This is a genomic window from Pantoea sp. SGAir0175 (genome assembly GCF_043547855.1).
This window is the reverse complement of the sequence record NZ_CP028081.1, coordinates 749,731-980,416: the sequence shown is the minus strand read 5'-3', so window position 1 is coordinate 980,416 and position 230,686 is coordinate 749,731. Positions and strand designations below refer to the sequence as shown.

The following is a 230,686-nucleotide window of genomic DNA, read 5'->3' as shown; positions in this document are numbered from 1 at the left end:
CTAAATCATCGGGATGCAGGCACGGACGCGCCGCGTCGTGCACCAGCACCCAGGCGCTGTGGCGGATGGTCTGTAATCCGGCCAGCACCGACTCGGCGCGGGTTTCGCCACCGGTGACGCGCAGCACGCGGGCATCCTGCGCCAGCGGCAGGCTATCGAACCAGCCGTCATCCGGGCTGACTGGCACCACCACCTGCTTTACCGCCGGATGCGCCAGCAGGCGCGCCACGCTGTGCTCGAGCAGGGTTAACGGACCGATGGTGAGATACTGCTTCGGACAGGCGGCCTGCATGCGGCTGCCGATACCGGCAGCCGGCACCACGGCAATCACATCCGCAGAGGAAGAGAGCTGATTCATGGTTTATCGTTGTTGATTCTGCGCCGCTTGTTGCGCATTACGTTTGTTTTGGTCTGGCACCAGACGATAGAAAGTCTCGCCAGGCCTGATCATGCCCAGCTCGCTGCGTGCGCGTTCCTCAATCGCCTCTGAACCGCCATTGAGATCGTCAATTTCGGCAAACAGCTGATCGTTACGCGCTTTGAGTTTGGCGTTATTCGCCTGTTGTGACGCCACGTCTTCGCTGACGCGCGTGTAATCATGGATACCGTTCTTGCCCAGCCACAGAGAGTATTGCAACCATCCCAGCAGCACGAGCAGCAGTAACGTCAGTTTTCCCATCCCCGCCCCCTGAAAAACGGCTCAATCATCCCATAACTTGACGCCGGACTCCACTGCGGCAGCGAAAATGGCGCGCAAGCAGATTTGTCTGGACAAATAATGACGGAGAAAGCGCCGGACGGCAGGTAAAGTTTTGTAACCTGCCGATGCGTTTGCACATCAGCGCCGGATTACCAGCCGGAGAGAAAGGAGAACAGCAGCCAGAACAGGCACACCACCACCAGGGCGGTAATCAGACCGCTCCACCAAAGCCGGCCACGCAGCATCAGGCTGAGCACGATGCCAATCAGCACCGAAACCGGCAGCAGCGCGAGGAAAAAAGGCCAGGTGTAGAGAAAGAAAAACAGCGTGTTAGAGCCGTACAGCAGAAACGGGATGCCCAGCGCACACCAGTACGAGAGAAAGCCGATCACGCCGCCCGGCAACGATGAGCGTGGCTCATCCGGGGTGCGTTCATCTTTGCGTGCCAGCATGGGGGTAACGTTCTGCATAGAGATCCTGTTGACGCTAAAGCGCGGCAAACCGTGAGATTTGCCGCTGTCGGTTCAGGATCTGATGATATCGTGGTGGCGCAGCAGGTCTAACAATTGGCCGGTCAGTTTTGTAACCAATTGTTCACCATCCAGCTGGATTTCCGGCGCGTCCGGCGCCTCGTAAACGCTGTCGATACCGGTGAAGTTACGTAGCTCGCCGGCACGGGCTTTTTTATACAAGCCTTTCGGATCGCGCGCTTCGCACACCGCCAGCGGCGTATCGACGAACACCTCGATAAACTGCCCGTCACCGAGCAGATCGCGCACCATCTGGCGCTCGGCACGGTGCGGCGAGATGAACGCCGTCAGCACCACCAGTCCGGCATCCACCATCAGTTTCGCCACTTCGCCCACGCGCCGGATATTCTCTTTGCGGTCTTCATCGCTGAAACCGAGATCGCGGCACAGGCCGTGACGCACATTGTCGCCGTCCAGCAGATAGGTGCTGACGCCCAGCCGGTGCAGCGCCTGCTCCAGCGCACCGGCCACGGTGGATTTACCCGAGCCTGAGAGCCCGGTAAACCACAGCACCACGCCACGATGGCCGTGCTGCTGTTCGCGTTCAGTGCGAGTGACCGGGTGGTCATGCCACACCACGTTTTCGTCGTGCTGCGCCATTACTGACCGCCCAGCAGGTCGCGCGCGTTCCAGTGCGGGAAGTGACGGCGCACCAGCGCGTTCAGCTCCAGCTCGAAATCACTGTACTGGCCAGCCTGACTGCGCGCGGCGCTCAGCGGCTGATGGATCATGCCGGCACCGACGGTCACGTTGCTCAGGCGATCGATAAAGATCATGCCGCCGGTCACCGGGTTCTGCTGGTAAGCATCCAGCACCATCGGTTCATCAAACGTCACTTCTACCAGACCGATGCCGTTGAGCGGCAGGCTGTCGACCGCGCGTTTTTCCAGCGTATTGATCTCCACCTGATGGAGAATCTTTTCGATGCGGCCACGCGCTTTCTTGCCGGCAATTTTCACTTCATAGCTTTGTCCCGGCTGCAGCGGCTGCTCCGCCATCCACACCACGTCGACGGTCGCGGACTGCACCGCCTGCAAATCTGCTGCGGCATCCACCAGCAGATCGCCACGGCTGATGTCGATCTCATCGTTCAGCACCAGGGTAATCGCCTCACCGGCGGCCGCCTGCTGCAGGTCGCCGTCAAAGGTGACGATACGCGCAACGCTGGATTCCACGCCGGACGGCAGCACTTTCACCCGCTGGCCGACGCTGACTACGCCCGACGCCAGCGTACCGGCATAGCCACGGAAGTCGAGGTTCGGCCGGTTAACATACTGCACCGGGAAGCGCATCGGCTGCGTGTCGACCACGCGCTTAAGCTCTACCGTCTCCAGCACGTCGAGCAGCGTCGGGCCGCTGTACCACGGCATGGTTACGCTCGGGGTGGCGACGTTATCGCCTTCCAGCGCCGACATCGGCACAAAGCGGATATCAAGATCGTCCGGCAGCTGCGCGGCAAAATCGAGGTAATCCTGTTTGATCTGCTCGAAGGTCTCCTGGCTGTACGCCACCAGATCCATCTTGTTGATCGCCACCACCAGATGTTTGATGCCCAGCAGCGTGGCAATAAAGCTGTGGCGACGGGTCTGATCCAGCACGCCTTTGCGCGCATCGATCAGCAGGATCGCCAGATCGCAGGTTGAGGCACCGGTCGCCATGTTGCGGGTGTACTGCTCGTGCCCCGGCGTGTCGGCGATGATGAACTTGCGCTTCTCGGTGGAGAAATAGCGATAGGCCACATCGATAGTGATGCCCTGCTCGCGCTCGGCCTGCAGGCCATCAACCAGCAGCGCCAGATCGAGTTTCTCGCCCTGGGTGCCGTGGCGTTTGCTGTCATTGTGCAGCGACGACAGCTGATCTTCATAAATCTGGCGCGTATCGTGCAGCAGACGGCCAATCAGCGTACTTTTGCCATCGTCGACGCTGCCGCAGGTGAGGAAACGCAGCAGGCTTTTGTGTTGTTGCGCGGTCAGCCAGGCTTCAACGCCGCCCTGCTCGGCAATCTGTTGGGCAATAACGGTATTCATCGGCGTCTCCTTAGAAATAACCCTGACGTTTTTTCAGTTCCATCGAACCGGCCTGGTCGCGGTCAATCACGCGCCCCTGACGTTCACTGGTGGTGGAGACCAGCATCTCTTCAATGATTTCCGGCAGCGTCTGCGCCTCGGATTCCACCGCGCCGGTCAGCGGCCAGCAGCCGAGGGTACGGAAACGCACCATACGCTGCTTAATCACTTCTCCCGGCTGCAGGTTGATACGATCGTCATCAATCATCATCAGCATGCCGTCGCGCTCCAGTACCGGGCGCGGTGCAGCCAGGTACAGCGGCACGATTTCGATGTTTTCCAGGAAGATGTACTGCCAGATATCCAGCTCGGTCCAGTTGGAGAGCGGGAACACGCGAATGCTTTCGCCTTTGTTGATCTGGCCATTGTAGTTGTGCCACAGCTCCGGACGCTGGTTTTTCGGATCCCAGCGATGGAAACGATCGCGGAACGAATAGATACGCTCTTTGGCGCGCGACTTCTCTTCGTCACGGCGTGCGCCACCGAACGCCGCATCAAAACCGTATTTGTTCAGCGCCTGCTTCAGGCCCTCGGTTTTCATGATGTCGGTGTGTTTGGCGCTGCCGTGCACGAACGGGTTGATACCCATCGCCACGCCTTCCGGGTTACGGTGCACCAGCAGCTCTGCGCCCATCGCTTTCACGGTGCGATCGCGGAACTCGTACATTTCACGGAATTTCCAGCCGGTATCAACGTGCAGCAGCGGAAACGGCAGCGTGCCCGGATAGAAGGCTTTGCGCGCCAGATGCAGCATTACCGAGGAGTCTTTACCGATGGAGTACATCATCACCGGGTTGCTGAACTCGGCCGCCACCTCGCGGATGATATGGATACTCTCTGCCTCCAGCTGGCGCAGATGAGTGAGACGATTTTGGTCCATAATTTTTCCTCAAGCCAAATTGACAACGGCGGACTCGCGAGCCCCCTGCTGTGCCGAATGTTGGAACCAGGCAAGTTGCCCGTGCAGATTCACCACTTCGCCAATCACTAATAGCGCTGGCGTTGGCGCGGCAGCAGCCAGCGCCTCGAGTTGTGCTAAGGTGCCGGTCAGCACCTGTTGATCCTGGCGCGTGCCGCGACCAATCACCGCCACTGGCGTTGACGGCGCGCGGCCGTGTTCGATCAGCCCGGCGGCAATTTCCGCCGCTTTCACCGTGCCCATGTAAATTGCCAGCGTCTGACGCGCGCGCGCCAGCGACGGCCAGTCGATACCGTCGCCGTCGGCGCGGCAGTGACCGGTAATAAACAGCACGCTCTGGGCATAATCGCGGTGGGTTAACGGAATACCGGCATATGCGGTAGCGCCCGCGGCCGCGGTGAGGCCCGGCACCACCTGGAACGGAATGCCCGCCGCCTGCGCCGCCTGCAGCTCTTCGCCGCCGCGGCCAAAAATAAACGGATCGCCGCCTTTCAGGCGCACCACGCGCTTGCCCTGCTGCGCCAGCGTCACCAGCAGCTGATTGGTCTCTTCCTGCGGCACCGAATGGGCGCCGGCGCGTTTGCCGACGCAGATACGATCGGCATCGCGTCTTACCAGCTCCAGCACCTCGTCGCTGACCAGATGGTCATACAGCACCACATCGGCCAGCTGCATCACCTGCAGCCCGCGCAGCGTCAGCAGACCGCTGTCGCCCGGCCCGGCACCGACCAGCGTGATTTCACCCTGATTATTGGAGGTGTTTTCCAGTTCACGATCGAGCGTGCGGCGCGCCTCGTTGACGTTACCCGCCGCCATCTGGCTGGCAAACAGGCCATTAAAAGCCCGCTCCCAGAAGCGACGACGGTCAGACATTTTGTGGTAGCGCTGTTTGACTTTGTCGCGCCACTGACCGGCCACTTCGGCCATCTGTCCGAGATTGGCGGGCAGCAGCGCTTCGATTTTTTCACGCAGCAGACGCGCCAGCACCGGCGCGGTGCCGCTCGAGGAGATCGCCACTACCAGCGGTGAGCGGTCAACAATCGACGGGAAGATAAAGCTGCATTTTGGCTGGTCGTCGACCACATTCACCAGCTTGTGGCGCGCATTAGCGGCATCAAATACCTGCGCGTTGAGGGCGTTATCGTCGGTGGCGGCAATCACGAGGAAAACATCGTCCAGCTGCGCCGCGTCGAAGTGCTGAGCAATCCACTCGATGGCGTTAATGTCGCGCAGCGCCTGCAGTTCATGGCCGAGCTCGCGCGCGGCTACCCGCACGTGCGCACCGGCACGCCGCAGCAGCTCAATTTTACGCGCAGCGATTTCGCCACCGCCGACCACCAGCACCGGACGGCTTTTGAGATCGGCAAAGAGAGGCAAGTAATCCACGTTAACCTTGTTAGTTTTACAATAAGTTAACGCGACTATACGTCCCCGCCTTCTGGCAGATGAAATTACGAATTAGCATGAGTAGTTACCAAATGGAATAACGCACCGGGATTGCTGATAACAATTTGTGCTTAACAAATGATATTGCTGGTGTTTCGGAGCGATACAAATTGTGCAGGCGGCGTCACAGTTTCATACTAACTCAGAATTTTTTTACCCTGACGGGATGTCAGAAAAGGACAACCACTATGTTTGCCACTCTCCGCCGCAGCGTGCTGGCAGCACTGATTGCCGGCGGTTTGCCTCTTTTGGCGCAGGCTGCAGCGATCGCCCCTGGCCACTTTGCCGAACAGCAGTTGCGTCACATCGCCACCTATTTCCCCGGCCGCATGAGCGGCAGCCCCGCCGAACTGATGACGGCAGATTATCTGCAGCAGCAGTTCACCCAGCTTGGTTATCAGAGCAATACCCGGCAGTTTAATACCAGCTATAACTGGCTGGAGAAACAGGGCATCACGCGCCGCCATAAAGTGACGGCGACCTCGGTGATCGCCGCACGCGCCGGCAGCGTGCCGCAGGAGATTCTGATCGTCACTCATCTGGATACCTGGACGCCGCTCAGCCAGCACGAGGCAGACAATAATCTCGGCGGCCTGCGTTTGCAGGGCGTGGACGATAACGCTTCCGGGCTGGGCGTGATGCTGGAGCTGGCGCAGGCGCTGAGTCAAACGCCGCTGCACTATGGCGTGCGCTTTGTGGCACTGAGCGCAGGCGAAGCCGGTTTACACGGCATGGATGATTATCTGGCGCGCATGAGCGTGCAGGAGAAGAAAGATACGCTGCTGGTGATCGATCTGAATAGCCTGATCGTTGGCGATCGCCTCTACTTTAATAACGGCATGAATACGCCAGCGGCGGTACGCAAGCAGACCAGCGCGCGCGCCCTGCAGATTGCGCACCGTTACGGCATCACGGCCGCCAGCCACGTGCTGACCGCACGCGATTATCCGGGCGTTAATCCGTTTGATAAAGCCGGGATTCCACTGCTGGACGTCACCGCGGCCAACTGGGCGCTGGGCAATAAAGCCGGTGAGCAGCAGCGCGCGCGTTCACCGCATTTTCCGGATGGCACGGTGCGCCACCAGACCGGGCGCGATAATCTGACTTACATCGACCACTGGCTGCCGGGGCGCATCCATCAGCGCACGCGCGACAGCGTACGCATTTTGCAGCCGCTGCTGACAGAGCTGGCTAATCCAGCGTTGTAAGATCCTGCCGGTTTTTGCGGGTGCGCACCGCTGCGCACCCGCAGCAATTGCGCCCGTCAGCCTTCGTGTAACCCGCATTCGCGTTTGAGGCCGAAAAAGCGCGTCTCTTCCTCGGCCATCCCCGGCTCCCACTTGCGCGTGGTGTGCGTATCGCCCACGGAGAGGTAACCTTCGTCCCACAGCGGATGGTACTTCAGCCCATGCTGCTTCAGATACTGGTGCACCTGACGGTTGTCCCAGTCGATGATCGGCAGGATTTTGAACACGCCACGCTGCACGGCCAGTACCGGCAGGCTGGCACGGCTGCCGGACTGATCGCGGCGCAGGCCGGCAAACCAGGTCTGCGCACCCAGCGTTTGCAGCGCGCGGTTCATCGGCTCGACTTTGTTCAGCTGGTTGTACTGCTCGATCCCTTCAACGCCCTGCTCCCACAGCTTGCCGTAGCGTGCTTCCTGCCACGCCGGTGAGGTTTCGGCGCGGAAGATCTGCAGATTCAGGTTCAGCTGCTGCGTCAGTTCATCAATGAAGCGGTAGGTCTCAGGGAACAGATAACCGGTATCGGTGAGGATCACCGGAATATCCGGGCGCTGCTGCGTGACCATGTGCAACAGCACCGCCGCCTGAATACCAAAACTCGACGACAGCACAAAGGCGCCTGGCAGCTGCTCCAGCGCCCAGCTGACGCGCTGTTCGGCGGAGAGCTTTTCCAGCTGGACGTTGCTTTCCGCCAGCGCCATGATGCGATCGACTTTGCTGCCGCTGTTCAGGCTGGCGAGATCGGGTAGTGTCATACTGCCTCCGGGTCCCAGAAATCACGGGCGGGATCGACCACCGGCTGCACAATGCCCGCGCGAATCACGAAATCACCAAACCCTTCATCCGCCGTGCGCTCGCTGGCCCAGCGTGCCACCAGCTCATCAATGCTGGCGAGGATTTCGTTTTCCGTGATGTTTTCGCGGTACATGCGCGGGATACGCGTGCCGATGCGATTACCACCAATATGCAGGTTGTAACGGCCTGGCGCTTTGCCCACCAGGCCCAGTTCGGCCAGCATGGCACGCCCGCAACCGTTCGGACAACCGGTAACGCGTAACACTATGTGCTCTTCGCCGACGCCGTGGCGGTGCATGATCTCCTCCACTTTGCTGACGAAGGACGGCAGGAAGCGTTCGGCTTCAGCCATCGCCAGCGGACAGGTCGGGAAGGCCACGCAGGCCATGGAGTTTTCACGCTGCGGCGTGACCGCTTCCATCAGGCCGTGCTCACGCGCAATGGCTTCGATCTGCGCTTTCTGCGCCTCTGGTACGCCGGCCACAATCAGGTTCTGATTGGCGGTCAGGCGGAAATCGCCCTGATGCACTTTGGCAATCTCCGCGATACCGCGCTTCAGCGGACGGCCCGGATAATCCAGCAGGCGACCGTTTTCGATAAACAGCGTCAGGTGCCATTTTTTGTCGATGCCCTTCACCCAGCCGATGCGATCGCCACGGGTGGTAAATTCGTATGGGCGAATCGGCTCGAAGGTCAGGCCGGCACGCTTCTCGACTTCGGCTTTAAAGGTCTCGACGCCGACGCGCTCCAGCGTGTATTTGGTTTTGGCATTTTTACGATCGGTACGGTTACCCCAGTCGCGCTGCGTGGTGACCACCGCTGCAGCCACATCAAGGATCTTCTCCACCGGCAGGTAACCAAACTCGCTGGCGGTGCGCGCGTAAGTGGCTTTGTTGCCGTGCTCAATCGATAAGCCGCCGCCGACCAGCAGGTTAAAGCCAATCAGCTTGCCGTTCTCTGCAATGGCGATGAAGTTCAGATCGTTCGCATGCAGATCGACATCGTTATGCGGCGGCACCACCACGGTGGTTTTGAACTTACGTGGCAGATAGGTCTCACCGAGGATCGGCTCCTGATCGGTGGTGGCGACCTTCTCCTGATCCCACCAGATCTCGGCGTAGGCGCGCGTCTGCGGCAGCAGGTGCTCGGAAAGCTTTTTCGCCCACTCGTACGCTTCCTGATGCAGCTCTGACTCCACCGGGTTCGAGGTACACAGCACGTTACGGTTGACGTCGTTGGCGGTAGCCAGCGCGTCCAGTCCGACTTCATGCAGCATCTGGTGAGTTGGCTTGACGTTCTTCTTCAGAATGCCGTGAAACTGGAACGTCTGACGGTTAGTCAGGCGGATGCTGCCGTACAGCGTTTTGTCGGTGGCAAATTTATCAATCGCCAGCCACTGCGTTGGCGTGATGATGCCGCCCGGCAGACGGCAGCGCAGCATCATCGCATGACGTGGCTCCAGCTTCTGCGCAGCGCGCTCGGCGCGGATGTCGCGGTCATCCTGCTGGTACATGCCGTGAAAACGGATCAGCAGGAAGTTATCGCCGGTAAAGCCGCCGGTCAGGCCATTGTCGAGATCTTCTAAAATGGTGCCGCGCAGGTAGTTGCTCTGCTTTTTCAGACGCTCGGCGTCGGAAAGTTTGCCTTCAACCACCAGCGGTCCAGGATGTTTTTCGCTCATTAGTAAACGTCTCGCTGATAACGGCGCTCAATGCGCAGCTCACTTAAAAATTCGTCAGCGGTTTCACGATCCATGCCGCCGTGTTCGACCACCACATCCAATAATGCCTGTTCAACGTCTTTCGCCATGCGATTGGCGTCGCCGCAGACGTACAGGTGCGCGCCCTCTTCAATCCAGCGCCACACTTCCGCCCCTCTGGCGCGGATTTTATCCTGTACGTAAATCTTTTCGGCCTGATCGCGTGACCACGCCAGATCGATATGGGTCAGCAGACCGTCTTTAACGTATTTCTGCCACTCTACCTGATAGAGGAAATCTTCGGTGAAGTGCGGATTACCAAAGAACAGCCAGTTTTTGCCGCTGGCACCGTCGTTTTCACGCTGCTGCATGAAGGCGCGGAACGGGGCAATGCCAGTGCCCGGGCCGATCATGATCACTGGCGCATCCGGATTGGCCGGCAGGCGGAAATTATCGTTATGCTCGATGAACACGCGGATTTCGCCATCTTCTTCCAGCCGATCGGCCAGCCAGGTAGAAGCGCCGCCGCCGCGCTGACGGCCGTCAATTTCATAACGCACCGCGCCGACGGTGATATGCACTTCGCTTTCGCTCTCCGCCTGCGACGAGGCGATGGAGTAAAGCCGCGGCGTCAGCGGACGCAGCAGGCCAGTCAGCTGGCCGGCGTTCAGTTCGGTGGGTGCCTGGCGCACCATGTCGACAATCGGGAAACTCTGCGCGAAGCTTTGCAGCTTCGGCTTGTCGCCCGCCAGCGCCAGCAGCGCCTCATTGCGCGACAGGGCTGCATACTGCTCGACGATCTGCGGCGTGTTGACCGTCAGCTCAAAATGTTTCTGCAGTGCCTCGGCCAGCGGCAGGGTTTCTCCGCGCACCTCGACCTGCTCATCGCCTTTCAGCCATACCAGCTGCAGCAGCTCCTGCACCAGTTCCGCATCGTTTTCATACCATACGCCGAGCGCATCGCCTGGCTGGTAACGCAGACCGGAATCACCCAGATCGATTTCGATATGGCGCACGTCTTTATCTGAGTTGCGACCGGTAATTTTCTGGTTCAGCGCAAAGCTGGCGGTGAGCGGCGCTTCTTTGGTGTAAGGACTGCTGTCCACCTGGTTGACGCTGCCAGCCGCGCTGGCTGCCAGCTGCGCTGCCGGTTCCGCCGGCACGCGCGCTTTGAGAATATCGGTGAGCTGCAGCCGCCAGGCGCTGGCCAGCTCGCTGTATTCAACATCGGCATCCACGCGATCCAGCAGGCGTTCGCCGCCCAGTTCAGCCAGACGCTGGTCGAAGTCTTTACCGGCCTGACTGAAAAATTCATAGGAGGTATCGCCAAGACCGAACACGGCAAAGGCGGTATCACTCAGCTTCGGCGCTTTCTTCGACAGCAGGAATTTATGCAGCGCCACCGCCTCTTCCGGCGGTTCGCCCTCGCCCTGCGTTGAGGTCACGATGACCAGCAGTTTTTCCTGACCGATCTGTTTGAATTTATAGTCGCCGGCATTCACCAGGTTGACGCTCAGTTTCGCCGCCAGCAAATCGTCACGCAGCTGCTCGGCCAGCCGGCGCGCATTGCCGGTTTGGGAGGCGGAGATCAGCGTAATGCCCGGCACCTCAGCGGCGACTGGCGCAGACGCGGCAACGGTGCCCGGAGCCTGATTAACCATGCCCCAGAAGTAGCCAGAGAGCCATGCCAGCTGCGTTGGATTGAAATCGGTGGTCGCGGCCTGTAAGCGCGCAATTTGCTCCGGGGATAGCGGAAGCATCGCTGGGGGTGCCTGAGTCGTCATCGCGTTAAAAATTCCAGTGTCAGAAATCCGTACCGGGAAGCGGCGGAAGAGTGGGTAGGTTACCGGCCTGTATATTAACGATTAAATAAGGCTTCGACATAATAAATAACCAAAATGACTAAGTGGTTTTTTGGGTCAGTCTAACCAGTAAAAGTGGTAAATAAAGTCTCAATAATTCAATCAGTTAATTTACAGCATAAACGGCAAATCAGCAGAAATGCCCTTTTCAGCGCTGGCGGGTGCGAAAAATCTGCTTTTCAGGTAGACTTCAGCGGTTTTTACGTCTGAGAGCCATTATGTCTACCACGCTGTTTAAAGAGTTCCAGTTTGAAGCGGCCCACCGCTTACCTCACGTGCCGGAAGGGCATAAATGCGGTCGTCTGCACGGCCATTCATTTCTGGTGCGACTGGAAATTACCGGTGAAGTGGATGCGCATACCGGTTGGGTAATGGATTTTGCCGAACTGAAGGCGGCGTTCAGGCCGATCTACGATCGCCTCGATCACCATTATCTCAACGATATTCCCGGTCTGGAGAACCCGACCAGCGAAGTGCTGGCGAAATGGATCTGGGATGAGATGAAGCCGATTCTGCCTGAGCTGAGTGCGGTGATGATCAAAGAGACCTGCACCGCAGGTTGCGTCTATCGCGGCTGACAGCCGCGGTAAAGGTCAGAAGGTCGCCATCAATGGCGACCCTACGGTGCACTGCGGTTTTACAGGGTGCGCATTGATGCGCATCGGGTACCATTGGCCAGGTCGCCATCAATGGCGACCTTACAGTGTAATGAGTTTTACAGGGTGTGCATTGATGCGCACCAGCCACAATTGCGTTGATTTTGCCGGGTGCGCATCGGGTGAATCAGGCGATATTCAGGTATTTGTGCGTCTGCATCGAAAGCCGCCAGTTGCGGGCAATGCAGGTTTCAATACACAGTCTGGTCGCCGCCTCGCCACGGCTGATGGGCTGCAGCGCCACAATGCGTTTTTTCTCATCCTGCAGGCCAGCCAGCAGCGCATCCAGCGCTTCCACGTCCCGCTCACGCGCCACCGGATGTTTGATCTCATCGGCACGCTGCAGCGCCTGCGGCAGCACATCGTAGCCACCCCGCATGTTCACCTTCGGCGACACCGTCACCCAGGTGGCAGCGGAACAGTGCACTTCATGCGTGCCGCTGGTTTCAATCTGACACTGAAAACCGGCCGCTTCCAGCGCTTCGGTCAGTGGACGTAAGTCAAAAATTGCCGGCTCACCGCCGGTGATTACCACATGGCGGGCGGTCCAGCCCTGACGCTGCATGCTCTCAATCAGCGTGGCCGCATCGGCGCTGCCCCAGGCATCGCTCTCCACGGTTTTGACCAGAATGTCCCCCAGCGACGTCTCCCGATCCGCCCGCGTTTCCCAGGTATGTTTGGTATCACACCAGCTACAGCCCACCGGACATCCTTGTAAGCGGATAAAGATGGCCGGCACGCCAGTGTAAAAACCTTCGCCCTGCAGCGTCTGGAACATTTCGTTAATCGGGTAGAACATTTTTTACTCACGTCAGAAATTCGAGGCGCAGATTATGGCAGATTTTGTGCGTCGCTTCACAGCTGCTTCGTGCCATAAAAAGCAAAAGCCCCGCACGAGGCGGGGCTTGATGTCAGGCGATGTGGCCGTTTAGCCACATCCGCAGGCGATTACGCCTGGCCTTTAACTTCTTTCAGACCGTTGAACGGCGCTTTGTCACCCAGCGCTTCTTCGATACGAATCAGCTGGTTGTACTTAGCAACGCGGTCAGAACGGCTCATAGAACCGGTTTTGATCTGGCCAGCAGCAGTACCGACCGCCAGGTCAGCGATGGTCGCGTCTTCAGTTTCGCCAGAGCGGTGAGAGATGACCGCGGTGTAGCCAGCGTCTTTCGCCATCTTGATCGCAGCCAGGGTTTCGGTCAGAGAACCGATCTGGTTGAATTTGATCAGGATAGAGTTAGCGATGCCTTTCTCGATGCCTTCTTTCAGGATTTTGGTGTTAGTCACGAACAGGTCGTCGCCCACCAGCTGAATTTTGTCGCCCAGCACTTTGGTCTGGTAAGCGAAGCCATTCCAGTCAGACTCATCCAGACCGTCTTCGATAGAAACGATTGGGTACTGTTTGGTCAGGTCTTCCAGGAAGTGGGTGAACTCTTCAGAAGTGAAGGCTTTGTTGCCTTCGCCAGCAAGCACATATTTGCCGTCTTTGTAGAATTCAGATGCTGCGCAGTCCATCGCCAGGGTGATGTCTTTGCCCAGCTCGTAGCCTGCTGCTTTAACAGCTTCGGCGATAACGGCCAGCGCTTCGGCGTTTGAACCCAGGTTTGGCGCGTAGCCACCTTCGTCACCCACCGCGGTGTTCATGCCTTTGGCTTTCAGGACTTTAGCCAGGTGATGGAACACTTCAGAACCCATACGGATGGCTTCTTTCACGGTTTTCGCGCCAACCGGCTGAATCATGAACTCCTGGATATCAACGTTGTTATCCGCGTGCTCACCACCGTTGATGATGTTCATCATTGGCAGTGGCATAGAGTATTTGCCCGGGGTGCCGTTCAGTTCTGCAATGTGTGCGTACAGTGGCAGACCTTTAGAGGCTGCTGCTGCTTTCGCCGCTGCCAGGGAAACCGCCAGAATGGCGTTTGCACCGAAGTTGGATTTGTTGTCAGTACCGTCCAGCTCGATCATGATCTTATCGATGTTCGCCTGGTCTTTGGCATCTTTGCCTTTTACCGCGTCAGCGATTGGGCCGTTAACCGCAGCAACCGCTTTGGTTACGCCTTTGCCCAGGAAACGAGACTTATCACCGTCACGCAGCTCCAGTGCTTCGCGTGAACCGGTTGATGCACCTGATGGCGCAGCAGCCAGACCAACGAAACCGCCTTCCAGATGCACTTCTGCTTCTACAGTCGGGTTGCCACGGGAGTCGATGATTTCGCGACCGATGACTTTAACGATTTTGGACATTCGATTTTCCTCAGTACAAGTTAGTCAATCCTAAGACAAACAACGCGCGAAAAGTTCGCGCGCTGTTCGTTAAACTCTTACTTCGCTAAACGCTTCTGGTGCTCCTGCGCGGCTTTCACAAAGCCAGCGAACAGCGGATGACCATCACGCGGGGTCGACGTGAATTCCGGGTGGAACTGGCAGGCTACAAACCATGGATGATTCGGGATCTCAATGATCTCCACCAGTTGATCGTCGCCGGAACGGCCTGCAATGTGCAGACCCGCCGCTTCAATCTGCTTCAGCAGCAGATTGTTTACTTCGTAACGGTGGCGATGACGCTCAGTAATAACGTCAGAGCCGTACAGCTGGCGCACTTTGCTTTCCGGCGTCAGCTGGCACTGCTGGCTTCCCAGACGCATGGTGCCGCCCAGATCGCTCTGCTCGGTACGCTGTTCAACGTTACCGTTTTCATCGCGCCATTCGGTGATTAACGCAACCACCGGGTACTTACAGTCTGGCACAAATTCAGTGGAGTTGGCGCCTTCCATCCCGGCCACGTTGCGCGCGAATTCCATCAGCGCAATCTGCATGCCAAGGCAAATGCCAAGGTACGGAATGTTGTTTTCACGCGCGTATTGCGCGGTCAGCAATTTTCCTTCCACACCGCGGTAACCGAAGCCACCAGGAATCAGGATAGCATCAAGATCTTTCAGAATTTCGACGCCGCGCGTTTCCACGTCCTGCGAATCGATCAGCTTGATGTTAACGGTGACGCGATTTTTCAGGCCGCCGTGCTTCAGCGCTTCAATCACGGATTTGTAGGCATCCGGCAGTTCGACATATTTGCCGACCATACCGATGGTGACTTCGCCGCCCGGATTGGCTTCTTCGTAAATCACCTGCTCCCACTCGGCCAGATTGGCTTCCGGCGCGCTCAGGTTAAAACGCTTGCAGATGTAATCATCCAGACCCTGCGATTTCAGCAGGCCCGGGATCTTGTAGATCGAATCAACGTCTTTCAGCGAGATAACCGCTTTTTCCGGCACGTTACAGAACAGGGCGATCTTCGCACGCTCGTTAGCGGGCACCGCGCGGTCTGAACGGCAAATCAGCACGTCAGGCTGAATACCAATCGACAGCAGCTCTTTAACCGAGTGCTGTGTTGGCTTGGTTTTCACTTCACCCGCCGCCGCCATGTAAGGCACCAGCGTCAGGTGCATGTACATGGTGTGTTCACGGCCAACATCGACCGCCATCTGGCGAATCGCTTCCAGGAACGGCAGGGATTCGATATCACCCACGGTTCCGCCGATTTCCACCAGCACGACGTCATGACCTTCGCCACCTTCAATGATGCGCTCTTTGATGGCGTTAGTGATGTGTGGGATAACCTGAATGGTCGCGCCCAGATAGTCGCCGCGACGCTCTTTGCGCAGCACTTCTGAGTAGATACGGCCGGTTGTAAAGTTGTTGCGGCGCGACATTTTGGTACGGATGAAGCGCTCGTAGTGACCTAAATCCAGATCGGTCTCGGCCCCGTCATCGGTGACGAACACTTCACCGTGCTGCGTAGGGCTCATGGTACCCGGATCGACGTTGATATACGGATCGAGTTTCATGATGGTCACATTCAGACCACGTGCTTCAAGGATGGCTGCGAGGGAGGCTGCGGCAATGCCTTTGCCCAGAGAGGAAACGACCCCGCCGGTCACAAAAATATAATTCGTTGTCATGCTGAACCTGAGAGTTTAGGTTTAAAGACGGTGGAATAACCAGGACGGGAAAACAGTATACCCGAAGTCGTCCGCAGCCACAATTGATGAATCACACCATCCTCCTCGCATTACAGCCTGTAACATAGCGGAGAGTGCCGGGTGAAATGTTGACGTACGTCACAAAGTTGCCGACTGGCTGAATCGAGTAAGCTCGGCCGGTGATTTTATGCGCAGCGCTGGAATAATCACCTGTGCTGCGCAGAGATGTTGAATAAGGTTATTCGCCGGCTTTGACTTGCTGCCAGGCGGCTTCCATCTGCACCAGCGTAGCCTGTTCCATGCTCAGCCCCTGGGCCTGAATAATATTCTCTACCTGACGGAAGCGGCGCTCGAACTTGTCGTTGGCCTTCTGCAGCGCGGTTTCCGCTTTGCTGCCGAGATGGCGTGACAGATTGACGGTGGCGAACAGCAGATCGCCAATCTCCTCTTCCAGCTTCTCGCTGTCCACCACGGCCTGCTGCGCTTCATGCATCACTTCGTCGATCTCTTCATGCACTTTATCCAGCACCGGCCCGAGGCTGTCCCAGTCGAAGCCTACGCTGTGACAGCGCTTCTGGATTTTATAGGCGCGCATCAGCGCCGGCAGCGCTTTAGGGATATCGTCCAGCACCGAGTGCTGCGACTTCTCCGCACGCTCACGCTGCTTGATCGCCTCCCAGTTTTTCAGCACTTCTGCGGTGGAATCGACCTGGACTTCGCCGAAGATGTGCGGATGGCGACGCTCCAGTTTGTCACTGATGGCGTTGCAGATGTCATCGAAGTTGAAACGCTGCTGCTCCTCGGCCATGCGGGCGTAGAACACCACCTGAAACAGCAGATCGCCCAGTTCGCCGCGCAGATCGTCAAAGTCTTCGCGCTGGATGGCGTCGATAACTTCATAGGTCTCTTCCAGCGTATACGGCGCGATAGAGGCAAAGGTCTGCTGGCGATCCCACGAGCAGCCGCGCACCGGATCGCGCAGGGTTTGCATGATGGTGAGCAGGCGGTTTAAAGCAGTCATGAAAGTCCCCGGAACAACAAGATAAAAAGCCGCCATTAATGGCGACCCTGCAGGGTAATTACGCGGTTTTGCCCGGGTGCGCATTGCTGCGCACCGGTCTCAGCAGGGCTTAATGTAAGCGGCGCGCATCGATAATATCCGGCACCTGATTAAGGCGCGCCAGCACGCGACCCAGCACCTGCTGGTTATAAATCTCGATATCCATATCGATGGTGGCGAGCTGCTTTTTGGTGTCGCTGCGGCTGGACACGCCCAGCACGTTGACCTTTTCATTGGCCAGAATGGTGGTGATGTCGCGCAGCAGCCCGCTGCGATCGTTGGCCGTCACGCGTACCACCAGCGAATAACCGCTGGAGTAACTTTCGCCCCACACCGCATCGACAATCCGTTCCGGCGCATGCGAAATCAGTTCGCTGAGCTGATCGCAGTCGGCGCGGTGAATCGAAATGCCGCGCCCCTGGGTAATAAACCCGACAATATCATCGCCCGGAATCGGCTGGCAGCAGCGCGCAATGTGGTGCAGCAGATTGCCGACGCCCTCCACCACCACGCGGCCACTCTCTTTGCGCGCCGACGACGGCTGATGCGATTTTTGCGTCAGCTGACGCAGCGCCTCGCGATCTTCCTCTTCAGCGCTCGGCTTGTTGAGCTTCGCCTGCAGGAAGTTAACCATCTGGTTAAGACGGATATCCCCGCCGCCAATCATCGCCAGCAGCTCATCCTGCGAGCTGACGTTATAACGCGGCAGCAGCAGCTTCTCGGCTTCGCGCATGCTGATATCCAGCTGGCCCAGCTCGCTATCGAGAATCTGCCGGCCGGCCGCGATATTTTTGTCGCGATCCTGTTTACGGAACCAGGCATGAATTTTCGAGCGCCCGCGGCTGGTGGTGATATAGCCGAGGTTGGGGTTCAGCCAGTCGCGGCTCGGGTTCGGCTGCTTCTGGGTGATCACCTCAATCTGATCGCCCATCTGCAGCTGATAGGTAAAGGGCACGATACGGCCGCCGATTTTGGCACCGATGCAGCGATGACCAATATCACTGTGAATGTGGTAGGCAAAGTCGAGCGGCGTGGAACCGGCCGGCAAATCGACCACGTCGCCCTTCGGGGTAAACACGTACACGCGATCATCAAATACCTGGCTGCGCACCTCTTCCAGCATCTCGCCGGAATCCGCCATCTCTTCCTGCCAGGTAATCAGTTTACGCAGCCAGGCGATGCGCTCTTCGTGCCCTGCGGCACCGCGCGCGTTGCTGGCCGTCGGTCCTTCTTTGTACTTCCAGTGTGCCGCGACGCCCAGTTCAGCGTCCTCGTGCATCTGGCGGGTACGGATCTGAATCTCGACCGTTTTGCCCTGCGGTCCCAGCACCACGGTATGAATCGACTGATAGCCGTTTGGCTTGGGATTGGCGACGTAATCGTCGAACTCGCTAGGCAGATGACGATACAGCGTGTGGACGGTGCCGAGCGCGCCGTAGCAGTCCTGCAGGCGTTCAGCGACGATGCGCACTGCACGCACGTCGAACAGCTCATCAAACGCCAGCGACTTCTTCTGCATTTTGCGCCAGATGCTGTAGATATGCTTGGGACGGCCGTAAACTTCCGCACGCACGCCCTCTTTTTGCATCTCTTTACGCAGGTTATCGACGAAGTTATCAATGTATTGTTCACGATCGATGCGGCGTTCGTGCAGCAGTTTGGCGATGCGTTTGTATTCGTCAGGATGGAGATAGCGGAAGCAGTAATCTTCCAGCTCCCATTTGAGCTGGCCGATACCAAGACGGTTGGCCAGCGGCGCATAAATGTTGGTGCTCTCTTTCGCCGCCAGCACGCGCTCATCTTCCGGCGCATCTTTCATCTCGCGCAGATGGGCAATACGTTCTGCCAGCTTGATGACCACGCAGCGGAAATCTTCCACCATCGCCAGCAGCATGCGGCGCACGTTATCCACCTGCTCCGAGGCCATCGAGTCGTTGTGAATGGCTTTCAGCTGACGGATGGCATCCATATCGCGCACGCCGTGCACCAGCGAGACGATGCTTTTGCCAAAGGCCTTTTCCAGATCCTCTTCGCTCACCACGCCCGCATTGGCCAGCGGGAACAGCAGCGCGGCGCGCAGACTGTCGATGTCCATACTGAGCATGGTGAGAATTTCCACCATCTCAATACCGCGCCACAGCAGCAGAGCCTGATCTGGATGGTCGTGCGTTTCGGCTTCACAGTAGCGCCATGTTTCCGCCAGTCGTTCGCAGGATTGCGGATTACTGATACTCAAGCTGGCGATCCACTGGTCAAGGGCAAATTCCCCGGCCGTATTTAAATGCGCACTTCTAACCGCAACCATATCCTCTCCTGCCACAGCGACTTAAACATCGCTTATGTTTTGCTAAACAGCACCATGGATTCGAGATGGCTGGTATGAGGGAACATATCCAGCATCGCGACCCTTTCCAGATGGTAGCCCGCCGACAGTAATGTCTGACTGTCGCGGGCAAGTGTTGTCGGGTTACAGGAAACATAGACCACGCGTTGCGGCGCAAGTTTAACGATATGCGACATCACGCCCGCGGCCCCGGCACGCGCCGGATCCAGTAACACCTTATTAAATCCCTGCGCCGCCCAGGGCTGGCGCGAGACATCTTCCTCTAAATTGTGCTGGAAGAAGCAGACATTTCTGAGATTGTTAAGCTGAGCATTATACTCTGCCTGGCGCACTAATGCTGCAACGCCCTCCACACCCACCGCATTTTGTACGAACTTTCCTAGCGGCAATGTGAAGTTGCCCATGCCGCAGAACAGATCGAGCACCCGATCGTCCGGCTGCAGATCCAGCCAGGCAATCGCCTGTGCCACCATCTGCTGATTCACGCCATCGTTGACCTGAATGAAATCCTGCGGGCTAAAGGTTAGCTGCAAATCAAACGAGCGGTAGTAAGGCTGCTCCGCGCCGAGCGCCTGCAGCGCGTCACTGCCGTCCGCCAGCCAGATCATCAGCCGGTGCTCATGCGAAAAACGTTCCAGTTTTGTCCGGTCCGCAGCGGAGAGCGCATCAAGATGGCGCAGCACCATTAGCGGACCGTTATCCGCCAGCACCAGTTCCACATGCCCCAGCCGTTTCACTGCGTGCAGGCGGCTGAGACAGTGGTGCAGCGGCTGCAGCAGCGCCTCAAGCTCGGGCACCAAAACGGGGCATTGCGTCACATCAATCAGATCGTTACTGCCCGCCTGACGGAAGCCCATCTGCAGGCGCTGCTGCTTCGGCAGCCACTGCAAACCGAGACGCGCGCGCCGGCGATAGCCCCAGGGCGCAGCGCTGATGATCTCATCAACCTGCACCGGCAGCGCCGCTTCCTGACTCAGCATGCGGCCCAGCGCCCGCGCTTTGCTTTCCTGCTGCAGCGCCACGGACACGTGCTGCTGCTGGCAGCCGCCGCATACGCCGAAATGGATGCAGCGCGGTTGCTGGCGCTGCGGGCTCGGTTGTGTAATCTTTTTGGCTTTGCCGCGCGCAAACTGACGCTTATCTTCGGTCAGGATCACCTCGGCCTGTTCGCCGGGCAGCGCGCCGCTGACAAACAGCGTTTTACCGTTATGGCGCGCCACGCCCTGACCAAAGGGATCGAGCTCGTCAATGGTGACGCTGAGACGTTGCTTCGTCGTCACGCGCTGTTTTGCGGAGTAAAATTGCGCCATAGTATTGTGAATTCTCAGTTTTCATTAGGTGTGCAGCCGTATGCGGTTTTTGCACAGGGATAAAATGCCAGGAGTCGCCAGGCCACAATTATGACCAAATACAGCCTGCGGGCGCGAATGATGATTCTGATACTGGCGCCGACGCTGATGATTGGCCTGCTGCTCAGTACCTTCTTCGTGGTGCACCGCTACAACGAACTGCAGCACCAGGTGCGCGATGCCGGCGCTAACATTATCGAACCGCTGGCGGTGTCGAGCGAGTACGGCATGACGTGGCATAATCGTGATGCGATTCGCGAGCTGGTCAGCCTGCTGCATCGCCGTCATTCCGATATTGTCCGTGCCATTACGGTTTTCGACAACAACAATCACATCTACGTCAGCTCCAATAACAACCAGAACCTCGCGCTGCTGCAAAAAGCCGATATTTCCACGCTGGCGGATGGCGTGTCGGTGGAGCGACACGGCAACCTGATGGTGCTGCGCACGCCGATTATCTCTGAACGCTATTCGGTGGACGAACTGCCGGGTGAAGACGCCAAGCCGGCAGGCAATCCGCTGGGTTATGTGGCGATTGAGCTGGATCTGCAGTCGGTGCGGCTGGAACAGTACAAAGAGGTGTTTGTCGCCACTCTGCTGCTGCTGTTTTGCCTGTGTATCGCCATGTTGTTTGCCTATCGACTGATGCGCGACGTCACCGGCCCGATTCGCAACATGGTTACCACCGTGGACCGCATCCGGCGCGGCCAGCTCGACAGCCGCGTGGATGGCTATATGCTGGGCGAGCTGAGCATCCTGAAAAACGGCATCAACGCCATGGCGATGTCACTCACCGCCTACCATGAAGAGATGCAGCAGAACATCGACCAGGCAACCTACGATCTGCGCGAAACGCTGGAGCAGCTGGAGATTCAGAACGTCGAGCTGGACCTGGCGAAAAAGCGCGCCCAGGAAGCGGCACGCATCAAGTCGGAGTTTCTCGCCAATATGTCGCACGAGCTGCGCACGCCGCTCAATGGCGTGATTGGCTTTACCCGCCAGATGCTGAAAACCGGGCTGAGCACCAACCAGCGTGATTACATGAGCACCATTGAGCGCTCGGCCAATAACCTGCTGAGCATCATTAACGACGTGCTCGATTTCTCCAAACTGGAAGCTGGTAAGCTGGTGCTGGAGTCGATCCCGTTCCCGCTGCGCGCCACGCTGGATGAAACGCTGGTGCTGCTGGCGCCGTCCGCGCATGAGAAAGGCCTCGAGATCACCGTGTGCCTGGAGAAACAGGTGCCGGATAATGTGATTGGCGATCCGCTGCGTCTGCAGCAAATTCTGATCAACCTGATTGGCAACGCCATCAAATTCACCGAGCGCGGCCACATTGATCTGCGCGTCGAGCTGCGTCATCTCAGCATCACACGGGCGGAACTGGAGATTCAGGTGCACGATACCGGCATCGGTATCTCTGAGCAGCAGCAGTCGCAGCTGTTCCAGGCATTTCGTCAGGCGGACGCCAGTATTTCGCGCCGTCACGGCGGTACCGGTCTTGGCCTGGTGATTACGCAGAAACTGGTACACGAAATGGGCGGTGAGATCGCCTTCCACAGCCGGCAGAATCAGGGCTCCACCTTCTGGGTACAAGTACATCTGGATCTCAATCCTAACGCACCGGCGATTCCACGCATGCTGGACGATCTGCACGCCACGCCGCTGGCTTATATCGAACCCCATCCGGCGGTGGCGAAAGCGGTTCAGGAGATGCTGAGCATTACGCCTCTGCAGGTGCAGCACTTTGCCAGCCTTGACGATCTGCCCGACGCCCATTTCCCGCTGCTGCTGATGGGGCTGCCGGTCAGCGATCCGCATCCGGCTACGCTGTCCGATGCGCTGATTGCCCGCCTGCGCGCACACGCCGACTCGGTGCTGCTGGCGCTGCCGAGCGAAATGATGCTGTTCGCCGATGATTTGCGCGCGCGCGGTATCGCCGGCTGCATTGCCAAACCGGTGTCGCTGACGCGATTGCTGCCGATGCTGCTCGATCTCAACATGCGTCATAGCGACGCCGCCCCGCGCGGCGTAAGACAGCCGCTGACGGTGATGGCGGTGGATGATAATCCGGCCAACCTGAAGCTGATCGGCGCATTGCTGGAGGAGCAGGTCCAGAACATCATTCTGTGCGACAACGCCAGTCAGGCGATTCACCAGGCGCGGCAGCAGCGGCTGGACGTGATTCTGATGGATATTCAGATGCCGGACATCGACGGCATCCGCGCCAGCGAGATCATCCGCAGCCTGCCACAGCACGCCAGCACGCCGATTGTCGCGGTCACGGCGCATGCGCTGGATGGCGAACGTGAGCAGTTGATCACCGCCGGCATGAATGACTATCTCGCCAAGCCGATTGATGAGGACAAGCTGAAGCAGCTGCTGCAGCGCTATGCGCCGGGCAGCGTGGCGAGCGCGGTGCGACAACCGGCGATCGCACCCTCACTTGACTGGGCGCTGGCATTGCGTCAGGCGGCGAATAAAGCCGAGCTGGCGCGCGATCTGCTGCAGATGCTGCTGGATTTTCTGCCGGAAGTGGAGCAGCGCGTGGCGCAGTGTATGACGCAGAATGACGTCGATGGGCTGCGCGAGATTATCCACAAGCTGCACGGCAGCGCCAGCTACAGCGGCGTGCCACGGCTGAAACAGCTGTGTCAGCAGCTGGAGAAGAGTCTGCATCAGGAGAGCGATATCGCAGCGCTGGAACCAGAACTGCTGGAGCTGAGCGACGAGATGGCGAATGTGGCGCGCGAAGCGCGTCAGGTGCTGGGCGTGGCGTAGTGAGGGTTGTGCGCTGGGCCCTCACCCTAACCCTCTCCCGGCGGGAGAGGGAACCGTCCGGTGCGATCCAGAGGAACAGCGCGAAATCCAAATCCGTGCACCATCAGCCCCCTCTCCCGCCTGCGGGAGAGGGCTGGGGTGAGGGGAAAACCGCACCGCCTCCCCTTACAACCCCTGCCCCACCTTGATCGTGGCAGCGACGTTCCTTGCCGTCAGGCGGACATTCTGCGCGGCATTGGCCAGCGCCTCTTCCAGCGAACAGATACCCGACAGCACGCTGTACACCGCGTCGATCCCGTGCTGATGCACCACACCGACATCCGCCGTCAGGCTGCCGGCAATACCGATGACCGGCTTATTGAACTGCTTCGCCACCTGCGCCACGCCAACCGGCACTTTGCCGTTGACTGACTGACTGTCGATGCGCCCTTCACCGGTAATCACCAGATCAGCATCCTGCACCTGCTGCGCCAGCCCCAGCGCTTCGGTGACAATCTCAATGCCGCGCCGCAGTTCCGCGTGGCAAAACGCATGCAGCGCCGCGCCCATGCCGCCGGCTGCGCCACCACCGGCGATGTGCAGCACATCAATATCCAGATCGCGCTGAATAATCGCGGCGTAATGGCCGAGCGCGGCATCCAGCTGCTGCACCAGCTGCGGCGTGGCCCCTTTCTGCGGGCCAAAAATCGCTGACGCACCCTCTTCGCCAATCAGCGGATTGGTCACGTCGCACGCCACTTCAATGCGGCACTGCAGCAGGCGCGGATCCAGATCGGCGATCTCAATCTTCGCCAGCTGCGGCAGTGCCCCGCCGCCGTAGCCAATCCCGCTGCCGTGGCTGTCCAGCAGCCGGGCACCGAGCGCCTGCACCATGCCGGCACCGCCGTCGTTGGTGGCGCTGCCGCCGATGCCGATGATGATGTGATCGACGCCGCGATCCAGCGCGTTTTTGATCAGTTCACCGGTACCGTAGGAAGTGGTGATCAGCGGATCGCGCTGTGCCGCAGGCACCAGCTCCAGCCCGCTGGCCGCCGCCATCTCAATAAAGGCAGTACGCGCATCACCGGATAATCCGTAAAACGCGTCGACCGGCTCGCCGAGCGGCCCGGTCACCGTCAGTCTGACGATGTTGCCCTGGGTTGCCGCCACCATTGCTTCAACCGTGCCTTCTCCGCCGTCGGCGACCGGTATTTTGACATAGTCAGCGGCGGGGAAAATTTCGCGAAATCCCGCTTCTATCGCGGTAGCCACTTCCAGGGCGGACAAACTCTCTTTGTATGAATCCGGTGCGATGACAATTTTCATAGGCAATCCGAGCGCGGTAGATGACGGAAATCCGTCTGGCTAAGGCAGTACAGCGTCCGGCATCCGCAGACACCGGACGCGGGCACTACCGGGTGATCTCAACTTTGGCTAATTTTTCATAATAGCAAGCCAGCGCGCTATGATCGGACGTACCCTGCCCGTCGACTTTTAGCGCCTGCATCATCTCCATCACCGCTGCGGTCAGCGGCAGATGTGCGCCAATGCCGTGTGAGGTATCAAGCGCATTGGCTAAATCCTTGATATGCAAATCGATACGGAAGCCAGGCTTAAAGTTGCGATTCAGCACCATGGGCGCTTTGGCATCCAGCACGGTGCTGCCCGCCAGACCGCCGCGAATCGCCTGGTAAACCAGTTCCGGATTGACGCCGGCTTTGGTGGCCAGCGACAGCGCCTCTGACATCGCGGCAATGTTGAGCGCCACAATCACCTGGTTGGCCAGTTTAGTGACGTTGCCCGCGCCGATATCGCCGGTGTGCACCACCGAACCGGCCATCGCCTTAAGAACATCGTAGCACTGATCAAACAGCGCTTTATCGCCGCCGACCATCACCGACAGCGTGCCTTCAATCGCTTTTGGCTCACCGCCGCTCACCGGCGCATCCAGCATCCTGATGCCTTTTTCTGCCAGCGCATCATGCACTTCGCGGCTGGCCAGCGGCGCGATGGAGCTCATGTCGATCACTACCACCCCCGGCTTCGCCCCTTCGATGATGCCGTTCTCGCCCAGACACACCTCTTTCACCTGCGGTGAGTTCGGCACCATGGTGATCACCACGTCAACCTGCGCGGCCAGCTCTTTCGGCGTTTTCGCCACGGTGGCACCCAGCTCCACCAGTTCGGCTTCGTTGCTGGCGTTGTGGTCGCGCACCACCAGGGTGTAACCGGCTTTCACCAGGTTTTTACTCATCGGTTTGCCCATGATACCGAGGCCGATAAATCCAATTTTCATTGCCTTTCCCCTTCGTCAGTTACTGCTTAAATTTGTCGCACAGCGCCTGCGTGGCGTGGCGGAAAACACCCAAGTCGCTGCCGACGGCAACAAAGCTGGCACCCCATTCGAGATAACGGCGTGCGTCAGCCTCCACCGGTGCCAGAATCCCGCTCGGCTTACCGGCGGCTTTGGCGCGCTCAAGGATGTAACGGATCACTTTCAGCACTTCCGGATGCGCCGGCTGGCCGAGATAGCCCAGCGCCGCTGACAGATCGCCCGGGCCGACAAAGATGCCGTCTACGCCGTCAACCGCTGCGATGGCGTCAATGTTGTCCACCGCCTGCTGGGTTTCGATTTGCACCAGCACGGTGATGTTGTCATTGATGGTGGCGTTGTAGTCCGCCAGCGTGCCGTACATGTTGCTGCGATGTGAAACCGACACGCCGCGTATACCGGCTGGCGGATAGCGGGTGGATGCCACCGCGCGCGCCGCCTCTTCTGCGGTTTCCACAAACGGAATCAGGAAGTTATAGAAGCCAATATCCAGCAGACGCTTGATGATGATCGGCTCATTGCACGGCGGTCGCACCACCGGCGCGCTCGGGCTGCCTTTGAGCGCCATCAGCTGCGGAATAAAGGTGGTGATGTCGTTCGGCGCGTGTTCGCCATCCAGCACCAGCCAGTCAAAGCCCGCCAGCCCCAGCACTTCCGTGGTGAGAGGATTGGCAAGGGCGCACCAGCTGCCAATCAGGGTTTCCCCTGCCAGCAAACGACGACGAAAAGGGTTGGGCCAGGCATTGCTCATGATCTCTACTCCTGTTATTTAGCACCGCCGCCCGCGGGCGCGCGGAATAAAATCAGCGCACCAGGCACGGACGCTTGTTATCAAATGTCCAGTTCGGCACGAGGAACTGCATCGCCTGCGCATCGTCGCGCGCGCCCAGTCCATGCTGCTGATACAGCGCATGGGCCTGCATCACCTGATCCATGTCCAGTTCGACGCCAAGGCCCGGCTTCTGCGGCACCTGCACCATGCCACCCTTGATCTGCAACGGCTCTTTGGTCAGGCGCTGGTTGCCCTCCTGCCAGATCCAGTGGGTGTCGATGGCGGTAATGGCGCCCGGTGCGGCGGCGGCCACATGGGTGAACATCGCCAGCGAAACATCGAAATGGTTGTTGGAGTGCGAACCCCAGGTCAGGCCGAAGTCATGACACATCTGCGCCACGCGCACCGAGCCCTGCATGGTCCAGAAGTGCGGATCGGCCAGCGGAATATCGACCGACTGCAGCGACAGCGTGTGGCCCATCTGGCGCCAGTCGGTGGCGATCATATTGGTGGCGGTAGGCAGACCGGTGGCGCGCCGGAACTCGGCCATCACTTCACGTCCGGAGTAACCCTGTTCAGCGCCGCACGGATCTTCTGCATAAGCCAGCACGCCTTTCAGCTGTTTACCGAGCAGGATGGCCTCATTCAGCGACCAGGCGCCGTTGGGATCGAGCGTCACGCGCGCCTGCGGGAAACGCTTCGCCAGTGCCGTTACTGCTTCGGCCTCTTCACCGCCGCGCAGTACGCCACCTTTCAGTTTGAAATCGTTAAAGCCATATTTTTCATAGGCGGCTTCTGCCAGGCGCACCACCGCGTCCGGCGTCAGCGCTTCCTCATGCCGCAGGCGATACCAGTCGCACGGATCATCGGTCTGGCTCTGATACGGCAGTGAGGTTTTGCGGCGATCGCCGATGTAAAACAGGTAGCCGAGCATCTCGACACGGTCACGCTGCTGTCCTTCGCCCAGCAGCGACGCCACGTTGACGCCCAGATGCTGGCCGAGCAGATCCAGCAGCGCCGCTTCGATGCCGGTCACCACGTGAATGGTGGTGCGCAGGTCAAAGGTCTGATTGCCGCGCCCGCTGGCATCGCGATCGGCAAAGGTAGTGCGCACCAGGGTGAGGATATTTTTGTACTCGCCGACAGTTTTTCCGGTTACCAGCGCCGCCGCGTCTTCCAGCGTCTGACGAATTTTCTCGCCGCCGGGGATCTCGCCCACGCCCGTGTGGCCGGCGTTATCTTTCACAATCACGATATTGCGGGTAAAAAACGGCGCGTGGGCACCGCTCAGATTCAGCAGCATGCTGTCGTAACCGGCCACCGGAATGACCTGCATTGCTGTAATTTTCGGGGTGTGACTCATTTCCTGCTCCTTATGCATGGCGGCGTCCAAAAGCCGGACGCTTGCGGTCGAACGACCATCCGGGAACCAGATATTGCATTGCCGTGGCGTCATTACGGGCGCCTGCCGGCAGCGATTGATACAGGGCGTTAGCCTGGCGCAGGCGATCCCAGTCCAGTTCAACGCCGAGGCCGGGCTTGTCCGGCACGGCAATTTTGCCATTGCGGATCTGCAGCGGCTCTTTGGTCAGGCGCTGGTCGCCCTCCTGCCAAATCCAGTGGGTATCGATGGCGGTCGGTTTACCCGGTGCCGCCGCGCCGACGTGGGTAAACATCGCCAGCGAAATGTCGAAGTGATTATTGGAGTGGCAGCCCCAGGTTAGCCCCCACTCATCACACAGCTGCGCCACGCGTACCGCGCCGCTCAGCGTCCAGAAGTGCGGGTCGGCCAGCGGAATATCGACCGCGTTGAGCATCACCGCGTGGTTCATCTCCCGCCAGTTGGTGGCGATCATATTGGTGGCGACCGGCAGACCGGTGGCGCGGCGAAACTCGGCCATGACTTCGCGCCCGGAATATCCCTGCTCGGCACCGCACGGATCTTCGGCATAGCTCAGCACCTCGTGCAGGCCTTTGCACAGCGCGATGGCTTCATCCAGATGCCAGGCGCCGTTGGGATCGACGGTGATGCGCGCGTCCGGGAAACGCTGCTTCAATGCCACCGCCGAGGCAATCTCCTGCTCGCCCGGCAGCACGCCGCCTTTCAGTTTGAAATCTTTGAAGCCGTACCTGTCCTGCGCCGCTTCGGCTAAGCGCACCACCGCGTCCGGCGTCAGCGCCTCCTGGTGGCGCAGGTGATACCAGTCGTGACCGGCCGCGTCGCCGCTCTGATACGGCAAATCAGTCTTACGCCGATCGCCAATGTAAAACAGGTAGCCCAGCACCGTGACCTCATCGCGCTGCTGACCCGGCCCCAGCAGTTCGGCCACTGGCACGCCGAGGCACTGGCCGAGCAGGTCGAGCAGCGCCGCTTCCAGCGCCGCCACCGCATTGACCCGCAGCTCAAACGTCCAGGCGCCGTTGCCGAAGGTATCGAAATCCGCCGACTGGTTACCTTTGTGCACCTGCTGCACCAGCCGGTTCATGCGCGCCACCTGCTGCCCTTTCACCTGCGGTATTGCCGCGACCAGCGTCTCATAGATGGTTTCACCGCCCGGCGCTTCGCCGACGCCGGTGTGGCCGGCGCTGTCGGTCAGCACCACGATATTGCGGGTGAAGCAGGCGCTGTGCGCGCCGCCGATGTTGAGCAGCATGCTGTCGTAACCCGCCACCGGAACCACCTGCATGTCGGTAATCACCGGGGAACTTTGCGTATTCATATTCGGTTCCTTATGACCGGGGTTTGAGTTCGACACGTTTGATATCGCCGGTTATCACCAGGAAGCTGAACGCCGCCACAAACGCATGGATGCCGACATAAATCAGCGCCCCTTCAAACGAACCGCTGGTGGCGATGATGTAACCAATGGCAATCGGCGTGACGATGCCAGAGAAGTTACCGAACATATTGAACAGACCGCCGCTCAGGCCGCTGATCTCTTTGGGTGCGGTATCGGCCATCACCGCCCAGCCCAGCGCGCCAATGCCTTTACCAAAGAACGCCAGCGCCATAAACAGCACCACTACCCATTCGGTTTCGGTGTAGTTACACATCACCATGCTGATGGAGAGCAGCATACCGATGACAATCGGGGTTTTACGCGCGATGTTCAGCGAGCCGGTTTTACGCATCAGATAATCTGAAATCACGCCGCCCAGCACGCCGCCGAGGAAGCCGCAGATGGCGGGAATCGAGGCGATCATGCCGGCTTTAAGAATCGACATGCCGCGCGCCTGCACCAGATACACCGGGAACCAGGTAATAAAGAAGTAGGTCAGGGCGTTAACGCAGTACTGACCGAGATAGATCCCCCACATCATGCGGGTGGAGAGCAGTTGCTTGATTTGAAACCACTTCTCATCCCAGCTCACTTTACGCTCGGCTTTCTTCGCATCCATGTTAATCAGCGCACCGCCCTGCTCCATGTACTCCAGCTCGGCTTTGTTCACGCCAGGGTGATCGTTCGGGTCATGAATTACTTTCAGCCAGATAAAGCTGAGAATGATGCCCAGCCCGCCCATGAACCAGAACACGTGCGCCCAGCCCACCTCGGCCACCAGCCAGCCCATGATCGGTGCGAAAATCACCGTGGCGAAGTACTGGGCGGAGTTAAAGATGGCGACGGCGGTACCGCGCTCCTGCGCCGGGAACCAGGCAGCAACAATACGGCTGTTACCCGGGAAAGACGGCGCTTCCGCCAGCCCCACCATGAAGCGCAGCAGGAACAGTGACACCACAATGCCGAAGCCGCTAAAGATGTCGACGAAGCCCTGCAACAGGGTAAACAGCGACCACAGGAAGATGCTCCAGAAATAGACGCGTTTGGAGCCGAAGCGGTCCAGCAGCCAGCCGCCAGGAATCTGACCGATAACGTACGCCCACGAGAAGGCGGAGAAGATGTAGCCGAGGCCGACGGAATCGAGACCGATCTCCTTCGACATCGCCGAACCGGCAATCGAAATGGTGGCCCGGTCACCGTAGTTGAACGAGGTGACGATAAATAACATCACCACAATCCAGTAACGGGCGTTGGTGCGCTTCTGCACCGCTGCCGCTGTCTGGCTGTAACTATTCATGATGCACTCCTGAAATATAGCGAACGCTACATTCACTCTGACTGCATACACATCGCGTTGGGTATCAGAATGATGTTGGGTTAAACACGGCGATTGTTGTTATGGCAAAACGATGATGCGTCGTGACGAATAACCAAACGTTGAAGAACGGCAATCAGTATAGGAACAGCATCACCGCGAAACACTGGAGGAACGCCCGAGGATAATCATCAATCCGGCACGATTTTCTGGCATTTGCCCATAACGCTGCGGCGTGGCTCACGGAACCCGCCATCCAGCCGCCAGATTGCTGCAAAAGTGAACAGCAAGCGTACGCTTTGTGAGGCTCTTCACTTGCGTTTGGTAAAACGAACCAAACTGCGCGCCGATCGCGGCACAAAGCCAGTCAGTTGCACAATGCGCGGGTGAATACCCCTGCTTATACTGAGGCTGGCAAATAACGATGATGTGACGGACGTGATTTCAACCGCACCGCTATGACCGGTGCGACAAACCGGAAGGTGAGCAATGAACCGACCTCTGACAGACAAACCGCGCTACATTAAAGTGCACGACGCCGATAACGTGGCGATTGTGGTCAACGATCAGGGATTGCCCGCAGGCAGCCGCTTTGATGACGGTCTGCAACTGACTGAGCATGTGCCGCAGGGGCACAAAGTGGCGCTGAGCGATATCGCCCTGCATGGCGACATCGTGCGTTACGGTGAAGTGATTGGCACAGCGCTGCGCCCGATTGCGCGCGGCAGCTGGATTGAGGAGTCGCTGGTGGCACTGCCCGCCGCCCCGCCGCTGGCCAGCCTGCCGCTGGCAACTAACGTGCCGCCGCCCCTGCCACCGCTGGAAGGATACACCTTTGAAGGCTATCGCAACGCCGACGGCAGCGTCGGCACGCGCAATCTGCTCGGCATCACCACCAGCGTGCACTGCGTGGCGGGCGTGGTGGATTACGTGGTGCAGCTGATTGAGCGCGATCTGCTGCCGCGCTACAGCAACGTCGACGGCGTGGTGGCGCTCAACCATTTATATGGCTGCGGCGTGGCGATCAACGCACCGGCGGCGGTGGTGCCCATTCGCACCATTCACAACCTTGCACTGAATCCTAATTTTGGCGGCGAAGTGATGGTGGTGAGCCTCGGCTGCGAGAAATTACAGCCGGAGCGCCTGCTCACCGGTACACCGGACGTACAGGCCATTTCGCTGGATGAGCGCGATATCGTGCGCCTGCAGGATGAGCGTCACGTGGGTTTTGGCGCGATGGTCGATGAAATTCTGCAGGTGGCCGAGCGCCATCTGAAAAAACTCAACCAGCGTCAGCGCGAAACCTGCCCGGCGTCAGCGCTGGTGGTCGGCACCCAGTGCGGCGGCAGCGATGCGTTTTCCGGCGTGACGGCCAATCCGGCGGTTGGCTTTGCCTCGGATCTGCTGGTGCGCTGTGGTGCGACGGTGATGTTCTCGGAAGTGACCGAGGTGCGCGATGCGATCCATCTGCTGACACCGCGCGTGGTAAACGAAGCGGTGGGCAAACGGCTGCTGGAAGAGATGGCGTGGTACGACGATTATCTGAGCCAGGGGCAAACCGACCGCAGCGCGAATCCGTCGCCGGGCAATAAAAAAGGTGGCCTGGCCAATGTGGTAGAAAAAGCGCTGGGCTCAATTGCTAAATCCGGCCGCAGCCCGATTGTCGAAGTGCTGTCACCCGGACAGCGCCCGACGCAGCGCGGGCTGATTTACGCCGCCACGCCGGCCAGCGATTTTGTCTGTGGCACCCAGCAGATGGCTTCCGGCATTACGCTACAGGTGTTCACCACCGGACGCGGCACGCCTTACGGTCTGGCGGCGATTCCGGTGATTAAAATGGCGACGCGCAGCGCGCTGGCGAACCGCTGGCATGACCTGATGGACATCAATGCCGGCACCATCGCGACGGGCGAAGAGAGTATTGAACAGGTCGGCTGGCGGCTGTTTGAGCTGATTCTGGATATCGCCAGCGGACGTAAACAGACGTGGTCAGATCGCTGGGGAATCCGTAATCAGCTGGCGGTATTCAATCCGGCACCGGTGACGTGATGTGTGCACACCTGACGGAAGAGGAAGCGGTTCGGGTGAACCGTTAAGGTTAATCCCCGCAGCCCCCGCGCGCACAGGCTGTTCCCTCTCCCGCCTGCGGGAGAGGGTTAGGGTGAGGGCCTGATTTACAACAACTTACCCCAGCTCTCCACCCACGGCGTGGTCACTGACTCGGGCTCCGGATTTTCCGTCGCATCCACCAGCAGCACCTCGCCAATACGCTGCGCCTGCTGCTCCTGCAGCGTGGCATCAAAAGTCTTTCCTGCTCCACAGAAATGGTCGTAACTGCTGTCGCCTAAAGCGATCACGCCATAGCGCAGCTCAGGCTGATAGCCCAGCTCATCGCGCACCTGCACATACAGTCGCGCGATATTGTCCGGAAAATCGCCCTGCCCGGTGGTCGAGGTAACAATTAACGCGACCTCTTTGCTGTAAGCCTGCCAGTCGGCCAGTGACGGATCTTCAAACACCTTCACCTCATGCCCCTGCGCTTCCAGCACCGGCTGCGCCTCTTCGGCAACCAGCAGCGCGTTGCCGTACACCGTACCTGTAAAAATGCCAATCTTTGCCATTTTGCCGCTCCTTTATTCTGTCGGCTTATCCTGGACTGCCTCAGCGGCAAACTCAACCCTCGGCACATCGGGCAGTTGCTGCTGCCAGCCAAACGATTGCAGCATCTGCTGCCAGACGCGATCCAGCCCGGCGCGAATCACCAGCGGTTCGCCAGTCACCGGATGCGTTAGCGTCAGCGCACTGGCGTGCAGCATCAGGCGATCCATGCCAAAGTGGGCTGCGGCACCGCGGTTCTGCCGCAGATCGCCGTGCGAGCTGTCACCAATAATCGGATGACGCAGGTGTGCCATATGGCGCCGCAGCTGATGCTTGCGCCCGGTGTGCGGCGACAGCTCAACCAGCGTATAACGTGCGCTGAGGTACTTGCCGATGGCCACCGGCAGTTCTGCCTGCGCCAGCGCGCGATAATCGGTGACCGCCGGCTGTGGCGCGCGCGGTTCCGTGACAAACTTGTCCGCAATTTTATCCAGCTCTTCTACCAGCGGATAATCCAGCGTTGCGCTACCGTCCAGCCAGCCGCGCACCACTGCGTGATAGGTTTTCTGAATCTGATGCTGCTCAAACTGCTGCGCCAGCAGCCGCCCGATTTCGCTGGAGAGCCCCATTAGCAGCACGCCAGACGTGGGACGATCGAGGCGATGCGCGGTAAATACGTGCTGACCAATCTGATCGCGCACCGTCTGCATCACCACCACTTTCTCTTTGCGATCGAGCCAGCTGCGGTGCACCAGCCAGCCCGCCGGTTTATTTACCGCAACCAGCCATGCATCCTGATAAATGATCTCCAGCATCAGGCGTCCGGCGGCGCAAACAGCGCATCAAGCTGGCTGAGCGTCAGCAGCAGCGCTGCATGGCCCGGCGTGGTGGGCGGCAGGGCCATCTCATAATAAGGTGTAACGGCGAAGTTTTGCGGCAGCGCGGCGCCGGCGTCAAGCAGCGCCTGCATGCGCGGCAGCAGGACCCACTGCAGCCATTCGAGCGGCTGCAGGGTATCGAGACAGAAAGGTTGCGTGCTATTAAAGGCTTCCGCCGCCGGGGCGTGCGTCTGCCAGTGGCCGTGTTCGCGCATCACCGCTTCGACCTGCTGCAGCCGCTGAATAATCAGGTGCGTCGACATACGCTACCTCCGCGTCAAAAAGGGGCGGCAAGCATATCATTAGTGGGTGCGCGCGCAAAAACGGCATAAAAAAAGGGAGCACTGTGATTACAGTGCTCCCGGTTCGTTTGCAGCATTCCCGCCACCGCTGTGCTCCCTGCTCATCCTTGACAACTGTTCCTGCGCTTTCCGTCGCCTGTCATCGTGACATTGGTCCTTAGCATCCTGGCCCGCCACATCCCGCGTGGCTCTCATTCTCCATCCTGGAGGTGTCCTTTACTCACTCCGGAGTGTCCCGCTTCATCCTGAAGCCTTCCCTGTGACGTAAACTCCGTTACGTTCCTGCCGCCTGGCTGACATTCTCCTGAACGTCTCTCAATCCGTGGCTTCCTGCCAGTGGTGACTATTCTGGCAGAAACCATCGCAATAACAAGTCAGTAAGCGCTGTTAAACGATTAAGCCATGTCTGTATTTTCGGATTGATGCCATAACTGCATGATTCACAATATTTTTACATTGCGGACTTCCGGAAGTCTGCGCAATGTTCTGGCGATCTCGCACAACAGTTGTGAGAGATCTCTTACAAAGGCTGCGAGAAAAGTCTGCAACTCACGAACTAACCGGTTGTAAAGCATTAAGAAATGTCTGAATATCCACCGCCAGTTTCTGCCGTTTTTTCGTTCCCGGCTGCTCCACAATCACCTCACCGGTCAGATTACACACCGCGATAACATCCTGCTCCGAATCTGTAGTGGCGATAAACAACGTCGGGCTCTGTTTCAGACGGCGCTTCATCACCAGATGACCAATCAGGTTCTCCTGCAGGCGGGTAAAATCGTCCTCGCTCCACACCTGCAGCAGCGTCAGCGGCTGCTGCGCAAACTGCGCATGCATGTCGCCGGCAAATTGCGTGGTATAGAACGTGGTGAGGTCCGGCTGCAGCTGAATATCCAGCGCGCGCTCAACGGCTGCCAGCGAGGCTGGCAGGGTAAAGTCCTGCGGCTGCCACAGGACGCGCTCATCCAATTCACTGATGATGCAGGGCGACGGCACGCCGTACAGCTCTGCGCTGGCGGGAAAATGGCCGTGCTGCTGCTGCCAGTGCGCTACATAACGGGCGGTAAAATCGCGCAGGGCCTCTGCGGTTTGCTGCATCATTCATCTTCTCGCTGGTGATCGGTTACACTGACTCCCTTTGATGGATTTTAGTGGTAACCGTTATGTCTTCTGAAAACCGGGATACGGCGCTGAGCGGCCTGACTTTGGGTAAGCCCACCGCGTATGTTGATCGCTACGATAACACGCTGCTGCAGGCGGTGCCGCGCAGCCTGAATCGTGAGCCGCTCGGGCTTTATCCCGATAACCTGCCGTTCCACGGCGCAGATATCTGGACGCTGTATGAACTCTCCTGGCTAAACAGCAAAGGCGTGCCGCAGGTCGCGGTCGGCGAAGTGGTGCTAAGCGCCGACAGCGTGAATCTGATCGAGTCCAAAAGCTTCAAACTCTATCTTAACAGCTTTAACCAGACGATTTTCGCCGACTGGGGCGCCGTACGGCAAACGCTGGAGCGCGATCTCAGCGCCTGCGCTAACGGCCAGGTCAGCGTGGCGCTGTTTCGCCTGAGCGAAGTGGAAGGTCAGCCGATCGGGCACTTCGCTGGCGATGTCATCGACGAGCAGGATATCACCATCAGCGATTACGGCTTTAACGCTGACTACCTCGCCAGCGCAACGGGCAGCGAAGTGGTTGAAGAGACGCTGGTCAGCCATCTGCTGAAATCGAACTGTCTGATCACCAATCAGCCGGACTGGGGCTCGGTGATGATTCGCTATCAGGGCCCGCGTATCGATCGCGAAGCGCTGCTGCGCTATCTGATTTCGTTCCGCCAGCACAATGAGTTTCACGAGCAGTGCGTCGAGCGTATTTTTAACGATATTCAGCGCTTTTGTCAGCCAGCAGCATTAACCGTCTACGCGCGCTACACGCGGCGCGGCGGGCTGGATATCAATCCGTGGCGAAGCAATGTCCCCTTCACGCCGGGCTACTCCCGCCTGGTGCGCCAGTAACAGATTGCGAGATGTCTCGCAGGCCGCCGCACGGATGCGCGGTTCCACTTGAGCATTCGCGGCCGACAACGGTACTCTGGTACAGGCGCGAGGGCGACAGCGTGCTTACCGAAGGATTTTCGTCACTGCGCTCAACGGGTTAAGCGCAGCGTCATCAGTCACGCATTTGCGTGTAAAGGAGTTCTCTTGATTACACATATCAGCCCGCTTGGCTCAATGGATCTGCTCTCCCAGCTGGAAGTCGACATGCTGAAGCGTACTGCCAGCAGCGATCTCTACCAGCTGTTTCGCAACTGCTCGCTGGCGGTACTCAACTCCGGCAGCCAGACCGACAGTAGCCACGAACTGCTTTCCCGCTTCGAAAACTTTGACATCAACGTGCTGCGCCGCGAGCGCGGCGTGAAACTGGAGCTGATCAACCCGCCGGAAGAGGCGTTTGTTGACGGCCGGATTATCCGTTCGCTGCAGGCGAACCTGTTTGCCGTACTGCGCGACATTCTGTTTGTTAACGGTCAGCTCTCGGCGGCGGATCGTTTACAAAATCAGGACGTCACCGACTCCGCGCACATCACCAATCAGGTGTTCTCTATTCTGCGCAACGCACGCGCGCTGCACGTGGGCGAATATCCCAACACTGTGGTGTGCTGGGGCGGTCACTCCATCAACGCGGTCGAATATCAATATTGCCGCAATGTCGGGACCCAGATGGGCCTGCGCGAACTGAACATCTGTACCGGCTGTGGTCCGGGCGTGATGGAAGCGCCGATGAAAGGGGCAGCGGTAGGCCATGCACAGCAGCGCTATCACGACAGCCGGTTTATCGGCCTGACCGAACCGTCGATCATCGCTGCGGAGCCACCTAACCCGCTGGTGAATGAACTGATCATCATGCCGGATATCGAAAAGCGTCTGGAAGCCTTTGTGCGCATCGCGCACGGCATCGTGATCTTCCCGGGCGGCGTCGGCACGGCAGAAGAGCTGTTGTATCTGCTGGGCATTCTGATGAATCCGCAGAACAGCGACCAGGTCCTGCCGCTGATCCTCACCGGGCCAAAAGAGAGCGCCGATTACTTCCGCGTGCTGGATGATTTCATCGTTAATACGCTGGGTGAAGCCGCGCGCCGGCATTACAAAATCATCATTGATGATGCTGCGGAAGTGGCGCGTCTGATGAAGAAAGCCATGCCGCAGGTGAAAGAGTACCGCCGCGAAACCGGCGATGCCTACAGCTTCAACTGGTCGATTCGCATTGCACCGGATCTGCAGGTGCCGTTCCTGCCGACCCACGAAAATATGGCCAACCTCAAGCTGTTCCCGAATCAGCCAGCGGAAAAACTGGCGGCGGATCTGCGGCGTGCCTTCTCGGGCATCGTGGCCGGTAACGTCAAAGAGATGGGGATCCGCGAAATCCGGGAAAAAGGTCCGTATCAGCTGCAAGGCGATGCCGATCTGATGCACCGCATGGACGAACTGCTGCAGGGCTTCGTCGCGCAGCAGCGCATGAAGCTGCCCGGCAGCGCTTACATCCCCTGCTACGAAATCATCAAATAACCCATCAGGAAGGCAGCCTGCGGGCTGCCGGTATCACTATGTCGCTTCATCTGCTTATTATCGACGCGCTCAATCTGATCCGCCGCCTGCATGCGGTGCAGGGTTCGCCCTGTCGTGAGGCCTGCGTGGCGGCGCTGCATCAGCTGCTGGGCCACACGCGGCCAACGCACGTGGTGGCGGTGTTTGACAGCCATGACCGACAGCCTGGCTGGCGTCATCAGTTATTGCCGGACTACAAAGCGGGTCGCCCGCCGATGCCGGACGATTTACAGCAGGAGATGGCCTCGCTGCAGGCGGCCTTTGAGGCCAGCGGTGTCAGTTGCTGGGTTGCCGAACAGGATGAAGCGGACGATCTGGCCGCGACGCTGGCAGTGAAGATGGCCGACGCCGGTCATCAGGCCACCATCGTTTCCACCGATAAAGGTTACTGCCAGCTGCTGGCACCGAGCATCCGCATCCGCGATTATTTTCAGAAGCGCTGGCTGGACGTGCCGTTTATCGAACAGGAGTTCGGCGTCGCGCCGGCCCAGCTGGCGGATTACTGGGGCTTATGCGGTATCAGCAGCAGCAAAATTCCAGGCGTGCCCGGCATCGGACCGAAAAGCGCACGGGAACTGCTGCTGCAGTTTGGTTCGCTCGAGGCGCTGTATCAGCAGCTGGATCTGCTACCTGAGAAGTGGCAGAAGAAGTTACGCGATCACCGCGCAACCGCCGAGGTGTGCCGACAGGTGTCAACGTTGAAGCGGGATTTGGTGTTGCAGGGGAATTTAAATACGCTGCGGTATCAGGGTCCGGCGCGTCATTGAGGTCGCCATGAATGGTGCCCCTACAGCAGCACGGCAAGCCTGAGCTGTTCAGGCAGGTTTCAGCCCCCTTCCGCAACGATCGCGGGTTTGGTTGCGGCGCAATTTATTGCGCGATGAATGGCGCCGCTACGGATGAGTGCAACTAAGTTCTGCGAAATAATTTGTGCAAGCGCAGGACGACAAGCCCGAGCTGTTCAGGAAAGTTTCAATCCCGCTCATTGCGCGATGAATCGCGCCGCTACGGGCTAGTGCACCTAGTTTCTGCGAAATAATTTGTGCCACCGCAGGACGACAAGCCCGAGCTGTTCAGGCAAGTTATAGCCCCATTCCACACCGGTTGCGGTTTTGGTAGCGGCGCAATTTATTGCGCGATGAATCGCGCCGCTACGGGCTGGTGCACCTAATTTCTGCGAAATAATTTGTGCCACCGCAGGACGGCAAGCCCGAGCTGTTCAGGGAAGTTTCAATCCCGCTCATTGCGCGATGAATCGCGCCGCTACGGGCTAGTGCACCTAGTTTCTGCGAAATAATTTGTGCCACCGCAGGACGACAAGCCCGAGCTGTTCAGGGAAGTTTCAATCCCGCTCATTGCGCGATAAATCGCGCCGCTACGGATGAGTGCAACTAAGTTCTGCGAAATAATTTGTGCTAGCGCAAGGCGGCAAGCCTGGGAGTCCCCGGGAGCATACATTAGTATGTGACCGGGGCGAGCAGGCGCAGCCAACGCCGCGATAGCGCAAAGTATGAAGCAGAACTAGCGTTCGTCGCGCCGTCCGCCGACTGCCGCCCAAATCCGGCGCACATGCACGGTCACTTCTTCGCGGTCGTGATACAGCTGGCGCGCCTGGATCTGCGCGTTTACGCCCTTCTCCTTCAGCGCCGCGTCCATCATTGCCAGATTCTGCGTAACTTCTTCATAGCGCTTTTTCATTGGCAGCTTGAGGTTGAAGATCGCCTCACGGCACCAGCCGTTGACCAGCCATTCGGTCATCAGGCTGGCGACGCGCACCGGTTTTTCCACCATGTCGCACACCAGCCAGCTGATGTTGCTGCGCGGCGGGCGGAATTTGAAACCGTCTTCGCGGCAGTGCGTAACCTGTCCGGTATCCATCAGGCTCGGCGCCATCGGGCCGTTATCCACCGCGTACACCCACATGCTGCGCTTCACCAGCTGATAGGTCCAGCCGCCGGGGCAGGCACCGAGATCGACCGCATACATGCCGCTGCCCAGCCGTTCGTCCCACTCATCGGCCGGCACGAACACGTGGAATGCTTCTTCCAGCTTCAGCGTAGAGCGGCTTGGCGCATCGGCCGGGAACTTCAGGCGCGGAATGCCCATGTAAAACGGCGAGTTGTTGTGCGGCAGCGAATAACCAACGTAGCAGGTGCCCGGCGCGATAAAGAACACATGCACTACCGGACGTTTATTGCTCTCATAATTCAGCAGGATTTTGCTGTCGCGCAGGCTGGCGCGCAGCGGTACCGTCAGCTTGCGGCAAAATTTGGTCAGCTCTTTGGCTTCATTGGTGTCGGGCACTTCAACGCGCAGCTCGCCGCCCTTCTCCACTACGCCGCTCAGCATACCGACGATCGGGGTAATACGATCTTCCGGCGGGAGATCGCGCAGCAGCTCGCCCACCACCAGCATTTGCCGGGCAAAAATCAGCTCCGCGAACGGCAGCGTGGCGATCAGTTTTTCCGCCTCTTCCGGCTGATAACACTCAAACAGCACATAACCGGCGTCATCTTTAACGCGCGGAAAACCATAGATTTCACGTTCCGCTGCTTTGGCACTGATTTCTGCCGCACACTCTTTCTCAAATCCCGGACGGCAATAGAGTAAAACTTTATTCATGGCGATCTGCCTTTCGTTTCAGACGCAGCGCGCCAATCAACATCAAAAACCAGCCAATCAGGAAGCACAGGCCTCCAACCGGCGTAACAAACACCCAAAACTTCAGGTGCGACAGCGCCAGACAATACAGGCTACCGCTGAACAGGACGATACCCAGCGCCATCGCGGCGCTACTCCAGTAAAACCAGATATTGGCGCGACGCAGCATCGCTGCGCCAATACCAATAATCGCCAGCGTATGATACGCCTGATATTCAAGGCCGGTATGGATCCACGCCATCTCGGCCGCGCCGAGCGCTTTGCTCAGCACGTGCGCCCCAAAAGCACCAAACGCCACCAGCAGAAAGCCGCTGATGGCGGCAAATATAAACATGGCACGACTGGACATTCATTTATCCTCAAGGTGAAACCGCACATCACTGTGCGGCAGGCAACGCGTTAGTGATCGTAGCGGAAGCGGAATTTTTCTTGTTCAGTTGCGGCTTTTTCCAGAATCCACTGCCGAAAGGCGGCTATTTTACCCAGTTCTGCCTGGCTGTCATGACAAACCAGATAAAAAGCATTTTTACTCACTAAGACATCGTTGAAAGGACAGACCAGTCGTCCGGCCTCAATTTCACTCTGCGCCATCACGTTATTGGCCAGCGCCACGCCCTGGCCGTGGATCGCCGCCTGCAGCACCATGGCGCTGTGGCTGAAGATCGGCCCCTGCTGAACATTAATGTGCTGCAAGCCCAGCTGACGAATATAGGATTGCCAGTCACGGCGCGAGGCGTCATGCAGCAGCGTGAAATGCGCCAGATCGGCCGGTGATTTGAGCGGATTGTCGCCAGTCAGCAGCAGCGGCGAGCACACCGGCAGCAGATATTCGGCATACAATTTTTCTACCCGCAAACCGGGCCAGTTGCCGCGGCCGTAAAAAATCGCCACGTCGACATCATCGGCCAGCTTCTCCTCATCACGGTCCACCGCCTGGATACGCACATCAATGCCCGGATAAGCCAGATTAAAGCTGGAGAGGCGCGGAACCAGCCACTGAATGGCGAAACTCGGCAACAGGCTGACGGTGAGTGCCCCTTTGGCACTGCGCGCCTGCAGTTTGCGCGTGGCATCGTTCAGTGCCGAAAAAATCTCTTTGATATCGAGATAGTAGCTTTGACCCTCTTCGGTCAGTAACAGCGAACGATTGCGCCGGCGAAACAGCTTGAGACCGAGAAAATCTTCCAGCGATTTAATCTGATGGCTGACAGCCGCCTGGGTGACAAACAGCTCCTCAGCGGCTTTGGTGAAGCTCAAATGACGGGCCGCAGCGTCGAAGACGCGAAGAGCATTAAGCGGCGGAAGGCGTTTTGACATGGTTTTCCGTACCCGGATTGACGGCGTAACACTACAACTTATACAAAGTCGTTACGTATTAGATTTTTTAATCCGAGACATTATAATTTGTCCGTTGAGGAAGCTCCAGCAAATACCTATAGTTGCCGCACTTCCTGAGCCGGAACGAAAAGATTTCTGGAAACGTGCGAGAGATCGCAGACTTTTAGAGAGCTTTTGGCTTGTGGTCGTGATGTTGTGTTTGCATTTTGATCTGACGATTGCAGATCAAACTTTTAATTCCTGTAGATTTACCCTGTCTGTCCATAGTGATTTTAAATAGCACCGCAAATTGCGGTGCTTTTTTTTACCTGCTAACCGGGCTTACTGGCCCATTTCCACCATCTCTTTCACATCTGAGCGGTTAATCTGCTGCTCGTTGCCATTGGCATCTTTATAGCTGATCATACCGGTTTCATCGTCAACTTTTGGTTTGCCATCCGCAACAATGGTGCGACCATCATTGGTATGCATGACGTAGTTGCTGGAACAGGCGGCCAGGGTAAAGGCCATGGTGCACACGGCCAGCACTGCGGCGAGTTTATTCATCTTCTATCTCCTTGCAGATTGATTGCATTAAACCACCCGCGTGCGCTGACCAGTGGCAGCAAACAGAGCGATCGACTGGAACAGACCGATTCGTTATGCGGGTTTCGGTTCAAACCTTGCAATAATTAGCATAACGCGCTTTTCCAGCTTTGCCAGGCCACGGCGTGGCTTTCAGCCTGGTCCTAACATCCAAGTAAGTGAGCTGAGTATGACCCATTTCTCTCCTGGCGAGTTTCGTCAGCAGTTTCCCGCGCTGAGCGATGCGGGTGTCTATCTCGACAGCGCTGCCACCGCGCTGAAGCCGCAGGCGGTGATTGACGCGACCGCGCAGTTTTATTCGCTGAGCGGCGGCACCGTCCACCGCAGCCAGTTCGCCGCTGCCCGCGCGCTGACGGCACAATATGAACAGGCGCGGGCGCGCGTGGCGCACTGGCTGCAGGCGGCGGACGATCGGCAAATCGTCTGGACGCGTGGCACCACGGAAGCCATCAACCTGGTGGCGCACAGCTGGCTGGCGCCGCGCCTGCAGCCGGGCGACGAGATTGTGGTGAGCGAAGCCGAGCACCACGCCAATCTGGTGCCGTGGCTGATGGTGGCGCAGGCCAGCGGTGCGAAAGTGATAAAGTGGCCGCTTGGCGCTGACCGGCGCCCGGATATCGCCCTGCTGCCGCAGCTGCTCAACGCGCGCACCCGTCTGCTGGCGATAGGTCAGATGTCTAACGTGACCGGCGGCTGTCCGGATCTGGCGCAGGCGATTACGCTGGCGCACGGCGTCGGGGCGAAAGTGATGGTGGATGGCGCGCAGGGCGTGGTGCACTGCCCGCCGGATGTGCAGGCGCTGGATATCGACTTCTACGCCTTTTCCGCGCACAAGCTGTATGGTCCGATGGGCACTGGTGTGCTGTACGGCAAAGCGGAGCTGCTGGACGCGATGCCGCCGTGGCAGGGCGGCGGCAAAATGCTGACGCAGGTCGATTTCAGCGGCTTCACGCCGCAGCCGGTGCCGTGGCGCTTTGAAGCAGGCACGCCGAACGTGGCGGGCGTGGTCGGGCTGAGTGCGGCGCTGGACTGGCTGGGGCAGTACGATGCGGAAAAAGCCGAACGCTGGAGCCAGCAGCTGGCCAGCCTTGCCGAAGAACAACTCAGCGCTATTCCCGGCTTCCGCAGTTTCCGCTGCGGCAGCGCCAGCCTGCTGGCGTTTGATATCGCCGGTATTCACCACAGCGATATCGTGACGCTGCTGGCGGAACAGGGCATCGCGCTGCGCGCCGGCCAGCACTGTGCCCAGCCGCTGATGGCGGCGCTTGGCGTCAGCGGCACGCTGCGCGTCTCATTTGCCCCCTATAATAATCTGCAGGACGTGGACGCGCTGGTGCGCGCCATGCACCATGCCGTGGATTTACTGAGTGAGTAACGTAATGACATCAGCCCTGCTTGCCCCCCATCCGTTTGGTGACCTGATTACCGAAGCCAGCCTGACGGAGAAGTTTGCCCATTTTCATCAGTGGGAAGATCGCTACCGCCAGCTGATTCAGCTCAGCCGCCAGCTGCCGGCGCTGCCGGAAGCGCTGAAAACGGCGGAAATTGAGCTCTCCGGCTGCGAAAACCGCGTCTGGCTCAGCAGCCAGCAGCGGGCCGACGGTACGCTGCATTTTTACGGTGACAGCGAGGGACGCATCGTGCGCGGATTGCTGGCGGTGCTGCTGACAGCGGTGGAAGGAAAAACGCCCGCGGCGCTGTTAGCCACAGACCCGCTGGCGCTGTTTGATACCTTAGGGCTGCGCGCGCAGCTGAGCGCCTCGCGCAGCAGTGGTTTACAGGCGCTGGCTGAGGCGGTACAGCGTGCTGCCCGCGCGCATCAGGCAGACTGACGCGCCGCGCGCGCGAGGAATTTTTTCAGCGCGTGCGACACCGCAACAAAACCAAAGGTGGCGGTCACCATGGTGGCCGCACCAAAGCCGGCGGCACAGTCCATGCGCTTTGGCCCTTCCGCCGTGCTACGCGAAGCGCATACGCTGCCGTCCGGCTGCGGATACACCAGCGCCTCGGTAGAGAACACGCAGTCGATCCCCAGTTTACCCTTGCTGTTTTTCACTACGCCAAAATCACTTTTCAGCCGCTCGCGCAGTTTGGCAGCCAGCGGATCCTGAATGGTTTTGGCTAAGTCACTGACCTGAATCTGCGTCGGATCAATCTGTCCGCCGGCGCCACCGGTGGTGATCAGCGGGATCTTATTACGCCGGCACCAGGCAATCAGCGCAGCCTTAGGGCGCACACTATCAATCGCGTCAATCACATAGTCGAACCCCGCAGCCATCAGCTCAGCGGTATTGTCCGGCGTGATAAAGTCATCGATGCAGATCACCTCACACTCCGGATTGATGGCGTGAATACGCTGCGCCATCACCTCAGTTTTCGCCTGACCGACATGCCCCTGCAAGGCATGAATCTGACGGTTGGTATTGGTAATACACACATCGTCCATGTCGATCAGGGTAATTTTACCGATGCCGGTGCGCGCCAGCGCTTCGGCCGCCCAGGAACCGACGCCGCCGATGCCGATGACGCAGAAATGCGCGTCGGCAAAACGCTGCAGTGCTTCCTGCCCGTAGAGACGCGCCGTGCCGCCAAATCGCTGGCGCCAGGCGTCGCTGACAACTTTCATAGCTAACCTTTTAGTACGATGCGCAGACGCGCACCCGACAAACCCAGGGTGCGCAGCCTATCAATTTGCGCCGATAATCAATGAACCATTATTGCCGTTTTGCGGATTGCTGAACAGCGGCTGGCCGGTTCCCGGTGCGGCTTTCAGCACCCAGACGCGGCCATAATGGTTGTAGAAGCCCGCCAGATGCGCCGCATCCGGGCCGACGCCCTGGTAGATATCGAAGTGCTGGCCTTTGATCGCGCCGCCCACGTCCAGCGCGACCATCAGGCGCATCTCATATTTGCCGTTGAATTTGCCCTTCTCATTCAGCTGCGGCACTTCAGCCAGCAGCGCCGTGCCGGCGGGAATCAGTGAACGATCGGACGCCACCGAGGCTTTGGCAATCAGCGGTACCGCGCTGGCACCGCGCACCGGCACATACTCTTCCGGCTTGAAGAACACGAACGACTGGTTGGTTTCCAGTACGTTGCGCACTTCCTGCGGCGAGTGCTCCTGCGCCCACTGCCGAATCGCCTGCATCGACATGTCTTCGCGCTTCACTTCACCGCGATCGATCAGCTCTTTACCAATACTGTGGTAAGCCCAGCCGTTCTTGCCGCCGTAACCGAAGAAACGCAGCGGACGGCCATCGCCGAAATCGACATAGCCGCTGCCCTGCACATCCATCATAAAGTTGTCGATCAGCGAGTTGCTCCAGGCAATCACATAACGCTCATCCAGTGCGCCACTATAGATAGAAGCGCGGCTTGGCAGCTTCTGTCCGCGCGGACGCGGCGGCATGCGATAAATTGGATACTGGAATTCGCCCTGACGGGTATAACGCGCTTCCACCACCGGCGTGTAGTAACCGGTAAACTGTACGTTGCCGTAGCTGTCGGTGCCTTCCATCTGATAGGCGTTCAGGCCGAACTGGCGCAGCTGACGCGTATCGGCGCCGGAGAGCAGCCAGTTCTGAATCGCACTGTAAGTGCCGAGGTTGCGGCCATACAGACCGGACGACGCCGACTGGATCTGCTGCACCTGCAGGCCGAAATCACGGCCATTGACCGGACGCCCTTTGGCGTTCGGCTCATTCACCAGCCCGAGCGGTTGCTCCAGCTTGCCATCAATATATTGCTGACCGCGATCGGTCGGCTTAGAGCTACAACCGGCTAACAGCGCCAGAAATGCGCCAGTAAGTGCATACTTCGCCCAATGTCCTTTCATTACCTTCTCTTTTTAAGCTGGTTGTTTGCACGGCGACGATAGCAAAGGGGCAGACAGAATGAAATCTGCCGCAGGCTAGCGCGCTCACATCTGTATAATAAATCGCCCAATGGCCAAATAATTCAGCAACTGTTTGTCTATTTAGCGCTTGAACGCAAAAAAGGGGTTGCATCATCATACGCCCGGTGTATAGTGCGCATCCACGGACGCGGGGTGGAGCAGCCTGGTAGCTCGTCGGGCTCATAACCCGAAGGTCGTCGGTTCAAATCCGGCCCCCGCAACCAATTCTTCGTGATGAAGAGACAATGTGGCAAGTCGCTAAGCGCGACAGACGGACGCGGGGTGGAGCAGCCTGGTAGCTCGTCGGGCTCATAACCCGAAGGTCGTCGGTTCGAATCCGGCCCCCGCAACCAATTGTCTTAACGAAGAATACAATTTGCAAAGTCGCTCAGTGCGACAGACGGACGCGGGGTGGAGCAGCCTGGTAGCTCGTCGGGCTCATAACCCGAAGGTCGTCGGTTCGAATCCGGCCCCCGCAACCACTTCTTCTGACGAAGAACATCACAACACCCTGACGGGTGTTTTTTTGTTTCTGCGCCCGGTAAAAAAGCGGCATCGCTGCCGCCCAGCCCTAACGCCGTGCCAGCACGCCGCCTTTGTCAAAATACGCCTTAATACCGTGCAGAATGGCTTCCGCCACCTGATGCTGATAGCGCGGGGTACGCAGCTTCCGCTCCTCTTCGACGTTACTGATAAACGCCGTTTCCACCAGAATCGACGGGATATCCGGCGCTTTCAGCACCGCAAAGCCGGCCTGATCCACCGTGCGTTTATGCAGGTGGTTAATGTGGCCCATGCGCGTCAGCACTTCTTTGCCAAACTTCAGACTGTCGCTGATGGTCTGCCGCTGCACCATATCGAACATGGTGTGGTCGAGATAGCGATCGCCGCTCATGCTGACCCCGCCAATCAAATCCGCTTCGTTCTGCGTCTGGGCGAGAAAGCGCGCGGCGGCCGAGGTTGCGCCGCTGGTGGAGAGCGCGAAGACCGAAGAGCCGCGCGCCGCCCGGCTGGTAAAAGCATCGGCGTGAATCGAGACAAACAGATCGGCGCGCTGCTTGCGCGCTTTCGCGACCCGCACGCGCAGCGGTATAAACACATCTTCGTTGCGCGTCATGTAAGCCTTCATATTACGTTCTTTGTCGATCAGCGCTTTCAGATAGCGTCCAATCTTCAGCACGATATCTTTCTCGCGCGTTTTGTACTTGCCGTGCGCGCCGGGATCTTCTCCGCCGTGACCGGGATCGATCATGATAATAATCGGTCGATCGCGCCCGGCTTTACCCGGTAGCGGCGCCTGCGCCGGTTGATCGCGCTCCAGTTCGCCCTGGTTGTAATCCTTCAGTAACGCCAGCAGCGGATCCTCTTCCTGTGACGACTGGCTGGGATAGAGATCGACCACCAGCCGGTGGCGAATACCCGCGACCGGATCGAGGGTGAAGGTTTTCGGTGCCACGCTGCGCTTCAGCTCCAGCACCACGCGCACCGTGGTGGGATCGAACTGACCGACGCGCGCGGTTTTAATGTAGGGATCGTCCACCCGCACCAGCTTATCAATGCCTTTCAGCGCGCTGTTGATATGCAGGTTCTGGATATCGATCACCAGCCGTTCGGGATTGCTCAGCGTGAACTGCTTATAGTGCAGCGCGACGTTGGATTCCAGCGTCACGCGCGAGTAAGTCGAGGATGGCCAGATGCGCACGGCCACAATGTGCTGACTGGCCGCAAAACCGCTGCGCGTCACGCTCAGCAACCACAGCGCACCTGCGCCCTGTAAAAGTCGTCTTCGGGTAAAAGCTTCGGACATGCCGCTCCAGCTACTGTGTTATGTCTAAAAAATCGTCAGTTGACGAGCAGAAGGCGAAAACTTTATTCAATGAGGAATGTCTTGTCTTGCCGGAAAAACCAGATAATGCAGTCTGTTAGCGTGGCTTGCATCAGGAAAATCGTAAAGTAACGTCAGGTCCGATGCTTGCAAAAAGTGTCGAAAGAGCATAAAAATACATAAATTTCGAATAACCATTCACAGAGGGTTTGCCGTGAAGGAACGCAGTACCGAACTGGTTCAGGGTTTTCGCCATACCGTTCCCTATATTAATGCCCACCGTGACAAGACGTTTGTCATCATGCTGGGTGGCGAGGCCATCGAGCATGAGAACTTCTCCAGCATCGTTAACGATATCGGCCTGTTGCATAGTCTCGGCATTCGCCTGGTGGTGGTTTATGGCGCGCGGCCGCAGATCGATGCCAGCCTCGCGCAGCAGCAGCTGGAACCGATTTATCACAAACACACCCGCGTGACCGATGCCCAATCGCTGGAGCTGGTGAAGCAGGCGGCCGGGCGTTTACAGCTCGATATTACGGCGCGTCTGTCGATGAGCCTGAATAATACGCCGCTGCAGGGCGCGCATATTAATGTGGTGAGCGGTAACTTCATCATCGCTCAGCCGCTGGGCGTGGATGACGGCGTCGATTACTGCCACAGCGGCCGCATCCGCCGGATTGACGAAGAGGCGATCCATCGTCAGCTGGATAACAATGCCATTGTGCTGCTGGGGCCGGTGGCGGTCTCGGTGACCGGCGAAAGCTTTAACCTGACCTCGGAAGAGGTGGCGACGCAGCTGGCGATTAAGCTGAAAGCCGAGAAGATGATCGGTTTCTGCTCCGAACAGGGCGTAACCGACCGCGAAGGCACCATCATTTCCGAGCTGTTCCCGAACGAGGCGCAGACGCGTATTGATGAAATGGAGAGCGACGGTGATTTTCTCTCCGGTACCGTGCGTTTCCTGCGTGGCGCGGTCAAAGCCTGCCGCAGCGGCGTGCGCCGCAGCCATCTGATCAGCTATCAGGAAGATGGCGCACTGCTGCAGGAGCTGTTCTCGCGTGACGGTATCGGTACGCAGATTGTCATGGAGTCGGCCGAGCAGATTCGCCGCGCCAACATCAACGACATCGGTGGGATCCTTGAACTGATTCGTCCGCTGGAGCAGCAGGGCATTCTGGTGCGCCGTTCGCGCGAGCAGCTGGAGATGGAGATCGACAAATTCACCATTATTCAGCGCGACAATATGACCATCGCCTGCGCAGCGCTCTATCCGTTCCCGGACGAGCAAATCGGCGAGATGGCCTGCGTGGCGGTGCACCCCGACTATCGCAGCTCGTCACGCGGCGAGCTGCTGCTGGAGCGCGTGGCGCTGCAGGCACGGCAGATGGGGCTGAAGAAGCTGTTCGTGCTGACCACGCGCAGCATCCACTGGTTCCAGGAGCGCGGCTTCACGCCGGTGGATATTGAGTCGCTGCCTGAAAGCAAAAAGCAGATGTACAACTATCAGCGTCGTTCCAAAGTGCTGATGGCAGACTTACGCTAAGCGCCACTGCTCATCAAAGCGCCGCTGAGGGAAAGTCCCCGCGGCGGCGCAATCATCTGCCCTCTTCTCCCCCTAAGCGATCCAGCAGCCCGCTGCGCCGCTGCGTGCGCAGCTGCACCGCGCGCCGGAACACCGCTTCATCACTGAACAGCGTCAGCTGGCTGCGCGCCCGGGTAATGGCGGTGTAAATCAGCTCGCGCGTCAGTACCGGCAGGAACTGAGCCGGCATCACCAGCGCGGTGTGGTCAAACTCCGAACCCTGTGATTTGTGCACCGTCATCGCCCATGCCGTGTCATGGGCCGGCAGGCGACTTGGCTGTACCGCTTTGATGCTGCCATCGGGCAGCGGGAAAAACACCTTGAGCAGCCCTTCCTCATCGAACAGCGTAATGCCGATGTCACCATTGAACAGACCGAGCGCGCTGTCGTTACGCGTCACCATCACCGGACGCCCCTGATACCAGCGGCTGCCCCCTGCCGGACGCCGAATCAGCTGCAGCTGCATCAGCTTATGCTCAATACGCTGATTGAGCCCCTGCACGCCAAATGGCCCTTCGCGCAGCGCGCACAGCAGCTGATAACGGCCAAACGCAGCAATCACCTCGGCCGGTGCGGCACGCTGGTTAATCAGCTGGAGAAATGGCCGATAGCCTTCGGCAATCTGCGTCAGCATCGCCTGATACGCTTCGGCATCGTTGAGCGGCTGGCGCACGATATCGCTGAAGCCCGCCTGAAAGGCCGCCTCGACCGCCTGCGCTTCGCCGGCGTTGACCGCCGCAGCCAGCTGACCGATGCCGGAGTGCGCCGCGAAACGGTAGCTTTTGCGCAGCAGGCAGATGGCATCACGCACCGCCGGGGCCACCGCATCATCGGTGCCGGCAACCTCGCAGCCGGTCAGCGTGGTGAGCTGCAGCGCGCGCACCGGACTGTAGCCCGCCTCGGCACAGCGGCAGATATCCCCGAGTACCGCACCGGCTTCAACCGAGGCCAGCTGGTCGCGATCGCCGAGAAAAATCACCCGCGCGTGAGCGGGCAGCGCGGCGATCAGGTTTGCCATCATGCCAAGATCGACCATCGAGGCTTCATCGACCACCAGCACGTCGAGATGCAGCGGATTACCGGCGTGGTAGCGCAGGCGCTGCGTCTCCGGCTGAGCGCCGAGTAAACGGTGCAGCGTGGTGGCTTCTGCCGGAAAACGCTGGCGCTCAACATCGCTGACGTCGAGACTGCGCAGCGCCTTACCCAGCGACTCGGTGAGCCGCGCCGCCGCCTTACCGGTAGGGGCGGCCAGCTGAATGCGCAGCGTTCCCTCACTGAGGCGAATCAGCGCCGCCAGCAGCTTCGCCACCGTGGTGGTTTTGCCGGTGCCAGGCCCGCCGGAGATCACCGCGGTTTTTTGCGTCAGCGCCACCGCCGCCGCAATTTTCTGCCAGTCCTCAGGCTGACTGCCGAAAAAGGTATCCAGCACGCTGCGCACCTGTTCGGGCGCAAACAGCTGCGGAGCCGCCTGTGGCTGGAAGAAGCGCGCCACTTCCCCTTCGTGATGCCAGAGCCGGTGCAGATAGAGCCGGTTATCACGCAGCACCACCGGTGCCGGGCGATCGCTGGCGCTGAGCGCCTGCCAGTCCGCCAGCAGTGTCGGCCAGTCCTGCGGCTCGCCGGCGGCCTGCCAGATGGCGTGCGCCAGCTCCGGATGACGACCGCTGAACAGCCCTTCGCGGGTAAGCTGCGACAGCGGCAGGCAGACGTGACCGTCACCGGCTTCCGCGCTGAGACAGGCAGCCGCCAGCAGATGTGCGGGCCGATCGTCGTCGGCCAGCAGCCGGGCAAACTGAATATCCAGCGCCCGCAGCAGGCGCAGTTCTGCCGCCTGTGCCAATAGCGTACTCATGCTACTCATGCTGCTGCTCCCGGCCCGCGAAACAGGCTATCCAGTTGTGAAACGAAATCTGACGTCGGTCGGGTATGGAACACCCCGTTATCCGGCGAGCTGCCATCCATGCCGCGTAAAAACAGATAGAATACGCCGCCAAAATGCTGTTCATAATCGTAATCCGTCAGGCGGTGCTGCAAATAGCGATGCAGCGCCAGCGTATACAGCTGATACTGCAAATCGTAACGGTGGTCGATCATCGCCTGCGCCATCGCCTGCGGTGTGTATGCCTGATGGCTCTCGCCCAGCCAGTTAGATTTGTAATCCAGCAGATAGTATTTGCCCTGCCAGCGAAATACCAGGTCGATGAAGCCTTTCAGCATGCCCTGCACCTGACGGAAGTCGAGCGGCGGCGCCTGACGCGACAGCGGATCCTGCCGCATCAACGCGTCCAGCGCCGGTGCCGTCAGCAGTCCATCAATCGGCAGATAGAACTCCATCTCGATCAGGCGATTGCCCGGTGTGATGTCGCTCAGCCGGATCCCTTGAGTGTTGAGCGGCGTGTTCACCACGCGGGTAATCCACTCGCTCAGCATCGGCTGCCAGTGCAGCGGATAGCCGCTCTGCTGCAACTGCTGTTCCAGCTGCGGCGCTGAAGGCGGCTGGGTGAAGTCGAGCGATTCAAACAGCGTATGCAGGAAAGTCCCGGGCGCAGCGCCACGCGGGAAATGGTGCGGCGTCAGCGCGGCTTCCAGCACTTCCGCCACGCGATCTTCCCCGACCGCTTCCGCATCGAAGCCCGGCATTACATCCAGCAGACGGTGACTGCCGTGCTGCTGCAGCCCGGAGTAGCTGGTGACACGCCACGGATCGGCCAGCGCGCGCGTGACGCTGCGCGCATCCAGCGCATCGTCAACCTCGTCCAGCGCCTGCCAGCGTTCATGGCCCTGCGGCTGCGCCAGCACCACTTCGGTTCCGGTCACGCTGATGTCGTGCAGTAAACTCGCCAGCTGTTCTGCGGTGGCCGGCTCGCCGCGCTGCAGCAGGAAACCCAGCGCGCTTTTATGTAAATCGCTCTCGCCCTCTTTCTTGCGCGTGCCGCGAAACAGCGGTGCCACGCCGACGCTGCAGTGATACACCGAACGCGTCAGCGCCACGTACAGCAGGCGTAAATCCTCTGCCAGCCGCTCCTGCTCTGCCAGCGCCAGACTTTGCTCATCATTCTGCAAATCCAGCACCGCGTTGTAATGCTCGCGGTCGTGATAGAGCGCGATATCGGCCTCGCGGAAACCGGCGGCAAACGGCAGCCACACCAGCGGATACTGTAACCCCTTGGATTTATGGATGGTGACAATCTGCACCAGGTGGCGGTCGCTCTCCAGCCGCAGCTGCTGGCTGGCCGACTGGCTGTCCGGTCGGGCGATCTGCTGCGCCAGATAACGCACCAGCGCGTGCGGACTGTCGAGCTGGGCCGCCGCCTCCTGCAGCAGTTCGCCGAGGTGCAGCAGATCGGTCAGGCGACGCTCGCCATTCTCTGAGGCCAGCAGGTTTTCTGCCAGCTGGCGCTCCAGCATCAGCTGACGCAGCATCGGCAGTACGCCACGCTGGTGCCACAATTGCTGCCAGCGGGCAAAGGTATCCACCAGCGCATCCCAGCCGCGCGCATCCTGATCCAGCGCGTCCAGCTGCGCGGCATCAAAGGCAAACAGCGACGTGGCCAGCGCGGTGCGCAGCATCCGCTCCTGCTCGGGCGCGAGGATCGCCTGCAGCAGCCACAGCAGTTCTCGCGCCTCGGGCGTGGTATACACGCTGTCGCGGTTGGAGAGATACACCGAAGGGATGCCGAGCTGATTGAGCGCGGCGCGAATCAGATTGGCTTCGTTCCGGCTGCGTACCAGTACCGTGATGTCCGAGGCCTGCACCGGCCGCTGGTCGGGCGTTTTGCCCAGCAGCGCGCGCTGTTGCTGACCCGCCTGCAGCCAGCGGCTGATATCAGCGGCGCACTGCTGCGCCATCAGCTGCTGGTATTCGCTGACGCTGCAGCCTGCGCCCGGCTGTAGCCAGAAGCGCAGCGCGGCCTGTTCCTCGCCGTCGATACTCAGCGACAAACGCTGATTGGGCGGCGCGGCATTGACCGGCAGAAACGGGATGTCCGCAAACAGAAACGGGGCGGGCTGGCGCATAAACAGCTGATTGACGCTCTCCACCATCGCCGGTGACGAGCGCCAGTTGGTATCCAGCGTGTAGTGCGCGTGAACTTCACTGCGCGCGCGAATATAGGTAAAGATGTCCGCACCGCGGAAGGCGTAGATAGCCTGTTTCGGGTCACCAATCAGCAGCAGCGCATGCTGCGGCTGCTGTAAATAGAGCGTGCGGAATATACGGTACTGCAGCGGGTCGGTATCCTGGAATTCGTCAATCAGCGCCACCGGAAAGCGCTGGCGAATCGCCTGCGCCAGCTGCTCGCCGCCGGGCTGTTGCAGCGCCTCGTCCAGCCGGCTCAGCAGATCGTCAAACCCCAGCAGCGCCTGCAGGCGTTTCTCTTTACGCACCGCGTGACGCACCTCCACCAGCGCGCGTGCAATCACCAAATCGCGCAGCGACAGCGGCTGCGCCAGGAATGTATCAATGGCGGAAAACAACGGGTGCTGCGGTGGCGCGCCCTTTTTGGTTTTTTCATTGAGCACCTGCTGACCGAAACGCGCCAGCTCGGCGGGAATCTGGTAATCCGCGGTCTCGCTCTGCGCCCAGGCGCTGATTTTGCTGACCCACAGCGGCAGGTTTTTGCTGCTGTAGCTGCGCTTATCGACATCAGACTGCCCGACCAGCGTCAGCACCTCTTCGCCCAGCGCCCGCCACTGCGCTTTCATTTCGGCAATGCGCGCCAGGTTGCTGCTGTGGCGCGATGTCAGGGTTTCACTGTCGTGCGGCGCCAGGCGCAGGCTGGGCGACTCGCCCTGCAGCCACGGGCGCAGCGTCGACAACAGCTGCTCCGGCCCGCTCCATTCCGCAACGATGACGCGCGCAATATCCAGCGTCAGCGGATAGCAGTGGCGCCGCCAGAAATCCGCCGTCGCCTGACGCAACAGCAGCTGTTCATCTTCAATCAGCTGCTGCTCAAACAGCATGCCGGACTCAAACGCATTGAGATTGAGCATGCGCTGGCAGAAGCCGTGAATGGTGAAAATCGCCGCCTCATCCATCTGACGTTCCGCTGCCAGCAGCAGCGCAGCCGCCTCAGCGGGCTGGGCAATGTCGGCCAGCAGCTGCATCAGCATCGGATTTGCGCTGATGCCGCGCAGACAGGCCAGCCGCAGCTCATGAATATTCTCCCGGATACGGCCGCGCAGTTCGGCGGTGGCGGCTTCGGTAAAGGTCACCACCAGAATCTCTTCCACCGACAGCGGGCGCGCATAGGCATTCGGTCCGCCAAGTCCCAGCAGCAAACGCAGGTAGAGCAGACCAATGGTAAAGGTCTTACCGGTGCCGGCGGAGGCCTCAATCAGACGCTCACCCTGTAGCGGCAGCGTCAGGGGATTGAGCGATTCAGGGCGCTGACTCATGGCGCATCACTCTTCACGGAGAGCGACTGCTGCAGGCGGGCGACTTCATCCCAGGTGGTAAAGCCCGGCAGCGGCGCGTAATCCGCATCGTGGGTGCCATCGTGACTGCCGCCAATCTGCGAGATCATCGCCATGCCCTGCTGCGCCAGCACGGCCTGATGGAAAAAGTCAGCCAGGCTGGCCGGTGTCAGCTGCTGAATTTGCGCAATGGCTTTTTCGCGCGTATCAAACGCGAAGTTCTGGCGATTGAAATCACGGCTGTAGCGGTTGGCCTCTTCATCCAGCGTTTGCGGACGCTGTTTCAGATCGTTGATCAGTGCCTGCTGATACTGGGCGAAATCCTCCGCTTTCATGCTGCGCAGACGCTGTTCCGCCTGCGGATAGAACGCCTGGAAACGCTGCAGCAGATAAGCGGGCGGTTTACTGTTGCTTTGCAGCAGGAAGCCAATGCCCCACTGGCGACCAATCGGCATCTGATAAGCGAACACCGCATAGCCCAGCTGCTCCTCGGTGCGCAGCTGATTGTAGAACCACGGCTGCACAATCTGGCTCAGCATGGTGCTGTTAGCCATACTTTGATACTCGCTGTAGCCGAGCGGCACATACAGCGTCGCCAGCGCCGAGTCGGTGCTGCTGCCGGTTTTCTGCAGGTTGGCTTTGATCGGCTTATCCACCACCACATAATCGCTGTGCCAGTAACCATGCCCCGCGCTGTGCAGCTGCTGTTTAAGCTCTTCGCCCAGCTGCCTGACGCGATCGGCCGACAGGTTGCCGACCACCATCATTTCCGGCGTGGCGTGCTGGATCAGCGCATCGCGGTAATCCATCACCTCCTGCAGCGTGATCTGTTTCACCAGCTGGCGTCGCGCCTCACGCTGGGTATAAGGCAGCTGGGACAGCATTTGCATCGGCTGAATCGCCTGTTCAAACGCTTTGCCCTTTTCCGCCGCTTCCAGCCGATCCAGATACCAGGATTTCGCCTGCTCCAGCTGCTGCGCATCCGGCTGGAAGCTGGCGTAGCCTTCAACCAGCTTTTTCAGCAGCTCCGGCAGGCGCTGGGTGAAGCCGCTGGCATTGAACACCAGCCCGTCGTCCTCACCGGTAGAGAAGCTGATGCCGCCCACCGAAGCCTGCGAATTCAGCTCATCCAGCGCCAGGCTGGAGAGGTAGTCGTTGAGACCAAACAACACCTGCTGGCGCGCATCGCTGATCGCGGATTTGTTACGCAGCGCGAGCGTAATAGCGGCCTTCGGCTCGCTGGCGTAGAACTGGCTCGGCATCCAGTAGATGCGCATGCTGTCACCATTGGTCAGCGCCACCGGATGATCGTAGTGCTTACCGTCAGAGGGGATGAGGGCGAAATCCGACGGAATGTAGGGATTCAGGGTCGGCAGTGACAGCGGAATCTGCTGCGCCTGCTGCTGCCAGTCGCTGAACTGCGTGGCGCTGATTTTATCCACCTGATAAGGCGCATTCACAAAGTAAGCCTGTTTGTTGTGCGGCTCAGCGGGACTGATGTACCAGATGCGGGCGTTCTGCGGCGTCATCTCAGCCAGACGGGCGTTGATCGCGGCCGCATCATAGCGGTCGGCCAGATAAGGCGCATCCAGCGTGTGCGTCACCGGCACGCGCAGCATGGTATCCACCAGCCACTCTATGTAATCCATATCGCGGGTAATTGATGGATAGCGGAAATCCAGCGCCAGCACGTGCGCAACTTCATCGAAATAGCGCTTGTCGATGCCTTGTTTGCGCAGCATATCAAGGTAGCTGAATACTGCAGCCACCACGCGATCGCGCTGCGCCAGACCTTTGTCGGTCAGCGAAACCGAGATGGCAAACACGCCGCTGTTGCGCTCGGTCATCGGATCCGCGCCGGCATTGACGCCATCCGCCAGTCCCTGCTGCTGCAACCAGTCGTTCAGGGTATTTTTACTGCGGTTGCCCAGCAGATAGCTGATTAAGGTGTCGGTTTTGCTGCGGAACTGGTCGCTGTCGTTGGCGATGCGAAACTCAATTTTCAGCTGCTTGCGCGGCTGCGCTGGCACGTAATGAATGATGATGCCTTTCTGCGCATCGGTGACCACCGGCACGGTAATATCCGGCACGCTGGCCTGATGATTGGCCACGCGGCCAAAGGTCTGTGCAGCGATCGTCGCCATCTCCGGCAGCGGTTTGTTACTGTAAATCACCGCTTTCATCAGATTCGCCGAATAGTGGCGGTGATAGAAATCGAGCAGCGCCTGATGCAGGTTGCTGTCGGGTTTGTCACTCAGGGTATCAAGGTTACCGCCCGAATAGCGCGAGCCGGGGTGCGCCGGGTTGAGGGTTTCCGCGCCAACCTGCGCCATACGCAGCCCATCGCGCGAGCGTGCCATCGTCAGCTCAGCGTTAACCGCATGCCGCTCGCGGTCCGCGTTGGTCGGGTCGAGCAGGGGTTGCGCAATCGCATCCGCCAGACGATCCACCGCCGGTTGCAGCGCATCGTTTTCAACTTCCAGGTAAAACGCGGTGCGGTACGAGGCTGTGCTGGCATTGTGGCTGCCACCATGCTTCTTGAGAAACTCCGCCAGGTTATCCGGCTGCGGATAATTTTTTGACCCCATCAGCACCATGTGTTCCAGATAGTGTGCCAGGCCCAGCTGACTGTCGGGATCGTCCAGAGAACCGATCGGTAACGTCAGCGCTGCCAGAGATTTCGGCGCGGCAGCATCCGACACCAGCAGCACCGTCATGCCGTTGCTCAGGGTAATGGCCTGATAACTGCGCGGATCGTGATCGCTCTTGCGGATGGTTTCATCAATCGGCTGCCAGCCGCGCCCGTCGTCGGCAAAGGCATTCAGCGCCAGCATGCTCAGCAGCAGCGCTCCTATCCAGCGTGCGTAAATCCGCATTTCAACCCCTTAACGTTACCCTTATCCGCCGGCGTTGCGCCGGTCGGGATACTCAAACACTTTCTTATAAGACGGTGGCTGCCAAGGTACAGGCCGCACTTCCGTTGCTATTCATCATCCTGATGCGCGAGGCGCACCGGCAAATACCACTGACGCGCCGCAGCGATGATCTGCTGCTGCGTCGGCTCGTCCAGCGTGCGGCACAGGCGCTGCAGATAGGGATCGCTGCCCTCGCCTTCAACCTGGTAGCCACCCTGCCACGCCTGCAACAGCTTGTTGAGCGCCTTTTTCTGCGTGGCGTCATCTTCCTGAAGCTGGCCGGATTTGCTGTCAAAGCTGGCGTCCAGCCAGGCGCCGCCGGATTTATTCAGCAGCAGCAGCGGCTGCGCCAGACCCGCCTCACAGGCGGCTACATATTCAGCCAGCTGTGCCTGCGCCTGGGTGGGTGCCACCGCCGCGAAGCGCCAGCGGCTCTGTTTGCGACCGTACATGCGGCTGGTGCCGTTGCCGCCCAGCGCACAATACACCAGATGTTCCAGCCACAGCAGCAGGCCATCGTTGATGTTGAGCACGCCCGGCCGCCAGCGTAGCAGCCCATCAGCTTGCACCTGAGTCAGCCAGCCGGTCAACTGCGTTGCGCCCAGCGTCAGGTTGACTTCCCAGCTCTCCGCCGGCAGCCGCTGCGCGCTCACTTCCGCCGCCACTTCCTGCATCTCTTCGGTCTGGCTTTGCCAGAAAAGTTCCCCGAAGGCGCCGTAAGGCAGATTACCGGCGGCGCGATGGTGCGCATACAGCTGGGCCGGATCGTCACCGTTGACCAGTGTATTGAGCAGTTCAGCGTTGATCTGATAGCGCTCCAGGCTGTCCGGTGCGAACGGTTCGCTGTCCGGCAGCTCGCTCTCCTCCATCCAGAAAGCCACGCCGAGGCGCTGCTGGAACCACGCCCGCACCGGATGACGCCAGAAGCGCAGCAGCTGCTCCAGCGACAGCGTGGTCAGCGGCTGAACCGGCAGCGGCTGAACAAACCCGGGCTGCGCCACGCCGCTGCCGGTGGCCGCCGGCAACCACTCTGCGGCAAAGCTCTGCACGTGGCTTCCCGGCTGAAAATTTTCCGCTGCAAACGGCATGCGGCTGTGCAGGCGTTGCAAATGTGCCCGCACCCGCTGCTCACTGACGTCCGGCTCACTGGCTTCATCGCCCGGCAGACAGAAGCTTTGCGCCAGATAATCCACCAGTTCAGTCACCAGCACCGAGGGATAGCGCTCGGTGTTGTCCTGAATCGCCCGGCCAATGTAACTGATGTACAGCTGCTGCTGCGCCGAGATCAGCGCTTCAAGGAACAGATAGCGGTCATCATCACGCCGGCTGCGATCGCCTTTCCGCGTCTGCTGCTGCATCAGGTCAAAACCCAACGGCGCCAGGGTGCGCGGATACACGCCGTCGTTCATGCCCAGCAGGCACACCACTTTAAACGGGATGGAGCGCATCGGCATCAGCGTACAGAAGTTGATCGGCCCGGCCAGGAAGCGCTGGCTGATGCGCTGCTGATCCAGGCGCGCACGCAGCTCATCGCGCAGCAGCGTGACCGGAATCGGCTGCTGATACGCGGCCTGCATCCCCTGTTCAATGATCTCCTGCCACTGCGTTTCGACCAGCAGCAGCGCCGCCTCGCTGTCAGCATCGCCGCTGAAGAAGCTGTCGATCAGCTCGCGGCACAGCGGCAGCCATTCGGCCAGGGTGCGCGTCTGCGCAAGGCGCGTGCGCCAGCTGTCGAGCCGCGCCAGCAGCTCGGCCAGATGGCCCGCCAGCTCGGCGATCAGGCCGCTGGATTCGTCATACGGCAGAATGCCCTGCCAGTCACCGTTGCGGCTTTCCAGCGCGTAGCCCAGCAGCATACGCTGCAGGCCGAAGCGCCAGGTGTGCTGGCCGGTGACCGGCAGCGCCAGCGCTTCCACGCTGGCGTCATCCAGTCCCCAGCGGATGCCGGATTCCATCACCCAGCGGCGCAGCAGGCGCAGGCCGCTCTCCTCGACGGAGAAACGCTGTGCCAGCGCCGGCACCTCCAGCAGCGCCAGCACCTCTTCTGAGGCAAAGCGACTGTCCGGCAGTGCCAGCAGGCTGAGCAGCGCGAGGATGGCCGGATGCGCCTGACTGGCGCGCCGGTCAGAAATGGCGAACGGCAGATAGCGCTCAGGCGGCGCACTGGCAAAAGCCGCCTGAATAAAAGGCGCGTAGCTGTCGATGTCTGCCACCATGACGATGATATCGCGCGGCTTCAGCTCCGGATCGGCTTCCATCAGCGCCAGCAGGTGATCCTGCAGCACTTCCACCTCACGCTGGGCGCTGTGACACACCTGCAGCGTGATGGAACGATCGTGCGGATCGAGCCAGCGCTTGTCCATGCTGTCGGCCAGCTCGCCAGCGCTGAGCCCAATCACCGCGCGATCGTCAAGATTGAGCAGATCGGCCTGCAGGCAGTGCAGCAGATTGTCCGGTGACATCTCCACAAACGCATCGATGTCGTTGGCGGCTGACTCCATCTGGCTCAGCAGAAACAGGTTGTCGCGGCCCAGCTTGCCCCACGAGGCCAGCAGTGGATTGGTCAGCTGCTGCTCGCCCAGTTCGTTAAACAGCGCTGGCGCGGCATCCGGGTCGCGGAACAGCGGCTGCGTCTCCTGCGAATGCAGGCGCAGCCGCTGACGGCTCTGCAGCTTCGCGAGGAAGGCGTAATCCTGAATGTCGCCCCAGTAGTGACGACAGGGATTGGTAAACAGCAGGTGAATATCAATGTGGCGGCCCAGCGCTTCCAGCGCCTGCAGATAAACCGGCGGTAGCGCAGAGATACCGCAGATGAAGACGCGCTGCGGCAGCCCCGGCGGCGGCGTTGACGCCTGCTCCAGCGCCTGAATAAACCGTGCATAGAGGTTGGCACGGTGCCACATCGGCTGACCGAGGCTGCGCGTGAATTCGACCAGATCGCGCCACAGCGCCGCCTGCCACTGCTGAGCATCACTCAGCCCGTCCACCTTTTCGCCGCGCTCCCAGCGGTTCAGCCAGTCGGAGCGGTAGACCAGATACTGGTCAAACAGATCCGCCACGCGTGCGCTGAGCTGATAAAGTTTGCGCTGATCGTCGTCGTCATGCAGATAGCTGCGCAGCGGCTGAAACGCCTCCTGCTCCAGCAGCACCGGCAGCCGGTGCATCAGCTTCCAGCTCATGCTGGCTTTGGTAAAAGCACTCTCTTCCGGGATATCCGGCAGCACTTTAACGAACATGCTCCAGATAAAGCTGGCGGGCAGCGGAAAATCAATGTTGGCGGCAATGTTGAAGCGGTTAGCCAGCTCCATCTGCAGCCACTGCGCCATGCCCGGGCTCTGTACCAGCACCTGCTCAGCCGCGAGCGGATCGGCCAGCGGCTGGAGTTTTATCAGCTCTACCGCTAAGTCTTTCAATAAATCTAACCGATTGGAGTGGTAAACCCGGAACATAAAACTCCTTAAAGAAGGGAAAGCGCAGCCCGGTCACTCTACCCTTAATCGTCTGGCCTGCCTACCCGCCGGCATCACCTTCGCGGCAATTGAGCCGCGCCAGTGACGCCGTGCGCTGATGGGGTCCGGTGACGGTAACGCGATCCAGCACGCAGCCGCCAGGTAAACTCTGCGGCTGGTGCACAATGTGCCAGCCGGCAGTATCACGCCCGAGCAGCGCCTGCCCGGCTACCTGCCACGCCTGGCGCTGCTGCCACTGCTGGCTAAATCCCAGCGCCAGTGCGCGATGATACTGCAGCAGCGTGCTGATGGTCATCGCCAGCAGCAGCATGGCGACCAGCGTTTCCGCCAGGCTAAAACCCTGCTGTCGTCTCTGGCAGCTGACACTGCTCCGCCTTTGCCAGCGGGCAGTAGTCGAGCCAGCCATGCGGCTGTGGTTGCAGCTGACCGTTGCGCAGCGATACCCACTGATAGAGCACGAGCGCGCGTCCGGTGCCGCGCGCCGATAATAAGCCATGATTCTCCTCCTGCCGCAGCAGACAGCTTTGCCACGCGTCGGCCTGAGCGGTCTGACACTGCCAGCCCGCGGCCTGCGGCCAGTTTTGCTGCCGGCCCCACGTTAACGCTGCCTGCGCCTGCCAGAAATCCTGCTGATGCTGCTGCTCGTCGGCGACCAACGCCATGCCCTGCGCCAGCTGCGTGCGCGCGGCGTGCAGCGTGAGCCCGCCCATCAGCAGTAACATCACCACCATGCCAAGCGTGCTGTTGCCACGCTGCTTCACAGATTCAGCCCCTCCGCTATTATCGCCAGCTCTGCCTGCTGGCGGCCCGCCGTGGCGGCCAGCTGCAACAGCAGCCGCGAGCCCTGGCGCTCAACCCGGAAGGTGCTGAGGGTGAGGAATGCCGGATCGGTGATGCGCTCCCAGCCGTTGCTGTTGCACTCTTCCACGCCGCGCTGCATCTCAAGCTGTCCGTTGCGCAGACGATAGCCGTAATAATCGCTTTCACTGTGACCAACACCTTCCCAGCGTCCGTTACTGTTTTCGTCCCAGCGCAGCAGTACACAGCTGCCGCCGCTCACCAGCGTGAGCGCCGCACCGCTGCACTGACCGTGACAGTAACCGGCACGGCGCAGCGCTTTGGCCAGCGAGCCGGCAACCTGCTGCAGCTCCTGTTGCAGCTGGACCCGCTGCTGCAGGCGCAGGTTCTGTTCCAGCAGCAGCGGCAGAAAGCGGCCGACGCTGACCATCAGCACCGCGCCAATCGCCATGGCGATCAGCATCTCCAGCAGACTGAAGCCCCCCTGCGCTATTCGCATCCCTTCTCTCCCGGCTGGCAGACCCGGATGCGCGCCCGGGCGGAGAGGATGACGCGCCAGCGGCCAGCTGCGCTCTCCAGTTCGATACTGCCGGGCCGGGCCACATCGCGTCGGCCGTAAAAGCCCGGCTCGCCGACCAGTGCGGTGATGCGCACTTCGCGATAAGGCGGCCGGAACAGCCAGCGCGACGGCAGCTGACACCCTTCTGCGGGCTGCGTCCCGGTGCCGAGGCAGCCGTTTTCGCCCGGCTGCAGCCACAGGCTGAGGTCGCGGTTGTGCCAGCTGGCGTGCGCACGCAGCCGCAGCAAAAAGCTCTGCAGTTGCAGTACGCTGTCACGCAGTTGCTGATACTGTTGCCAGCGCTGCCAGCCCTGTAAGGCTGCGATGCTGAGGATGCCGGCAATCACCATAACCAGCAGCAGTTCCGGCAGCGTAAAGCCGGCGTTTTGGGTTCTGTTCATAACCGGCACTCTGCGCCTGCCGGACGAAAAGCAACAGCGGCAAACAGAGAAGATGGAAAGCGTGCCGCAGGAAAGTTATGCCCGGTGCAGACAACACCCTTTTTTTTGCGCGTCGGATTCAGAAAATCCCCGCAGAAGCGGACGGAGGCCAGGCAAAAAAAAAGCCCTGCGCGATGGCAGGGCCTGATGCTGGAGAGCGGCAGATTACACGGCGACCGGCGCTTTGATCGCCGGATGCGGATCGTAGCCTTCGATCTCAAAATCATCGAACTGGTAATCAAAAATCGACGCGGGCTTACGCTTAATCACCAGTTTCGGCAGCGGTCGCGGTTCACGCGTCAGCTGCAGTCGCGCCTGTTCGAGATGGTTGCTGTACAGGTGCGTATCGCCGCCGGTCCAGACGAAATCGCCCACCTCAAGATCGCACTGCTGTGCCACCATATGCACCAGCAGCGCATAGCTGGCGATATTGAACGGCAGGCCAAGGAAGATATCGCACGAACGCTGGTACAGCTGGCACGACAGCTTGCCATTCGCCACGTAGAACTGGAAAAACGCGTGGCACGGCGCCAGCGCCATCTGATCCAGCTCACCGACGTTCCATGCCGAAACGATAATGCGGCGCGAATCTGGATCGCGTTTCAGCTGCTCAATCACCTTGCTGATTTGATCGATCTCTTCGCCGGAAGCTTTGCCCCAGCTGCGCCACTGCTTGCCGTAGACCGGTCCCAGATCGCCGTTTTCATCCGCCCATTCGTCCCAGATGGTGACCTTGTTCTCTTTCAGGTAGCCGATGTTGGTGTCGCCTTTGAGGAACCACAGCAGCTCATGAATGATCGAGCGTAGATGCACCTTCTTGGTGGTGACCAGCGGAAAACCGTCCTGCAAATTGAAACGCATCTGGTGGCCAAAGATGGAGAGCGTGCCGGTACCGGTACGGTCGGCCTTTTCTGCGCCTTCATTCAGCACATGTTGCATCAAATCCAGATACTGTTTCATTTTACCTCACGCGTTTGTTGCTGCGGGCGACGACGATACGCCCAGACCATCATAATCACTCCGGCCAGAATCATCGGGATCGACAGAATCTGGCCCATACTGATACCGCCTTCGAACAGGCCAAGCTGGGCATCCGGCTGGCGGAAAAACTCCACGATAATGCGGAATGCGCCGTAGCCAATCAGGAACAGGCCGGAGACGCTGCCCATCGGGCGCGGCTTGCGAATAAACAGGTTGAGAATGATAAACAGCACGATGCCTTCCAGGCACAGCTCATACAGCTGTGACGGATGGCGCGGCAGCACGCCGTACGTGTTCAGCAGTTCCTGATATTGCGGGTTGTTGGCCGCCAAAGCGAGGTCTTCGCTGCGCGAACCCGGGAACAGCATGGCGAATTTAAAGTCAGGCGCCACGCGGCCCCACAGTTCGCCGTTGATGAAGTTGCCGAGACGGCCAGCACCGAGACCAAACGGGATCAGCGGCGCAATGAAATCAGAGACCTGGAAGAAGGTGCGTTTGGTACGGCGGGCGAAGATCAGCATCACCACGATCACCCCAATCAGACCACCGTGGAATGACATGCCCCCGTCCCACACTTTGAACAGATAGAGTGGGTTGTCGAGGAATAGCGGCAGGTTATAGAACAGCACGTAGCCGATGCGGCCGCCGAGGAACACGCCGAGGAAGCCCGCGTACAGCAGGTTTTCAACTTCTTCTTTCTTCCAGCCGCTGCCGGGTTTGTTGGCGCGGCGCACCGCCAGCCACATAGCAAACACAAAGCCTACCAGATACATCAGGCCGTACCAGTGCAGCGAAACCGGTCCGATGGAGAAGATCACCGGATCGAATTGGGGAAATGAAATGTAGCCGTTAGTCATCTTTCACCATGTTTTTTCTGCCCGCAAAAGGGCGTGGCTAAAGGGCCATACAATAAAAGGCTGCGCATCATAGCACAGCCGCTTTTCACAATTTCCGCAGAAATGTAAACAGTTAACGTCCGCCGCGAATCAGTCCGCCCAGGCCGCGCCGCTCCATGAAGGCCGACACCAGATGGCGCACTTCCGTTGCGGTGTGCGCCATCACGCCCTGCTGGCTCAGTTTCTGCGCCTCTTCATAATCGAGGTGGCGCAGCAGGTATTTGACGCGCGGAATGTTCTTGCCGTTCATGCTGAGATGGTGATAACCCAGACCCACCAGCAGCGCGACGCACATCGGATCGCCCGCCATTTCACCACACAGGCACAGCTCCAGTTTGGCCTGGCGGGCTTCACTGGCGATGGTTTGCAACGCCCGCAGCATCGCCGGATGCAGCGAATCGTAAAGGTTGGCGACGCGGGTATTGTTGCGATCGACCGCCAGCAGATACTGGGTAAGATCGTTGGTGCCGACGGAGATAAAGTCCACGCGTTGCGCCAGATGCGGGATCAGAAACAGCATCGACGGCACTTCAATCATCACACCAATGCGCGGTTTCGGAATGGCATAACCGAGCATCTCTTCCACTTCGCGACCGGCGCGATCGATCAGGCGCCGCGCCTCTTCGATCTCGTCAATATGACTGATCATCGGCAGCAGAATGCTCAGGTTGCCCGAGGCAACGTTGGCGCGCAGCATGGCGCGCACCTGCACCAGGAAGATCTCCGGCTGGTCGAGCGTCAGACGAATGCCACGCCAGCCGAGACAGGGGTTCTCTTCACTGATCGGCATGTAAGGCAGCTGTTTGTCAGCGCCGACATCCAGCGTGCGCAGCGTCACCGGTTTGTCGTAAAACAGTTGCAGCATGCCCTGATATTGCGCCACCTGCTCCTCTTCCGACGGGAAGCCGCTTTGCAGCATGAACGGAATTTCGGTGCGATACAGGCCGATGCCGTCAACCCAGTTGTCGAGCGCCTGTTCGTGTTCCGGGCTGAGACCGGCGTTGAGCATTACCTGCACGCGCTCGCCGCTTTTCAGCTCGCCGGGCTGCTCCACCACGTCTTCGGCCATTTTGCTCAGCGCGTTCTCTTCGCTGATCAGCCGCTGATACTCCTGCACCAGCACCGGCTCTGGATCGATCAGCACTTCGCCGCGATAGCCGTCCACGATCAGCAGCCGCTTGTTGAGCTGCGACGGCAGGATATCCGCGCCCATCACGGTCGGAATACCCATGGCGCGCGTGAGGATCGCCGCGTGCGAGTTGGCTGCGCCATCGCGCACCACGACGCCCGCCAGCCGCTCCTGCGGCAGCTCCGCCAGCGTGGTGGCGGTGAGTTCATCGGCCACCAGCACAAAACGTTCCGGCCAGGCATTGGTGCCCACCAGCGTGTCGTCAAGGTGGAACAGCAGGCGCTGGCCGAGCACGCGCAAATCTCCGGCGCGCTCGCGTAAATAGTGATCCTGCAGGCTGGCAAACTGTGCGGCAAACTTCTCGATCACCGTTTTGACCGCCCACTCGGCTACCGATCCGCGCTCGATCTCGGCAAACAGATCTTTTTTCAGTCGCGCATCGGTGAGCAGGTGCGAGTAGAGATCGAAGATCGCCGCGCTCTCTTTCTGCACGCTGGCCGCGAAACGCTTGCTGAAGCGACGAAACTCGTTGCCGGCCTCGCCCATGGCGACAATCAGGCGCTCGCGTTCACGCTGTGGATCGAGCGTAGAGGCGGCGGATACCTGGTCGAGCAGCGGCTGTGTTTCATCAACCCAGCCAGGTGCGACGGCGACGCCCGGCGCGGCGGCAATCGCTTTGACGCGCGTCTGGCGGAACTGACCGAACAGCTGGCCAAGCTGCGACTGCGACAGCAGCGCGGCCATCTGCGTGGCCAGCGTAACCAGAAATGACTCTTCGCTTTCGTCGAACTGACGATGCTCTCGCTGTTGCACCACCAGCACGCCGAGCAGCTGACGCCGGCTGATGATTGGCACACCCAGAAATGAGCGGTAGCGCTCTTCTTTGACGGAGGGAATGTATTTGAAGCTGGGATGACTTTGCGCATCGGCGAGGTTGATCGGTTCGGCCAGGCGGCCCACCAGCCCGACGATACCTTCGTCGAACGCCAGCGTAACCGTGCGGCCGCGCGGCTTTTTCAGGCCGCGCGTCGCCATCAGGTAGTAGCAACGCCGATCGTGATCGGCGAGGTAAACCGAGCAGACCTCGGTCTCCATCGCCAGGCATATTTCGTTGACCAGAATGTCGAGTGCTTCATTCAGACGCGGTGCACTCGCCACTTTTTCTACAATTTCGCGCAACTGAGTGAGCATAAAGGGCGTGGCCTATCCTCTTTTACGTCGATGGGCGGCGTTGTTATTGCGCTGCCCCGCACTCTCCTGCATAGACATCACCACGCCAGCGAATTCCTTCATGACGCGGCGATACACATCGCGCTTGAAAGAGACAACCTGACGTACCGGATACCAGAAGCTGACCCAGCGCCAGCCATCGAACTCCGGCGTGCTGCTGTGTTGCACATTGATATCCGCGTCACTACACATCAACTGCAGAAGAAACCACTTTTGTTTCTGGCCGATACACACCGGCTTTGTGTCCCAACGCACCAAACGTTTTGGCAACTTGTAACGTAACCAGTTACGGGTTGAAGCAAGTATTCGAACATCTTTGCGGTGTAAACCCACTTCTTCGAACAGTTCGCGATACATCGCCTGTTCAGCGGTTTCACCCGGATTGATGCCTCCCTGAGGAAACTGCCAGGAGTGCTGTCCAAAGCGCCTGGCCCATAACACTTGTCCTTGCCTGTTACAGATTACGATACCAACATTCGGGCGGTAGCCATCATCATCGATCACTGGACTACCTCAAAGCTAAATTTGAATAGCCTGATTGTTTCATACTCCTTACAGGCGGTAAACCACTGGATATCCGCGCCGCTGACCGGATAACAATGGGATAACTCACAGATAATAGCCATGTTATAAACAGACAGGGGCATTTAACGGCGATCTTATTCACCTTTTCTGTGGATAGCTTTGTGCAGAACACGGGAATGAGTTGAATAACCGCTTCGGAAAATTCTCATGCACGCCGGGGAGGATAGCACTAAAACCCCAATTTATCATAGCGATAGCTAATTAACCCGTTCAGATACACAGCGTGAAAGCCGGTTATTCTTCCCCACGCGATTACCGCTGCTCAAAGATCCATCACCGTTGATTTTATCCACAGAGAATGTCCTAAACCTGGGCAGAGAATGGAAAAAAAGCGCGCAGTTCGGCAAAGTCAAGGCTGTAAATGGAAACAGGGGTGGGCAAAACGTGGGGTTATCCCACTTTTCTGTGGATAACTGGGTTTAAGATCCTGTTCATTGTCGATAACAAACCGGGATAACCGCCTCTTACCCTGGTGAGCGCCAGGTCAATCGCGCTAAAAAAGCATGCTGAATCATGCTATTATCACGTTTACATTGTCCGGCACGGTGTGGACAACACGCGCTGACCTTTACTGACCATATTTTGACCAATGCGAGTTTTATCATGAATTGCCCTGCCGCCTTGCCTGCTGCGCCCCGTAACGAAGCCGAACTGCTCCAGCGTGCCCAACAGCTGGCTGGTCAGAGCTTTGCCGCGCTGGCCGCGCAGCTTGGCCTGCCGATGCCTGCCGATTTACGCCGTGACAAAGGCTGGGTTGGCATGCTGCTGGAGCTGCTGCTTGGCGCCAGTGCCGGCAGTAAAGCCGAGCAGGATTTTGCGCATCTGGGTATTGAACTCAAAACCATTCCGGTCGACGCGCTGGGTAAGCCGCTGGAAACCACCTTTGTCTGCGTGGCACCGCTCACCGGCAACAGCGGCGTTACCTGGCAAACCAGCCACGTGCGCCACAAGCTGGCGCGGGTGCTGTGGATCCCGGTGGAGGGCGATCGCGCCATTCCACTGGCCGAGCGCCGTGTGGGTTCGCCGCTGCTGTGGCAGCCGAATGCGCAGGAAGAGCAGCAGTTACGTGAGGACTGGGAAGAGCTGATGGACATGATCGTGCTCGGCCAGGTGGAGCGCATCACCGCCCGCCACGGCGCGTGGCTGCAAATCCGGCCGAAAGCGGCCAACAGCAAAGCGCTGACCGAAGCCATCGGCGAACACGGCGAGCCGATCATGACGCTACCGCGCGGTTTTTATCTCAAGAAGAGCTTTACCGGACCGCTGCTGGCGCGGCATTTTCTGCTGTAATGCCCGGTACAACCTCGCCCTTGCAGGATCACTTTAGGCAGCGCCGCCTGCGCCGTGTATAATTCCCGTTTACTTTTCGTTTAGGAATGAAGGATTCATGTTTGACTGGATTGCTGATCCCAACGCCTGGCTGGCGCTGGGAACATTAACCATTCTGGAAGTGGTGCTGGGTATCGATAACATTATTTTCCTGTCTCTGGTGGTCGCAAAACTGCCGCAGCACCAGCAAAACCGGGCGCGCCGGCTGGGTCTGATGGGGGCGATGTTGATGCGCCTCGGGCTGCTGGCCTCCATCGCCTGGGTGGTGAGACTGACGCAGCCGTTGTTTTCCATCATGGACCACGCCTTTTCCGCGCGCGATCTGATTCTGCTGTTCGGCGGCCTGTTCCTGCTGTGGAAGTCGAGCATGGAGATCCATGAAACCATCGAAGGCGGCGAAGAGGAGCACAAAACCAATGTGCACTCTTTCTTCGGCGCCATCGTGCAGATCATGCTGCTCGACATCATTTTCAGCCTGGATTCGGTGATTACCGCCGTCGGTCTGTCCGATCACCTGTTCATTATGATGGCGGCGGTGGTCATCGCAGTGCTGATGATGATGGTGGCCGCGCGCGCGATTGGCGAGTTTGTTGAGCGGCATCCGTCGGTCAAAATGCTGGCGCTGGCGTTTCTGATTCTGGTCGGCTTTACCCTGATCCTCGAGAGTTTTGGTATGCATGTACCAAAAGGTTACATTTATTTTGCGATGTTCTTCTCCATGGCGGTAGAGTGTCTGAACCTGATGCGCAGCAGGAAAAACAAAGCGTAACCTGTCAAGGGCGAGCGCATCTCGCCCTGTTATTTTAGGAATGATGCGATTACTCCAGCTGGCAAAAGCATTTATTACTACACTTTTGCTGTTGAAGTGGCTTGAGGGAGCTGAGAATGAAAGGGTTGGTAAGTGCAGTGGGCCTGCTGTTGGCGGCGCTGGCATTAAGCGGTTGCAGCAGTGATTACGTTATGGCCACCAAAGATGGCCGCATGATTATGACCGAAGGTAAGCCGTCGATTGATAAAGAAACCGGTCTGGTGCAGTACACCGACGAACAGGGCCATGTTATGCAAATTAATGGTGACGAGGTTTCCACCATCATTGAGCGTTAAGTGCCAAATTGCCTCGCCTGTACGCGTTTTCCCCCTGTGCAGGCGATTTCCCGAACTTTCCCCCCTTCCTTCTGCGCCACTTCACAGGCTATAGTCCCAGAGAACACAACATTCCGTTTCATAATGAAAAAAGGAAGCCGGCAATGCATTATCACCGTATCCCCCATAGCACGCTGGAAGTCAGTCAGCTGGGGTTAGGCACGATGACGTTTGGTGAGCAGAATAGCGAAGCCGACGCCCACCAGCAGCTTGATTACGCCGTTAGCCAGGGTATTAACCTGATTGATACCGCCGAGATGTATCCGGTGCCACCGCGTCCGGAAACCCAGGGCCTGACTGAAAAATACATTGGCAGCTGGCTGCAAAAGCGTGGCAGCCGCGACAAAATCATTCTGGCGAGTAAAGTCGCCGGCCCGGTGCGCGGCAGCGATGCGCTGATTCGCCCCAACCAGGCGCTGGATCGCAAGAACATCCGCGAAGCGCTGGACGCCAGCCTGAAGCGCCTTAATACCGATTACCTCGACCTCTACCAGCTGCACTGGCCGCAGCGCCAGACCAACTACTTTGGCAAGCTCGGTTATCAGTACAGTGATAATACCGCCACCGTTACGCTGCTGGAGACGCTGGAAGCGCTGACCGAACAGGTGCGCGCGGGCAAGATCCGTTACATTGGCGTCTCGAACGAAACGGCCTGGGGCGTAATGCGCTACCTGCAGCTGGCGGAGAAGCACGAGCTGCCGCGTATCGTCACCATTCAGAATCCGTACAGCCTGCTGAACCGCAGTTTTGAAGTGGGTCTGGCAGAGATTAGCCAGCATGAGGGCGTGGAACTGCTGGCCTATTCCAGCCTGGCCTTTGGTACGCTGAGCGGCAAATACCTCAACGGGGCGAAACCGGCCGGCGCGCGCAATACGCTGTTCAGCCGCTTTACCCGCTACAGCGGCGAGCAGTCACAGCAGGCGATTGCTGCCTACGTGGCACTGGCGAAACAGCACAACCTGGATCCGTCACAGATGGCGCTGGCCTATGTGCGGCAGCAGCCGTTTGTGGCCAGCACCCTGCTCGGTGCCACCACCATGGAACAGCTGAAGGTTAACGTGGAGAGTTTCAACCTGACGCTGAGCGGCGAGGTGTTAGAGGCGCTGGAAGCGATTCACCGCCAGTACACGTATCCGGCACCGTAATCTCCCTGGTGCGCGTTAACGCGCACCCTACAGGGGTTTGTTACCCTCGCGTACCTGCTGCGGTTTTGGTGCGTGTTAACGCGCACCCTACAGGGTTTGTTACCTTCGCGTATCTGCTGCGGTTTTGGTGCGCGTTAACGCGCACCCTACAGGGTTTGTGTTACCCTCGCGTACCTGCTGTGGTTTTGGCGTACGCGCCGGGCCAGGGTAGGGTCGCCATTCATGGCGACCTGGTCCCTTTCTGCGCCGCTCAGCGACGCGTTCTCCACCACAGCACGGCAATCGCCATGGCGAACAGCGCGCCGAAGCCCACGCCCGTCGCGACCGCCGGCGCACCCAGCTTAATCGCCACAGTATACAGCCCCAGCATCAGCAGCATCGCGCTGTTCTCACCCAGGTTTTGCACCGCAATCGCGTTGCCTGAACCCACGGTATCTTTGCCGCGCTCCTGCAACAGCGCGTTGAGCGGCACCACAAAGAAGCCGCCAAGCGCACCAATCAGCATCAGTAGCAGATACGCATTCAGCAGGCTATGCTGCAGCGAGAACAGCACCACCATCACGCCAATCAGCACGCCGGCCGGCATGCAGCGCCGCACCGTTTGCAGCGTGACCAGTTTTGCCGCCGCGGCCGCGCCGATAACAATACCGATCGCCACCATGGCATTTAGCGTGGTCGGCGTTTTGTTGTCCGTGATGCCGAGCGCCACCGGCACCCACAGTACCAGCAGGAAGCGCAGCGTGACGCCAGCGCCCCAGAACAGGCTGGTGCCGAGCAGCGAGAAGCGGGTTTCCCCGTTACGCCACAGCAGCTGTGCCGAGGCGATAAAGCTGCGCAGCATCGCGCCAGCGTGCCAGCTCTGGCCGGGGCGCGCTGCCTGCAGACGCGGAATGAACAGGTTCGCCACCACCGCCAGTGCGTAAGTGAGTGCACACACCACCAGTGCTGCCAGCAGATGCCAGTCGGCGAGCACGCCGCCTGCCACCGAGCCGAGCAAAATCGCCGCGATAGTCGACGACTCCATCAGCCCGTTGGCTTTCACCAGCCGCGCGCCGCTGGTGATCTCCGTCAGGATGCCGTATTTCGCCGGCGAATACGCCGCCGCGCCGACGCCCACCAGCGTGTAGCCGAGAAACGGATTAAAGCCGAAGCAGATCACCAGCGCACCGAGCAGCTTAAGGCTGTTGGCAAACATCATCACCCGCCCTTTGGCAAAGCTGTCGGCCATCTGCCCGACAAACGGCGCGAGCAGAATGTAAGTGGCCACAAACAGCATCTGCAGGATCGGCTGGCTCCAGTCCGGATAGAACTGACTTTTCAGCAGCGCCAGCGTGGCGAACAGCAGCGCGTTGTCGCCAAAGGCAGAGAAAAACTGTGCCACGATCACCGCCAGCATACTGCGCGACAGCAACGGGGCGTCCGGATTCACCGACTGACTCATGCCCGCTCCTCTTCTGCCAGCTGTTTCAGGCTGACGTAGTCTGGTTTACCGCTGCCCAGCATCGGCAGTTGTTTCATGTAGCGAATGTCGCGCGGCACGGCCAGCTCTGGCGCCCCCAACTCACGCGCGGCCTGCTGCAGCCGGTCGCGGCTGAGTTCACTGTCGGTGGTAAACAGCACCAGCGCTTCGCCACGCTGGCCATCGGGCCGCAGCGACGCCGCGTGCTGTTTCTCCGCCGAGGCTTTCAGGGCAATCTGCTCCACGCTCTCCAGCGACACCATCTCTCCGGCGATTTTGGCGAAGCGTTTAGCGCGCCCCTGAATCTGACAGAAACCGCCCTCGTCAAAGCTGACAATATCCCCGGTATCGTACCAGCCAGCTTCCTGTTCGCCTTCGCCGTTATCCGCCACCGGTGGCTCCAGCACGCCGGGGTTTTCCACCCGCAGGTAGCCGTTCATCACATTCGGACCGCGCAGCTGCAGCCGTCCGCCCTGCTCAATACCGGGTACCGCAATCAGACGTGAATCCATGCCCGGCAGAATACGGCCTACGGTATGCGATTTGGCGGCCATTGGTACGTTGATTGCCACCACCGGTGCACATTCGGTCACGCCGTAACCTTCGAGGATGCGAATGCCGTACTTCTCCATGTAGATCTGGCGCGTGCCTTCCTGCAGCTTCTCGGCACCGGCGACGACGTAGCGCAGCCGGGCGAAATCGTACGGGCTGGCAAAGCGCGCATAGTTGCCGAGGAAGGTGGAGGTGCCAAACAGCACGGTGCAGTTACGGTCGTATACCAGTTCCGGCACAATGCGATAGTGCAGCGGGCTGGGATAGAGAAATACCTGCGCGCCGGTCAGCAGCGGCGTGAACAGCCCGACGGTGAGGCCGAAGGCGTGGAACAGCGGCAGCGCCGACATAAAGCGATCGCGCGGGGTGAAATCCGCCACGGTGCGAATCTGCTCCACATTCGCCAGCAGGCTTTTGTGCGAGTGCACCACACCTTTGGGATTGCCTTCCGAGCCGGAGGTAAACAGCACCATTGCCGCGTCTTCTGGCTGCTGGGCAACCTGTGCCCGGCGTGGCAGCAGCAGGTGCGCGAGGATCCACAGTTTGTCCTGCAGCGTGACGGTATCTTTCAGATCCTCCAGATAGATCCACTGCACCTCCGTCAGCCCCTGCGGCAGGTGCCACAGGTTGCCCTTCTCGAGGAACTGGCGCGAGGTAAACACGGTTTTCACCTGCGAGGCGGTCAGCGCCGCGCGCATGCCGTTGATGCCGGCGGTGTAGTTGAGCATGGCCGGCACGCGACCGCGCAGTGAAGCTCCCAGAATCGCTGCCGCGGTCACCGTGGCGTTCGGCAGCAGCAGGCCTACGAATTCGCCCTGCTGGCTGTAGCGCTCCAGAATGCGTCCGACACCGAGCGCTTTTTTCAGCAGCCCGGTGTAGCTGTCCGGCTTAAAGTTGATGTCTTCGATGCAGGGTTTGCTCAGCCCGTAACGGGTGCGCGCATTGAGAAAAGCGTCGAACAGCGTTTCGCGCGGGCGCACCGCCATGCGCGCTTCCATCATCACATGATGTAAATGCTCACCGGCCAGCACGCGGCGGTCGCGCGCGCGTTTCGCTTCCGGCATAGGAATTACCGTGGCCGGCAGCACCGTCAGGGTAATGCGCGGGAACAGGCGACGTTTAAATACCCCGGCCAGGCGGCCAAACGGCGTGTACTCTGCGCCTTCAATACGCATCGGCACCACGGTGGCGGCGGATTTCGCAGCGACGAAGCCAGCGCCGCTGTAGATTTTCATCAATGAGCCGGTGACGGTAATGCGCCCTTCCGGAAAGATCACCACCGGACGCCCTTCGTTGATCATGCGCACCAGATGTTTGATCGACATCGGTTTGGTGGGGTCGAGCGGTACGAAGTCGATGACCGGCCTGAGCAGGCGCATATACCACTGTTCGCTGATCGAGGAATAGACGGCGAACACCGGTTTGATGGGCAGAAACAGCGCCAGCAGCACGCCATCGAGAAACGACATATGGTTTGGCGTGATCAGCACTTTTTCTTTGTGCAGGGCAGTCAGATCGCCACGCAGCTCAACGCGCCATAACAGGCGACAGAGGAAACGCAGAACGGTAAATAGCATGCCAGCTCCTTAGCAGCGGTAAAAAATGGTTCTTACCTTGCAGGATCCGGGGATGTTCGACAAGTAGCGCAGTGATTTATCGTGATGAATTCAGGGTGATTCGCCCTGCCAGCCGCCGCCCAGCGCGGCGATCAGCGCCACGCTACTCACCCACTGGCTGCTCTGCAGCGACAGCAGGCTCTGTTGCTCGCTCAGGCTGCTGTTTTCCGTGGTAGCGACATCAAGGTAATCAATCATGCCGGCGTCATACTGGTTGCGCGTTACGCGTGCTGACGCCTGTGCCGCCACGGCGGCGCGCTGCTGCGCGGCGATTTCCCCCTGCAGGGTATTCAGTTCCACCAGGTTATCTTCCACTTCTCCCAGCGCGCTCAGCACCGTCTGGCGATAAGTGGCCACGCTGGCATCATAGGCGGCACGCGCCTGCGCCACTTTCGCCGAGGTCGCGCCAAAGTCGAGCAGCGTACCGCTGAGCTCCGGCCCCAGCGACCAGGCGCGATTCGGCAGCGACAATAAGCTGTGGATCGCTGAGGCGGTCACGCCACCGCTGGCGCTGAGCGTCAGGTCGGGATAATAACCGGCAATCGCCACCCCGACCGCCGCGTTGGCGGCCGCCACGTTACGTTCGGCATAGGCGATGTCCGGACGGCGCTGCAGCAACGCCGAAGGCAGGCTCTGCGGAATGGACGGCAGCGTGGCATCCAGCTTCGCCACCGGCAACGTAAAGTCGGCTGGCGCACGCCCCAGCAGCAGCGCCACCGCGTGCTCCAGTTGCGCGCGCTGCCACTGATAATCCTGCGCCGAAGCGCGGGCGCTCTCCAGCTGCATCTGTGCCTGCGCCAGGGTGGCGCGGGATTCGCTACCGGCGCGGTACTTGTTGTTAATCACGCTGAGATAGCGCTGATAAGCTTCAATGCTGCGCTGATAGAGCGCGATCTTTTCGTCGATGATGCGCAGCTGAAAATAGTCCTGCGCCAGCTCTGACTGGGCGCTCAGCGTGACATTGGCCAGTTCAGCCTGACTGGCCTGCGCGCTGGCCTTATCCTCTTCCTGGGTGCGGCGCAGTTTGCCCCACAGATCCAGCTCCCAGCTGGCATTCAGCGTAGCGCTGTGGCTGTTGCTGACGCTGCGCTGACCGCTGGTGCTGGCACGGCTGCCGCTGCGCGTGCTGCTGGCATCGTAGTCGAGTGAGGGAAACAGCGCCGCGCGCGACTGCGCGCTCAGCGCCTGGGCTTCGCGATACTGCGCCGCATAACTGGCGACGTTCTGGTTAGAGATGCTCACCTGGCGCAGCAGGCTGGACAAGGTGGCATCGTGATACACCGTCCACCACTCCCCTTTGCGACTGGCGTCCTGCGGCGTGGCCTGCGTCCAGCCTTTGGCCTCTTTATAATGCGTCGGCAGCGCCATCGCCGGACGCTGATAATCGGGGCCAACGCTACAGCCAGCAACCAGTAGCGCCGCCGTCAGCGCGCCAATGTTCATCATTTTCATCAATCAGGATTCCACATGACGCACGCGCCGCCACTGACGCTGGGTGGCGCGGCTGAGACGATCCAGCCAGAGATAGACCACTGGCGTGGTAAACAGGGTCAGCAGCTGGCTCAGGGCCAGACCGCCGGCAATGGCAATCCCCAGCGGACTGCGTAAATCAGCGTCGCCACCGCTGCCCAGCGCCAGCGGCAGAGCGCCGAAGAAGGCGGCCAGCGTGGTCATCATGATCGGCCGAAAGCGCATCAGGCACGCCTGCGTAATCGCCTGCTGCGGCGACAGCCCCTGGCTGCGCTCGGCGTGCAGGGCAAAATCAATCATCATGATGGCGTTTTTCTTGACGATACCGATCAGCAAAATGATGCCGATCAGCGCAATCACCGTCAGCTGCGTATTGGTCAGCAGCAATAGCAGCAGCGCCCCGACGCCTGCCGACGGCAGCGTGGAGAGAATGGTCAGCGGGTGAATGTAACTCTCATACAGCACGCCCAGGACGATATACACCGCCGCCAGCGCCGCAATAATCAGCCACGGCATAGTGGCGGTGAGCTGAGAGAACGCTGCGGCAGTGCCGGCAAAGCCCGCCTGAATGCTCGAGGGCAACCCCAGCTGCGCCATCGCTTGCTTAATCAGCGTCTGCGCCTGCTCCAGCGACACGCCGTCGTTGAGGTTGAAGGCGATGGTGCTGGTCGCTGACTGGCCCTGATGCGCAACCGACAGCGGCGCGTTGCCGCCGCTGAAGCGGGCAAAGGCCGCCAGCGGCACGCGATCGCCACTGTCGTTAATCACATACAGTTGTTGCAACATGGCCGGATCGCGCGTGTCGCTATCCTGCAGGGCCATCACCACATGGTACTGATTGAGCGTGTGATAGAGCGTGGCAATCTGTCGCTGGCTAAAGGCATTGTTCAGCAGCGTGTCCAGCATCTGCACGTTAACGCCCAGCCGCGTGGCGCGGTCGCGATCGATGTTGATCACCACCTCCTGTCCGCCGGTTTGCGCATCGGAATCCACGCTGTTGAGTTGCGGTATCGCGGCCAGCGCCGCCTGGACTTTCGGCGTCCAGCGGCGCAGCAGGTCGAGATCGTCAGCCTGCAGGCTGTACTGATAAGTGGCGTTGGCGCTGCGCCCGCCGATGTGCAGATCCTGCGCGGCCATCAGGAACAGCTGCGCCCCGGCAATATGGCGGGTTTTCTGGCTCAGCCGGTTAGCCACTTCGGTGGCACTGGCGCTGCGCTGGTCAAAATCTTTCAGCCGGACAAAAAAGTTGGCGCTATTGCGCGAGCCAAACATGCCGCTGCCCATTGACGACATCACGCTGTCTACCGCCGGATCGGCCTCAATGATTTTGGTGAACGCCAGCATCTTTGGCTTCATCGCCTGGAAGGAGATGTTCTGGTCAGCGCGCAGGGCGCCCATCAGCAGGCCGGTGTCCTGATTGGGGAAAAAGCCCTTTTGCACCACGCTAAACAGAAACAGATTGAGCAGCACGGTGAGCAGCAAACTCAGCAGGGTGATCTTCTGGTGCGCCATCACCCACGCCAGGCCACGCGCGTAGGCGGCCAGCAGCGCGTTGAGCGCATTTTCGATTAGCTGATAGAGCGGATGCGGCCGCCGGGTGACCTGCGGCTTCGGCCGCAGCAGCCGGGCGCACAGCATCGGGGTCAGGCTGAGCGAGACAAACATGGAGATCAGCAGCGAGACCGTCAGCGTCACCGCAAATTCCCGGAACAGGCGGCCAACAATACTGCCCATTAGCAGAATCGGGATAAACACCGCCACCAGCGACACCGTCATCGACAGCACCGTAAAGCTCACCTCATGGGCACCGCGCAGGGCGGCACGCAGCGGACTCAGACCGGCTTCGATATGCCGGGTGATATTTTCCAGCACCACGATGGCGTCATCAACAACAAAGCCCGTGGCGATGATCAGCGCCATCAGCGACAGGTTATCGAGACTGTAGCCGAGCAGATACATCACCGCGCAGGTGCCAATCAGCGACACCGGCAGCGCCAGCGCCGGAATCACCACCGCCTGCAGATTACGCAGGAAGACAAATACCACGGCAATCACCAGCAGCATCGCCACCAGCAGCGTCTCTTCGGTGTCATACAGGGAGGCGCGCACCGTTGGCGAACGGTCTACCACCACTTTGAGCTGGGTATCGGCAGGCAGATCTTTCTCCAGCTGTGGCAGCTGCGCTTTGATGGCATCAATGGTGTCGAGCATGTTAGCGCCGGCCTGACGCTTGATGGCGATCATCACCGACGGCTGTGAATTGAGAAAGCCGGCCTGATACTGATCCTCCACCGAGTCATACACCGTGGCGACGTCATGCAGTCGCACCGCCTTACCCGCGTGGTAGCTGACTATCAGGTCGCGGTACTGTGCCGCTTTGTCCAGCTGGCCGTTGCCGTCCACCATCCAGGACTGGCTGCTGCCCTGCAGCATGCCTTTCGGCAGATTGGTGGTGCTGCTGGCGACGGCGCTGCGCACCGTATCCAGCGCAATGCCATAGTGCGTCAGCTGTTGCGGCTGCAGATCGATGCGGACCGCCGGCAGCGCGCTGCCCATCAGCGACACCTCGCCTACGCCCCTGACCTGCCCCATCGCCTGTTCAATTTTGCTTTCGGCGAGGTCATACAGTTCACCCGGCGTGCGCGTGGCGGAGGTAAGCGCCAGCATCACAATCGGCGCGTCCGAGGGATTCGCTTTGCGATAGGTCGGCAGCGACTCCATGGCACTCGGTAACAGGCTGCGCGCCGCGTTTATCGCCGCCTGTACGTCGCGCGCCGCGCCATTGATATCGCGGTCTAATTCAAACTGCAGTATCACGCTGGTCGAGCCCTGCGAGCTGGTCGACGTCATCTCCGTCACACCGGCAATCTGGCCGAGCGAACGCTCCAGCGGTGTCGCCACCGTGGCCGCCATGGTTTCCGGGCTGGCGCCGGCCAGGCTGGCGCTGACCATGATGGTAGGAAAATCCACCTGGGGCAGCGGCGCGACGGGCAGCAGCCGGTAGCCCAGCGCCCCGAGCAGCAGGATCGCCAGCGTCAGCAGCAGCGTGGCAACCGGGCGAAAGATAAACAGCCGGGTGATGTTCATGGCTCGCCCCGCGCCTGCTGCTGCCGGCGCTGCACGTAGCGCTTACCGCGCTGCGCCAGCCCATCAAACCACAGATAGATTACCGGGGTGGAGAACAGCGTCAGCACCTGGCTCACCAGCAGGCCACCGACAATCACCAGCCCGAGCGGCTGACGCAGTTCAGCACCCGAACCGGAGGCCAGCATCAGCGGCAGCGCCCCAAGCAGCGCCGCCATGGTGGTCATCAGAATCGGCCGGAAGCGCAGCAGGCAGGCCTGATGGATCGCTGCGCGCGGCGTCATATGCTGCTTGTGCTGCGCCTCCAGCGCGAAGTCGATCATCATAATGGCGTTCTTTTTGACGATGCCAATCAGCAGAATGACGCCAATCAGCGCGATCAGGCTGAATTCGCTGCCCGCCAGCATCAGCGTCAGCAGCGCCCCGACCGCCGCCGACGGCAGCGTGGAGAGAATGGTCACCGGATGAATAAAGCTTTCATACAGAATGCCCAGCACCACGTACATGGTGATCAGCGCCGCCAGAATCAGCCACAGCGTATTGCCGGTGGCGCTCTGAAACGCCGCGGTTTCACCCTGATAGCGCAGCGTTATGCTGGCGGGCATTTTAAGCTGCTGCGTGACCTGCGCAATCGCCTGCTGTCCATCCTCCAGCGAATAACCGGGGTTAAGATTGAACGACACCATCACCGCCGGGAACTGATTCAGGCGCATGTGCATCAGCGCTCCGGTCCGCGCATGCACGCTGGCGATGGCGGTGAGTTTCACCATGCCGGTGGTGGTGGTCTCACTGTCGCTGTCGCTGCTGGTTGATGCACTGCTGCTCACCGGCAGATAAACGTCATCAAATGACGCCGGCGACTGCTGATACTGCGGCGCCACTTCCAGCACCACGCGATACTGATTCGCCTGGGTAAAAATGGTGGAAACCAGCCGCTGCCCAAAGCTGTTGTACAGCGCGGTATCGACGTCAGCTGCCGTGATGCCGTAGCGCGCCGCTTTATCGCGATTCAGCTCCACATAGGCCACGCGCCCCTGATCCTGCAGGTTGCTGACCACGCCATTTAACTCCGGGCGCTGCTGCAGCGCAGCTATCAGCTGCGGCGTCCAGCGCACCAGGTTTTCGCTGTCGGCATCATCAAGGGTGAACTGGTACTGGCTCGGCGTCACCTGATCGTTGACCGTCAGGTCCTGTGCTGGCTGTAGATAAAGCTGAATGCCGGCGACCTGGCGCGCCGCCTGCTGTAGCTGCGCAATCACCTCATCGGCTTTGACGTCGCGCTGGTCAAACGCTTTCAGGTTGATCTGCAGGCGCCCGCTATTGAGACTGGTGTTATTGCCGTCGATACCAATGGTTGAGGACACACTCTCGACCGCCGGATTTTGCAGGATCACCGTTGCCAGCGACTGCTGACGCTGCGCCATCGCCGTGAAGGAGACATCCTGCGACGCCACGGTCACCCCCTGAATCAGCCCGGTATCCTGGGTGGGAAAGAACCCTTTCGGGATGGCCAGATACAGCAGCGCAGTGAGTGCAAAGGTTGCCAGCGCCACCAGCAGCGTCAGCTTCTGGTGGTTGAGCACCACGCTGAGCAGGCGGTCATAGCCGCGCACAAGTTTGTCAAACAGCTCGCCGCCTTTGCGCGCAAAGCGTGACTGCTGCGCCTCAGGAATATGCCTTAACAGCCAGGCACACAGCATCGGCGTCAGCGTTAGCGACACCACCATCGACACCAGAATCGACACGGCCAGGGTGATGGCGAATTCGCGGAACAGTCGTCCGACCACATCGCCCATAAACAGCAGCGGAATCAGGACCGCAATCAGGGAAAACGTCAGGGAAATAATGGTGAAGCCAATCTGCTGCGAGCCTTTCAGCGCCGCCTGCATTGGCGTTTCGCCCTGCTCCAGCCGGCGCGAAATGTTCTCCACCACCACAATCGCGTCATCAATGACAAACCCGGTGGCGATGGTCAGCGCCATCAGCGACAGGTTGTTGAGGCTGAAATCGGCGAGATACATCACGCCAAAGGTGCCAATCAGCGACAGCGGTACTGCCACGCTGGGAATCAGCGTCGCCGCCACGTTGCGCAGAAACAGGAAGGTCACCATCACCACCAGTGCGATCGACAGCATCAGTTCAAACTGTACGTCGCTGATCGAGGCGCGGATGGTCTGCGTGCGATCGGCGAGCACGCGCATTTTCACGCCATCCGGCAGCGCCGCCTGCAGTACGGGCAGCTGCTTTTTAATGCTATCCACCACCTGAATGACGTTGGCGCCGGGCTGGCGCTGCACGCTGATGACAATCGCCGGACGGTTATTGGCCCATGCCGACTGAAAGCGATTCTCCGGCCCCTGTTCGATATGGGCGATATCTTTCAGCCGCAGCGCCGCACCGTTCTGCCAGGTGAGAATCAGATTGCCGTATTCGACCGCGGTGCGCAGCTGGTCGTTGGCGTCGATGGTCACCGAGTGATATTTGCCGTCGAAGCCGCCTTTCGAACCGTTGACGTTGCTGTTGGCGATCAGCGTATTGACGTCTTCCAGCGACAGCTTGTGCGCCGCCAGCGCTTTTGGATCCATCTGCACGCGAATCGCCGGCTGATTGCCGCCCGCCAGGGTCACCATCCCCACACCGTTGATTTGCGACAGCTTCAGCGCCACGCGCGTGTTCACCAGATCCTGCACTTCAGTCAGCGGCAGCGTGTCGGAACTGGCGGCCAGCGTGATCACCGCACTGTCGGCCGGATTGACCTTTTTATATGTCGGCGGATTGGGCAGATCGTCCGGTAACAGATTATTCGCCGCGTTGATTGCCGCCTGAACTTCCTGTTCAGCGACGTCAAGCGACAGATCGAGGCTGAACTTCAGGGTGATAATCGATGACCCGCCCGAGCTGGCAGACGTCATCTGGCTAAGACCGGCCATCTGACCGAGCTGACGCTCCAGCGGCGAGGTTACGGATGAGGCCATCACGTCCGGGCTGGCGCCAGGATAAAGGGTAGTAACCTGAATGGTCGGATAATCCACCTGCGGCAGCGCCGAGGTGGAGAGAAAGCGATAAGCGAACAGGCCGGCGATCAGCACGCCGATCATCAGCAGAATCGTCGCCACCGGGCGCAGGATAAACAGACGAGACGGATTCATGGCTGGGTACTTTTGCTGTCGTCAGCCAGCTGGACTTTGCTGCCGTTAGTCAGACGATCGATTCCCTCGGTCACCAGACGATCGCCTGGCGCCACGCCCTGCAGGATCGCCTGACGATCTTCCCCCAGTGCCGGTCCGGTGGTGACCGCTTTGCGCGTCACGCTATTGTCTTTGTTGATAATAAACACAAAGCTCCCGTCGCTGCTCAGCTGCAGCGCCTGCGCCGGGATCACCGTCGCGTTTTTCAGCGTGTCGGTTTGCAGACGCAGATTAACGAACTGGTTGGCAAACAGCGCTTCGTCCTGGTTAGGAAAGCTGGCTTTCAGTTCGATGGTGCCGGTGCTGGTATCGATCTGATTGCTGATGTACTTCACCTCACCCTGCGCCAGTACGCTGCTGTTGTCCTGATCGAAGGCCGTCGCGGGCAGGCTCTGGCCGTTGCGCAGTGCGCGCGTCAGCTGCGCGATGTAACTCTGCGGCACGCTGAACGTCACGGCGGCAGGCTGCATTTGCGTCACCACCACAATGCCGGTGGTGTCGCTGGTCTGCACCATATTGCCGGGATCGACCAGCCGCAGGCCTACGCGACCGCTGATCGGCGAGGTGATGCGGGCATACTCAATATCCAGTTTTGCGCTGGCGATTTGCGCCTGATCCGCCGCCACCGCGCCCTGATACTGGCCGACGGTAGCAATCTGGCTATCCAGATCCTGGCGCGACAGCGAGTCCTGCGCTGCCAGCTTTTTGTAGCGTGCCAGCGTCAGTTGCGCACTGTGCAGTAGCGCCTGGTTCTGGCTGAGATCGCCCTGATACTGCGCCAGCGTCGCCTGATAACTGCGCGGATCGATCTGCGCCAGCAGCTGACCGGCGCTGACTTTCTGCCCTTCAGTAAAGAACACCTGCTGCAACTGCCCGGCCACGCGGCTGGTGACGGTGACGCTGGCGTTGGGGATCACCGTGCCGAGCGCATTCAGGTACACCGGCACGTCGGCCGTCGCGGCAACGCCGCTGTGCACCAGCGTTGCCGGGCCGCTCATCGGCGCCGCGCCGCGATGACCGCCTGGCGGCAGGTCGCCGGGTGCTGCGCCCCGCTTGCCGCCTGCCACACGCCAGATCACGCCTGCCGCGATCAGCAGCACCAGCAACACAAGCAGCCATTTCAGCCAGCGGGAGAAACCAGAACGGGGAGCATGGATAGTCATCAGCGTCTTCAGATCAGCAAAAGTGTGGGTAAACCCCCCGGTAAGCAGGGGATTATTTCAGCGAAAATCATCACGACGCGCATTATCGGCGGATCGCCAGAACGTTTTCTATACGCAAACCGTAAGCGTTTTGTTAAGAGATGCAGGATTTAAACCGCGCCCGGCAGCGGCCGGTGATGGCGCGCGCAGGCGCTATAAACGGGAGAGGAGGACAACTTACAGGCAAAAAAAACCCACGCATCCGCGTGGGTCGGTGCAACCGAACAGGGTGAATACCACAAGGGTATCGCTGCCACAGCAGCCGATCTTCACACCAATCAATACCTCTGGGACCTTTATCGTCGCGCAATGGCGGCGCGGATAACAGCCGCAAATCGCAACGGAGTTCGGCGAAATGCAACGAGGTGTGAAAAGCTCGACTGCGCGTTTACATCCTGATTTCGTTAAGATTTATCTGATGCCGGTTTACTGTAAATCGCGTCTGGTGCCACGTTCATGTGTTTCAGCACCGGCCCCATGATGTTGCCAAATACCGGCGCGGCCACCGAGCCGCCAAAGTGATCACCGGCGGTAGGATGGTTAATCATCACCACCAGCGCCACTTCCGGATGGCTGGCCGGCGCGATGCCGGCGGTGTAGTTGACATAGCCGCCGTCATATTTGCCGCTGCTGCCCATCTTCTCCGCGGTGCCGGTTTTGGTCGCCAGCCGGTAGCCCGGTACCGCCGCTTTCACCCCGGTACCGCCCGGCAGCACGTCACTCTCCAGCATGTGCACCACGGTTTGCACGATCTGCGGATCCGCCACCTGCCTGCCCAGCACCGGTGGCGTCACTTTGGTGATCGACAGCGGGCGATAGACGCCATACGAACCGAGCGTGGCGTATTCACGCGCAATCTGCAGCGGCGTTACGCGCAGACCGTAACCGAACGAAAAAGTGGCGCGCTCGATGTCGGCCCAGCGCTGGCGATGCAGCGGGAAGTAGCCCACGCTCTCTCCGGTCAGCCCCAGCCCGGTCGGCTTGCCGAGACCAAACGCCTGATAGGTGTTCACCAGCGCTTCCGCCGGCATTGCCAGCGCGATGTGCGAGACGCCGATGTCGCTGGATTTCTGCAAAATGCCGGTCATGGTCAGGCGCGGCCAGTGGCCGACATCGCGGATCAGGTGGCCGTTGACGCTGTAGGGCGTGGTGTCGATCACCGAATCGGGGCGCACCAGATGGCGCTGCAACCCCTCCATCACCACCAGCGGTTTCACCGTCGAACCGGGCTCGTAGCTGTCGTTGATGGCGGTATTGCGCATTTGCGCTGGCGTGGCGTTGTCATAATTGTTGGGGTTGAACGACGGATAAGACGCCATAGCGAGGATTTCGCCGGTGTCGATCTTCACCAGCACCGCCGCGCCCGAATCGGCCTTGTTGAGCAGCACGCCGTCGCGCAGCTTGCTGTACAACGTAAACTGGTCAAACTTATCGATGCTGAGCTGCACCGTCGGCGGCTGCTTCGGCGGCTCGTAATCGATCATCGCAATAATGTTGCCGTCCCCATCCTGGCGATACACCTCTTTACCCGGCTCGCCCTGCAGTACCCGGTCAAAGCCCTTCTCAAGCCCGTTAAGCCCGTTATTGTCCGCCCCGACGATGCCAATCAGCGGCGCCGCGGCCTCACTCATCGGATAAAAACGGCTGTCGTCATACACCGAACTGATGCCTTTCAGATGCAGCTCTGCAATATCTTTGGCAATGCCCAGCTCGATTTTGCGCCCGAGATAGAGGAAGCGCTTTTTCGGATTGGCGGTGATCTGCGCGCGCAGCTCGTCCGGTCGCAGATTCAGCGCCGCCGCCAGATAGCTCCATTTGGCGCTGGTGAAATCGGGATTGGCCTCCAGCACGCGCAGCGGATCGGCGATGATATCGCGCGATGGCACGCTGAGCGCCAGCGCCTGGCCGTCGCGGTCGAGCAGCGTGCCGCGGTTGGTCGGCAGCGTCACGGTACGCAGCGAGCGCTGGTCGGCCTCGTGCTCCAGCATCGGATGATTGATCAGCTGCAGATCGCCGACGCGCGCCAGCAGCAGGCCCATGCAGCCTAATACGCCCAGACAAATCAGACGAAAACGAAACGGGTTAAACGGGGCTTTAATCTGGTCTTTTCCCAGAAATTTTTTAATCGGGGGCATGGCGATCCGCTGCGATAAAAGATGAATCCAAAGGGGTTAGCTGCAGTTATAAAGAAAGGTAAAGCGAGTTGACAGGAAAACAATGTATCAGTTCGTTTATGCCCGATTGAGGTCACCGCAACGGGACGCATCACACCGGCAGATCGCAGGCAAAAAAAACCTGCGCATCTGCGCAGGTCGGTGTAATCAAGAAAACTGTTGATGTTCACCCATCAATACCTCTGGGACCCTGACTGTAGCAAGTTGCTCAGCGCAGAAACTATCACTCAAACGCAACAGTTACCGGCAAAATGTAACCAGCGGTGAGATTGTTAGCCGATTGTGCAACTGGCGTGTTTTTTGATTTCCACCAGGCAGCTCATGGCGTTCGGGCCCTGAGTTAACGACGAGGTTCCGATGTCGAGCGTCAGCACGTTAGGGTTGCCGGCGCGGTCCCACGGCTGCCACGCTTTGCCAAAACCGGGATCGAACCAGGCACCGGTGGCGATGATCACCACGCCGGGCGTCAGGCCGTCCGTCAGGCGAACGCCAGCCAGCATACGGCCACGCGCGTTGCTCACTTCAATCTCATCGCCGTCACTGATACCGCGCGCGGCGGCATCGTCAACGTGCATATACAGCGTTTCGTGACCGGCAGTTTTGCCGGCCTGCACCGTGGCGGTGGCATCCAGCTGACTGTGCAGGCGATCCGCAGGCTGCACCGAAATCATGTGCAGCGGGAACTGCGCGCTGAGCGCTGCGCCAAGCCACTCCTGCGGCGCGCGCCACTCCGGATGCCCGGCGAAATCCGCCAGCTGGTAATCGGCGATGGTCTGGCAAAACAGCTCAATTTTGCCGCTGGCGGTGTGAATCGGATGCGCCTGCGGGTCGGCGCGGAAATCATCCATAAACACGTACGGCTTGCCGCCCTGCGGAATCTCAACAAAGCCGCGCTGCCAGAATGCCTCAAACTCCGGGAACGCGATGTCCAGCTGCGCATGCGCCTGCGCGCACTGCTGGTAAAGATGCTCAATCCACTGCATCTCGTTGCGTCCTTCGGTAAAGCGATCACGGTAGCCAAGGCGATCGGCCAGATCGGCAAAAATATCAAAGTCGTTACGCGCCTGATGCTGCGGTTTAATCGCCTGGTGCATCGCCAGCACGAAGCGGTCACGCGACGAGCCGCCAATGTCGTTGCGCTCCAGCGTGGTGGTGGCCGGCAGCACGATGTCCGCCATCTGCGCCGCGGGCGTCCAGACGATATCCTGCACGATGACCGTATCCGGGCGCTGCCAGCCCTCGACCAGCCGGTTGAGCTGCTGGTGATGGTGGAACGGATTGCCGCCTGCCCAGTGCACCAGGTGAATGTCGGGATAGTGCAGCGTCTCGCCCTGAAACGCATACGGCTGGCCGGGATTGAGCAGCATGTCGCTGATACGCGCCACCGGGATCGACAGGTTCGCCGGATTCGGGCCGGTGCTCATCAGCGGCGCCGGGCCTTCCTGGCGCGCATTGCCGACGCTGTTCATCGAGCCATGGCCAAAAGAGAAGCCGCCGCCCGGCAGTCCCGGCTGGCCCAGCATCGACGAGAGCGCAATCATCATCCAGTACGGCTGCTCGCCGCGATGGGCGCGCTGCACCGCATAAGCACAGGTGATGAAGCTGCGTTTGCCCACCAGCTGCTGCGCCAGCAGCGCGATACGCGCTGCCGGGATGCCGGTTATCGCACTGGCCCACGCGGGCGTTTTCGCCACGCCGTCGCTTTCGCCCAGCAGATAGGCACGCAGCTGCGGCCAGCCGGTGCAGTGGCTGGCGAGGAAAGCCTCATCGATAGCGTTGCGGCGGGTAATTTCATGGCCGAGCGCCAGCATCAGCGCCACGTCGGTGTTCGGGCGAATCGGAATCCACTCGGCGTTAACGAATGCCGGGCAGTCATCGCGCATCGGGCTGATGTTAATGATCGGCGTGCCTTTGGCGCTCAGCTGCTGCAGCGCCGGTTTCAGGCTGTGCTCGCCGGCGCCGCCGGAGGCCACCTGCGCATTTTTCAGCGCCAGGCCGCCAAAGGCGACGAAAATTTCTGCATGCTCCACCACCTGCGGCCAGTCGGTGACGCGGCCGGTGAGCGGCATATAAGTGCCAATCACGTACGGCAGAAAGAACTGTGCCGCGCCCCAGCTGTAGTTACCCTGCTGATCAACACCACCGCCGCCCTGGAAATAGAAGCGACGAATCAGGGTGCGCGCGTGGTTAACGCGACCGGCTGATGACCAGCCGTACGAACCGTTGAAAATGCCGGAAGCGCCGTAGCGGTCGCGCACCCGGCGGTTCTCTTCCGCCACCAGATCGAGCGCGGTGTCCCAGTCCACGGCGACAAAATCCTCCCGGCCGCGCAGCGTGCGATCGCTGTTTTCACGCGACTTCAGCCACGAACGGCGCACCATCGGCTGACGGATGCGTTTATCCGAGTACACCAGTTCAGGGAGAGTGTGGATCATCGGGGAAGGATCGGCATCGGCGAAGAAAGGTTCGCAGGCAATCAGGCGCTGATTTTCGGTGACGGCGGTAAACGCGCCCCAATGCGCAAGGTGCGGCACACGAGTTTTCATGGTTATGGGTCCGGCAGGCAGGTGTGATTCAGGCTGGCAGCATAGCACGGTGCCGTTACCGGGCTAAAGCCTCACCGTGAGCGTCTGATTTTCCGCACTTTTGCGACAGCGCTGACATTCTGGCGGGTTGCGGCTGCCGGGCTTTTCCGTAACACTGAGAGCATGTGTAAACGTTTTCCCGGATGTCGACCATTGCATGGCTACTATTAAGGATGTTGCCCGCATGGCGGGGGTGTCGGTCGCGACCGTGTCCCGCGTCATCAATAATTCGCCCAAAGCCAGCGAGAGTTCGCGCCTCGCCGTTACCCTGGCCATGGAACAGCTGCAGTATCACCCGAACGCCAATGCCCGCGCGCTGGCGCAGCAATCCACCGAAACGCTCGGGCTGGTGGTAGGCGATGTGTCAGACCCGTTTTTTGGCGCGATGGTGAAAGCGGTCGATGAAGTCGCCGGGCAAACCGGCAACTTTCTGCTGATTGGTAACGGTTACCATAATGAGCAGAAAGAGCGTCAGGCGATTGAACAGCTGATGCGCCATCGCTGCGCTGCGCTGGTGGTGCACGCCAAGAAAATTCCCGATGACGATTTAGAGCTGCTGATGAAGCAGGTGCCGGGCATGGTGCTGCTGAACCGGCTGCTGCAGGGGTTTGAGTCACGCTGCATTGCGCTGGATGACCGCTACGGCGCCTGGCTGGCCACGCGCCACCTGATTCAGCAGGGTCATACGCAGATCGCCTTTATCTGCTCGACGCACACCATTTCTGACGCCGAAGATCGGCTGCAGGGCTACTACGATGCGCTGAAGGAGCATGGTCTGCCGTGCAACGACCGGCTGGTGGCGTGGGGAGAACCGGATGAGGTCGGTGGCGAGCAGGCAATGACGGAACTGCTCGGACGCGGCAAGCAGGTGAGCGCGGTGGCGTGCTACAACGATTCGATGGCCGCCGGTGCGCTGGCGGTGCTGAGCGATAACGGCATTCGCGTGCCCGAAGAGATGTCGCTGATTGGCTTTGATGATGTGCTGGTGTCGCGCTACGTGCGTCCGCGCCTGACCACGGTGCGCTATCCGATTGTGACCATGGCGCAGCAGGCCGCGCAGCTGGCGCTGGCGCTCGCCAACGGCACCGCGCTGCCGGAGGTGACCAATATGTTTAGCCCGACGCTGGTCAGGCGGCATTCGGTGGGTGGACCGGGTTAAACGGGTGCGGGCTTTCCCTCACCCTGACCCTCTCCCTGAGGGAGAGGGAACGTTCCAGAGCGCGCGGCAAGGAGAGCGCGGTCAGCCCCCTCTCCCGCTTGCGGGAGAGGGTTGGGGTGAGGGCCAGCGCGCGCGGTCAGCCCCCTCGCCCGCTTGCGGGAGAGGGTTGGGGTGAGGGCCAGCGCGCACCCAACCCACTATAAATCCTGCGAATACACCTTCACCTGCACCTCAGGAAACTCCAGCGCATCACACTGATACTGCCAGCCGAATCGCTCGTAGTAGCCGCCAAACGTTGACCACAGCCACACCGTTGCATAGCCGCGCTGGCGGGCGTAATCCAGCACGTGCTGCTGCAGGGCGGCGCTCAGTCCCTGCCCGCGCGCCGCTTCATCCACATACAGCGCGGCAACCCACGGATAGAGATCCTGACGGCTAATCAAATCACAGCGCCAGAGCCCTACCGTGCCGTGCGGCACGTCATCCTCGTCCAGCGCGACAAAGGTCACCGGAAACGCGGCACCGTTCAGGCTACTGCGTACAATGCTGTCGTAAAACGCGCGCGAGGTGCCGTCACCAAACGCCTGCCACAGCCAGTCGGTGATCTGGCTGGCGTGATGCGGCACGCTGCTGAGCGGCACGATGCGCATCAGTTCAGCTCCAGCGCCAGCAGTTCCTGAATGGTCTGCGCACGGCGAATCTCACGCGGCACGCCCTGCTCAAACAGCACTTCCGGGATCAGCGGACGGCTGTTGTAGTTGGAGGACATTGATGCGCCGTAAGCGCCGGTATCATGGAACACCAGATAATCGCCGACCTGTGCCGCCGGCAGCGCGCGGGTTTCCACTTTGCCCCCTTCCAGCTGGGTAAACACATCTCCCGACTCACACAGCGGCCCGGCCACCACGCTCTCCACATTCGCCTCACCCGGCGCGCTGTCATCGGCAGGCAGCAGCGAAATATGGTGATAGCTGCCGTACATCGACGGACGCATCAGATCGCTGAAACCGGCATCCACCAGCACAAAGTGACGGCTGCCCATCTGCTTCACCGCCCGCACCTGCGACACCAGCACGCCCGATTCCGCCACCAGGAAGCGGCCCGGCTCGATCTCCAGCTTCACCGCATGGCCGAGGTGCGCCGCGATACGCTCGCGCGCGCCGTTCCACAGCCCGTAATAGTGCTGCGTATCTATCGCCTCCTCACCAAAGCGGTAAGGAATCGACAGCCCGCCGCCCGCCGAGATGGCCTGCAGGTCCTGGCCAAAGGCCACTACCTGATCGACCATCGCGTCGCACACCTGCTGCAGATGGCCGTAATCGACGCCGGAACCGATGTGCATATGTAAACCTACCAGCTGCAGGCCATGCTGCTGAATCGCCGCCAGCGCCAGCGGCAGATCGCTGTGCCAGATGCCGTGCTTACTGTTTTCGCCACCGGTATTGGTTTTCTGGCTGTGACCATGGCCAAAGCCCGGATTAATGCGCAGCCAGACGCTGTGACCCGGCGAAACCGCGCCGAGCTGATGCAGCATATCCACGGAGCCGGCATTTACCGGCACCTTCAGCTCGGCGATGCGCGCCAGCGTCGGTGAGTCCAGCACATCGGCGGTGAACACAATATCCTCGCCGCCCGGCTGAAAACCGGCAGCCAGCGCACGTTCGATCTCGCCGAGCGAGACCGAATCGACCTTGACGCCGGCAGCGCGCATCAGGCGCAGAATATGAATATTCGAGCAGGCCTTTTGCGCAAAGCGCACCACGTCAAACGCGCTGAGCTGCGCAATACGCTGCTGAATGATTTCGGCATCGTAAGCCCAGAACGGGCCGCTGTAGCGCTGCGCCAGCGGCAGCAGATTTGTGGCGTTAAGCGCCGTCTGGGAATCGTTAAGTGGACGTGGCATGAGCATTCTCCTGAGTCGTTGCTGTCATTTAGCCACAGCACAGTGATGCAGAAAAATATCTGTTTAAGCATCAGCTATGCAAATATGATATGGGTGACACGGAGGCGACGATGGCAAAAATTAACTGGCGGCATATCGAAATCTTTCACGCGGTGATGACCAGCGGCAATCTGACCCAGGCCGCCACGCTGCTGCACACCTCGCAGCCAACGGTGAGCCGCGAACTGGCGCGGCTGGAGCAGCAGCTGGGCTTACAGCTGTTTGAGCGGGTGCGCGGCCGCCTGCAGCCCACCGTGCAGGGGCTGCGGCTGTACGAAGAGGTGCAGCGCTCGTGGTACGGTCTGGATCGCATCATGGATGCCGCCGAAGGGTTGCGCCAGTTCCGCCAGGGCGAGCTGTCCATCGCCTGCCTGCCGGTTTTTTCCCAGTCGCTGTTACCGCCGCTGCTGCAGCCGTTTTTACAGCGCTATCCGCAGGTGAGCCTGAATATTATTCCGCAGGAGTCGCCGCTGCTGGAGGAGTGGCTGTCGGCGCAGCGCTACGATCTCGGTCTGACCGAAACCCAGCATGCGCCCGCCGGGACTGAACGTCTGGCTCTGCTGACCAGTGATGAAGTGTGTGTGCTGCCGCCGCAGCATCCGCTGTGTCAGCGGACGGTGCTGACGCCGCAGGATTTTCACGGTGAAAACTATGTCAGCCTGTCGCGCAGCGATAGCTATCGTCAGTTGCTGGATGCGCTGTTCCATGAGCAGCAGGTGGAGCGGCGGCTGGTGCTGGAGACGCACAGCGCCGCGTCGGTGTGCGCGATGGTGCGCGCCGGGGTGGGTATTTCGATTGTTAATCCGCTGACGGCGCTGGATTACGCCGACAGCGGTGTGGTGATGCGCCGCTTCAGTATTGCTGTGCCGTTCACGGTCAGCCTGGTGCGGCCACAGCATCGACCGGCATCGGCGCTGGTCGATCACTTTTGCGACCACCTGCAGCAGCAGGTGGCCACCTTTCCGCAGCGCATCGCCCAGCGGCTGGCTTAAGCGCGCACCGTCTCGCGCTGACCGCCCGATTTGCGGAAGGTCAGCAGACAAACCACTAATCCCGCTGCCGCCAGCGCTGCCGCCGCGACCGGCACCGCCGTCAGGCCATAGCCTTTGTCGATCACGGCGCCACCTACCCACGCACCGAGTGCGTTACCGACGTTAAAGGCCGAGATGTTGAGCGTCGACACCAGGTTCGGCGCGTCTTTGCCGTGGCGCACCACGTTGATTTGCAGACCCGGCACGGTGGCGAAGGTCGCCATCGCCCACAGGAACAGGGTAATTTCTGCCAGCCACAGCGCATGGCTGGTCCAGCTGAACAGCAGCGAGAACACGGCGATCAGCGAAAAGCTGAGGATCAGGCTGAACGACACTTTCCAGTCCGCCAGTTTGCCGCCAACAATGTTACCGACCGTCAGACCCGCGCCAATCAGGAACAGCGTCCAGCTGACGCCGCGATCGCTGATGCCGGTCACCTGCAGCAGCAGCGGCGCAATGTAGCTGAACAGCGCAAACATCGCGGCGGCAAAACACACCGTCATCAGCAGTGACAGCCACAGTTTGCCGTTGGCCAGCGCGCTGATTTCGCTCGCCAGGTGCACCGGTTTTTCATCTTTGTTGGTCGGCAGGCTGACGATCAGCGCGATGAACGCGAGGATGCCAATAATCGCCACGCCCCAGAAGGTGGCGCGCCAGCCAAACAGCTGACCAAACCAGGTGCCGAGCGGCACGCCCAGTACGTTGGCCAGCGTCAGACCGGTAAACATCAGCGCCACCGCCGACGCCTGACGGCTCGGTGCCACCAGGCTGGCCGCCACCACTGAACCGATGCCGAAGAACGCACCGTGACACAACGCGGTAATAACGCGCGCCAGCATCAACAGGTTATAGGTATAAGCCAGCGCACAGAGTACGTTGCCGATGATGAAGATGATCATCAGCAGAATCAGGGTACGTTTACGCGGCAGCTTCGCGGTCAGCAGCGCCATGATTGGCGCGCCGATGGCCACGCCCAGCGCATAGCCGCTGATCAGCCAGCCCGCAGAAGGAATCGACACCTGCAGGTCACCCGCCACTTCCGGCAGTAACCCCATGATGACGAACTCCGTGGTGCCGATGGCGAACGCACTCAGCGCCAGCGCCAGTAATGCAACAGGCATAACACACTCTCCCAAAATAATTTTGCAGGCGGGCCGCACGACGAACGCCGTACGGTTAAGACAGACGCGTATCCCTCCGACAGTGCGGGGATGTTTATTTTTGAACTGCGTCACAGTCTGCTATTAAAGCACAGCCTCTGACTCTCAACCACCCGGGCGGCAGCAAGGCTATTTTGCCTGCGCGGCAATAATCCCGGCGCTAAAAAGTGTCGCTTATGCATCACTGAGACAGGACGGCGATAACAGACTACGCTTGATAACAGGTTGTGATCGCTGTCACAGCGACGGCGCTTTCTGGCGTTAAATCAGGCAGTAAAGGATGGTCGCACATTGCCGATACCCCAATGGATTGCCCGGTAATGCGGCGTCAACACAACAGGGGGACAGAGTTATGCGATGGATCATCGCGCTGGCGATCGGCGGATTAAGCGGCTGCTCGGTCGGGCACTATGAATACAGCTCAGAAGCGGCCAGGCGCGTCGATATGACCGTCACCGGCATCCCCACCGTGCTCGGCATGGGTGCGCTGGGCACCACTATCCCCCTGACGCGCGAATACAGCCTGACGGCGGCGCACGTGGCCAAATATTCGCTGTATCGGGTGAAGGCGTGGCATCCGGAGTGCGATATCGCCGTGGTTTATCATGCGAATAAGGAAGCCAACCTGCCCCCGCAGTTCCGCAACAGCCATATCGGCGACAACGTTAATCTGTATGGGTACAGCTTTATCTCCGCGCTGCCGGTGGCATCAAGCGGGACCAACCTGATCAATACCACGCTGAGCAATGACTGGAATAAGGCCAGCTGCGTGGTGGTGGCGGCCAATGCCGGCGTGGTAAAAGGCATGTCCGGCGGCGCGGTGTATAACGCCAGCGACGACACGCTGGCCGGGGTGATTGTCGGCTATAGCAGTCGGATTGATGATAATAAGAGCGGCAAAACGTTGTTTAAAGATGTGGCGCTATATGTGCCTTATGCGCGGTTCCAGGCGTGGCTGGAGGGCGTGGTGAAGTCTTAGGTTAGGTGCGCGCTGATGCCCTCACCCCGGCCCTCTCCCACGGGGAGAGGGAGAAACCAGAGCTGACCTCTGCCACGGGGAGAGGAAGAAAACCAGAGCTGACCTCTGCCACAGGGAGAGGGAGAAAACCAGAGCTGACCTCTGCCACAGGGAGAGGAAGAAAACCACAGCGGCCCTCTCCCACCGGGGTACAGGCAAGTCCCCTCTCCCCATGGGAGAGGGTTAGGGTGAGGGTGAAGGCAACCTGATTACTTACCGGTCGGGCGCAGAGCCGGGAACAGGATCACGTCACGAATGGTGTGGCTATTGGTGAACAGCATGACCAGACGGTCGATACCAATGCCCAGACCTGCAGTCGGTGGCAGACCGTGCTCCAGCGCGGTGACGTAGTCTTCGTCGTAGAACATCGCTTCGTCATCACCGGCGTCCTTCGCGTTAACCTGCTGCAGGAAACGCTCGGCCTGATCTTCCGCATCGTTCAGCTCGGAGAAGCCGTTACCGATTTCACGACCGCCGATGAAGAACTCAAAGCGGTCGGTGATTTCCGGGTTCTCGTCATTACGACGCGCCAGCGGTGACACCTCTGCCGGATACTCGGTGATGAAGGTTGGCTGAATCAGGTGCGCTTCGGCGGTCTCTTCGAAGATCTCGGTCACCACGCGGCCCAGACCCCAGCTCTTCTCCACTTTGATGTGCAGCGCATTGGCAATCGCCACGGCTTTATCAAAGTCATCCAGATCGGCGAGGTCCGTTTCCGGACGGTATTTCTTGATCGCTTCACGCATGGTGAGCTTCTCAAACGGCTTGCCGAAATCGAAGGTGTGCTCACCGTAAGGCACTTCCGTCGTGCCCAGCACGTCCTGCGCCAGGGTACGGAACAGACTCTCGGTCAGTTCGATCAGATCTTTGTAATCCGCATACGCCATATAGAGTTCCATCATGGTGAACTCTGGATTGTGGCGCGGCGAAATCCCTTCATTACGGAAGTTACGGTTGATCTCAAACACGCGATCGAAACCGCCAACCACCAGACGCTTCAGATACAGCTCCGGCGCAATACGCAGGTACATGTCGATGTCGAGCGCGTTGTGATGAGTGATGAACGGACGCGCGGATGCGCCGCCAGGAATCACCTGCATCATCGGCGTTTCTACTTCCATAAAGTCGCGGTTAACCATGAACTGACGAATGCCGGCCATGATTTGTGAGCGAATTTTGAAGGTCTTACGCGAATCGTCGTTGGAGATCAGGTCAAGGTAACGCTGACGGTAACGGGTTTCCTGATCGGCGAGGCCGTGGAATTTGTCCGGCAGCGGACGCAGCGCTTTGGTCAGCAGGCGCAGCTCAGAGATATGGATCGACAGCTCGCCGGTTTTGGTTTTGAACAGCTTACCGCGCGCGCCGAGGATATCGCCGAGATCCCATTTTTTGAACTGCTCGTTGTAGACGCCTTCCGGCAGATCGTCACGGGAAACGTAGATCTGGATCTGACCGCCTACATCCTGCAGGGTGGCGAACGACGCCTTACCCATGATGCGGCGGGTCATCATACGACCGGCTACGCTCACCTCAACGCCGAGCGCTTCCAGCTCGTCGTTCTCTTTGCTGTCATAGTCGGCATGCAGACGATCGGAGGTGGTGTCACGGCGGAAATCGTTAGGAAACGCCACGCCCTTTTCACGCAGCGCGCTGAGTTTTTCGCGACGCGCTTTCAGTTCGTTGTTTAACTCAAGGGCGGCATCAGCGCTCTGCGGTTGTTGTTCAGACATGTCGGTTCCTTATAGCCCTGCTTTTAAACTTGCTTCAATAAAACGGTCAAGATCGCCATCCAGTACGGCCTGGGTGTTACGCGTTTCTACGCTGGTACGCAGATCCTTGATGCGCGAATCGTCAAGAACGTATGAACGGATCTGGCTGCCCCAGCCGATGTCCGACTTGTTCTCTTCCGCCGCCTGCTTGTCGGCATTCTTCTTCTGCATTTCGTATTCATACAGCTTGGCACGCAGCTGTTTGAAGGCCTGATCTTTGTTCTTATGCTGCGAGCGGTCGTTCTGGCACTGCACCACAATGTTGGTCGGCAGGTGGGTAATACGCACCGCTGACTCGGTTTTGTTAACGTGCTGACCACCAGCACCCGAGGCGCGATAGACGTCGATACGCAGGTCGGCCGGGTTGATTTCGATGTCGATGTTGTCATCCACTTCCGGGTAAATAAATACCGAACTGAAGGAGGTGTGACGACGACCGCCGGAGTCGAACGGGCTCTTACGCACCAGACGATGAACGCCGGTTTCGGTACGCAGCCAGCCGTAAGCGTAATCACCGATGATTTTGATGGTGGCTGATTTGGTACCGGCCACTTCGCCTTCGGACTCTTCGATGATCTCGGTTTTGAAGCCTTTGGCTTCCGCCCAGCGCAGATACATGCGCAGCAGCATGCTGGCCCAGTCCTGCGCTTCGGTGCCGCCAGAGCCGGCCTGAATATCCATGTAGCAGTCGGCGCTGTCGTATTCGCCGGAGAACATGCGGCGGAACTCCAGTTCACCCAGCTTCACGTCCAGCGCGTCCAGCTCGACTACGGCTTCGTTAAAAGTCTCTTCGTCGTCGGCTTCAACCGCCAGCTCCAGCAGACCCTGCACGTCTTCCAGCCCCTGCTGCATCTGGTCGAGCGTTTCAACTACCGCTTCCAGCGAGGCGCGCTCTTTGCCCAGCGCCTGCGCGCGTTCAGGTTCGTTCCAGACGTCCGGCTGTTCCAGCTCGGCGTTTACTTCTTCGAGGCGTTCTTTCTTGGCATCGTAGTCAAAGATACCCCCTAAGAACGCTGCTGCGCTCGCTGAGGTCCTGGATACGATTTTTGACCGGATTAATTTCAAACATGGCTTTTCAGTCTTTTTTGACGATTCGGTGAGAGGAGATAAAAGTAACGCGCTAGTTTACCCGAAAGCGCGCCTGGTTTGTAGCTTTGCACATCAATGGCTATACCGCGTATGAACCGGCAGAAAATAATTGCGTCAGTTCTGGAAACCGGCAGGTAGCGTGGTTGCCAGAAATCCCGCTGTCACTCGCCACCTACGCGGTGCGCCTTCAGAATTTTCCTACATAATCACGGCAATAAACGCCAGCTGGCGTCATTAAAACCCATGATTTCTCAAACAAAATCATTAAAACTCCACCATCAGAAATGTCTGGTTCGAAGCGTGATATAGCGCGATTAGCCTGCGCAATGCTGCGCTGTCCTGGCCATCAATCGGCCAGTACGCACCTTATCCTTTCTGCACCCTGGCGGAATCTCAGGGGTTCGTGCTTCATCTTTTGCGTTCTGTCTGTCAGCCACGTTGCTCAGGAGTATTCGTGACAGGGAAAGACTGCATTCAGGCCCGTTAACGTGAACGGGCGACAACATGCCCTGAGAGGCATGAGGAGTTGCCATGCATTATCCTGTTGTTACTTTTCGATCCTCACCGCGCCTGCTGGCGCTGATCATCCCGTTTCTGCTGAGCGCCTGTGGTGGCGGAGGCGGCGGCGGTGGTGGTAGCGGCGGCGGCAGCACCTTAACCCCGGTCACGCCCGTTATTGAACCCACAGTGCCGGCCATCGCTGCCAGCAGTAAAGTGGGCATCATTGACTCTGGTCTGGCCCCGGGCCGCAGCGAAATTAATTACGCCAACGTGAATTTCTCCAGTTATGTCGACAGCAACACCGCGCTGAATGACAACATGGGAATCAACGGCCACGGCACGCTGGTGGCGATGACGCTGCTGGGGCTGTCGCCTGACAGCGCGCTGTATGTGGCACAGGCATCACAAAATAACATTTTCAGCTACGACAATACTGCGCGCGCCGTGCAGGGATTAGTGGCACAGGGCGTACGCATCTTCAATATGTCCTACGGTTCGCAGGAGCGCCTCACCAGCCAGCAGGCGTTAACCGATGCGCGCCAGCGCTATCAGTCGCTGTATCAGGGGCTCAACGCGGTGGCTGCGGCAGATGGGCTGGCGGTGATGATCACCGGCAACAACAGCGGCGCCACGCCGGCACCGGACGTGCTGACACCGCTGATGTATAACGACCCGCAGCTGGCGCGTAATCTGCTGGCGGTCACCGGTATCCTGAGTCATACCGGTTATGACCTGCCGGGCCGCGCAGCCGGCACCGGACCGTTTGACGCCTGCGGCGCGGCCGCCGCGTGGTGCCTGACCGCGCCGGGCTATACCGATTACCTGTATCAAAACTCCGACGGCAGCTGGGTGCAGGCGCGCAGCTACGGCACCTCGTTTGCCGCACCGCGCGTGACGGCTGCGGCCTCGCAGCTGCTGCAGCGTTTCCCGTGGATGAGCGGCCATAACCTGCAGCAAACCCTGCTGACCACCGCCACCTACCGCAGTGATGCGCACGATAACGTCGCCGACAGCGCGAACGGGCGGCCATACAATGAGACGTTCGGCTGGGGCGATCTTAACGCCGCTAAAGCCTTAAACGGGCCGGGACAATTCTGGGCAGAGGACTTCCACGCGCGCCTCGACGGCGGCCAGTATGTGTTCAGCAATGACATCAGCGGCGATCGCGGGCTGGTGCTGGACGGCAGCGAACGCGGCGGTACGCTGCAGCTGACCGGCAACAACAGCTATCAGGGTCTGACGCAGGTCTCCGCCAATAGCCTGCTGATTGACGGTGCGATTGCCGGCAATGCGCTGGTGAACGGCAGCGGCAAACTGGGTGGCAGCGGACGCATCGGCGGCAATCTGGTCAACCAGGGATCGGTTAACGGCGGCCTGCAGGTGGCGGGCAACTATCAGCAAAGCGCCAACGGTACGCTCAACGTCACGCTGAACAATCCGCTGCGCGTGACCGGCAACGCGGCGCTCGACGGCACGCTGAATCTCGCGCCGCCCTCCGCCAGCTACGTGGTGAAACAGCAGGAAACGCTGCTGACCAGCGGCGGCGGCGTGAGCGGTCAGTTTAGCCAGGTCAATACCGGCGTATTTCTCGACGGTTCCGTCAGCTATGACGCCCACAGCGTTACCGGCCAGCTAACGCGCAAGAACACCGCCGCAGCGGCACAGGCGATGGGAATCGATAGCACCAGCGCGCAGCAAACCAGCCGCAACCTGGAGCAGGCGTTTGAGCTGGCGGACCGCTGGCAGGGTCAGGCGACGCTGAGCAGTGCGCAGCAGTCAGCGCTGGCGGCCGCAGGCGCCTTCCAGACGCTGGCGGACACCCGCAGCGCACAGGCGGCGATCAACTCCCTGTCCGGCCAGGCGCATGCCTCCGGCAATGCGGTGCTGTTCAACGCGCTTGATTATCAGACGCGCCTGCTCAACAACCGCATCGATGATGCCAGCGAACAGGGGCGCTTCGGCTTCTGGCTGGAGAGCGGTCAGCTGCGCGGTTCGCTCGATCAGGATGGCTATCTCGGCAACCGCTATCGCAATACCCTGACCGCGCTGGGTGCCGACAGCGATTTTGGCCTGCCCGGCCTGCGCCTCGGCATCGCCTGGACGCACACTCAGCTTGATGCCACCTATGACGACACCGGCGGCAACAGCCAGAACAGCCTGCAGGGCGTAATGCTGTATGGGCGCTATGCGGTGACGCCAGCCTGGTACTGGCAGGCCAATCTCAGCTATCAGCATGGACGCGACAAACTGCAGCGCCTGGTGCTGCTGGACGAGGCCGCGCCGGTCTCCTCTTCCGCCCGCACTGACAGCTGGCAGGCAGCGTTACAGAGCGGCTATCGCTGGACGCTGCAGGAGGATTATCGCATTGAGCCCTATCTCGGCTGGCGTGAAACCGGCCTGCAAACCGGCAGCTTCAGCGACAGCGGCAGCGCGTTTGGTCTGCAGGGCGACGGCGACAGCTATCGCCGCAGCGTCGGTTACGGTGGCCTGAATCTCAGCGCGCGCCAGGACTGGTCGGCGGGCTGGTGGAGCATGCTGAGCCTGTACGGCGAATACCAGTACGCGTTCAGCAATCCGTCGATGGACGTCAGCGCGCGCTGGAGCGGCTTCGGCAGCGGTCAGCAGAGCTTTACCATTCCGGGTATGCAGCTCGATCGCCGCTCGCAGTGGTTTGGTGCGCGGGTTGATCTGGTGCAGTCGGCACGCGCGCGGCTGTTTCTGCGTGCCGACCGCCACGTGGCCGATCGCGGCGATGAGAAGGTGCTGCGCGGCGGTGTCGACGTCACGTTCTAAAGGTTACGACTGTGGCCAGATATGGTCGATGATCAGCTGTACCGAGCGATTGCCGCGGTATTCGTTGATATCCAGCTTGTAGGCCAGCTGCACCTGACGCACGCTGCTGTCTGGCCACAGGCTGGTGTCCACGTTAAAGGCGATACCATCCAGTAACGGGCCGCCGCCCAGCGGCTCGACCATCACTTTAAGGTGCCGCTCGCCGACCAGCCGCTGCTGCAACAGCTTAAACTGACCGTCGAACACCGGCTCCGGGAACGCCTGGCCCCAGGGGCCGGCTTCCCGCAGCATTTCCGCGGTGTGCAGGGTGAACTCCTGCGCATGCAGTTCGCCATCGGACCACATCACGCCCTGCAGCGCCTCGCCTTCCAGCCATTCGTCGATCAGCGCGGCAAAGCGCTGGCGGAACTCATCGTACTTCGCCTCTTCCAGCGACAGCCCCGCCGCCATGGCGTGTCCGCCAAATTTGATGATCAGGCCAGGATAGAGTGTGTCGATACGTTCCAGCGCGTCGCGCAGGTGCAGCCCGGCAATCGAACGGCCAGAGCCCTTCAGCGTGCCGTCACCGGCGGGTGCGAAGGCGATCACCGGGCGGTGGAAGCGCTCTTTCAGGCGTGACGCGAGGATGCCAACTACGCCCTGATGCCACTCCGGGTGATAAAACGCCAGCCCGAGCGGCAGATCGCGATGCTGGCGCTCCAGCTCATCGCACAGCGCCAGCGCCTCGCTCTTCATGCCCTGCTCAATCTCTTTGCGCGTCTGATTGAGCGCATCAAGTTCGCTGGCCAGCATGCGCGCCTGGGCAATATCTTCCGTCAGCAGCAGCGCAACGCCAACCGACATGTCGTCCAGCCGGCCGGCAGCATTGAGGCGTGGCCCGACGGCAAAACCGAGGTCGCTGGCCGCCAGCTGACGCGCATCGCGGTTAGCAATCTCCAGCAGCGCGCGGATGCCGGCACGGCATTTGCCGGCGCGGATGCGGCTCAGCCCCTGCCACACCAGAATGCGGTTGTTGGCATCCAGCGGCACCACGTCGGCCACGGTACCGAGCGCCACCAGATCCAGCAGTTCGGCCAGATTGGGTTCACTGCGCCCGTCGCTGAACCAGTTCTGCTGACGCAGATGGGCACGCAGCGCCAGCATCAGATAAAACGCCACACCCACACCCGCCAGCGAACGTGACGGGAATGCGCTGTCGCTCAGGTTAGGGTTAACGATGGCTTCTGCCGCCGGCAGCGTTTCGCCCGGCAGGTGGTGATCGGTGATCAGTACCGGAATCCCGTGCTGGTGTGCGGTGTCGACGCCCGCGTGCGACGAAATGCCGTTATCCACGGTGAGGATCAGCTCGGCGCCACGCGCGCGCGCCTGCTCTACCACTTCCGGGCTCAGGCCATAGCCGTCCTCAAAGCGGTTCGGCACCAGATAATCGACGTTGCCGCCCATGCTGCGCAGCGCCAGTACGGTGAGCGCAGTGCTGGTGGCACCATCGGCATCGAAATCGCCCACCACCACGATACGGCGTTGCTGCTGCAGCATCTGGTGCAGCAGCGTCACGGCGCGCTCAATGCCGCCAAGGCTTTGCCACGGCAGCAGGAATTTCGCGCCGCGTTCCAGTTCAGCGGCGTCTTTGACACCGCGCTGCAGGTAGAGACGACGCAGCAGCGGCGGTAAATCATCGGGTAACTGCGCGTCGGCCTGGGCTTCACGCCGACGCAATTCTACAGAGTGCATCACTGTGTCTTAACCACCACGCTTCTGGCCGTCCAGCACCTGCTTCAGCTCCTGCGGTCCCTGGTAGCCAGGGATCATCATGCCGCTGTCGGTGAGGATGGCGGGCGTGCCCTGAATACCAAACAGAATGCCCAGCTTGTAGTGCTGGTCGAGATTGATTTTGCAGCTCGCCGGCGCATCCATTTGCGGTGCGTCGCCTTTCATTGCGGCATCAAACGCCTTGTTGCGATCGGCGCTGCACCAGATGGCGGTCATGGCTTTCTCCACCTGGCCGTGCAGGCCTTCACGCGGGAACGCCAGATAGCGCACGGTGATGCCCAGCGCGTTGTAGTCAGCCATCTGTTCGTGCAACTTGCGGCAGTAGCCGCAGGTGATGTCAGTGAACACGGTGATCACGTGCTGCTCTTTCGGCGCTTTGTAGACAATCATTTCCGGTGCCAGCGCGGCGACTTTTTTCTCCAGCAGCTGATTGGTGACATTCACCGGCTGCGCGCCGCTGACATCGTACAGCGGGCCCTGAATCATGTGCTTGCCGTCTTCGGTGACGTACAGCACGCCGCTTTCGGTCATCACCGTTTTGATACCCGGCAGCGGCGACGGCTGGATTTCCGCCTGCTGCATACCCAGTTTTTTCAGTGATTGCTGAATCGCGCTGTCATCGGCATGGGCCAGCGCAGAAAAGGCGCTGACCAGCAGAGCCAGCGTCGTAACGGTTTTTTTCATCTCAAATCCTTGTTGCCGCTGCTCAGGCGCGCGGATGATGCTGTTGATGTAACTGACGCAGGCGCTCAGTCGCCACGTGCGTGTAAATCTGGGTGGTCGACAGGTCGCTGTGCCCCAGCAACATCTGTACGACGCGTAAATCGGCACCATGGTTCAGTAAATGTGTGGCAAATGCGTGGCGCAGCACGTGCGGTGACAGCTTTTCGCTGTCGATGCCGGCAAGGGTGGCATAGTGTTTGATGCGATGCCAGAAGGTCTGGCGTGTCATCTGCTGCGCGCGGTTGCTGGGGAACAGCACATCAATGGTCTGTCCGTTCAGCAGCCACGGCCGCCCGTGTTCCATATAGTGCTCCAGCCAGTAAATTGCTTCTTCACCTAATGGCACCAGCCGCTCTTTATTGCCTTTACCGATGACGCGCACCACACCCTGACGCAGGCTGACATCACTCAACGTCAGACCGACCAGCTCAGAGACGCGCAGCCCGGTAGCGTACAACAGCTCCAGCATCGCTTTGTCACGCAGTTCAAGCGGTATGTCCGTCGCTGGAGCCTGTAACAGGCGCTCGACCTGATTTTCTGACAGGTCTTTTGGCAGGCGCTGCGGCAATTTCGGCGCTGACAACAGCGCGCTGGGATCGTCACTGCGCAGCTTTTCGCGGTACAGATACTGAAACAGACGGCGCATTGCGCTCAGGGTACGCGCTGAGCTGGTGGCTTTGTAACCGCCCTCAATCCGCTCAGCCAGAAACTGCTGTAAATCAGCGGCTTCCAGCGTCAGCAGCGTGCGCTCATGGTGGTGCAGCCAGGCAGTGAGCGTCTGCAAATCCTGACGATAGGACGCCAGCGTGTTCTGCGCCAGGTTGCGCTCAATCCAGAGCGCGTCGAGAAACTGTTCTATCAGATCGCTGTCCTGCACTGTTGCCCCTCGCCGTGTGAAATCGTGCTCATTATGCCTGAAACTGGCCTGCTTCTGGTACAATTGCGCCAGAGTGAGTTTCAGTCAGAGCATTAATTGCATGAATATCGGTCTGTTTTACGGTTCCAGTACCTGTTACACCGAGATGACGGCGGAGAAAATCCGCGACTTTATCGGTGAAGAATTAGTCACACTGCATAACCTGAAAGATGACGATCCGTCGCTGATGGAGCAGTACGATCTACTGATTCTCGGTATTCCGACCTGGGATTTCGGCGAACTGCAGGAGGACTGGGAAGCGGTGTGGCAACAGCTGCCGGCACTCAATCTGCAGGGCAAAATTGTGGCGCTGTACGGCATGGGCGACCAGGTCGAGTACAGCGAATGGTTCCTTGATGCGCTGGGTATGCTGCACGAACTGCTGCTGCCGATGGGCGTGCAGTTTGTCGGTTACTGGCCGCTCGACGGCTACCAGTTCACCAGTAAAAAACCGCTGACCGCCGATGGTCAGCAGTTTGTCGGCCTGGCGCTCGACGACGTTAATCAGTTTGAGCTGAGCGAAGCGCGCGTCGAGCAGTGGTGTGAACAGATTCTGACCGAAACCGCCGCGCTGCTTTAATGCGGCATCGCGCCATCCAGCAAAAAACAGCGGGCGCGTAGCGCGCGCCACGCGTCGGGCGGCATGCTGTCGTGCAGCAGCCACAGCCGCCAGCGCTGCCCGCGACGGTTACGCAGCACCAGCAACACGCCCCACGGTAGCCAGTCTGGCTGCCGTTGCGCCTGCCAGCGCTCACCGCGCCAGTACCAGTCACCCTTGTCATCCAGCATGAGCGCTCCGCAGCGCTGCTGCAGGCGACGCGCGTTACGCCAGCACTGCAGTGTCAGCAGAATCACTACCGCGATCTGAACCCAGGCCCAGCCCGCCGGCCAGCGGCAGCTCAGCAACAGCGCGCCACACAGCCCGAACAGCGTCACATTCAGCACCCGCGCGCTGCGTGACGCGCGCAGATCACATTGCCACCGGCCCACGTTCACGGTTGCGCTGCTGAATCAGTTTCACCATGCGTTTGAACTCGGGATCGGCCGGTTCGCCGTGGTTCATCATCCAGTTAAACAGGTCCGGATCGTCGCTCTTCAGCAGCGCGACAAACACCTGCTTGTCGCTGTCGCTCAGCGAATCATACTCATATTTAAAGAACGGCATGATCGAGACATCCAGCTCCAGCATGCCGCGACGGCATGCCCACTGGACGCGCGCTTTGTCATGAATATCCATGTGTCTTCTTCCACAGCTGATAACAGTGGCGCTCAGTGTACCTGCTTTTTCGCCGCGCTGCAGGCGTGCAACCAGACGCTGCGCGCGATGACGCATAGCAATGCCACCGGTTACAGGGTTATCACGCGATTTGTGCGCCAGATTCCGCAAACAGGTTGCAATGGCGCACTGCTCTTTTAACATTGGTAAGCATATTACTGGATAAACCTTATTGATCAGGACGGACTCATGCCGATTTTCACCCTTCCGCCTCGCCAGCCCGCTGCGGCGTCGCGCCTGCCTTTAACGCTGATGTCGCTCGACGAGTGGGCGCTGGTGTCGGTGCAGGGCAAAGACAGCACCTCTTATCTGCAGGGTCAGCTGACGCTGGACGTGGCGGCGCTGGACGCAGCGCAGCATCGCCCGGCAGCGCACTGTGATGCCAAAGGCAAAATGTGGAGCAATCTGCGTCTGTTCCATCGTGGAGAAGGTTATGCCTATGTTGTGCGGCGCAATCTGCGCGAGCAGCAGGTGACCGAACTGAAGAAGTATGCGGTGTTCGCCAAAGTGACCATTGCGGCCGATGATGACGCAGTCCTGCTCGGCGTTGCCGGTTTTCAGGCGCGCGCCGCGCTGGCTAACGTTTTCACCACGCTGCCGGATGCCACAACCCCAGTGGTGCAGCAGGATGACACTACCCTGCTGTGGTTCGCCGAACCAGCCGAGCGTTTTCTGCTGGTCACCACGCCGGCGCAGGCCGAAGCGCTGCAGCAGAAGCTGGCCGGGGAAGCGCAGCTGAATGACAGCACGCAGTGGCTGGCGCTGGATATTGCGGCGGGCGTGCCGGTGATCGACAGCGCCACCACGGCGCAGCTGATTCCGCAAGCCACCAACCTGCAGGCGCTGGATGCCATCAGCTTTAAAAAAGGCTGTTATACCGGCCAGGAGATGGTGGCGCGCGCCAAATTCCGCGGCGCCAATAAACGTGCGCTCTACTGGCTGGCGGGCAGCGCCAGCAAAGTACCGGACGCGGCCAGTTCGCTGGAGTTGCAGATGGGCGACAAATGGCGTCGCACCGGCACGGTGCTGAGCGGCGTACAGCTGGATGATGGCAGCGTGTGGGTGCAGGCGGTGCTGAACAACGATCTGGAGCCGGACAGCGTGCTGCGCGTTGAAGGCGATGAGAGCGGTAAGCTGACCATCCAGCCGCTGCCCTATTCGCTGGAAGAGTAACGGTTGCGGCTGGTATGCCACAGGGTCGCCATCAAAGGCGACCCTTGCCGGTTACATCACGTAAAAATAGATGGCGCAAAAGTGCAGCACGCTGCCGCCCAGCACGAAACCGTGCCAGATGGCATGATTGTACGGGATACGGCGCGACACATAGAAAATCACCCCGAGCGAATAGACAATCCCGCCCGCCGCCAGCAGCCAGACGCCGCCGGCCGACAGTTTGGTTGCCAGCTGATAAATCACCACCAGCGACAGCCAGCCCATGCTGAGATAGGTCACCAGCGACAGCACTTTAAAGCGATGCGCAATGGTCAGCTTAAAGATGATGCCCGCCAGCGCCAGACTCCAGATCACCACCATCAATCCCTGCGCCAGCGGCGATTGCAGCCCGACCAGCAGAAACGGCGTGTAAGTCCCGGCGATCAGCAAATAGATGGCGCAGTGGTCAAATTTCTTCAGCCAGTATTTGGCGCGCTGGTGCGGAATCGCGTGATACAGCGTCGAGGCGAGGAACAGCAAAATCATGCTGCCGCCGTACAGGCTATAGCTGGTGATGGCGGTGATATTCGCCTGCATTTCAACGGCCTGGGTCAACAGCAACACCAGCCCCACGATGCCAAACACACAGCCCAGGCCGTGGCTGATGCTGTTGGCGATCTCTTCGGCCAGTGAATAGCCCTGGGCAATAAGTCGGTTCTGTACCATGGCGTCGGATTCCTGAACATCGTAACGAAAGTTGTGCTTTTTCTGTGCACCAGAGTAACGAAGAACAATTTCAGAGTACACATGTACGCTAAAATTATTCTGTGAAGAGGTGTGACAACCCAGCGGCAAACCAATCTGTTACACTGAGGCTTCTTTTTGCCGTGAGCGCCGCCCGAATGTTTTCACACAGCGACCTGTCCCGTTTGAATGACCTTGAGATGCAGGTTTATCACTTCATCATCAAACACCGGGAAAGTGTCAGTTATATGACCATCCGAGAACTGGCGGCGCAGGCGGGCGTCTCGACCACCACGGTGCTGCGCTTCTGCCGCAAAATGCACTGTGACGGCTGGTCAGAATTCCGTATCCGTTTTCGCCTGGCGCAGGAGGAAAGCGCGCCGGTGCTGCTGCCCTCCGGTGTCGGTGAAATGCTGAGCTTTTTTAAAAGCATCAATAACGCAGAATTTGATCAGCAGATTGCCACCGCGGCGCAAATAATTATTGAGGCTGAGCACATTTTCTTTATTGGTGCCGGCACCTCAGGCAGCCTTGGCAAATATGGTGCGCGCTATTTTTCTAATATTGGTAAATTCAGTCATCACATCGATGATCCTTATTACCCGGTGAGTAAGAGCGCCTGGGAAAATGCGCTGGCGATTATTTTATCCGTCTCTGGCGAAACCGAAGAGATCCTGCGCTTTGCCAGTCAGTTCAGTCTGCATCACTGTAAAATCATCTCCATCACCAATCACGACAACTGCTCGCTGGCGAAAATGGCGGATTTCAATCTCTCCTATCATGTGCCGCAGGAGAAACTGCCTGACCGCTACGATATTACCACCCAGGTACCGGTGATTTATATTCTGGAGACGCTGGGCCGTTATATTGCCCGCCTCACGCAGGTATAAAACAGCCTGTTTTTCGGCAGTAACAAGTCACATTTCCGCGCCGGTGTTATAGCGTGACTTTGCTATTTCAGTTGTTACACTGCGGACAGTATTATTTTCGCCAACAGCGTGACGAGGTATTGAAATGAGTGAAGGATTGCAATTACCCAGCGGATTTCTCTGGGGCGGCGCGGTGGCAGCCCATCAGGTTGAGGGCGGCTGGGATCAGGGCGGCAAAGGCGTCAGTATCGCCGATGTTCTCACCGGCGGCGCACACGGCGTTGATCGCGTCATCACGCCCGGCGTTCAGCCCGGCCAGCACTATCCCAACCATCAGGCGGTGGAATTCTATTCACACTACAAACAGGACGTGGCGCTGTTTGCTGAGATGGGTTTCAAATGCTTCCGCACCTCGATTGCCTGGACGCGCATTTTCCCCAACGGCGATGAACTACAGCCCAATGAAGCCGGCCTGCAATTTTACGATGACCTGTTTGATGAACTGCTGAAATATGGCATCGAACCGGTGATTACCCTGTCGCACTTTGAGATGCCATATCATCTGGTTAAAGAGTACGGCGGCTGGGCCAATCGCAAAGTGGTCGATTTCTTTGTGCGCTTCAGTGACGTGGTGATGACGCGCTATCGCCACAAAGTGAAGTACTGGATGACCTTCAATGAAATCAATAACCAGCGCAACTGGCAGTATCCGCTGTTCGGCTACTGCTGCTCCGGCGTCGTGTTCACTGAGCATGAAAAGCCGGAGCAGACAATGTATCAGGTGATGCATCACCAGTTCGTCGCCAGTGCCAAAGTGGTGAAGCGCGGCCACGAAATCAACCCGGATTTCCAGATTGGCTGCATGATCGCCATGGTGCCAGTCTATCCGTTCTCCTGCCATCCGGACGACGTGATGCGCGCGCAGGAGTCGATGCATCAGCGCTACGTGTTCAGCGACGTGCAGATGCGCGGCGCGTACCCGGCTTATACGCTGAAAGAGTGGGCGCGCAAGGGCTATCACATTGCGATGGAAGCCGATGACGCCGAAACGCTGCGTCAGGGCTGCTGCGATTACATCGGTTTCAGCTACTACATGAGCAACGCGGTGGACACCAAAGCCAGCGGCGTCGACGACCCGATCACCGGCTTCGACGGCGTAGTGCCTAACCCGCATGTGAAAGCGTCCGACTGGGGCTGGCAGATTGACCCGGTCGGCCTGCGCTACGTGCTGAACGCGCTGTATGAGCGCTACCAGAAGCCGCTGTTTATTGTTGAGAACGGCTTTGGTGCCATTGATAAAGCCAATGCTGAGGGCGTGATCGAAGATGACTACCGCATTGATTATCTGCGCGCGCACATCGAAGAGATGAAAAAAGCGGTGGCGCTGGATGGCGTTGATCTGCTGGGCTATACGCCGTGGGGCTGCATCGACTGCGTCTCCTTTACCACCGGCCAGTACAGCAAGCGCTACGGCTTTATCCACGTCGATAAAAACGATGACGGCAGCGGCAGCTTTGCCCGCTCGAAGAAGAAGAGTTTCGCCTGGTATCAGCAGGTGATTGCCAGCAATGGTGAAGTGCTGTAACCGCTAATGGCGCGCGACGTATAAATGTGCGCCGTGCGCAGACAGGCTGTGAAGTGCGGCTCAACGGCCGCCTGATGCATCAATAAAGCTGCCGGTGACGTAGGAAGCGGCGTCACTGGCCAGCCAGGCGATGGCGGCAGCGACCTCCTCCGCCTGGCCGCCGCGCTGCATCGGCAGCGATGCCGCGAGACGATCAACGCGCCCCGGCTCGCCGCCGTCGGCATGCATATCGGTGTAGATCAGCCCTGGCCGCACGCTGTTGACGCGAATCCCCTGCGCTGCCACTTCCAGTGACAATCCTCTGGTCAGCGTATCCATCGCGCCTTTCGACGCCGCGTAATCGACATACTCATTGGGCGAGCCGGTACGCGCGGCCGCTGACGAGACGTTAACAATGGCGCCGCCCTGGCCGCCGTGTGCGGTGCTCATGCGTTTTACCGCTTCGCGGCAGCAGATAAACGTGCCGGTGACGTTGGTTGCCAGCACGCGCTGAATGCGCGCAGCATCCAGATCCTCAACCCGGCACTGGGAGAAGAGAATACCGGCGTTATTCACCAGCACGCGCAGCGCGCCCGGCTGCTGATCCAGCTGGCGGAACATGCGCACCACCTGCGCTTCATCGGCAATATCCGCCTGTAAGGCAAACGCGCTGCCGCCCTGCGCTTCGATATCTGCTACCACCTGCAACGCTTCTGCTTCGCGCTGCCGGAAATTGATTGCCACGCGATAACCCGCCTGCGCCAGCAGCAGCGATGTTGCCCGTCCAATTCCGCGGCTACCGCCGGTGACCAGTGCCAGATCCATATGCTTCTCCCATAAAAAAAGGCCGACAAATCGGCCTTGAGTATTACTGAAGGGTTTGGATTACGCCTGCAGATTACTGGTATTCGCTCATCGGAACGCATGAACAGAACACATTGCGATCGCCAAACACATCGTCCAGACGCTTAACGGTCGGCCAGTATTTGTTGGCGCTGCCGGCCGGGAAGACCGCCAGCTCGCGGCTGTACGGATGAGTCCAGTCGCCGACGATTTCCATCTGGGTATGTGGTGCATTCACCAGCGGGTTGTCGTCAGCCGGCCATTCACCGTCGGCCACGCGATCAATTTCCATGCGGATCGCCAGCATCGCGTCAATAAAGCGGTCCAGCTCGATTTTGCTCTCAGATTCGGTCGGCTCGACCATCAGCGTGCCGGCGACCGGGAACGACATGGTCGGCGCATGGAAGCCGTAGTCGATCAGGCGTTTCGCGATATCCAGCTCGCTGATGCCGGTCTGCTCTTTCAGCGGACGAATGTCGAGAATGCACTCATGCGCCACGCGGCCGTCGCGGCCGGCGTACAGAATCGGGTACGCCGACTGCAGCCGGCTGGCGATGTAGTTGGCGTTGAGAATCGCCACCGAGCTGGCCTGCTTCAGCCCTTCTGCGCCCATCATGCGAATGTACATCCAGCTAATGGGCAGAATAGATGCGCTGCCGAACGGTGCCGCAGAAACCGCGCCCTGCTGGGTCAGCACGCCGTCAATCTGCACCACGCTATGGCCCGGTACGAATGGTGCCAGATGCGCTTTTACCCCGATGGGCCCCATGCCCGGACCGCCACCGCCGTGCGGAATGCAGAAGGTTTTGTGCAGGTTGAGATGCGACACGTCAGCGCCAATGTAGCCAGGCGTGGTGATCCCGACCTGCGCGTTCATGTTTGCGCCGTCGAGGTACACCTGGCCGCCGTACTGATGCACGATCTGGCACACTTCGCGAATGGTCTCTTCGTAGACGCCGTGCGTCGACGGATAGGTCACCATGATGCACGACAGCGCGTCACCGGCCTGCGCTGCTTTTTCACGCAGATCGCCGAGATCGATGTTGCCCTGCTTATCACAGGCCACCACCACCACCGCCATGCCCGCCATCTGCGCGGACGCCGGGTTGGTGCCGTGCGCCGAGCTCGGGATCAGACAGATCGTGCGGCCCGCTTCATTACGGCTCTCATGATAGCGGCGGATGGCCAGCAGACCGGCGTATTCGCCCTGCGCACCAGAGTTCGGCTGCATGCACAGCGCATCGTAACCGGTGAGCTGGACCAGCCACTGTGACAGCTGGCCGATCATCTGCAGATAACCGCTCGCCTGCTCTGCCGGACAGAACGGGTGCAGTTCAGCGAATTCCGGCCAGGTGATGGGAATCATTTCGGCGGCGGCATTCAGTTTCATGGTGCATGAGCCGAGCGGGATCATTGCCTGATTCAGCGCCAGATCCTTTTTCTCCAGGCTGTGCATATAGCGCATCATCTCAGTTTCGCTGTGATGACGGTTGAACACCGGATGGGTAAGGAATTCGCTGGTACGCTGCTGGCCTGCCGGAATGGCGCTATTTTCCGCCGCCACCGCGGCGTCCAGCGCCTCGATATCCTGGCCGTGCGCATCGCCCAGCAGAATGGCAAACAGTGCCAGCACGTCTTCACGCGTGGTGGTTTCATCCAGCGTGATACCGACCGCATTGAGGATATCGCTGCGCAGGTTGACGCCGAAGCTCAGCGCACGGTTCAGCACCGCCGCTTTGTCCGTGACTTCAACGGTCAGCGTATCGAACCAGCTGTGATGGCGCAGCTTCAGGCCGCCGTTTTGCAGGCCTGCCGCCAGAATCGAGGTCAGACGGTGAATGCGCGAGGCAATGCGCTTCAGTCCGGCCGGGCCATGGTAAACCGCGTACAGGCCGGCGATATTCGCCAGCAGCACCTGTGAAGTACAAATGTTGGAGTTGGCTTTCTCACGGCGGATGTGCTGTTCGCGCGTCTGCATCGCCATGCGTAGCGCGGTGTTACCGGCGGCATCGCGTGACACACCGATGATACGGCCCGGCATGGAGCGCTTGTGCTCATCACGGCTGGCAAAGAAGGCCGCGTGCGGACCGCCGTAACCCATCGGTACGCCAAAGCGCTGGGCGGAACCGAAGACGATATCAGCACCCTGTTTGCCCGGCGCTTCCAGCTGCACCAGCGCCATGAAATCCGCCGCCACGCTCACCACCACTTTGCGGCTTTTCAGCTCAGCAATCAGTTCACGGTAGTCGTGCACTTCTCCGCTGGTACCGACCTGCTGCAGCAGCACGCCAAACAGATCGTCGTGCTCGCGGGCTTTTTCGGCGCGATCAATAATCAGCTCAAAGCCAAAGGTTTCAGCGCGGGTGCGCACCACATCCAGCGTTTGCGGATGGATGTCATCGGCGATAAAGAATTTGGTCGCGTTTTTCAGCTTGCTGACGCGTTTAGCCATCGCCATCGCTTCGGCGGCCGCGGTGGCTTCATCCAGCAGCGAAGCTGAAGCGATATCCAGCCCGGTGAGATCGAGCGTCAGGGTCTGAAAATTGAGCAGCGCTTCCAGACGGCCCTGCGACACTTCCGGCTGATACGGCGTGTACGCCGTGTACCAGCCCGGATTTTCCAGCATGTTGCGCAGAATCACCGGCGGGGTGATCACGGCGCTGTAACCCATTCCAATCCAGGATTTGTAACGCTGATTCTGGCTGGCAATGGCTTTCAGCTCTGCCAGCGCCTGCTGTTCAGTCGCGGCATCGCCTACCGCCGGCGGGCCTGGCAGCTGGATATCAGCAGGCACAATTGAAGCGATCAGCGAAGCCAGCGAGCTGGCACCAATCGCTTCCAGCATGGTGGCCTGCTGCGCGGCATCAGGACCGATATGGCGCTCAATAAAAGCACCGTTATGTTCGAGCTGGCTGAGAGTCTGGGTCATTTACAGTACATCCTGAATCGGGCTGGGTGACAAAATGGCATTAAATCAGGCAGATAAAAAAGAAGGCGCCGCAGTGCAGCACCTTCAGAGACTACCGGTTACTCGTCGATGGACTTTTTATAGGCCTCGGCATCGAGCATCGCGTCGAGCTCGGACTCGTCGCTGGCTTTGATGCGGAACAGCCAGCCGGCGGCGTACGGTTCGCTGTTCACCAGCTCCGGGGCATCGCCCAGCTCTTCGTTGACCGCCACGATTTCACCGCTCAGCGGGGCATAGATATCCGATGCCGCTTTCACGGATTCGGCTACCGCACAGTCGTCACCGGCGGCAAAACTGGCGCCCACGTCAGGCAGGTCGACAAACACCATGTCGCCCAGCAGTTCCTGCGCGTGTTCGGTGATGCCCACGGTAAACGTACCGTCAGCTTCTTTCCGCACCCACTCGTGGCTATCACGGTACTTCAATTCATTTGGCACATTGCTCATCGCCATTTCTCCTGAAAAAAAATTACTGAGCGACCGGCTTGCCGGCGCGAACAAAAATAGGTTTAGTCACTTTCACCGGCATTTCACGATTGCGGATTTCAACGATCGCCTGCTCACCGATACTGGCCGGCACGCGCGCCAGCGCAATGCTATAGCCCAGCGTTGGCGAGAAGGAGCCGCTGGTAATGATGCCCTGCTGCGGCTGGCCCTGCGCATCGGTAAAGCGCACCGTCAGACCGTTACGCAGCACGCCTTTTTCGGTCATCACCAGCCCGACCAGTTTTTCCGTGCCGTTCTCGCGCTGCGCTTCCAGCGCTTCACGGCCAATGAAATCACGGTCGCCGGGCTCCCAGCTGATGGTCCAGCCCATGTTGGCGGCCAGCGGCGAAACGCCTTCATCCATCTCCTGACCATACAGATTCATGCCAGCTTCGAGACGCAGCGTATCGCGTGCGCCCAGTCCGGCTGGTTTCACGCCCGCGGCCAGCAGCTGCTGCCAGAAATCTGCGGCCTGAGCGGCAGGCAGGGCGATTTCATAACCGGCTTCACCGGTATAACCGGTCGTGGCGATAAACAGATCGCCGGCCTGTACGCCAAAGAACGGCTTCATGCCTGCAACCGCGTCACGCTGTGCCGCGCTAAACAGGCTCTGTGCTTTTTGCTGCGCGTTCGGTCCCTGTACGGCGATCAGCGCCAGATCGTCACGCTCGGTGAGCGCAACCCCAAACGGCTGCGCATGCTCAGCGATCCACGCCAGATCCTTCTCGCGCGTGGCGGAGTTGACCACCAGGCGGAAGAAATCTTCGCTCATAAAGTAAACAATTAAATCATCAATGACGCCAGCTGAAGCATTCAGCATGCCGGTATAGAGGGCTTTGCCGGGCTGAGTCAGTTTGGCGACGTCGTTGGCCAGCAGGTAACGCAGAAATTCACGGGTGCGCGCGCCGTGCAGATCGACAATGGTCATGTGGGAAACGTCAAACATTCCGGCATCGTTGCGCACCGCATGGTGTTCATCCATTTGCGAGCCGTAGTGCAGCGGCATCATCCAGCCGTGGAAGTCCACCATGCGGGCACCGCAGGTCTGATGCTGTTCGAATAGAGGCGTTTGCTGAGTCATAACCATCCTGTGAAGACAAGTGAGTGTGACGCGCCTGCGCCGTCAGTTTTGAGCGACGCAAACGTTCTCTTTACACTGAAGTTACCACCGAATCCGGCAATTAACCATAAGGAAAACGAGGGTGAAACCTTATCATCCTTTGGGCTGCCCCGGCAGCCACGCCAGCACATCTCACTGCATTTATGTGATTTACCGCGCATATAATTCACCTGTTACGCAGTAATTCAGCCGAATAATGGAAGCTGTACCGCAGACAAGGGAAATGGTTCGGGAGCAAAAAGCATTTTGGATTAGTTAAAGTAATGCGAATTGAGACCTGAAATTAGAATAAATCAAATGAAGGGCAATTTGGGTGCAGCGATGCACAATAATGGTGCCGGGGCGGGTTTTGCAGTGACGTTGCCGGGTGCGCACAGGGTCGCGATGGATGGCGACAACGCTGTGCAGTTCGGTGATTCATGAGCGGCAGCCGACTGCCACACCCACCCTTGAGGGCGATCGCGTAACGTCAGTGCAGGAAAAACGGCACCTGAAACGGTGCCGTAATAAGGAGGGTTAGCGGATCCAGCCGGGCAGGTCGTTGAGGCCCATGGCCTGCTTCAGCAGTAACGGCTTTACGCCAGGCAGCGTGTCGGCCAGCTTCAGCCCGACGTCGCGCAGCAGTTTTTTTGCCGGATGGTGGCCGGCAAACAGCTCACGGAAACCCTGCATGCCGGCCAGCATCAGCGCTGCGCTGTGCTTGCGGCTGCGTTCATAACGACGCAAATAGAGATGCTGGCCGATATCTTTGCCCTGCTGATGCAGACGGCGGATTTCGCCAATCAGCTCGGCGGCATCCATGAAGCCGAGGTTAACCCCCTGCCCGGCCAGCGGATGGATGGTATGCGCCGCATCGCCCACCAGCGCCAGCCGGTGCGCAGCAAAGTTGCGGGCGTAACGCGCCGTCAGCGGGAAGGTTTTACGTTCGCTTTCCACCTGGCACAGACCAAGGCGCATATCGAATGCTACCGACAGCTGCTGGTTAAACAGCGCTTCCGGCATGGATTGCAGTCGCGCCGCTTCCTGCGGTGACAGCGACCAGACGATGGAACACAGGTGCGGATCCTGCATCGGCAGGAAGGCCAGAATGCCGTCGCCGTGGAACACCTGACGCGCAATGGCATCGTGCGGCATATCGGTGCGTACGTTGGCGACCAGCGCGTGATGCTCGTAATCCCAGAAGGTAATCGGGATATCCGCTTTGTCACGCAGCCACGAGTTGGCCCCGTCCGCAGCAATCAGCAGGCGCGCGCTCATCATGCTGCCGTCCTGCAGGGTAATAAAGGCTTCGTTATCGCCAAACGCCACCTGCTGCAGCTGAGCCGGCGCAATCAGCGTCACCTCGTTGCACTGGCTGGCGCGCTGCCACAGCGCACTGTGAATCACCTCGTTTTCAATGATATGTCCGAGGTGCGATAGCCCCTGCTGCTCGTCATCAAAGCTGATCGAGCCAAAGCTGTCCTGATCCCACACTTCCATGCCGTGATACGCGCTGGCGCGCAGCGCGAGAATGGTCGACCAGACATCAAGTTTTTGCAGCAGACGCTCGCTGGCGGCGTTGATGGCCGAGACGCGAACCGACGCTGGCGCCGCCGCATCAAATTGTGGCTCAGGCGCTTTTTCCAGCACCGCAACGCGCAGGCCGCTGCCCTGTAAGCCACAGGCCACCGCCAGACCGACCATGCCGCCACCGGCAATCGCCACATCAAATGTTTGCATTGCTGCCCCTTAATTCATGCTTAACGCTTAACCCAGCCGAGCGTGCGCACGGCAAGTGGGTTTCGCAGCCATGGCAGGTGGTCCATTGCCACCAGCCCAAGATTTCGTCCTGCCACCAGCGGGGCATAACGGTTGGCGAACAGCCGCACCAGACCGTCGGTGACGCCAATGGTCGCCGCACGATCCGGCTGGCGGCGCGCAGCAAAATGGTGCAATACCGCGTGGCTGCCCGGATCCTGCTGGTGACGATGCGCCGCCGCAAGGGTTTCCGCCAGCGACATCACATCGCGCAGTCCGAGGTTAAAGCCCTGCCCGGCGATCGGATGCAGCGTCTGGGCCGCATTGCCGACCAGCGCCAGCCGGTGCGTCACCTGACGCTCTGCGGTCTGCAGCGCCAGCGGATAGATTTCGCGCTGGCCGGCGTGAGTAAAGCGCCCCAGCCGCCAGCCAAAGGCGCGCTGTAATTCATGCAGGAAGGTGGCATCGTCCCACTGCTTAACCGTGGCTTCGGCCGCCGCCGGATGACACCACACCAGCGATAGACGGTTGCCGGACATCGGTAACAGCGCCAGCGGGCCATGCTGCGTGAAGCGCTCAAACGCGCGGCCCTGATGCGGCACCTGCGTCGCGACGTTGGCAATCACCGCCAGCTGCTGGTAGTCGTCGCGCTGCCAGCGCATGCCGCAGGATGCTGCCAGCGGCGAGCGTGCGCCGTCAGCGGCCACCAGCAGCGCGCCCTGTAACGTTGCGCCGCTGCTGAGCGTCGCCTGCACGCTATCGGCGCTGCGGGTTACTGAGGTAACGTGATCCGGGCAGCACAGCGTCACGCCGGGTGCCTCACGCAGACGTTTAAACAGGCGCTGTCCCACGTCATACAGCTCGACCACGTTGCCCAACGCCGACAGCTGATAATCCTCAGACTGCAGCTGAACAAACCCGCTGTGCCCGCGATCGGAAACGTGGATGTGGGTAATGGGCGTGGCGCAATCCGCCAGCGACCGCCACAGGTCAATTTCCGCCAGCTGCTGACAGGTGCCCGCCGCCAGCGCGATGGCGCGCCCGTCAAAGCCCGGGTGCGCGCGGCTGTCCGGCTGATGACGTTCAATCAGCGTCACCGGCAACTGGCCCTGCGTCAGATGCGAAATCGCCAGTGCCAGCGTGGCGCCGGTCATGCCGCCGCCTGCAATCAGGATACTCATACGCTGCGCGCCGCCGCCATCAGTGCTTCGATCGCCTCAGCGTCTTTTACCACGCTGTCGGTCAGGTTTTCATTACCGTCGGCGGTGATAACGATGTCGTCTTCGATACGGATACCGATGCCGCGATATTGTGCCGGCACTTTGGCATCCGGCGCGATATACAGGCCCGGTTCAACGGTGAGCACCATGCCGGGCTCAAGCAGGCGGTCGCGGCTGGGCGTGCCGTAGTGGCCGACGTCATGCACGTCCAGCCCCAGCCAGTGCCCAAGACCGTGCATAAAGAACGGACGGTGCGCCTGCTCTTCAAACAGCGTATCGATATTGCCTTCCAGGATGCCCAGATCGACCAGACCGGTGATCATGATGCGCACCACTTCGTCGTTGACTTCATGGATGCTGATGCCCGGGCGGAACATCGACAGCGCCTTATACAGCGAGGCGAGCACGATGTCGTAGATCTCGCGCTGCGGCTGGCTGAATTTACCGTTTACCGGGAAAGTGCGGGTGATATCGCCGGCGTAGCCATGGAATTCGCAACCGGCATCAATCAGCACCAGATCGCCGTCGCGCATTTCGCTTTCGTTTTCGGTGTAGTGCAGAATGCAGCCGTTCTCACCGGAGCCCACAATGGTGTTGTAAGACGGAAAGCGCGCGCCGTGGCGGGTGAATTCGTGATGGATTTCGCCTTCCAGCTGATATTCAAACATGCCGGGACGGCACGCCTGCATCGCACGGGTATGTGCCAGCGCGCTGATTTTTCCTGCGCGGCGCAGAATAGCGATCTCGTCTTCGCTTTTAAACAGGCGCATCTCATGCACCCAGGGACGCCAGTCGGTCAGCGTCGCCGGTGCGCTGAGGTTTTGCCGGAAACCGCGGCGCAGTTTCTCCAGCGCGCTGAACACCAGCGTATCCGCTTCCGCGTATTCACCCTGTGCGTGATAGACCACATCGAGTCCGTTGAGCAGCTGGTGCAGCTGCTCGTCAATCGCATCCCACGGCAGCGCGCGGTCAACGCCCAGCTTCGCCGGTGCGGCTTCCTGACCAAGCCGACGTCCGAACCAGATCTCCGCCGTCAGGTCGCGTACGCGGTTAAACAGCACGCTGTGGTTATGATTGTCATCGCTCTTGATTAAAACCAGCAGCGCCTGCGGCTCGTTGAAGCCGGTGAAGTACCAGAAGTCGCTGTTCTGGCGAAAGGGATATTCGGTGTCGTTGCTGCGCGTCACTTCAGGTGCAGCAAAAATCAAAGCCGCGCTGCCAGGCGCCATGCGGGCGATCAGCGCCTGACGACGTTGCCGGAAGGTTTCCAGTGTAATCATATTTGCACTCCCTGTAGAAAACGGGCAGCGACCTGCCCACGATGACGCGCTTAGTGTAGCGTAGGTTTTTGCACTTCCGGTGCGGTCGGCGTGCGTGGCCGGGTGAAGGTGTCATGGCACAGCAGCGCGGCAACGCGCACGTACTCAATCACCTCTTCCAGCGACTGTTCGAGCTCTTCCTGATCTTCATCTTCATCGTAGCCAAGTTGCGCAATGGTGCGCAGATCGTCAATCGCTTCGCCGGTCTCACCGGTCACTTTGTCCAGCTTCGGCTGCGTCACGCCCAGGCCCAGCAGGAAGTGATTGACCCAGCCAGCCAGCGCGTCAGCACGATCGAACACCGTGATGTCATCCTCATCCGGCAGCATCAGCTGGAACAGGAAACCCTCTTCATCCAGCGTGTTGGCCAGGTTTTCATGCAGCGCCTGCAGCGGCTGCGACAGGCTTTGCGAGAACGCCATGCCCTCGTTAGTCAGGTCATGCACCAGGGTTTTCCAGCTGCTGTCCTGATTGCCGCCGCACAGAATGCCACACAGCAGTCCGTGCATCTCGGCGGGCGTCATGCCTACGCCCTGCTGGGAAAGTGCCGCGGCCAGCGCGTTGTAAGTGGGTGTTGCGTTCTGTAAAGACATAAGCTTTGGTCGTCGTTGGCAGAATAAGTTCGTGTTATGCTACCACCAGGTGCCTCAGGGTTTCCAGAAAAGGGGTTGTAACTTATCACGCGGGTCTATATAGTTGCGCACCTCCCAACCCATTGACAGGTAAGGGAGATGCGAACGAAGTAATCAGTCAGGATGGTGGCATGTCTGCACAACCGGTAGATATTCAGATTTTTGGTCGTTCATTGAGAGTGAATTGTCCGCCTGAACAGCAAGATGCGCTGAATCTGGCCGCAGAGGATCTCAATCAACGGTTGCAAGATTTAAAAGTTCGCACTAGAGTCACAAATACAGAGCAGCTGGTGTTCATCGCCGCGTTAAACATTTGCCACGAGCTGGCACAAGAGAAAGGTAAAACGCGCGATTACGCAGCCAATATGGAACAACGCATCCGTATGCTGCAGCAGACCATTGAGCAGGCATTAGTTGAGCAAGGTCGCATAACTGAACGTCAGGGCCCTAAATTCGAATAACACTTCATGGTACTCGTGTTAGAGTAACGGTGAAGTCAATTTTCTCTGAGATGTTTGCAAGCGGGCCAGTCCCCTGAGCCGATATTTCATACCAACAGAGTGTGACGCTCTGTAACCTGTGAGCATGCTCGGTCCGTCCGAGAAGCCTGATGGTTACGACGGCATACTCACCTTGAACCAAGGGTTCAAGGGTTACAGCCTGCGGCGGCATCTCGGAGATCTCCTCTTAGTTCCACCCTGTTATTCCCGGTGTGATAATGTGGCTATCAACAGCCTTATCAGCCGGGGACATCATGCCAGCACCTTCTCTTCTCGACCGTCAGGATATTCGTCAGCATGTGCGCCATCTGCGCCGCAATCTTACGCCTGAGCAACAGGTTGAGGCCGCCGATCTGCTGGCTGAACATGCCATCAATTTTGCCCCGCTGGCCAGCGCACAACGCATCGCGCTGTTTCTCTCCGTCGACGGCGAAATCAATACCCGACCGCTGATTGCCAAACTGTGGCAGCAAAAGAAGCAGGTCTTTCTGCCGGTGCTGCACCCGTTTGCGCCCGGTCATTTGCTTTTTTTGCGCTACACGCCAGAAACCCCGCTGCGGCCTAACAAGCTGCGCATCCCTGAGCCGCCGCTGGATATTACGCAGCTGGCGACACTCGATCAGCTGGATGTGATGCTGGTACCGCTGGTGGCGTTTGACGCGCAGGGACAACGCTTAGGCATGGGCGGGGGTTTTTACGATCGCACGCTACAGCACTGGCAGCAGCATGGTTTTTTACCGCTGGGTATTGCGCACGACTGCCAGCGCGTCGATGCGCTGCCGGTGGCGGCCTGGGATGTGCCATTGCCGGCGATTCTCACGCCGTCAAAGCTGTGGCAGTGGGAAACGCTGGCGGGATAAAGACAGGGCGCCCAGCGGCGCCCTGCACTGTCAGTACAGCAGACGGGCGCGAATGGTGCCTGGAATCGCCTTCATCAGTTGCAGCGCTTTCTCGGCCACATCTTCTTCGGCATCAATATCGATAACCACATAACCCATCACTGGCGAGGTTTGCAGATACTGAGCGGCAATGTTGATGCCCTGCTCGGCAAAGATCTGGTTGATGGCGGTCAGCACGCCCGGGCGGTTTTCATGGATGTGCAGCAGGCGGCTGGCGCTGGCAGCGTGCATCGGCAGCGAGACTTCCGGGAAGTTTACTGCGGAGAGCGTCGAGCCGTTGTCAGAGTACTTGGCCAGCTTGCCAGACACTTCCAGACCGATGTTCTCCTGCGCTTCCTGCGTTGATCCGCCGATGTGCGGCGTCAGGATCACGTTGTCGAATTCGCACAACGGCGAGTTAAACGGATCGCTATTGGTTGCAGGTTCAACCGGGAAGACGTCGATGGCGGCACCGGCGAGGTGCTTGCTGGCCAGCGCATTACACAGCGCCGGGATGTCGATCACGGTGCCGCGCGCGGCGTTGATCAACAGCGCGCCGGGCTTCATCAGCGCCAGCTCTTCGCTGCCAATCATGTTCTGCGTAGACGGCGTTTCCGGCACGTGCAGGCTGACCACATCACTCATGTTCAGCAGGTCAGAGAGATGGCGCACCTGGGTGGCATTGCCCAGCGGCAGCTTGTTTTCGATATCGTAGAAAAATATGTGCATGCCGAGGCTTTCCGCCAACACGCCGAGCTGCATCCCGATATGGCCGTAGCCAATGATACCCAGCTTCTTACCACGCGCTTCGTACGAACCGGTGGCGATTTTATTCCAGATGCCGCGGTGTGCTTTGGCATTGGCTTCCGGAATGCCGCGCAGCATCAGCAGCATTTCGCCGATCACCAGTTCCGCGACCGAACGGGTATTGGAGAACGGGGCGTTGAACACCGGCACGCCGCGTTTCGCTGCCGCGCTGAGATCAACCTGGTTAGTACCAATACAGAAGCAGCCCACCGCCACCAGCTTTTCAGCTGCCGCGAAGATCTCTTCAGTCAGTTGGGTACGGGAACGGATACCAATGAAGTGGGCATCGCGGATGGAGGACTTCAGCGTCTCAGCATCCAGTGCGCCTTTGTGGAACTCGATGTTGGTGTAACCTGCGGCGCGCAGATTATCCAGCGCACTCTGGTGAACGCCTTCCACCAGCAGGAACTTAATCTTGTCTTTTTCCAGTGATACCTTTGCCATTTCCCGACCCTATTCAGAATTCAACGAGGACTACCATAAGGTAGCCTTCTGTCAAAATATCAAAATTTTCCGGCGCGGCAATACAAACGATTGCCTGCACGCTAGCACGCGCCCACGTGCAGACAACACAAATCCACACAAAATCGTGAGATGACGAGAGCGCAAAGTACGAACCTGCTGTTGATGAATCATTTGTGACATAAGTCACCAAATTTCACTGCAGCAAGAAAAGATGTTTTGCGGATGAAAATAACCGGCGCTGGCGGCGCGCCGGTGAGATCAATTGGTGATGGTTTTCACGCCGTCCGGCGTACCAATCAGCGCGATATCCGCTCCGCGTGCGGCAAACAGCCCCACGGTGACGACGCCCGGCAGCGCATTGATGGTTTTTTCCAGCGCAATCGGGTCAAGGATGCGCAGATTATGTACGTCGAGAATAATGTTGCCGTTATCCGTAACCACGTGCTGACGATACTCCGGCAGGCCGCCCAGCTTTACCAGCTCCCGCGCCACATAAGCGCGCGCCATCGGAATCACCTCCACCGGAAGCGGGAAGTTGCCCAGCACATCGACCTGCTTGGACGCATCCGCGATGCAGATAAATTTCTGCGCCACCGCCGCGACAATTTTCTCGCGCGTCAGCGCCGCACCGCCGCCCTTGATCATCTGCATCTGTGGATTGATCTCATCAGCCCCGTCGACATACACCGACAGCGCATCCACGTTGTTGAGATCGAACACCGGAATGCCCAGCGATTTGAGCTTTTCGGTTGAGGCTTCCGAACTGGAAACCGCGCCCTCGATCTGATCCCTGATGGTACCAAGCGCGTCAATAAAGTGCGCCGCCGTTGAACCGGTGCCTACGCCAACAATGGTGCCTGGCTGCACGTACTGCAGCGCTGCCCAACCTACCGCTTTTTTCAGTTCATCCTGGGTCATGGTATGTTTAAAACCTGTGCGACATCGAAGTGCGCGTAGTATAAAACAAGGCGCTGTCAAAAAGCGCGGCTGACCGACGTTGGATGTAAGCCTTTGGAAGCCAGCCCGCAAAAACGCGTCGGCCGCACAGCTTCGCCGTTTTATGGCATAGTAGTTTCCACCCTGAACGAGAGAGAACAATAATGAAACGCCCGGATTATCGAACGCTTCAGGCGCTGGATGCTGTGATTCGCGAACGCGGCTTTGAGCGTGCCGCCCAGAAGCTGTGCATCACGCAGTCTGCGGTGTCGCAGCGCATTAAACAGCTGGAAAATTTATTCGGTCAGCCACTGCTGGTGCGTACCGTGCCGCCGCGACCGACCGAGCAGGGACAAAAATTGCTGGCGCTGCTGCATCAGGTGGAGCTGCTGGAAGAGGAGTGGCTGGGCGATGATAACGGTGGCACCACGCCGCTGCTGCTGTCGCTGGCGGTGAACGCCGACAGTCTTGCTACCTGGCTGCTGCCGGCGCTGAAAGATGTGCTGGCCGACTCGCCGGTGCGCCTGAATCTGCAGGTGGAAGATGAAACCCGCACGCAGGAGCGTTTACGGCGCGGTGAAGTGGTCGGCGCGGTGAGTATCCAGCCGCAGCCGTTGCCAAGTTGCCTGGTGGATCAGCTGGGTGCGCTGGACTATCTGTTCTGCGCCTCGCCGGAGTTTGCCGCGCGCTATTTCCCCAATGGCGTGACGCGCTCGGCGCTGCTGAAAGCCCCGGCGGTGGCGTTTGATCACCTCGACGATATGCATCAGGCCTTTTTGCAGCAGAACTTTGATTTATCGCCGGGCAGCGTGCCGTGCCACATCGTGAACTCGTCAGAGGCTTTTGTGCAACTGGCGCGTCAGGGATCGGTGTGCTGTATGATTCCGCACCTGCAGATTGAGCGCGAGCTGGCGCAGGGAGAGCTGGTTGATTTGACGCCAGGTTTGTATCAGCGCCGGATGCTGTACTGGCACCGTTTCGCGCCGGAAAGCCGCCTGATGCGCAGCGTAACCGATGCGCTGATTGCCCACGGCCACCGCGTATTGCGCCAGGATGAAGTTGCGGCCTAGCGCCGTTCAGATTAGCGCACAACAGTCGTAGCGGCGCGATTCATCGCGCGATTTGACAGCGGTTCTGCTGCTGGAGAGCGCGATGAATCGCGCCGCTACAATTTTACAGGCTAACTTACTGCGCCGTATTCGGTTTGATTTCGAATACCACATCCACCTGATCGTCAAAATGGATGCTCTGCTGCTCGTAGGTCTGCTGGGCGGTGGTGTCCGCTGCGGCACCGGCCGCTTTGTACATGCGCGCCATCGGCATCGGCTGGTAGTTAGCCACGTGATAACGAATGCTGTACACCGAGCCCAGTTTGGCGTTGAAGCCTTCCGCCAGGGCGCTCGCCTGCTGTGTGGCATTGGCAATCGCCGCTTTACGCGCCTGATCTTTGTAGCTGTCCGCGTTAGCCACGCCCAGCTCAACAGAACGAATCTCATTCAGGCCTGACTTCAGCGCGCCGTCCAGCAGCTCATTCAGCTTATCCAGCTGGCGCAGCGTGACTTCCACCTGACGCACCGCACGGTAGCCTTTCAGCACCGATTTACCCTCTTTGGTGTAGTCATACTCCGGCTGGGTGCTGAGATTAGCCGCATCAATATCTTTCTTCTCGATGCCGTTCTTTTGCAGGAAATCGAAATATTGCGCCACGCGGTCGTCAGCCTGTTTTTTTGCATCCGCCGCGTCTTTCGACGAAACATTCACCACGATGGAGAGCGTCGCCATATCCGGACGGGCATCCACGCTGGCCTGTCCTGATGTCACCACGTGCGGTCCGTTCGGCACTTCTCCCGCCTGGACCAGACCGGACAGTGCGCCCGTGCTCATTACGGCGGCCAGCGCCAGTGCTTTCAGTTTCACGAAAGTCCTCCTTGAAGGGTTCAATTTGCAGGTCGCCACTATGGCGAAACCCAAAACACATTACTATGCGTGATGGTCTGAGTTTGAAATTAGCAAAAAGTTCGGCTTTGCTCAGGTTTAACGTATCCGCGATCGCAAATTTATCACTACAGATTCGCTGAAAAGCGCCGCCTGCGTTTCTATTAAAGAAACACTTCTGCCCCTCGGGAGAGTTGTATTATGACAGAACAGCCACTTAGCCAAAGCGCGGTCAGCGTGCGAGCCGGACGCACACGCTTTATGATGCTGGCACTGGTGTTTATCAACATCATCATTAACTACATGGATCGCACCAACCTGTCGGTGGCCGCCACGCAGATGGCCGGTGAACTACGCTTCACGCCGCTGGAGATGGGGCTGATCTTCTCGGCGTTCGGCTGGATCTATGCGGCGCTGCAAATTCCCGGCGGATTCCTGATCGATCGTCTCGGCGCGCGGCTGGTATACGGCGCGGGGCTGTTTGCCTGGTCGCTGATCACCGCGCTGCACGCTTTTGCCAGCAGCTTCGGCGCGCTGTTCGGTCTGCGCCTCGGCGTCGGCGCCTTCGAGGCGCCGGTGATGCCGGCTAACAATCGGGTGATTTCCAGCTGGTTCCCCGAGCAGGAGCGTGCCAGTGCAATTGGCATCTACTCGTCCGCACAGTTTGTTGGCCTCGCCTGTATGACGCCGCTGCTGTTTCACGTGCAGGCTGCGTTTGGCTGGCGCGGGCTGTTTCTGATTACCGGCGTGGCGGGCATGATTTGGGCGCTGGTGTGGTATCTGCTGTATCGCGAGCCGAACCAGCACAAAGGTGTATCAGAGGCTGAACTTAACTATCTGCGTGACAACGGCGCACTGCTGGAAAATCGCCAGGGCAGCCAGGCGCCGCGCGCACGCTGGGCCGATCTGGCGCAGATGTTTCGCAGCCGCAAGCTGGTCGGCATCTATATTGGCCAGTTCACCATCTCCGCCACCTTCTGGTTTTTCCTCACCTGGTTTCCCACCTATCTGGTGGAGTATCGCCACATGGACTTTATCAAGAGCGGCTATGTGGCGTCGCTGCCCTACTTCGCGGCGTTTTGTGGCGTATTGCTGGCCGGCTTTGCCTCAGATCGCATGATCCGGCGCGGCGTGTCAGCCAGCGTGGCGCGCAAGCTGCCGGTGATCCTCGGCCTGTTCCTGACGCTGTTCATTCTGGGTGCTAACTACACCGAAGATTCGCGGCTGATCATCCTGTTTATGTCGCTGGCGTTTTTTGGCAATGGCCTGGCGACCATCACCTGGGTGTTTGTTACCGCGCTGGCGCCGCGCCATCTGATCGGTCTGGCCGGCGGCGTGTTTAACTTTACCGGCGCGCTGTCATCGATCGTGGTGCCCATCGCCATCGGCGCCCTGATTGACGGCAGCAACTTCGCGCCGGCGCTGGCCTTTATCGCCGTGCTGGCCGCTATTGGCATCTGCAGTTATCTGTTTGTGGTAGGAAAAATTGACCATGTCAGCGCGCGCTGATGAGCCGTTTCGCCAGCGCGTGCAGCTGTTGCAGACGCTGCGCCAGCTGGGCTTCATCGGCCTGCCAGATTTTAGCGAAGGCCAGCGCCGCGCGGTTGTTATTGATCGGCTGCGCCATACTGATTTCGCCGTCCTCGCGATGCCACACCAGATAATCCCCGGTGCGTTTGCGCGCCAGCAGCGGCGCAATCTGCGCCCACTGTTCGTCACTGAAGCGTGGCCGCAGCACCTCGTCACTCTCCGCCGCCAGCAGCGCGACGCCAATCACCGACTGCCACGCGGGCAGCATGCGGAATCCGGCCAGCGCCTGGCTGGTACTGGTGCGCTCGCCGGGCTCCGAGTGCCAGATGTAGATGACCTGGTCCTCCCACAGCACGCCAAGCGCCACCACGATATCGCGCGGCGCGTGCGCCTCCAGCTGCGGCAGTGCCGAAGCAAACAGCGACGATCCACGAATGGCCTGCGCCGCCAGCGCATGAATGCCCGGGCCCGGCAGATAGCGCCGGTGTTCATCCTGAATCGTCAGGCCGATGGACGCCATGGTCATCAGCAGACGGTTTACCCGCGTGCTGTTCATCCCCATCTGGCGCGCCAGTTCACGGCCGCCGACCGCTTTGTCACTGGATACCAGATATTGCAGGCAGCGAATTCCGTCAATCAGGCTCTGGTTGGGTTGCGAAGACATAAATCACCTTGTGACGGTAAAAATTCAATCTTAGCAGCCTTCAGGCGGGAGTAACCTCATGATGCAAACTTTCTCTTCTCAGGCCGCGCGTACCTTTCCGCTGCAGTCGTTACACGCCGATGTGCTGGTCGCCGGTGGCGGTCTGGCGGGCGTGTGCGCCGCGCTGGCTGCGGCACGCGCAGGCCAGCAGGTGGTGCTGATTCAGGATCGCCCGGTCCCCGGCGGCAACGCCTCCAGCGAAGTGCGGCTGTGGGCCAACGGCGCGACGTCGCATATGGGTAATAACAACCGCTGGGCGCGTGAAGGCGGCATCATGGGCGAGATCATGGAGGAGAACCTGTGGCGTAACAAAGAGGGCAACCCGGTGCTGTTCGACATGGTGCTGCTGGACATCGTGCAGGCGCAGCCGCGCCTGACGCTGCTGCTCAATACCGTGGTCAGCGACATCGAAAAATCCGCGCAGCGCCTGCAGGCGGTTCAGGCTTTCAACGCCATCAATCAGACCCGCTATCGCGTGACGGCCGACCAGTTTATCGATGCCAGCGGCGACGGCGTGCTCGGCTATCTGGCCGGGGCAGCGCACCGTGTGGGCGCAGAATCACCGCAGGAGTTTGGCGAAAAAATGGCGCCGGGCGAGCAGTTTGGCCACAAGCTCGGCCACTCGATTTATTTTTATACCAAACGCAGCGCGCAGCCGGTGCGCTTTGTACCGCCCTCCTTTGCGCTGAAAGAGATCACCGCCATTCCGCGCTATAAACGCCTGAGCTCCGATCTCAACGGCTGCGATCTGTGGTGGCTTGAGTGGGGCGGCCGGCTGGATACCGTGCATGAAAGCGAAACCATCAAGTGGGAGCTGTGGAAAATTGTCTGGGGCGTGTGGGATTACATCAAAAACTCCGGCGAGTTTGCCGATGCCGACACGCTGACCATTGAATGGGTCGGGCTGATTCCCGGCAAGCGCGAGAGCCGACGCTTTCTCGGCGATACTCTGCTGTGTCAGCAGGATATCATCGCGCAGCGCGACCACTACGATGCGGTGGCCTACGGCGGCTGGTCGATTGACCTGCATCCGGCCGACGGCGTGTACAGCGCTCACGACGGCTGCCGCCAGTTCCACAGCAAAGGCACTTACACCATTCCGTTTCGGGCGCTGTACAGCCAGTCGCTGGATAATCTGCTGCTGACCGGTCGGCTCATCTCTGCCACGCACGTTGCCTTTGGCAGCGCGCGCGTGATGTGCACCTGTGGCGTGCTGGGCGAAGTGGTGGGCCGCGCGGCGGCGCTGTGTCAGCAGCATAACCAGACACCGCGTCAGCTGGCGCAGCCGGAGCATATTGGTCAGCTGCAGCAACAGCTGCTGCGCCACGGCGCGTTCATTCCGCGTCAGCAGCTGGCGCATCCGGCCGGTGCCGCTCAGGTCAGCGCCAGCAGCACCTTCGCGCTGCACGCCCTGCCCGCGGATGGCGGCTGGCACGCCCTCACCTCGCGCTGCGCCCTGCTGCTGCCGCTTAAAGCCGGAGAACACCTGCCGGCGCTGACGGTGCAGCTGCGGGCGTCATCCGCGCAGACGCTGCAGGTTTCACTGCTGACCAGCGACAATCCGGCCAATACCTGCGGCGATCGGCTGCTGGCCACGCACAGCCTGCATATCGACGGTGAAGAGGCGTATTCGCTGCCGTTTGACTACCGTGCGGAGTGCGATCGCTACCTGTTTATCGCCTTTGAAGAAAATCCGTCGGTTGAAGTGGCGCTCACCCGTCAGCGCCTGCCGGGCATCATGATGGTATTCAACAGCCTCAATCCGCGCGTCGCGAAACGCACCCGGCAGATAAACGACGGCGATTACGGCGTGGATGAGTTTGATTTCTGGCTACCGCGCCGCGCGCCTAATCAGATCCTGATCGCGTTTAGTCTGGCGACGCCGCTGCGGTTGTGGCACTGCGACTATTTGCTCAACGGTAAACTGCGGCCGGAAAGTCACACCAACGGCTGGCTGCCGGCAGCGGACGATCGCCAGCCGTGGGTGTGCTGGCAGTGGCCGGACGCGCAGCGCGCCAGCCAGATTACGTTGCTGTTCGATAACGATTTCGATCATGCGATGGAAACGGTGCAGATGGGCCATGCGCAGGCGGTGACGCCGCACTGTACCACCCATTATCGCCTGTGGCTGGATGACAGGCTGCTGGCCGAGGTCAGCGATAATCATCACTCGCTGTGCCATCATGCGCTGCCCCCGGATACCACGTTCCGCCAGATTCGGCTGGAGCTGCTGGCCAGCGCAGGCGCCCTGCCCGCGCTTTACGGCCTGCATGTGCATCACCAGCCGGCGATGCCCTGACGCGCCAGCTGCAGGGCGATAAACCACATCACGCCGCCCACCAGCAAATTAATGATGCGCTGCGCGCGCACGGTGCGCAGGCGCGGCGACAGCCAGGCGGCCAGCAGCGCCAGACCGAAAAACCACAGCAGCGAGGCGCTGGCGGTGCCGAAAGCAAACCAGCGGCGCGCCTCCGCCGACGGCAGCTGACTGCCGAGGCTGCCGAGCACCACGAAGGTGTCGAGATAGACATGCGGATTGAGCCAGGTCACCGCCAGCATAGTAGCGACAATGCGCCAGCGCCCCTGCTTCAGCGCCGCCTCTGACGCCAGCGTGACATCGCCCTGCCAGGCACTGCGCAGCGCGCCCCAGCCATACCACAGCAGAAACGCCACGCCAGCCCAGGTGATCAGCATCAGCAGAACCGGCGACTGCTGCAACAGCGCGCTGCCGCCAAATATTCCGCCACAGATCAGCACAATATCGCTCAGTGTGCACAACGACGCGGTCATCAAATGGTAATGGCGCTTAATGCCCTGGTTCAGGACGAAGGCATTTTGCGGACCCAACGGCAGGATCAGCGCAGCACCAAGGGCAAGCCCTTGTAAGTAAACAGATAACACGGAAGATTTCCTGAAAAAGGGGTGTTGCTGTGCAGTATAGTGAGGCGCGGATATTAGCGGAAATGGAAAGAATTAATCGGTCATTAGCGTAACTGATAAAAAAGGGCACCCACCGGTGCCCTGATACTTACTCGCTGCGCGCAGGCTGCTGCGCCTCGCTCTGCACCTGATGCAGGTGCACGTCCATCTGCGGATAAGGAATACCGATACCGTGCGCATCCAGCGTGCGCTTGAAGTTCTTCATCAGATCCCAGTAGACGTTCTGCAGATCACCGCTTTTGCTCCAGCAGCGCACCACAAAGTTCAGCGACGATGCCGCCAGTTCGTTCAGACCAATCTGGATACCCAGATCTTTCAGCACGCGCTCGTCCGCTTCCACCACTTCACGCAGCAGATCGATCACCTGATCGACATCCGCATCGTACGCGACGCCAATAATGAACTCGTTGCGGCGGATAGGTTCGCGCGAAAAGTTGACGATGTTGCCGGCGATGATTTTGCCGTTTGGCACCACCACGATTTTGCCGTCAGCGGTTTTCAGCGTGGTCGAGAAGATCTGTACATTCTGTACGGTCCCCATTACGCCACCGAGATCGACGAACTCACCGGTGCGAAATGGACGGAAGGTCACCAGCAGTACGCCTGCCGCCAGGTTGGAGAGCGACCCCTGCAGTGCCAGACCGACGGCCAGACCGGCAGCACCCAGCACGGCAATCACCGAGGCGGTCTGCACACCGACGCGGCCCAGCGCGGCAATAATCGTGAAGGCAATGATACCGTAGCGCACCAGCGCCGAGAGGAAATCAGCCACGGTGGCATCAATATGACGCGCGACCAGCAGGCGATTGACGCCGTTCGATACCACGCGCGCGATAATCATCCCGACAATAATAATGGCGATAGCCGCCACGATGTTCACCGCATAGCTGAGGATCAGCGCCTGGTTGCGCACCAGCCAGCCACCTGCATTGTTAATGCCGTCAACGACGTTAAGATCTTCCATTTGTTAGCCCTGTTGTTGAGTTTCCCGCAGGAAAGTACAAAAACTGCCAGATTCAATCCGACACTCCCGAGTACAAGGGTAAACAATAATGGGGCGAAGCGCCAAAAATGTGCTGTATAAACCGGGATTTCCAGACGGGACGCATAAAAAAAGGCCCTTTCGGGCCTTTTTTGTACGGTAAGCAAAAATTACAGTACGTCGACAGCGTTCAGCTCTTTGAAAGCCTGCTCTAAGCGCACAACCATGGAAGATTGTGCCGCACGCAGCCAGACGCGTGGGTCGTAGTATTTTTTGTTCGGGCTGTCAGCACCGTTCGGGTTACCAAGCTGACCCTGCAGGTACGCTTCGTTGGTTTTGTAGTACTGCAGGATGCCGTCCCAGGTTGCCCACTGGGTATCGGTATCGATGTTCATCTTGATCACGCCGTAGCTGATAGACTCTTCGATTTCTGCAGCAGAAGAACCGGAACCGCCGTGGAACACGAAGTCCAGCGCGTTGTGCGGCAGGCCGTGTTTCTCTGAAACGTATTTCTGCGAATCACGCAGAATGGTTGGGGTCAGTTTCACGTTGCCTGGCTTGTACACGCCGTGCACGTTACCGAAGGACGCAGCGATGGTGAAACGCGGGCTGATTTTGCTCAGCTCGGTGTAAGCGTAATCTACGTCTTCTGGCTGAGTGTACAGTGCAGAAGCGTCCATGTGGCTGTTGTCCACGCCATCTTCTTCACCACCGGTGCAGCCCAGTTCGATTTCCAGCGTCATATCCAGTTTCGCCATGCGCGCCAGATATTTAGAAGAAATCTCGATGTTCTCTTCCAGTGACTCTTCAGACAAGTCGATCATGTGTGAAGAGAACAGAGGTTTACCGGTTTTCTTGAAGTGCTCTTCGCCAGCATCCAGCAGGCCGTCGATCCACGGCAGCAGTTTCTTCGCACAGTGGTCGGTGTGCAGGATTACTGGCACGCCATACTGTTCAGCCATCAGATGCACATGATGTGCACCAGCGATTGCGCCGAAAATCGCAGCGCCCTGTGGTTTGTCGGTTTTGAAACCTTTACCGGCGATGAAGGCAGCACCACCGTTGGAGAACTGAACGATGACCGGCGCTTTAACTTTAGCCGCAGCTTCCAGTACCGCGTTGATGGAATCCGTGCCGACGCAGTTAACGGCTGGCAGAGCGAATTTGTTTTCTTTCGCTACTTTGAAGATTTTCTGAACGTCATCACCAGTGACAACGCCGGGTTTTACGAAATCAAAAATTTTAGACATGGTTGTGTCCTGTTTCGTTTATCGTCCACTCCCCAATGGGAATGCGATCTGTTCGCCCACAGCGGGCAAGCCTTCAGACAGCGCCGAAGCGCTGCCCCCAAAAATTACTGCTTCGCGCGCTCTTCCAGCATGGCAACTGCCGGCAGTTTTTTGCCTTCCACGAACTCGAGGAACGCACCGCCACCGGTAGAGATGTAGGAGATTTTGTCCTCGATACCGAACAGGTCGATAGCCGCCAGGGTATCACCGCCGCCGGCAACAGAGAACGCGTCGCTGTCTGCGATAGCGTTGGCAACGATTTCGGTGCCCTTACGGAAGTTCGGGAACTCAAACACGCCAACCGGACCGTTCCACAGAATGGTTTTTGCCTCTTTCAGCAGTTTCGCCATGTTCTGTGCGGTTTCGTCACCGAAGTCCATAATTTCTTCGTTATCCGCTACTTCGGAAACCTTTTTCACGGTTGCCGGGGCAGTTTCGGAGAATTCCGTGCCGACGCGTGAATCGGTCGGTACCGGAATGCCGTACTGGTCGCGCAGGCCTTTAGCGGCTTCCACGAAGTCTGGCTCGTACAGTGATTTGCCGACGTTGTTGTCGATCGCCACGAAGGTGTTAGCGATACCGCCACCGACAATCACGGTGTCAGCGATTTTCACCAGCGACTGCAGCACGTCGAATTTGGTCGACACTTTAGAACCACCCACCACGGCGACCAGCGGACGCTGTGGATTGCTCATCACTTTGCCCAGCGCTTCCAGTTCGGCAGACAGCAGCGGACCGGCACAGGCGATAGGGGCGAATTTGCCCACGCCGTGAGTGGACGCCTGCGCGCGGTGCGCGGTGCCGAATGCATCCATGACGAACACGTCACACAGCGCGGCATATTTCTTCGACAGGGTTTCGTCGTCTTTTTTCTCGCCTTTGTTGAAGCGAACGTTTTCCAGCACCACCAGTTCACCCGCGCCCACTTCAACGCCGTCGAGGTAGTCTTTCGCCAGGGTCACGTTAGTGCCGTTCAGTTTTTCTTTCAGGTAGTTAACAACCGGCAGGAGGGAGAACTCTTCGTTGTATTCACCTTCGGTCGGGCGACCCAGGTGAGAGGTAACCATCACTTTCGCGCCCTGTTTCAACGCCGCTTCGATGGTAGGCAGAGAAGCACGAATACGTGCATCTGACGTCACTTTCCCTTCTTTCACTGGTACGTTGAGATCGGCACGGATCAGAACGCGTTTACCAGCAAGATCCAGATCGGTCATCTTAATTACAGACATGGTGAACCCTCTCGTTGATTCTCATAAGTTTTGCCAGACGCAGTCCGCGTCTTACCTGAAACCGCTTGCGGCCATTGCTAACGTGGTGTCGATCATGCGGTTAGCAAAGCCCCATTCGTTGTCACACCAGACCAGGGTTTTGATCAGGTGGTGACCGCTGACCCGCGTTTGCGTGCCGTCCACTATGGCACTGTGCGGATCGTGGTTAAAATCTACTGAGACTAACGGTAATTCCGTATAGTCAACTATACCACGAAATGCCCCCTCTGACGCGTTTTGCAGCAACGCGTTGACCTCACACGCCTTCACCGCCTGGCGCACCGAAACGCTCAGATCAATGGCGGTCACGTTGATCGTCGGCACGCGCACCGCGATAGCCTCGAAGCGATCGTTAAATTTCGGAAAAATACGAGTAATGCCAGCGGCAAGACGCGTATCGACCGGAATGATCGACTGGCTGGCGGCACGGGTACGGCGCAGGTCGCTGTGATAGGCGTCAATCACCTGCTGATCGTGCATCGCCGAGTGAATGGTGGTCACGGTGCCCGACTCAATGCCAAAGGCGTCATCCAGCAGCTTGATCACCGGAATAATGCAGTTGGTGGTGCAGGATGCGTTGGAGACAATGCGGTCAGTTTGTTTAAGAGCCTGTTCGTTAACGCCGAACACTACGGTGGCATCCAAATCGTTGCCGCCGGGATGCGAGAACAACACTTTCTTCGCGCCAGCCTGCAGATGCGCTTCACCATCGTCGCGGCTGCCGTACACGCCGGTGCAGTCCAGCACGATATCGACATTCAGCTCGCGCCACGGCAGCGCGGCAATCTCCGCCTGATGCAGGATACGGATGGTATCGTCACCAACCCACAGCTGATCGCGCTCCTGGCGGACCTCAAAGGCAAAGCGGCCGTGGCTGGTGTCGTACTTCAGCAGATGCGCCATGCCAGCCGCTTCCGCCAGTTCGTTAATCGCCACTACGGTGATTTCCGCCCGGCGACCGGTTTCATACAGCGCACGCAACACGTTGCGCCCGATACGACCAAAACCATTTATTGCGATACGAATGGTCATCTCACTTCCTGCAGCCACACCTGAAAAAACGTGCCAAATACCTTGAGCGTTTCGCTGCGTTTTGTACAGGGAATTCTTGCCCGGTTACGGTTGCTGACGGAGAGCACACGGCTGCAACTGAAACGGTTCAGCGAGAATAAAGCATGGAAGGAATAACAGGAATGATTGCGATCAACTGTGCTGCTGATTATTGGATCTGTGTCACAAATTCAGGCACTGGAAATTATTACTGCAGGAATAATTGAACCGTTTCAGGTTGAGGTGATAACAGGTCCGCCGATCTGCTCATGGGTGGCGCGGCGCAATCTATTGCGCGTAGTTAAGCCTGAGGATGGCAGCAGAACTGCGCGATGAATCGCGCCGCTACAACGCGCAGCGGCGCGACGGCTTACGCGAAATTACAGAATCGATTTCGCGGTTTTCACCACGTTGGCCACGGTGAAGCCGAACTCTTCGAACAGCTTCTCAGCTGGCGCTGACTCACCGAAGGTGGTCATGCCAACGATGGCACCGTGCAGGCCGGTGTATTTGAACCAGTAATCCGCAATACCGGCTTCGATAGCAACGCGTGCGCCAACCGCTTTCGGCAGCACAGACTCACGATAAGCCGCATCCTGCTTATCAAACGCATCGGTAGACGGCATGGACACCACGCGCACCTTACGACCTTCCGCGCTCAGCTGCTCGTAAGCGCCGACCGCCAGCTCAACTTCAGAACCGGTCGCAATCAGAATCAGCTCCGGCGTGCCGTCGCAATCTTTCAGCACGTAACCACCGCGCGCCACGTTAGCCAGCTGCTCAGCGCTACGATCCTGCTGCGCCAGGTTCTGACGCGAGAAGATCAGGGCTGATGGGCCGTCAACGCGCTCGATAGCGTATTTCCATGCCACCGCAGACTCTACCTGGTCACACGGACGCCACAGGCTCATGTTCGGGGTGGTGCGCAGGCTGGCCATCTGCTCAACCGGCTGGTGCGTCGGGCCATCTTCACCCAGACCGATAGAGTCGTGGGTATAAACCATCACCTGACGGATTTTCATCAGCGCCGCCATACGTGCCGCGTTACGCGCGTACTCGACGAACATCAGGAAGGTTGCGGTGTACGGCAGGAAGCCACCGTGCAGCGCGATACCGTTGGCGATGGCAGTCATACCAAACTCACGCACGCCGTAATGAATGTAGTTGCCTGCGGCATCTTCATTGATCGGCTTCGAGCCGGACCACATGGTCAGGTTGCTTGGCGCCAGGTCAGCCGAGCCGCCCAGATATTCTGGCAGCAGCTTACCGAAAGCTTCGATGGCATTCTGCGACGCTTTACGGCTGGCGATTTTTGCCGGATTAGCCTGCAGCTGCTCGATGAACTTCTGCGATTCCGCCTGCCAGTTAGCGGGCAGCTCGTTGTTCACGCGGCGTTTGAACTCAGTGGCCAGTTCCGGATGCGCAGCGGCGTAAGCAGCAAACTTCTCGTCCCAGGCTTTCTCTTTCGCCTGGCCGGCTTCTTTGGCATCCCACTGTGCGTAGATTTCAGAAGGAATTTCAAATGGCGCGTAGTTCCAGCCCAGCTGTTTGCGGGTCAGTGCGATTTCGTCGTCACCCAGCGGGGCACCGTGCGAATCGTGCGTACCGGCTTTGTTCGGGGAACCGAAACCGATGATGGTTTTGCACATCAGCAGCGATGGCTTGTCGGTGACCGCTTTGGCTTCTTCTACCGCTTTTTTGATCGCGTCGGCGTCATGACCGTCCACGCCACGCACCACGTGCCAGCCGTAGGCTTCAAAGCGTTTGGCGGTGTCATCGGTGAACCAGCCATCCACGTGACCGTCGATAGAGATGCCGTTGTCGTCATAGAACGCCACCAGCTTGCCGAGCTTCAGGGTACCGGCGATGGAGCACACTTCGTGCGAGATGCCTTCCATCATGCAGCCGTCGCCCATGAACACGTAAGTGTGATGGTCTACGATGTCATGACCCGGACGGTTGAACTGCGCCGCCAGCGTGCGCTCAGCAATGGCGAAGCCCACGGCGTTCGCGATGCCCTGACCCAGCGGGCCGGTGGTGGTTTCTACGCCTGCGGTGTAGCCGTATTCCGGGTGGCCTGGGGTTTTAGAGTGCAGCTGACGGAAGTTCTGCAGCTCGCTCATCGGCAGGTCATAGCCGGTGAGGTGCAGCAGGCTGTAAATCAGCATCGAGCCGTGGCCGTTGGACAGCACGAAACGGTCGCGATCTGCCCACAGCGGGTTAGTTGGATTGTGGTTCAGGAAATCACGCCACAGCACTTCAGCGATATCGGCCATGCCCATTGGGGCACCCGGATGTCCCGATTTCGCTTTCTGTACTGCATCCATACTTAACGCGCGAATGGCGTTGGCAAGCTCTTTACGAGAGGGCATCTTCTACTCCAGGTCGGATTAATGCTCCGCCACGCTTAACTGATTGTAATTAATGAGTTATAAGGCGAAGCGAGAAAAAAGTCGCACATCAATGTACATGAAAATCGGGGCAAAAGTACATGTATCAGGATGCTAAATCTGCGGTTCAGGGTTGCATTTCGGGGCCTGTCTGCTAGCCAATCCGCCCCTGGCACGCTATAACCAATGCGTTTAAACACCTGCGTGGTTTTTCAGGTGTTTGTTTTCTCTACCTGTTACTCAAAGGATGCTGATATGAAAATTCGCGCCATGGTTGTCGCGCTGGGAATGGTTTCGCTGCTGAGCGGCTGCGAAGGAATGAATAACAACGCACTGTTGCAGTCTGGCGCGCAGGCGTTTCAGGCTTACTCGCTGAATGATGCCCAGGTTAAAGAGCTGAGCGATCAGTCATGTGCCCAGATGGATAAAGAGAACCAGCTGGCGCCGGCCAACAGCAGCTATCAGCAGCGGCTGAACAAAATCGCCGCCGCGCTGGGCGATAACATCAACGGCGTACCGGCCAACTACAAGGTGTATCTGACCAAAGACGTCAACGCCTGGGCGATGGCCAATGGCTGTATCCGCGTTTATAGCGGTCTGATGGATATGATGAGCGACAACGAAGTGGAAGGCGTGCTCGGCCATGAAATGGGCCACGTCGCGCTCGGCCACACGCGCAAAGCGATGCAGGTGGCTTTCGCGACCACGGCGGCACGCAATGCTGCGGCGTCGGTGGGCGGCGTGATTGGTTCGCTATCGCAGTCACAACTGGGCGAGATGGGCGAGAAACTGGTTAACGCGCAGTTCTCACAGACCCAGGAGTCGCAGGCGGATGACTATTCGTACGATCTGCTGAAGAAGCGCGGCATTAATCCGCTTGGTCTGGCGACCAGCTTCGAGAAGCTGGCGAAGCTGGATCAGGGCCGCCAGAGCTCAATGTTTGACTCGCATCCGGATTCTGAGTCGCGCGCGCAGCATATTCGCGACCGCATCGCGGCGGATGGTAAGTAGTAGCCGGTCTTCCCCTCACCCCAGCCCTCTCCCGCACGCGGGAGAGGGAGCAGTCCGTGCTGTTCTCACCGCTCGCTCGATCGGTTCCCTCTCCTGGGGGAGAGGGTCAGGGTGAGGGCAGCCGTCCGCACCGCGGCGGATGGTAAGTAGTCGCCGTTTTCCCCTCACCCCAGCCCTCTCCCGCATGCGGGAGAGGAAGCAGTCCGTGCTGTTCTCACCGCCCGCTCGATCGCTACCCTCTCCCGCTCGCGGGAGAGGGGGCAGTCCGTGCTGTTCTCACCGCCCGCTCGATCGGTTCCCTCTCCTGGGGGAGAGGGTCAGGGTGAGGGCAGCCGTCCGCACTGCCGCTTAACCTTTATTCGCCGCCTGCACGTGCAGCATATCCAGCGCCAGCGTCGCAGCGGCCAGTGAGGTCAGGTCGGCGTGATCGTAGCCCGGTGCCACTTCCACCAGATCCATCCCCACAATGTTCATGCCCTGCAGGCCGCGAATCAGCTTGGTGGCTTTATCGCTGGTCAGGCCGCCAATCACTGGCGTACCGGTGCCTGGCGCATGGGCCGGATCGAGGCAGTCGATATCAAACGTCAGGTACACCGGCAAATCGCCCACGGTGCGCTTCACTTCGGCCAGAATATCGTCCACGCTGCGGTCATTAACCTGCGCGGCGTCCAGCACGTTGAAGCCCAAACTCTTATCGAACTCGGTACGGATACCAATCTGCACCGAATGCTGCGGATCGATCAGCCCTTCCTGCGGCGCAGTGTAGAACATGGTGCCGTGGTCAAAAGTCGGGCCGTTGGAGTAGGTATCGGTATGCGCATCGAAGTGCACCAGCGCCATCTTGCCGAAGTGTTTGGCGTGCGCGCGCAGCAGCGGCAGCGTGACATAGTGATCACCGCCAAAAGTCAGCATGCGCTTGCCGTTCGCCAGCAGCTTTTCCGCGTGCGCCTGCAGCTTGTCGGACAGATCCTGTGAATCACCGAAGGCGTACACCAGATCGCCGCAGTCCACCACGTTGAGGCGCTGACGCAGATCGAAATCCCACGGCCAGCGGCAGCCTTCCCACGCCAGGTTAGTGGAGATCTGACGGATCGCGCCCGGCCCTAAACGGCTGCCCGGCCGGCCTGACGTTGCGGCATCAAACGGCACACCGGTAATCACCCACTCGGCGTCGCTGTCGTAAGGCTGGAAGTTCAGCGGAAAACGCATGAAACCGAAGGCGTTAGAAACCAGGGAGTTGTCGTACTGATTGCCCAGCGTGTTGTACATAACGAGTCCTCTTAAATCCTTAAATCGGTTAGCCAGTTAAGGTATAGATGAAAAAAATCCCCTCCGCGTCGTTAGGCCCGACGAGGAAGGGATTGATGGGCGTGATTATCGCCGAGATTGCCGCGCATCGCAATTAGCGCTCGCGCATCGCCTCTTTGGCCTTGTTAAACGGTTTGACCAGATAATCCATGATGCTCTTCTCGCCGGTTTTGATATCCACGGTGGATACCATGCCCGGGCTGATGGCAAAGCGCCGGCCAGCCTTGTTCTGCACATAGTCGTTATCAGTACGAATAAATACGCGATAGTAGTAAATCTCCGGTTTGACTTCGTCCTGGATGGTATCCGGCGAAATGCTTTCCACCACGCCGTTCAGGCCGCCGTAGATGGCGTAATCGTAAGCGGAGATTTTTACCACCGCGCGCTGGCCCGGATGGATAAAAGCAATATCGCGCGGCGACAGGCGTGCTTCTATCAGCAGCCGATCGTTCATCGGTACGATGTTCATCAGCTCACCGTTGGGCGGAATCACCCCGCCCACCGTCGAGACTTTGATGTTTTTCACGATGCCGCGCATCGGCGCGCGGATGGTCAGACGCGTTACGGTATCTTCGCGTCCTTTAATCACCTGCGCCAGGCTGTCGGCTTCGGCGCTGGCCTTCGCCAGCTCTTCGCGCGCCTGCACATAATACTGCGAGCGCATATCGGTAAGTTTCAGCTCAAGGTCGGACTTATCGCGCTGTAAGCGCAGCACTTCCACGCTGCTGGCGGCACCGGTTTTCGCCAGCCGCTGGGTGATCGCCAGTTCGCGATTAGCCAGCGCCAGCGACTCCTTAAACTGCCGGGTTGCATCATTGAGCTGGGCGCGTTTGGTGTTATACAGCCGGGTTTCCGCCGCGATAAGATCCGGGTAGCCCTTCAGCTCGGCGGGAAACGTAAGCGGATCATCGTTTACTTCCGCACGCAGGCGCGAAGCCGCTGCCAGTGCGGCCCGGTAGCGCGCCGCGCTCTCGCCGACGCTGGACTGCGAGCGTGTGGCATCCAGTTTCGCCACGATCTGCCCGGCCTGCACGCGATCGCCCTCATGCACGTACAGTTCCGTGAGAATGCCGCCCTCCAGCGACTGCAGCACCTGCTCGCGCGAACTGGGGATCACCTTCCCGGTGCCGGTTGAGACCTCATCCAGCATGCCAAACCACGCCCACACCAGCGCCACCACGATCAGCGCGGTGCTGATGATGATCAGCCGCACTGCGCCGGTGTAGTGGCTTTCCGATTTCAGTTCACCGAGCAGATCGTCGGACGAATCCACTTCCGCGGCGGTCACCAGCCGCAGTTTTGCCGGCAATTGTTTCATCATGCCTGTCCCTCCCCCGCCGCTCCGCTGGCGCGCGGTGCCGGCAGCGCGTTCTCTTTCGGGCTGTCCATTACCAGCTGCCCCTCTTTCAGCACCAGTATGCGATCCACCAGCGACAGAATCGCCGCGCGGTGCGTCGCCACGATCAACGTGCGGCCATTCAGCCAGGCGCCCAGCCGCTCAATAAAATCCTTCTCGGTATGATCGTCGAGCGAAGCGGTCGGCTCATCCAGCAACACGATATTAGGATCGCGCAGCAACATGCGCGCCAGCAGCAGCGACTGGCGCTGGCCGCCGGACAGCCCGACGCCCCCCTCCATTACCGGATGATCGAGCCCAAGCGGCAGACGGCGAATAAAATCGGCCCCGCCACTGACCGTCAGCGCGGCAAAAATCGCTTCGTCGGTAGCGTGCGCCGCGCCCATGGTGAGGTTTTCCCGCAGCGTACCGTGGAACAGCCGCGCGTTCTGCGTCAGTAGCCCGACGTTGCGCCGCACGTCCGCGACATCAATATGCGGCAGGCTGAGGTTGTCCAGCCGCAGCTCGCCGCCCACCAGATCCATGCCGCCGGCCATCGCCTGCAGCAGCGTGGATTTACCGGAGCCGTTGCGCCCCAGCACGGCGATGCGCTCACCCGGCTTGATGGTCAGCGTCTTGATGCGTAGCGCCACCGTCAGCGAATCGCTGTAGTAGCGGAACATGGCATCGGTGAACTGATAGTGGCCAAACAGCACCGGACAGTGAATGCGCGTTTCGTCTTTACTGTTCTCCACCGGCAGATTCATCAGCGCATCGAGGCTGCTCTTCGCCGCTTTTACCTGCTGCCAGCGCGCCAGCACGCCACACAGCGTCGCCATTGGCGCAATCATGCGCGAAGACAGCAGCGACGCGGCGACAATCGCCCCGGTGGTGATATCGCCGTTGATCACCATCGGCGCCCCGACCACGATCACGCTGGCGTACACCAGTCCCTGAATGGTGACGCCCCAGCTGATCAGCGCATGCATCACTTTGCGCATCTCGACGCCCGACTGCGCGGTGATGCGGATATAGCTGTTCCACTGCTGCAGAAAGCGGTCCTCCGCCTGCATCAGCTTGATATCTTCCAGCCCCTGCACGCTCTCCACCAGCACTGCGTTGCGCAGCGTCGACTCTTTCAGGTTTTGCTGCGCCAGCTTCGCCAGTTTTTTCTGGCTCAGCACGCCGGGCAGGATCATCAGCAGCACTGCCACGGGCGCGATCCACGCCAGCTGCGGCGCGATGATCGCCATCACCAGCATAAACAGCAGGAAGAACGGCATATCGACAATCGCCGTCACCGTGGTCGACGTCACCATTTCGCGCACCGCTTCCAGCTCGCGCAGCTGCGAGATAAAGGTGCCGGTCGATCGCGGCACCGCGCTGTTACGCAGCCGCAGCGCGTGGCCGAACACGCGATCGGAGACGCGCATATCGGCGCGCTTGCCGAGCAGATCGGTGACGTGATCGCGACCGACGCGCAGAATATAGGTGAACACCACCGAGAGGATCACCCCGATATACAGCACGTACAGCGTGGGGTACGACTGCGCCGGGATCACCCGATCGTACACCTGCATCGAGAAGATGATGCCGACCAGCGCCAGCAGGTTGATCAGGAACGATCCCAGCATCACGTAGCCGTAAGGACGCATGTCGTGCAGCACGAGACGGCGCAGCCAGTCGGGTCTGACCGTAGCGAGATAGCGATCGACACGGCTATCTTTGGCGGCCGTCACCGGGCGCAGCGCCGCGGCGTAGCGGATCTGCGGCAGCAGCGTGTTCAGCGCGATCGGCGCCGGTTGTTCATCGCCGGCCAGGTGCACGCGCACCGTGTCATCGCCATCAAAGCTGGTGATGACGCCGACCTGGCCGTCGCTCAGTTCCACCGCCAGCGGCAAGCGCCAGCTGCTGATCTCCCACTGATGCTCTTCATACAGCTGCAGCGACAGTCCGGCCTGACGCGCCAGATGGCGCAGCGCTTTATCACGTGACTGTTTGCCCTGCCATTCGCTGGCAGCCATGATCATGCCCGGCGAGCACGGCAGGCGATAATGGGTCGCGATGAGAATAATGGCGGTGGCCCAGCCGTGTAGCGGCACCTCGCCACCGGCGGCGCTGGCGGGATTGCCATTGGGTGCGTCCGGAATCTGTAATTGCGTCATGGCTGGATCTCCACGGACTGGATGCGCTGGTTATTCAGCGCAAACGCTGACCGCATCTGCCCGGTGCTGTATAAGCAGTCGAGCTGCAGTGAACGTAACTGACTGATGGTTTGCTGCATGGCGAAGCGCGTCTGAAACACTTCCTGTTCGGCGTTGAGCACGTCCAGCAGCGGACGGGTGCCGAGCTGCAGATACTGGTCCTGATACAGCTGCTGCGTCTTCTCGCCCAGCGTCTGCTGACGCGACATGATCGCCAGGCTCTGCGACAGGCTCAGCGCTTCGGTTTGCGATTCGCTGAGCTGCTGCTGCGCTTTGAGGCGCGCCGAGTTCACCGCCGCATTGGCCGCCTGCAGCGCGCTGGCCGCCGCATCGCGCGCCGCGGTAATGCCGCCGCCCTGATACAGCGGCATCTCAACTTTGACGAACGCGGAATACTGGGTGCGGTCGAGCGTTTCGCTGCCGGAGTAGTGATTGTTGAGGTAATGCGTGACCTGCGGTTCCAGCGAAATAGTGGGTAAATTCTGCGCGTTGGCGTTATCCAGTTTGGCCTGCGCCTGCCGTGCCTGCGCCCACGCCGCCAGCACCGCTGGATTGGATTTGTCGTCAGCTTTGCCCACCGCGCAGGCGCGCGTCAGGCTGGGCGGAAACGCATCGCTGACCTTCTTCACCAGTGGCCAGCCGAGATAGCTGGCCAGCGTGGCACGCCAGCGGTTGAGGCTGGCCTGATACTGGGTCAGCGTGGTGCGCGCCCCTTCGATACGCGCGTCAGTCTGCGTGGCGTCCGAGAGCGATGCCGCCCCCTCTTCATTGCGCTGACGCGCCAGATCGCCAATCTTACTCAGCGCCGTCAGCTGATCCTGGGCGATCTTCACCAGCTGCTGATAGCCCTGCACCTGCACCAGCGCGGCGGCGGTGTCGTGCGCGACGGTATCAATACTCACCAGCACGCTGGCCTGCTCCTGCGCCACCCCGGCTTCGGCGGAGCGCACCGAACTGCTGACTTTGCCGAAGTCATACAGCATCTGTGATACCGACAGCACAAATGACGGGCTGAAGCCTTTCTCGCTGTAGGCGTTGCTGTAGCCGTTGTTCATGCCGGCGCTGATTTGCGGATAGTATTTGGCCTGCGCCACATCGACCTGGCTGGCCTGCTCCAGCATTTTGCCAATCGCCTGTGCGATGTCCGGATGCCACTGGATGGCGCGCTGTACGGCCTGGTTAAGGGTTAAGGTATCCGGCACGTTAGCCAGCGCGGGTTCGGCCACCTGACCGGTTAAGGAGGGAAGATCCTGCTGCTGCGCCAGACCGGCTGAGGTTATGCGCCCCGCCTGCGTCACGGCATCACTGGCAGCCATAAGATGAGAACTGTGAAAAAACACAATGCCAGCACACAGGGCGCTGAGCTTACAGGTACGGCGAGTTGTTGCGCCTGATTGCATCAGATCCATCGATTGTTCACCAGTAAAAGAGAGAAAGGGGCACCTCCCTGTGCCCGTTATGCTTCCCTGCGTTACACCCACTAAGCCGTGTGGTTTTGATGCGGTTGCTGCAGCAACTCCTCCAGTGAGACGTTTACGCCTTCCAGGGTAATCAGCTGCGTACTGCTGTACCCCGTGCCGCTGCCGTCACGGTCAATCGACAACACCGTATTGCCGTCCGCGGTATGATCCACTTTCACAAAGTCATTGATATTACTGGTGGAATCATTCCAGCCGATCAGCAGACTGCTGACGTCGATCTTGTCACCCTGCGCGACGCTGAAGTCGGTCCAGGTGTCGTGACCGTTGCCGCCGGTGGCATCTGCGCTGCTCAGCAGGTGGTAAACCAGCGTATCTGCGCCGGCACCGCTGGTAATGGTGTCGTCGTAGGCGCTGCTGGTTAGGCTGTCAGCCGCGGCGCTGCCCGTGATGGTCGGGTGGAGCTCAATGGTAAAGGTGTTGCTGGTGATAGTGCCGTCGGACGACGCCAGGGTGTAGGTAAACACCTCCTTATGCGTGATGTTCTGGATATTCACATCCGCGTTCAGGGTATAGGTATAGCTACCGTTGGCGGCGATGGTCAGCACACCAAAGTCCCCGGCCACCGCCGTGCTGCCCACGCTGCTCACGGTGGTGAGATCGCCGTGCTCATTGAGGATGCTCAGCGTGCCGCTGTGGCTGACGTTGCTGTCTCCCCAGATGCTGCCGCTGGCATCATGCTCGCTGCTGGTGGTGGTTTCCGCCGCCAGACTGGTGGTGGCGAACAGCGCGGTGGCCGCACCGTTATGCAGCGTCACCGTCAGCGTCGCCGAGGTCACTGCACCGCTGGCATCCCGCACCGAGTAGGTGAAGGTGTCTGCGGATGGCAGGGTATCGATATCCAGCCCGGCCTTCAGCGTGTAGGTGTAGTTACCCTTCGCATCAATGGTCAGCGTACCGTAGGTGGTGTTGATCACCGTATTGCCGCTGGACGCCACCGCGCTGCTGCCCACCGACGCCACCGCCGTGCCGGACGGAATCGTCCCGGCGATGGAGCTGGTGTCGTTGGTCAGCAGGTTACCGGTGACCGTCGCGGCGGTGGTGACCGCCAGCGTGGTGAAATCCGACACCGTACTTACCGTGGTGGTTGGCAACACACTAATGTTGGTGGTGGCTGCCACCACCACCGCATAGTTGCCGGTCCCCAGTCCGGTGTAGGTTACGTTTGCCCCTTTCAGCGTACCGATCGTCAGCAGCGCGTTAATGTAGTTGGTCTTAATACTGATCAACTGCCACGAGCCGTTCGCCTGCTGTTCGTACAGGTTTAACGAATAGTTGGCGGCCACGCCGAGGCTGGTTACCGAACCGTTGAGCGTCACGGTACGGCTGTCATCGTTACCCACGCTGAACAGGTAAGCATTACCGTTGTTCAGTACGCTGGCATTGAGCACCGTACCCAGCCCCACGGTCAGCAGCGCGGTGTGCGACGAGTTGACCGTACCGTTGTTCACCGTTGCCTGCGTGCTGGTGTAATCCACCTCGTTGCTGTCGTTGGTCGCCACGATGCGAATCGCACCGGTCAGCGAGGCCCCCGGCGAGACGTTACCGGCGCGATCCGTCTGGATCACCGAGAGCGGCGCACCGGTGATCTGCGCGGTGGTGAGCGTCACCGACCAGTTGCCGCCGCTGCCGACCGTGGTGGTACCGAGCGCGTTGCCGCTGGCATCGCGCACCGTCACCGTGGCCCCCACTTCACCGCTACCGGTGACGAGGGTACCGGCGCTGTTGATCGCCAGCCCGCTTACCGCCGCCGGAGGCAGGGTATCCACATTTACCGTCGCCGTGATGTTGCCGGTGCTGACGTTACCCGCCGCATCGGTCACCGTGGTGCTCAGCGTGTGCGCGCCGTTCGCCAGCGTGGCGGTGGTGAAGCTCCAACTGCCATCACTCCCCGCGGTCACAGAACCAATGGCGCTGGCACCGTCGTAGATGGTGACCACCGCACCCGCTTCCGTGGTGCCGCGCAGCGTTGGCGTGGTATCGCGCGTAAAGGCGCCGTTCGCCAGCGTCACCGGCGTACCGCTGATGTCATCAATGATGGTCAGCGTACTGGCAACCGGCACCACGGTATCGACGATCAGCGTGGTCGACACCTGCGGGCTGACGTTGCCCGCCGGGTCGGTCTGCGTCACGTTGAGCGTGTGGCTGCCGTTGCTCAGCGCGTTGCCCACCACGAAGCTCCAGCTGCCGTTGCTGCCCACCGTGGTGCTGCCCAGCAATGTGGTGCCGTCGTACACCGTGATGCGCGCGCCCGCCTCGCCGTTGCCGCTCAACAGCGGCGTGCTGTCGTTGGTGACGCCATTATTCGGAATGGTCACCGCCGTGCTGCCGTTGTTGTTGAGCGCCAGCAGATTGGTGATGGCCGCCGGTGCCGTGGTATCGATGATCACCGTGGCCGCGGTGGTGCCGCTGACGTTACCTGCGGCATCCGTTACCGTCACCGTGATCGGGTGCGGACCGGCGCTCAGCGCCGCCAGTGGCGTGAAGCTCCAGCTGCCGTCCGCCTGCACAATCGCCGTGCCCAGTGCCAGACCGTTGTCCAGAATGGTGACGCGTGCCCCGGCCTCCGCCGCGCTGACGCTGCCGCGCAGCGTTGGCGTGGTGTCGTTGGTCGCACCACCGTTGACGATGGTGGCACCGGTCGCATCATTAATAATGGTGAGACTGGTGTTCGCTGGCGCCACCGTATCCACGGTGAGGTTAATCACCTCAGAACGGGGGCTGACGTTGCCCGCGCTGTCGGTCACCGTCACGCTCAGCGCATGGGCGGCATTGCTCAGCGTCGGCGAGACGAAGCTCCAGCTGCCGCTGGCGTTAGCCTGCACCGTTCCGAGCAGCGTGTTGCCATCGTAAACCGTGACAATCGCGTTCGCTTCCGCCGTGCCCTGCAGCGTCGGCGTGCTGTCGTTGGTGACTCCGTTATTGACGATAGCCACACCGGTGGCGTCGTTGGTCAGCGTCAGTCCGGTTGCCGCCAGCGGCGGCGCGGTGTCGACGGTCAGCGCAAGGGATGCTGCGGGACCGGTATTGCCGGCCGCATCCGTGGCCGTCACGCTGAAGGTGTGTAAACCGTCAGACAGGGTGCCAGTGACGAAGCTCCAGCTGCCGTTGCTGGCCGCGGTAACCGAACCCAGCACCGTATCACCATCGCGGATGGTCACGATGCTGTTGGCTTCCGCCGTGCCGCTCAGGCGTGGCGTGCTGTCATTAGTGACGCCACCCGCCGCAATCGCCACCGGCGTGCTGCCGTTGTTGTTCACCGCTGCCAGCCCGGTAATAGCCACTGGCGGTGTGGTGTCGATCACCAGCGTGGCGCTGGTGGTGGCACTGACGTTACCGGCCGCATCGGTGACCGTGACGTTGAGCGTATGAAGCGTTTCGCTCAGCGCCGTGGCTGGCGTCAGCGTCCAGTTGCCGTCACTGCCCACCTGCACGGAGCCGACCAGCGTGGTGCCATCCAGCACGGTGACGATGCTGCCCGCCTCCGCCCGGCCACTCAGCACCGGCGTGCTATCACTGGTGACGCCGCCATTCGGGATGACGGTACCGCTGACGTCGTTGGTGACCACCAGCGTGGCCGCGCCCGGCGCAACGGTATCGACGGTGATGGTCACCGGCGTGGTGCGCGGGCCGGTATTGCCCGCCGCATCGGTGACCGCCACGCTCAGCGCATGCGCGCCGTTACCCAGCGTCGGTGAAACAAAGCTCCATGCGCCGCTGCCGTTCACGAGCGCCGTGCCCAGCAGCGTATTGCCGTCATAAACGCTAACCGTGGTGTTGGCCTCGGCGCTGCCGCTCAGCGTTGGCGTGGTGTCGTTAGTCGCGCCGCCAGCCGGTATGCTGACGCCGGTCACATCGTTAGTGATGGTCAGGTTGGTGGCCACCAGCGGTGGCGTCGCATCAACGATCAGCGTCACGCTGAGCGCCTCGCCGGTGTTACCCGCCGCGTCCGTTTCCGTGACGCTGAAGGTATGGCTGCCGTCGCTCAGTGCCGCAGAGGTGTAACTCCAGTTACCGCTGCTGCCGACCGTCAGCGAGGCCACCACATCGCCATCGAGGCGAATGGTCACCACGCTGCCCGCCTCTGCCACACCGCGTAACAGCGGCGTGTTGTCATTAGTGGTATCGCCGTCAGCAATCGTCACCGGCGTGCTGCCGTTGTTGTTGCTGGCCGTCAGCGTCAGATCGTCCGGCGCCAGGGTATCAACGATCACCGTCGCGCTGGTGCTGGTGCTGACGTTGCCCGCCGCATCGGTCACCGAAACGCTCAGGGTGTGCGATCCTTCACTCAGCGCTGTCGCTGGCGTGTAGCTCCAGTTGCCGCCGGACGGCACGGTCAGCGTGGTCAGCACATCACCATTATTGAGGATGGTGACCGTGCTGCCCGCTTCCGCTACGCCGCTCAGGGTTGGCGTGGCATCGCTGCTGTAGCCGCCGTTGAGCACCGGCTGCGCGGTATCATCGTTGGTGATAACCAGCGTCGAAGCATTCGGTGCGATGCTGTCCACAGTGAAGTTAAGCGCCGGGGTGAGAGCACTGCTGTTCCCCGCCGCATCGCTGACGCCCACGCTTAGCGCATGCGCCCCTTCGCTCAATGCAGGCGTGGTCAGCGTCCAGCTTCCACCCGCGCCCACCGTAACCGACGCGATGGCGGTGTTGCCATCGTACACTGTGACCAGGCTGCCCACTTCGGCGCTGCCGCTGAGTACCGGCGTGTTGTCATTGATGACGCTGCCGTCGCTGATCGGCACCGCCGTGCCGCTGCGATCGTTGCTGATCACCACATCAGCGGCCACCGCCGGCGCGGTGGTATCCACGGTGAAGCCGAGGGTAGCCGATGGCGTCCCCTCATCACCGCCAGGGTTTTGCGCGGTGACATAGTAGGCGTAGCTGTTATCACCTAATGGTGACGTTGGCGTATAGCTCCACTGGCCGTTAGCATCCGCCGTAACGCTGGTGATTACCGCATCCGTATTAGCGTCATAAATACGAATCAGCTGACCGGCTTCGGCAGAGCCGCTGAGCGTTGGCGTGGTGTCGCGGGTTACCGCGCCGTCTGCCAGCGTCACCAGCGTCGTGCCCGTGTCGTCAGTGATTTGCAGCGTCGAGGTGGCTGGCGGCAGATCGGCCTGCACGTTAAGGCTGAACGCCGGCGTCGCCGTGCTGACGTTGCCCGCCGCATCGGTGACGGTCACGGTGAAGCTGTGAGGTCCGTTGTTGAGCGCTGCGGTCGTAAAGCTCCAGGCCCCGCCCGAGCCAGCCAGCGCAGTGCCCAGCAGCGTGGTGCCATCGTAGATGTTCACCGTGCTGCCGGCTTCTGCCGTGCCGCTCAGGGTTGGCGTGTTGTCATCGGTTGACGCGCCGTTGTCCAGCGGGCCCGTCGTGCCGCCCACGTTATCGGCAACCACCAGGTCTGGAACCGCGTCTGGCACCAGCGTATCGACGGTGACATTCACCGGACCCACCGGCTCGCTGACGTTGCCAGCGGCATCCACCACCTGCACCGAGAAGGCGTAGCTGCCATCCTGCAGCGCGCTGGTTTCAAAGCGCCATACGCCATTGGCATCGGCGACCACCGAGCCAATCACCGTATCGTCCTGCAACAGATTGATGATGGCACCCGCCTGCGCCGTTCCGCTCAGCACCGGCGTGGTGTCGTTGGTAAAGCTGCCATCCACCAGCGGCAGTGCGGTCGGACCGTTATTGGCGTTGACCTCAAACGACAGCACCGGATCCGGCCCGACGGTGTTAACCGTCACGCCAACGCTCACCGGGTCGCTGACGTTACCCGCGCTGTCACTGACGACGACCGTCAGCGTGTAGCTGCCGTTATCCAGCGGCGACGTATTCAGGCTCCAGTTGCCTTCGCTGTCCACCGTCGCCGACCCCACCAGCACGTTGCCGTTGTACACGTTGACGAGAGCCCCCGGCTCACCGCTGCCGCTCAGCAGCGGCGTGTTGTCGTTAGTGGCGCCACCGTTGGCAATGGTGACTGGATTATCCGGATCGTTGTCATTCTGCAGCAGCACGGCGCTGACCGGCTGCGGCGGCGTAGCATCAACCTGAACGGTGAAGCTGGAAGACGGCGCACTGACGTTGCCGAGGCTGTCCGTCACCGTGGCCGTCAGGGTGTGCTGACCATCGGTGAGCACGGGCGACAGGAACACCCATTCGCCGTCCGCATTGGCGGTGGTCGAACCCAGCACCACATTGCCATCGTAAATGGTCACCAGGCTGCCAGCCTCCGCCGTACCGCTCAGGCGTGGCGTGTTGTCATTGGTAAAGGTGCCATCGGGCACCAGTACCAGATCGGTACCGTTGTCGTTATTTACTTCCAGCGTGGCCTGGGCCGGAGCCTGGTTATCCACGGTAAAGGTAATCGGTGCCGACGCCGGCCCGGTGTTACCGGCCGCATCGGTGACCGTCACCGTCAGGCTGTGCGCCGCGTTGGTGAGGGTTGGCACGTTGAAACTCCACGCGCCGTCACTGCCCGCAATCGCCGTACCAATCGGCGCGCCATTATCCAGAATGTTCACCGTGCTGCCCGGCTCAGCAACGCCCGCCAGCAACGGCGTGGTATCGCTGGTGGTCGATCCCGACGGAATATCTACCAGCGCACTGCCGTTGTCATTGGAGAGACTGATTTCCGTCACCTGATCCGGTGCGGTGGCGTCAATCACCAGCTGTGCCGTGACCGGCGCGCTGACGTTGCCCGCCGCGTCGCGCGCCACAACGGTTAAGGTGTAGCTGCCGTCACTCAGTGCGCTGGCCGGCGTGAAGCTCCAGCTGCCGCTGCTGCCCACAGTGACGCTGCCCACCGGACCGTTCTGCGAGGTAATCACAATCAGGCTGCCCGGATCGCCGCTGCCGCTCAGCACCGGCGTGTTGTCACTGGTTAAGCCGCCGTTCGGGATGGTGACCGGATCGCCGTTGCCATTGTCGCTGGCGACGCTCAACTGGGTGACCGCCGACGGTGCTACGGTATCGACGGTGATCGCCACGCTGGCGCTCGGTGCGCTGACATTGCCGGCGACGTCGGTAACCGTCACGCTGAGGCTGTGCGAGCCATCGGTCAGTTCAGGTGAGAAGGTCCATGCGCCGTCGTTATCTGCCGTCGCCGTGCCGATCGGCGTCTGTCCGTCATAGACGATGATGGTGCTGTTCGGCTCCGCCGTTCCGCTGAGCAGCGGCGTGCTGTCATTGGTGTTGCTGCCTGAGGTGATTGGCGTGGCCGGATCGACATTGTTGTTCACCAGCAGCAGATCGACGACCGCGTCCGGCGCCGTGGTATCCACGGTAAAGCTAATCGGCGCGGAAGGATCGCTGACGTTACCCGCCGCATCAGTCACCGTTACCGTCAGGCTGTGATCGCCCTCGTCCAGCGTACCGGTAACAAACTGCCAGCTGCCATCGGCGCCCACGGTCACAGAACCGATCGGCGTCGTGCTGTCGCCATCGTAGACAGTGATGATACTGCCCGCCGTGGCGCTGCCGGAGAGCTGCGGCGTAGTGTCGTTGGTCGCGCCATTGGCGGCAATCGCCACCAGCGTGCTGCCATCGTTATTGCTCAGCACCACGTCCACTGGCGCTGCCGGTGGCGTGAGATCAACGGTAAAGGTGTACGGCGCGGACTCCGGCCCGACGTTGCCTGCCGGATCGGTGACGCTGGCCGTCAGGCTGTGACTGCCCGCTTCCAGGGCGGTATCTGGCGTGAAGCGCCAGCTGCCGTCATTGCCGGCGGTAGCCGAGCCGATGATCACGCCGTTGTCGCGCACGATCACTACGCTGTCAGGCTCGGCGCTACCGCTCAACACTGGTGTGGTGTCGTTGGTCGCCCCGCCAGAGGCCACCGGTACGGCCGGATCAACCTCATCGTTCACCAGCAGCAGGCCGGTCGGCTCGGCCGGTGCCGTGGTATCCACGGTAAAATCAATCGCCGCGGACGGTGCGCTAACGTTGCCCGCCGGGCTGGTAACCGTCGTGGTCAGGCTATGTTCGCCCTGGCTCAGCGTCGGTACCGCATAGGTCCATGTGCCACCGGCCCCCACCAGCACGCTGCCCAGTACCGTGTTGCCATCGAGGATGGTGACGGTACTGCCGGCATCGGCGGTGCCGCTCAGCTGCGGCGTGGTGTCGTTGGTCGCGGTGCCACTGTTAATCGGCTGCGGCGTCTCGCCGTTATCGTTGTTCAGCACGACATCAACGGCGGCAGACGGCGTGGTGAGATCGATTGTGAAATCAAACGCATCAGACGCCGGCCCGCTGTTGCCCGCCGTGTCGGTGACAATGGTGGTCAGGCTATGCGTGCCCGCCTCCAGTGCCGGATCCGGCGTAAAGCTCCAGTTGCCGTTTGCATCGGCCTGCGCCGAGCCAATCACGCTGCCATTGTCGTAAATCGCGACGAGACTGCCCGGCTCCGCGCTACCGCTGAACAACGGCGTGGTGTCATTAGTGACGCCATCCGCCGCGATCGGCAGCGGCGTTGCGCCCTGATCGTTAACCAGCAGCAAGTCTGCGGCGGGCGCCGGATCGGTGAGATCGATGTTCACCTCCAGCGGAGCAGAAGGTGCGCTGGTATTGCCAGCCGGACTGGTTTCGGTCGCCGTCAGGCTGTGCTGCCCCTCGCCCAGCGCAGTGGCTGGCGTGAAGCTCCAGCTGCCGTCGTCGTTGACCGTGGTGGTGCCCAGCACGGTATTGCCATCCGAGACGGTGATGGTGCTGCCGGCGGTGCCGCTGCCGCTCAGGACCGGCGTGGTGTCGTTAGTGGCACCGCTGGTGATCAGCACCGGCGTGCCGCTCTGATCATCACTGAGCTGTACATTGCCCGGCGCGGCTGGCGTGGTGGTATCGATGGTAAAGCTGAGGGCGGCCGAGGGTTCGCTGGTATTGCCAGCGGTATCGGTCACCGTCGCCGTCAGGCTATGGTCGCCCGCTGCCAGCACCGGTGCGGTGAAGCTCCAGCTGCCGTCGTTACCGACGGTGGCGGTGCCCAGTACCGTATCGCCATCGGAAATGGTCACGGTGCTGCCCGGTTCCGCGCGGCCACTGAGCACCGGCGTGGTGTCATTGGTGAGGCCATTACTGACCGGCACCGGTGTACCGCTCTGGTCGTTGCTGAGCAGCAGCTCGCTGGCCACAGCGGGGGCGCTGGTATCGACGATGACAATCACCGCCGTGCTGCCCGGCCCGGTATTGCCCGCCGTGTCGGTAACGGTGGACGTCAGGTTATGCTGCCCTTCGCTCAGCGGATCGGTCGGGGTGAAACTCCAGCTGCCGTCGCTGCCTGCCGTCGCCGTGCCCAGCACCGTATCGCCGTCGCTGACGGTCACGATGCTGCCAGGTTCAGCGGTACCGCTCAGGGTTGGCGTGGTGTCATTGGTGCTGCCGCCCGCGGCAACCGGTGTGCCGTCGCCATTGCTGAGCTGCAGATTGCCTGCCGCCGCCGGTGCCTGCGTATCGACGGTGACGGTTACCGGTGTTGACGCCGGTCCGGTGTTGCCGGCCGCATCGGTGACGGTGCTGGTCAGGCTGTGGCTGCCATCGCTGAGGGGTGGCGTGGTAAAGCTCCAGTTGCCATCATTGCCCACCGTGGTGCTGCCAATCACCGTACCGCCATCGGAGATAATCACCACACCGCCGGCTTCGCCGCTGCCGCTCAGGGTTGGCGCAGAGACGTTAGTGCTGCCTGTGCCCAGCGGATCGCCGTCATCGTTGGTCAGCTGGATGCCAGTCGGTGCTGCGGGCGCGACGGTGTCGATGGTGATGGTGATCACCGGCGAATCCGTCACCGTGCCGCTGCCGTTATCGGCGCTGGCGCGGAATGCGTAGGTGCCGTCGGCCAGCGCTGCTGGCGTGAAGCTCCACTGTCCGTTGCTGCCCGCGACCACGCTGCCCAATACCGTGCTGCCGTTGTACAGGGTGACGAGATCGCCCGCCCCGGCCTGGCCGCTGAGAATCGGCGTGCTGTCGGTGGTGCTGTCGTTATTGGCCAGTTCGACCAGCGTGCTGCCGTTATCATCGGTGACAATCAGCAGGCTGCTGGTGGCCGGCACGCCCGCCTCGATGTTGACCGTGAACACCGGCGATGCCGGGCTGACGTTGCCGGCCGCGTCAGTCACCGTGGTGGTCAGGCTGTGCTGCCCGTTGGTGAGCGCATCTGGCGTAAAGCTCCAGCTGCCGTTGCTGCCGGCGGTAACGCTACCGAGCAGCGTGGTGCCGTCATAAATACGCACCACCGCGCCCGCTTCTGCCGAACCGCTCAGGGTTGGCGTGCGATCGTCGGTGGTCTGGCCGGAAGCCAGCGCGCCGGTGGCGCTGCCCGCGTTATCCGTCACCTGCAGGCCGCTGACGGCGGCAGGCGCGGTGGTGTCAACGCTAAAGGCGATCGGCGTTGATGCCGGGCTGACGTTGCCGGCGGCATCGGTCACCGTGGTGCTCAGGCTGTGATTGCCCTCGCCCAGCGCTGGCGTGGTGAAGCTCCAGCTGCCGTTACTGCCCACGCTGACGCTGCCGAGAACGGTGTTGCCATCGCGAATCGTGACAATACTGCCGGCTTCCGCCGTGCCGCTAAGCAGCGGTGTCGCATCGTTAATCGTGCTGCCGCCCGTCACCGGCTGTGCGGTACTGCCGGCATCGTTCAGCAGTGCCAGATCGCTGGCTGCCGCTGGGGGCGTGGTATCAACCGTAATGTTCAGGGTGACGGTGTCAATCACATTGCCGTCAACGTCGGTAATGGTGGCGCTGAACGCATGGCCGCCCTCACTCAGGTTGCTTAGGGCAAAGCTCCACTGCCCATTGCCGTCGGCGGTAGTGCTGCCGAGCAGATCGCCACCGTCAAAGATGCGGACGAGGCTGCCCGCCCGGGTCAGGCCGGCGAGGGTCGGGCTGTCGTCATTGGTGACGGCGCCGTTTTGCAGTGAGACGAGGGTATTGCCGCTGTCGCCCACCAGCTCAATGCTGGCGCTGGCGGGCGGCAGCGCAGCGTCCACATTGACCACAAATTCCGCGGTCGCGCTGCTGACGTTGCCCGCCGCATCGGTTTGCGTAACGGTCAGGCTGTGGCTGCCGTTGCTGAGCGCTGGCGTGGTAAAGCTCCAGCTGCCGTTGGCCCCGACAAGGGTATTGCCCAGGAGCGTGCTACCGTCGTAAATGCTGATCAGCGCACCGGCTTCGCCGCTGCCGCTCAGGGTAGGTGTGTTGTCATCGGTGGTAGCGCCCGACGTCAGCGGGCCCTGGCTGGCACCCACGTTGTCGATCACCTGCAGATCGCCGATCGCCGCCGGTGCGGTGGTATCGACGGTGACCACGATAGCCGCTGATGCCGGACCGGTGTTGCCGGCGCTGTCGGTTACCGTGGTAGTCAGGCTGTGATTGCCGTCGCTGAGCGCTGGCGTGGTGAAGCTCCAGCTGCCGTTACTGCCGACGATAGCCGTGCCGAGCACGACGTTGCCATCGCGTACCGTAACGGTGCTGCCGGCCTCTGCCGTGCCGCTCAGCGACAGCGTGTTGTCATTGCTGCTGCCGCCGGCGGCAATCGGCGTCACGGTGCCATTGCTGTCACCGGTCAGCAGCAGATCGCCTGCCGCGCCGGGTGCCACGGTATCGATGGTGACCGTCAGGGTGACGGAGGTGGTGACGTTACCGGCGGCGTCGGTGGCAACCGCGCGGAACGCGTAAGTGCCATCTGCCAGCGTGGCGGGAGTGAAGCGCCACTGACCGCTGCCGTCGGCAATAGTACTGCCCAGCAGCGTGGTGCCGTTGTACAGCGTGATGACGGCGTTAGCGCTCGCCAGGCCGCTCAGCACCGGCGTGCTGTCTTTGGTACTGGCGCCATCGCTCAGCGTGCGCAGCGTGGCATCGCTATCGTCGGTAATTTGCAGCGAACTGCTGGTTGACGGCAGGCCCGCCTGAATCGTCACCACAAACGGCGAGGACGCAGCGCTGACGTTGCCGGCAGCGTCCGTCAGCGTCACGGTCAGGCTGTGGCTGCCATTGCTCAGCGCTGGCGTGGTAAAACTCCAGTTGCCGTTCGCGCCCACCAGCGCCGTGCCGAGCAGCGTCTGACCATCGTAAACGCTGACCACAGCGCCCGCTTCACCACGGCCGCTCAGGATCGGCGTGTTATCATCGCTGCTCGATCCGTTTGGTACCGGCGTGGTGCTGCCGCCGCTGTTGTTGGTCAGGGACACGTCCGTGGCCACTGCCGGTGGCTGCGTATCGACAGTGAAATCAACCGGGCTGGTGGCCGGACTGGTGTTGCCGGCAGCATCGGTGACGGTAACCGTCAGGCTGTGCTGCCCTTCACCCAGGGCGGGTGTCGTGAAGCTCCAGCGGCCATCGGCACCGACGGTGACCGTACCCAGCAGCGTGGTGCCGTCGTAAATACTGACAATGGTCCCCGCTTCGGCCGTGCCGCTCAGTGTAGGCGTGTTGTCATCGGTGCTGGTGCCGCCCGTGATAGCGCCCTGCACGCTGCCCGCGTTATCCGTGATCAGCAGATCGCTGACTGCCGCCGGAGCCGTGGTATCACCGCCGCCGCCATTGTCGCCGCCGCCGTTATCCCCACCACCACCGCCGCCACCGCCGTTGTTACCGGCGATCAGCGCACCGATACCGGCCAGCGCGGCGCCGGCGATACCAAAGGCGGTTAGTGTTCCGTCACCCGTGACGTTTTCCGCTAACAGCCCTTCCGTGCTGTCGATAGAGACAAACTGGAAGCCTTCTGTGCCGGGATCTTCCACCCACCACAGCGCGCCTTTGTCGTCCTGCAGCACCAGATCGCTGTCGCCGTTAGCATCGTAGAATTTATGAATAACAACGACTTCACCGGATTTAGTGGTGACCACTAAATCACTACCATTGCGTGTGAAAGACTTAATATCAGCCTGATTAAGGTTGAGCTTAACCACACTGGGAGCAGTCAAATTAACCTGATTACCGCTCACTTCAGTAGCAATCGTTCCGCCTTTAGGCGTTACAGAGATATTGTTCATTTTATCGATATCCCGCGCAGTTATAAGCTTAATGGCATCCATAAAAACGCCCGGTATCGCCAGACACCGGTATTCTTCGCGAATAATTCAATGAATTACTCACATCTTCTCCAGGCCGGTTTCATCTGCCAGAGGCACAGTGAAAACGCGCTGAGTCGTTATTTGCCGCCCGTCCGAAAAAACAGCTCTGCCGAACTCTTTTCAGACTTGCGCCAACAAATCAGTGAGATAGACGCTCTTCCAGTGGTAGCCTTGCATGCCGTAAATTGATTTTTGCGACAGCAAATCAACCTGACGTTGATGTTCAACGCCCTCAATAATCACGCCGCGACATAATTGATTGAGGTGGTCGAGCAGAATGTCGAAAGTGCGATCTTCGCCAAATTGCCAAAAAAAATTTTTATCAATCTTGACGATGTCGAATATTCCGCTATCGAGCATGGTCAGGTTGGAATAACCCGGACCAAAGTCATCGAGCCATAACGGGGCCGGCGTGATTTTGGCTACGCCTTTCAGGATCAGCAGGTCGGCACTATTAAAACGTGCGGTGAAGAAGGCAGAGATTTCCAGCCGTAATCGCGTCAGCGCGGCCAGTTTTCTTTGTATTTCAGCATCTTTAAAAATGCCTGAAACAATATCTCTGTCTACATTAACGCTGATGACCTGCTCAAACCCCGCATGGTAAAGCTGAATAAGTTTTTCGACCTGGTGGAGGAATAACTGCCATTTTTCGTCAGCAGAAAGCCGACTGAAGAACCCTGCATCCCTGTCAGGGTTACGCTTATTATTGGTATCTGCATCATCTGCGAAACGCGTCAACAATTCCCATGCCACCACTTCACCGGAAATAGCGTGAACCGGCTCCAGCATCAGAATGTAGTCGGATTTGCAGCGCATTTTACGATCCTTACACTGGCTGATAGCGCGTTAAACCGTCAGCTTTTCTCATGTGATTCGTAAGGGAAACATCGATAAAACTTAACACCTTAACTGAAGGTTAACTTACAACTTACATTTTGAAAAATAGATTTCAGTGAACAACAGCGTGAACTTTAATCGTTTAAACCAATCAATAAAGCTTCCTTTTCACTGCATGTTTCATATAAAGATCAGATAATTCTTAGATTTCAGATTTTGCTTATCGGCCCTGACAAAAAATAAAATCCATACTCAACTGATTAATAAGCAATAAATTATACAGCATTGGTATAAATTCTGGCTTTGTCCTTAAGATGAGATAATGCACTGCTTAAAGCGGGATTCCAGAAAGCGTCAAAAAACCGACGGCCTGCACATCGCTAACCCACCGCCTTATGCTTAAATTTTTATTATAGATAGCCAGAAACTCATAAAAGAAAGATTGGTCATTTGCGGGCAGGTGCAACACTAAGCCACAGATTTAAAAAACGATTTTTTTGCTGCCGATGCGCTTTCGCTGCTGAATTAAGCAGATAGCTTTTGTTAATAAACGGTTTGAATTTGCTGTTTCGGCCGGGATAATTTCAGAGTGATAGCGATCACGAATTGAATAAATGGCAGGATGGATTGTCAGGGAAGGTGATAATAACGGGCTCCAGCCGGAGCCCGTTGCGGGAAATACACTTACTCGTCTTCGAGATAGGTGTAGCCGTAAAGCCCACTCTCAAACTCTTCAAGGAACTGCGCCCGCAGCTCTTCGTCAATATCCTGCTGCTGTTTTACCTGATCGCGGAATAACGTCATCAGATCGTTAGGATTGAGCTGCACGTATTGCAGCATATCCGCCACGGTATCCCCTTCATCAGACAGCTGCACTTCTACGCTGCCATCCGGGAAGGCGAAGACGTCAACCGCTTCGGTATCGCCAAACAGGTTGTGCATATTGCCGAGGATTTCCTGATACGCCCCGACCATGAAGAAGCCCAGCATCGGAGGATTATCCACATCGTACTCCGGCATTGGCATGGTAGTGGCAATACCGTCGCCGTCAACGTAGTGATCAATAGTGCCATCGGAATCACAGGTGATATCCAGCAGTACCGCACGACGCTGCGGAGTTTTGTTCAGCCCTTCCAGCGGCAGCACCGGGAACAGCTGATCGATGCCCCACGCATCCGGCATCGACTGGAACAGCGAGAAGTTGACGTAAATCTTGTCCGCCATGCGCTCCTGCAGCTCATCAATGATGGGCCGATGGGCGCGGTTGCTCGGGTCAAGGTGCTGCTGAATATAGTGGCAGATGCTGAGATACAGCTGCTCTGCCCAGGCGCGCTGACCGAGATCGTAGGTGCCTGACGAATAGCCGGTATGGATGTCGAACAGGTCCATCTGGCTGTCATGCAGCCATTCGCGCAGCGAACGGCGTACGCTTGGCTCGTGCATCTCCTGCCAGGTATCCCACAGGCTCTGAATCGGGCGCGGTGAGTCGGCATCCGGTGCGACCGGCGTACTGAATTCATTGCGCTCAACGCCGATGATGTTGGAGACCAGCACGGTATGGTGCGCGGTCACCGCACGCCCCGATTCCGTAATCACGGTCGGATGTTCCAGACCATGCTCTTCACAGGCATCGCCGATGGCCCAGATCACGTTATTGGCGTATTCGTTCAGGCCGTAGTTGACCGAGCAGTCTGACTGCGAACGCGTGCCTTCGTAGTCAACCCCGAGCCCGCCGCCGACGTCAAAGCACTTGATGTTGACGCCCAGCTTCGCCAGCTCAACATAGAAGCGCGCCGATTCACGCACGCCGGTGGCGATATCGCGAATATTGGACATCTGCGAGCCGAGGTGGAAATGCAGCAGCTGCAGGCTGTCGAGACGACCCGCTTTGCGCATGATATCGACCAGCTGCAGCACCTGCGATGCCGCCAGACCAAATTTGGATTTCTCGCCGCCGCTCGACTGCCACTTACCGGAGCCCTGCGATGCCAGACGGGCGCGGATGCCGAGGCGCGGCACCACGTTAAGCCGCTCGGCTTCTTCCAGCACCAGGCGCACTTCGGTCATCTTCTCAATCACCAGATAGACTTTATGGCCGAGCTTTTCACCAATCAGCGCCAGACGGATATATTCGCGGTCTTTGTAGCCGTTACACACAATCACCGAGCGGGTTTTTCCGGCGTGCGCCAGCACCGCCATCAGCTCAGCTTTGGAACCCGCCTCCAGCCCCAGCGGCTCGCCGGAGTTGACCAGCGATTCAATCACGCGCTTATGCTGGTTAACTTTGATCGGGTAAACCAGGAAGTAGTCGCCCTTATAGCCGTAAGATTCACGCGCGCGTTTAAAGGCGGCATTAATCGAACGCAGACGGTGCTGCAGAATTTGCGGGAAGCAGAACAGCGCAGGCAGGCGCTGGCCGTCGGCCTCGCGCTCTTTAACCAGCTTCGCCAGGTCAACGCGCACCTCCGGCTGATCCGGATCCGGGCAGACGCTGATGTGGCCGAGTTCGTTGACGTCGTAATAGTTGTTTCCCCACCAGGCAATGTTGTAGGTGCGCAGCATTCTGCTTGCGTCCTGATCGTTCATCGCCACCTCCTGCATCGAGCGGAGTACACCCTGTTCGCCAGCTGACGAACCCTTGATATTCTTCATGTCGTCAGACATCACGAACCTCAATTTTCCGTTGAAATATGAAAAAGTTGCCGGATTTTGCTGCTACTGCGCCGGATGGAAATTTCCTCATTCTGCTTATCTTGCCTCAGCAGGTTACCGTGCGCCTTACTGAGGTTAAGTGTAAAACACCGTGCCGGAAGCGGTGAACAACGGGGCAAAATCGTCCCGCATCACCTCACCACAGGCGAGTGAAACACAGCAGAGAAACTGGGGGAATAGCTTAGCCGGCGCTCGTGTCGGGATAATTACCGCAGCGCAGAAAACTTCGACGAGAGAAAAGAGCAGAACTGGAAATGGAAAGGCGTGCCAGCGCGCCAGAACGGCGCCGTGAACCGAAGAGAGCGAAAATGTGGTTCATTGTTTTTATCACCTCCAGCGCCTGCTAACAGCATGCGGAAACGGAGTGGATGAAAATCAGATCAACAGCCTCTGACAGCGCGACGCACGGGGGCGTCATCCATGGGACAACTGCGGCGTTTTATACAGTCTGACGCGGCAAAATGCAAAATCTTTGTCGGCGCGCTGCGGCGGGTGTCAGGAAAATATTCCAGTTGATCTGTAGCGATAAATGCGGATGGCGAAAAAGCACTGGAAAAACGCGCACTGAGTGACCTAAAATAGCCGTCCAGATGGTTTTCCATCTAAACTGATTAACATCCAGGCGGTGTGAGCCTGGTACGCTGACACTTCCTACTGCTTGCGGCTTTGCCTGAAGGGGCGTCGAGCTGGCATCATCCCGCTTACGCTATGCAGTCGAATTCAAACCATTTGCAAGGTAAAGAACAGAATGGCTAAACACCTTTTTACATCCGAGTCCGTATCAGAAGGACATCCTGATAAAATCGCCGATCAGATTTCCGATGCCGTGCTGGACGCCATCCTTGAACAGGATCCCAAAGCACGCGTCGCCTGCGAAACCTACGTAAAAACCGGTATGGTGCTGGTTGGCGGTGAGATCACCACCAGCGCCTGGGTCGATATCGAAGAGATCACCCGCAATACCGTACGTGAAATCGGCTATGTTCATTCCGATATGGGCTTTGATGCTAACTCCTGTGCGGTGCTGAGCGCGATTGGTAAACAGTCGCCGGACATCAACCAGGGCGTAGACCGTACCGATCCGCTGGAACAGGGCGCGGGCGACCAGGGCCTGATGTTTGGTTACGCCACCAATGAAACCGACGTGCTGATGCCGGCACCGGTGACCTACGCGCACCGTCTGGTGCAGCGTCAGGCTGAAGTGCGTAAAAACGGCACGCTGCCATGGCTGCGCCCGGATGCCAAAAGCCAGATTACCTTCCAGTATGACGGCGGCAAGATTGTCGGTATCGATGCGGTAGTGCTGTCAACTCAGCATTCAGAAGAGATTTCTCAGGCCGATCTGCGTGAAGCGGTGATGGAAGAGATCATCAAGCCGGTACTGCCGACCGAGTGGATCAACGCCAGCACCAAATACCACATCAACCCAACCGGTCGTTTCGTGATCGGCGGCCCGATGGGCGACTGCGGCCTGACCGGTCGTAAAATCATCGTCGATACCTACGGCGGCATGGCCCGTCACGGCGGCGGCGCATTCTCTGGTAAAGATCCGTCGAAGGTTGACCGCTCAGCGGCTTACGCTGCGCGCTACGTGGCAAAAAACATCGTTGCCGCTGGCCTGGCCGATCGCTGCGAAATCCAGGTTTCTTACGCGATTGGCGTGGCAGAACCGACCTCAATCATGGTGGAAACCTTCGGTACCGAGAAAGTTTCAACCGAACAGCTGACGCTGCTGGTGCGTGAGTTCTTCGACCTGCGTCCATACGGTCTGATTCAGATGATGGATCTGCTGAAGCCTATCTACAAAGAAACCGCTGCCTACGGTCACTTTGGTCGTGAACACTTCCCGTGGGAACAGACCGACAAAGCCGCCCAGCTGCGCGAGGCCGCAGGCCTGTAATCAACGCGGGTGCGGGCAACGGCTCTCACCCCGAACTTCTCTTACGGGAGAAGGTAAAATCGAGCCCGCGCAAGCGGGCTTTTTTACCGGCGAAATTTCCACGCTTTCGTCCCTGACCGCTTCCCCTATCCCGCCTTTGCACCATCACACTTTTTGTCTATACCACCGCAGGCGCATTTTTCAGCGCTGTCTACACTGTTAGCACTGCGCTTACAACAAAGTGTTAACGATTACATTTTGAAATCCTTTTAATATCTTCAATTTAGAGATTTTTCAGCGTAGTAACGGTGATGAAAATGCGTTATTTTCAGCGTCGTCTGATAGCCGATATTTATAGTGATGTCAGAAACTTAAAGGGTGCTATACCTTACTGGTTATGTGACTGATTCGGGCAAAAAATGCTGGATTACAGGGTTTCAGCGTGTGTAACCGATTACATCGATGTGATCGCACTCACTTTTTCCCGCAGGCAGCTTACTTAACATTGATAAAAACAAAGATGGATAAACTTCGGAGGCAATATGCCTGGTAATACTCACAAAAGCAGAACCTCAAACAAGGCGATGACCCTGTTTGTCTGCTTTCTGGCCGCTCTGGCGGGCCTGCTGTTCGGTCTGGATATCGGCGTTATCGCCGGTGCCCTGCCCTTCATCGCGAAAGATTTCAACGTTACCGCACATCAGCAGGAGTGGATCGTCAGCTCAATGATGTTCGGTGCTGCGGTTGGTGCCGTGGGCAGCGGCTGGATGTCTTCGCGTCTCGGCCGTAAAAAGAGCCTGATGGCCGGTGCCATCCTGTTCGTTATCGGTTCACTGTGGTCGGCGATGGCGCCAAACCCGGAAATGCTGATTGCCGCACGCGTGGTGCTCGGCCTTGCCGTCGGCGTTGCCTCTTATACCGCCCCGCTGTATCTCTCGGAAATCGCACCGGAGAAGATCCGCGGCAGTATGATTTCCCTGTATCAGCTGATGATCACCATCGGTATTCTCGGCGCTTACCTGTCGGACACCGCGTTCAGTGCCTCGGGCGACTGGCGCTGGATGCTGGGCATCATCACTATTCCGGCGGTGCTGCTGCTGGTTGGCGTGGTGTTCCTGCCAAACAGCCCGCGCTGGCTGGCGGCGAAAGGTGACTTCCGCGATGCACAGCGCGTGCTGGACCGCCTGCGTGACACCAGCGAGCAGGCGAAACGCGAGCTGGATGAGATCCGCGAAAGCCTGAAGATCAAACAGTCCGGCTGGCAGCTGTTCCAGAGCAACAGCAACTTCCGCCGCGCGGTGTTCCTCGGCGTGCTGTTGCAGGTAATGCAGCAGTTCACCGGCATGAACGTCATCATGTACTACGCACCGAAAATCTTCGAAATCGCCGGCTTCGCCAATACCACGCAGCAAATGTGGGGCACCGTGATCGTGGGTCTGGTGAACGTGCTGGCGACCTTTATCGCTATCGGTCTGGTGGATCGCTGGGGCCGTAAACCCACGCTGGTGCTGGGCTTCCTGGTGATGGCGGCCGGCATGGGCATCCTCGGTACCATGCTGCACATTGGCATTAACTCTGCCGGTGAGCAGTACTTTGCCATCGCCATGCTGCTGATGTTCATTGTTGGCTTCGCGATGTCAGCCGGTCCGCTGATTTGGGTACTGTGTTCTGAAATTCAGCCGCTGAAAGGGCGTGATTTTGGTATCACCGTCTCTACCGCGACCAACTGGATTGCCAACATGATCGTTGGTGCCACCTTCCTGACCATGCTGAACTCGCTGGGCAACGCGCCGACTTTCTGGGTCTACGCCGCGCTGAACGTGTTCTTTATTCTGCTGACGGTCGCGCTGATTCCGGAGACCAAAAACGTCTCGCTGGAGCACATCGAGCGCAACCTGATGTCGGGCAAAAAACTGCGCGATATCGGCCAGCAGTAAGGCCAGACGCGTTAACCGGGGCTGCCGCAGGGCGGCCCTTTTTTTTATCTGCCGCCTGTGCGCATGCAGTTGCGTACCCCGCGGCAACGCCTTATGCTGCCGCACATGAAAACGCCACGTCTGCCCATCGCCCTGCAACAAGCCGTCATGCGCTCGCTGCGCCATTTTTTGCAGCTGGCTCAGCAAAAACTCGAACGTCATTTCGAAGAGCCAACGCTGGTTTATCAGCAGCGCGGTACGGCCGCAGGCACCGCGTGGCTGGAGCAGTGGCAAATTCGCCTCAACCCGGTGCTGCTGCAGGAAAACCAGCAGGCTTTTATTGATGAAGTGGTGCCGCATGAGCTGGCGCATCTGCTGGTGTGGAAAACCTTCGGCCGTGTGCCGCCGCACGGCAAAGAGTGGAAGTGGATGATGGAGGACGTGCTGGGCGTGCCCGCCCGCCGCACCCACCAGTTCGCAATCACTTCGGTGCGCAGCAATACCTTCCCCTATCGCTGTCGCTGCCAGCAACATCAGCTGACGGTACGCCGCCATAACCGCGTGGTGCGTGGTGAGAGCGAATATCGCTGCGTGCATTGCGGTACGCTGCTGCAACCCGGTGAATACGCAGCGGATTAGTCCGCGATTCTCATTCCCCGCGCCCGACCATTCTGTTACCCTGCCGCCCTTTTTCGGTACCAGGTTATTTTTTGGAATATGTCTCGCAAAACGCTGTTATTACTCTCTCTGCTGGTCGCGCCGCTCAGCGCGTACAGCCTCAGTCTCACCCATTACAACCAGAACAATTTTCAGCAGGCGAAAGTGGTCGCGGCAAAGATCAACGCGGATGCGCCGGCGGATTTTTACTGCGGCTGCAAAATCAGCTGGCACGGTAAAAAAGGCGTGCCGGATCTGAACAGCTGCGGCTAAAGCGTGCGCAAGAACGCCAACCGCGCGGAACGCATCGAGTGGGAACACGTCATGCCGGCATGGGAGTTTGGTCATCAGCGTCAGTGCTGGCAAAATGGCGGACGCAAAAACTGCAGCAAAGACGCAGATTACCGTCGCATCGAAAGCGATCTGCACAACCTGCAGCCAGCCATCGGCGAAGTGAACGGCGACCGCAACAACTTCCAGTACAGCCAGTGGAACGGTGGCGAGCAGCCGTACGGTCAGTGCAGCATGAAGATCGATTTTAAGCAGAAGCGCGCCGAGCCTCCCGAGCGCGCGCGCGGCGCCATCGCCCGCACCTACTTCTATATGCGCGACCAGTATCATCTGCGCCTGTCACGCCAGCAAACCCAGCTGTTCACCGCGTGGAACAAGCAGTATCCGGTCACGCCGTGGGAGTGCGAACGTGACCAGCGCATCGCCGCGGTGCAGGGAAATCACAATTCCTGGGTACAGCAGGCTTGCCAGCGCTGAAAGCGCTACCCTACACTAGCTTTTTTCGATTGGGCCGCATCGCGCGATGCGGCATAACGCCGGCAGGAACCGCATGCGCATACCCCGCATTTATCACCCCGAAGCTCTAACCGTTAACAGTGAAGTTCTGCTTGATGAGGATGCCGCCAACCACGTCGGCCGCGTGCTGCGCATGAGCGCCGGACAGCAGATCGAGCTGTTTGATGGCAGTAATCTGACTTTTAGCGCCGAAATCACCCAGGCCGACAAAAAGCGTGTAAAAGTAAAGGTCCTTGCCAGCCAGCCTGACGATCGCGAATCCCCGCTGCACTTACACCTCGGTCAGGTGATGTCGCGCGGTGAAAAAATGGAATTCACTATCCAGAAATCGATCGAACTGGGCGTGAATGTGATTACGCCCTTGTTTTCTGAACGCTGTGGCGTAAAGCTGGATGCCGAACGCCTGGCGAAAAAGATTCAGCAGTGGCAAAAAATTGCCATCGCCGCCTGCGAGCAGTGCGGTCGTAATCGCGTGCCGGAAATCCGCGCTGCGATGACGCTCGAAGCCTGGTGCGCCGAAGCGGATGACGGCCTGAAGCTCAACCTGCATCCGCGCGCCAGCCACAGTATCAATACGCTGCCGCAGCCGGTTGAACGCGTACGGCTGCTGATTGGCCCGGAAGGCGGCCTGTCGGCAGAGGAAATTGCCATGACGGCGCAGCACGGCTTTACCGATATCCTGCTCGGTCCGCGCGTTTTGCGCACCGAAACCACGGCGCTCACCGCCATCACGGCACTTCAGGTGAGGTTTGGTGACCTCGGTTAAGGGATACTTTCAGCCCGAAGACACACGCAGATAACTGACCAGCACAACGCTTTCGCACGGAACGGGGTGGCTGAATTCCCCTTTGAGGAGAGAATAATGATTAAGCTTGGCATCGTTATGGACCCGATTTCGTCCATCAACATTAAAAAAGACTCCAGCTTCGCCATGTTGCTGGAAGCACAGCGCCGCGGTTATGAAATTCACTACATGGAGATGGGCGATCTGTCGCTGCGCGGTGGCGTGACTTATGCGCGCACCCGGCTGCTGAGCGTCGAGCAGAACTACGAGCAGTGGTACACGTTTGGCAGCGAGCAGACTATCCCGCTGGCCGATCTTAACGTGGTGCTGATGCGTAAAGACCCGCCGTTTGATACCGAGTTCATTTACGCCACTTATCTGCTGGAGCGCGCGGAAGAGCAAGGCACGCTGATCGTTAACAAACCGCAGAGCCTGCGTGACTGCAACGAAAAACTCTACACCGCCTGGTTTGCCGACCTGACGCCAGACACGCTGGTGACGCGCAACAAAGAGCAGCTGCGCGCGTTCTGGCAGGAGCATGGCGATGTGATCTTCAAGCCGCTCGACGGCATGGGCGGCGCGTCGATTTTCCGCATCAAAAAAGATGATGCCAACTTCGGCGTGATCACCGAAACGCTGACCAACCACGGTCAGTTCTTCTGCATGGCGCAAAATTATCTGCCGGCGATCAAAGACGGTGATAAACGCGTGCTGGTGGTCGATGGTGAACCGGTGCCATACTGCCTGGCACGCATTCCGCAGGGCGGCGAAACCCGTGGCAACCTCGCCGCCGGTGGCCGCGGCGAAGCCCGTCCGCTGAGCGACAGCGACTGGGAAATTGCCCGCCGCGTAGGTCCGACATTGAAAGCCAAAGGGCTGATTTTTGTCGGCCTCGATATTATCGGTGATAAACTGACAGAAGTTAACGTCACCAGCCCAACCTGCATCCGCGAAATCGAGGCGGCGTTCCCGGTCTCCATCACCGGCATGCTGATGGACGCGATTGAAAAACGTTTGGGCTGAGGATGCCGCAGGAGTGAGAGCTCCGTGAACCACCCAAAGCCGGTGCAGCCGTTCAGCACCGGCTATTTTTGGTAAACGAGTGAGAATGAATTTACAGCACCATTTCTTGATTGCGATGCCGTCGCTGCAGGACCCTTTCTTCAAACGCTCGGTGGTGTATATCTGCGAGCATAACGAAGAGGGTGCCATGGGTTTGATCGTTAACAAGCCGATGGACAACCTGACGGTCGAAGGCATCCTGAAAAAACTTAAGATCAGCCCATCAGAACGCGATCCTGCCATCAAACTGGACAAACCGGTGTTTGCCGGTGGTCCGCTGGCGGAAGATCGTGGCTTTATTCTGCACTCGGCCCAGCGCGTATTCTCCTCCAGTATCCGTATTTCTGACAATACGGTGATCACCACTTCGCGCGATGTGCTGGAAGCGATCGGCACGCGTGAACAGCCAGAGAACGTGCTGGTGGCACTGGGTTATTGCGCATGGGAGAAGGATCAGCTGGAAAATGAGCTGCTGGAGAATGCCTGGCTGACCACGCCGGCCAATACGCAGATCCTGTTCCAGACGCCGATTGCCGAACGCTGGCGTGAAGCCGCGCGCAGCATGGGTGTGGACATCCACAACATGACCAGCGATGCAGGGCACGCCTGATGGCCAGTGAAACGCTGCTCGGCTTTGACTTCGGTACCAAAAGCATCGGCGTTGCCATCGGGCAACAGCTGACCGGCACTGCGCGTCCGCTTACCGCGCTGAAAGCGCAGGACGGCACACCGGACTGGGAGCTAATAGGTAAGCTGCTGAAAGAGTGGCAGCCGGATTACGTGGTGGTTGGCCTGCCACTCAACATGGACGGCAGCGAACAGCCGCTGACTGCGCGCGCACGCAAGTTTGCTAACCGGCTTCACGGCCGCTTCGGCGTGCGTGTGGAGCTGCAGGATGAGCGCCTGAGCACCGTTGAAGCGCGTGCCGACCTGTTCGAACGCGGCGGCTATCGCGCGCTGCAGAAAGGCCATATTGATTCGCAGTCCGCAGTGATTATCCTGCAGGACTGGTTCGAGACGCATTAAATCAGCCCGAATGCGGCCGCGCGGTTTCGCGCCGCCGTGTCGGTGGTTCTCAGGGCACGTCCCTGCTCAAATCAATCCCGCCTCACGCCGGGCCTGCTCGCTCTGGGCGAAAGTCTGCATCCCTGCCTGCGCGCCGGTCTGCAACACACCGGGCAGCTGATGCATTTTGCCTTCGCGGATCAGGTTAGCGACCGCCGGCGTCGCCACCAGCACTTCAAACAGGCCAATGCGGCCGCCGGCTTTGGCGGCGACTAAACGCTGCGCCAGCACCGCTTTCAGGCTGCCGGCCAGCTGCGTGCGCACGAGGTTTTTCTCCTCGGCCGGAAAAACATCCACCAGCCGGTCCACCGCCTGCGTCGCGCCGCGCGTATGCAGCGTGGCCAGCACCAGATGGCCGGTCTCAGCAGCGGTCAGCGCCAGGCGGATGGTTTCGCTGTCGCGCAGCTCACCCAGCAGGATCACATCCGGATCTTCACGCAGCGCCGCTTTTAATCCGAGCTGAAACGAAGCGCAGTGCGCGCCGATTTCGCGCTGCTGAATCAGCGAACGCTGGCTGTGATGGACAAACTCGATCGGATCTTCCAGCGTGATAATGTGGCGCGCCTGCTGACGATTGAGGCTATCCACCAGCGCCGCCAGCGTGGTGGATTTGCCGCTGCCGGTCGCGCCGGTGATGAGGATAAGCCCTTCCTCCAGTTGCAGCAGCGAGCGCACCACGTCCGGCAGCTGCAGGCGCGCTATATCCGGTGGCTGGCTGGCAATCAGCCGCAGCGCCAGCGCCAGTCCGTGACGCTGGCGGAACAGATTGGCGCGCAGCCGGCTGCCGTTGCCGAGCGTGATGGCGAAATCGACGTGACCGCTGCCGGCTAACTCGCTGCGCTGCGCGGCGCTAAGCCACTGCTCGCTAAAGGCCTGCAGCCAGCGCTCAGGCAAGCTGTGCTGTTGCGGTATTGGCTCCAGCACGCCCTGTCGGCGCCAGTGCGGTAAATGTCCGCTGCAAAGGTGCAGATCGGCCGCATTATGCTTTACACTAAGCGCCACAACGTCATCCAAATCCATTTAACTTCTCCTGACTATGACTTCCATTGAGCACAACTTACAGCAAGTGCGCGAGCGGATCGCTGCTGCCGCCGCGCGTTGCGGCCGCGCGCCAGAAGAAATTACGCTGCTTGCAGTGAGCAAAACCAAACCTGCGAGCGCTATCGCAGAAGCCATTGCCGCCGGACAGCGCGCCTTCGGTGAAAATTACGTGCAGGAAGGGGTTGAAAAAGTTGCCGAACTGGCCGCACATCCTGATCTGCAATGGCACTTTATCGGGCCGTTACAATCCAATAAAAGCCGTCTGGTGGCGGAAAACTTTACCTGGTGCCATACCGTTGACCGTCTGCGTATCGCGCAGCGGCTGAACGATCAGCGTCCGGCCGCGCTGCCGCCGCTCAACGTGTTAATTCAGGTAAATATCAGTGACGAGCACAGCAAATCTGGCATCATGCTGGAGGCCGTCGCCGGGCTGGCGCAACAGATTGCCGCCCTGCCGCGTTTGCGCCTGCGTGGACTGATGGCAATTCCGGCGCCCGAGCAGGATTACGCGCGCCAGCTGGCGGTGTGCCAGCAGATGGCCAGCGCGTTTCGTGCCTTGCAACAGGACTATCCTGGCGTCGATACGCTTTCTCTGGGAATGAGCGACGATATGGATGCGGCGATTGCCGCAGGCAGTACGATGGTGCGCATCGGCACCGCGGTATTTGGCGCGCGGGATTATGCACGCCCTTCACAACAATAATTGAGGAACCTCATGTTAACACTGACGTTTTTAGTCAAAACGCTGATTGATCTGTACGTGATGGTGCTGCTGCTGCGCATCTGGATGCAGTGGTCACGCTGTGACTTTTACAATCCGCTGGCGCAGTTTGTCGTGAAGATCACCCAGCCGATTGTTAAACCACTGCGCCGCATTTTGCCGGCGCTGGGACCGATTGACACCGCGTCACTACTGCTGGCTTTCGTGCTGACCACGCTGAAATATCCGATTCTGCTGCTGATTCAGGTCGGGGTGTTCTCCGTCGATCCGACCAACCTGCTGGTGGGCCTGCTGTCACTGGTCAAATCCGCCGGCTATCTGGTGTTCTGGGTGATCATCATTCGCTCGCTGATGAGCTGGATCAGCCAGGGACGCGGCGCGATGGACTATGTGCTAATCCAGCTGACCGAACCGCTGATGGCCCCGATTCGCCGTATCCTGCCGGCGATGGGCGGCATTGATTTCTCGGCGATGATCGTGATTCTGGTGCTGTATGCGCTGAACTTCCTCGGTATGGACCTGTTCCCGGGTCTCTGGTACCTGCTGTAATTCGTTAATCTGGAACTGTTATGCAAAAAGTTGTGCTCGCCACCGGTAATCCGGGCAAAGTACGTGAACTGGCCGATCTGTTAGCGGCCTTCGGCCTGGATATCGTGGCGCAAACCGAGCTGGGCGTAGAGTCTGCCGAAGAGACCGGGCTGACCTTTATCGAAAACGCCATCCTGAAAGCGCGTCACGCGGCGCAGATCACCGGCCTGCCGGCGATTGCCGATGACTCCGGGCTGGCGGTCGATGCGCTGGGCGGCGCGCCGGGCATTTACTCGGCGCGCTATGCCGGCGTTGATGCCAGCGACCAGCAGAATCTCGACAAACTGCTGCAGGCACTGGAGCTGGTGCCGGACGGCGAGCGCCAGGCTCAGTTCCACTGCGTACTGGTGTACGTGCGTCACGCCGCTGACCCGACGCCGCTGGTGTTCCACGGCAGCTGGGCCGGGGAGATTACCCGTGCGGCCGCCGGTGAAGGCGGTTTCGGTTATGATCCGATCTTCTACGTGCCGGCGCTGGGTAAAACCGCAGCCGAGCTGAGCAAGGATGAAAAGCGTGCCGTGTCGCACCGGGGTAAAGCATTGACGCTGCTGCTGGAAGCGATGCGCAATGCCTGAGTTACCACCGTTAAGCCTTTATATCCACATCCCGTGGTGCGTGCAGAAATGTCCGTACTGCGACTTCAACTCGCACGCGCTTAAAGGCGAAGTGCCGCACAGTGAGTATGTGCAGCATCTGCTCAACGATCTTGACCAGGATCTGCCGCTGACCGCCGGGCGCGAAGTCCGCACCATTTTCATCGGCGGCGGCACGCCCAGCCTGCTGAGCAGCGAAGCGATGCAGCAGCTAATGGATGGCGTGCGTGCGCGCCTGCCGCTGGCGGCGGACGCCGAAATCACCATGGAAGCCAATCCGGGCACGGTGGAAGCCGATCGCTTCAGCGGCTATCAGCGGGCGGGCATTAATCGGATTTCGATTGGCGTGCAGAGTTTCAGTCCGCAAAAGCTGACGCGCCTGGGCCGCATTCACGGTCCGGACGAGGCGGTCCGCGCGGCACAGCTGGCGGCCGGTCTCGGCCTGCGCAGCTTTAACCTCGACCTGATGCACGGCCTGCCGGATCAGTCGCTGGAAGAGGCGCTGGACGATTTGCGCCAGGCGATTGCCCTCAATCCGCCGCATCTGTCGTGGTATCAGCTGACCATTGAGCCCAACACGCTGTTTGGTTCACGCCCGCCGGTATTGCCGGATGACGATGCGCTGTGGGATATCTTTGAGCAGGGTCATCAGCTGCTGAGCGCCGCAGGCTATCAGCAGTATGAAACCTCGGCCTACGCCAAACCGGGCTATCGCTGCGAGCATAACCTGAACTACTGGCGCTTCGGTGATTACCTCGGCATCGGCTGTGGCGCGCACGGCAAGCTGACGCAGCCGGACGGGCGCATCGTGCGTACGGTGAAAACCCGTCATCCGCGCGGTTTTATGAAGGGCAACTATCTGGATAAGCAGCATGACGTGCCGGACGAGGACAAGCCGTTCGAGTTCTTTATGAACCGGTTCCGCCTGCTGGAAGCCGCGCCGCGCGCCGACTTTCAGCGCTACACCGGGCTGAACGAGGCAGTGATTCGCCCGCAGATCGACGCAGCCATCGCCGCCGGTTATGTGCAGGAGCAGCCAGAGCACTGGCAGATCACCGAAAAAGGCAAACTGTTCCTCAATTCGCTGCTGGAGCTGTTCATGTAAATTCAGCGGAGAAGGCGCGCGCCTTTTCCGCTGGCAGCCGTGCTGTGCGGCACGGCTGCATCTGTTACGCTCAGGCGACCATCACCTCATTATTGATTAACAGCGTCGCGCTGTGGTCGAGACTCTCAAACACCTGCCACACTTTGCCACCGCTCTGCTGCGTCCCCTGCTGCTGCCACTGCTGATAAAATTGCGTGCTATCGCTGAGCTGTACCACGTCGCCGGCATCACCATCAATCAGCCAGCTGCGCGTGCGCTCTGGCAGCAACACATCCTGATGCGCCTGCTGCAACAGCTGCTGCGCATCCAGCTGCAGCAGATTGTCTCCGGAGCCGGTGAGATCGATATGCTGCAGGCCGCTGATATGCTGCGTCAGCTGCTGATAATCAAGTTGCTGATGTTCTCCTTCCAGCACCAGCGCAGAGAAGCCCTGCAGCGGTTGTCCACTGTGCGCCGCCAGCCACTGCTGCACATCATTCAGATGCAGCTGCGCGCCCTCCTGTTCCTGCGTTTCCGGCAGCGTATGGTGCTGTATCAGGCTCTCGTCTTTGCCCCAGCGCACAGTATCAATAATCCAGCCGACATCGCGCTTCACCAGCACGTTCCAGCACAGCACTTTTTTATAGGTATCCGGATCTTCGCCCGAATGGACGTCAATATAGCCAATCTGCTGGCCCGCCGGAGCCTGCCAGCTAAAGGTGTTCAGGCCTTGCTCTGACCGACTGGCGCCACTGGGCTGCAGGTATTCGCGCCCCAGCAGTTCACCGCTGGGGGAGAAGATATCCACGTAGGTATCGCAATTGTGGAGATAGCCATAATTGAACTCCACGTAATTGGTGGCACCAAAATCAAACTGCACGACTGAATGATCCAGCATCTCAATCGCTTTGCTTTCATAGCCATCCGGCCGGTTCATGATGCCGGTATAGAAACAGTTGTTGCTGGTGCCATGTTTCAGTTCGGTGACTTTCAACCCGCCGTACTGATACACACGGCCGGTTTGCCAGCTGGTATTGGCGCGACAGTTCCAGTTCTCTTCGCCAGAACTGTGCTTTACGCCAGAGTCATAGTTAATCGCCCAGTTGGGCGCATAGTCACTGACGTTACCCGCCACATCGACCGCTTTTACCGTAAAGTTGTTGCTGCCCGGCTGCATGTCGCGGTCCGGGGTAATCTGCCAGCGCCCATCGGCCCCCACCGTCGCGCTGCCGGCTGCCACGCCGTTCTGGTACAGCGTCACCTGACTGTAAGGCTCGGCCTGTCCGGAAAAATCGAGCCGCTTATCGTCGGTGGTCTGGCCCGGCAGCACCGGCTGGATGGTGCCGACGTCATCGATAGCCTGCAGGATGGTGGGCGTGTTGATACGAGTGTCGATGGTCAGCGTCCAGCTGTCGCTCCATTGACTGACGTTGCCGGCTTTATCGCTGCTGCGGCTGCGAAAACGCCAGTCGCCGTCCGGCAGCAGATCCTGCGGCGGTGTCCAGTGCCAGTGGCCGCTGCTGTCGACGGTGGCCGTACCGCCGACAACCCACTTTCCGCCCGGTGCGGCATACTGAATGCGCACCACGCTGCCGGGCTCGGCTTCGCCGTGCAGTTCCGGCCGGACATCATCGGTGGGTTTGCCGCGGCCAAACTGGCCCTGATACAGCCCGCGATTGTCGTCGTAATAGCTGAACGTCGGCGTTTCCGGGGTAAGCGTATCAAGATGAAAGGTCCACTTCGGCGACGGCTGGCTGCGGTTGTCGGCGCGGTCCTCGGCCTGCGCCGTCAGGTTATAGGTTCCGTCCTGCGGCAGATCGAGTTGTGCCTGCCAATTGCCCTGCGCATCGGCACGGACAGAGGCGAGAAGTTGGTTGCCATTATAGAGATAAACCAACGCGTTGCCTTCGGCCTGCCCGCGTACCACCGGCTGATCATCGTTGGTATAGCCGTTACGGCGGATGCTGTTACCGTCCTCCACGCCGCCGGCAACGTGGTCTTCAATCGCTTCGATGATCGGTCTGGCGGGCGGATGGGTATCGATATTGTAATCCACGCGCGTGGGTGCGCTGTGATTGCCGGCGGCATCCACGGCGGTAAAGGTGAGCTGGTATTCACCATCGGCCATCGGCTGCGGCGGCATCCACTCGAAGTGGCCATTGATCACCGGCACGTGTAGCGGATTGCCACCGTTAACCGTCACGATGACTTCAACGGCGTCCGGCGTTTGTACCGTTCCCTGCCAGCGTTTTTGCGGGTCGTTGTACCAGCCGCGTTCGGCAACGATAACCACAGGGGGTGATAAAACCGGGTGTGAACTGGAAGCAGAGGTGTCAGAAAATAACATAAAATTTCCTTAAAAATTAATAAGTTCAATAGGCTGAATGCCCGTTGATATAGTTATTAATGCGGAAATTTTGTCGTTATCAGATTCGTCCCGAATCTAAGACAACCCGTTAAATCATGGCTTAAAAGTTGCGGGGATAAAAAAGGCGCCACTGTTCAGAAGAACAATGACGCCGTGATGTTCCGTGCATTCAGCGGCAACGCGGCTGGCTTAGCCCTTTACGTTCTGCATCAGCGTCTTGCGCTGGCTCTCCAGTGCGGTCACCCGGTTACACACTTCATGACCGAAGTTCTGGAAATCCTGCTCCTGATTGTTCCATTCAGTCTGAATCGACTGCTGTAGCCCGCCGAGGTTGCCCATCAGCGCCTGTAGCGGATTGCTGCCGCTGGCGGCCTGTTTGGTACCCATCTCGTTCAGGCTATCCTGCAACACCCCGCCCAGCGTGCTCTGCACCAGCTTCTCGCCGTCGGCGCGCACCTGCTCAATGGCCTGATGGTGGAAAGTCAGGCCATCCGGGCGATGCTCGATGATGCGGTTCATCTGCTGCTTCAGCTGACCGTTCAGCGTGGTCAGGCGATTGCGCACATTGCTGTCCGAGCCGAGTTTTTCGACAATCACTTTATCCAGCGCCACGCGGCCCCGCTCCAGACGGGTGGTTGCGCCGCTGTCGACCCACGGCAGATCGCGACGCAGCGCGTTCTGGTAGTCAATCGCCTGCTGGCGCGTGGCGTTATCGACGCTCACCGACTTGCCGTTGAACTGCACATCGCCCTGCGGCGTGATTTCAAGGTTGCCGTTGCTGCCCACCACCTGCACGCTCTGGGGTTTGATGATCACATCATCCTTTGGATTGACGCTGCACTGATAGTCAGCATGCGCCTGAGCTGCCGCCAGCAGCAGCGCGGCGAGAAGAGCCTTACGAACCATGAAATCTCCTGCAGATGTGAATAGTCTGATAAGCGGTGGCATTGTGCTGCGTCTGGCGATGCGCAATAAATTGCGCCGCTACGAAAGGTGCATTGGACAAGCGAATCAACCAACACGCACTGAATGTGTAGCGGCGCGATTCATCGCGCGAAGTTATCGCCAGTGGTGATACTTAGTCCCACCAAACGTCGAAGAGTTCAGTGACCTGAATATCGGCGAGATTTTTCTTTTCCAGCCAGTTACGCACCAGCTCGCGGTGCGCGTCGGTGCATTTGCCGGTCTGCTGCAGACACACCAGCCCTTCCCACACCAGATAGCCGCTGCCGTCATAGGCCAGACCATTCGGATCGATCACCTCATTGATGAACTGATCGAGCGTGGCATCCACCTCTTCCTCACTGGTGCCTTCGGCAAAACGCCAGGCAACAGAGAAGCCCAGCTCCTGAAACTCATCAACATGCAACTTTTTACGTAAACGGCGGCTACGTTTTACAGCCATTATTTCACCCTCTCAAACATCAGATCCCATACGCCATGGCCCAGTCGCTGCCCGCGCTGCTCAAATTTGGTTAACGGACGCGTTTCCGGACGCGGCACGTAATTCTGGCTCTCCGACTGATTGCTGTAGCCATCGATGCTGCTCATCACTTCCAGCATGTGCGTGGCGTACTCTTCCCAGTCGGTCGCCATGTGGAACACGCCGCCCAGCTTCAGCTTGCGCAGCACCAGCTCGGCAAACGGTACCTGGACGATGCGGCGCTTGTTGTGGCGCGCCTTATGCCATGGATCCGGGAAAAACAGCTGCACCATGCGCAGCGAATTGTCCGGCACCATGTTTTCCAGCACTTCCACCGCGTCGTGACACATCACGCGCAGATTCTGCACGCCTGCCTCTTTGGCCGAGGCCAGACAGGCACCGACACCCGGCGCATGCACTTCAATGCCGAGGAAGTTCTGATGCGGATTGTTCTGCGCCATGGTCACCAGCGAGGCGCCCATGCCAAAACCAATCTCCAGCACCAGCGGCGCTTCGCGGCCAAACAGCGCAACCATGTCCAGCGGCTGCGGCTGATACTCGACGCCCATCTCCGGCCAGTAATTGTCGAGCGCGAGCTGCTGTCCTTTCGTTAAGCGCCCCTGGCGGCGCACAAAACTGCGGATACGGCGTAAAGGCCGCCCGTTCTCATCAAATTCCGGGGTGATGACGTCATTAATCATGTTGAAACCTGCTGGTTAGCCTGTTCAGGGAAACGGGCATTATGCAAAGTTAAGTAACAGAAGCAAGCCTTTGCAATCTTCCGGTTTACACCCTGATGTCTCTGTGCTGGAATTCCTGCCTGATTGTAGAGTAAACACGGAAAATTTCCTTCTTATGATGCAGGCGCCGCAGTTCGCGCAACAGGTGCTGGAGTGGTACCAACGCTTTGGCCGTAAAACTCTGCCGTGGCAGCTGGAGAAAACGCCCTACAAGGTGTGGCTCTCCGAAGTGATGCTGCAGCAGACGCAGGTTGCCACCGTTATTCCCTATTTCGAACGCTTTATGGCGCGCTTCCCCACGGTTGCCGACCTGGCCGCCGCGCCGCTTGATGAAGTGCTGCATCTGTGGACCGGCCTCGGCTATTACGCACGGGCGCGTAACCTGCACAAGGCGGCTAAACAGGTGGTTGAGCTGCACGGCGGCGTATTCCCGCCTCATTTCGATGACGTCGCGGCGCTGCCGGGCGTCGGCCGCTCCACGGCGGGCGCGATCCTGTCGCTGTCGCTCGGCCTGCATTTCCCGATCCTCGACGGCAACGTAAAACGCGTTCTGGCGCGCTGCTATGCAGTGAGCGGCTGGCCGGGCAAAAAAGAGGTGGAGAAGCGGCTGTGGCAGATCAGTGAAGACGTCACGCCAGCGGAAGGCGTCAGCCAGTTCAATCAGGCGATGATGGATCTCGGCGCGTTAGTGTGTACTCGCTCCCGCCCGAAATGCGAAATCTGCCCGCTGAATAGCGGCTGCGCGGCTTATGCACAAGGCAACTGGGCTGATTATCCCGGTAAGAAACCGAAAGTCACGCTACCAGAGCGCAGCGGCTGGTTCCTGATGCTGCAGCACGGCGACGAGGTGTTTCTGGAACAGCGTCCGCCGGTGGGTTTGTGGGGCGGCCTGTTCTGCTTCCCGCAGTTCACCAGTGAGCAAGCGCTGACTGACTGGCTGGCGGCGCGCGGCATCCACGCGAAGCCGCAGCAGCTTACCGCGTTTCGCCACACCTTCAGCCATTTCCACTTAGATATTGTGCCTATGTGGCTGGCGTGGCCTTCCTCCGGGTCGCTGATGGATGAAGCCGGCGGTCTCTGGTATAACTTAGCGCAACCACCGTCAGTGGGGCTGGCCGCGCCGGTAGAGCGCCTGCTGCATGAGCTGCGCCATCCCCGGCAGCTTCAACTGCGAACCAGTTTGACCGAAGAGGAAGAGTAATGAGCCGCACCATTTTTTGTACTTATCTGCAACGCGACGCTGAAGGCCAGGACTTTCAGCTCTATCCTGGCGAACTGGGTAAGCGCATCTACAATGAGATTTCCAAAGAGGCCTGGCAGCAGTGGATGTCTAAGCAGACCATGTTGATCAACGAGAAGAAGCTCAACATGATGAACCCGGAAGATCGCAAAGTGCTGGAGAAGGAGATGGTGAATTTCCTGTTCGAAGGCAAAGATGTGCACATTGAAGGTTACACCCCGCCAGAAAAATAAACGTTCAGGGCCTCCCTTTGAGGCCCTCTTTTTCGAGTCAGGCACGCATTCACAATGAATAAAAAACTGATAGCACTGCTGGTCATCGCACCCCTGTTAGTCTCCTGCTCCGGACAAAAAAAATCGCAGTACCATGAAGAGTGGGTTAAGGACACCAACGGTTTTGACATTCTAATGGGGCAATTTGCCGCCAACATCGAGAATATCTGGGGAATCAATGAGGTTCTGATCGCCGGACCCAAGGACTACGTCAAATACAGCGATAACTATTACACCCGCAGTCACATCAACTTCGACAGCGGTAGCATCACCATTGAGACCATTTCCGGCACCGATCCGATGGCCAGCCTGCGTCAGGCCATCATCACCACGCTGTTGATTGGTGACGATCCGGGCAACGTCGATCTCTACTCCGACGCCAACGATATTCAGATCAGTAAAGAGCCGCTGCTGTACGGCCAGGTGCTGGATAACACCGGTCAGCCGATCCGCTGGCAGGGACGCGCCGGTAACTTTGCTGATTACCTGATCCAGAACAAACTGCAGAAACGCACCTCCGGGCTGCACGTTATCTGGTCGGTGACCATTCCGATGGTGCCTAACCACCTCGACAAACGTGCGCATAAATATCTGCCGCTGGTGCGCAAAGCCGCCGAACAGTATGGCGTTGATGCCTCGCTGATTCTGGCGATCATGCAGACCGAATCGAGCTTCAACCCTTATGCGGTAAGCAACGCCGATGCGCTGGGTCTGATGCAGGTGGTGCAGCATACTGCCGGGGTCGATGTGTTCCGCATGAAGGGCAAATGGGGTAAACCGAGCCGCAGCTATCTGCTCGATCCGGCCAATAACATTGATGCCGGTACCGCATATCTGTCGCTGCTGCAGAAGAGCTATCTCGGCGGGATTCAGGATCCGCTGTCGCGCCGTTACGCAGTGATCACCGCTTATAACGGCGGGGCGGGCAGCGTGCTGCGCGTGTTCTCCAGCGATAAAGACCGCGCCTTCGCCACCATCAACGGCATGTCACCGAGCCAGGTGTATCAGACGCTGACCACCAACCATCCGTCGGCCGAGTCGCGCCGCTATCTGTACAAAGTGAGCCAGGCACAGCGCAGCTACCACCGTTATTGATTCGCGCTCATCGCCACCTTCTCCCGCCTGCGGGAGAAGGTGCCGTGCGGTAGGGAACAGCCCCCTCCTACAACATCATATTCGCCACTAACCGCTTGTGCCCGCTGTCATCCTCCTCGGTGTAAACCCCCTGCAACTCCGGTGAAAAGCCCGGCAGCAGATTGATACCCGCTTCCAGCGCGAGGAAATAGCGCTGCACTGCCCCGCCCCAGGTTTCGCCTGGCACCACGCACAGCACACCCGGCGGATACGGCAGCGCCCCCTCGGCGGCAATGCGCCCTTCGGCGCTGGCGATCGGCACCAGCTCAACGTCACCGCGAATATACGCCTGATGCGCATCCTGCGGATTGACCTCGACTTTCGGGAAACACGCCTGACGGAACATGTCGCGCTGCAGATCTTTGACGTCGTAGCTGACGTACAAATCGTGCATCTCCTGGCACAGGCGACGCAGCGTATAGCCCTGATAGCGCTCAACGTGCCTGCGATACACGCTCGGCAGCACTTCGGCCAGCAGCGCATCCTCACGCACGTGCTGTTCAAACTGCTCCAGCATCGCCACCAGATGCGCCATTTTTTCCGGCGTTTCCGCTGGGGTCAGCAGGAACAGGATTGAGTTGAGATCGCACTTCTCCGGCACGATACCGTTCTCGCGCAGATAGTTGGCGAGAATGGTGGCCGGAATGCCAAAGCGGGTGTATTCGCCGCTGGTGGCATCAATGCCTGGCGTGGTGAGCAGCAGCTTGCACGGGTCCACCAGATACTGTCCGGCATCGTAACCGGCAAAACCGTGCCACTTCGCGCCCGGTTCGAAGCTGAAATACGCCGGATCGGCGGCGATGGTGGCGGTTTCTGCCGCCTGCCATGGCTTGCCGTGCACCTGCTCCGGCAGGAAGGGCTGAATCAGGCTGCAGCGCTCAAGGATCGCTTTGCGTGCCTCAATGCCCAGCGTGACGCAGTCGTGCCACATGCTGCGCCCCGCTTCGCCCTGATGCATTCTGGCGTTGATATCCAGCGCAGCGAACAGCGGATAGAACGGGCTGGTTGAGGCGTGCAGCATAAACGCGTTGTTCAGCCGCTTGTGTGGGCAGAAACGTTTCTGGCCGCGAATATGGTTATCTTTCTTGTGAATCTGCGAAGTCTGCGAGAAGCCCGCCAGCTGCTTATGCACCGACTGGGTGACAAAAATCCCCGGATCGTTCTCATTGAGCTCCAGCGTCAGCGGCGAGCAGCCGGCCATCAGCGGAATAAACTGCTCATAACCCAGCCATGCCGAATCAAACAGGATGTAGTCACACAGATGCCCGATGCGATCCACCACCTGGCGCGCGTTGTATACCGTGCCATCGTAGGTACCAAGCTGGATGATCGCCAGCCGGAACGGACGCGGCTGATCCGCGCGCTGTGGCGCGACCTGGCGCACCTGCTCGCGCAGATACGTCTCGTCGAAACAGTGCGCATCGATGCCGCCAATAAAACCAAACGGATTACGCGCCGCTTCCAGATAAACCGGCGTGGCGCCTGCCTGGATCAGCGCACCGTGGTGGTTAGATTTATGGTTATTGCGGTCAAACAGCACCAGATCGCCGCGCGTCAGCAGCGCATTGGTCACCACTTTGTTGGCGCTGGAGGTGCCGTTCAGCACGAAGTAGGTTTTATCGGCGTTGAACACGCGCGCGGCATATTTCTGCGCATCCTTGGCCGAGCCTTCGTGGATCAGTAAATCGCCCAGCTTGACGTCCGCGTTACACATATCGGAGCGAAAGACGTTCTCGCCGTAGAACTCATAAAACTGGCGTCCGGCCGGATGACGGCGGAAAAACGCCCCGCCCTGATGGCCCGGACAGGCAAAGGTGCTGTTCTGCATATCGACATAGCGCGTCAGGGTGTCGAAAAACGGCGGCAGCAGTTCCGCCTCGTACGCCTGCGCCGCCAGCTCCAGCGCCTGCCACTCTTCCGCTGCGCCGTTGATCTCTCCGGTCACGCCCGGCAGCGTCAGCACCGCGTCATCAAAGGCGTTCGCGACAAACACCGGCAGATTGAAGCCAGTCTGGCGCAGCAGCGTCAGCACGCCGCTGCGTGTATCGGCCAGCGAGACCACTACCGCGGCTACGTCGGTGAAATCGGTATTATCCAGCGTCACCACGTCGCGCGCGGTGTTGAGACTCAGGCTTGGCGCTACCGCTACGCTGGCAGCAATTTTCAATGGGTTCATAACACAAATCCCCGTAATGAAGGATGAGTGGGTGCCAGAGGCACAGCAATGAGGAAATTTCCCCGGCGAATAACGTCCGGCGGCCGCAACCGATAGACATCAGTAAAGCCAGATCGCGTCTGTCTTTACTCATATCCAACAGCGAACGGGGCGTAGCCTCACCGCATGGTGAGCGGGAAATGCGAACAACAGATGACAGAGGCGCGCTTGTCATGAAGCGCACGGCGACAAGTGCAGATGTGCATTGTACCGGACATGGCGGCGTCCTCAGCGATGAAGATGGGGAATAAATTCGGGCGACATGATGGCATCTTTTTTTACCGGGAACAACCAATCAGGGCGGAATTTTGATGCAGAACGCCAACGCGCCACTTCATTGATTTACATGAACAATAGTTAAGGCGTCTATTTTTAACTGCCTGAATAGTCGAAGGTTATGCAAAGTTATGCAGAATGTAACGCCGGTGCGATAGCGACCGCCTGCCGCGCCCATCCGCCTGGCACTCCCTGCGGCAGAAGCGTACTATGGAGCGCACTTCTCCCAACCAGCCGGAGGCTGCATGTTCAAGGCACTGGTCATTGAAAATGATGAACAGGGATACCGCACATCCCTGCAGGATCTGTCAGAACAACAATTGCCCGATCAGGATGTTACCCTCGAAGTAAGTTACTCCACCCTCAACTACAAAGACGCGCTGGCCATCTGCAATAAAGGGCCGATTGTGCGCCAGTTTCCCATGGTGCCGGGCATCGATTTTGTTGGCCGGGTGATCCACAGCCGTCATCCGGAGTGGCAGCAGGACGATGTTGCGCTGCTCACCGGCTGGGGCGTGGGTGAAAAACACTGGGGCGGGCTGGCGCAGAAAGCCAGCGTCTCCGGCGACTGGCTGGTCAAGGTTCCGGCGGCGCTCAGCCCGCTGCAAACCATGGCGATTGGTACCGCCGGCTTTACCGCAATGCTGTGCGTGCTGGCGCTGGAAAAACAGGGCATCACACCGCAGCACGGTCCGGTACTGGTTACCGGTGCCAGCGGCGGCGTGGGCAGCTTCAGCGTGAGCCTGCTGGCGCGTCTCGGCTATGAGGTCGTGGCATCCAGCGGCCGCGCCAGCGACAGCGCCTACCTGCTCGATACGCTCGGCGCCTCCGCGATTATCGACCGTAACGAACTGAGCGCGCCCGGCAAACCGCTGGCGAAAGAGCGCTGGGCCGCCGCGATCGATAGCGTCGGCAGCCACACGCTGGCCAATGTGTTAGCCGGGATCCAGCGCAACGGCGTGGTCGCCGCCTGCGGCATGGCGCAGGGCCTCGATCTGCCCACCAGCGTCGCGCCGTTTATTCTGCGTGGCGTTACGCTGGCCGGCGTGGACAGCGTGATGTGCGCCACACCGCTGCGTCAGCAGGCGTGGCAGCGTCTGGCGGAGCTGGTTGACGGCGCGCAGCTGGAGCAGATGACCAAAGTGATTCCACTGAGTGAGGCGCGCGCAGGCGCAGAACAGCTGCTGGCGGGCCAGGTGCGTGGGCGGCTGATTGTCGATTGCCGCCAGGCACCCTGACCGGTGCAGGGTGCCGTTATGGCCGCAGCTGTATCTGCGGCCGATCCTGCGCTGGCGGCGTAACCACCTGCAGGTCGGCCTGATACCAGCGCGTCAGGATCGGTTCGGTCATCACCGCGTGCGGCGCGCCCTGCGCCACCAGCTGGCCGTGGTGTAACAACAACACCCGATCCGACCACAGTGAGGCCAGATTCAAATCGTGCAGCACCGCGCAGACGCTAAAACGGCCATTGCGCGTCAGCCGGTGCAGCAGGCGCAGAGTAGACTGCTGCCAGTAGAGATCGAGCGCGGAGGTGGGTTCATCCAGCAGCAGCCAGCCGCGCGGGCCGTCGTCATGCCACAGCTGCGCCAGCACCCGGGCCAGCTGCACGCGCTGCTGCTCCCCGCCCGACAGCGACCGATAGTCGCGCTGCGCCAGCGGCGCGCTGCCGGTTAACTGCATCACCTCCTGCACCACCGCCTGGCAGTTACCGGTCGGCCAGGGTGCGCGCCCCATCGCCACCACGTCGGCAGCCGGCAGCGGAAAGGTGACGCTGTTTTGCTGGCGCATCACCGCGCGGCGCTGCGCCAGCGGTTCGCGTGGCCAGGCCGCCAGTGGACGATCGCCCAGCCAGCATTCGCCGGCGTCCGCGTGCAGAAAGCCGGTCAGCAGCCGCAGCAACGTCGACTTACCGGCACCGTTAGGACCGATCAGGGCAACCATTTCGCCCGGCGGTAGCGTCAGGGAAATATCATCGATTAAGGTACGCGTTCCCCGGCAAAACCGCAGTCCGCGCGCCTGCAACTGCTCACTCATTCAGCCCCCTTTGCTGGCGCAGAATCTGCCACAGGAACCACGGCCCGCCCAGCAGACTGGTTAGCAGCCCGACCGGCATTTCGGCCGGAATCACCACGGTGCGCGCCAGCGTGTCCGCCAGCAACAGCAGAATCGCTCCCGCCAGCGCCGCGCCCGGCAGCAGCCAGCGGTGGTCACTGCCGAGACAAAAACGCATCACGTGCGGCACCACCAGCCCGACAAAACCGATAATGCCGCTGACCGCCACCGCCGTGCCCACCAGCAGCGCACTCAGCACCAGCAGCTGGCGCTGCGTGCGTTTAACATCGACGCCCATATAGTGCGCGTCCTCTTCGCCCAGCTGCAGCAGATTGAGGCGACGCGCGCGCGTCTGCACCAGCAGCAGCGCCGGAACGATCAGCAGCGCACACACCAGCAGGCTCGGCCACTGGGCACCCGTCAGGCTGCCCATGCCCCACAGCGACAGCTGACGCAGCTGCTGGTCGTTGCTCAGCCACGACAGCACGCCAACCGCCGCGCCGCATAGCGCATTAATCGCAATGCCCACCAGCAGCAGGCGCGCCAGCTGGCCCTGCGCCAGCCGGCTAAAGCTGAAGATCAGCAGCGTCACTACCAGGCTGCCGGCAAACGCTGCCAGCGAGGGCAGCCACAGCGCCAGCAGCGGCGGCAGGCTGACCGGTAACACCACTGAGAGCGCCACCGCCAGCCCGGCACCGCTGCTGATACCCAGCAGTCCGGGATCGGCCAGCGGATTACGAAACAGCCCCTGCATCACCGCACCGGACACCGCCAGCGCCATGCCAGTCAGCACCGCCAGCAATACGCGCGGCAGGCGAATTGTGAGCCAGATTTGCCAGGCCAGATCGCTGAGCGGCGCCTGCCACAGCGTGTGCAGCGACAGCGGCATCGCGCCGAGGTTGGCCGCCAGCAGCATGCACACCAGCATGCTGATACTCATTAACATCAGCCAGCGCATCATCAGGCGGTTAATCATGCTGCACGGCTTCCGCCGCATGGCGCAGGCGCAAAATCGCGTCCGGCGTATCGAGGCCGAAACTCAGCAGCGCCATCTCGTCAATCACCAGCAGCGCGTGATGCTGGCCGGCCGGCGTGAGCTTCAGGCCCGGCAGCGCCCACACCGCCTGTTCGCCTCCCAGCGTGCGCAGCCCTTCTTCGCCGACCACCACCAAATCCGGTGCTGCCGCCACGACGCCCTCCTGCGACAGCTGCTGATAATGCGGCACCGCGCCCATGGCATTGACCAGGCCGGCAGCGCGAATTGCGCCGTCAGCGCCGGTCTGCGCACCAGCCGCCTGGGTGCGTAAACCGCCGTGCGCCATGATAAACAGCACTTTCACCGGCAGCGGCTGCTGCGGTAGCTGCGCACGCTGTTTGTTGACCTTGTCGATCAATGCGCGGGCCGCCTGTTCACGCTGCAGCGCGTTGCCAATGGTGGCGATTTTGTCCGTGATGGCATCGAGGCGGTTATCCCCACTGACCTCCACCACCGTTACCCCGGCGTCCGCCACCTGCTGCAACACCAGTGATGGTTTAGCCAGCGCGCTGGCCAGTACCAGCGTCGGTTTCAGTGCCAGAATGCCTTCCGCGTTGAGCTGGCGCATATAGCCGACATCCGGCAGCCTGGTGGCCGCCGCCGGATGCTGGCTGGTGCTGTCGCGCGCAACCAGCTGCGCCTGCGCATCCAGCGCATAGACGATCTGCGTTACATCGCCCCCGATAGTAATGATGCGCTGCGCCGCCCACGCCGGCAGCGTCAGCACAGCAAGCAGTGTCAGGATCAGCGCTTTCATGCGGCGGCTCCTGTCGGCGTCAGCGCCATCACCTGCTCGCGCCAGCGTGCCTGTTCCGGCGTGCCCTCGCTGCGCTGGCCGTACAGCTGGGCAATCTGCGTGCCATCGGCAGCGAACAGCTCCAGACTGGTGACGAAGCCATCGCCGCCCGGCTTGCGCGTCACCCAGCTCTCGTGAATGCGGTCCGCCATCAGATGCAGCGTGAATGTGGGGTTAAAAACGTTAATCCAGTTATCCAGCGGCACCACTTTCCCGATAGTGCCGGTAAAGATCTGCGTACAGCCGCGATTGCCGACGAAAATCATGATTTCATTGCCATCCTGCTGAACCTGGCCCAGCAGCGTTGCCAGCGCGGTGTTGCTCACCTGACGCGCTAAATCATCCGGCACCGCGCGAAACGCCTGCGGCCGCGAGAGATGGTGACGCTTCAGCAGGCCAAAGAACTGATGCACATCGGTCATGGCACGCCACTCCGCTTCGACAGTGCCGGCATCCACCCTGTCGCTGAATGGCGTGGCGCTGACGGGCTGCGGCTGCAGCTGAGGCGCGTGCGCCAGCCGGAAGCGCTCAATCAACGCTTGCCACGCCGGCATCTCCGTGTGCGCGGTGGTGTAGATTTTCAGCACCGCATCAGCGTGACGATCGAAAATCTGTATGCTCTGCCGTTCGCCGTGCGCGGTCTGCTCGTGCAGGAAGAAAGCACTGTGCCACTGCGCGGGAAACAGACGCTGGTCGAGCGCACGCGGATTAAGCACCAGCCCGCCATGTTCGCCGAGATGCAGATTGCTGTAGGTTCCCACCTGTTCGTGCACCGCCCAGGCATTGCGCGTAATACTTTTGGTCTCACCCACTGCCGCCAGCGCCGTCAGCAGCGCCGGAAAATCGGCGCGCAGCGGCTGAGCGTCGTGGCCCACGCGCGCTTCGCACAGCTGTGCTTCCCCTATGCCCATCAGCGCGGCTAAATCACGCGCGTACATTTTTGGCTGCTGGCCTTTCAGCGCCAGATAGTGTTGATAGCGTTGATGCATTGCGCTTGCTCCCGTGAAAATGCCCTGCGCCACCGCAGGGCGAAAAGTGATTAGAAGTCGACGTTCACGCCCAGTTGCCAGGTGCGTCCCGGCATCACGGCCAGATTGATGTCGTTGCGCTCCTGCGCGCTGGCGCTGGTCAGCGTGCGGCTGCTGAGGTAATCCCAGTATTTACGATCGGTAATGTTGTAGACACCGCCGCTCAGCCTGACATTTTTCGTCAGCTGCCAGTACGCGGTGGCATCGATCAGGCCGTAGCCCGGCACGCGCATGTATTCGCTGCTGGCGTCGCTGATGGCCGCCCCGCTGTTGCTGTAGCTCTCACGGTTGGTGGCGCTGGCCTGTTTGCCTTTGACGAAGGTGGCGGTGAGCGCCGCGCCGTAACCGCGCGCTTTGTCGTCCCACGCGACGCCGACAATCGCTTTTAGCGGCGCGACACTGTCGAGATCGATGTATTTGTCGCCCAGATAGCGGGATTTCGCTTTCCCCTCGCTGTAGCCGAGCGCGAACGTGCTGCTCAGGCCATCCACGGTCGGGAACCAGCTGCCGTAGTTGACGCGGGTGCTGATCTCCGCCCCATAAATGTAGGCTTTGTCGCGGTTCTCAGCCTGATAACTGGTGTAGATGTTGGCCGGAACATTGACGAACATCGCCGGATTGGTGGCGCGGCGATAGCGGGTGTAGGCAATAAAGTTTTTGTAGGTGTTGTAGAACACCGAGGTATTGAGGGTGATGCCGTCGGTCGGCTGTCCTTTCAGACCCCACTCAAAATTGTTGCTGGTCTCGGTTTTCAGATCGGCATTACCAATCAGCGCATACTGCGCGCTGCCGGCGTAGCTTGAACCAAGGTTCCACGAGCCGTACAGCTGGCTGGTGGTCGGAAACTCCACGCCGCGCTTATATTGCAGCCAGGTGGTGAGCGCCGGATTGATATCGTACTGGAAGGTCAGTGACGGCAGCACTTCGGTGTCTGAATTGGTCTTGCCGTACAGTTTTTCCACCTGCTCTTCGGTCAGCACCGTGCTGCCGTTGGTCAGATCGCCGAGGTTCTTCGGTTTGGTGCTTTGATGAATAACGCGCACGCCGGGAATCACCGCGAAATTGTGGCTATCGAGATCGAAATTGATTTTATCCTGCAGATAACCGGCCACGGTCCAGGAATGGCTGTCCGACTGTGGCTGGGTGATGGTGCCGAAGGTGCCCGGGTTCGGCTCCTGGCGGAACGGACGCTCGCTGTTCTCCACACGCGCGTTGACGCCGCCGCTCAGTTCGTGGCGGCCGAGGGTTTTGCTGGCGCGCGTGTCAAACCCTAAGGTATCGACGTTGTAGTCAGAGTAGACGAAGCCGTACTGACTGGCGCTGGTCGGTAACCAGGTGGTGTCGTGCGCCTCGGTTTGCTGCCAGTAAACCCGCGTGGTCAGCGTATCGATCATCTCGTTGTACGGCGTCCACTCATCGGCAAGATTAATGCCCCAGCGGCGCGAATCGCTCTGCTGTTGCGCAGTGCCCCAAATAGTATTGCCGCTGCTGCTGTCCCAGGTATCGTAGTGGGTGTGATTGGTTTTGTGGTAGTAGTCGAAGGTGGCGCTCAGCTTGTGCTGATCGTTTGGCTGCCAGATGCCCGACGTCATAAAGGCATCCGAGTGCCAGTTGGCCGGGTAGGCGTCTTTTACGCCGCTGTTGTTGCGCGTCTGCTGGCCGTCGCGGCGGCTGTAGACAAACAGGCCGCGCAGTTCATCATCCCCTGCCGCCGCAGTGATGCCGTTGTGCCAGCTGCGATCTGCCGAACTGTAGTCGCTCTGATAATCGAAATAGTGGGTTTTATCGCTGCTGAGGTAGTCGTCCGGCGACTTGTTATGAAACGATACGTTACCGCCGATTGCGGTGTTAGGTTGTTCCACCGATGTCGCGCCCTTCTCAATTTCGACGCTGCCAAACATATACGGGTCGATGTAGTCGCGACCAATACCGAAGGTATTGTTACCGGCGCGACTGACGTACGGACGACCGGTGGCGTCCGGTACCGGAATGCCATCAATATCCAGACCGACACGGTTACTTTCCAGACCGCGAATGTTGTAGCCGGTGTAGCCTGCACGGTCAAAGCCGCTTTTACCGGCTGACGAACCGCCTGCCGCGCCAGTGGCGCTGACCAGCGGCTCATAACGCATAATCGAACCGAAGTCATTGGCGCCGCGTTTTTGCAGATCGCTTGCGGTGAGCGTGGTTTTGCTGCCGGCCTGCTGCTTAGGTGCGGTAACGGTCATTACCGGTTCATTGCTGCTGTTGTTCTCTGCGGAACGCGCCAGCGTACTGCTGTCGCTGGCGGCATAGCTGCAGGCTGCGTGAATGGCTGAAGCAAGAACAGCGACTTTACACAGACGCTGCTGAACAGTTCCCTGAAGGTTGAAAGACATGCGCGAAATACCTGGTTAATTGTTAGTATTCGCTCACTTATTTGCTGCCAGAAAACCACGGCTCTGTGCTAAAAACCGTGAAACAGCGCGTCACGCTGGCCAGATAATGTTATCGATCCCGGCACCTGTGGCACAGTGTCGTGCGCGCTTCAGTGCACAGCTGCCGTGTATAACTGGCAGCGGCGCCGCAGGGATGCCTGTGGGATTTATAGAGAGTAAAATGATGGCGAAAACAATTTAATGCAATTGGTAATCATTATCAATATCATTTGCATCAGGATGTATCTTTGTGCGCACAATTTGTTAACCCATGATTAATCAAGCACTAACAGGAGGGATAAGATGGCAGATAAACCGGCAGTAACCATTCACTACTGTACCCAATGTAACTGGCTGCTGCGTTCGGCGTGGATGGCGCAGGAGCTGCTGCATACCTTTGCTGGCGATCTCAGCGCGGTCACGCTCCAGCCCGGCAGCGGCGGCGTGTTCGAGATCAGCATTGATGGTCAGGTAATTTGGGAACGCAAACAGGAAGGCGGCTTTCCCGATGCGGCAGCACTGAAGCAGCGGGTGCGCGATGTCTGCTGGCCGGATCGCGAACTGGGGCACGTGGACAAGAAGAAACCGTAACGCGCTTAGCTGTTGGCGATCTTCTCTGCCGCGTCCTGCAGCGCCGCCACGACAATGTCCACCGTGGCCGGTGAAATCTGCTCCTGCGACAGCCGGTGATTGAGCGTATAGCGAAGCGTATGGATCGCCTGCTCCACCTGCGGAATGCTGCGGTTGTTGACCAGGATCGCCAGCGAAGTGAGCCGCCCGATAATCACCGCCACGTTTTCGCCATTTTCCGCCAGCAGCGCGCGGCCCGCATCGTTGAGCGCGTAGGCTTTGCGCGTGGCCTGGGCATCCACCACGCGAATGGCGTCCATCTCTTCCAGCAGCGTCAGGTTGGGATAAATAATGCCGGGGCTGGGGGAATATTCGCCTTTCGACAACTCTTCCACCGATTTGATCAGCTCATAACCGTGCGCCGCGCCGCTGGCCAGAAAGTGCAGCATCAGCAGGCGAATATCACTGGCATCCAGCATCCTTTCGCGCCGCTTTCTGCGTGCGCCGGCACAGCTGGCACGCTGTGCCGCATCGGCGTGCTCAGGAACATCCCGCTGCTGTTTCATCGCCTTCCCGGGGTCAGTTGAGGGAGGTTGATAGTAGTCTGGTGCCTGGTAAAATTCAACACAGGCGGCAGCGGGCGGGCGCCGGTTATTTCTGATGCCAGTAAGCGACGGCGCGCACCAGGTCGCTGTGCGCCGCACGTTGCTGAGTAAAATAATCGCTCAGCTGTTTCACCGCCGCGCCTTCGCCGGTCAGCCAGATGAAGTAGTCATCAGCAGGCAGCATAATCGGGTCCAGCAGCGGCGTCAGCGCCTCAGTCTGCATCTTGCCGCTGCCGAGCCAGCTCACCGTGACGTCCGGCAGGTCACCAAGATACGCGCGGCCGACTGGCTCATCAACACAGGCCAGCAGATGAATCTGCTGTGCCTGCATTTCCTGATAGCGGCGCTTAAACGCCGGCAGACCGGTCTCATCACAGACATAAATCTGACAGGCATAATCCACCGGCACGACGCATGAGCCGCGCGGGCCGCCCATCGCAATGCGATCGCCCGGCTGAGCGGCACTCGCCCAGCTGCTGGCGACGCCGCCGTCGTGGATGTAAAAATCCAGCGTCAGCGAATCGCTGCCGTTAAAGGCCAGCGGCGTATAGTCGCGCGCCGCCGGACGCACGCCGTCAGGCCAGACGATGCCTTCGTCGGTCATGTGTGGCAGCGCCAGCGCACCGCCCGGCGTATCCGGGAAAAACACTTTGATGTGGTCGTCAAAAGAGGGCGAGTGGAAACCCGCCAGATCGCTGCCGCTAAAGACGATGCGCCAGAAGGCATCGGCCACCCGCGTTTTGCTGGCGACGGTGATGTGACGGAAGCGTAATTCATTGCGCACGCGTTGTGGAGCGCGATAGTGAGTCGGGTTTGGCAACGTTTCTCTCCCTGCAGCGACGGTCCCGCGCTACTGCGCTACCGCACACCGCTGATGGTGCATGTTATCGAAAATCATTCTCATTAAACGCCTTGCAAGATACCTATGATATATTTTCGGCGCAATGCCGAAAAATGCTATTGGCGAAAACGGAACCGGTTTTAACAACGTGAGGAGGCGTTTGTTAGCGCGGATTTTCACGGCTTGAGGTCGCCATAAATGGCGACCCTACAGCGTGTCCGCGTATTTTTGAAAGGTAACGGCTGTCGGGGATGTGAATGACAAAAAACATTGCCGTTGAATATCTGCACGGCAGAACTGCGCATAAAAAAAGCGGAGAGTCGCCTCTCCGCTTGTTTCTGTCTGCGCACCCGATTAGCGGGTCAGATCGTCAAAGAACTTCTTTACGCCGTCGAAGAAGCTTTTCGAACGCGGGCTGTTTTTCTCGCCGGTGGGTCCGCCGAAGCTCTCTTCCAGCTCGCGCAGCAGCGCTTTTTGCTTGTCGTTGAGGCTGACCGGGGTTTCCACCACCACGCGACACAGCAGATCGCCGACCGCACCGCCGCGCACCGACTTCACGCCTTTGCCGCGCATGCGGAACAGCTTGCCGGTCTGGGTTTCTGCCGGCACTTTCAGCTTCACGCGACCGTCGAGCGTCGGCACTTCAATCTCGCCGCCCAGCGCTGCCATGGCAAAGTTGATCGGCACTTCGCAGTACAGGTTGTTATCTTCACGCTCAAAGATCGGGTGTTTCTTCACCGAAACCTGCACGTACAGATCGCCAGCCGGTGCGCCGTGTTCGCCCGCTTCACCTTCTCCGCTGAGGCGGATACGGTCGCCGGTATCGACGCCCGCCGGGATTTTCACCGACAGCGTTTTCTGGCGCTCAACGCGGCCGTGGCCGTGACAGGCGTTGCACGGATCTTTAATCACCGAGCCGCGACCGTGACAGGTCGGACAGGCTTGCTGCACGGTAAAGAAGCCCTGACGCATCTGTACCTGGCCCGCACCGTGACAGGTCGGACAGGTCTGCGGCTGGGTACCCGCTTTGGCGCCGCTGCCGTGGCAGACATCACACTCTTCCAGCGTTGGAATGCGGATCTCTTTGGTCACGCCGCGTACCGCTTCTTCCAGCGTCAGTTCCATGTTGTAGCGTAAATCGGCGCCGCGTGAGGCGCGCTGACGGCGACCACCACCAAAGATATCGCCGAACACGTCGCCAAAGATATCGCTGAAGTCGGCACCGCCGCCACCAAAGCCGCCGCCGAAGCCGCCACCACCGCCCTGCTCAAAAGCCGCATGACCGTACTGATCGTAAGCTGCACGCTTCTGCGCATCGGTGAGGATCTCGTAGGCTTCCTTGACCTCTTTGAATTTCGTCTCGGCCTCTTTATCGCCCGGATTACGGTCCGGGTGATACTTCATCGCCAGGCGCTTATAGGCCTTTTTGATTTCGCGCTCATCGGCGGATTTTGAGACGCCTAAGATCTCGTAAAAATCACTCTTAGCCATTTTTCTCTGCCCTTAACATGATCGCACGGGCGTGGAGAAATCTCCGACGCCCGTGCTGGTTTCAACGGCTGTCAGGCCAGCCGTTGCGCCCGGTCAGGGGCAATTATTTTTTATCTTTCACTTCTTCGAATTCAGCGTCGACAACGTCATCATCTTTCTTCGCCGAAGCGTCGCCGGCATCCGCTGCGCCGGCCTGAGCCTGTTGCTGCGCCAGTTCCATCAGCTTGCTGGACACTTCCATCAGCGCCTGCATTTTGGCTTCGATTTCTGCTTTATCTTCGCCTTTCAGCGCGGTGTTCAGCTCGTTCAGGGCAGACTCGATCGGTGCTTTGTCTTCCGCTGACAGTTTGTCACCGGCTTCGTCCAGCTGCTTACGCGTGCTGTGCGCAATCTGGTCGCCCTGGTTACGCGTCTGCACCAGCTCTTCGAATTTACGGTCTGACTCGGCGTTAGCTTCCGCGTCACGAACCATTTTTTCGATCTCTTCCTCGTTCAGGCCAGAAGAAGCTTTGATGGTGATCTTCTGCTCTTTACCGCTGTTTTTGTCCTTCGCAGACACGTGCAGAATACCGTCAGCATCGATGTCGAAGGTCACTTCGATCTGTGGCATACCGCGCGGCGCAGGCTGAATACCGTCGAGGTTGAACTGGCCCAGCGATTTGTTATCCGCCGAACGCTTACGCTCACCCTGCAGCACGTGAATGGTCACGGCAGACTGGTTGTCTTCAGCAGTCGAGAACACCTGGCTGTGCTTGGTTGGGATCGTGGTGTTCTTGCTGATCAGCGACGTCATCACGCCACCCATGGTTTCGATACCCAGCGACAGCGGGGTCACGTCCAGCAGCAGAACGTCTTTTACTTCACCGGCCAGCACGCCGCCCTGTACCGCAGCACCCACAGCCACTGCTTCGTCCGGGTTCACGTCTTTACGTGGCTCTTTACCGAAGAACTCCGCCACTTTCGCCTGCACCATTGGCATACGCGTCTGACCACCAACCAGGATCACGTCGTTGATGTCAGAAACCGACAGGCCAGCGTCGTTCAGCGCCACTTTCAGCGGCTCGATAGAACGGGTAACCAGATCTTCCACCAGTGATTCCAGCTTCGCGCGGGTCACTTTAATGTTCAGGTGCTTAGGACCAGTCGCATCCGCCGTGATGTACGGCAGGTTAACGTCGGTCTGCTGCGCAGAAGAGAGCTCGATTTTCGCTTTCTCTGCCGCTTCTTTCAGACGCTGCATCGCCAGCGGATCGTTGTGCAGATCGATGCCCTGATCTTTCTTGAATTCGGCAACCAGGTAGTTGATCAGACGGCTGTCGAAGTCTTCACCACCCAGGTGGGTATCACCGTTGGTCGCCAGTACTTCAAAGGTTTTCTCGCCGTCGACTTCGTCGATCTCAATGATAGAGATATCGAAGGTACCGCCACCCAGGTCATATACTGCGATGGTGCGGTTGCCCTGACCTTTATCCAGGCCGTAAGCCAGTGCCGCTGCGGTCGGTTCGTTGATGATACGTTTTACGTCCAGACCCGCGATACGGCCGGCGTCTTTGGTCGCCTGACGCTGTGCATCGTTGAAGTAGGCTGGTACGGTGATAACCGCTTCGGTTACCGGCTCACCGAGGAAATCTTCCGCGGTTTTCTTCATTTTTTTCAGCACTTCTGCAGAGATCTGCGGCGGTGCCATTTTCTGGCCTTTCACGTCCAGCCATGCGTCACCGTTGTCAGAACCGATGATTTTGTACGGCATGATTTTGATATCACGCTGCACTTCTTCGTCCTGGAAACGACGGCCAATCAGGCGCTTGATTGCAAACAGGGTGTTCTGCGGGTTGGTCACCGCCTGACGTTTAGCCGGTTGACCGACCAGAGTTTCGCCATCCCCGGTATATGCAATGATTGACGGTGTGGTGCGATCGCCTTCGGCGTTTTCAAGCACGCGTGCTTTGCCACCGTCCATAATCGCCACACATGAGTTGGTTGTACCCAGGTCAATACCAATAATCTTACCCATCTAAACGTCTCCCACTTAAATTCTTTGCCAAATTGGGTTGTGAAGCAGAGATGCGGTCACGCTGACCACTTTCAACTGCTGCGGCAGATTTTTTTGCTGCCTCACAATGCTTGATGACAACTAAATGGGGCCGCTTCGAAGCGCATCAAGGGTTAAAACTAAAAAAAATTTAGATTCTCTTACCGCGTGAGATCAAAGTGCGGCAAAAGCCACCTGATTATGATGCAGCGCCCCGCGCCCCACCGCTGCTGGCGCGGGCGTTAAACCAATAAACAATAACGCTGCTGCTGAGGAATTATGGGCAACACCACGCTGGCGAATCCCGCCCCACTGGGCCTGATGGGTTTTGGTATGACCACCATCCTGCTCAACTTACACAACACCGGTCTGTTTGAAATGGATGTGATTATCCTGGCGATGGGCCTCTTTTATGGCGGCATCGCGCAAATCCTTGCCGGGCTGCTGGAGTATAAAAAAGGCAACACCTTCGGCCTGACCGCCTTTACCTCCTACGGCAGCTTCTGGCTGACGCTGGTGGCGATTCTGCTGCTGCCAAAAATGGGACTGGCTGCCGCCGCCGATGGCCATTTCCTCGGCGCTTATCTGGCACTGTGGGGCCTCTTCACGCTGTTTCTGTTCTTTGGCACGCTGCGGGCCGCAAAAGTGCTGCAGTTTGTGTTTGCCAGCCTGACGCTGCTGTTTGCGCTGCTGGCTATCGGCCATCTGCTGGATCACGCGGCGCTGCTGCGCATCGCCGGCTGGGTGGGCATCGTCTGTGGTGCCAGCGCCTTTTATCTGGCGATGGGCGAAGTGCTGAACGAGAAGTTTGAGCGCAGCGTGTTGCCGATTGGCGAGTAATCAACGGCGCGCGGAGCCGTCATGCCGCTCCGCGCGCTGCCATTACGATGAATGCAGCGAAACATCCAGCTGCGCATTAGCCTGGCGGCTGTCATGCCATAACCACAGCGCCACCAGCATGCCGATCAGCGCCAGCGCCAGCACGTACCAGGCCGGCGCCATCGGCGTCAGCGACATCATCAGCGTCACGCTGATCGGCGTCAGACCGCCAAAGATGGCGTACGACACGTTGTAAGAGAAGGAAATGCCGGTGAAGCGCACCGCCGCCGGAAACGCCCGCACCATAACAAACGGCACCACGCCGACCACGCCCACGCTCAGTCCCGCCAGACCGTACCAGATGAACAGCATCTGCGGCGTGCCGCCAAGCTGCTGGAAAAAGCTCCAGCTGCACAGCGCCAGCAGCAGCGAACCAATCAGTAAGGTACGCGCCGCACCGTAGCGATCGACAATCCAGCCCGCCAGCACGCAGCCGATCAGCAGCATCACGGTCGCGAAACTGTTGGCCTGCAGACTGAGCGCCGCCGGCACGCCATGCTGCTTCTGCATCAGCGTCGGCGCCATCAGAATCACCACCACAATACAGGCTGATAATAGCCAGGTAAGCAGCATCGACACCGCAATACCGCGCTTATGGCTGGCGAGAATGGTCTGTAGCGGCAGTTTTTCCGCCAGCGCTTTGCGCTGCTGCATCTGACGAAATACCGGGGTTTCATGCAGCCAGCGACGCAGATACATCGCCAGCAGGCCAAACAGGCCGCCGAGGAAGAAAGGAATGCGCCAGCCGTGATCGCGTATCACCGCCGGCGAGAGCGAAGTATTCAGCACCGTCGCCACCAGCGAACCGAGCAGAATGCCGGCGGTTAAGCCTGCAGTCAGCGTGCCGCAGGCAAAACCGATGCGCTTCTCCGGCACATGCTCCGCAACAAACACCCACGCGCCCGGCACCTCGCCGCCAATGGCCGCGCCCTGCAGCACGCGCATCAGCAGCATCAGTAACGGTGCGGCAATGCCAATGCTGGCGTAGGTGGGCAGCGCGCCCATCGCCAGCGTCGGCAGCGCCATCAGCAGAATACTCAGACTGAACATCTTCTTGCGCCCGACTTTGTCGCCAAAGTGCGCCATGATGATGCCGCCCAGCGGGCGCGCCAGATAACCGGCGGCGAAGATGGCAAAGGTCTGCACCTGACGCAGCCATTCCGGGATGTCTGGCGGAAAGAACAGCTCGCCAATTACCGCAGCGAAGAAGACGAAGATGATAAAATCGTAGAATTCCAGCGCCCCGCCCAGGGCAGCCAGCGCCAGGGTTTTGTAGTCCTGGCGGTTGAGTCGACGCGTTGTCAGCGAATCCATAAGAGTGCGGTATCCAGAGGCCATGTCAGTATAGTTGTAAAGCTGCGGTTACTATACCGTCAATATTTTGCCACACCAGTCACTCTGCATTTTATGCCTGAAAACGGCAATTTTCAGACGTTTGTCTCACGCCGTGCGCTTTTCGGGCGAAAAGCTGCTACCACCTCCGGGTGGGTTTCGACGTAAGGCCCTTCCAGCAGCTGTAAACAATAGGGTACAGCCGCGAAAATCCCTGGCACTTTCACCGTACCGTCATCCGCTTTCAACCCTTCCAGCGTTTCTTTAATCGATTTCGGCTGTCCTGGCAGATTGAGGATCAGCGACTGCTTGCGGATCACGCCCACCTGGCGTGACAGAATCGCGGTCGGCACAAACTGCAGGCTGATCTGCCGCATCTGCTCGCCAAAGCCGGGCATCTCGCGGTCGGCTACCGCCAGAGTCGCATCCGGCGTGACGTCGCGCCGGGCCGGACCGGTACCGCCGGTGGTCAGCACCAGGTGGCAAAAACGTTCGTCGACCAGCTCGCAAATCGCCTGCTCAATCATCGGCTGTTCATCCGGAACCAGGCGGGTTTCAATCTCAAACGGTGTCGCCAGCGCAGCGCTAAGCCAGCTTTCCAGCGCCGGAATGCCCTGATCCTGATAGATGCCGTTAGCGGCCCGATCGGACACGGAAATTAAGCCAATACGTAAAGTATCCATAGAGTTATCGCTGTGTTGACCGCGGGGCGGTGAGAAAAAGGGGAATGGCAGAAAGGATAATACAAAGCATCAGCGAGGGAAACGCGAAAACCGTGGCGACCGGCAGCCGCCACGGCACATCACCTTACAGCAGTTCGGCGATCATCTTCTCAAGTTTGCCCTGGTCGATGGCAAAGTTGCGGATACCTTCGGCCAGTTTGGTCACCGCCATTGGATCCTGGTTGTGCTGCCACAGGAATTCCGCTTCGGTCATTTTAGCCGGACGCGCTTTCACTTCGCCGCTGTAGCTCAGTTTACGCTCTACGCTGCCTTCGCTCTCGGCCAGCTCTTTCAGCAGGCCCGGAGAGATAGTCAGGCGGTCGCAACCGGCCAGCTCGATGATTTCGCCGACGTTACGGAAGCTGGCGCCCATCACCACGGTTTCATAGCCGTGCTGCTTGTAGTAGTTGTAGATCTCAGACACGGATACCACGCCTGGATCTTCATGCGCTGCGTACTCTTTCTTGTCGGTGTTCTGCTTGTACCAGTCGAGGATACGGCCAACAAATGGCGAAATCAGGAACACGCCCGCTTCGGCACAGGCACGCGCCTGGGCGAAGGAGAACAGCAGCGTCAGGTTACAGTTGATGCCTTCTTTCTCCAGCTGCTCCGCCGCGCGGATGCCCTGCCAGGTTGAGGCCAGTTTGATCAGGATACGATCGTTGCTGATGCCGGCATCGTTGTACAGTTTGATCAGGCTGCGTGCTTTCGCGATGCTCGCTTCGGTGTCGTAAGAGAGACGCGCGTCAACTTCAGTAGAGATACGTCCCGGGATCAGTTTGAGAATTTCCAGACCAATGTTAACGGCCAGCTTGTCAGAAACCAGCGCCAGCTGCTCTTCTTTGTTGCTGCTCTGCTGACGTGCCCAGCTAATGGCTTCGTCAATCAGTTTGCGGTATTCAGGGATTTGCGCAGCGTTGAGGATCAAAGAAGGGTTAGTGGTGGCATCCTGCGGTTGGTAGAGTTTCATTGCCGCGATATCACCGGTGTCGGCGACCACAGTAGTCAGCTGACGCAAGGAAGTAAGTTTGTCCGTCATGGTTCTCTTTTCTCTTAAGTTGACTGTCAGGGTGTAAAAGGCTGTTGCGATAATATCACGCAGGCTAAGCGGCGCAACATCGCCGCGTGCCCTTTACGATAGCGCTAACAAATGGGAGCGATTTGCCGATCCGTGCAGCTTTTTTGCTACACTCGTCGCGACATTTTTCCCATCCATCCCCTGAAAACAGCGGGTCAACGAGGACAGACACAATGCTGATGGTTATCTCGCCAGCCAAGACACTGGATTATGAAAGCCCGCTGGCAACGTCACGGTTTACCCAACCGGCGCTGTTAGAAAAATCACAGCAGCTGATTGACGTGGCGCGCGATCTTTCCCCGGCGCAAATCGCTTCGCTGATGGGCATCAGCGACAAACTGGCGCACCTCAACGCCGACCGTTTCAGCCAGTGGCAGCCGCCCTTCTCACCCGATAATGCGCGGCAGGCAATTCTGGCCTTCAAAGGTGATGTTTATACCGGTTTGCAGGCAGAGACCTTCAGCGAAGCCGACTTTGATTTTGCCCAAAAACACCTGCGCATGCTTTCGGGCCTGTACGGCCTGCTGCGCCCGCTGGATTTGATGCAGCCGTACCGCTTAGAGATGGGCATCAAACTGGCGAATCCGGCCGGCAAAGATCTCTACAGCTTCTGGGGCGACCTGCTGACGCAAAAGCTCAACGACGCGCTGGCGGAACAGGGCGATGACGTGCTGATCAACCTCGCCTCCGATGAGTATTTTAAAGCCATCAAGCCGAAGCAGCTGAATGCCGAGCTGGTTAAGCCGGTGTTCCTCGATGAGAAAAACGGTAAGTTCAAGGTGATCAGTTTCTACGCCAAGAAGGCGCGTGGCCTGATGAGCCGTTATGTGATTGAGAAGCGCCTGACGAAACCGACGCAGCTGAAGAAGTTTGATGTTGACGGTTATTTCTTTGATGCGGCGGAGAGTAAGGGTAACGAGCTGGTATTTAAGCGCCGCGAGCAATAACGCCAGCTTCACCTGAATCGTAGCGGCGCAAATCATTGCGCGTCTGTTAAAAACCCGCGCGTTAAATCGCGCCGCCAGAAAAATGCATAACGGGCCGATGTGACCGGCCCGTAAGATATTTACTTCAGCAAAAACGCCCGCAGCGCGGCGAAATCCGCCTTCATGGCATGCGACAGCAGCGGCAAATCGGCGCGCGCGGCCAGCGCTTCCGGCAGCGGCAGCGGCTGGCCGAGAATCTCTTCCACGCTCTCCTTAAACTTCGCCGGATGCGCGGTGCCGAGGAACAGGCCAAACTCCCCTTCCTGCAGCTGATCGCGCAGCAGACGATAGGCAATCGCCGCGTGCGGTTCTGACAGGTAACCCAGCTCTGCCAGCTCGCGCATGGTGGCTTTGGTGGTCTCATCCGACACCGCGCCGTAGGCCAGATCGGTCAGGCGCCAGGTTTTGCGGCGGAACAGCTCTTCCACACGCGGCCAGTTGTTAGGCTGGCTGACATCCATCGCGTTCGACAGCGTTGCCACGGTCGCGTTCGGCTGCCACTGACCGTCGGCAAGGAAGCGCGGCACGGTATCGTTGGCGTTGGTCGCGGCGATAAAGCGCTTGATCGGCAGACCGAGCGATTTCGCCAGCAGACCGGCCGTGAGATCGCCAAAGTTACCGCTTGGCACCGACACCACCAGCTGATTACGTTTCTCCTGCGGCAGTTGCGCGACCGCCTCGAAGTAATAGCAAATCTGTGCCAGCAGACGGCTGATATTGATGGAGTTAGCCGAGTTCAGGCCGATGGCTTTCTTCAACTCTTCGTCATCAAACGCCTGCTTAACCAGCGCCTGGCAGGCATCGAAGTCGCCGTCGATCGCGATGGTTTCAATGTTGCCGCCCAGCGTACAGAACAGCTTCTCCTGCAGCGGACTGATTTTGCCCTGCGGATACAGGATGACCACGCGCACGTTTTCCATGCCGTAGAACGCGTGCGCCACCGCTGCGCCGGTATCGCCGGAGGTCGCGGTCAGAATGGTGATCTGCTCATCCGCGCCAGACACGTACGACAGCATCTGCGCCATAAAGCGCCCGCCGAAATCTTTAAACGCCAGCGTCGGACCGTGGAACAGTTCGAGGCAGGCCACATCGTCGCTCACCTGGCTCACCGGTGCCGGGAAAGCAAAGGCGTTCTTCACGCGCTCGGCCAGCTGGTGCGCGGCAATTTCATCGCCGATGTAAGCAGAGAGAATCTTGCTGCTGCGGCTGACGAAATCCATCTCCAGCATCGCATCAATGTCGGTCAGCTCGAATTCCGGCAGTTCCAGCGGGAAAAACAGCCCCTGCTGCGAGCCGAGGCCCTGTTTCACGGCCTGCGCGAAGCTAACCTGCTCGTTATGATCCTTAAGGTTGTAGAGTTTCATGCGTTATCCCAGTTTACGTGCGCCAGCCGTATCAAGACGGCAGATATGGACGAAGCCTTCCTCATTCTGCAGATAGTGCTGGCTCAGCCAGTCTGCCATCCGCTGTGCCGTTGCCATCTCGTTGCAAACGGCGAAAAGTGTCGGGCCAGAGCCCGAAATACCGCAGGCCAGCGCGCCAATGTCGCTGGCCGCCTGCCGCGCCTCAGCAAAGCCCGGCAGCAGTTTGGTGCGATACGGCTCGGCGATCACATCCTGCATCAGTTTAGCCGCCAGCAGCGGCTGACGGGTGTGGCAGGCGTGAATAAAGCCGGCCAGCAGACGACCATGTTTGATGGCATCCTGCTTGCGATACTGCGCCGGCAGGATGGCGCGTGCTTCCGCCGTGGAGACTTTGATGCCCGGATAAGCCATTACCCACAGCCAGTCATCAAAGCACGGCACCTCCTGGCTGATGATCCCGTTCTCTTCAATCATCAGCTGTACGCCGCCGAGGAAGCACGGCGCGACGTTGTCATAGTGCACGCTGCCGGAGATGCGCCCTTCCAGCTCGCCCATCAGTGCCAGCAGCTCGGTGTCGTTAAGCGGCTGGCCGCAGAACTCATTCATCGCCATCAGGCCGGCCACCACCGAGCAGGCGCTGGAACCGAGGCCTGAGCCAATCGGCATGTTTTTCTCCAGCGTCATCGCCACCGGAACGTCTTTACCAATCGCCTGGCAGAAACGCTGCCAGCACTGGTAAACGATGTTTTCCTGCGGATCGGCGGGCAGTTTGCTGACAAAGCGCCCTTTATTCTGCAGGCTAAACTGCTCTGCCGCTTCGACCGACACGCAGTCGCCCAGCAGCGAGCCATCCACCGGCGAAACCGCCGCGCCCAGCACATCAAAGCCGACGCTGACGTTACCTATCGAGGCCGGTGCATAAATTTTTACCATCATTAAACTCCCAACTTCCACGTCAGCGTGCGCAGCAAATCGGCAAACACACCCGCCGCGGTGACATCATTCCCCGCGCCATATCCGCGCAGAACCAGCGGGATCGGCTGATAATAGCGGCTGTAAAACGCCAGTGCGTTCTCGCCGTTTTTCACTTTGTACAGCGGATCGTTGCCGTCCACCGCATCGATTTTAACTTTGCAGGCGCCGCCCTCTTCAATCGCGCCGACGAAGCGTAACACTTTACCCTCATCACGCGCTTTGGCAACGCGCGCGGCAAAGGCGTTGTCCAGCTCCGGCAGCCGCGCCATAAACTGATCGACGTCGGCGATGTCCGTCAGGCTGGCGGGCAGCAGCGGTTCGATGTCGATGTCGCTCAGCTCCAGCTGATGACCCGCCTCACGCGCCAGAATCAGCAGCTTACGCGCCACGTCAGTACCGGACAGGTCGTCACGCGGATCCGGCTCGGTAAAGCCCAGCTCGCGCGCCATGCGGGTGGCTTCGGACAGCGTCACGCCCTCATCCAGCTTGCCGAAGATAAACGACAGCGAGCCCGACAGGATGCCGGAGAATTTGATCAGCTCATCGCCGGCGTTCAGCAGGTTCTGCAGGTTTTCAATCACCGGCAGACCGGCACCGACGTTGGTGTCGTAAAGGAACTTACGGCGCGATTTCGCCGCCGCCGCACGCATCTGCTGGTAGTAATTCCACGACGAGGTATTGGCCTTTTTATTCGGCGTGACCACGTGGAAACCTTCGGCAAGGAAGTCTGCGTACTGATCGGCCACCGCCTGGCTGGAGGTACAGTCGACGATCACCGGGTTGAGCAGATGGTACTCTTTCACCAGACGAATCAGCCGGCCGAGGTTAAACGGCTCTTTGGCTTCCGCCAGCGCCGCCTTCCAGTTGCTGAGGTCGATGCCGTGCACGTTGGTCAGCAGCGCATGCGAGTTGGCGATGCCGCACACGCGCAGATCGATATGCTTGCCCTTCAGCCACGCCTGCTGACGGTGCAGCTGCTCAAGCAGCGCGCCGCCGACACCGCCGACGCCCACCACAAACACTTCGATTACCTGATCGGTGGCGAACAGCATCTGATGCACCACGCGCACGCCGGTGGTGACGTCATCGTTGCTGACCACGACCGAAATGGAGCGCTCAGAGGAGCCCTGGGCAATCGCCACGATATTAATGTTGGCGCGTGCCAGCGCCGAGAAGAATTTAGCGGAGATGCCGCGCAGCGTGCGCATGCCGTCGCCCACCACCGAAATCACCGCCAGCTGCTCCAGCACGTCGAGCGGATCGAGCAGGCCATCTTTCAGTTCGAGGTAGAATTCCTCTTCCAGCACGCGACGCGCGCGCGCCTGCTCGCTCTGCGGCACGCAGAAGCTGATGCTGTATTCGGAGGAGGATTGGGTAATCAGCACCACGGAAATGCCGGTGCGCGACATCGCGGCAAACACGCGCGCCGCCATGCCCACCATCCCTTTCATGCCCGGACCGGAGACGTTAAACATCGCCATGTTATTAAGATTGGTGATGCCTTTTACCGGATTTTCATCCACTTCGCCTTCGCCGCCAATCAGGGTGCCTGGCGCCTGAGGATTGGCGGTATTTTTGATTAAGCATGGAATCTGGAACTGAGCAATCGGCGCGATGGTGCGCGGGTGCAGCACTTTGGCACCAAAGTAGGATAGCTCCATCGCCTCCTGATAGGACATCGACTTCAGCAGACGCGCATCCGGTACCTGACGCGGATCGCAGGTGTAAACGCCATCGACATCGGTCCAGATTTCACAGCAGTCCGCGCGCAGACACGCCGCCAGCACGGCCGCTGAGTAGTCGGAGCCGTTACGCCCCAGCACCACCAGCTCGCCCTTCTCATTGCCGGCGGTGAAGCCCGCCATCAGGATCATGTGATCGGTCGGGATCTGGCTGGCCGCGATACGCCGGGTGGATTCGGCGATATCCACAGTCGATTCAAGATAGTGGCCCACCGCCAGCAGTTTCTCGACCGGATCGATCACCGTCACTTTGTGGCCGCGCGCCTGCAGCAGCGCTTCCATGATGGCAATCGACAGCTTCTCGCCACGACAGATAATGGCGGCGTTCACGGCATCCGGGCACTGACCCAGCAGGCTGATGCCGTGCAGCACCTGTTTCAGCTGGGCAAACTCCAGCTCAACGCGGGTTTTCAGGCCATAGTAATCGAAACCTGGCTGAGCGTCGGCCAGCCCCTGCAGCAGTTCGGCAAAAATGCGTTCGGCATCGCTGATATTCGGCAGTGCATCCTGACCGCTGATGGTTTTCTCAATCATCGCTACCAGATGATTGGTAATTTTCGCTGGCGCAGAGAGCACGGTGGCAACCTGTCCCTGTTGCGCATTGCTTTCCAGAATATCTGCCACGCGGAGAAAACGTTCCGCATTGGCTACCGAGGTTCCGCCGAATTTCAGCACTCGCATGATTGAAGCTCTCCTGAATTTTTGCCGAAAAAAAAGCCCGCACTGTTGAGGTGCGGGCTTCTTTCTTTTGTTTTTCCTGTATGCGTCAGCCCGCACCGTTACCTGTGGTAATGGTGGTGGTAATAATAATGGTGGTGTTCAGGCTGTGATTACGCATTGAGATTTTTTCTGTCTGTCTTTGTCTTGTCCGTCTGCCTTCCAGAAGTAAAGCAAAGCGCACGTTAAGTCAACGAATTTGTCTTTGCACCCGAATGGTGCTGCTGCGCAGTGCTGCGCCGCAGACGCCGAAACGGATTGCGATCGTTCAGGCAGCGTCACAGACGCCCGATCACTCACTGTCCGGAGCCGGTTTTCCCGAGCAATTATCTATAAGTTTTTTTTCTACGTCGTGCAGCAAACGGTGCAGCATGGCGCTGTCGCGCTGTTCCAGCAGACCGATGCGCTGGTCGATCCAGTCCGCCAGCTTGGCATCATTGCTGACCTCCAGCGTCACCAGCAGGTGATGAAAACGCTGGCGCAGCGCCTGCAGCTGCTGCGCATTAGCCGCCTCAACCGGCGCGGCCGCTACCTGATGCAGCGCCGACAGCTGATAGCAGTACACCATCACCGCCTGGCCGAGATTCAGTGAAGGATAGTCCTGCGCCATCGGAATGCCGGTCAGCAGATCGACCTGTTCCAGCTCCTCATTAGTCAGCCCGCTGTCTTCACGGCCAAACACCAGCGCGATGCGGTTCAGCCACTGACGCTTCTCCTGCAGGATGGTTTCGACCTGCGCCGGCGTGGCGTAATAGCGAAACTTCGCCCGGCTGCGGGCGGTCGTGGCCACGGAAAAATCGACATCCGCCAGCGCGGCGCTCAGCGTATCATAGGTTTTCACGTGGTCAAGGATCTCACCGGCGCCGTGGGCCACACGCCGCGCGGCCGGATCCTGCCAGGCGTCACTGGCGACAATACGCAACTCGCTAAATCCCATGGTTTTCATGGCGCGGGCAGCCGCGCCGATATTCTCCGGGCGAGCGGGTGAGACAAGGATCAGGGGGAAATGCATGATTTTTCCATCGAACGGTTAATAACCCGACTTATGTTGGCATGCAGGCGACAAAATACCAACCGCACGGGCCTGAGAAAATAAGATGTTAAGGATGTTAAAACAGGGCAAAAATGCCGGGCAGGCGTAATTATGCGTAATAAGCAAAATTTATGCGCTAAACCCATATTAAAACATTATTTTTCATGCAATTGAAAAGTTATTACCTGCAGGTTTTACTTTTGCGCTGATGCAGCTGAAATGTAGCGAAAATGCTGCTTTTTGTGAGCTAAGCTGGCATTCCAGTAGAAGTTTTTCATAAAAGTGTTAACGTGCTACACTTGCATTTGATATAAGTCAACGAAGCGTTGTTTTTATGCTTATCGGTTGTTGTTGGTGCTGTTAGGTTGCTGTTAATACGGTTAGGATAAGCGCCAGTCCGATACCCACGGGGCACGCAAATATTCATCCTGACTGGCTGAGCTAACACTGAAGTTGACGTAGATGGATGGTGTATTCCGAAGATCATTTCGTACACCGGTTGCGAACGGCCCACTGTTCAGTGGAACAGTTATGGCAACCGCCGTACGCCCTGTTTTCGATTTGTTGGCAAATTTTAGGTAGCGAAACATGCAGACCCCGCACATTCTTATCGTTGAAGACGAACTGGTCACGCGTAACACCCTCAAAAGTATTTTTGAGGCCGAAGGTTACGTGGTCTATGAAGCCACCGACGGCGCCGAGATGCATCAGGTTTTGACCGATAACGACGTCAACCTGGTGATTATGGATATCAACCTGCCGGGCAAAAACGGTTTACTGCTGGCGCGTGAACTGCGCGAACAAGCTAACGTCGCCCTGATGTTCCTCACCGGCCGTGATAACGAAGTGGATAAAATCCTCGGTCTGGAGATCGGTGCCGACGACTACATCACCAAGCCGTTCAATCCACGTGAGCTGACGATTCGTGCGCGCAACCTGCTGTCGCGTACCATGAATCTGGCGATGCCGAGCGAAGAGCGCCGTCAGGTCGAGAGCTATCGCTTCAACGGCTGGGAACTGGATATTAACAGCCGCTCGCTGATCAGCCCGAACGGCGATCAGTACAAGCTGCCGCGCAGTGAGTTCCGCGCCATGCTGCACTTCTGTGAAAACCCAGGCAAAATCCAGACGCGTGCTGACCTGCTGAAGAAAATGACCGGTCGCGAGCTGAAGCCGCATGACCGCACGGTGGATGTCACCATTCGCCGCATCCGCAAACACTTTGAATCGACGCCGGATACGCCGGAAATCATCGCCACTATCCACGGCGAAGGCTACCGCTTCTGCGGCGAGCTGCAGGATTAAGCGTCCGTCGCGAAACAAAAAAACGCCCGTCAGGGCGTTTTTTTATCGGCTCAGTGCCACGGCATAATCGGCACCGCGCTCAGCGCATTTTTCGGTGAGCCATCGACCACTTTATCCGAATAGCTCAGGTACACCAGCGCATGACGTTTCTGGTCAAAGAAGCGCACCACCTGCAGCTTTTTAAACACCAGCGAAGTGCGTTTGCGGAACACCACTTCACCCTGCGCCTTGCCCTGCGCGATTTTATCGCTAAGCTCTATCGGTCCCACCTGCTGACAGGAGATGGCCGCGTCGGAAGTATCTTCCGCCAGACCCAGTCCGCCCTTAATACCGCCGGTTTTTGCCCGGCTGATATAACAGGTTACATTTTTAACGTCGGGGTCGTCGAAGGCTTCCACCACGATCTTATGATCGGGGCCAAACATCTTGAATACGGTGTCAACGGAGCCGATCTCCTCGGCCAGCACGCTCTGACTCAACATAAATGTTGCCAGCGTGACTATAAGATTGCGAGCTATTGTCATTGAGTTACCATTGCAAACGGAATAGATGTGAATGTAATGTACTGTTAATCGAACCGAGAACCAAACCTAACGGGTTTCAACCCGCATTGATGTAGCACAGTTAACTGGCAAACCACCCCCGCGCCGTTGTGCAATTCGTGCTACTATTCGGTGACTTCATCGTTGCGCCACCAGAGAGTTATGAGGATGTTTTATGGACCAAGCCGGTATCATTCGCGATTTGCTTGTCTGGCTGGAAAGCCATCTGGATCAACCCCTTTCGCTCGATAACGTTGCGCTAAAAGCGGGCTATTCCAAGTGGCACCTGCAGCGAATGTTCAAGGAAGTTACTGGCCACGCCATCGGCGCGTATATCCGCGCCCGTCGGCTGTCCAAGGCCGCCGTCGCGCTGCGTCTCACCAGCCGGCCGATCCTCGACATTGCGCTGCAGTATCGCTTCGATTCGCAGCAAACCTTTACCCGCGCGTTTAAAAAGCAGTTCAATCAGACACCTGCGTGGTATCGCCGCTCGTCGGAGTGGAATTCGTACGGCATTCGCCCGCCGATTCGCCTCGATGATTACCCGATGCCGCAAGCGCAGTTCGTCACGCTGCCGGAAACGGTGCTGGTGGGGCAAACGCAAAGCTATACCTGTACGCTGGAGCAGATCTCCAGCTACCGCGACGAGATGCGCATTCACTTCTGGAAGCAGTTCCTGCTGGAGACCGATACCGTGCCGCCGGTGCTGTACGGCCTGCATCAGGTACGCGCCAGCCATGAGAAGGATGATGAGCAGGAGATTCTGTACACCACGGCGGTGCCGGCCGACCAGCAGGCGCTGAGCATGCAGTCAAACCAGAGCGTGATTCTGGAAGCCGGGGATTATGTGCAGTTCAGCTATCAGGGACCGCGCACTGCGCTGCAGGAGTTTATTCTGCTGCTGTACGGCACCTGTATGCCCACCCTCGGCCTGGTGCGCCGTCAGGGCCAGGATATTGAGCGCTTCTATACGCACGGTGGCAAAAAGCGCAGCGAGCCGCCAATGGAGATTCGCTGCGAATATCTGATTCCGATTCGTCCGCAGCAGTAACGGGCGGTGCGGATGGTCGCCATGAATGGCGACCCTACAGAAAATTAACCGTTTGTCGCCGATGCGGATTGCCTATGCCCTCGTAGGGTGCGCATTCATGCGCACCAATATGCGATCATTTATACGCACCGATTCAACCGCAGCAACAACCCCCACCGTTTGTCGCCGATGCGCATTGCCCGTGCACCCCGTAGGGTGCGCATTCATGCGCACCGATTCAACCGCAGCAATAACCCCCACCGTTTGTCGCCGATGCGCATTGCCCATGCCCTCGTAGGGTGCGCATTCATGCGCACCGATACGCGATCATTAATACGCACCGATACGCGGCCATTCTGCGCCGTGCGCTACCGCGATTAACGCTGCAGCTCATCCAGCGCAGGGGCATCCAGATGCGACACATCACCGGCCGTCTCCACCACCCAGCCGGCGGCGAGCCAGGCGCTTTGCTGATGATCGACGCGCGAAATCGAGCAGTTACGCAGACGCAAACGACGCTCCGCATGGGCCGGCAGCCCGAGAATGGTACTCACCAGCACACCCAGCGCCATGCCGTGGCTCACCAGCAGCGGACGGCTACCCGCCGGCAGATCGAGACAGGCATTGAGCGCGGCATGCATGCGCGTCGCCATCTCCTCCATCGACTCACCGCCCGGAATCCGGCCGCCTTCGGTGCCATCCACCAGCGCTTTACGCCAGCTCTCCTCTTCCGCCGTCAGGCCGTCGAGCGGACGCTGCTCCAGACAGCCCATATTGAGCTCGCGCAGGCGGGCATCGAGCGTCACCGTACAACCGCAGGCATCAGCGATAATCTCCGCGGTGCGCCGGGTACGTCCTAAATCGCTGGCAATCACGTGAGTAATGCCCAGCGATTTCACGCGCTCGCCCACCTGATGCGCCTGCTGCTCACCTTTATCCGTCAGCGGACTGTCGGACTGCCCCTGAATGCGTCGGGCCGCATTCCAAACCGTTTCACCGTGACGAACAAGATAGACCTGTAACATGCTTAATTTCCGTTATACTGCGACAAATTTGTCTTGAGGGTTCAGGTAATTATGTACCATGTTGTCGCAGCCACCATCAATCCGGCAAAAATCCGCGCAATTGCTCAGGCGTTCAACGACGTTTTCGGCGAAGGATCCTGCCATATTGAAGGGGTCGAGGTCGAGAGCGGCGTCGCCGCGCAGCCCTTAAGCGATGCCGAAACGCGAACTGGCGCACGCCAGCGCGTGGCGAACGCGCGTCATGTGCGGCCACAGGCGGATTACTGGGTGGCGATTGAAGCGGGCATCGAAGGCGACTGCGCCTTTGCCTGGATGGTGGTGGAGAATGCGCAGCAGCGCGGTGAATCCCGCTCTGCCAGCTTTACGCTGCCGCCGGTGGTGATGGCCGGTCTGGCTGCCGGGCATGAGCTCGGTGACGAAATGGCGCGCTTAACCGGCGTGGAGAATATCAAACATAAGGGCGGTGCGATTGGCGCCTTCACCCACGGCCTGCTGAGCCGCTCCAGCGTCTATCATCAGGCCCTGATTCTGGCGCTCTGTCCGTTCACTCACCCGCTGTATCAGCAGTGATCAGCTGCGCCCGAGGCGCGCTTCCAGCCAGCGTTTCAGCTCTGGCGGCGCCTCTTTCAGGCTATTGGATCCACGGGTGATGGTGGCAATCCCGACGCCCAATTCGTTTTTCAGCTCGCGCTGACTGATATCACCGTTGATCAACGCTTCGATAATGCGCAGGCGCGTGCCTAAGGCTTCGCGTTCATCCGGTGTCATCATCAGCTGCAGCAGTGGCAGCGCTACGTCATCGGAAAACGCGTTGTGCATCAGGTTGATGAAACGCAGCCAGTTGTCTTCAACCGGCTGCGGGGAAAGGGGTTGGCTCATGAAGGCTTCCGTACTCATTAACGAGTACGGAAGCATAACACAGTCAGTAACGGCGATTCCACTCGCCGTCGGCGAGAATCTTATCCGGCTTGCCCATGAAGTAGCGGTAATAGGCATCGTAGGCCAGCACGTTTTTCACGTAGCCGCGGGTTTCCGAGAAGGGAATGGTTTCGATAAACGCCACCGCATCCAGTTTGCCGCCGCTGGTATTCAGCCAGCTGCGCACCCGCCCCGGGCCGGCATTATAGGCGGCAGAAGAGAAGATGCGGTTCTGACCAAACTGCTGATAGACATACTCCAGATACTGCGTACCAATCTGAATATTGGTCTGCGGATCGAGCAGCTGACTGCTGTTAACGTAACCCGGAATGTTGTACATCTTCACGGTATGGCTGGCGGTGCCCGGCATCACCTGCATCAGGCCACTGGCGCCAACCGGTGAGCGCGCTTTCGGGTTCCACGCGCTCTCCTGGCGGGAAATCGCCATGGCGTAGCTTGGCGTGATGCCCTTATCGCTGGTGTATTGCTGATACAGATTGCGCCACGCCAGCGGGAAACGCTCTTTCAGGCTATCCCACATCTTCGCGGTGATGGTGGCCTGCACGCTGAGATCCCACCAGTCCTGCTCGTTGGCGTAGCGCGCCAGCATCTGCTGCTGGGTATGGGTTTTGCTGCTGATCAGGTTGGCCCACTCGCTGCGCGCCAGGTTATCCAGCCCCCAGTACATCAGCTCGCGCACGCGCGCCATCTCCGGCCCCTGCACCACGCTATTGTCCGCCGCCGGCGCCTGATCCACCTGCAGCGGATATTCGACGCCCAGCCGCTGCGCCGCCACCATCGGATAGAAACCGCGCTGCTGCATCAGCTTACGCAGAATCTCTTCCGCTTCCTCTTTGCGCCCCTGCGCCATCAGTAAATCGGCCTGCCAGTACTGCCACTCATCTTTCTCTTTGGCTTCCACCGGCAGCCGGGCAATCCAGGTGTTCAGACCGCGACGGTCGTTTTCACTCAGCGCCAGCCGCACGCGCCGCTCAATCAGCGCGGTGGATTCGCTGTTCATCACCACCGCATCGCGCCAGCGCGCCTGCTCCGAGGTGAGATCGGCACCCATCATGCGCCACACCACCGTCTCTTTCAGATCCTGCTCTTCCGCCGGGCTCATCTTCTGCGCCTGAACCAGCTGCGGGATCATCATGCGCGCGTTGTCCATATCCTGACGCGCCACGCGGGCAAAGGCGTAGCTGGTGGCCATGCGGGTAAAATCGGTCGGGCCGAGGGTGCTGGCAAAAGTGGTGACGGTCTGGGGATTTTGCTGCAGCGCAATCAGCGCGCTGGCGGTGGTTTGATAATCCGCCGGCAGCATTTTCGCCAGGTAATTGACCAGGCTGTCGTTGCCGGCTTTCATCGCCAGGCGGATGCGTTCGAGGATGGTGATCGGCGAAAGCTGCCCTGACGCCTGCCACACCGAGAACAGTTTGTCGCAGTCGTTCGGCAACGCGGTCCCGCGCAGCCAGATGGCTTTGGCCCCGTCAAACGCCGCCTGCTGCTGACCGGTCGCCCATTTGGCGTAGTACCAGTTACAACGCGCCTGCACCGGCTTTGGCTCATCCGGGCTGAAGCTGAGCACGCCCGGCCAGTCCTGGCGGTGCGCCAGCACGTTAACAAAGCGCGTCTGCAGCGAACGCGCCGGCGGCAGCGTCGGATACTGCTGAATAAAGTTTTTCACCGCCAGCCCGGTCTCCTGATCGAGATCCTGCGCCAGCAGGCGGTACTGCAGGTACGGATAGAGCGGATAATCCTGCAGCGTTGGCATCAGCTGCTCAACCTGGTCCATCTGTTTGTTGTCCCAGGCCTGTTTGATCTGCGCATAGCGCTGTCGTTGCTGATCCAGCGAATCGGCCCACACGCTGCCGGCCGTGCTGACCAGACAGATCCCTATCATCCAGTTACGCCACTTCTCCACTCCGCTCTCCTCATTGCTGCGCTCCAGCTTATGCCGGACTCCCTTCATGCTAACCAGGCCAACCGGCTCTTGCCACGTTCTTCACAAAATTTACCCAGGCGCACCGTGATTGTTCAGGCTGTGCGCCGCAATTGTGCAAATTATCATCAGAAAAACTTATCACCCAGCAAATAGCTATGCAATTTCATTCAGTTATAAATCTGGCACGTGCTTTGCTCTGTTGAATGCCATCTTGTATACCAGCTGGAATTCACTCATGGCATCGACCTTCGGTTTTACGCTTCAGGACTGGCAACGTTGCGCACAGCAGGATGCACAGCAGATCCCTGCACTGCTGGCCGCACATCTCGACGCACTCGATAACCAGGATAATGCCTGGCTGTACCTTGCTTCGCCGGCCCAGCTGCTGGCGCAGGTTGAACCGCTGCTGGCGGCATACCAGCGCAATCCGGCCGCCCTGCCGCTGTTTGGCGTGCCGTTTGCCGTCAAAGACAACATTGACGTGGCAGGCTGGCCGACCACCGCCGCCTGCCCGGCGCTGACGTATCAGGCCGCAGCCGATGCCTTCGTGGTGGCCAGGCTGAAAGCGGCAGGTGCTATCGTCATCGGTAAAACCAACCTCGACCAGTACGCGACCGGTCTGGTTGGCACCCGCTCGCCGTATGGCGCGGTGAGCAACACCTTTAACCCGGCCTACGTCAGCGGCGGTTCCAGCTCCGGCTCCGCGTCCGTGCTGGCGCGCGGCCTGGTCGGCTTCTCGCTCGGCACCGATACCGCCGGCTCCGGCCGCGTGCCGGCAGGTTTTAACAATATCGTCGGGCTGAAGCCGACCAAAGGCTGGTTCTCGGCCAGCGGCGTGGTACCGGCCTGCCGTCTCAATGACACCATCTCGGTATTCGCCCTGACGGTTGCCGATGCCTTTAGCGTCGCCAGCATCGCGGGCGGCTACGACGCCGGTGACGCCTATGCGCGCCAGTCGCCACGCAGCGCACCGGCCAGTTTCCAGCCGCAACCCTCGCTGGCGATCCCTGCCGCGCCGCAGTTTTACGGTGACCAGCAGGCGGAAGCGGCGTGGCTCAGCGCGCTGGAGCAGCTTACGGCGAGCGGTGCGACGCTGCACCCTATCGACTTCGCCCCTTTCCATCAGCTGGCAGAGCAGCTCTATTACGGCCCGTGGGTGGCCGAGCGCACCGTGGCGGTCGGCGAGATGCTCGACCGCCCGGAAGAGATGGATCCGGTGGTGTACGGCATCGTCAGCAGCGGCCGCCAGTACAGCGCCGTCGAGGCGTATCAGGCCGAATATCTGCGTGCCGAACTGACGCGCCAGATCCAGCAGACGCTGGCCCGGTTCGATGCGCTGGTGGTGCCGACCTCGCCCACCATCCATACGCTGGAAGAGATGCAGCAGGAGCCGGTGCACTACAACTCGCAGTTCGGCACCTATACCAACTTCACGAACCTGGCCGATCTCAGCGCGCTGGCGCTGCCTGGCCCGTTCCGCGCCGATGGGCTGCCTGCGGGCATCACGCTGATCGCCCCGGCGTGGCACGACCGCGCGCTGGCGACGTTTGGCCTGCGCTGGCAGCAGCAGCTGGCGCTGCCGCTCGGGGCCACCGGCAAAGCACTGCCGCCGCAGCCCGCCGCGCTGCCACCGTCGCCTGACCACGTGCGCGTGGCGGTGGTCGGCGCTCATCTCACCGGCATGCCGCTGAATTTCCAGCTCACCACGCGTCAGGCGGTGTGGGTCGAAGAGACGCAAACCGCCAGCCACTATCGCCTGTTCGCCCTGCTCGATGGCCCGATCAAAAAGCCCGGCCTGCTGCGCGGCGACAGCGGCGCCGCCATCACCGTTGAACTGTGGGACATCCCGCTGGCGCGCTTTGGCGAATTCGTCGCGGAAATCCCGGCACCGCTCGGCATCGGCTCGCTGACGCTGGCGGATGGACGCATCGTGAAAGGCTTTATCTGCGAACCGGCAGCGCTGACGCAGGCGCTGGAAATCACTGAATTCGGCGGCTGGCGCAACTGGCTGACGTCACAGGGGAATCACTAATCATGTTCAGCACCGTTCTGATTGCTAACCGTGGCGAAATCGCCTGTCGTGCCATCCGCACCCTGAAGCGCCTCGGCGTAACCAGCGTGGCGGTCTATTCGGATGCCGACCGCAATGCGCGTCACGTTACCGAAGCCGATGTGGCCATCGCCCTTGGCGGTGACAAAGCCAGCGACAGCTATCTGCGCATCGACAAAATTCTGGCCGCTGCGCAGCAAAGCGGCGCGCAGGCCATCTGGCCCGGCTACGGTTTTCTGTCGGAGAGCCTGCCGTTCGCCGCCGCCTGCGAAGAGGCCGGCATCGCGTTTGTCGGCCCGACCGCACAGCAGATCGGCGAATTTGGTCTCAAGCATCGCGCCCGTGAGCTGGCGGCCAGCGCTGGCGTGCCGATGACGCCGGGCACGCCGCTGCTCAGTTCGCTGCAGGACGCACTCAGCGCGGCGGAAGACATTGGCTATCCGGTGATGCTGAAAAGCACCGCCGGTGGCGGCGGCATCGGTCTGACCCGCTGCGCCGACGCCACGGCCCTGGAGAACGCGTGGGAGAGCGTGCGTCGCCTGGGGGAACAGTTTTTCAGCGATGCCGGCGTGTTTCTTGAACGCTGCATTGATCGTGCGCGCCACGTGGAAGTGCAGATTTTTGGCGACGGCAAGGGCAAGGTGATTGCGCTGGGCGAACGCGACTGTTCGCTGCAGCGCCGCAATCAGAAGGTGGTGGAAGAGACGCCGGCCCCTAATCTGCCGCAGGCCACGCGTGAAGCGCTGCTGGCTTCAGCGGTGCGGCTGGGCGAGCTGGTTAATTACCGCAGCGCCGGCACCGTGGAGTACATCTATGACGCCGCGCAGGACGCGTTTTATTTCCTCGAAGTGAACACCCGCCTGCAGGTGGAGCATCCGGTGACCGAGTGCGTCACCGGTCTTGACCTGGTGGAGTGCATGCTGCAGGTGGCGGCGGACGATGCCATCGACTGGGATCGTCTGCAGCAGGCACCGCACGGCGCATCGATTGAGGTGCGGCTGTACGCCGAAGATCCGCTGAAAAACTTCCAGCCGAGCCCGGGCGTGTTAACCCACGTCAGCTTCCCGCCGGGGGTGCGCGTCGACGGCTGGATCGAGACCGGCAGCGAAGTGACGGCGTTTTACGATCCGATGGTAGCCAAACTGATCGTGCATGGCGAAACGCGCGACGCCGCGCTGGCGAAGCTGCAGCAGGCGCTCAATGCCACCCAACTGCACGGCATCGCCACCAATCTCGACTATCTGCGTCAGATCGTGGCGACCGACGCCTTCCGCAGCGGCAACGTCTGGACGCGCTTCCTTGACGGCTTTACGCCGGCGGCCAGCGTCATCGAAGTGCTGCAGCCGGGCACGTTCAGCAGCATTCAGGACTTTCCCGGCCGCCTGGGCTACTGGGACATCGGCGTGCCGCCGTCCGGCCCGATGGATGACTTCGCCTTCCGCCTGGCCAACCGTATCGTCGGCAACCACGCCTGCGCCGCCGGGCTGGAGTTCACCCTGCAGGGCCCGACGCTGCGCTTCCACAGCGATGCGCTGATCGCGCTGACCGGTGCCGACTGTCCGGCCGATCTCGACGGCAGCGCGGTCGACTACTGGCAGCCGGTGGCGGTGAAAGCCGGACAAACCCTGACGCTGGGCCGCGCGCAGAGCGGCTGCCGCACCTATTTAGCGGTGCGTAATGGTTTCGACGTGCCGGAATACCTCGGCAGCCGCGCCACCTTCTCGCTGGGCCAGTTTGGCGGCCACGCCGGACGTACGCTGCGCGTCGCCGACATGCTGCCGATCTCCCAGCCGGCGCTCGCCGCCTGCACCACGCCAGCCCCGGTCAGCGAACCTGAAGCACTGGATCGCGCGCTGGTGCCGCACTACGGCAGCGAATGGCGCATTGGCGTGCTGTACGGCCCGCACGGCGCACCGGATTTCTTCACCCAGGCTGCCATCGATGAGTTCTTTGCCAGCGACTGGCAGGTGCATTACAACTCCAACCGGCTGGGCGTCCGTCTGGTCGGGCCTAAACCCAGCTGGACGCGCGCTAACGGCGGTGAAGCCGGGCTGCATCCGTCTAACGTACACGACTGCGAATACGCCATCGGCGCGGTGAACTTTACCGGTGACTTCCCGGTGATCCTGACGCACGACGGCCCAAGCCTTGGTGGCTTCGTCTGCCCGGTCACCATCGCCAAAGCCGAGCTGTGGAAAGTCGGCCAGGTCAAACCGGGCGATCGCATCCGCTTCCACCCGATCAGCGCCGACGAAGCGGTCGCGCTGGAGAAAGCCCAGGCGCACAGCGTAACCACGCTGCGCAGCCAGCACGCACCGGCCTTCGCGGTGCCTTCGCTGGCGGCGAGCGACATCGGTTCTGCCACCCTGTTAGCGGCGCTGCCGGCGACCGCCACCACGCCTGCGGCGGTCTACCGCCAGGCGGGCGACAAATATGTGCTGATTGAGTACGGCGATAACGTGCTGGACCTGGCGCTGCGCCTGCGCGTACACCTGCTGATGCAGGCGCTGCGCCAGCGTGCAGAGCCCGGCATTGAAGAGCTGTCGCCCGGCGTGCGCTCGCTGCAGGTGCGCTATGACAGCCTGGTGATCGGTCAGCAGCAGCTGATGACGCTGCTGCTGGAGCTGGAAGCCGGGCTGGGCGACGTCAGCGCGCTGAAAGTGCCGTCGCGCATCGTCTGGCTGCCGATGGCGTTTGAAGACAGCGCCACGCTCGGCGCGGTGGAGCGTTACAAAGAGACGGTTCGCGCCAGCGCGCCGTGGCTGCCGAATAACGTTGACTTCATTCAGCGCATCAATGGACTGGCGAGCCGCGAAGCGGTACGCGACACCCTGTTTGCCGCCAGCTATCTGATTCTCGGTCTCGGCGATGTCTATCTCGGCGCGCCGTGCGCGGTGCCGATCGATCCGCGCCATCGCCTGCTGAGTTCCAAATACAGCCCGGCGCGCACCTTTACTGCCGAAGGCACGGTGGGCATTGGCGGCATGTACATGTGCATCTACGGCATGGATTCACCGGGCGGCTATCAGCTGGTGGGGCGCACGCTGCCCATCTGGAACAAGTTCCTGCAAAACGATCAGTTTGCCGCCGGCGAACCCTGGCTGCTGCGCTTCTTTGACCAGGTGCGTTTCTATCCGGTGAGCGAAGCGGAACTGACGCAGCTGCGCGACGATTTCCGCGCCGGTCGTGCCCGCATCCGCATCGAGCAGAGCGAGTTTGATTTCGCGGCGCATCAGCAATTCCTCGCCGACAACGCGCCGGAAATCAGTGCCTTCCGTGAACGCCAGGCCGCGGCGTTTGAGCAGGAAGTCACGCTGTGGGCGCAGGAAGAGCAGGAAGCGCCGCTCACCCGTGAAGAGACGCTGGTGGTCGCCGACGCAGAGGACGATGCGCTGGCAGTGTGCGCTGACATGAACGGCAACATCTGGAAAGTGCTGGTTGCGCCGGGCGATACGGTGCAGGCCGGTCAGACGCTGATCATCGTGGAAGCGATGAAGATGGAGCTGGCGATTGTCGCGCCGCAGGCCGGCACGGTGAAACGCATTGCCTGCCAGGCGGGCCGTCCGGTAAGTCCGGGCGATACCCTGCTGTGGCTGGCTTAAGGAGCAGGTATGAACAGTAGCGCGCCCCGCAGCAAAGGCCGTCCCGAAGCGCTTGCCGAAAAGGTTTATCAGGCGCTGAAACAGGACATCTTTGAATTCCGTCTGATGCCGGGTGACCGCTTCAGCGAAAACGAAATTGCCGAGCGGCTGGCGGTGAGCCGCACGCCGGTGCGTCAGGCACTGTTCTGGCTGGAGCGCGAAGGCTACGTCGAGGTGTGGTTTCGCAGCGGCTGGCAGGTACGGCCGTTCGATTTCGCCTACTTCGAGGAGCTGTACGACTTCCGCACCGTGCTGGAACGCGAAGCGGTGCGCCGCCTGTGCGCGCTGCCGCCGCTGGCCTGCGCGGAAACCCTGACCGCGCTGAAAACCTTCTGGATCGACGATGCCCGGCTGGCAGATGGCAAAGCGGTATCAGCGCACGACGAAGCGTTTCACATGGCGCTGGTGGCCGCGGCGGGCAATCAGGAGATGGCGCGCATCCATGCCGAGCTGACAGAAAAAATCCGCATCATTCGCCGTCTCGACTTCACGCGGGATGACCGGGTTGATGCCACGTACCGCGAGCACGCTCAGATCTTACGGGCGATTTTTCAGCAACACACCGAGGAGGCACAGCGCATTTTAACCGACCACATTGCCGTCAGTAAGGCCGAGGTCAGGAAGATTACGTTGCATATGTTACAGCAGGCTCGGCTTCAACCCATTGAATAACAACAGATAACACAGTTAGGGGTTTAAATGATGAAACGACGTTCGTTGCTTAAAGCTTTCGCGCTCTCCGCTACCGTTGCCAGCATGGGCTTCGCCTTTACCGCACAGGCGGCAGACACCATCAAAGTCGGCATTATGCATTCGCTGTCCGGCACCATGGCGATTTCCGAAACGCCGCTGAAAGATGTGGCGCTGATGACCATTGATGAGATCAATGCCAAAGGCGGTGTGCTGGGCAAGAAGCTGGAACCGGTGGTGGTCGATCCGGCCTCTAACTGGCCGCTGTTCGCCGAAAAAGCGCGCCAGCTGCTGACTCAGGACAAAGTGGCGGTGGTGTTTGGCTGCTGGACGTCGGTCTCGCGCAAATCGGTGCTGCCGGTGTTTGAAGAGCTGAACGGCCTGCTGTTCTATCCGGTGCAGTACGAAGGCGAAGAGATGTCGCCGAACGTGTTCTACACCGGCGCCGCGCCGAACCAGCAGGCGATCCCGGCGGTGCAGTATCTGATGAGCGAAGATGGCGGCAGCGCCAAACGCTTCTTCCTGCTCGGCACCGACTACGTCTATCCGCGCACCACCAACAAGATTCTGCGTGCCTTCCTGCATAGCAAAGGCGTGCAGGATAAGGATATCGAAGAGGTGTACACGCCGTTTGGTTACAGCGATTACCAGACCATCGTGTCCAATATCAAAAAATTCTCCGCCGGTGGCAAAACTGCGGTGATCTCCACCATCAACGGTGATTCCAACGTCCCGTTCTACAAAGAGCTGGCGAACCAGGGCATTAAAGCAACCGACATTCCGGTGATTGCCTTCTCGGTGGGGGAAGAAGAGCTGCGCGGCATCGACACCAAACCGCTGGTCGGTCAGCTGGCAGCGTGGAACTACTTTGAGTCAGTGGATAACCCGACTAATGCGAAGTTCGTGGCCGACTACCGCGCTTACGCCAAAGCGCACAACCTGCCGAACGCCAGCACCGTAGTGACCAACGATCCGATGGAAGCCACCTACGTTGGTCTGCACATGTGGGCGCAGGCGGTAGAGAAAGCTGGCACCACCGATGTGGATAAAGTGCGCGCCGCGATGGCCGGACAGACGTTCAAAGCACCGGACGGCTTCACGCTGACCATGGACAAAACCAACCACCATCTGCACAAGCCGGTGATGATTGGTGAAGTGGAGGAGAACGGCCAGTTCAACGTGGTGTGGCAGACCGAACAGCCGGTACGCGCCCAGCCGTGGAGCCCGTACATCGCCGGGAATGATAAGAAGCCGGACTACCCGGTGAAGTCGGCGCAGTAAGGGGAGGCTGATGGTCCTCGCCCTATGGCCCGCTGGCCCTCCCCCTAACCCTCTCCCGCTGGCGGGAGAGGGAACCGATCGAGCCAGCACGCCGCTACCGAACTCACCTGTAGCAGCGTCTCCCTCTCCCTGTGGGAGAGGGCCGGGGTGAGGGCCTTGCACCGCACTCACCCGTTTTTCTCCCTCTCCCTCCGGGAGAGGGCCGGGGTGAGGGCCAGACAACGCCCTAACCCTGATGAGGGCCACACCGCACCCAACGTAACCATAACAGGATGATCACCATGACACTCCGCCGTATTCTCAGCTGCCTGCTGTTACTGCTGCCGTGGCTGGCGCAGGCCGGTGATGGCGCTGACTTCGCCGCTGCCAGCCGTACGCAGCAGGCGACATTGCTGCAGCAGTGGGCTGCGGCGCCGCAGGCCAGCCGCTTGCCGCTGCTGCAGGCGCTGCGCAATGAAAGCGTGGTTATCGACCAGAACAAGCAGCCGTTCAGCAAACAGGCTGACCAGCTTCTGCCGCTCGACAGCGCCCGGCAGCCGGACGGCGAAACCAAAAAACTCTTCATGAACAACCGGCTGCGCGTGCTGATTGCCAGCGCCCTCGCCGCCCACCAGCTGGTGAGTGACGATGCGGCGATTCGCCTGCGCGCGGCGCAACAGTTACAAAACGATGCCGCGCCTGACCAGCTGCCGCTGATTGAACAGCGCCTCGCCGTCGAACAGGACAGCAAAGTACGTGCGGTGCTGGCGATGGCCGCCGCGAATCTGCAGCTCGCCAGCCCGGACGCCGCGCTGCGCCTGAAAGCGGTCACGCTGCTCGGTGAATCGGGCGATCCGGCGATGCAGGCCAGCCTGGCGCGCTTAACCCAGGCCAGCAACGAACCCGATGCGCAGGTGCGCGCCGCTGCGTCCGCCAGCCTGCAGCACATCAAGCAGCGCCTGATGTGGGGCGACTGGCTCGGCCAGGCGTTTACCGGTCTGTCGCTCGGCTCCATTCTGCTGCTGGCCGCGCTCGGCCTGGCGATCACCTACGGCCTGCTGGGGGTGATCAACATGGCGCACGGCGAGATGCTGATGCTCGGCGCCTACGCCACCTGGCTGGTGCAGAATCTGTTCCAGCAGTTTGCGCCGCAGTGGCTGGCGTGGTACCCGCTGCTGGCGCTGCCGGTGGCCTTCGCCGTCACCGCCGTAATGGGCATGCTGCTGGAACGCACCATCATCCGCCACTTATACGGTCGTCCGCTGGAGACGCTGCTCGCCACCTGGGGCATCAGCCTGATGCTGATTCAGCTGGTGCGCATGCTGTTTGGCGCGCAGAACCTCGAAGTGGCCAACCCGGGCTGGCTGTCCGGCGGCTGGCAGCTGCTGCCGAATCTGGTGCTGCCGTATAACCGCATCGCGGTAATCCTGTTTGTCATCGCGGTGCTGGCGCTCACCTGGCTGCTGCTGAATAAAACCCGGCTGGGGCTGAATGTGCGGGCGGTCACGCAGAACCGCGCCATGGCGGACTGCTGCGGCGTGCCGACCGGGCGCATCGATATGCTGGCGTTTGGCCTCGGTTCCGGCATTGCCGGACTCGGCGGCGTCGCGCTGTCGCAGCTGGGCAACGTCGGACCGGAACTGGGTCAGGGCTACATCATCGACTCATTCCTCGTGGTGGTGCTCGGCGGCGTCGGTCAGCTGGCCGGCACCGTGGTGGCGGCTTTTGGTCTCGGCATCCTTAACAAAGTGCTGGAGCCGCAGATTGGCGCGGTGCTCGGCAAAATCCTGATCCTCGTGCTGATTGTGCTGTTTATCCAGAAACGTCCCCAGGGTCTGTTTGCCGTTAAAGGGAGGGTGATTGACTGATGAGCCAGCCACTGACCTTACGCGCGGTGCGCAAAGCGCCGCGCCTCAGCCTGATTCTCGGCGTCATCGTGACCGCGCTGCTGCTGGTGCTGCCGTTCTGCGCCCTGCTGCCCGCCAGCCATCCGCTGGCGATCTCCACCTATACGCTGACGCTGGTGGGCAAAATCCTCTGCTATGCGATTGTCGCGGTGGCGCTGGATCTGGTGTGGGGCTACGCCGGGCTACTGTCGCTCGGCCACGGGCTGTTTTTTGCCCTCGGCGGCTATGCTATGGGCATGTACCTGATGCGCCAGGCTGCAGGCAGCGGTTTGCCGGCGTTTATGTCGTTTCTGTCGTGGAATGAGCTGCCGTGGTTCTGGGCCGGCAGCCAGCACTTTCTCTGGGCGCTGTGCCTGATTGTGCTGGTGCCAGGCCTGCTGGCACTGCTGTTTGGCTTCTTCGCCTTTCGCTCCAGAATCAAAGGCGTCTACTTTTCCATCATGACGCAGGCGCTGACTTACGCTGGCATGCTGCTGTTTTTCCGCAACGAAACCGGCTTTGGCGGCAACAACGGCTTTACCGGTTTTACTACCCTGCTCGGTTTCAGCGTCACCGCCACCGGCACGCGTATCGCACTGTTTATCGCGACCGTGCTATTGCTGCTGTTCAGCCTGGCGCTGGGCTTTGCCCTGGCGCGCAGTAAGTTTGGTCGCGTGCTGACGGCGGTGCGCGATGCGGAAAACCGTCTGATGTTTATTGGTTACGATCCGAAGGGCTTCAAGCTATTCGTCTGGACGCTCTCCGCCGTGCTGTGCGGGCTGGCCGGTGCGCTGTACGTGCCGCAGGTCGGCATCATCAACCCGAGTGAAATGTCGCCGACCAACTCGATTGAAGCGGCGATTTGGGTGGCGCTCGGCGGACGCGGCACGCTGATTGGCCCGCTGCTGGGTGCGGCCATCGTCAACGGTGCCAAAAGCTGGTTCACCGTCGCCTTCCCGGAATACTGGCTGTTTTTCCTGGGCCTGATGTTCATCCTGGTCACGCTGTTCCTGCCGCGTGGCGTAATTGGCCTGCTGCGCCGGAGGCGTCATGACTGAGCAACTGTTTACCCAACCGCACCCGGCGGATCGCCATCGTCAGCAAACCGATCCGGTGCTGCTGCTGGAGAACATCAACGTCTCGTTTGACGGCTTCCGCGCGCTGACCGATCTGTCATTGCAAATCGGCGTCGGAGAGCTGCGCTGCGTGATCGGCCCGAACGGCGCGGGGAAAACCACGCTGATGGACGTGATCACCGGCAAAACCCGGCCGGACAGCGGCCAGGTGATCTACGACCAGGATACCGATCTGCGCCAGCTGTCGCCGGTCGAAATCGCCCGCGCCGGCATTGGCCGCAAGTTTCAGAAACCCACGGTGTTTGAAGCGCTGACGGTGTTTGAAAACCTCGAAATCGCGCTGAAAAACGATAAATCGGTGTGGGCCAGCCTGCGCGCCCGGCTTAGCGGCGAGCAGCGCGATCGCATCGACGAGGTGCTGAAACTGCTGCGGCTCGGCGGCGAACGCCAGCGGCAGGCGGGTCTGCTGTCGCACGGGCAGAAGCAGTTTCTCGAAATCGGCATGCTGCTGGTGCAGGAGCCGCACCTGCTGCTGCTGGACGAACCGGCAGCCGGCATGACCGATGCCGAAACCGACTACACCGCCGAGCTGTTCCGCAGCCTGGCGGGCAAGCACTCGCTGATGGTGGTGGAACATGACATGGGCTTTGTGGAAACCATTGCCGACCACGTGACGGTGCTGCATCAGGGCCAGGTGCTGGCTGAGGGATCGCTGCGCGAGGTACAGGCGGACGATCGGGTTATCGACGTATATCTGGGGCGCTGAGATGTTACAGGTAGCAGAACTGCATCAATATTACGGCGGCAGCCATATCCTGCGCGGTCTGTCGTTTGAGGCTCGCCCGGGCGAGATCACCTGCCTGCTGGGGCGCAACGGCGTGGGCAAAACCACGCTGCTGAAGTGCCTGATGGGGCTGATTCCGGTCAAATCCGGCGAGGTTCGCTGGCAGAACCAGTTGATTAACACGCGCAAGCCACACCAGCGCGTGCAGGCCGGTATTGCTTATGTGCCGCAGGGGCGCGAAATTTTTCCGCGTCTGACGGTGGAAGAGAACCTGCTGATGGGGCTGGCGCGCTTCTCCGGTGCCCAGGCCAGCCGGGTACCGGAGGAGATCTACCAGCTGTTTCCGGTACTGCGCGAGATGAAAACGCGGCGCGGCGGCGATCTGTCAGGCGGCCAGCAGCAGCAGCTGGCGATCGGCCGGGCGCTGGCCTGCCAGCCGCAGCTGTTGATCCTCGATGAGCCGACCGAAGGGATCCAGCCGTCGGTGATCAAAGAGATCGGTGCGGTGATCCGCCAGCTGGCACAGCGCGGTGACATGGCGATCCTGCTGGTCGAGCAGTTTTACGATTTCGCCGCCGAACTGGCCGACAGCTATCTGGTGATGTCGCGCGGCGAAATTGTGCAGCGCGGCGCGGGTGCGAATATGGAGAGCGAGGGCGTGCGCGGGCTGGTGGCGATTTAGCCGTGCGGCGGGCGGGCAGGCAGAAGACAGGTTGTTAATCTGCAAGAAAAAACTTATGTTTACCCTCCACCCGGCCATTCCGGCCGCAGCGAAGGTTGAGCGAACTGTTACTGATGGAAACCCGCCGCGACGAACGAATCAATAAGCTGGCGCAGGCGCTGAAACACAGCGACACCCTGCACTTAAAACAGGCCGCGCAACTGCTGGGCGTGTCAGAAATGACCATCCGCCGCGATTTAACCGGCGCGACGCAGGGCGTGGTGCTGCTGGGTGGCTATGTGATGCGCGACCCGCGGCAGAACGTGGCGCACTATTTTGTCAGCGACCAGCAAAACCTCAACGTCAGCAAGAAACGTCTGCTGGCACAGCGGGCTGCCGCGCTGGTACAGGCCAACGACACGGTGTTTTTCGACTGCGGCACCACGTTGCCGCTGGTGATAGAAGCGATCGATAACGATCTGCCCTTCACCGCCATCTGCAGCGCGATCAATACCTTTCTGGCGTTAAAAGAGAAGCCGCACTGTCGGGTGATTCTGTGCGGCGGCGAATTCCACGCCGATAACGCCGTGTTTACCCCGCTCGAGCAGGTCACGGTGCTGGATGCGCTCTGCCCCAATAAAGCCTTTATCTCTGCCGCCGGCATGGACGCCGCGCAGGGCGCCACCTGTTATAACCTCAACGAACTGCCCATCAAGCATCTGGCGCTGCAGCGGGCGCAGACCAAAATCGTGGTCGGCGACAGCAGCAAGTACGGCAAGGTACTGCCGGCGCGCATTGGCGACTTCTCGCTGTTTGATATGCTGGTCAGCGACAGCCCGCCTCCGCCCGCGCTGCTCGCCGTGCTGCAGGCGGCCAGGCTCACCCTGCACTGCGGCTAGCATTATTCCGCCGCTGCGGAAGATTGCGCGCAATGCGGCTGTGATTGCCGGGTGAAAACGGCTAAACTTCAGCATCTGACGTTCCACCCATTACAGACCAAGAGGCTCATCACAACGTGGCTCAATTCGTCTATAGCATGCATCGCGTCGGCAAAGTGGTTCCGCCGAAGCGTCACATTCTGAAGAATATCTCCCTTAGCTTTTTCCCTGGCGCCAAAATTGGCGTACTCGGCCTGAACGGCGCGGGTAAATCGACCCTGCTGCGCATCATGGCCGGCATCGATAAAGATATCGAAGGGGAAGCGCGCCCGCAGCCGGGCATCAAAGTCGGCTATCTGCCGCAGGAACCTCAGCTGAACCCGGAACACACCGTGCGTGAGTCGGTGGAAGAAGCGGTCGCGGAAGTGGTTGGCGCGCTGAAGCGTCTCGACGAAGTGTACGCGCTGTACGCCGATCCGGACGCCGATTTCGACAAGCTGGCCGCTGAGCAGGGCCGTCTGGAAGAAGTGATCCAGGCACACGACGGGCACAATCTGGAAACCCAGCTGAACCGCGCCGCCGATGCCATGCGTCTGCCGGAGTGGGATGCCAAAATCGCCAACCTGTCCGGTGGTGAACGCCGCCGCGTCGCGCTGTGCCGTCTGCTGCTGGAAAAGCCAGACATGCTGCTGCTCGACGAACCGACCAACCACCTGGATGCCGAATCCGTCGCGTGGCTGGAGCGCTTCCTGCACGACTTCGAAGGTACCGTGGTAGCCATCACCCACGACCGTTACTTCCTCGATAACGTTGCCGGCTGGATTCTGGAGCTGGACCGTGGTGAAGGCATTCCATGGGAAGGCAACTACTCCTCATGGCTGGAGCAGAAAGATCAGCGTCTGGCGCAGGAAGCTTCTCAGGAAGCGGCGCGTCGCAAATCGATCGAGAAAGAGCTGGAGTGGGTGCGTCAGGGCGCGAAAGGCCGTCAGTCTAAGGGCAAAGCCCGTCTGGCGCGCTTTGAAGAGCTCAACAACACCGATTATCAGAAACGTAACGAGACCAACGAACTGTTCATTCCACCTGGTGCGCGCCTCGGCGACAAAGTGCTGGAAGTGAAGAACCTGAGCAAAGCGTATGGCGATCGCGTGCTGATTGACGATCTGTCGTTCTCGCTGCCGAAAGGCGCTATCGTCGGCATCATCGGTCCTAACGGCGCCGGTAAATCGACGCTGTTCCGCATGATGTCAGGCCAGGAGCAGCCGGATTCCGGCAGCATCGAGCTGGGCGAAACCGTGAAGCTGGCGTCGGTCGATCAGTTCCGCGATGCGATGGATAATTCCAAAACCGTGTGGGAAGAAGTTTCCGGCGGTCAGGACATTATGCGCATCGGCAACACCGAAATGCCGAGCCGCGCTTATGTCGGTCGCTTTAACTTCAAGGGCACCGATCAGGGCAAACGCGTCGGCGAACTGTCCGGCGGTGAGCGTGGTCGTCTGCACCTGGCGAAACTGCTGCAGGTGGGCGGCAACCTGCTGCTGCTCGACGAACCAACCAACGACCTGGATATCGAAACCCTGCGCGCACTGGAAAACGCCCTGCTGGAGTTCCCGGGCTGCGCAATGGTGATCTCGCACGACCGCTGGTTCCTCGACCGTATCGCTACCCACATCATCGACTATCAGGATGAAGGTAAGGTGGAGTTCTTCGAAGGTAACTTTACCGAGTACGAAGAGTACAAGAAACGCACCCTCGGCGCCGAAGCGCTGGAGCCGAAGCGTATCAAGTACAAGCGCATGGCGAAGTAATCGCTGTGATAACAAAAAGGCGCCGCGGCGCCTTTTTTGTTGTGCTGCACTAGCTGCCCAGCATCTGCTTCACCAGCTCGACGCAGCGCAGGAAGCGTGTGTCGTAGTCATCCTCTTTGACGTGCACATATTCAATGTGATTTTCACGCAGCATGGTGACCAGCATCGACTGGAACTCGCGGCGATCCATCGAACTGCCGAGGCTGCGCAGGCCGTCGGCCACCCACGGCACATTATTTTCCAGCAGAATCACCAGGTCAAAGCGGTACTCATCGATCAGCGCCTGCACGAACGGGTGCTCGCGCCCTTCATACTTAAGGCAGAACGCCTGGGTAGTGATGAAGTCGGTATCGATAAACGCCACTTTGTTGGCGTATTTGACGGCGAAATCGATGTACTGCGCCTGGCCGAGCGCGATTTTGTCGTAGTCGGAGTATTGCAGCGCCATCTCGTCGCCGCCGAGGTGCGAAAAGACATAATCGCGGCCATACTCCCACGCGCTGGTGGTGTTAAAGATGTTGGCCAGCTTGTTGACCAGCGTCGATTTGCCGCTCGATTCACCGCCGAGCACCGCCACGGTGCGCACGAAGAACGGCTTCACTTCAGTCGGGATGTACTCCCAGTAGCGGAACGGATCCTGACGAATCTGGCTGCCGCTGATGTTCATAAACGATCGATGCGGATCGATCACCACCGCCGGAATGCCCAGATGCTGCTGATACATCGGCGCATCCGGTTCTTCGCTGGTATAAACGCAGTCGGGCTCAATGCCCTGCTCCGCGAGGAAGGTTTTCACGCCAGCGCTCCACACATCCCAGCCGTGCGGATAGGGCTCGATGCCCTCTTCGTTGAACGAATGGATACGGATGTTTTTCTGGTACTTGAAGGTCTGCAGCAGCCAGCGCAGACGATCGCTGATGGTGGGCTGCTGCGACATGGCGCTGTTCTCAAACAGCTCGC

At 59.6% G+C, this 230,686-nt stretch carries 176 protein-coding genes, 3 tRNA genes, 1 other RNA gene, 1 pseudogene and 1 other annotated feature (2 of these 182 running past the window's edge); of the genes and pseudogenes, 64 read left to right on the top strand and 117 right to left on the bottom strand.

Features of this window, described 5'->3' with window-relative positions; translation table 11 throughout:
• From ispD to cysG, 7 genes are all read right to left on the bottom strand, one after another.
• Positions 1 to 358, bottom strand: the beginning of a protein-coding gene (ispD, locus tag C1N56_RS04325) for a 2-C-methyl-D-erythritol 4-phosphate cytidylyltransferase (RefSeq protein WP_021507349.1). The gene continues 359 nt to the left of window position 1, outside the view; only the first 358 of its 717 coding nucleotides appear in the window; its start codon is at positions 356 to 358; the stop codon falls past the left edge of the window.
• 3 nt (positions 359 to 361) lie between these two features.
• The gene (ftsB, locus tag C1N56_RS04320; RefSeq protein ID WP_021507350.1) at positions 362 to 679 is read right to left on the bottom strand and encodes a cell division protein FtsB; all 318 of its coding nucleotides are present in this window, start codon (positions 677 to 679) and stop codon (positions 362 to 364) included.
• 170 nt (positions 680 to 849) lie between these two features.
• Complete coding sequence (locus C1N56_RS04315; protein WP_021507351.1) at positions 850 to 1,170, bottom strand: DUF3561 family protein; 321 nt, start codon at positions 1,168 to 1,170, stop codon at positions 850 to 852.
• 54 nt (positions 1,171 to 1,224) lie between these two features.
• A complete protein-coding gene (gene cysC / locus C1N56_RS04310) occupies positions 1,225 to 1,830 on the bottom strand; it encodes an adenylyl-sulfate kinase (protein ID WP_371221500.1) in 606 nt (201 codons plus the stop codon).
• Positions 1,830 to 3,257, bottom strand: coding sequence for a sulfate adenylyltransferase subunit CysN (gene cysN / locus C1N56_RS04305; protein ID WP_058759743.1), 1,428 nt, complete (start codon positions 3,255 to 3,257; stop codon positions 1,830 to 1,832). The genes cysC and cysN overlap by 1 nt, the downstream gene beginning before the upstream one ends.
• Before the next feature lie 10 nt (positions 3,258 to 3,267).
• A complete protein-coding gene (gene cysD, locus C1N56_RS04300) occupies positions 3,268 to 4,176 on the bottom strand; it encodes a sulfate adenylyltransferase subunit CysD (RefSeq protein ID WP_021507354.1) in 909 nt (302 codons plus the stop codon).
• A gap of 9 nt (positions 4,177 to 4,185) precedes the next feature.
• Complete coding sequence (gene cysG, locus C1N56_RS04295; RefSeq protein WP_394517163.1) at positions 4,186 to 5,601, bottom strand: siroheme synthase CysG; 1,416 nt, start codon at positions 5,599 to 5,601, stop codon at positions 4,186 to 4,188.
• Positions 5,602 to 5,849: 248 nt separating this feature from the next.
• Here cysG and C1N56_RS04290 point away from each other — a divergent pair, with 248 nt between their 5' ends.
• Positions 5,850 to 6,869 (top strand): aminopeptidase, encoded by a 1,020-nt coding sequence (locus tag C1N56_RS04290; protein WP_394517162.1) that lies wholly within the window; start codon positions 5,850 to 5,852, stop codon positions 6,867 to 6,869.
• A gap of 56 nt (positions 6,870 to 6,925) precedes the next feature.
• On the opposite strand, the gene C1N56_RS04285 is transcribed toward C1N56_RS04290, so the two are convergent.
• The 3 genes from C1N56_RS04285 to cysJ are packed head-to-tail and all read right to left on the bottom strand — an operon-like array spanning position 6,926 to position 11,183.
• The gene (locus C1N56_RS04285) at positions 6,926 to 7,660 is read right to left on the bottom strand and encodes a phosphoadenylyl-sulfate reductase (protein WP_058759741.1); all 735 of its coding nucleotides are present in this window, start codon (positions 7,658 to 7,660) and stop codon (positions 6,926 to 6,928) included.
• A complete protein-coding gene (gene cysI, locus C1N56_RS04280; RefSeq protein WP_021507358.1) occupies positions 7,657 to 9,381 on the bottom strand; it encodes an assimilatory sulfite reductase (NADPH) hemoprotein subunit in 1,725 nt (574 codons plus the stop codon). The genes C1N56_RS04285 and cysI overlap by 4 nt, the downstream gene beginning before the upstream one ends.
• The gene (cysJ, locus tag C1N56_RS04275) at positions 9,381 to 11,183 is read right to left on the bottom strand and encodes an NADPH-dependent assimilatory sulfite reductase flavoprotein subunit (RefSeq protein WP_394517161.1); all 1,803 of its coding nucleotides are present in this window, start codon (positions 11,181 to 11,183) and stop codon (positions 9,381 to 9,383) included. The genes cysI and cysJ overlap by 1 nt, the downstream gene beginning before the upstream one ends.
• 293 nt (positions 11,184 to 11,476) lie before the next feature.
• Here cysJ and queD point away from each other — a divergent pair, with 293 nt between their 5' ends.
• On the top strand, positions 11,477 to 11,839 hold the full coding sequence (gene queD, locus C1N56_RS04270; protein WP_176428100.1) for a 6-carboxytetrahydropterin synthase QueD: 363 nt from the start codon (positions 11,477 to 11,479) through the stop codon (positions 11,837 to 11,839).
• A 205-nt stretch (positions 11,840 to 12,044) separates the two neighbouring features.
• Here the strand turns inward: queD and queE are convergent, their stop codons facing one another.
• The 6 genes from queE to rlmD form a co-directional block, all read right to left on the bottom strand.
• Entirely contained in the window at positions 12,045 to 12,716 is a 672-nt protein-coding gene (queE, locus tag C1N56_RS04265; RefSeq protein WP_136547845.1) for a 7-carboxy-7-deazaguanine synthase QueE, read from the bottom strand.
• Positions 12,717 to 12,865: 149 nt separating this feature from the next.
• The gene (eno, locus tag C1N56_RS04260) at positions 12,866 to 14,164 is read right to left on the bottom strand and encodes a phosphopyruvate hydratase (RefSeq protein ID WP_021507362.1); all 1,299 of its coding nucleotides are present in this window, start codon (positions 14,162 to 14,164) and stop codon (positions 12,866 to 12,868) included.
• Between the two features lie 77 nt (positions 14,165 to 14,241).
• Positions 14,242 to 15,879, bottom strand: coding sequence for a glutamine hydrolyzing CTP synthase (pyrG, locus tag C1N56_RS04255; RefSeq protein ID WP_021507363.1), 1,638 nt, complete (start codon positions 15,877 to 15,879; stop codon positions 14,242 to 14,244).
• Between the two features lie 259 nt (positions 15,880 to 16,138).
• Entirely contained in the window at positions 16,139 to 16,921 is a 783-nt protein-coding gene (gene mazG, locus C1N56_RS04250) for a nucleoside triphosphate pyrophosphohydrolase (protein WP_394517160.1), read from the bottom strand.
• A 109-nt stretch (positions 16,922 to 17,030) separates the two neighbouring features.
• On the bottom strand, positions 17,031 to 19,265 hold the full coding sequence (gene relA, locus C1N56_RS04245; protein WP_021507365.1) for a GTP diphosphokinase: 2,235 nt from the start codon (positions 19,263 to 19,265) through the stop codon (positions 17,031 to 17,033).
• 32 nt (positions 19,266 to 19,297) lie between these two features.
• Positions 19,298 to 20,614 (bottom strand): 23S rRNA (uracil(1939)-C(5))-methyltransferase RlmD, encoded by a 1,317-nt coding sequence (gene rlmD, locus C1N56_RS04240; protein ID WP_338670843.1) that lies wholly within the window; start codon positions 20,612 to 20,614, stop codon positions 19,298 to 19,300.
• A 90-nt stretch (positions 20,615 to 20,704) separates the two neighbouring features.
• Between rlmD and barA the strand changes: the two genes are divergently transcribed.
• Complete coding sequence (barA, locus tag C1N56_RS04235; RefSeq protein ID WP_394517159.1) at positions 20,705 to 23,434, top strand: two-component sensor histidine kinase BarA; 2,730 nt, start codon at positions 20,705 to 20,707, stop codon at positions 23,432 to 23,434.
• A 165-nt stretch (positions 23,435 to 23,599) separates the two neighbouring features.
• Here the strand turns inward: barA and C1N56_RS04230 are convergent, their stop codons facing one another.
• From C1N56_RS04230 to C1N56_RS04205, 6 genes are all read right to left on the bottom strand, one after another.
• A complete protein-coding gene (locus tag C1N56_RS04230) occupies positions 23,600 to 24,739 on the bottom strand; it encodes a glycerate kinase (RefSeq protein ID WP_059010900.1) in 1,140 nt (379 codons plus the stop codon).
• 85 nt (positions 24,740 to 24,824) lie between these two features.
• A complete protein-coding gene (garR, locus tag C1N56_RS04225; RefSeq protein ID WP_394517158.1) occupies positions 24,825 to 25,709 on the bottom strand; it encodes a 2-hydroxy-3-oxopropionate reductase in 885 nt (294 codons plus the stop codon).
• Between the two features lie 19 nt (positions 25,710 to 25,728).
• Complete coding sequence (gene garL, locus C1N56_RS04220; RefSeq protein ID WP_021507370.1) at positions 25,729 to 26,496, bottom strand: 2-dehydro-3-deoxyglucarate aldolase; 768 nt, start codon at positions 26,494 to 26,496, stop codon at positions 25,729 to 25,731.
• A 52-nt stretch (positions 26,497 to 26,548) separates the two neighbouring features.
• A complete protein-coding gene (gene gudD / locus C1N56_RS04215) occupies positions 26,549 to 27,880 on the bottom strand; it encodes a glucarate dehydratase (RefSeq protein ID WP_125310155.1) in 1,332 nt (443 codons plus the stop codon).
• A 10-nt stretch (positions 27,881 to 27,890) separates the two neighbouring features.
• The gene (locus C1N56_RS04210) at positions 27,891 to 29,237 is read right to left on the bottom strand and encodes an enolase C-terminal domain-like protein (protein ID WP_058780273.1); all 1,347 of its coding nucleotides are present in this window, start codon (positions 29,235 to 29,237) and stop codon (positions 27,891 to 27,893) included.
• Between the two features lie 10 nt (positions 29,238 to 29,247).
• Complete coding sequence (locus C1N56_RS04205) at positions 29,248 to 30,594, bottom strand: MFS transporter (protein WP_058771607.1); 1,347 nt, start codon at positions 30,592 to 30,594, stop codon at positions 29,248 to 29,250.
• A gap of 507 nt (positions 30,595 to 31,101) precedes the next feature.
• Here C1N56_RS04205 and garD point away from each other — a divergent pair.
• The gene (gene garD, locus C1N56_RS04200) at positions 31,102 to 32,661 is read left to right on the top strand and encodes a galactarate dehydratase (protein WP_021507374.1); all 1,560 of its coding nucleotides are present in this window, start codon (positions 31,102 to 31,104) and stop codon (positions 32,659 to 32,661) included.
• Positions 32,662 to 32,786: 125 nt separating this feature from the next.
• Here the strand turns inward: garD and C1N56_RS04195 are convergent, their stop codons facing one another.
• The 4 genes from C1N56_RS04195 to syd all read right to left on the bottom strand — a co-directional run bounded on the left by C1N56_RS04195 (position 32,787) and on the right by syd (position 35,488).
• Positions 32,787 to 33,233, bottom strand: coding sequence for a flavodoxin (locus C1N56_RS04195; protein WP_021507375.1), 447 nt, complete (start codon positions 33,231 to 33,233; stop codon positions 32,787 to 32,789).
• A 12-nt stretch (positions 33,234 to 33,245) separates the two neighbouring features.
• Positions 33,246 to 34,025: a tRNA pseudouridine(65) synthase TruC gene (truC, locus tag C1N56_RS04190; protein ID WP_088516885.1), complete on the bottom strand. Its 780-nt coding sequence runs from the start codon at positions 34,023 to 34,025 to the stop codon at positions 33,246 to 33,248.
• Entirely contained in the window at positions 34,025 to 34,351 is a 327-nt protein-coding gene (locus C1N56_RS04185; RefSeq protein WP_058771608.1) for a YqcC family protein, read from the bottom strand. Before C1N56_RS04185 ends, truC begins: the two co-directional genes overlap by 1 nt.
• A 588-nt stretch (positions 34,352 to 34,939) precedes the next feature.
• Positions 34,940 to 35,488 carry a SecY-interacting protein gene (gene syd, locus C1N56_RS04180; RefSeq protein ID WP_059010890.1) on the bottom strand — a complete coding sequence of 183 codons (549 nt, stop codon included), beginning with the start codon at positions 35,486 to 35,488 and terminating at the stop codon, positions 34,940 to 34,942.
• A 62-nt stretch (positions 35,489 to 35,550) separates the two neighbouring features.
• On the opposite strand from syd, the gene queF reads away from it, so the two are divergent.
• The 3 genes from queF (at position 35,551) to xni (ending at position 38,753) form a co-directional block, all read left to right on the top strand.
• Positions 35,551 to 36,396 (top strand): NADPH-dependent 7-cyano-7-deazaguanine reductase QueF, encoded by an 846-nt coding sequence (queF, locus tag C1N56_RS04175; RefSeq protein ID WP_058757052.1) that lies wholly within the window; start codon positions 35,551 to 35,553, stop codon positions 36,394 to 36,396.
• Positions 36,397 to 36,582: 186 nt separating this feature from the next.
• The gene (gene ppnN, locus C1N56_RS04170) at positions 36,583 to 37,947 is read left to right on the top strand and encodes a nucleotide 5'-monophosphate nucleosidase PpnN (protein ID WP_021507381.1); all 1,365 of its coding nucleotides are present in this window, start codon (positions 36,583 to 36,585) and stop codon (positions 37,945 to 37,947) included.
• 38 nt (positions 37,948 to 37,985) lie between these two features.
• The gene (xni, locus tag C1N56_RS04165; RefSeq protein ID WP_394517157.1) at positions 37,986 to 38,753 is read left to right on the top strand and encodes a flap endonuclease Xni; all 768 of its coding nucleotides are present in this window, start codon (positions 37,986 to 37,988) and stop codon (positions 38,751 to 38,753) included.
• A gap of 754 nt (positions 38,754 to 39,507) precedes the next feature.
• Here the strand turns inward: xni and rlmM are convergent.
• The 4 genes from rlmM to C1N56_RS04145 form a co-directional block, all read right to left on the bottom strand.
• Positions 39,508 to 40,608: a 23S rRNA (cytidine(2498)-2'-O)-methyltransferase RlmM gene (gene rlmM / locus C1N56_RS04160; protein WP_021507383.1), complete on the bottom strand. Its 1,101-nt coding sequence runs from the start codon at positions 40,606 to 40,608 to the stop codon at positions 39,508 to 39,510.
• The gene (locus C1N56_RS04155; RefSeq protein WP_021507384.1) at positions 40,601 to 40,996 is read right to left on the bottom strand and encodes a DUF423 domain-containing protein; all 396 of its coding nucleotides are present in this window, start codon (positions 40,994 to 40,996) and stop codon (positions 40,601 to 40,603) included. The genes rlmM and C1N56_RS04155 overlap by 8 nt, the downstream gene beginning before the upstream one ends.
• A gap of 50 nt (positions 40,997 to 41,046) precedes the next feature.
• A complete protein-coding gene (locus tag C1N56_RS04150; RefSeq protein WP_010616414.1) occupies positions 41,047 to 41,964 on the bottom strand; it encodes a transcriptional regulator GcvA in 918 nt (305 codons plus the stop codon).
• Between the two features lie 342 nt (positions 41,965 to 42,306).
• Entirely contained in the window at positions 42,307 to 42,531 is a 225-nt protein-coding gene (locus C1N56_RS04145) for a YgdI/YgdR family lipoprotein (RefSeq protein WP_010616412.1), read from the bottom strand.
• Positions 42,532 to 42,739: 208 nt separating this feature from the next.
• Between C1N56_RS04145 and csdA the strand changes: the two genes are divergently transcribed.
• On the top strand, positions 42,740 to 43,945 hold the full coding sequence (csdA, locus tag C1N56_RS04140) for a cysteine desulfurase CsdA (protein ID WP_104093651.1): 1,206 nt from the start codon (positions 42,740 to 42,742) through the stop codon (positions 43,943 to 43,945).
• Positions 43,946 to 43,949: 4 nt separating this feature from the next.
• Entirely contained in the window at positions 43,950 to 44,402 is a 453-nt protein-coding gene (csdE, locus tag C1N56_RS04135) for a cysteine desulfurase sulfur acceptor subunit CsdE (protein WP_021507386.1), read from the top strand.
• Here csdE and tcdA read toward each other — a convergent pair.
• Both tcdA and mltA read right to left on the bottom strand, forming a co-directional pair.
• Complete coding sequence (gene tcdA / locus C1N56_RS04130; protein WP_021507387.1) at positions 44,390 to 45,196, bottom strand: tRNA cyclic N6-threonylcarbamoyladenosine(37) synthase TcdA; 807 nt, start codon at positions 45,194 to 45,196, stop codon at positions 44,390 to 44,392. The two genes, csdE and tcdA, sit on opposite strands and share 13 nt — an antisense overlap.
• A 60-nt stretch (positions 45,197 to 45,256) precedes the next feature.
• Complete coding sequence (mltA, locus tag C1N56_RS04125) at positions 45,257 to 46,405, bottom strand: murein transglycosylase A (protein WP_021507388.1); 1,149 nt, start codon at positions 46,403 to 46,405, stop codon at positions 45,257 to 45,259.
• Between the two features lie 207 nt (positions 46,406 to 46,612).
• On the opposite strand from mltA, the gene C1N56_RS04120 reads away from it, so the two are divergent.
• From C1N56_RS04120 to C1N56_RS04110, 3 genes are all read left to right on the top strand, one after another.
• Positions 46,613 to 46,689: transfer RNA gene (locus C1N56_RS04120), tRNA-Met, on the top strand.
• A 52-nt stretch (positions 46,690 to 46,741) separates the two neighbouring features.
• Positions 46,742 to 46,818, top strand: a tRNA-Met gene (locus tag C1N56_RS04115).
• Positions 46,819 to 46,870: 52 nt separating this feature from the next.
• A tRNA-Met gene (locus C1N56_RS04110) sits at positions 46,871 to 46,947 on the top strand.
• Between the two features lie 89 nt (positions 46,948 to 47,036).
• Here C1N56_RS04110 and amiC read toward each other — a convergent pair.
• On the bottom strand, positions 47,037 to 48,272 hold the full coding sequence (gene amiC / locus C1N56_RS04105; protein WP_031279511.1) for an N-acetylmuramoyl-L-alanine amidase AmiC: 1,236 nt from the start codon (positions 48,270 to 48,272) through the stop codon (positions 47,037 to 47,039).
• Positions 48,273 to 48,504: 232 nt separating this feature from the next.
• Here amiC and argA point away from each other — a divergent pair, with 232 nt between their 5' ends.
• Positions 48,505 to 49,833 carry an amino-acid N-acetyltransferase gene (gene argA, locus C1N56_RS04100; protein ID WP_021506712.1) on the top strand — a complete coding sequence of 443 codons (1,329 nt, stop codon included), beginning with the start codon at positions 48,505 to 48,507 and terminating at the stop codon, positions 49,831 to 49,833.
• 52 nt (positions 49,834 to 49,885) lie between these two features.
• On the opposite strand, the gene recD is transcribed toward argA, so the two are convergent.
• From recD to rppH, 12 genes are all read right to left on the bottom strand, one after another.
• A complete protein-coding gene (gene recD, locus C1N56_RS04095) occupies positions 49,886 to 51,733 on the bottom strand; it encodes an exodeoxyribonuclease V subunit alpha (RefSeq protein WP_394517156.1) in 1,848 nt (615 codons plus the stop codon).
• Positions 51,730 to 55,269, bottom strand: a complete 3,540-nt coding sequence (gene recB, locus C1N56_RS04090; RefSeq protein WP_394517155.1) for an exodeoxyribonuclease V subunit beta — start codon at positions 55,267 to 55,269, stop codon at positions 51,730 to 51,732. Before recB ends, recD begins: the two co-directional genes overlap by 4 nt.
• Complete coding sequence (gene ptrA / locus C1N56_RS04085) at positions 55,266 to 58,163, bottom strand: pitrilysin (RefSeq protein WP_394517154.1); 2,898 nt, start codon at positions 58,161 to 58,163, stop codon at positions 55,266 to 55,268. Before ptrA ends, recB begins: the two co-directional genes overlap by 4 nt.
• A gap of 107 nt (positions 58,164 to 58,270) precedes the next feature.
• Entirely contained in the window at positions 58,271 to 61,651 is a 3,381-nt protein-coding gene (gene recC / locus C1N56_RS04080; protein ID WP_394517153.1) for an exodeoxyribonuclease V subunit gamma, read from the bottom strand.
• 61 nt (positions 61,652 to 61,712) lie between these two features.
• A complete protein-coding gene (locus C1N56_RS04075; protein WP_230857086.1) occupies positions 61,713 to 62,003 on the bottom strand; it encodes a prepilin-type N-terminal cleavage/methylation domain-containing protein in 291 nt (96 codons plus the stop codon).
• Between the two features lies 1 nt (position 62,004).
• On the bottom strand, positions 62,005 to 62,433 hold the full coding sequence (locus C1N56_RS04070) for a DUF2509 family protein (RefSeq protein ID WP_215800708.1): 429 nt from the start codon (positions 62,431 to 62,433) through the stop codon (positions 62,005 to 62,007).
• Complete coding sequence (locus tag C1N56_RS04065; RefSeq protein WP_031279500.1) at positions 62,430 to 62,969, bottom strand: prepilin peptidase-dependent protein; 540 nt, start codon at positions 62,967 to 62,969, stop codon at positions 62,430 to 62,432. The genes C1N56_RS04070 and C1N56_RS04065 overlap by 4 nt, the downstream gene beginning before the upstream one ends.
• Positions 62,960 to 63,430 carry a prepilin-type N-terminal cleavage/methylation domain-containing protein gene (locus C1N56_RS04060; RefSeq protein ID WP_394517152.1) on the bottom strand — a complete coding sequence of 157 codons (471 nt, stop codon included), beginning with the start codon at positions 63,428 to 63,430 and terminating at the stop codon, positions 62,960 to 62,962. Before C1N56_RS04060 ends, C1N56_RS04065 begins: the two co-directional genes overlap by 10 nt.
• Before the next feature lie 204 nt (positions 63,431 to 63,634).
• Positions 63,635 to 64,429, bottom strand: coding sequence for a thymidylate synthase (thyA, locus tag C1N56_RS04055; protein ID WP_021506704.1), 795 nt, complete (start codon positions 64,427 to 64,429; stop codon positions 63,635 to 63,637).
• Positions 64,426 to 65,307, bottom strand: coding sequence for a prolipoprotein diacylglyceryl transferase (lgt, locus tag C1N56_RS04050; RefSeq protein WP_021506703.1), 882 nt, complete (start codon positions 65,305 to 65,307; stop codon positions 64,426 to 64,428). Before lgt ends, thyA begins: the two co-directional genes overlap by 4 nt.
• Positions 65,308 to 65,419: 112 nt before the next feature.
• Positions 65,420 to 67,666, bottom strand: a complete 2,247-nt coding sequence (gene ptsP / locus C1N56_RS04045; protein ID WP_058757064.1) for a phosphoenolpyruvate--protein phosphotransferase — start codon at positions 67,664 to 67,666, stop codon at positions 65,420 to 65,422.
• A 12-nt stretch (positions 67,667 to 67,678) separates the two neighbouring features.
• Positions 67,679 to 68,209, bottom strand: a complete 531-nt coding sequence (gene rppH, locus C1N56_RS04040) for an RNA pyrophosphohydrolase (RefSeq protein ID WP_031279497.1) — start codon at positions 68,207 to 68,209, stop codon at positions 67,679 to 67,681.
• A 684-nt stretch (positions 68,210 to 68,893) separates the two neighbouring features.
• Here rppH and mutH point away from each other — a divergent pair.
• The 4 genes from mutH to C1N56_RS04020 all read left to right on the top strand — a co-directional run bounded on the left by mutH (position 68,894) and on the right by C1N56_RS04020 (position 71,907).
• Positions 68,894 to 69,580 (top strand): DNA mismatch repair endonuclease MutH, encoded by a 687-nt coding sequence (mutH, locus tag C1N56_RS04035; RefSeq protein ID WP_058757065.1) that lies wholly within the window; start codon positions 68,894 to 68,896, stop codon positions 69,578 to 69,580.
• A gap of 97 nt (positions 69,581 to 69,677) precedes the next feature.
• Positions 69,678 to 70,388, top strand: coding sequence for a TerC family protein (locus C1N56_RS04030; RefSeq protein WP_021506699.1), 711 nt, complete (start codon positions 69,678 to 69,680; stop codon positions 70,386 to 70,388).
• 116 nt (positions 70,389 to 70,504) lie between these two features.
• Positions 70,505 to 70,723 carry a YgdI/YgdR family lipoprotein gene (locus tag C1N56_RS04025; protein WP_021506698.1) on the top strand — a complete coding sequence of 73 codons (219 nt, stop codon included), beginning with the start codon at positions 70,505 to 70,507 and terminating at the stop codon, positions 70,721 to 70,723.
• Between the two features lie 143 nt (positions 70,724 to 70,866).
• Positions 70,867 to 71,907 carry an NADP(H)-dependent aldo-keto reductase gene (locus C1N56_RS04020; protein WP_021506697.1) on the top strand — a complete coding sequence of 347 codons (1,041 nt, stop codon included), beginning with the start codon at positions 70,867 to 70,869 and terminating at the stop codon, positions 71,905 to 71,907.
• 250 nt (positions 71,908 to 72,157) lie between these two features.
• On the opposite strand, the gene lplT is transcribed toward C1N56_RS04020, so the two are convergent.
• The 8 genes from lplT to C1N56_RS03980 all read right to left on the bottom strand — a co-directional run bounded on the left by lplT (position 72,158) and on the right by C1N56_RS03980 (position 89,198).
• Entirely contained in the window at positions 72,158 to 73,348 is a 1,191-nt protein-coding gene (lplT, locus tag C1N56_RS04015) for a lysophospholipid transporter LplT (protein ID WP_059012310.1), read from the bottom strand.
• A complete protein-coding gene (aas, locus tag C1N56_RS04010) occupies positions 73,345 to 75,495 on the bottom strand; it encodes a bifunctional acyl-ACP--phospholipid O-acyltransferase/long-chain-fatty-acid--ACP ligase (RefSeq protein ID WP_394517151.1) in 2,151 nt (716 codons plus the stop codon). The genes lplT and aas overlap by 4 nt, the downstream gene beginning before the upstream one ends.
• Positions 75,496 to 75,585: 90 nt before the next feature.
• A complete protein-coding gene (locus C1N56_RS04005; protein ID WP_394517448.1) occupies positions 75,586 to 76,977 on the bottom strand; it encodes an efflux transporter outer membrane subunit in 1,392 nt (463 codons plus the stop codon).
• 12 nt (positions 76,978 to 76,989) lie between these two features.
• Entirely contained in the window at positions 76,990 to 80,091 is a 3,102-nt protein-coding gene (locus C1N56_RS04000; protein ID WP_058780290.1) for an efflux RND transporter permease subunit, read from the bottom strand.
• Positions 80,088 to 83,237 (bottom strand): multidrug efflux RND transporter permease subunit, encoded by a 3,150-nt coding sequence (locus C1N56_RS03995; protein ID WP_394517150.1) that lies wholly within the window; start codon positions 83,235 to 83,237, stop codon positions 80,088 to 80,090. Before C1N56_RS03995 ends, C1N56_RS04000 begins: the two co-directional genes overlap by 4 nt.
• Entirely contained in the window at positions 83,234 to 84,439 is a 1,206-nt protein-coding gene (locus C1N56_RS03990; protein WP_394517149.1) for an MdtA/MuxA family multidrug efflux RND transporter periplasmic adaptor subunit, read from the bottom strand. The genes C1N56_RS03995 and C1N56_RS03990 overlap by 4 nt, the downstream gene beginning before the upstream one ends.
• A gap of 443 nt (positions 84,440 to 84,882) precedes the next feature.
• Positions 84,883 to 86,613 (bottom strand): penicillin-binding transpeptidase domain-containing protein, encoded by a 1,731-nt coding sequence (locus tag C1N56_RS03985; protein WP_021506690.1) that lies wholly within the window; start codon positions 86,611 to 86,613, stop codon positions 84,883 to 84,885.
• A gap of 311 nt (positions 86,614 to 86,924) precedes the next feature.
• Positions 86,925 to 89,198: a molybdopterin-dependent oxidoreductase gene (locus C1N56_RS03980; protein WP_394517148.1), complete on the bottom strand. Its 2,274-nt coding sequence runs from the start codon at positions 89,196 to 89,198 to the stop codon at positions 86,925 to 86,927.
• Positions 89,199 to 89,394: 196 nt separating this feature from the next.
• On the opposite strand from C1N56_RS03980, the gene galR reads away from it, so the two are divergent.
• Positions 89,395 to 90,396, top strand: coding sequence for an HTH-type transcriptional regulator GalR (gene galR, locus C1N56_RS03975; RefSeq protein ID WP_166720495.1), 1,002 nt, complete (start codon positions 89,395 to 89,397; stop codon positions 90,394 to 90,396).
• A 197-nt stretch (positions 90,397 to 90,593) separates the two neighbouring features.
• On the opposite strand, the gene C1N56_RS03970 is transcribed toward galR, so the two are convergent.
• Positions 90,594 to 91,046 (bottom strand): GNAT family N-acetyltransferase, encoded by a 453-nt coding sequence (locus tag C1N56_RS03970; RefSeq protein WP_394517147.1) that lies wholly within the window; start codon positions 91,044 to 91,046, stop codon positions 90,594 to 90,596.
• Positions 91,046 to 92,299 (bottom strand): diaminopimelate decarboxylase, encoded by a 1,254-nt coding sequence (gene lysA / locus C1N56_RS03965; RefSeq protein ID WP_394517146.1) that lies wholly within the window; start codon positions 92,297 to 92,299, stop codon positions 91,046 to 91,048. Before lysA ends, C1N56_RS03970 begins: the two co-directional genes overlap by 1 nt.
• Positions 92,300 to 92,409: 110 nt before the next feature.
• On the opposite strand from lysA, the gene C1N56_RS03960 reads away from it, so the two are divergent.
• Complete coding sequence (locus C1N56_RS03960; protein ID WP_222951683.1) at positions 92,410 to 93,330, top strand: LysR family transcriptional regulator; 921 nt, start codon at positions 92,410 to 92,412, stop codon at positions 93,328 to 93,330.
• Here C1N56_RS03960 and C1N56_RS03955 read toward each other — a convergent pair.
• Positions 93,327 to 94,490 (bottom strand): MFS transporter, encoded by a 1,164-nt coding sequence (locus C1N56_RS03955; RefSeq protein ID WP_021506684.1) that lies wholly within the window; start codon positions 94,488 to 94,490, stop codon positions 93,327 to 93,329. The two genes, C1N56_RS03960 and C1N56_RS03955, sit on opposite strands and share 4 nt — an antisense overlap.
• A gap of 391 nt (positions 94,491 to 94,881) precedes the next feature.
• Here C1N56_RS03955 and C1N56_RS03950 point away from each other — a divergent pair, with 391 nt between their 5' ends.
• Entirely contained in the window at positions 94,882 to 95,508 is a 627-nt protein-coding gene (locus C1N56_RS03950) for a serine protease (protein WP_264250784.1), read from the top strand.
• A 248-nt stretch (positions 95,509 to 95,756) separates the two neighbouring features.
• Here C1N56_RS03950 and lysS read toward each other — a convergent pair whose 3' ends face one another.
• Positions 95,757 to 97,277, bottom strand: a complete 1,521-nt coding sequence (gene lysS, locus C1N56_RS03945) for a lysine--tRNA ligase (RefSeq protein WP_021506681.1) — start codon at positions 97,275 to 97,277, stop codon at positions 95,757 to 95,759.
• Positions 97,278 to 97,286: 9 nt separating this feature from the next.
• A protein-coding gene (prfB, locus tag C1N56_RS03940) for a peptide chain release factor 2 (RefSeq protein WP_104093670.1) occupies positions 97,287 to 98,385 on the bottom strand; the annotation gives its coding sequence in 2 pieces (ribosomal slippage) (positions 97,287 to 98,309 and positions 98,311 to 98,385; 1,098 coding nt in all).
• Between the two features lie 551 nt (positions 98,386 to 98,936).
• Here prfB and C1N56_RS03935 point away from each other — a divergent pair.
• On the top strand, positions 98,937 to 101,699 hold the full coding sequence (locus C1N56_RS03935; protein ID WP_394517145.1) for an autotransporter domain-containing protein: 2,763 nt from the start codon (positions 98,937 to 98,939) through the stop codon (positions 101,697 to 101,699).
• A 3-nt stretch (positions 101,700 to 101,702) separates the two neighbouring features.
• Here C1N56_RS03935 and recJ read toward each other — a convergent pair whose 3' ends face one another.
• From recJ to xerD, 3 genes are read right to left on the bottom strand one after another with little or no spacing between them, the layout of a single operon-like run.
• Positions 101,703 to 103,430, bottom strand: coding sequence for a single-stranded-DNA-specific exonuclease RecJ (gene recJ, locus C1N56_RS03930; protein ID WP_021506678.1), 1,728 nt, complete (start codon positions 103,428 to 103,430; stop codon positions 101,703 to 101,705).
• 9 nt (positions 103,431 to 103,439) lie between these two features.
• The gene (gene dsbC, locus C1N56_RS03925) at positions 103,440 to 104,153 is read right to left on the bottom strand and encodes a bifunctional protein-disulfide isomerase/oxidoreductase DsbC (RefSeq protein ID WP_021506677.1); all 714 of its coding nucleotides are present in this window, start codon (positions 104,151 to 104,153) and stop codon (positions 103,440 to 103,442) included.
• A gap of 22 nt (positions 104,154 to 104,175) precedes the next feature.
• Positions 104,176 to 105,069 (bottom strand): site-specific tyrosine recombinase XerD, encoded by an 894-nt coding sequence (xerD, locus tag C1N56_RS03920; RefSeq protein ID WP_058757089.1) that lies wholly within the window; start codon positions 105,067 to 105,069, stop codon positions 104,176 to 104,178.
• Positions 105,070 to 105,169: 100 nt separating this feature from the next.
• Between xerD and fldB the strand changes: the two genes are divergently transcribed.
• Positions 105,170 to 105,688 carry a flavodoxin FldB gene (gene fldB / locus C1N56_RS03915; protein WP_021506675.1) on the top strand — a complete coding sequence of 173 codons (519 nt, stop codon included), beginning with the start codon at positions 105,170 to 105,172 and terminating at the stop codon, positions 105,686 to 105,688.
• On the opposite strand, the gene C1N56_RS03910 is transcribed toward fldB, so the two are convergent.
• Both C1N56_RS03910 and sdhE read right to left on the bottom strand, forming a co-directional pair.
• Positions 105,685 to 106,104 (bottom strand): protein YgfX, encoded by a 420-nt coding sequence (locus C1N56_RS03910; protein WP_394517144.1) that lies wholly within the window; start codon positions 106,102 to 106,104, stop codon positions 105,685 to 105,687. The genes fldB and C1N56_RS03910 overlap by 4 nt on opposite strands.
• Positions 106,079 to 106,345 (bottom strand): FAD assembly factor SdhE, encoded by a 267-nt coding sequence (gene sdhE / locus C1N56_RS03905; protein WP_010616925.1) that lies wholly within the window; start codon positions 106,343 to 106,345, stop codon positions 106,079 to 106,081. The genes C1N56_RS03910 and sdhE overlap by 26 nt, the downstream gene beginning before the upstream one ends.
• A gap of 228 nt (positions 106,346 to 106,573) precedes the next feature.
• Between sdhE and ygfZ the strand changes: the two genes are divergently transcribed.
• On the top strand, positions 106,574 to 107,557 hold the full coding sequence (ygfZ, locus tag C1N56_RS03900) for a tRNA-modifying protein YgfZ (protein ID WP_059011491.1): 984 nt from the start codon (positions 106,574 to 106,576) through the stop codon (positions 107,555 to 107,557).
• A gap of 51 nt (positions 107,558 to 107,608) precedes the next feature.
• On the opposite strand, the gene C1N56_RS03895 is transcribed toward ygfZ, so the two are convergent.
• A complete protein-coding gene (locus C1N56_RS03895) occupies positions 107,609 to 108,262 on the bottom strand; it encodes a PAQR family membrane homeostasis protein TrhA (protein WP_021506671.1) in 654 nt (217 codons plus the stop codon).
• 176 nt (positions 108,263 to 108,438) lie between these two features.
• Here C1N56_RS03895 and C1N56_RS03890 point away from each other — a divergent pair, with 176 nt between their 5' ends.
• Together C1N56_RS03890 and C1N56_RS03885 are read left to right on the top strand one after the other, a co-directional pair.
• Positions 108,439 to 109,170 (top strand): MurR/RpiR family transcriptional regulator, encoded by a 732-nt coding sequence (locus C1N56_RS03890; protein WP_394517143.1) that lies wholly within the window; start codon positions 108,439 to 108,441, stop codon positions 109,168 to 109,170.
• Between the two features lie 124 nt (positions 109,171 to 109,294).
• On the top strand, positions 109,295 to 110,734 hold the full coding sequence (locus tag C1N56_RS03885) for a 6-phospho-beta-glucosidase (RefSeq protein WP_058757093.1): 1,440 nt from the start codon (positions 109,295 to 109,297) through the stop codon (positions 110,732 to 110,734).
• 60 nt (positions 110,735 to 110,794) lie between these two features.
• Here the strand turns inward: C1N56_RS03885 and C1N56_RS03880 are convergent, their stop codons facing one another.
• The 8 genes from C1N56_RS03880 to C1N56_RS03845 all read right to left on the bottom strand — a co-directional run bounded on the left by C1N56_RS03880 (position 110,795) and on the right by C1N56_RS03845 (position 120,998).
• A complete protein-coding gene (locus C1N56_RS03880) occupies positions 110,795 to 111,538 on the bottom strand; it encodes an SDR family oxidoreductase (protein ID WP_215481485.1) in 744 nt (247 codons plus the stop codon).
• A gap of 73 nt (positions 111,539 to 111,611) precedes the next feature.
• Positions 111,612 to 114,485 (bottom strand): aminomethyl-transferring glycine dehydrogenase, encoded by a 2,874-nt coding sequence (gcvP, locus tag C1N56_RS03875; RefSeq protein ID WP_262257241.1) that lies wholly within the window; start codon positions 114,483 to 114,485, stop codon positions 111,612 to 111,614.
• A 98-nt stretch (positions 114,486 to 114,583) separates the two neighbouring features.
• Positions 114,584 to 114,970 carry a glycine cleavage system protein GcvH gene (gene gcvH, locus C1N56_RS03870; protein ID WP_021506666.1) on the bottom strand — a complete coding sequence of 129 codons (387 nt, stop codon included), beginning with the start codon at positions 114,968 to 114,970 and terminating at the stop codon, positions 114,584 to 114,586.
• A gap of 22 nt (positions 114,971 to 114,992) precedes the next feature.
• Positions 114,993 to 116,090 carry a glycine cleavage system aminomethyltransferase GcvT gene (gene gcvT, locus C1N56_RS03865; protein ID WP_278427893.1) on the bottom strand — a complete coding sequence of 366 codons (1,098 nt, stop codon included), beginning with the start codon at positions 116,088 to 116,090 and terminating at the stop codon, positions 114,993 to 114,995.
• A 555-nt stretch (positions 116,091 to 116,645) separates the two neighbouring features.
• Complete coding sequence (ubiI, locus tag C1N56_RS03860) at positions 116,646 to 117,848, bottom strand: FAD-dependent 2-octaprenylphenol hydroxylase (RefSeq protein WP_394517142.1); 1,203 nt, start codon at positions 117,846 to 117,848, stop codon at positions 116,646 to 116,648.
• A 20-nt stretch (positions 117,849 to 117,868) separates the two neighbouring features.
• Positions 117,869 to 119,047: a 2-octaprenyl-6-methoxyphenyl hydroxylase gene (gene ubiH, locus C1N56_RS03855; protein WP_394517141.1), complete on the bottom strand. Its 1,179-nt coding sequence runs from the start codon at positions 119,045 to 119,047 to the stop codon at positions 117,869 to 117,871.
• Positions 119,044 to 120,366: a Xaa-Pro aminopeptidase gene (gene pepP, locus C1N56_RS03850; protein WP_021506662.1), complete on the bottom strand. Its 1,323-nt coding sequence runs from the start codon at positions 120,364 to 120,366 to the stop codon at positions 119,044 to 119,046. Before pepP ends, ubiH begins: the two co-directional genes overlap by 4 nt.
• Positions 120,367 to 120,416: 50 nt before the next feature.
• Positions 120,417 to 120,998 carry a YecA/YgfB family protein gene (locus tag C1N56_RS03845; RefSeq protein ID WP_125309830.1) on the bottom strand — a complete coding sequence of 194 codons (582 nt, stop codon included), beginning with the start codon at positions 120,996 to 120,998 and terminating at the stop codon, positions 120,417 to 120,419.
• 170 nt (positions 120,999 to 121,168) lie between these two features.
• Between C1N56_RS03845 and zapA the strand changes: the two genes are divergently transcribed.
• From zapA to C1N56_RS03830, 3 genes are all read left to right on the top strand, one after another.
• Positions 121,169 to 121,498: a cell division protein ZapA gene (gene zapA / locus C1N56_RS03840; RefSeq protein ID WP_021506660.1), complete on the top strand. Its 330-nt coding sequence runs from the start codon at positions 121,169 to 121,171 to the stop codon at positions 121,496 to 121,498.
• 39 nt (positions 121,499 to 121,537) lie between these two features.
• A non-coding RNA gene (gene ssrS / locus C1N56_RS03835) (6S RNA) lies at positions 121,538 to 121,721 on the top strand.
• 70 nt (positions 121,722 to 121,791) lie between these two features.
• On the top strand, positions 121,792 to 122,397 hold the full coding sequence (locus C1N56_RS03830) for a 5-formyltetrahydrofolate cyclo-ligase (protein WP_058771549.1): 606 nt from the start codon (positions 121,792 to 121,794) through the stop codon (positions 122,395 to 122,397).
• Positions 122,398 to 122,427: 30 nt separating this feature from the next.
• Here the strand turns inward: C1N56_RS03830 and serA are convergent, their stop codons facing one another.
• Together serA and rpiA are read right to left on the bottom strand one after the other, a co-directional pair.
• The gene (gene serA, locus C1N56_RS03825) at positions 122,428 to 123,666 is read right to left on the bottom strand and encodes a phosphoglycerate dehydrogenase (protein WP_394517140.1); all 1,239 of its coding nucleotides are present in this window, start codon (positions 123,664 to 123,666) and stop codon (positions 122,428 to 122,430) included.
• Between the two features lie 279 nt (positions 123,667 to 123,945).
• On the bottom strand, positions 123,946 to 124,605 hold the full coding sequence (rpiA, locus tag C1N56_RS03820) for a ribose-5-phosphate isomerase RpiA (protein WP_021506657.1): 660 nt from the start codon (positions 124,603 to 124,605) through the stop codon (positions 123,946 to 123,948).
• A 182-nt stretch (positions 124,606 to 124,787) separates the two neighbouring features.
• Here rpiA and C1N56_RS03815 point away from each other — a divergent pair, with 182 nt between their 5' ends.
• Positions 124,788 to 125,693 carry a LysR family transcriptional regulator ArgP gene (locus tag C1N56_RS03815; RefSeq protein WP_021506656.1) on the top strand — a complete coding sequence of 302 codons (906 nt, stop codon included), beginning with the start codon at positions 124,788 to 124,790 and terminating at the stop codon, positions 125,691 to 125,693.
• 115 nt (positions 125,694 to 125,808) lie between these two features.
• Here C1N56_RS03815 and C1N56_RS03810 read toward each other — a convergent pair whose 3' ends face one another.
• Positions 125,809 to 126,540, bottom strand: a complete 732-nt coding sequence (locus C1N56_RS03810) for an oxidative stress defense protein (protein ID WP_021506655.1) — start codon at positions 126,538 to 126,540, stop codon at positions 125,809 to 125,811.
• A 219-nt stretch (positions 126,541 to 126,759) separates the two neighbouring features.
• Between C1N56_RS03810 and C1N56_RS03805 the strand changes: the two genes are divergently transcribed.
• A complete protein-coding gene (locus C1N56_RS03805; RefSeq protein WP_141496347.1) occupies positions 126,760 to 128,067 on the top strand; it encodes an MFS transporter in 1,308 nt (435 codons plus the stop codon).
• On the opposite strand, the gene C1N56_RS03800 is transcribed toward C1N56_RS03805, so the two are convergent.
• Positions 128,054 to 128,752: an IclR family transcriptional regulator domain-containing protein gene (locus C1N56_RS03800; RefSeq protein WP_021506653.1), complete on the bottom strand. Its 699-nt coding sequence runs from the start codon at positions 128,750 to 128,752 to the stop codon at positions 128,054 to 128,056. The genes C1N56_RS03805 and C1N56_RS03800 overlap by 14 nt on opposite strands.
• A 61-nt stretch (positions 128,753 to 128,813) precedes the next feature.
• On the opposite strand from C1N56_RS03800, the gene C1N56_RS03795 reads away from it, so the two are divergent.
• On the top strand, positions 128,814 to 131,090 hold the full coding sequence (locus tag C1N56_RS03795) for an FAD-dependent oxidoreductase (RefSeq protein ID WP_394517447.1): 2,277 nt from the start codon (positions 128,814 to 128,816) through the stop codon (positions 131,088 to 131,090).
• Here the strand turns inward: C1N56_RS03795 and argO are convergent.
• The 6 genes from argO to tkt all read right to left on the bottom strand — a co-directional run bounded on the left by argO (position 131,069) and on the right by tkt (position 138,692).
• Positions 131,069 to 131,692 carry an arginine exporter ArgO gene (argO, locus tag C1N56_RS03790; RefSeq protein ID WP_262264576.1) on the bottom strand — a complete coding sequence of 208 codons (624 nt, stop codon included), beginning with the start codon at positions 131,690 to 131,692 and terminating at the stop codon, positions 131,069 to 131,071. The genes C1N56_RS03795 and argO overlap by 22 nt on opposite strands.
• A 127-nt stretch (positions 131,693 to 131,819) precedes the next feature.
• On the bottom strand, positions 131,820 to 132,695 hold the full coding sequence (gene mscS / locus C1N56_RS03785) for a small-conductance mechanosensitive channel MscS (RefSeq protein ID WP_021506650.1): 876 nt from the start codon (positions 132,693 to 132,695) through the stop codon (positions 131,820 to 131,822).
• A gap of 188 nt (positions 132,696 to 132,883) precedes the next feature.
• Positions 132,884 to 133,963, bottom strand: coding sequence for a class II fructose-bisphosphate aldolase (fbaA, locus tag C1N56_RS03780; RefSeq protein WP_058757103.1), 1,080 nt, complete (start codon positions 133,961 to 133,963; stop codon positions 132,884 to 132,886).
• 104 nt (positions 133,964 to 134,067) lie between these two features.
• Entirely contained in the window at positions 134,068 to 135,231 is a 1,164-nt protein-coding gene (gene pgk / locus C1N56_RS03775) for a phosphoglycerate kinase (protein WP_058771544.1), read from the bottom strand.
• 51 nt (positions 135,232 to 135,282) lie between these two features.
• A complete protein-coding gene (gene epd, locus C1N56_RS03770; protein ID WP_058771543.1) occupies positions 135,283 to 136,302 on the bottom strand; it encodes an erythrose-4-phosphate dehydrogenase in 1,020 nt (339 codons plus the stop codon).
• A 398-nt stretch (positions 136,303 to 136,700) separates the two neighbouring features.
• Positions 136,701 to 138,692: a transketolase gene (gene tkt, locus C1N56_RS03765; protein WP_058757105.1), complete on the bottom strand. Its 1,992-nt coding sequence runs from the start codon at positions 138,690 to 138,692 to the stop codon at positions 136,701 to 136,703.
• 273 nt (positions 138,693 to 138,965) lie between these two features.
• Between tkt and C1N56_RS03760 the strand changes: the two genes are divergently transcribed.
• Complete coding sequence (locus tag C1N56_RS03760; protein WP_127834527.1) at positions 138,966 to 139,721, top strand: metalloprotease LoiP; 756 nt, start codon at positions 138,966 to 138,968, stop codon at positions 139,719 to 139,721.
• 348 nt (positions 139,722 to 140,069) lie between these two features.
• On the opposite strand, the gene speB is transcribed toward C1N56_RS03760, so the two are convergent.
• The 7 genes from speB to speA all read right to left on the bottom strand — a co-directional run bounded on the left by speB (position 140,070) and on the right by speA (position 162,621).
• On the bottom strand, positions 140,070 to 140,990 hold the full coding sequence (gene speB / locus C1N56_RS03755) for an agmatinase (RefSeq protein WP_021506644.1): 921 nt from the start codon (positions 140,988 to 140,990) through the stop codon (positions 140,070 to 140,072).
• 133 nt (positions 140,991 to 141,123) lie between these two features.
• Entirely contained in the window at positions 141,124 to 142,347 is a 1,224-nt protein-coding gene (locus C1N56_RS03750; RefSeq protein WP_394517446.1) for an HlyD family type I secretion periplasmic adaptor subunit, read from the bottom strand.
• Positions 142,347 to 144,530, bottom strand: a complete 2,184-nt coding sequence (locus C1N56_RS03745; RefSeq protein WP_021506642.1) for a type I secretion system permease/ATPase — start codon at positions 144,528 to 144,530, stop codon at positions 142,347 to 142,349. The genes C1N56_RS03750 and C1N56_RS03745 overlap by 1 nt, the downstream gene beginning before the upstream one ends.
• Positions 144,527 to 145,978: a TolC family outer membrane protein gene (locus C1N56_RS03740; RefSeq protein WP_031279469.1), complete on the bottom strand. Its 1,452-nt coding sequence runs from the start codon at positions 145,976 to 145,978 to the stop codon at positions 144,527 to 144,529. Before C1N56_RS03740 ends, C1N56_RS03745 begins: the two co-directional genes overlap by 4 nt.
• 71 nt (positions 145,979 to 146,049) lie before the next feature.
• On the bottom strand, positions 146,050 to 159,039 hold the full coding sequence (locus C1N56_RS03735; RefSeq protein ID WP_394517139.1) for an Ig-like domain-containing protein: 12,990 nt from the start codon (positions 159,037 to 159,039) through the stop codon (positions 146,050 to 146,052).
• A 201-nt stretch (positions 159,040 to 159,240) separates the two neighbouring features.
• Positions 159,241 to 159,936, bottom strand: coding sequence for an EAL domain-containing protein (locus C1N56_RS03730; protein WP_058757107.1), 696 nt, complete (start codon positions 159,934 to 159,936; stop codon positions 159,241 to 159,243).
• A 705-nt stretch (positions 159,937 to 160,641) separates the two neighbouring features.
• A complete protein-coding gene (gene speA / locus C1N56_RS03725; RefSeq protein WP_071813582.1) occupies positions 160,642 to 162,621 on the bottom strand; it encodes a biosynthetic arginine decarboxylase in 1,980 nt (659 codons plus the stop codon).
• A 796-nt stretch (positions 162,622 to 163,417) separates the two neighbouring features.
• Between speA and metK the strand changes: the two genes are divergently transcribed.
• The 8 genes and pseudogenes from metK to ruvX all read left to right on the top strand — a co-directional run bounded on the left by metK (position 163,418) and on the right by ruvX (position 170,800).
• Positions 163,418 to 164,569, top strand: a complete 1,152-nt coding sequence (gene metK, locus C1N56_RS03720; RefSeq protein ID WP_021506636.1) for a methionine adenosyltransferase — start codon at positions 163,418 to 163,420, stop codon at positions 164,567 to 164,569.
• Between the two features lie 521 nt (positions 164,570 to 165,090).
• Positions 165,091 to 166,485, top strand: coding sequence for a sugar porter family MFS transporter (locus C1N56_RS03715; RefSeq protein WP_031279461.1), 1,395 nt, complete (start codon positions 165,091 to 165,093; stop codon positions 166,483 to 166,485).
• Between the two features lie 105 nt (positions 166,486 to 166,590).
• On the top strand, positions 166,591 to 167,103 hold the full coding sequence (locus C1N56_RS03710) for a SprT family zinc-dependent metalloprotease (protein WP_153002045.1): 513 nt from the start codon (positions 166,591 to 166,593) through the stop codon (positions 167,101 to 167,103).
• Positions 167,104 to 167,181: 78 nt separating this feature from the next.
• Positions 167,182 to 167,889 (top strand): annotated as a pseudogene (gene endA / locus C1N56_RS03705) (deoxyribonuclease I).
• A gap of 73 nt (positions 167,890 to 167,962) precedes the next feature.
• A complete protein-coding gene (rsmE, locus tag C1N56_RS03700) occupies positions 167,963 to 168,694 on the top strand; it encodes a 16S rRNA (uracil(1498)-N(3))-methyltransferase (protein ID WP_021506632.1) in 732 nt (243 codons plus the stop codon).
• Between the two features lie 96 nt (positions 168,695 to 168,790).
• Positions 168,791 to 169,735: a glutathione synthase gene (gshB, locus tag C1N56_RS03695; RefSeq protein ID WP_058781622.1), complete on the top strand. Its 945-nt coding sequence runs from the start codon at positions 168,791 to 168,793 to the stop codon at positions 169,733 to 169,735.
• A gap of 85 nt (positions 169,736 to 169,820) precedes the next feature.
• Positions 169,821 to 170,384, top strand: coding sequence for a YqgE/AlgH family protein (locus C1N56_RS03690; protein ID WP_021506630.1), 564 nt, complete (start codon positions 169,821 to 169,823; stop codon positions 170,382 to 170,384).
• Entirely contained in the window at positions 170,384 to 170,800 is a 417-nt protein-coding gene (gene ruvX / locus C1N56_RS03685) for a Holliday junction resolvase RuvX (protein WP_058757113.1), read from the top strand. Before C1N56_RS03690 ends, ruvX begins: the two co-directional genes overlap by 1 nt.
• A 66-nt stretch (positions 170,801 to 170,866) precedes the next feature.
• On the opposite strand, the gene C1N56_RS03680 is transcribed toward ruvX, so the two are convergent.
• Positions 170,867 to 171,859, bottom strand: a complete 993-nt coding sequence (locus C1N56_RS03680; protein ID WP_288424734.1) for a type IV pilus twitching motility protein PilT — start codon at positions 171,857 to 171,859, stop codon at positions 170,867 to 170,869.
• 16 nt (positions 171,860 to 171,875) lie between these two features.
• Between C1N56_RS03680 and C1N56_RS03675 the strand changes: the two genes are divergently transcribed.
• From C1N56_RS03675 to hemW, 4 genes are read left to right on the top strand one after another with little or no spacing between them, the layout of a single operon-like run.
• A complete protein-coding gene (locus C1N56_RS03675) occupies positions 171,876 to 172,583 on the top strand; it encodes a YggS family pyridoxal phosphate-dependent enzyme (protein ID WP_394517138.1) in 708 nt (235 codons plus the stop codon).
• Positions 172,584 to 172,595: 12 nt separating this feature from the next.
• Positions 172,596 to 173,150 carry a YggT family protein gene (locus C1N56_RS03670; RefSeq protein ID WP_021506626.1) on the top strand — a complete coding sequence of 185 codons (555 nt, stop codon included), beginning with the start codon at positions 172,596 to 172,598 and terminating at the stop codon, positions 173,148 to 173,150.
• 20 nt (positions 173,151 to 173,170) lie between these two features.
• On the top strand, positions 173,171 to 173,764 hold the full coding sequence (locus tag C1N56_RS03665) for an XTP/dITP diphosphatase (RefSeq protein ID WP_058771534.1): 594 nt from the start codon (positions 173,171 to 173,173) through the stop codon (positions 173,762 to 173,764).
• Positions 173,757 to 174,887 carry a radical SAM family heme chaperone HemW gene (gene hemW / locus C1N56_RS03660; RefSeq protein WP_059011655.1) on the top strand — a complete coding sequence of 377 codons (1,131 nt, stop codon included), beginning with the start codon at positions 173,757 to 173,759 and terminating at the stop codon, positions 174,885 to 174,887. Before C1N56_RS03665 ends, hemW begins: the two co-directional genes overlap by 8 nt.
• A gap of 70 nt (positions 174,888 to 174,957) precedes the next feature.
• Here hemW and C1N56_RS03655 read toward each other — a convergent pair whose 3' ends face one another.
• From C1N56_RS03655 to trmB, 4 genes are all read right to left on the bottom strand, one after another.
• Entirely contained in the window at positions 174,958 to 177,213 is a 2,256-nt protein-coding gene (locus tag C1N56_RS03655; RefSeq protein ID WP_394517137.1) for an Ig-like domain-containing protein, read from the bottom strand.
• Between the two features lie 210 nt (positions 177,214 to 177,423).
• A complete protein-coding gene (locus C1N56_RS03650) occupies positions 177,424 to 178,140 on the bottom strand; it encodes a YggN family protein (protein WP_058757118.1) in 717 nt (238 codons plus the stop codon).
• A gap of 172 nt (positions 178,141 to 178,312) precedes the next feature.
• Complete coding sequence (locus C1N56_RS03645) at positions 178,313 to 178,639, bottom strand: YggL family protein (protein WP_021313105.1); 327 nt, start codon at positions 178,637 to 178,639, stop codon at positions 178,313 to 178,315.
• Entirely contained in the window at positions 178,639 to 179,358 is a 720-nt protein-coding gene (gene trmB, locus C1N56_RS03640; protein ID WP_021506621.1) for a tRNA (guanosine(46)-N7)-methyltransferase TrmB, read from the bottom strand. The genes C1N56_RS03645 and trmB overlap by 1 nt, the downstream gene beginning before the upstream one ends.
• Positions 179,359 to 179,512: 154 nt before the next feature.
• Here trmB and mutY point away from each other — a divergent pair, with 154 nt between their 5' ends.
• Genes mutY through mltC form a run of 3 tightly spaced genes read left to right on the top strand, consistent with a single transcriptional unit; the run spans position 179,513 to position 182,004 of the window.
• Positions 179,513 to 180,598, top strand: a complete 1,086-nt coding sequence (gene mutY / locus C1N56_RS03635; RefSeq protein WP_058757119.1) for an A/G-specific adenine glycosylase — start codon at positions 179,513 to 179,515, stop codon at positions 180,596 to 180,598.
• On the top strand, positions 180,598 to 180,870 hold the full coding sequence (locus C1N56_RS03630) for an oxidative damage protection protein (RefSeq protein ID WP_010617014.1): 273 nt from the start codon (positions 180,598 to 180,600) through the stop codon (positions 180,868 to 180,870). The genes mutY and C1N56_RS03630 overlap by 1 nt, the downstream gene beginning before the upstream one ends.
• Positions 180,871 to 180,924: 54 nt before the next feature.
• Entirely contained in the window at positions 180,925 to 182,004 is a 1,080-nt protein-coding gene (gene mltC, locus C1N56_RS03625; RefSeq protein WP_021506619.1) for a membrane-bound lytic murein transglycosylase MltC, read from the top strand.
• A gap of 67 nt (positions 182,005 to 182,071) precedes the next feature.
• Here mltC and C1N56_RS03620 read toward each other — a convergent pair whose 3' ends face one another.
• Positions 182,072 to 184,219, bottom strand: a complete 2,148-nt coding sequence (locus C1N56_RS03620; RefSeq protein ID WP_159377885.1) for an ornithine decarboxylase — start codon at positions 184,217 to 184,219, stop codon at positions 182,072 to 182,074.
• A 560-nt stretch (positions 184,220 to 184,779) separates the two neighbouring features.
• Here C1N56_RS03620 and C1N56_RS03615 point away from each other — a divergent pair.
• Positions 184,780 to 185,772 (top strand): acrylyl-CoA reductase (NADPH), encoded by a 993-nt coding sequence (locus tag C1N56_RS03615; protein WP_394517136.1) that lies wholly within the window; start codon positions 184,780 to 184,782, stop codon positions 185,770 to 185,772.
• A gap of 16 nt (positions 185,773 to 185,788) precedes the next feature.
• On the opposite strand, the gene C1N56_RS03610 is transcribed toward C1N56_RS03615, so the two are convergent.
• Genes C1N56_RS03610 through C1N56_RS03590 form a run of 5 tightly spaced genes read right to left on the bottom strand, consistent with a single transcriptional unit; the run spans position 185,789 to position 191,824 of the window.
• Positions 185,789 to 186,568, bottom strand: coding sequence for a heme ABC transporter ATP-binding protein (locus tag C1N56_RS03610; RefSeq protein WP_394517135.1), 780 nt, complete (start codon positions 186,566 to 186,568; stop codon positions 185,789 to 185,791).
• The gene (locus C1N56_RS03605; protein ID WP_394517134.1) at positions 186,561 to 187,562 is read right to left on the bottom strand and encodes a FecCD family ABC transporter permease; all 1,002 of its coding nucleotides are present in this window, start codon (positions 187,560 to 187,562) and stop codon (positions 186,561 to 186,563) included. The genes C1N56_RS03610 and C1N56_RS03605 overlap by 8 nt, the downstream gene beginning before the upstream one ends.
• The gene (locus C1N56_RS03600) at positions 187,555 to 188,379 is read right to left on the bottom strand and encodes a heme/hemin ABC transporter substrate-binding protein (RefSeq protein WP_394517133.1); all 825 of its coding nucleotides are present in this window, start codon (positions 188,377 to 188,379) and stop codon (positions 187,555 to 187,557) included. Before C1N56_RS03600 ends, C1N56_RS03605 begins: the two co-directional genes overlap by 8 nt.
• A complete protein-coding gene (locus C1N56_RS03595) occupies positions 188,376 to 189,407 on the bottom strand; it encodes a hemin-degrading factor (RefSeq protein WP_238561550.1) in 1,032 nt (343 codons plus the stop codon). Before C1N56_RS03595 ends, C1N56_RS03600 begins: the two co-directional genes overlap by 4 nt.
• Positions 189,408 to 189,457: 50 nt before the next feature.
• The gene (locus C1N56_RS03590; protein ID WP_238561549.1) at positions 189,458 to 191,824 is read right to left on the bottom strand and encodes a TonB-dependent receptor domain-containing protein; all 2,367 of its coding nucleotides are present in this window, start codon (positions 191,822 to 191,824) and stop codon (positions 189,458 to 189,460) included.
• A 342-nt stretch (positions 191,825 to 192,166) separates the two neighbouring features.
• Here C1N56_RS03590 and C1N56_RS03585 point away from each other — a divergent pair, with 342 nt between their 5' ends.
• The gene (locus tag C1N56_RS03585; RefSeq protein WP_021506610.1) at positions 192,167 to 192,454 is read left to right on the top strand and encodes a SelT/SelW/SelH family protein; all 288 of its coding nucleotides are present in this window, start codon (positions 192,167 to 192,169) and stop codon (positions 192,452 to 192,454) included.
• A 5-nt stretch (positions 192,455 to 192,459) separates the two neighbouring features.
• On the opposite strand, the gene C1N56_RS03580 is transcribed toward C1N56_RS03585, so the two are convergent.
• The 4 genes from C1N56_RS03580 to dnaK all read right to left on the bottom strand — a co-directional run bounded on the left by C1N56_RS03580 (position 192,460) and on the right by dnaK (position 197,384).
• The gene (locus C1N56_RS03580) at positions 192,460 to 192,999 is read right to left on the bottom strand and encodes a PadR family transcriptional regulator (protein WP_222986196.1); all 540 of its coding nucleotides are present in this window, start codon (positions 192,997 to 192,999) and stop codon (positions 192,460 to 192,462) included.
• A gap of 85 nt (positions 193,000 to 193,084) precedes the next feature.
• Positions 193,085 to 193,858 carry a siderophore-interacting protein gene (locus C1N56_RS03575; protein ID WP_394517132.1) on the bottom strand — a complete coding sequence of 258 codons (774 nt, stop codon included), beginning with the start codon at positions 193,856 to 193,858 and terminating at the stop codon, positions 193,085 to 193,087.
• A gap of 375 nt (positions 193,859 to 194,233) precedes the next feature.
• Complete coding sequence (gene dnaJ / locus C1N56_RS03570) at positions 194,234 to 195,370, bottom strand: molecular chaperone DnaJ (RefSeq protein WP_021508663.1); 1,137 nt, start codon at positions 195,368 to 195,370, stop codon at positions 194,234 to 194,236.
• A 103-nt stretch (positions 195,371 to 195,473) separates the two neighbouring features.
• The gene (gene dnaK / locus C1N56_RS03565) at positions 195,474 to 197,384 is read right to left on the bottom strand and encodes a molecular chaperone DnaK (protein WP_021508662.1); all 1,911 of its coding nucleotides are present in this window, start codon (positions 197,382 to 197,384) and stop codon (positions 195,474 to 195,476) included.
• A 297-nt stretch (positions 197,385 to 197,681) separates the two neighbouring features.
• Between dnaK and satP the strand changes: the two genes are divergently transcribed.
• Positions 197,682 to 198,242 carry an acetate uptake transporter gene (gene satP, locus C1N56_RS03560; protein WP_058757128.1) on the top strand — a complete coding sequence of 187 codons (561 nt, stop codon included), beginning with the start codon at positions 197,682 to 197,684 and terminating at the stop codon, positions 198,240 to 198,242.
• A gap of 42 nt (positions 198,243 to 198,284) precedes the next feature.
• On the opposite strand, the gene C1N56_RS03555 is transcribed toward satP, so the two are convergent.
• From C1N56_RS03555 to tal, 3 genes are all read right to left on the bottom strand, one after another.
• The gene (locus C1N56_RS03555; protein WP_150059353.1) at positions 198,285 to 199,595 is read right to left on the bottom strand and encodes an MFS transporter; all 1,311 of its coding nucleotides are present in this window, start codon (positions 199,593 to 199,595) and stop codon (positions 198,285 to 198,287) included.
• A 113-nt stretch (positions 199,596 to 199,708) separates the two neighbouring features.
• A complete protein-coding gene (gene mog, locus C1N56_RS03550) occupies positions 199,709 to 200,296 on the bottom strand; it encodes a molybdopterin adenylyltransferase (protein WP_058771520.1) in 588 nt (195 codons plus the stop codon).
• A 124-nt stretch (positions 200,297 to 200,420) separates the two neighbouring features.
• A complete protein-coding gene (gene tal, locus C1N56_RS03545) occupies positions 200,421 to 201,374 on the bottom strand; it encodes a transaldolase (RefSeq protein ID WP_058757131.1) in 954 nt (317 codons plus the stop codon).
• Positions 201,375 to 201,586: 212 nt separating this feature from the next.
• Between tal and yaaA the strand changes: the two genes are divergently transcribed.
• Complete coding sequence (gene yaaA / locus C1N56_RS03540; RefSeq protein WP_058757132.1) at positions 201,587 to 202,360, top strand: peroxide stress protein YaaA; 774 nt, start codon at positions 201,587 to 201,589, stop codon at positions 202,358 to 202,360.
• A 119-nt stretch (positions 202,361 to 202,479) separates the two neighbouring features.
• Here the strand turns inward: yaaA and thrC are convergent, their stop codons facing one another.
• The 5 genes from thrC to C1N56_RS03515 all read right to left on the bottom strand — a co-directional run bounded on the left by thrC (position 202,480) and on the right by C1N56_RS03515 (position 208,209).
• A complete protein-coding gene (thrC, locus tag C1N56_RS03535; protein WP_021508656.1) occupies positions 202,480 to 203,763 on the bottom strand; it encodes a threonine synthase in 1,284 nt (427 codons plus the stop codon).
• Between the two features lie 3 nt (positions 203,764 to 203,766).
• Complete coding sequence (thrB, locus tag C1N56_RS03530; protein WP_104093879.1) at positions 203,767 to 204,696, bottom strand: homoserine kinase; 930 nt, start codon at positions 204,694 to 204,696, stop codon at positions 203,767 to 203,769.
• 2 nt (positions 204,697 to 204,698) lie between these two features.
• Positions 204,699 to 207,161, bottom strand: coding sequence for a bifunctional aspartate kinase/homoserine dehydrogenase I (gene thrA / locus C1N56_RS03525; protein ID WP_394517131.1), 2,463 nt, complete (start codon positions 207,159 to 207,161; stop codon positions 204,699 to 204,701).
• A gap of 26 nt (positions 207,162 to 207,187) precedes the next feature.
• Positions 207,188 to 207,311: a sequence feature (Thr leader region), on the bottom strand.
• Entirely contained in the window at positions 207,247 to 207,318 is a 72-nt protein-coding gene (gene thrL, locus C1N56_RS03520) for a thr operon leader peptide (protein WP_128601299.1), read from the bottom strand. Its footprint overlaps the feature before it by 65 nt.
• A gap of 171 nt (positions 207,319 to 207,489) precedes the next feature.
• Positions 207,490 to 208,209: a tRNA/rRNA methyltransferase gene (locus C1N56_RS03515; RefSeq protein WP_394517130.1), complete on the bottom strand. Its 720-nt coding sequence runs from the start codon at positions 208,207 to 208,209 to the stop codon at positions 207,490 to 207,492.
• A 609-nt stretch (positions 208,210 to 208,818) separates the two neighbouring features.
• Here C1N56_RS03515 and arcA point away from each other — a divergent pair.
• Positions 208,819 to 209,535, top strand: a complete 717-nt coding sequence (gene arcA / locus C1N56_RS03510) for a two-component system response regulator ArcA (RefSeq protein ID WP_021508652.1) — start codon at positions 208,819 to 208,821, stop codon at positions 209,533 to 209,535.
• Between the two features lie 50 nt (positions 209,536 to 209,585).
• On the opposite strand, the gene creA is transcribed toward arcA, so the two are convergent.
• Positions 209,586 to 210,059, bottom strand: a complete 474-nt coding sequence (gene creA / locus C1N56_RS03505; RefSeq protein WP_022548913.1) for a protein CreA — start codon at positions 210,057 to 210,059, stop codon at positions 209,586 to 209,588.
• A gap of 193 nt (positions 210,060 to 210,252) precedes the next feature.
• On the opposite strand from creA, the gene robA reads away from it, so the two are divergent.
• Positions 210,253 to 211,128: an MDR efflux pump AcrAB transcriptional activator RobA gene (robA, locus tag C1N56_RS03500; protein WP_021508651.1), complete on the top strand. Its 876-nt coding sequence runs from the start codon at positions 210,253 to 210,255 to the stop codon at positions 211,126 to 211,128.
• A 356-nt stretch (positions 211,129 to 211,484) separates the two neighbouring features.
• On the opposite strand, the gene gpmB is transcribed toward robA, so the two are convergent.
• A complete protein-coding gene (gene gpmB / locus C1N56_RS03495) occupies positions 211,485 to 212,132 on the bottom strand; it encodes a 2,3-diphosphoglycerate-dependent phosphoglycerate mutase GpmB (protein ID WP_021508687.1) in 648 nt (215 codons plus the stop codon).
• Between the two features lie 51 nt (positions 212,133 to 212,183).
• Between gpmB and yjjX the strand changes: the two genes are divergently transcribed.
• Positions 212,184 to 212,702: an inosine/xanthosine triphosphatase gene (gene yjjX / locus C1N56_RS03490; RefSeq protein ID WP_021508686.1), complete on the top strand. Its 519-nt coding sequence runs from the start codon at positions 212,184 to 212,186 to the stop codon at positions 212,700 to 212,702.
• Here the strand turns inward: yjjX and trpR are convergent, their stop codons facing one another.
• Positions 212,703 to 213,011, bottom strand: coding sequence for a trp operon repressor (trpR, locus tag C1N56_RS03485; RefSeq protein WP_211725045.1), 309 nt, complete (start codon positions 213,009 to 213,011; stop codon positions 212,703 to 212,705). It abuts the gene before it with no gap.
• 43 nt (positions 213,012 to 213,054) lie between these two features.
• Entirely contained in the window at positions 213,055 to 214,974 is a 1,920-nt protein-coding gene (gene sltY / locus C1N56_RS03480) for a murein transglycosylase (RefSeq protein WP_058771515.1), read from the bottom strand.
• 256 nt (positions 214,975 to 215,230) lie between these two features.
• Here sltY and atzF point away from each other — a divergent pair, with 256 nt between their 5' ends.
• The 10 genes from atzF (at position 215,231) to ettA (ending at position 229,726) form a co-directional block, all read left to right on the top strand.
• Complete coding sequence (atzF, locus tag C1N56_RS03475) at positions 215,231 to 217,027, top strand: allophanate hydrolase (RefSeq protein WP_211726654.1); 1,797 nt, start codon at positions 215,231 to 215,233, stop codon at positions 217,025 to 217,027.
• Positions 217,028 to 217,029: 2 nt separating this feature from the next.
• Complete coding sequence (gene uca, locus C1N56_RS03470; protein WP_394517129.1) at positions 217,030 to 220,647, top strand: urea carboxylase; 3,618 nt, start codon at positions 217,030 to 217,032, stop codon at positions 220,645 to 220,647.
• 9 nt (positions 220,648 to 220,656) lie between these two features.
• Positions 220,657 to 221,358 (top strand): GntR family transcriptional regulator, encoded by a 702-nt coding sequence (locus tag C1N56_RS03465; RefSeq protein ID WP_150361297.1) that lies wholly within the window; start codon positions 220,657 to 220,659, stop codon positions 221,356 to 221,358.
• Positions 221,359 to 221,388: 30 nt separating this feature from the next.
• Positions 221,389 to 222,657 (top strand): urea ABC transporter substrate-binding protein, encoded by a 1,269-nt coding sequence (gene urtA / locus C1N56_RS03460; RefSeq protein ID WP_031279577.1) that lies wholly within the window; start codon positions 221,389 to 221,391, stop codon positions 222,655 to 222,657.
• 281 nt (positions 222,658 to 222,938) lie between these two features.
• A complete protein-coding gene (gene urtB, locus C1N56_RS03455; protein ID WP_394517128.1) occupies positions 222,939 to 224,504 on the top strand; it encodes an urea ABC transporter permease subunit UrtB in 1,566 nt (521 codons plus the stop codon).
• Positions 224,504 to 225,580: an urea ABC transporter permease subunit UrtC gene (urtC, locus tag C1N56_RS03450; RefSeq protein WP_058757138.1), complete on the top strand. Its 1,077-nt coding sequence runs from the start codon at positions 224,504 to 224,506 to the stop codon at positions 225,578 to 225,580. Before urtB ends, urtC begins: the two co-directional genes overlap by 1 nt.
• A complete protein-coding gene (gene urtD / locus C1N56_RS03445) occupies positions 225,573 to 226,364 on the top strand; it encodes an urea ABC transporter ATP-binding protein UrtD (protein WP_058771510.1) in 792 nt (263 codons plus the stop codon). The genes urtC and urtD overlap by 8 nt, the downstream gene beginning before the upstream one ends.
• 1 nt (position 226,365) lies before the next feature.
• A complete protein-coding gene (urtE, locus tag C1N56_RS03440; protein ID WP_058776207.1) occupies positions 226,366 to 227,064 on the top strand; it encodes an urea ABC transporter ATP-binding subunit UrtE in 699 nt (232 codons plus the stop codon).
• 113 nt (positions 227,065 to 227,177) lie between these two features.
• Positions 227,178 to 227,942 (top strand): DNA-binding transcriptional repressor DeoR, encoded by a 765-nt coding sequence (deoR, locus tag C1N56_RS03435; RefSeq protein WP_058757230.1) that lies wholly within the window; start codon positions 227,178 to 227,180, stop codon positions 227,940 to 227,942.
• Positions 227,943 to 228,058: 116 nt separating this feature from the next.
• Entirely contained in the window at positions 228,059 to 229,726 is a 1,668-nt protein-coding gene (gene ettA / locus C1N56_RS03430) for an energy-dependent translational throttle protein EttA (protein WP_071813584.1), read from the top strand.
• Between the two features lie 49 nt (positions 229,727 to 229,775).
• Here the strand turns inward: ettA and nadR are convergent, their stop codons facing one another.
• Positions 229,776 to 230,686: the 3' portion of a multifunctional transcriptional regulator/nicotinamide-nucleotide adenylyltransferase/ribosylnicotinamide kinase NadR gene (gene nadR / locus C1N56_RS03425; protein WP_394517127.1), read on the bottom strand. The gene runs 316 nt beyond the window's last position; 911 of the gene's 1,227 nt are visible here — the last part of the coding sequence; its start codon lies beyond the right edge, outside the window — the gene reads right to left on this strand; the stop codon is at positions 229,776 to 229,778.

What these genes read in the sequence shown, in the direction of transcription:
- ftsB (WP_021507350.1), bottom strand. Translation starts at nt 679, where the DNA reads ATGGGAAAACTGACGTTACTGCTGCTCGTGCTGCTGGGATGGTTGCAA.
- C1N56_RS04315 (WP_021507351.1), bottom strand. Translation starts at nt 1,170, where the DNA reads ATGCAGAACGTTACCCCCATGCTGGCACGCAAAGATGAACGCACCCCG.
- cysC (WP_371221500.1), bottom strand. Translation starts at nt 1,830, where the DNA reads ATGGCGCAGCACGACGAAAACGTGGTGTGGCATGACCACCCGGTCACT.
- cysN (WP_058759743.1), bottom strand. Translation starts at nt 3,257, where the DNA reads ATGAATACCGTTATTGCCCAACAGATTGCCGAGCAGGGCGGCGTTGAA.
- cysD (WP_021507354.1), bottom strand. Translation starts at nt 4,176, where the DNA reads ATGGACCAAAATCGTCTCACTCATCTGCGCCAGCTGGAGGCAGAGAGT.
- C1N56_RS04290 (WP_394517162.1), top strand. Translation starts at nt 5,850, where the DNA reads ATGTTTGCCACTCTCCGCCGCAGCGTGCTGGCAGCACTGATTGCCGGC.
- C1N56_RS04285 (WP_058759741.1), bottom strand. Translation starts at nt 7,660, where the DNA reads ATGACACTACCCGATCTCGCCAGCCTGAACAGCGGCAGCAAAGTCGAT.
- cysI (WP_021507358.1), bottom strand. Translation starts at nt 9,381, where the DNA reads ATGAGCGAAAAACATCCTGGACCGCTGGTGGTTGAAGGCAAACTTTCC.
- cysJ (WP_394517161.1), bottom strand. Translation starts at nt 11,183, where the DNA reads ATGACGACTCAGGCACCCCCAGCGATGCTTCCGCTATCCCCGGAGCAA.
- queE (WP_136547845.1), bottom strand. Translation starts at nt 12,716, where the DNA reads ATGTTCTACCCGATTAACGAAATGTTCCAGACGCTGCAGGGCGAAGGT.
- eno (WP_021507362.1), bottom strand. Translation starts at nt 14,164, where the DNA reads ATGTCCAAAATCGTTAAAGTCATCGGTCGCGAAATCATCGACTCCCGT.
- pyrG (WP_021507363.1), bottom strand. Translation starts at nt 15,879, where the DNA reads ATGACAACGAATTATATTTTTGTGACCGGCGGGGTCGTTTCCTCTCTG.
- mazG (WP_394517160.1), bottom strand. Translation starts at nt 16,921, where the DNA reads ATGACTGCTTTAAACCGCCTGCTCACCATCATGCAAACCCTGCGCGAT.
- relA (WP_021507365.1), bottom strand. Translation starts at nt 19,265, where the DNA reads ATGGTTGCGGTTAGAAGTGCGCATTTAAATACGGCCGGGGAATTTGCC.
- rlmD (WP_338670843.1), bottom strand. Translation starts at nt 20,614, where the DNA reads ATGGCGCAATTTTACTCCGCAAAACAGCGCGTGACGACGAAGCAACGT.
- barA (WP_394517159.1), top strand. Translation starts at nt 20,705, where the DNA reads ATGACCAAATACAGCCTGCGGGCGCGAATGATGATTCTGATACTGGCG.
- C1N56_RS04230 (WP_059010900.1), bottom strand. Translation starts at nt 24,739, where the DNA reads ATGAAAATTGTCATCGCACCGGATTCATACAAAGAGAGTTTGTCCGCC.
- garR (WP_394517158.1), bottom strand. Translation starts at nt 25,709, where the DNA reads ATGAAAATTGGATTTATCGGCCTCGGTATCATGGGCAAACCGATGAGT.
- garL (WP_021507370.1), bottom strand. Translation starts at nt 26,496, where the DNA reads ATGAGCAATGCCTGGCCCAACCCTTTTCGTCGTCGTTTGCTGGCAGGG.
- gudD (WP_125310155.1), bottom strand. Translation starts at nt 27,880, where the DNA reads ATGAGTCACACCCCGAAAATTACAGCAATGCAGGTCATTCCGGTGGCC.
- C1N56_RS04210 (WP_058780273.1), bottom strand. Translation starts at nt 29,237, where the DNA reads ATGAATACGCAAAGTTCCCCGGTGATTACCGACATGCAGGTGGTTCCG.
- C1N56_RS04205 (WP_058771607.1), bottom strand. Translation starts at nt 30,594, where the DNA reads ATGAATAGTTACAGCCAGACAGCGGCAGCGGTGCAGAAGCGCACCAAC.
- garD (WP_021507374.1), top strand. Translation starts at nt 31,102, where the DNA reads ATGAACCGACCTCTGACAGACAAACCGCGCTACATTAAAGTGCACGAC.
- C1N56_RS04195 (WP_021507375.1), bottom strand. Translation starts at nt 33,233, where the DNA reads ATGGCAAAGATTGGCATTTTTACAGGTACGGTGTACGGCAACGCGCTG.
- truC (WP_088516885.1), bottom strand. Translation starts at nt 34,025, where the DNA reads ATGCTGGAGATCATTTATCAGGATGCATGGCTGGTTGCGGTAAATAAA.
- C1N56_RS04185 (WP_058771608.1), bottom strand. Translation starts at nt 34,351, where the DNA reads ATGTCGACGCACCTGATTATTCAGCGGCTGCAGCAGGTCGAAGCGGTG.
- syd (WP_059010890.1), bottom strand. Translation starts at nt 35,488, where the DNA reads ATGATGCAGCAAACCGCAGAGGCCCTGCGCGATTTTACCGCCCGTTAT.
- queF (WP_058757052.1), top strand. Translation starts at nt 35,551, where the DNA reads ATGTCTTCTGAAAACCGGGATACGGCGCTGAGCGGCCTGACTTTGGGT.
- xni (WP_394517157.1), top strand. Translation starts at nt 37,986, where the DNA reads ATGTCGCTTCATCTGCTTATTATCGACGCGCTCAATCTGATCCGCCGC.
- rlmM (WP_021507383.1), bottom strand. Translation starts at nt 40,608, where the DNA reads ATGAATAAAGTTTTACTCTATTGCCGTCCGGGATTTGAGAAAGAGTGT.
- C1N56_RS04155 (WP_021507384.1), bottom strand. Translation starts at nt 40,996, where the DNA reads ATGTCCAGTCGTGCCATGTTTATATTTGCCGCCATCAGCGGCTTTCTG.
- C1N56_RS04150 (WP_010616414.1), bottom strand. Translation starts at nt 41,964, where the DNA reads ATGTCAAAACGCCTTCCGCCGCTTAATGCTCTTCGCGTCTTCGACGCT.
- C1N56_RS04145 (WP_010616412.1), bottom strand. Translation starts at nt 42,531, where the DNA reads ATGAATAAACTCGCCGCAGTGCTGGCCGTGTGCACCATGGCCTTTACC.
- csdA (WP_104093651.1), top strand. Translation starts at nt 42,740, where the DNA reads ATGACCCATTTCTCTCCTGGCGAGTTTCGTCAGCAGTTTCCCGCGCTG.
- csdE (WP_021507386.1), top strand. Translation starts at nt 43,950, where the DNA reads ATGACATCAGCCCTGCTTGCCCCCCATCCGTTTGGTGACCTGATTACC.
- tcdA (WP_021507387.1), bottom strand. Translation starts at nt 45,196, where the DNA reads ATGAAAGTTGTCAGCGACGCCTGGCGCCAGCGATTTGGCGGCACGGCG.
- mltA (WP_021507388.1), bottom strand. Translation starts at nt 46,405, where the DNA reads ATGAAAGGACATTGGGCGAAGTATGCACTTACTGGCGCATTTCTGGCG.
- amiC (WP_031279511.1), bottom strand. Translation starts at nt 48,272, where the DNA reads ATGTCCGAAGCTTTTACCCGAAGACGACTTTTACAGGGCGCAGGTGCG.
- recD (WP_394517156.1), bottom strand. Translation starts at nt 51,733, where the DNA reads ATGAGTAGCATGAGTACGCTATTGGCACAGGCGGCAGAACTGCGCCTG.
- recB (WP_394517155.1), bottom strand. Translation starts at nt 55,269, where the DNA reads ATGAGTCAGCGCCCTGAATCGCTCAATCCCCTGACGCTGCCGCTACAG.
- ptrA (WP_394517154.1), bottom strand. Translation starts at nt 58,163, where the DNA reads ATGCGGATTTACGCACGCTGGATAGGAGCGCTGCTGCTGAGCATGCTG.
- recC (WP_394517153.1), bottom strand. Translation starts at nt 61,651, where the DNA reads ATGTTCCGGGTTTACCACTCCAATCGGTTAGATTTATTGAAAGACTTA.
- C1N56_RS04065 (WP_031279500.1), bottom strand. Translation starts at nt 62,969, where the DNA reads ATGCGAATAGCGCAGGGGGGCTTCAGTCTGCTGGAGATGCTGATCGCC.
- C1N56_RS04060 (WP_394517152.1), bottom strand. Translation starts at nt 63,430, where the DNA reads ATGAACAGAACCCAAAACGCCGGCTTTACGCTGCCGGAACTGCTGCTG.
- thyA (WP_021506704.1), bottom strand. Translation starts at nt 64,429, where the DNA reads ATGAAACAGTATCTGGATTTGATGCAACATGTGCTGAATGAAGGCGCA.
- lgt (WP_021506703.1), bottom strand. Translation starts at nt 65,307, where the DNA reads ATGACTAACGGCTACATTTCATTTCCCCAATTCGATCCGGTGATCTTC.
- ptsP (WP_058757064.1), bottom strand. Translation starts at nt 67,666, where the DNA reads ATGCTCACTCAGTTGCGCGAAATTGTAGAAAAAGTGGCGAGTGCACCG.
- mutH (WP_058757065.1), top strand. Translation starts at nt 68,894, where the DNA reads ATGAATTGCCCTGCCGCCTTGCCTGCTGCGCCCCGTAACGAAGCCGAA.
- C1N56_RS04030 (WP_021506699.1), top strand. Translation starts at nt 69,678, where the DNA reads ATGTTTGACTGGATTGCTGATCCCAACGCCTGGCTGGCGCTGGGAACA.
- C1N56_RS04025 (WP_021506698.1), top strand. Translation starts at nt 70,505, where the DNA reads ATGAAAGGGTTGGTAAGTGCAGTGGGCCTGCTGTTGGCGGCGCTGGCA.
- C1N56_RS04020 (WP_021506697.1), top strand. Translation starts at nt 70,867, where the DNA reads ATGCATTATCACCGTATCCCCCATAGCACGCTGGAAGTCAGTCAGCTG.
- lplT (WP_059012310.1), bottom strand. Translation starts at nt 73,348, where the DNA reads ATGAGTCAGTCGGTGAATCCGGACGCCCCGTTGCTGTCGCGCAGTATG.
- aas (WP_394517151.1), bottom strand. Translation starts at nt 75,495, where the DNA reads ATGCTATTTACCGTTCTGCGTTTCCTCTGTCGCCTGTTATGGCGCGTT.
- C1N56_RS04005 (WP_394517448.1), bottom strand. Translation starts at nt 76,977, where the DNA reads ATGAACATTGGCGCGCTGACGGCGGCGCTACTGGTTGCTGGCTGTAGC.
- C1N56_RS04000 (WP_058780290.1), bottom strand. Translation starts at nt 80,091, where the DNA reads ATGAACATCACCCGGCTGTTTATCTTTCGCCCGGTTGCCACGCTGCTG.
- C1N56_RS03995 (WP_394517150.1), bottom strand. Translation starts at nt 83,237, where the DNA reads ATGAATCCGTCTCGTCTGTTTATCCTGCGCCCGGTGGCGACGATTCTG.
- C1N56_RS03990 (WP_394517149.1), bottom strand. Translation starts at nt 84,439, where the DNA reads ATGACTATCCATGCTCCCCGTTCTGGTTTCTCCCGCTGGCTGAAATGG.
- C1N56_RS03985 (WP_021506690.1), bottom strand. Translation starts at nt 86,613, where the DNA reads ATGCCCCCGATTAAAAAATTTCTGGGAAAAGACCAGATTAAAGCCCCG.
- C1N56_RS03980 (WP_394517148.1), bottom strand. Translation starts at nt 89,198, where the DNA reads ATGAAAACTCGTGTGCCGCACCTTGCGCATTGGGGCGCGTTTACCGCC.
- galR (WP_166720495.1), top strand. Translation starts at nt 89,395, where the DNA reads ATGGCTACTATTAAGGATGTTGCCCGCATGGCGGGGGTGTCGGTCGCG.
- C1N56_RS03970 (WP_394517147.1), bottom strand. Translation starts at nt 91,046, where the DNA reads ATGCGCATCGTGCCGCTCAGCAGCGTGCCGCATCACGCCAGCCAGATC.
- lysA (WP_394517146.1), bottom strand. Translation starts at nt 92,299, where the DNA reads ATGCCACGTCCACTTAACGATTCCCAGACGGCGCTTAACGCCACAAAT.
- C1N56_RS03960 (WP_222951683.1), top strand. Translation starts at nt 92,410, where the DNA reads ATGGCAAAAATTAACTGGCGGCATATCGAAATCTTTCACGCGGTGATG.
- C1N56_RS03955 (WP_021506684.1), bottom strand. Translation starts at nt 94,490, where the DNA reads ATGCCTGTTGCATTACTGGCGCTGGCGCTGAGTGCGTTCGCCATCGGC.
- C1N56_RS03950 (WP_264250784.1), top strand. Translation starts at nt 94,882, where the DNA reads ATGCGATGGATCATCGCGCTGGCGATCGGCGGATTAAGCGGCTGCTCG.
- lysS (WP_021506681.1), bottom strand. Translation starts at nt 97,277, where the DNA reads ATGTCTGAACAACAACCGCAGAGCGCTGATGCCGCCCTTGAGTTAAAC.
- C1N56_RS03935 (WP_394517145.1), top strand. Translation starts at nt 98,937, where the DNA reads ATGCATTATCCTGTTGTTACTTTTCGATCCTCACCGCGCCTGCTGGCG.
- recJ (WP_021506678.1), bottom strand. Translation starts at nt 103,430, where the DNA reads ATGCACTCTGTAGAATTGCGTCGGCGTGAAGCCCAGGCCGACGCGCAG.
- dsbC (WP_021506677.1), bottom strand. Translation starts at nt 104,153, where the DNA reads ATGAAAAAAACCGTTACGACGCTGGCTCTGCTGGTCAGCGCCTTTTCT.
- fldB (WP_021506675.1), top strand. Translation starts at nt 105,170, where the DNA reads ATGAATATCGGTCTGTTTTACGGTTCCAGTACCTGTTACACCGAGATG.
- sdhE (WP_010616925.1), bottom strand. Translation starts at nt 106,345, where the DNA reads ATGGATATTCATGACAAAGCGCGCGTCCAGTGGGCATGCCGTCGCGGC.
- ygfZ (WP_059011491.1), top strand. Translation starts at nt 106,574, where the DNA reads ATGCCGATTTTCACCCTTCCGCCTCGCCAGCCCGCTGCGGCGTCGCGC.
- C1N56_RS03895 (WP_021506671.1), bottom strand. Translation starts at nt 108,262, where the DNA reads ATGGTACAGAACCGACTTATTGCCCAGGGCTATTCACTGGCCGAAGAG.
- C1N56_RS03890 (WP_394517143.1), top strand. Translation starts at nt 108,439, where the DNA reads ATGTTTTCACACAGCGACCTGTCCCGTTTGAATGACCTTGAGATGCAG.
- C1N56_RS03885 (WP_058757093.1), top strand. Translation starts at nt 109,295, where the DNA reads ATGAGTGAAGGATTGCAATTACCCAGCGGATTTCTCTGGGGCGGCGCG.
- C1N56_RS03880 (WP_215481485.1), bottom strand. Translation starts at nt 111,538, where the DNA reads ATGGATCTGGCACTGGTCACCGGCGGTAGCCGCGGAATTGGACGGGCA.
- gcvP (WP_262257241.1), bottom strand. Translation starts at nt 114,485, where the DNA reads ATGACCCAGACTCTCAGCCAGCTCGAACATAACGGTGCTTTTATTGAG.
- gcvH (WP_021506666.1), bottom strand. Translation starts at nt 114,970, where the DNA reads ATGAGCAATGTGCCAAATGAATTGAAGTACCGTGATAGCCACGAGTGG.
- gcvT (WP_278427893.1), bottom strand. Translation starts at nt 116,090, where the DNA reads ATGACTCAGCAAACGCCTCTATTCGAACAGCATCAGACCTGCGGTGCC.
- ubiI (WP_394517142.1), bottom strand. Translation starts at nt 117,848, where the DNA reads ATGCAAACATTTGATGTGGCGATTGCCGGTGGCGGCATGGTCGGTCTG.
- ubiH (WP_394517141.1), bottom strand. Translation starts at nt 119,047, where the DNA reads ATGAGTATCCTGATTGCAGGCGGCGGCATGACCGGCGCCACGCTGGCA.
- pepP (WP_021506662.1), bottom strand. Translation starts at nt 120,366, where the DNA reads ATGATTACACTGGAAACCTTCCGGCAACGTCGTCAGGCGCTGATCGCC.
- C1N56_RS03845 (WP_125309830.1), bottom strand. Translation starts at nt 120,998, where the DNA reads ATGTCTTTACAGAACGCAACACCCACTTACAACGCGCTGGCCGCGGCA.
- zapA (WP_021506660.1), top strand. Translation starts at nt 121,169, where the DNA reads ATGTCTGCACAACCGGTAGATATTCAGATTTTTGGTCGTTCATTGAGA.
- C1N56_RS03830 (WP_058771549.1), top strand. Translation starts at nt 121,792, where the DNA reads ATGCCAGCACCTTCTCTTCTCGACCGTCAGGATATTCGTCAGCATGTG.
- serA (WP_394517140.1), bottom strand. Translation starts at nt 123,666, where the DNA reads ATGGCAAAGGTATCACTGGAAAAAGACAAGATTAAGTTCCTGCTGGTG.
- rpiA (WP_021506657.1), bottom strand. Translation starts at nt 124,605, where the DNA reads ATGACCCAGGATGAACTGAAAAAAGCGGTAGGTTGGGCAGCGCTGCAG.
- C1N56_RS03815 (WP_021506656.1), top strand. Translation starts at nt 124,788, where the DNA reads ATGAAACGCCCGGATTATCGAACGCTTCAGGCGCTGGATGCTGTGATT.
- C1N56_RS03805 (WP_141496347.1), top strand. Translation starts at nt 126,760, where the DNA reads ATGACAGAACAGCCACTTAGCCAAAGCGCGGTCAGCGTGCGAGCCGGA.
- C1N56_RS03800 (WP_021506653.1), bottom strand. Translation starts at nt 128,752, where the DNA reads ATGTCTTCGCAACCCAACCAGAGCCTGATTGACGGAATTCGCTGCCTG.
- C1N56_RS03795 (WP_394517447.1), top strand. Translation starts at nt 128,814, where the DNA reads ATGCAAACTTTCTCTTCTCAGGCCGCGCGTACCTTTCCGCTGCAGTCG.
- mscS (WP_021506650.1), bottom strand. Translation starts at nt 132,695, where the DNA reads ATGGAAGATCTTAACGTCGTTGACGGCATTAACAATGCAGGTGGCTGG.
- fbaA (WP_058757103.1), bottom strand. Translation starts at nt 133,963, where the DNA reads ATGTCTAAAATTTTTGATTTCGTAAAACCCGGCGTTGTCACTGGTGAT.
- pgk (WP_058771544.1), bottom strand. Translation starts at nt 135,231, where the DNA reads ATGTCTGTAATTAAGATGACCGATCTGGATCTTGCTGGTAAACGCGTT.
- epd (WP_058771543.1), bottom strand. Translation starts at nt 136,302, where the DNA reads ATGACCATTCGTATCGCAATAAATGGTTTTGGTCGTATCGGGCGCAAC.
- tkt (WP_058757105.1), bottom strand. Translation starts at nt 138,692, where the DNA reads ATGCCCTCTCGTAAAGAGCTTGCCAACGCCATTCGCGCGTTAAGTATG.
- C1N56_RS03760 (WP_127834527.1), top strand. Translation starts at nt 138,966, where the DNA reads ATGAAAATTCGCGCCATGGTTGTCGCGCTGGGAATGGTTTCGCTGCTG.
- speB (WP_021506644.1), bottom strand. Translation starts at nt 140,990, where the DNA reads ATGTACAACACGCTGGGCAATCAGTACGACAACTCCCTGGTTTCTAAC.
- C1N56_RS03750 (WP_394517446.1), bottom strand. Translation starts at nt 142,347, where the DNA reads ATGAAACAATTGCCGGCAAAACTGCGGCTGGTGACCGCCGCGGAAGTG.
- C1N56_RS03745 (WP_021506642.1), bottom strand. Translation starts at nt 144,530, where the DNA reads ATGACGCAATTACAGATTCCGGACGCACCCAATGGCAATCCCGCCAGC.
- C1N56_RS03740 (WP_031279469.1), bottom strand. Translation starts at nt 145,978, where the DNA reads ATGGATCTGATGCAATCAGGCGCAACAACTCGCCGTACCTGTAAGCTC.
- C1N56_RS03735 (WP_394517139.1), bottom strand. Translation starts at nt 159,039, where the DNA reads ATGAACAATATCTCTGTAACGCCTAAAGGCGGAACGATTGCTACTGAA.
- C1N56_RS03730 (WP_058757107.1), bottom strand. Translation starts at nt 159,936, where the DNA reads ATGCGCTGCAAATCCGACTACATTCTGATGCTGGAGCCGGTTCACGCT.
- speA (WP_071813582.1), bottom strand. Translation starts at nt 162,621, where the DNA reads ATGTCTGACGACATGAAGAATATCAAGGGTTCGTCAGCTGGCGAACAG.
- metK (WP_021506636.1), top strand. Translation starts at nt 163,418, where the DNA reads ATGGCTAAACACCTTTTTACATCCGAGTCCGTATCAGAAGGACATCCT.
- C1N56_RS03715 (WP_031279461.1), top strand. Translation starts at nt 165,091, where the DNA reads ATGCCTGGTAATACTCACAAAAGCAGAACCTCAAACAAGGCGATGACC.
- C1N56_RS03710 (WP_153002045.1), top strand. Translation starts at nt 166,591, where the DNA reads ATGAAAACGCCACGTCTGCCCATCGCCCTGCAACAAGCCGTCATGCGC.
- rsmE (WP_021506632.1), top strand. Translation starts at nt 167,963, where the DNA reads ATGCGCATACCCCGCATTTATCACCCCGAAGCTCTAACCGTTAACAGT.
- gshB (WP_058781622.1), top strand. Translation starts at nt 168,791, where the DNA reads ATGATTAAGCTTGGCATCGTTATGGACCCGATTTCGTCCATCAACATT.
- C1N56_RS03690 (WP_021506630.1), top strand. Translation starts at nt 169,821, where the DNA reads ATGAATTTACAGCACCATTTCTTGATTGCGATGCCGTCGCTGCAGGAC.
- ruvX (WP_058757113.1), top strand. Translation starts at nt 170,384, where the DNA reads ATGGCCAGTGAAACGCTGCTCGGCTTTGACTTCGGTACCAAAAGCATC.
- C1N56_RS03680 (WP_288424734.1), bottom strand. Translation starts at nt 171,859, where the DNA reads ATGGATTTGGATGACGTTGTGGCGCTTAGTGTAAAGCATAATGCGGCC.
- C1N56_RS03675 (WP_394517138.1), top strand. Translation starts at nt 171,876, where the DNA reads ATGACTTCCATTGAGCACAACTTACAGCAAGTGCGCGAGCGGATCGCT.
- C1N56_RS03670 (WP_021506626.1), top strand. Translation starts at nt 172,596, where the DNA reads ATGTTAACACTGACGTTTTTAGTCAAAACGCTGATTGATCTGTACGTG.
- C1N56_RS03665 (WP_058771534.1), top strand. Translation starts at nt 173,171, where the DNA reads ATGCAAAAAGTTGTGCTCGCCACCGGTAATCCGGGCAAAGTACGTGAA.
- hemW (WP_059011655.1), top strand. Translation starts at nt 173,757, where the DNA reads ATGCCTGAGTTACCACCGTTAAGCCTTTATATCCACATCCCGTGGTGC.
- C1N56_RS03655 (WP_394517137.1), bottom strand. Translation starts at nt 177,213, where the DNA reads ATGTTATTTTCTGACACCTCTGCTTCCAGTTCACACCCGGTTTTATCA.
- C1N56_RS03650 (WP_058757118.1), bottom strand. Translation starts at nt 178,140, where the DNA reads ATGGTTCGTAAGGCTCTTCTCGCCGCGCTGCTGCTGGCGGCAGCTCAG.
- C1N56_RS03645 (WP_021313105.1), bottom strand. Translation starts at nt 178,639, where the DNA reads ATGGCTGTAAAACGTAGCCGCCGTTTACGTAAAAAGTTGCATGTTGAT.
- trmB (WP_021506621.1), bottom strand. Translation starts at nt 179,358, where the DNA reads ATGATTAATGACGTCATCACCCCGGAATTTGATGAGAACGGGCGGCCT.
- mutY (WP_058757119.1), top strand. Translation starts at nt 179,513, where the DNA reads ATGATGCAGGCGCCGCAGTTCGCGCAACAGGTGCTGGAGTGGTACCAA.
- C1N56_RS03630 (WP_010617014.1), top strand. Translation starts at nt 180,598, where the DNA reads ATGAGCCGCACCATTTTTTGTACTTATCTGCAACGCGACGCTGAAGGC.
- mltC (WP_021506619.1), top strand. Translation starts at nt 180,925, where the DNA reads ATGAATAAAAAACTGATAGCACTGCTGGTCATCGCACCCCTGTTAGTC.
- C1N56_RS03620 (WP_159377885.1), bottom strand. Translation starts at nt 184,219, where the DNA reads ATGAACCCATTGAAAATTGCTGCCAGCGTAGCGGTAGCGCCAAGCCTG.
- C1N56_RS03615 (WP_394517136.1), top strand. Translation starts at nt 184,780, where the DNA reads ATGTTCAAGGCACTGGTCATTGAAAATGATGAACAGGGATACCGCACA.
- C1N56_RS03610 (WP_394517135.1), bottom strand. Translation starts at nt 186,568, where the DNA reads ATGAGTGAGCAGTTGCAGGCGCGCGGACTGCGGTTTTGCCGGGGAACG.
- C1N56_RS03605 (WP_394517134.1), bottom strand. Translation starts at nt 187,562, where the DNA reads ATGATTAACCGCCTGATGATGCGCTGGCTGATGTTAATGAGTATCAGC.
- C1N56_RS03600 (WP_394517133.1), bottom strand. Translation starts at nt 188,379, where the DNA reads ATGAAAGCGCTGATCCTGACACTGCTTGCTGTGCTGACGCTGCCGGCG.
- C1N56_RS03595 (WP_238561550.1), bottom strand. Translation starts at nt 189,407, where the DNA reads ATGCATCAACGCTATCAACACTATCTGGCGCTGAAAGGCCAGCAGCCA.
- C1N56_RS03590 (WP_238561549.1), bottom strand. Translation starts at nt 191,824, where the DNA reads ATGTCTTTCAACCTTCAGGGAACTGTTCAGCAGCGTCTGTGTAAAGTC.
- C1N56_RS03585 (WP_021506610.1), top strand. Translation starts at nt 192,167, where the DNA reads ATGGCAGATAAACCGGCAGTAACCATTCACTACTGTACCCAATGTAAC.
- C1N56_RS03580 (WP_222986196.1), bottom strand. Translation starts at nt 192,999, where the DNA reads ATGAAACAGCAGCGGGATGTTCCTGAGCACGCCGATGCGGCACAGCGT.
- dnaJ (WP_021508663.1), bottom strand. Translation starts at nt 195,370, where the DNA reads ATGGCTAAGAGTGATTTTTACGAGATCTTAGGCGTCTCAAAATCCGCC.
- dnaK (WP_021508662.1), bottom strand. Translation starts at nt 197,384, where the DNA reads ATGGGTAAGATTATTGGTATTGACCTGGGTACAACCAACTCATGTGTG.
- satP (WP_058757128.1), top strand. Translation starts at nt 197,682, where the DNA reads ATGGGCAACACCACGCTGGCGAATCCCGCCCCACTGGGCCTGATGGGT.
- C1N56_RS03555 (WP_150059353.1), bottom strand. Translation starts at nt 199,595, where the DNA reads ATGGATTCGCTGACAACGCGTCGACTCAACCGCCAGGACTACAAAACC.
- mog (WP_058771520.1), bottom strand. Translation starts at nt 200,296, where the DNA reads ATGGATACTTTACGTATTGGCTTAATTTCCGTGTCCGATCGGGCCGCT.
- tal (WP_058757131.1), bottom strand. Translation starts at nt 201,374, where the DNA reads ATGACGGACAAACTTACTTCCTTGCGTCAGCTGACTACTGTGGTCGCC.
- yaaA (WP_058757132.1), top strand. Translation starts at nt 201,587, where the DNA reads ATGCTGATGGTTATCTCGCCAGCCAAGACACTGGATTATGAAAGCCCG.
- thrC (WP_021508656.1), bottom strand. Translation starts at nt 203,763, where the DNA reads ATGAAACTCTACAACCTTAAGGATCATAACGAGCAGGTTAGCTTCGCG.
- thrB (WP_104093879.1), bottom strand. Translation starts at nt 204,696, where the DNA reads ATGGTAAAAATTTATGCACCGGCCTCGATAGGTAACGTCAGCGTCGGC.
- thrA (WP_394517131.1), bottom strand. Translation starts at nt 207,161, where the DNA reads ATGCGAGTGCTGAAATTCGGCGGAACCTCGGTAGCCAATGCGGAACGT.
- C1N56_RS03515 (WP_394517130.1), bottom strand. Translation starts at nt 208,209, where the DNA reads ATGCATTTCCCCCTGATCCTTGTCTCACCCGCTCGCCCGGAGAATATC.
- arcA (WP_021508652.1), top strand. Translation starts at nt 208,819, where the DNA reads ATGCAGACCCCGCACATTCTTATCGTTGAAGACGAACTGGTCACGCGT.
- creA (WP_022548913.1), bottom strand. Translation starts at nt 210,059, where the DNA reads ATGACAATAGCTCGCAATCTTATAGTCACGCTGGCAACATTTATGTTG.
- robA (WP_021508651.1), top strand. Translation starts at nt 210,253, where the DNA reads ATGGACCAAGCCGGTATCATTCGCGATTTGCTTGTCTGGCTGGAAAGC.
- gpmB (WP_021508687.1), bottom strand. Translation starts at nt 212,132, where the DNA reads ATGTTACAGGTCTATCTTGTTCGTCACGGTGAAACGGTTTGGAATGCG.
- yjjX (WP_021508686.1), top strand. Translation starts at nt 212,184, where the DNA reads ATGTACCATGTTGTCGCAGCCACCATCAATCCGGCAAAAATCCGCGCA.
- trpR (WP_211725045.1), bottom strand. Translation starts at nt 213,011, where the DNA reads ATGAGCCAACCCCTTTCCCCGCAGCCGGTTGAAGACAACTGGCTGCGT.
- atzF (WP_211726654.1), top strand. Translation starts at nt 215,231, where the DNA reads ATGGCATCGACCTTCGGTTTTACGCTTCAGGACTGGCAACGTTGCGCA.
- uca (WP_394517129.1), top strand. Translation starts at nt 217,030, where the DNA reads ATGTTCAGCACCGTTCTGATTGCTAACCGTGGCGAAATCGCCTGTCGT.
- C1N56_RS03465 (WP_150361297.1), top strand. Translation starts at nt 220,657, where the DNA reads ATGAACAGTAGCGCGCCCCGCAGCAAAGGCCGTCCCGAAGCGCTTGCC.
- urtA (WP_031279577.1), top strand. Translation starts at nt 221,389, where the DNA reads ATGAAACGACGTTCGTTGCTTAAAGCTTTCGCGCTCTCCGCTACCGTT.
- urtB (WP_394517128.1), top strand. Translation starts at nt 222,939, where the DNA reads ATGACACTCCGCCGTATTCTCAGCTGCCTGCTGTTACTGCTGCCGTGG.
- urtC (WP_058757138.1), top strand. Translation starts at nt 224,504, where the DNA reads ATGAGCCAGCCACTGACCTTACGCGCGGTGCGCAAAGCGCCGCGCCTC.
- urtD (WP_058771510.1), top strand. Translation starts at nt 225,573, where the DNA reads ATGACTGAGCAACTGTTTACCCAACCGCACCCGGCGGATCGCCATCGT.
- urtE (WP_058776207.1), top strand. Translation starts at nt 226,366, where the DNA reads ATGTTACAGGTAGCAGAACTGCATCAATATTACGGCGGCAGCCATATC.
- deoR (WP_058757230.1), top strand. Translation starts at nt 227,178, where the DNA reads ATGGAAACCCGCCGCGACGAACGAATCAATAAGCTGGCGCAGGCGCTG.